Annotated in this window: 210 protein-coding genes, 1 tRNA gene, 4 pseudogenes and 2 riboswitches (2 of these 217 only partly in view); of the genes and pseudogenes, 184 read left to right on the top strand and 31 right to left on the bottom strand. The window is 41.9% G+C overall.

Translation table 11 applies throughout. From position 1 onward, the window contains the following. Both ACIRUQ_RS12100 and ACIRUQ_RS12095 read left to right on the top strand, forming a co-directional pair. Nucleotides 1-924, top strand: partial view of a hypothetical protein gene (locus tag ACIRUQ_RS12100; RefSeq protein ID WP_055289284.1) — the 3' portion only. It extends 117 nt beyond the left edge of the window; the window shows 924 of its 1041 coding nt (coding positions 118-1041); its start codon lies beyond the left edge, outside the window; the stop codon is at nucleotides 922-924. Between the two features lie 108 nt (nucleotides 925-1032). Beyond that, nucleotides 1033-1917 carry a CpaF family protein gene (locus tag ACIRUQ_RS12095; protein WP_055289282.1) on the top strand — a complete coding sequence of 295 codons (885 nt, stop codon included), beginning with the start codon at nucleotides 1033-1035 and terminating at the stop codon, nucleotides 1915-1917. Nucleotides 1918-2418: 501 nt separating this feature from the next. Here ACIRUQ_RS12095 and dprA read toward each other — a convergent pair. Both dprA and ACIRUQ_RS12085 read right to left on the bottom strand, forming a co-directional pair. Beyond that, nucleotides 2419-3570, bottom strand: coding sequence for a DNA-processing protein DprA (dprA, locus tag ACIRUQ_RS12090; protein WP_055289278.1), 1152 nt, complete (start codon nucleotides 3568-3570; stop codon nucleotides 2419-2421). An 18-nt stretch (nucleotides 3571-3588) separates the two neighbouring features. Next, entirely contained in the window at nucleotides 3589-4842 is a 1254-nt protein-coding gene (locus tag ACIRUQ_RS12085; protein WP_055289277.1) for a hypothetical protein, read from the bottom strand. A gap of 460 nt (nucleotides 4843-5302) precedes the next feature. Between ACIRUQ_RS12085 and ACIRUQ_RS12080 the strand changes: the two genes are divergently transcribed. The 9 genes from ACIRUQ_RS12080 to ACIRUQ_RS12040 all read left to right on the top strand — a co-directional run bounded on the left by ACIRUQ_RS12080 (nucleotide 5303) and on the right by ACIRUQ_RS12040 (nucleotide 12518). Beyond that, nucleotides 5303-5623, top strand: a complete 321-nt coding sequence (locus tag ACIRUQ_RS12080; protein ID WP_082432673.1) for a helix-turn-helix domain-containing protein — start codon at nucleotides 5303-5305, stop codon at nucleotides 5621-5623. A gap of 58 nt (nucleotides 5624-5681) precedes the next feature. After that, nucleotides 5682-6152 carry a hypothetical protein gene (locus ACIRUQ_RS12075; RefSeq protein ID WP_055289275.1) on the top strand — a complete coding sequence of 157 codons (471 nt, stop codon included), beginning with the start codon at nucleotides 5682-5684 and terminating at the stop codon, nucleotides 6150-6152. Between the two features lie 171 nt (nucleotides 6153-6323). Then, complete coding sequence (locus ACIRUQ_RS12070; protein ID WP_055289273.1) at nucleotides 6324-6512, top strand: DNA-binding protein; 189 nt, start codon at nucleotides 6324-6326, stop codon at nucleotides 6510-6512. Continuing rightward, on the top strand, nucleotides 6499-7551 hold the full coding sequence (locus ACIRUQ_RS12065; protein ID WP_055289271.1) for a DNA cytosine methyltransferase: 1053 nt from the start codon (nucleotides 6499-6501) through the stop codon (nucleotides 7549-7551). The genes ACIRUQ_RS12070 and ACIRUQ_RS12065 overlap by 14 nt, the downstream gene beginning before the upstream one ends. Continuing rightward, complete coding sequence (locus ACIRUQ_RS12060; protein ID WP_055289269.1) at nucleotides 7551-8972, top strand: protein NO VEIN domain-containing protein; 1422 nt, start codon at nucleotides 7551-7553, stop codon at nucleotides 8970-8972. Before ACIRUQ_RS12065 ends, ACIRUQ_RS12060 begins: the two co-directional genes overlap by 1 nt. Next, nucleotides 8963-9931, top strand: coding sequence for a DNA (cytosine-5-)-methyltransferase (gene dcm, locus ACIRUQ_RS12055; protein WP_082432672.1), 969 nt, complete (start codon nucleotides 8963-8965; stop codon nucleotides 9929-9931). Before ACIRUQ_RS12060 ends, dcm begins: the two co-directional genes overlap by 10 nt. A gap of 1316 nt (nucleotides 9932-11247) precedes the next feature. Then, a complete protein-coding gene (locus ACIRUQ_RS12050; protein ID WP_117526082.1) occupies nucleotides 11248-11406 on the top strand; it encodes a transposon-encoded TnpW family protein in 159 nt (52 codons plus the stop codon). A 74-nt stretch (nucleotides 11407-11480) separates the two neighbouring features. Then, complete coding sequence (gene lnu(C), locus ACIRUQ_RS12045) at nucleotides 11481-11975, top strand: lincosamide nucleotidyltransferase Lnu(C) (protein ID WP_016147248.1); 495 nt, start codon at nucleotides 11481-11483, stop codon at nucleotides 11973-11975. Between the two features lie 303 nt (nucleotides 11976-12278). Then, nucleotides 12279-12518, top strand: a complete 240-nt coding sequence (locus ACIRUQ_RS12040; RefSeq protein ID WP_006858432.1) for a DUF6061 family protein — start codon at nucleotides 12279-12281, stop codon at nucleotides 12516-12518. Nucleotides 12519-12594: 76 nt separating this feature from the next. On the opposite strand, the gene ACIRUQ_RS12035 is transcribed toward ACIRUQ_RS12040, so the two are convergent. The 9 genes from ACIRUQ_RS12035 to ACIRUQ_RS11995 all read right to left on the bottom strand — a co-directional run bounded on the left by ACIRUQ_RS12035 (nucleotide 12595) and on the right by ACIRUQ_RS11995 (nucleotide 20883). Continuing rightward, complete coding sequence (locus ACIRUQ_RS12035) at nucleotides 12595-14808, bottom strand: FtsX-like permease family protein (protein WP_006858431.1); 2214 nt, start codon at nucleotides 14806-14808, stop codon at nucleotides 12595-12597. Continuing rightward, nucleotides 14798-15565 carry an ABC transporter ATP-binding protein gene (locus ACIRUQ_RS12030; protein ID WP_006858430.1) on the bottom strand — a complete coding sequence of 256 codons (768 nt, stop codon included), beginning with the start codon at nucleotides 15563-15565 and terminating at the stop codon, nucleotides 14798-14800. The genes ACIRUQ_RS12035 and ACIRUQ_RS12030 overlap by 11 nt, the downstream gene beginning before the upstream one ends. Before the next feature lie 111 nt (nucleotides 15566-15676). Further along, nucleotides 15677-16690, bottom strand: coding sequence for a HAMP domain-containing sensor histidine kinase (locus ACIRUQ_RS12025; RefSeq protein WP_006858429.1), 1014 nt, complete (start codon nucleotides 16688-16690; stop codon nucleotides 15677-15679). Continuing rightward, a complete protein-coding gene (locus ACIRUQ_RS12020) occupies nucleotides 16687-17355 on the bottom strand; it encodes a response regulator transcription factor (protein ID WP_006858428.1) in 669 nt (222 codons plus the stop codon). The genes ACIRUQ_RS12025 and ACIRUQ_RS12020 overlap by 4 nt, the downstream gene beginning before the upstream one ends. 108 nt (nucleotides 17356-17463) lie before the next feature. Further along, nucleotides 17464-18210, bottom strand: coding sequence for a DUF6040 family protein (locus ACIRUQ_RS12015; RefSeq protein ID WP_006858470.1), 747 nt, complete (start codon nucleotides 18208-18210; stop codon nucleotides 17464-17466). Continuing rightward, nucleotides 18149-19870 carry a MobA/MobL family protein gene (locus ACIRUQ_RS12010; protein WP_055289267.1) on the bottom strand — a complete coding sequence of 574 codons (1722 nt, stop codon included), beginning with the start codon at nucleotides 19868-19870 and terminating at the stop codon, nucleotides 18149-18151. Before ACIRUQ_RS12010 ends, ACIRUQ_RS12015 begins: the two co-directional genes overlap by 62 nt. Beyond that, the gene (locus ACIRUQ_RS12005) at nucleotides 19827-20198 is read right to left on the bottom strand and encodes a hypothetical protein (protein WP_015529843.1); all 372 of its coding nucleotides are present in this window, start codon (nucleotides 20196-20198) and stop codon (nucleotides 19827-19829) included. The genes ACIRUQ_RS12010 and ACIRUQ_RS12005 overlap by 44 nt, the downstream gene beginning before the upstream one ends. Next, nucleotides 20198-20512 carry a hypothetical protein gene (locus tag ACIRUQ_RS12000; RefSeq protein WP_006859613.1) on the bottom strand — a complete coding sequence of 105 codons (315 nt, stop codon included), beginning with the start codon at nucleotides 20510-20512 and terminating at the stop codon, nucleotides 20198-20200. The genes ACIRUQ_RS12005 and ACIRUQ_RS12000 overlap by 1 nt, the downstream gene beginning before the upstream one ends. Before the next feature lie 140 nt (nucleotides 20513-20652). Further along, nucleotides 20653-20883 (bottom strand): helix-turn-helix domain-containing protein, encoded by a 231-nt coding sequence (locus tag ACIRUQ_RS11995; RefSeq protein ID WP_004843519.1) that lies wholly within the window; start codon nucleotides 20881-20883, stop codon nucleotides 20653-20655. 171 nt (nucleotides 20884-21054) lie between these two features. Between ACIRUQ_RS11995 and ACIRUQ_RS11990 the strand changes: the two genes are divergently transcribed. Together ACIRUQ_RS11990 and ACIRUQ_RS11985 are read left to right on the top strand one after the other, a co-directional pair. After that, complete coding sequence (locus tag ACIRUQ_RS11990; protein ID WP_015529844.1) at nucleotides 21055-21684, top strand: helix-turn-helix domain-containing protein; 630 nt, start codon at nucleotides 21055-21057, stop codon at nucleotides 21682-21684. A gap of 86 nt (nucleotides 21685-21770) precedes the next feature. Beyond that, complete coding sequence (locus ACIRUQ_RS11985) at nucleotides 21771-23066, top strand: tyrosine-type recombinase/integrase (RefSeq protein WP_006859611.1); 1296 nt, start codon at nucleotides 21771-21773, stop codon at nucleotides 23064-23066. Nucleotides 23067-23616: 550 nt separating this feature from the next. On the opposite strand, the gene ACIRUQ_RS11980 is transcribed toward ACIRUQ_RS11985, so the two are convergent. After that, nucleotides 23617-24414: a helix-turn-helix transcriptional regulator gene (locus ACIRUQ_RS11980; protein ID WP_055289265.1), complete on the bottom strand. Its 798-nt coding sequence runs from the start codon at nucleotides 24412-24414 to the stop codon at nucleotides 23617-23619. 240 nt (nucleotides 24415-24654) lie between these two features. Between ACIRUQ_RS11980 and ACIRUQ_RS11975 the strand changes: the two genes are divergently transcribed. The 21 genes from ACIRUQ_RS11975 to ACIRUQ_RS11875 all read left to right on the top strand — a co-directional run bounded on the left by ACIRUQ_RS11975 (nucleotide 24655) and on the right by ACIRUQ_RS11875 (nucleotide 44443). Beyond that, nucleotides 24655-25758 carry a tyrosine-type recombinase/integrase gene (locus ACIRUQ_RS11975; protein WP_055289263.1) on the top strand — a complete coding sequence of 368 codons (1104 nt, stop codon included), beginning with the start codon at nucleotides 24655-24657 and terminating at the stop codon, nucleotides 25756-25758. An 18-nt stretch (nucleotides 25759-25776) separates the two neighbouring features. Next, nucleotides 25777-27507 carry a site-specific integrase gene (locus tag ACIRUQ_RS11970; protein ID WP_055289261.1) on the top strand — a complete coding sequence of 577 codons (1731 nt, stop codon included), beginning with the start codon at nucleotides 25777-25779 and terminating at the stop codon, nucleotides 27505-27507. Next, the gene (locus ACIRUQ_RS11965) at nucleotides 27494-29002 is read left to right on the top strand and encodes a tyrosine-type recombinase/integrase (RefSeq protein WP_242853569.1); all 1509 of its coding nucleotides are present in this window, start codon (nucleotides 27494-27496) and stop codon (nucleotides 29000-29002) included. Before ACIRUQ_RS11970 ends, ACIRUQ_RS11965 begins: the two co-directional genes overlap by 14 nt. After that, on the top strand, nucleotides 28986-29393 hold the full coding sequence (locus ACIRUQ_RS11960) for a DUF6262 family protein (RefSeq protein WP_055289257.1): 408 nt from the start codon (nucleotides 28986-28988) through the stop codon (nucleotides 29391-29393). The genes ACIRUQ_RS11965 and ACIRUQ_RS11960 overlap by 17 nt, the downstream gene beginning before the upstream one ends. 20 nt (nucleotides 29394-29413) lie before the next feature. Further along, nucleotides 29414-29794: a TnpV protein gene (locus ACIRUQ_RS11955; RefSeq protein ID WP_055151993.1), complete on the top strand. Its 381-nt coding sequence runs from the start codon at nucleotides 29414-29416 to the stop codon at nucleotides 29792-29794. A 108-nt stretch (nucleotides 29795-29902) separates the two neighbouring features. Then, entirely contained in the window at nucleotides 29903-30199 is a 297-nt protein-coding gene (locus ACIRUQ_RS11950) for a hypothetical protein (RefSeq protein WP_055151996.1), read from the top strand. A gap of 139 nt (nucleotides 30200-30338) precedes the next feature. Then, nucleotides 30339-30779: an ATPase, T2SS/T4P/T4SS family gene (locus tag ACIRUQ_RS11945; RefSeq protein WP_082432671.1), complete on the top strand. Its 441-nt coding sequence runs from the start codon at nucleotides 30339-30341 to the stop codon at nucleotides 30777-30779. Then, nucleotides 30742-31500, top strand: coding sequence for a type II secretion system F family protein (locus ACIRUQ_RS11940; protein ID WP_070103936.1), 759 nt, complete (start codon nucleotides 30742-30744; stop codon nucleotides 31498-31500). The genes ACIRUQ_RS11945 and ACIRUQ_RS11940 overlap by 38 nt, the downstream gene beginning before the upstream one ends. Before the next feature lie 15 nt (nucleotides 31501-31515). Beyond that, on the top strand, nucleotides 31516-32733 hold the full coding sequence (locus tag ACIRUQ_RS11935; protein WP_021738604.1) for a type II secretion system F family protein: 1218 nt from the start codon (nucleotides 31516-31518) through the stop codon (nucleotides 32731-32733). Nucleotides 32734-32829: 96 nt separating this feature from the next. Continuing rightward, the gene (locus tag ACIRUQ_RS11930) at nucleotides 32830-33012 is read left to right on the top strand and encodes a Flp1 family type IVb pilin (protein WP_021738605.1); all 183 of its coding nucleotides are present in this window, start codon (nucleotides 32830-32832) and stop codon (nucleotides 33010-33012) included. Continuing rightward, complete coding sequence (locus ACIRUQ_RS11925; RefSeq protein ID WP_021738606.1) at nucleotides 33013-34488, top strand: DUF5702 domain-containing protein; 1476 nt, start codon at nucleotides 33013-33015, stop codon at nucleotides 34486-34488. Between the two features lie 28 nt (nucleotides 34489-34516). Next, nucleotides 34517-35434, top strand: a complete 918-nt coding sequence (locus tag ACIRUQ_RS11920; protein ID WP_044963002.1) for a TadE/TadG family type IV pilus assembly protein — start codon at nucleotides 34517-34519, stop codon at nucleotides 35432-35434. An 8-nt stretch (nucleotides 35435-35442) separates the two neighbouring features. Beyond that, entirely contained in the window at nucleotides 35443-35976 is a 534-nt protein-coding gene (locus ACIRUQ_RS11915) for an A24 family peptidase (RefSeq protein WP_021738608.1), read from the top strand. A gap of 89 nt (nucleotides 35977-36065) precedes the next feature. Then, nucleotides 36066-36350, top strand: coding sequence for a hypothetical protein (locus tag ACIRUQ_RS11910; RefSeq protein ID WP_147597869.1), 285 nt, complete (start codon nucleotides 36066-36068; stop codon nucleotides 36348-36350). After that, nucleotides 36340-37593, top strand: coding sequence for a DUF6382 domain-containing protein (locus ACIRUQ_RS11905; protein ID WP_021738610.1), 1254 nt, complete (start codon nucleotides 36340-36342; stop codon nucleotides 37591-37593). The genes ACIRUQ_RS11910 and ACIRUQ_RS11905 overlap by 11 nt, the downstream gene beginning before the upstream one ends. 139 nt (nucleotides 37594-37732) lie before the next feature. Next, nucleotides 37733-38176, top strand: coding sequence for an Rrf2 family transcriptional regulator (locus ACIRUQ_RS11900; protein ID WP_022035059.1), 444 nt, complete (start codon nucleotides 37733-37735; stop codon nucleotides 38174-38176). Nucleotides 38177-38189: 13 nt separating this feature from the next. Further along, a complete protein-coding gene (locus ACIRUQ_RS11895; protein WP_242853568.1) occupies nucleotides 38190-39269 on the top strand; it encodes an N-acetylmuramoyl-L-alanine amidase in 1080 nt (359 codons plus the stop codon). A gap of 114 nt (nucleotides 39270-39383) precedes the next feature. After that, nucleotides 39384-39457: transfer RNA gene (locus ACIRUQ_RS11890), tRNA-Pro, on the top strand. A 142-nt stretch (nucleotides 39458-39599) separates the two neighbouring features. Then, complete coding sequence (locus tag ACIRUQ_RS11885; RefSeq protein WP_242831188.1) at nucleotides 39600-41681, top strand: beta-galactosidase; 2082 nt, start codon at nucleotides 39600-39602, stop codon at nucleotides 41679-41681. Nucleotides 41682-42017: 336 nt separating this feature from the next. After that, nucleotides 42018-43055: a tRNA-dihydrouridine synthase gene (locus tag ACIRUQ_RS11880; RefSeq protein WP_055289251.1), complete on the top strand. Its 1038-nt coding sequence runs from the start codon at nucleotides 42018-42020 to the stop codon at nucleotides 43053-43055. A 230-nt stretch (nucleotides 43056-43285) separates the two neighbouring features. Beyond that, a complete protein-coding gene (locus ACIRUQ_RS11875; RefSeq protein WP_055289409.1) occupies nucleotides 43286-44443 on the top strand; it encodes an FprA family A-type flavoprotein in 1158 nt (385 codons plus the stop codon). A 240-nt stretch (nucleotides 44444-44683) separates the two neighbouring features. On the opposite strand, the gene ACIRUQ_RS11870 is transcribed toward ACIRUQ_RS11875, so the two are convergent. From ACIRUQ_RS11870 to ACIRUQ_RS11860, 3 genes are all read right to left on the bottom strand, one after another. Next, the gene (locus ACIRUQ_RS11870; RefSeq protein WP_370808086.1) at nucleotides 44684-45907 is read right to left on the bottom strand and encodes an IS256 family transposase; all 1224 of its coding nucleotides are present in this window, start codon (nucleotides 45905-45907) and stop codon (nucleotides 44684-44686) included. A gap of 724 nt (nucleotides 45908-46631) precedes the next feature. Continuing rightward, nucleotides 46632-46937, bottom strand: coding sequence for an AzlD domain-containing protein (locus ACIRUQ_RS11865; RefSeq protein ID WP_021738617.1), 306 nt, complete (start codon nucleotides 46935-46937; stop codon nucleotides 46632-46634). After that, nucleotides 46927-47652 (bottom strand): AzlC family ABC transporter permease, encoded by a 726-nt coding sequence (locus tag ACIRUQ_RS11860; protein ID WP_021738618.1) that lies wholly within the window; start codon nucleotides 47650-47652, stop codon nucleotides 46927-46929. The genes ACIRUQ_RS11865 and ACIRUQ_RS11860 overlap by 11 nt, the downstream gene beginning before the upstream one ends. Before the next feature lie 257 nt (nucleotides 47653-47909). Here ACIRUQ_RS11860 and ACIRUQ_RS11855 point away from each other — a divergent pair, with 257 nt between their 5' ends. The 8 genes from ACIRUQ_RS11855 (at nucleotide 47910) to ACIRUQ_RS11820 (ending at nucleotide 58810) form a co-directional block, all read left to right on the top strand. Then, nucleotides 47910-49241 carry an MATE family efflux transporter gene (locus tag ACIRUQ_RS11855; protein WP_156330991.1) on the top strand — a complete coding sequence of 444 codons (1332 nt, stop codon included), beginning with the start codon at nucleotides 47910-47912 and terminating at the stop codon, nucleotides 49239-49241. Nucleotides 49242-49447: 206 nt separating this feature from the next. Continuing rightward, on the top strand, nucleotides 49448-50362 hold the full coding sequence (gene metA, locus ACIRUQ_RS11850; RefSeq protein WP_021738621.1) for a homoserine O-succinyltransferase: 915 nt from the start codon (nucleotides 49448-49450) through the stop codon (nucleotides 50360-50362). Between the two features lie 204 nt (nucleotides 50363-50566). Then, nucleotides 50567-51508: an ROK family glucokinase gene (locus ACIRUQ_RS11845; protein WP_021738622.1), complete on the top strand. Its 942-nt coding sequence runs from the start codon at nucleotides 50567-50569 to the stop codon at nucleotides 51506-51508. 386 nt (nucleotides 51509-51894) lie between these two features. Further along, on the top strand, nucleotides 51895-52782 hold the full coding sequence (locus ACIRUQ_RS11840; protein ID WP_021738623.1) for a LysR family transcriptional regulator: 888 nt from the start codon (nucleotides 51895-51897) through the stop codon (nucleotides 52780-52782). 33 nt (nucleotides 52783-52815) lie between these two features. Further along, nucleotides 52816-53967 (top strand): DUF4317 domain-containing protein, encoded by a 1152-nt coding sequence (locus ACIRUQ_RS11835; RefSeq protein ID WP_022035308.1) that lies wholly within the window; start codon nucleotides 52816-52818, stop codon nucleotides 53965-53967. A 218-nt stretch (nucleotides 53968-54185) separates the two neighbouring features. Then, a complete protein-coding gene (locus tag ACIRUQ_RS11830; protein WP_055290583.1) occupies nucleotides 54186-56210 on the top strand; it encodes a beta-galactosidase in 2025 nt (674 codons plus the stop codon). Between the two features lie 35 nt (nucleotides 56211-56245). Next, nucleotides 56246-56740 (top strand): phosphatase PAP2 family protein, encoded by a 495-nt coding sequence (locus ACIRUQ_RS11825; RefSeq protein WP_055290582.1) that lies wholly within the window; start codon nucleotides 56246-56248, stop codon nucleotides 56738-56740. Between the two features lie 24 nt (nucleotides 56741-56764). Beyond that, nucleotides 56765-58810: an alpha-L-arabinofuranosidase C-terminal domain-containing protein gene (locus tag ACIRUQ_RS11820; RefSeq protein WP_055290581.1), complete on the top strand. Its 2046-nt coding sequence runs from the start codon at nucleotides 56765-56767 to the stop codon at nucleotides 58808-58810. A 313-nt stretch (nucleotides 58811-59123) separates the two neighbouring features. Here the strand turns inward: ACIRUQ_RS11820 and ACIRUQ_RS11815 are convergent, their stop codons facing one another. Then, nucleotides 59124-59294, bottom strand: a complete 171-nt coding sequence (locus tag ACIRUQ_RS11815) for a DUF362 domain-containing protein (protein ID WP_021738628.1) — start codon at nucleotides 59292-59294, stop codon at nucleotides 59124-59126. 563 nt (nucleotides 59295-59857) lie between these two features. Here ACIRUQ_RS11815 and leuA point away from each other — a divergent pair. From leuA to ACIRUQ_RS11785, 6 genes are all read left to right on the top strand, one after another. Continuing rightward, a complete protein-coding gene (gene leuA / locus ACIRUQ_RS11810) occupies nucleotides 59858-61519 on the top strand; it encodes a 2-isopropylmalate synthase (protein WP_021738631.1) in 1662 nt (553 codons plus the stop codon). Between the two features lie 33 nt (nucleotides 61520-61552). Then, nucleotides 61553-63022, top strand: coding sequence for a sugar transferase (locus ACIRUQ_RS11805; protein ID WP_055290579.1), 1470 nt, complete (start codon nucleotides 61553-61555; stop codon nucleotides 63020-63022). A gap of 179 nt (nucleotides 63023-63201) precedes the next feature. Further along, nucleotides 63202-64311 (top strand): UDP-galactopyranose mutase, encoded by a 1110-nt coding sequence (glf, locus tag ACIRUQ_RS11800; protein ID WP_022035312.1) that lies wholly within the window; start codon nucleotides 63202-63204, stop codon nucleotides 64309-64311. A 74-nt stretch (nucleotides 64312-64385) separates the two neighbouring features. Further along, complete coding sequence (locus ACIRUQ_RS11795; protein WP_055290578.1) at nucleotides 64386-65315, top strand: glycosyltransferase family 2 protein; 930 nt, start codon at nucleotides 64386-64388, stop codon at nucleotides 65313-65315. 4 nt (nucleotides 65316-65319) lie between these two features. Further along, nucleotides 65320-65790 carry a GtrA family protein gene (locus ACIRUQ_RS11790; RefSeq protein ID WP_055290577.1) on the top strand — a complete coding sequence of 157 codons (471 nt, stop codon included), beginning with the start codon at nucleotides 65320-65322 and terminating at the stop codon, nucleotides 65788-65790. Further along, a complete protein-coding gene (locus ACIRUQ_RS11785; RefSeq protein WP_055290576.1) occupies nucleotides 65787-66836 on the top strand; it encodes an FUSC family protein in 1050 nt (349 codons plus the stop codon). The genes ACIRUQ_RS11790 and ACIRUQ_RS11785 overlap by 4 nt, the downstream gene beginning before the upstream one ends. Before the next feature lie 395 nt (nucleotides 66837-67231). Here the strand turns inward: ACIRUQ_RS11785 and ACIRUQ_RS11780 are convergent, their stop codons facing one another. The 3 genes from ACIRUQ_RS11780 to ACIRUQ_RS11770 all read right to left on the bottom strand — a co-directional run bounded on the left by ACIRUQ_RS11780 (nucleotide 67232) and on the right by ACIRUQ_RS11770 (nucleotide 70124). Continuing rightward, nucleotides 67232-67903: a DUF6198 family protein gene (locus tag ACIRUQ_RS11780; RefSeq protein ID WP_055290575.1), complete on the bottom strand. Its 672-nt coding sequence runs from the start codon at nucleotides 67901-67903 to the stop codon at nucleotides 67232-67234. A gap of 165 nt (nucleotides 67904-68068) precedes the next feature. Then, entirely contained in the window at nucleotides 68069-69238 is a 1170-nt protein-coding gene (locus ACIRUQ_RS11775; protein WP_156330990.1) for a HAMP domain-containing sensor histidine kinase, read from the bottom strand. A 181-nt stretch (nucleotides 69239-69419) separates the two neighbouring features. Beyond that, nucleotides 69420-70124, bottom strand: a complete 705-nt coding sequence (locus tag ACIRUQ_RS11770) for a response regulator transcription factor (RefSeq protein ID WP_055290573.1) — start codon at nucleotides 70122-70124, stop codon at nucleotides 69420-69422. A 232-nt stretch (nucleotides 70125-70356) separates the two neighbouring features. Here ACIRUQ_RS11770 and ACIRUQ_RS11765 point away from each other — a divergent pair, with 232 nt between their 5' ends. Beyond that, nucleotides 70357-70689: a hypothetical protein gene (locus tag ACIRUQ_RS11765; RefSeq protein WP_022035318.1), complete on the top strand. Its 333-nt coding sequence runs from the start codon at nucleotides 70357-70359 to the stop codon at nucleotides 70687-70689. Between the two features lie 76 nt (nucleotides 70690-70765). Here the strand turns inward: ACIRUQ_RS11765 and ACIRUQ_RS11760 are convergent, their stop codons facing one another. Further along, nucleotides 70766-71575: a helix-turn-helix domain-containing protein gene (locus tag ACIRUQ_RS11760; protein WP_022035319.1), complete on the bottom strand. Its 810-nt coding sequence runs from the start codon at nucleotides 71573-71575 to the stop codon at nucleotides 70766-70768. A 266-nt stretch (nucleotides 71576-71841) separates the two neighbouring features. On the opposite strand from ACIRUQ_RS11760, the gene ACIRUQ_RS11755 reads away from it, so the two are divergent. The 3 genes from ACIRUQ_RS11755 to ACIRUQ_RS11745 all read left to right on the top strand — a co-directional run bounded on the left by ACIRUQ_RS11755 (nucleotide 71842) and on the right by ACIRUQ_RS11745 (nucleotide 77355). Continuing rightward, entirely contained in the window at nucleotides 71842-74886 is a 3045-nt protein-coding gene (locus ACIRUQ_RS11755) for a glycoside hydrolase family 2 TIM barrel-domain containing protein (protein ID WP_055290585.1), read from the top strand. Nucleotides 74887-75690: 804 nt separating this feature from the next. Beyond that, a complete protein-coding gene (locus ACIRUQ_RS11750; RefSeq protein ID WP_055290571.1) occupies nucleotides 75691-76536 on the top strand; it encodes a Cof-type HAD-IIB family hydrolase in 846 nt (281 codons plus the stop codon). Nucleotides 76537-76614: 78 nt separating this feature from the next. Next, complete coding sequence (locus ACIRUQ_RS11745) at nucleotides 76615-77355, top strand: sulfite exporter TauE/SafE family protein (RefSeq protein WP_021738643.1); 741 nt, start codon at nucleotides 76615-76617, stop codon at nucleotides 77353-77355. Between the two features lie 32 nt (nucleotides 77356-77387). Here the strand turns inward: ACIRUQ_RS11745 and ACIRUQ_RS11740 are convergent, their stop codons facing one another. After that, entirely contained in the window at nucleotides 77388-78404 is a 1017-nt protein-coding gene (locus tag ACIRUQ_RS11740; protein WP_055290570.1) for a CorA family divalent cation transporter, read from the bottom strand. A gap of 219 nt (nucleotides 78405-78623) precedes the next feature. Between ACIRUQ_RS11740 and minC the strand changes: the two genes are divergently transcribed. From minC to ACIRUQ_RS11700, 8 genes are all read left to right on the top strand, one after another. Beyond that, nucleotides 78624-79322, top strand: a complete 699-nt coding sequence (minC, locus tag ACIRUQ_RS11735) for a septum site-determining protein MinC (protein ID WP_021738646.1) — start codon at nucleotides 78624-78626, stop codon at nucleotides 79320-79322. Nucleotides 79323-79405: 83 nt separating this feature from the next. Continuing rightward, nucleotides 79406-80197 (top strand): septum site-determining protein MinD, encoded by a 792-nt coding sequence (gene minD / locus ACIRUQ_RS11730; protein ID WP_021738647.1) that lies wholly within the window; start codon nucleotides 79406-79408, stop codon nucleotides 80195-80197. A 14-nt stretch (nucleotides 80198-80211) separates the two neighbouring features. Then, entirely contained in the window at nucleotides 80212-80502 is a 291-nt protein-coding gene (gene minE, locus ACIRUQ_RS11725; RefSeq protein ID WP_021738648.1) for a cell division topological specificity factor MinE, read from the top strand. Between the two features lie 243 nt (nucleotides 80503-80745). After that, complete coding sequence (locus tag ACIRUQ_RS11720) at nucleotides 80746-81249, top strand: CarD family transcriptional regulator (RefSeq protein WP_022035325.1); 504 nt, start codon at nucleotides 80746-80748, stop codon at nucleotides 81247-81249. A 192-nt stretch (nucleotides 81250-81441) separates the two neighbouring features. Then, a complete protein-coding gene (locus ACIRUQ_RS11715; protein ID WP_022035326.1) occupies nucleotides 81442-82821 on the top strand; it encodes an MATE family efflux transporter in 1380 nt (459 codons plus the stop codon). Between the two features lie 90 nt (nucleotides 82822-82911). Next, entirely contained in the window at nucleotides 82912-85332 is a 2421-nt protein-coding gene (locus ACIRUQ_RS11710) for a transglycosylase domain-containing protein (RefSeq protein ID WP_055290569.1), read from the top strand. Nucleotides 85333-85346: 14 nt separating this feature from the next. After that, on the top strand, nucleotides 85347-86699 hold the full coding sequence (gene aroA, locus ACIRUQ_RS11705) for a 3-phosphoshikimate 1-carboxyvinyltransferase (protein WP_404856491.1): 1353 nt from the start codon (nucleotides 85347-85349) through the stop codon (nucleotides 86697-86699). Nucleotides 86700-86827: 128 nt separating this feature from the next. Next, a complete protein-coding gene (locus tag ACIRUQ_RS11700; RefSeq protein WP_055290568.1) occupies nucleotides 86828-87439 on the top strand; it encodes a DUF6465 family protein in 612 nt (203 codons plus the stop codon). Between the two features lie 418 nt (nucleotides 87440-87857). On the opposite strand, the gene ACIRUQ_RS11695 is transcribed toward ACIRUQ_RS11700, so the two are convergent. Genes ACIRUQ_RS11695 through ACIRUQ_RS11680 form a run of 4 tightly spaced genes read right to left on the bottom strand, consistent with a single transcriptional unit; the run spans nucleotide 87858 to nucleotide 94083 of the window. Further along, nucleotides 87858-88817 carry an acyl-CoA dehydratase activase gene (locus ACIRUQ_RS11695; RefSeq protein WP_055290567.1) on the bottom strand — a complete coding sequence of 320 codons (960 nt, stop codon included), beginning with the start codon at nucleotides 88815-88817 and terminating at the stop codon, nucleotides 87858-87860. Beyond that, the gene (locus ACIRUQ_RS11690; RefSeq protein ID WP_021738656.1) at nucleotides 88814-89962 is read right to left on the bottom strand and encodes a 2-hydroxyacyl-CoA dehydratase; all 1149 of its coding nucleotides are present in this window, start codon (nucleotides 89960-89962) and stop codon (nucleotides 88814-88816) included. Before ACIRUQ_RS11690 ends, ACIRUQ_RS11695 begins: the two co-directional genes overlap by 4 nt. Further along, nucleotides 89962-90879 (bottom strand): acyl-CoA dehydratase activase-related protein, encoded by a 918-nt coding sequence (locus ACIRUQ_RS11685; RefSeq protein ID WP_055290566.1) that lies wholly within the window; start codon nucleotides 90877-90879, stop codon nucleotides 89962-89964. The genes ACIRUQ_RS11690 and ACIRUQ_RS11685 overlap by 1 nt, the downstream gene beginning before the upstream one ends. A 3-nt stretch (nucleotides 90880-90882) precedes the next feature. Further along, entirely contained in the window at nucleotides 90883-94083 is a 3201-nt protein-coding gene (locus ACIRUQ_RS11680; protein WP_055290565.1) for a thioester reductase domain-containing protein, read from the bottom strand. Nucleotides 94084-94465: 382 nt separating this feature from the next. Between ACIRUQ_RS11680 and ACIRUQ_RS11675 the strand changes: the two genes are divergently transcribed. Next, nucleotides 94466-94888, top strand: coding sequence for an HIT family protein (locus tag ACIRUQ_RS11675; protein WP_021738660.1), 423 nt, complete (start codon nucleotides 94466-94468; stop codon nucleotides 94886-94888). A gap of 96 nt (nucleotides 94889-94984) precedes the next feature. On the opposite strand, the gene ACIRUQ_RS11670 is transcribed toward ACIRUQ_RS11675, so the two are convergent. Continuing rightward, on the bottom strand, nucleotides 94985-96052 hold the full coding sequence (locus tag ACIRUQ_RS11670; RefSeq protein WP_022035627.1) for an undecaprenyldiphospho-muramoylpentapeptide beta-N-acetylglucosaminyltransferase: 1068 nt from the start codon (nucleotides 96050-96052) through the stop codon (nucleotides 94985-94987). Between the two features lie 282 nt (nucleotides 96053-96334). Here ACIRUQ_RS11670 and ACIRUQ_RS11665 point away from each other — a divergent pair, with 282 nt between their 5' ends. The 39 genes and pseudogenes from ACIRUQ_RS11665 to ACIRUQ_RS11475 all read left to right on the top strand — a co-directional run bounded on the left by ACIRUQ_RS11665 (nucleotide 96335) and on the right by ACIRUQ_RS11475 (nucleotide 139250). Further along, on the top strand, nucleotides 96335-96679 hold the full coding sequence (locus ACIRUQ_RS11665; RefSeq protein WP_156330989.1) for a hypothetical protein: 345 nt from the start codon (nucleotides 96335-96337) through the stop codon (nucleotides 96677-96679). Nucleotides 96680-97049: 370 nt separating this feature from the next. Next, nucleotides 97050-98168: a cell wall hydrolase gene (locus ACIRUQ_RS11660; protein ID WP_055290562.1), complete on the top strand. Its 1119-nt coding sequence runs from the start codon at nucleotides 97050-97052 to the stop codon at nucleotides 98166-98168. Between the two features lie 182 nt (nucleotides 98169-98350). Next, nucleotides 98351-98800, top strand: coding sequence for an NfeD family protein (locus tag ACIRUQ_RS11655; RefSeq protein WP_022035624.1), 450 nt, complete (start codon nucleotides 98351-98353; stop codon nucleotides 98798-98800). A gap of 15 nt (nucleotides 98801-98815) precedes the next feature. Beyond that, nucleotides 98816-99742, top strand: coding sequence for an SPFH domain-containing protein (locus tag ACIRUQ_RS11650; protein WP_021738665.1), 927 nt, complete (start codon nucleotides 98816-98818; stop codon nucleotides 99740-99742). Between the two features lie 160 nt (nucleotides 99743-99902). Then, the gene (gene argF / locus ACIRUQ_RS11645) at nucleotides 99903-100901 is read left to right on the top strand and encodes an ornithine carbamoyltransferase (RefSeq protein ID WP_022035622.1); all 999 of its coding nucleotides are present in this window, start codon (nucleotides 99903-99905) and stop codon (nucleotides 100899-100901) included. Between the two features lie 96 nt (nucleotides 100902-100997). Next, nucleotides 100998-101975 (top strand): biotin--[acetyl-CoA-carboxylase] ligase, encoded by a 978-nt coding sequence (locus ACIRUQ_RS11640; RefSeq protein WP_055290561.1) that lies wholly within the window; start codon nucleotides 100998-101000, stop codon nucleotides 101973-101975. Nucleotides 101976-102000: 25 nt separating this feature from the next. After that, nucleotides 102001-102327 carry a DUF6145 family protein gene (locus ACIRUQ_RS11635; RefSeq protein WP_022035621.1) on the top strand — a complete coding sequence of 109 codons (327 nt, stop codon included), beginning with the start codon at nucleotides 102001-102003 and terminating at the stop codon, nucleotides 102325-102327. A 25-nt stretch (nucleotides 102328-102352) separates the two neighbouring features. Next, on the top strand, nucleotides 102353-103123 hold the full coding sequence (locus ACIRUQ_RS11630) for a type III pantothenate kinase (RefSeq protein ID WP_021738669.1): 771 nt from the start codon (nucleotides 102353-102355) through the stop codon (nucleotides 103121-103123). Nucleotides 103124-103228: 105 nt separating this feature from the next. After that, nucleotides 103229-104218: a tRNA dihydrouridine synthase DusB gene (dusB, locus tag ACIRUQ_RS11625; RefSeq protein ID WP_081695217.1), complete on the top strand. Its 990-nt coding sequence runs from the start codon at nucleotides 103229-103231 to the stop codon at nucleotides 104216-104218. Between the two features lie 155 nt (nucleotides 104219-104373). Then, nucleotides 104374-105072: a hypothetical protein gene (locus tag ACIRUQ_RS11620; RefSeq protein ID WP_044963025.1), complete on the top strand. Its 699-nt coding sequence runs from the start codon at nucleotides 104374-104376 to the stop codon at nucleotides 105070-105072. Between the two features lie 26 nt (nucleotides 105073-105098). Further along, nucleotides 105099-105578 carry a transcription elongation factor GreA gene (gene greA, locus ACIRUQ_RS11615; protein ID WP_021738672.1) on the top strand — a complete coding sequence of 160 codons (480 nt, stop codon included), beginning with the start codon at nucleotides 105099-105101 and terminating at the stop codon, nucleotides 105576-105578. Nucleotides 105579-105597: 19 nt separating this feature from the next. Next, entirely contained in the window at nucleotides 105598-107538 is a 1941-nt protein-coding gene (gene lysS / locus ACIRUQ_RS11610) for a lysine--tRNA ligase (protein WP_055290560.1), read from the top strand. Nucleotides 107539-107821: 283 nt separating this feature from the next. Further along, on the top strand, nucleotides 107822-108298 hold the full coding sequence (locus tag ACIRUQ_RS11605; RefSeq protein WP_035401488.1) for an MGMT family protein: 477 nt from the start codon (nucleotides 107822-107824) through the stop codon (nucleotides 108296-108298). 155 nt (nucleotides 108299-108453) lie between these two features. Beyond that, nucleotides 108454-109839: a zinc-ribbon domain-containing protein gene (locus ACIRUQ_RS11600; RefSeq protein WP_055290559.1), complete on the top strand. Its 1386-nt coding sequence runs from the start codon at nucleotides 108454-108456 to the stop codon at nucleotides 109837-109839. Next, the gene (locus tag ACIRUQ_RS11595) at nucleotides 109836-110015 is read left to right on the top strand and encodes a hypothetical protein (protein WP_035402001.1); all 180 of its coding nucleotides are present in this window, start codon (nucleotides 109836-109838) and stop codon (nucleotides 110013-110015) included. The genes ACIRUQ_RS11600 and ACIRUQ_RS11595 overlap by 4 nt, the downstream gene beginning before the upstream one ends. A 534-nt stretch (nucleotides 110016-110549) precedes the next feature. Continuing rightward, entirely contained in the window at nucleotides 110550-111374 is an 825-nt protein-coding gene (locus ACIRUQ_RS11590; protein WP_054754259.1) for a ParA family protein, read from the top strand. Beyond that, nucleotides 111331-112266, top strand: a complete 936-nt coding sequence (locus ACIRUQ_RS11585; protein ID WP_055290558.1) for a ParB/RepB/Spo0J family partition protein — start codon at nucleotides 111331-111333, stop codon at nucleotides 112264-112266. The genes ACIRUQ_RS11590 and ACIRUQ_RS11585 overlap by 44 nt, the downstream gene beginning before the upstream one ends. Nucleotides 112267-112551: 285 nt before the next feature. Then, a complete protein-coding gene (locus tag ACIRUQ_RS11580) occupies nucleotides 112552-116802 on the top strand; it encodes a SpaA isopeptide-forming pilin-related protein (RefSeq protein WP_055290557.1) in 4251 nt (1416 codons plus the stop codon). Between the two features lie 162 nt (nucleotides 116803-116964). Continuing rightward, the gene (locus tag ACIRUQ_RS11575; protein WP_055062735.1) at nucleotides 116965-117261 is read left to right on the top strand and encodes a hypothetical protein; all 297 of its coding nucleotides are present in this window, start codon (nucleotides 116965-116967) and stop codon (nucleotides 117259-117261) included. A 12-nt stretch (nucleotides 117262-117273) separates the two neighbouring features. Continuing rightward, nucleotides 117274-117534: a hypothetical protein gene (locus tag ACIRUQ_RS11570; protein ID WP_276872774.1), complete on the top strand. Its 261-nt coding sequence runs from the start codon at nucleotides 117274-117276 to the stop codon at nucleotides 117532-117534. Beyond that, on the top strand, nucleotides 117515-117814 hold the full coding sequence (locus ACIRUQ_RS11565) for a hypothetical protein (RefSeq protein ID WP_156331007.1): 300 nt from the start codon (nucleotides 117515-117517) through the stop codon (nucleotides 117812-117814). The genes ACIRUQ_RS11570 and ACIRUQ_RS11565 overlap by 20 nt, the downstream gene beginning before the upstream one ends. Nucleotides 117815-118613: 799 nt before the next feature. Then, entirely contained in the window at nucleotides 118614-119012 is a 399-nt protein-coding gene (locus ACIRUQ_RS11560) for a TnpV protein (RefSeq protein WP_306666099.1), read from the top strand. 1349 nt (nucleotides 119013-120361) lie between these two features. Next, nucleotides 120362-125149: pseudogene (locus ACIRUQ_RS11555) on the top strand (N-6 DNA methylase); the annotation flags it as partial. Between the two features lie 20 nt (nucleotides 125150-125169). Further along, the gene (locus ACIRUQ_RS11550) at nucleotides 125170-126132 is read left to right on the top strand and encodes a DUF3991 and toprim domain-containing protein (RefSeq protein WP_055291058.1); all 963 of its coding nucleotides are present in this window, start codon (nucleotides 125170-125172) and stop codon (nucleotides 126130-126132) included. Then, the gene (locus tag ACIRUQ_RS11545) at nucleotides 126129-126548 is read left to right on the top strand and encodes a DUF3846 domain-containing protein (protein ID WP_023920505.1); all 420 of its coding nucleotides are present in this window, start codon (nucleotides 126129-126131) and stop codon (nucleotides 126546-126548) included. Before ACIRUQ_RS11550 ends, ACIRUQ_RS11545 begins: the two co-directional genes overlap by 4 nt. 135 nt (nucleotides 126549-126683) lie before the next feature. Beyond that, nucleotides 126684-126842 (top strand): DUF3789 domain-containing protein, encoded by a 159-nt coding sequence (locus ACIRUQ_RS11540; protein ID WP_087203228.1) that lies wholly within the window; start codon nucleotides 126684-126686, stop codon nucleotides 126840-126842. Continuing rightward, nucleotides 126805-127146, top strand: a complete 342-nt coding sequence (locus tag ACIRUQ_RS11535) for a plasmid mobilization protein (protein WP_002594670.1) — start codon at nucleotides 126805-126807, stop codon at nucleotides 127144-127146. Before ACIRUQ_RS11540 ends, ACIRUQ_RS11535 begins: the two co-directional genes overlap by 38 nt. Further along, nucleotides 127137-128522 carry a relaxase/mobilization nuclease domain-containing protein gene (locus tag ACIRUQ_RS11530; RefSeq protein WP_055291060.1) on the top strand — a complete coding sequence of 462 codons (1386 nt, stop codon included), beginning with the start codon at nucleotides 127137-127139 and terminating at the stop codon, nucleotides 128520-128522. Before ACIRUQ_RS11535 ends, ACIRUQ_RS11530 begins: the two co-directional genes overlap by 10 nt. Then, a complete protein-coding gene (locus ACIRUQ_RS11525; RefSeq protein ID WP_055291062.1) occupies nucleotides 128506-129300 on the top strand; it encodes a PcfB family protein in 795 nt (264 codons plus the stop codon). The genes ACIRUQ_RS11530 and ACIRUQ_RS11525 overlap by 17 nt, the downstream gene beginning before the upstream one ends. 6 nt (nucleotides 129301-129306) lie before the next feature. Continuing rightward, complete coding sequence (locus tag ACIRUQ_RS11520; RefSeq protein WP_055291064.1) at nucleotides 129307-130191, top strand: hypothetical protein; 885 nt, start codon at nucleotides 129307-129309, stop codon at nucleotides 130189-130191. Nucleotides 130192-130203: 12 nt separating this feature from the next. After that, nucleotides 130204-130407 carry a hypothetical protein gene (locus ACIRUQ_RS11515; RefSeq protein WP_008789327.1) on the top strand — a complete coding sequence of 68 codons (204 nt, stop codon included), beginning with the start codon at nucleotides 130204-130206 and terminating at the stop codon, nucleotides 130405-130407. Next, nucleotides 130394-132202 (top strand): VirD4-like conjugal transfer protein, CD1115 family, encoded by a 1809-nt coding sequence (locus ACIRUQ_RS11510; RefSeq protein ID WP_055291066.1) that lies wholly within the window; start codon nucleotides 130394-130396, stop codon nucleotides 132200-132202. Before ACIRUQ_RS11515 ends, ACIRUQ_RS11510 begins: the two co-directional genes overlap by 14 nt. Before the next feature lie 19 nt (nucleotides 132203-132221). After that, entirely contained in the window at nucleotides 132222-132584 is a 363-nt protein-coding gene (locus ACIRUQ_RS11505) for a hypothetical protein (protein ID WP_015512775.1), read from the top strand. 73 nt (nucleotides 132585-132657) lie between these two features. Beyond that, nucleotides 132658-133494: a hypothetical protein gene (locus tag ACIRUQ_RS11500; RefSeq protein WP_002594677.1), complete on the top strand. Its 837-nt coding sequence runs from the start codon at nucleotides 132658-132660 to the stop codon at nucleotides 133492-133494. Nucleotides 133495-133629: 135 nt separating this feature from the next. Beyond that, entirely contained in the window at nucleotides 133630-133995 is a 366-nt protein-coding gene (locus ACIRUQ_RS11495; RefSeq protein ID WP_055291068.1) for a PrgI family protein, read from the top strand. Continuing rightward, the gene (locus tag ACIRUQ_RS11490) at nucleotides 133988-136318 is read left to right on the top strand and encodes a VirB4-like conjugal transfer ATPase, CD1110 family (protein ID WP_055062744.1); all 2331 of its coding nucleotides are present in this window, start codon (nucleotides 133988-133990) and stop codon (nucleotides 136316-136318) included. Before ACIRUQ_RS11495 ends, ACIRUQ_RS11490 begins: the two co-directional genes overlap by 8 nt. A gap of 13 nt (nucleotides 136319-136331) precedes the next feature. Further along, nucleotides 136332-136733 (top strand): DUF6075 family protein, encoded by a 402-nt coding sequence (locus ACIRUQ_RS11485; RefSeq protein WP_002594682.1) that lies wholly within the window; start codon nucleotides 136332-136334, stop codon nucleotides 136731-136733. A gap of 6 nt (nucleotides 136734-136739) precedes the next feature. Next, the gene (srtB, locus tag ACIRUQ_RS11480; RefSeq protein WP_055291071.1) at nucleotides 136740-137507 is read left to right on the top strand and encodes a class B sortase; all 768 of its coding nucleotides are present in this window, start codon (nucleotides 136740-136742) and stop codon (nucleotides 137505-137507) included. Nucleotides 137508-137546: 39 nt separating this feature from the next. Beyond that, the gene (locus ACIRUQ_RS11475; protein WP_055291073.1) at nucleotides 137547-139250 is read left to right on the top strand and encodes a lysozyme family protein; all 1704 of its coding nucleotides are present in this window, start codon (nucleotides 137547-137549) and stop codon (nucleotides 139248-139250) included. A 64-nt stretch (nucleotides 139251-139314) separates the two neighbouring features. On the opposite strand, the gene ACIRUQ_RS11470 is transcribed toward ACIRUQ_RS11475, so the two are convergent. Beyond that, nucleotides 139315-139767: a hypothetical protein gene (locus ACIRUQ_RS11470; RefSeq protein ID WP_055291075.1), complete on the bottom strand. Its 453-nt coding sequence runs from the start codon at nucleotides 139765-139767 to the stop codon at nucleotides 139315-139317. 225 nt (nucleotides 139768-139992) lie between these two features. On the opposite strand from ACIRUQ_RS11470, the gene ACIRUQ_RS11465 reads away from it, so the two are divergent. The 31 genes and pseudogenes from ACIRUQ_RS11465 to ACIRUQ_RS11315 all read left to right on the top strand — a co-directional run bounded on the left by ACIRUQ_RS11465 (nucleotide 139993) and on the right by ACIRUQ_RS11315 (nucleotide 165155). Then, complete coding sequence (locus ACIRUQ_RS11465; RefSeq protein WP_055291077.1) at nucleotides 139993-140328, top strand: helix-turn-helix domain-containing protein; 336 nt, start codon at nucleotides 139993-139995, stop codon at nucleotides 140326-140328. A gap of 155 nt (nucleotides 140329-140483) precedes the next feature. After that, nucleotides 140484-140699: a hypothetical protein gene (locus ACIRUQ_RS11460; protein ID WP_002594687.1), complete on the top strand. Its 216-nt coding sequence runs from the start codon at nucleotides 140484-140486 to the stop codon at nucleotides 140697-140699. A 186-nt stretch (nucleotides 140700-140885) separates the two neighbouring features. Continuing rightward, a complete protein-coding gene (locus ACIRUQ_RS11455) occupies nucleotides 140886-141095 on the top strand; it encodes a helix-turn-helix transcriptional regulator (protein WP_002587820.1) in 210 nt (69 codons plus the stop codon). Between the two features lie 91 nt (nucleotides 141096-141186). Beyond that, entirely contained in the window at nucleotides 141187-142122 is a 936-nt protein-coding gene (locus ACIRUQ_RS11450) for an Mrr restriction system protein (protein WP_055291079.1), read from the top strand. 53 nt (nucleotides 142123-142175) lie between these two features. Beyond that, complete coding sequence (locus ACIRUQ_RS11445) at nucleotides 142176-143702, top strand: DNA methylase (RefSeq protein ID WP_044681713.1); 1527 nt, start codon at nucleotides 142176-142178, stop codon at nucleotides 143700-143702. 26 nt (nucleotides 143703-143728) lie between these two features. After that, on the top strand, nucleotides 143729-144199 hold the full coding sequence (locus tag ACIRUQ_RS11440; protein WP_015530037.1) for a hypothetical protein: 471 nt from the start codon (nucleotides 143729-143731) through the stop codon (nucleotides 144197-144199). Nucleotides 144200-144268: 69 nt separating this feature from the next. Beyond that, entirely contained in the window at nucleotides 144269-144688 is a 420-nt protein-coding gene (locus ACIRUQ_RS11435; protein ID WP_055146909.1) for a nuclear transport factor 2 family protein, read from the top strand. A 47-nt stretch (nucleotides 144689-144735) separates the two neighbouring features. After that, complete coding sequence (locus ACIRUQ_RS11430) at nucleotides 144736-145164, top strand: hypothetical protein (protein ID WP_008118560.1); 429 nt, start codon at nucleotides 144736-144738, stop codon at nucleotides 145162-145164. Nucleotides 145165-145184: 20 nt separating this feature from the next. After that, nucleotides 145185-146186: a YafY family protein gene (locus ACIRUQ_RS11425; protein ID WP_055291081.1), complete on the top strand. Its 1002-nt coding sequence runs from the start codon at nucleotides 145185-145187 to the stop codon at nucleotides 146184-146186. Nucleotides 146187-146426: 240 nt separating this feature from the next. Beyond that, nucleotides 146427-147194 carry a zinc ribbon domain-containing protein gene (locus tag ACIRUQ_RS11420; RefSeq protein WP_055215141.1) on the top strand — a complete coding sequence of 256 codons (768 nt, stop codon included), beginning with the start codon at nucleotides 146427-146429 and terminating at the stop codon, nucleotides 147192-147194. Nucleotides 147195-147382: 188 nt separating this feature from the next. After that, a complete protein-coding gene (gene lexA, locus ACIRUQ_RS11415) occupies nucleotides 147383-147982 on the top strand; it encodes a transcriptional repressor LexA (protein WP_055291083.1) in 600 nt (199 codons plus the stop codon). Nucleotides 147983-148241: 259 nt separating this feature from the next. Beyond that, on the top strand, nucleotides 148242-148838 hold the full coding sequence (locus ACIRUQ_RS11410; RefSeq protein WP_242853634.1) for an ImmA/IrrE family metallo-endopeptidase: 597 nt from the start codon (nucleotides 148242-148244) through the stop codon (nucleotides 148836-148838). A gap of 556 nt (nucleotides 148839-149394) precedes the next feature. Next, nucleotides 149395-149982, top strand: a complete 588-nt coding sequence (locus ACIRUQ_RS11405; RefSeq protein ID WP_055291085.1) for a hypothetical protein — start codon at nucleotides 149395-149397, stop codon at nucleotides 149980-149982. 105 nt (nucleotides 149983-150087) lie between these two features. After that, nucleotides 150088-150654: a type II toxin-antitoxin system PemK/MazF family toxin gene (locus ACIRUQ_RS11400; protein WP_015530049.1), complete on the top strand. Its 567-nt coding sequence runs from the start codon at nucleotides 150088-150090 to the stop codon at nucleotides 150652-150654. Beyond that, on the top strand, nucleotides 150641-150847 hold the full coding sequence (locus ACIRUQ_RS11395; protein WP_002594704.1) for an excisionase: 207 nt from the start codon (nucleotides 150641-150643) through the stop codon (nucleotides 150845-150847). Before ACIRUQ_RS11400 ends, ACIRUQ_RS11395 begins: the two co-directional genes overlap by 14 nt. A gap of 99 nt (nucleotides 150848-150946) precedes the next feature. Beyond that, nucleotides 150947-151174, top strand: coding sequence for an excisionase (locus tag ACIRUQ_RS11390; protein ID WP_002594705.1), 228 nt, complete (start codon nucleotides 150947-150949; stop codon nucleotides 151172-151174). Further along, nucleotides 151140-151421, top strand: a complete 282-nt coding sequence (locus tag ACIRUQ_RS11385) for an excisionase (protein WP_023920548.1) — start codon at nucleotides 151140-151142, stop codon at nucleotides 151419-151421. Before ACIRUQ_RS11390 ends, ACIRUQ_RS11385 begins: the two co-directional genes overlap by 35 nt. Before the next feature lie 9 nt (nucleotides 151422-151430). After that, the gene (locus ACIRUQ_RS11380) at nucleotides 151431-152660 is read left to right on the top strand and encodes a tyrosine-type recombinase/integrase (protein WP_055291087.1); all 1230 of its coding nucleotides are present in this window, start codon (nucleotides 151431-151433) and stop codon (nucleotides 152658-152660) included. A gap of 592 nt (nucleotides 152661-153252) precedes the next feature. Then, nucleotides 153253-153480: a DUF6462 family protein gene (locus tag ACIRUQ_RS11375; protein WP_012739894.1), complete on the top strand. Its 228-nt coding sequence runs from the start codon at nucleotides 153253-153255 to the stop codon at nucleotides 153478-153480. A gap of 9 nt (nucleotides 153481-153489) precedes the next feature. After that, nucleotides 153490-153963 (top strand): DUF6462 family protein, encoded by a 474-nt coding sequence (locus ACIRUQ_RS11370; RefSeq protein WP_022377867.1) that lies wholly within the window; start codon nucleotides 153490-153492, stop codon nucleotides 153961-153963. Next, complete coding sequence (locus ACIRUQ_RS11365) at nucleotides 153956-154255, top strand: DUF6462 family protein (protein ID WP_022377866.1); 300 nt, start codon at nucleotides 153956-153958, stop codon at nucleotides 154253-154255. The genes ACIRUQ_RS11370 and ACIRUQ_RS11365 overlap by 8 nt, the downstream gene beginning before the upstream one ends. A 141-nt stretch (nucleotides 154256-154396) precedes the next feature. Next, complete coding sequence (locus tag ACIRUQ_RS11360; RefSeq protein WP_082432901.1) at nucleotides 154397-155920, top strand: collagen binding domain-containing protein; 1524 nt, start codon at nucleotides 154397-154399, stop codon at nucleotides 155918-155920. Continuing rightward, nucleotides 155895-156398: pseudogene (locus tag ACIRUQ_RS11355) on the top strand (type IV secretory system conjugative DNA transfer family protein); the annotation flags it as partial. The gene ACIRUQ_RS11360 and the pseudogene ACIRUQ_RS11355, both read left to right, overlap by 26 nt. 203 nt (nucleotides 156399-156601) lie before the next feature. Continuing rightward, nucleotides 156602-156898: a hypothetical protein gene (locus ACIRUQ_RS11350; protein WP_015512770.1), complete on the top strand. Its 297-nt coding sequence runs from the start codon at nucleotides 156602-156604 to the stop codon at nucleotides 156896-156898. Between the two features lie 12 nt (nucleotides 156899-156910). Continuing rightward, on the top strand, nucleotides 156911-157186 hold the full coding sequence (locus ACIRUQ_RS11345) for a hypothetical protein (RefSeq protein WP_002594666.1): 276 nt from the start codon (nucleotides 156911-156913) through the stop codon (nucleotides 157184-157186). A gap of 809 nt (nucleotides 157187-157995) precedes the next feature. Continuing rightward, nucleotides 157996-158394: a TnpV protein gene (locus tag ACIRUQ_RS11340; RefSeq protein ID WP_306773777.1), complete on the top strand. Its 399-nt coding sequence runs from the start codon at nucleotides 157996-157998 to the stop codon at nucleotides 158392-158394. Between the two features lie 1292 nt (nucleotides 158395-159686). Further along, a pseudogene (locus tag ACIRUQ_RS11335) lies at nucleotides 159687-161204 on the top strand (N-6 DNA methylase); the annotation flags it as partial. Further along, nucleotides 161205-161972 carry a sensor histidine kinase gene (locus ACIRUQ_RS11330; protein ID WP_404856554.1) on the top strand — a complete coding sequence of 256 codons (768 nt, stop codon included), beginning with the start codon at nucleotides 161205-161207 and terminating at the stop codon, nucleotides 161970-161972. 158 nt (nucleotides 161973-162130) lie between these two features. Beyond that, the gene (locus ACIRUQ_RS11325; RefSeq protein WP_055291203.1) at nucleotides 162131-162889 is read left to right on the top strand and encodes an ABC transporter ATP-binding protein; all 759 of its coding nucleotides are present in this window, start codon (nucleotides 162131-162133) and stop codon (nucleotides 162887-162889) included. Continuing rightward, entirely contained in the window at nucleotides 162876-164780 is a 1905-nt protein-coding gene (locus ACIRUQ_RS11320) for an FtsX-like permease family protein (RefSeq protein WP_055291201.1), read from the top strand. The genes ACIRUQ_RS11325 and ACIRUQ_RS11320 overlap by 14 nt, the downstream gene beginning before the upstream one ends. Nucleotides 164781-164795: 15 nt before the next feature. Next, a complete protein-coding gene (locus tag ACIRUQ_RS11315; protein WP_055291198.1) occupies nucleotides 164796-165155 on the top strand; it encodes a hypothetical protein in 360 nt (119 codons plus the stop codon). Nucleotides 165156-165250: 95 nt separating this feature from the next. On the opposite strand, the gene ACIRUQ_RS11310 is transcribed toward ACIRUQ_RS11315, so the two are convergent. Then, complete coding sequence (locus ACIRUQ_RS11310; protein ID WP_055291196.1) at nucleotides 165251-166576, bottom strand: MATE family efflux transporter; 1326 nt, start codon at nucleotides 166574-166576, stop codon at nucleotides 165251-165253. A 116-nt stretch (nucleotides 166577-166692) separates the two neighbouring features. Between ACIRUQ_RS11310 and ACIRUQ_RS11305 the strand changes: the two genes are divergently transcribed. From ACIRUQ_RS11305 to ACIRUQ_RS11120, 38 genes and pseudogenes are all read left to right on the top strand, one after another. Next, nucleotides 166693-167445, top strand: coding sequence for a MerR family transcriptional regulator (locus tag ACIRUQ_RS11305; RefSeq protein WP_055291194.1), 753 nt, complete (start codon nucleotides 166693-166695; stop codon nucleotides 167443-167445). Between the two features lie 735 nt (nucleotides 167446-168180). Continuing rightward, nucleotides 168181-168591, top strand: a complete 411-nt coding sequence (locus ACIRUQ_RS11300; RefSeq protein WP_055291192.1) for a single-stranded DNA-binding protein — start codon at nucleotides 168181-168183, stop codon at nucleotides 168589-168591. A 41-nt stretch (nucleotides 168592-168632) separates the two neighbouring features. After that, nucleotides 168633-168833 carry a helix-turn-helix transcriptional regulator gene (locus ACIRUQ_RS11295; protein ID WP_055291190.1) on the top strand — a complete coding sequence of 67 codons (201 nt, stop codon included), beginning with the start codon at nucleotides 168633-168635 and terminating at the stop codon, nucleotides 168831-168833. 339 nt (nucleotides 168834-169172) lie between these two features. Further along, nucleotides 169173-169538 carry a DUF3847 domain-containing protein gene (locus ACIRUQ_RS11290; protein ID WP_055291188.1) on the top strand — a complete coding sequence of 122 codons (366 nt, stop codon included), beginning with the start codon at nucleotides 169173-169175 and terminating at the stop codon, nucleotides 169536-169538. Further along, nucleotides 169538-171265: a MobQ family relaxase gene (gene mobQ / locus ACIRUQ_RS11285; RefSeq protein ID WP_055291186.1), complete on the top strand. Its 1728-nt coding sequence runs from the start codon at nucleotides 169538-169540 to the stop codon at nucleotides 171263-171265. Before ACIRUQ_RS11290 ends, mobQ begins: the two co-directional genes overlap by 1 nt. A 38-nt stretch (nucleotides 171266-171303) precedes the next feature. Beyond that, nucleotides 171304-173178, top strand: a complete 1875-nt coding sequence (locus ACIRUQ_RS11280; RefSeq protein WP_055291206.1) for an AAA family ATPase — start codon at nucleotides 171304-171306, stop codon at nucleotides 173176-173178. Nucleotides 173179-173371: 193 nt separating this feature from the next. Then, on the top strand, nucleotides 173372-173611 hold the full coding sequence (locus tag ACIRUQ_RS11275) for a hypothetical protein (protein WP_005609451.1): 240 nt from the start codon (nucleotides 173372-173374) through the stop codon (nucleotides 173609-173611). A gap of 30 nt (nucleotides 173612-173641) precedes the next feature. Beyond that, nucleotides 173642-173992, top strand: a complete 351-nt coding sequence (locus ACIRUQ_RS11270; RefSeq protein ID WP_242853638.1) for a hypothetical protein — start codon at nucleotides 173642-173644, stop codon at nucleotides 173990-173992. A gap of 92 nt (nucleotides 173993-174084) precedes the next feature. Further along, nucleotides 174085-174294 carry a DUF6462 family protein gene (locus ACIRUQ_RS11265; RefSeq protein ID WP_005609464.1) on the top strand — a complete coding sequence of 70 codons (210 nt, stop codon included), beginning with the start codon at nucleotides 174085-174087 and terminating at the stop codon, nucleotides 174292-174294. Nucleotides 174295-174387: 93 nt separating this feature from the next. Continuing rightward, nucleotides 174388-174558: a hypothetical protein gene (locus ACIRUQ_RS11260; protein ID WP_172679917.1), complete on the top strand. Its 171-nt coding sequence runs from the start codon at nucleotides 174388-174390 to the stop codon at nucleotides 174556-174558. 42 nt (nucleotides 174559-174600) lie between these two features. Continuing rightward, on the top strand, nucleotides 174601-175836 hold the full coding sequence (locus ACIRUQ_RS11255) for a tyrosine-type recombinase/integrase (protein WP_055291184.1): 1236 nt from the start codon (nucleotides 174601-174603) through the stop codon (nucleotides 175834-175836). Between the two features lie 179 nt (nucleotides 175837-176015). Beyond that, on the top strand, nucleotides 176016-176474 hold the full coding sequence (locus tag ACIRUQ_RS11250) for a hypothetical protein (RefSeq protein ID WP_046408724.1): 459 nt from the start codon (nucleotides 176016-176018) through the stop codon (nucleotides 176472-176474). A 292-nt stretch (nucleotides 176475-176766) separates the two neighbouring features. After that, entirely contained in the window at nucleotides 176767-177303 is a 537-nt protein-coding gene (locus ACIRUQ_RS11245) for a VanZ family protein (RefSeq protein WP_049946793.1), read from the top strand. 49 nt (nucleotides 177304-177352) lie between these two features. Continuing rightward, entirely contained in the window at nucleotides 177353-177781 is a 429-nt protein-coding gene (locus ACIRUQ_RS11240) for a hypothetical protein (RefSeq protein ID WP_055291182.1), read from the top strand. A gap of 123 nt (nucleotides 177782-177904) precedes the next feature. Continuing rightward, nucleotides 177905-178342 carry a radical SAM mobile pair system MarR family transcriptional regulator gene (locus ACIRUQ_RS11235; RefSeq protein WP_015567822.1) on the top strand — a complete coding sequence of 146 codons (438 nt, stop codon included), beginning with the start codon at nucleotides 177905-177907 and terminating at the stop codon, nucleotides 178340-178342. Then, the gene (locus ACIRUQ_RS11230; protein ID WP_021737746.1) at nucleotides 178339-179028 is read left to right on the top strand and encodes a radical SAM mobile pair protein A; all 690 of its coding nucleotides are present in this window, start codon (nucleotides 178339-178341) and stop codon (nucleotides 179026-179028) included. Before ACIRUQ_RS11235 ends, ACIRUQ_RS11230 begins: the two co-directional genes overlap by 4 nt. Continuing rightward, nucleotides 179016-179924 (top strand): radical SAM mobile pair protein B, encoded by a 909-nt coding sequence (locus ACIRUQ_RS11225; protein ID WP_021737747.1) that lies wholly within the window; start codon nucleotides 179016-179018, stop codon nucleotides 179922-179924. Before ACIRUQ_RS11230 ends, ACIRUQ_RS11225 begins: the two co-directional genes overlap by 13 nt. A gap of 187 nt (nucleotides 179925-180111) precedes the next feature. After that, on the top strand, nucleotides 180112-180429 hold the full coding sequence (locus tag ACIRUQ_RS11220) for a hypothetical protein (RefSeq protein ID WP_243144186.1): 318 nt from the start codon (nucleotides 180112-180114) through the stop codon (nucleotides 180427-180429). Nucleotides 180430-180507: 78 nt separating this feature from the next. Then, nucleotides 180508-181221 (top strand): lantibiotic protection ABC transporter ATP-binding protein, encoded by a 714-nt coding sequence (locus ACIRUQ_RS11215; protein WP_055291180.1) that lies wholly within the window; start codon nucleotides 180508-180510, stop codon nucleotides 181219-181221. Then, nucleotides 181214-181945, top strand: coding sequence for a lantibiotic immunity ABC transporter MutE/EpiE family permease subunit (locus ACIRUQ_RS11210; RefSeq protein WP_004853398.1), 732 nt, complete (start codon nucleotides 181214-181216; stop codon nucleotides 181943-181945). The genes ACIRUQ_RS11215 and ACIRUQ_RS11210 overlap by 8 nt, the downstream gene beginning before the upstream one ends. A 1-nt stretch (nucleotide 181946) precedes the next feature. Beyond that, on the top strand, nucleotides 181947-182687 hold the full coding sequence (locus ACIRUQ_RS11205) for a lantibiotic immunity ABC transporter MutG family permease subunit (protein ID WP_021737750.1): 741 nt from the start codon (nucleotides 181947-181949) through the stop codon (nucleotides 182685-182687). Nucleotides 182688-182701: 14 nt separating this feature from the next. Continuing rightward, on the top strand, nucleotides 182702-183364 hold the full coding sequence (locus ACIRUQ_RS11200; protein ID WP_005609473.1) for a response regulator transcription factor: 663 nt from the start codon (nucleotides 182702-182704) through the stop codon (nucleotides 183362-183364). After that, nucleotides 183352-184728, top strand: coding sequence for a sensor histidine kinase KdpD (locus ACIRUQ_RS11195; protein WP_055291177.1), 1377 nt, complete (start codon nucleotides 183352-183354; stop codon nucleotides 184726-184728). Before ACIRUQ_RS11200 ends, ACIRUQ_RS11195 begins: the two co-directional genes overlap by 13 nt. 181 nt (nucleotides 184729-184909) lie before the next feature. Next, nucleotides 184910-185626, top strand: a complete 717-nt coding sequence (locus tag ACIRUQ_RS11190) for an AAA family ATPase (protein ID WP_006856526.1) — start codon at nucleotides 184910-184912, stop codon at nucleotides 185624-185626. Between the two features lie 67 nt (nucleotides 185627-185693). Then, a complete protein-coding gene (locus ACIRUQ_RS11185; RefSeq protein ID WP_005334878.1) occupies nucleotides 185694-186185 on the top strand; it encodes a hypothetical protein in 492 nt (163 codons plus the stop codon). Nucleotides 186186-186238: 53 nt separating this feature from the next. Continuing rightward, nucleotides 186239-186463, top strand: a pseudogene (locus tag ACIRUQ_RS11180) (hypothetical protein); the annotation flags it as partial. Between the two features lie 26 nt (nucleotides 186464-186489). After that, nucleotides 186490-186723 carry a hypothetical protein gene (locus ACIRUQ_RS11175; RefSeq protein ID WP_055291175.1) on the top strand — a complete coding sequence of 78 codons (234 nt, stop codon included), beginning with the start codon at nucleotides 186490-186492 and terminating at the stop codon, nucleotides 186721-186723. Nucleotides 186724-186811: 88 nt separating this feature from the next. Continuing rightward, a riboswitch (cyclic di-GMP riboswitch) is annotated at nucleotides 186812-186887 on the top strand. A 59-nt stretch (nucleotides 186888-186946) separates the two neighbouring features. Beyond that, nucleotides 186947-187165 (top strand): hypothetical protein, encoded by a 219-nt coding sequence (locus ACIRUQ_RS11170; RefSeq protein ID WP_156331010.1) that lies wholly within the window; start codon nucleotides 186947-186949, stop codon nucleotides 187163-187165. Nucleotides 187166-187245: 80 nt separating this feature from the next. Next, nucleotides 187246-188178 carry a GGDEF domain-containing protein gene (locus tag ACIRUQ_RS11165; RefSeq protein ID WP_242853636.1) on the top strand — a complete coding sequence of 311 codons (933 nt, stop codon included), beginning with the start codon at nucleotides 187246-187248 and terminating at the stop codon, nucleotides 188176-188178. Between the two features lie 177 nt (nucleotides 188179-188355). After that, entirely contained in the window at nucleotides 188356-189441 is a 1086-nt protein-coding gene (locus ACIRUQ_RS11160; RefSeq protein WP_055290736.1) for a transposase, read from the top strand. Between the two features lie 559 nt (nucleotides 189442-190000). Beyond that, the gene (locus ACIRUQ_RS11155) at nucleotides 190001-192844 is read left to right on the top strand and encodes a response regulator (RefSeq protein WP_242853604.1); all 2844 of its coding nucleotides are present in this window, start codon (nucleotides 190001-190003) and stop codon (nucleotides 192842-192844) included. 28 nt (nucleotides 192845-192872) lie between these two features. Continuing rightward, nucleotides 192873-194795 (top strand): hybrid sensor histidine kinase/response regulator, encoded by a 1923-nt coding sequence (locus ACIRUQ_RS11150; protein ID WP_021740556.1) that lies wholly within the window; start codon nucleotides 192873-192875, stop codon nucleotides 194793-194795. Between the two features lie 174 nt (nucleotides 194796-194969). Further along, nucleotides 194970-195743 (top strand): DUF134 domain-containing protein, encoded by a 774-nt coding sequence (locus ACIRUQ_RS11145; protein WP_055290276.1) that lies wholly within the window; start codon nucleotides 194970-194972, stop codon nucleotides 195741-195743. Nucleotides 195744-195951: 208 nt separating this feature from the next. Beyond that, nucleotides 195952-196158: riboswitch (cobalamin riboswitch) on the top strand. Nucleotides 196159-196205: 47 nt separating this feature from the next. After that, nucleotides 196206-197432, top strand: coding sequence for a sirohydrochlorin cobaltochelatase (locus ACIRUQ_RS11140; protein ID WP_055290277.1), 1227 nt, complete (start codon nucleotides 196206-196208; stop codon nucleotides 197430-197432). A gap of 151 nt (nucleotides 197433-197583) precedes the next feature. Beyond that, a complete protein-coding gene (locus tag ACIRUQ_RS11135; protein ID WP_055290278.1) occupies nucleotides 197584-198153 on the top strand; it encodes a hypothetical protein in 570 nt (189 codons plus the stop codon). A gap of 16 nt (nucleotides 198154-198169) precedes the next feature. Beyond that, entirely contained in the window at nucleotides 198170-199696 is a 1527-nt protein-coding gene (locus ACIRUQ_RS11130; RefSeq protein ID WP_055290279.1) for an ABC transporter substrate-binding protein, read from the top strand. A 104-nt stretch (nucleotides 199697-199800) separates the two neighbouring features. Further along, nucleotides 199801-200805, top strand: a complete 1005-nt coding sequence (locus ACIRUQ_RS11125) for an iron ABC transporter permease (RefSeq protein WP_021740551.1) — start codon at nucleotides 199801-199803, stop codon at nucleotides 200803-200805. Then, nucleotides 200802-201905: an ABC transporter ATP-binding protein gene (locus tag ACIRUQ_RS11120; RefSeq protein ID WP_055290280.1), complete on the top strand. Its 1104-nt coding sequence runs from the start codon at nucleotides 200802-200804 to the stop codon at nucleotides 201903-201905. The genes ACIRUQ_RS11125 and ACIRUQ_RS11120 overlap by 4 nt, the downstream gene beginning before the upstream one ends. A gap of 359 nt (nucleotides 201906-202264) precedes the next feature. Here ACIRUQ_RS11120 and ACIRUQ_RS11115 read toward each other — a convergent pair whose 3' ends face one another. Continuing rightward, the gene (locus ACIRUQ_RS11115; RefSeq protein WP_055290281.1) at nucleotides 202265-203605 is read right to left on the bottom strand and encodes a uracil-xanthine permease family protein; all 1341 of its coding nucleotides are present in this window, start codon (nucleotides 203603-203605) and stop codon (nucleotides 202265-202267) included. 288 nt (nucleotides 203606-203893) lie between these two features. Between ACIRUQ_RS11115 and upp the strand changes: the two genes are divergently transcribed. Further along, a complete protein-coding gene (upp, locus tag ACIRUQ_RS11110) occupies nucleotides 203894-204523 on the top strand; it encodes a uracil phosphoribosyltransferase (RefSeq protein WP_055290323.1) in 630 nt (209 codons plus the stop codon). Nucleotides 204524-204662: 139 nt separating this feature from the next. Next, nucleotides 204663-207209, top strand: a complete 2547-nt coding sequence (locus ACIRUQ_RS11105; RefSeq protein WP_055290282.1) for a glycoside hydrolase family 3 C-terminal domain-containing protein — start codon at nucleotides 204663-204665, stop codon at nucleotides 207207-207209. Nucleotide 207210: 1 nt separating this feature from the next. On the opposite strand, the gene ACIRUQ_RS11100 is transcribed toward ACIRUQ_RS11105, so the two are convergent. Next, the gene (locus tag ACIRUQ_RS11100; protein WP_055290283.1) at nucleotides 207211-208164 is read right to left on the bottom strand and encodes a cation diffusion facilitator family transporter; all 954 of its coding nucleotides are present in this window, start codon (nucleotides 208162-208164) and stop codon (nucleotides 207211-207213) included. A 131-nt stretch (nucleotides 208165-208295) separates the two neighbouring features. Beyond that, the gene (cls, locus tag ACIRUQ_RS11095) at nucleotides 208296-209864 is read right to left on the bottom strand and encodes a cardiolipin synthase (RefSeq protein WP_021740545.1); all 1569 of its coding nucleotides are present in this window, start codon (nucleotides 209862-209864) and stop codon (nucleotides 208296-208298) included. 154 nt (nucleotides 209865-210018) lie between these two features. On the opposite strand from cls, the gene ACIRUQ_RS11090 reads away from it, so the two are divergent. The 13 genes from ACIRUQ_RS11090 to ACIRUQ_RS11030 form a co-directional block, all read left to right on the top strand. Further along, complete coding sequence (locus tag ACIRUQ_RS11090) at nucleotides 210019-210690, top strand: response regulator transcription factor (RefSeq protein WP_021740544.1); 672 nt, start codon at nucleotides 210019-210021, stop codon at nucleotides 210688-210690. Beyond that, on the top strand, nucleotides 210687-211748 hold the full coding sequence (locus ACIRUQ_RS11085; protein WP_055290284.1) for a HAMP domain-containing sensor histidine kinase: 1062 nt from the start codon (nucleotides 210687-210689) through the stop codon (nucleotides 211746-211748). The genes ACIRUQ_RS11090 and ACIRUQ_RS11085 overlap by 4 nt, the downstream gene beginning before the upstream one ends. 129 nt (nucleotides 211749-211877) lie before the next feature. Beyond that, entirely contained in the window at nucleotides 211878-214454 is a 2577-nt protein-coding gene (locus tag ACIRUQ_RS11080; RefSeq protein ID WP_055290285.1) for an aryl-sulfate sulfotransferase, read from the top strand. Between the two features lie 197 nt (nucleotides 214455-214651). Then, nucleotides 214652-215527, top strand: a complete 876-nt coding sequence (locus ACIRUQ_RS11075) for a LysR family transcriptional regulator (protein ID WP_055290286.1) — start codon at nucleotides 214652-214654, stop codon at nucleotides 215525-215527. 115 nt (nucleotides 215528-215642) lie between these two features. Continuing rightward, complete coding sequence (locus ACIRUQ_RS11070; RefSeq protein ID WP_055290287.1) at nucleotides 215643-216701, top strand: AraC family transcriptional regulator; 1059 nt, start codon at nucleotides 215643-215645, stop codon at nucleotides 216699-216701. Between the two features lie 82 nt (nucleotides 216702-216783). Continuing rightward, nucleotides 216784-220653, top strand: a complete 3870-nt coding sequence (locus ACIRUQ_RS11065; RefSeq protein ID WP_055290288.1) for an alpha/beta hydrolase-fold protein — start codon at nucleotides 216784-216786, stop codon at nucleotides 220651-220653. A 339-nt stretch (nucleotides 220654-220992) separates the two neighbouring features. Beyond that, nucleotides 220993-222585 carry an ATP-binding cassette domain-containing protein gene (locus tag ACIRUQ_RS11060; protein ID WP_055290289.1) on the top strand — a complete coding sequence of 531 codons (1593 nt, stop codon included), beginning with the start codon at nucleotides 220993-220995 and terminating at the stop codon, nucleotides 222583-222585. 293 nt (nucleotides 222586-222878) lie between these two features. After that, nucleotides 222879-223646 (top strand): ABC transporter ATP-binding protein, encoded by a 768-nt coding sequence (locus ACIRUQ_RS11055; protein WP_055290290.1) that lies wholly within the window; start codon nucleotides 222879-222881, stop codon nucleotides 223644-223646. Beyond that, on the top strand, nucleotides 223639-225651 hold the full coding sequence (locus ACIRUQ_RS11050; protein ID WP_055290291.1) for an ABC transporter permease: 2013 nt from the start codon (nucleotides 223639-223641) through the stop codon (nucleotides 225649-225651). The genes ACIRUQ_RS11055 and ACIRUQ_RS11050 overlap by 8 nt, the downstream gene beginning before the upstream one ends. Nucleotides 225652-225871: 220 nt before the next feature. After that, on the top strand, nucleotides 225872-227455 hold the full coding sequence (locus tag ACIRUQ_RS11045) for a glucose-6-phosphate isomerase (protein WP_341437875.1): 1584 nt from the start codon (nucleotides 225872-225874) through the stop codon (nucleotides 227453-227455). 197 nt (nucleotides 227456-227652) lie between these two features. Continuing rightward, the gene (locus ACIRUQ_RS11040; protein ID WP_055290293.1) at nucleotides 227653-228972 is read left to right on the top strand and encodes a Na+/H+ antiporter NhaC family protein; all 1320 of its coding nucleotides are present in this window, start codon (nucleotides 227653-227655) and stop codon (nucleotides 228970-228972) included. Continuing rightward, nucleotides 228969-229838 (top strand): radical SAM protein, encoded by an 870-nt coding sequence (locus ACIRUQ_RS11035; protein WP_055290294.1) that lies wholly within the window; start codon nucleotides 228969-228971, stop codon nucleotides 229836-229838. Before ACIRUQ_RS11040 ends, ACIRUQ_RS11035 begins: the two co-directional genes overlap by 4 nt. A gap of 144 nt (nucleotides 229839-229982) precedes the next feature. Continuing rightward, nucleotides 229983-230686, top strand: partial view of a hypothetical protein gene (locus ACIRUQ_RS11030; protein WP_055290295.1) — the beginning only. The gene runs 1195 nt beyond the window's last position; 704 of the gene's 1899 nt are visible here — the first part of the coding sequence; its start codon is at nucleotides 229983-229985; the stop codon falls past the right edge of the window.

The raw sequence follows: 230686 nt of genomic DNA, 5'->3' as shown, positions 1-230686 counted from the left end.
GAAATACCAGAGCAACCGGAAGTTTGGGAAATGAAAAAACAATCAGTGGGAGGGCCCATGGAGGGTAGTAAATGCTGGGATACGGGAATTGGTTCAGAGGCATTTATTACTTATCTGACAGAACAGCATCTGGTAAATCATACCTTGACGGTGACAGCACAGAAATGTACGGAGAAGGGTACGGAGAAGGCTGTTGTGTATCAATATCAGCCCAGGGACTGTCTGTATCGTGAGATTGTTTCAAAATGTCCGATGAATGTCGGAGGAAGACAAAAAGTGGAGCAGGAAGGCGGTAGACAGCGGTGGATGGTATTTACCGGAGAGGGGCAGAGTGGAGTACTTATGGCATTTTCGTTGTTTTACGCCTGGATGCTATCAGAGACAAAGAAAGTGTTGTATGTCAATTTTACAGAATGCAGTGAAATGACGGAATTGTTTGAACTGGTGGAACAGCCGGAAGATTTCAGTGACTTTCTGCTTGCTCTGCGCAGGCAGTCCGCAGCTTCCCTGGCATGCTATACCGGGCGGATCGATGAACTGGAATATCTGATTCCGGCAGATAATCCGCAGATTTTGAGAGAACTGACAGAAGCGGATATGAACCGCTTACTTGTAAGTATTGCACAGGCAGATCAGTATGAGTTGGTTGTGTTTACTCTGGGAACGCTGGTGTGTGGTTGTGAACAGATCTTTTTACAGGCAGAATCGAGGATTCATTTGTGCGGGATGCATCTGATGGAGCAGTGTGCAGGCCGGGAAAAGAAGCGGTTTGTCAGCAGATGCGCACCAGGCAGAGAAGATGTTATGAAGCGGATCGTTCTTCCTGAGATGAAGTGTGAACATACTGGGGTCACGTTGTTATATGAATGGCGTGAGACGGAACCTGGGCGGCTGGCAGCAGAACTTATTTCAGCCGGGGATTGAAGTAAAGGGAACATAAACATTCCCCTTACCCACCGCTTAGTGCTCTATACACTTGAAGCGAGGGAGTACATTGTCTGGGAGTGATATTACAGAAGAAAGGGGGAAATTATGCAGGAAAAGGAAGCAGTCTGGCAGGAGATTCGAAATCGGGTTTTTCAAAATATGGATCTGTCCGGAGAAATATCGGACAAAGAGCTGAAACGGATGATCGCGGAGGAAGTGCGGCAGTTTGGCAAAGTACACTTACTGTCCTTGCATGCGCGCGAAACTTGTGAAGAACAGATTTTCAATTCTTTTCGGAAGCTGGATATCTTACAGGAACTGCTGGATGATCCGGAGGTTACTGAGATTATGGTTAATGGTGCAGCACATATTTTTTATGAAAAACAAGGTGTGCTTTATCCATGGGAAAAAGGGCAGCTTTCGGAAGAACGGCTGCGGGATATGATACAGCAGATGGTGGGTGCTGCAGACCGCATTGTCAATGAGGCACAGCCAATTGTGGATACGAGACTTCCGGATGGCTCCCGTGTCAATATTGTTTTGCAACCGGTATCGTTGGATGGTTCCTGTATTTCAATCCGAAAATTTTGTGGAATACCAATGAATCTTGCGTATCTGGTGCAGTCAGAAGCTATATCAGAGGAAGCGGCGGAGCTGCTGAAACTGCTGGTAAAGGCGGGATACAATATTTTTATTTCAGGAGGGACAGGTTCCGGAAAGACGACATTTCTCAATGCACTTTCGGAATATATACCAGAGGGGGAGCGTGTCATTACCATAGAAGATTCTGCAGAACTTCAGTTGAACAATATAAAAAATCTGGTGCGGCTTGAGACGCGTCCGGCAAATGGACAGGGTGCACAGGAAATTAGTATCCGGGATCTGATCCGCACGGCTCTGCGTATGCGGCCGGACCGCATTATTGTGGGAGAAGTCCGCGGAGCAGAGGCACTGGATATGCTGCAGGCTATTATATGGACTATATTATAATTATATATATGACGTTTATAAAGATTAGAATGGATACTTAGGAGAGGAGAAGAAATACATCATGAACATTAAGTATAGATTATTGTGTAAGAGGTTAAGGCAAGAACGAAAGAGAGTAGGTGTCATTCAATACTATAATGTACTGTTCATAATGGAGTTAATGACAGATAAAGATATATGGTGTATGGAACAGTTAAGCAATGGAATAAAAAGGATGTATATGAAAGACATACATGAGTGGTGTAGATTGCATTCTATAGAATACCAAACGGTATTTGTTTATAGAAAGGAATACTCTTTAGTGGCAAATATATGGAATGCATATTCGTATCTTCGCTGGAGAGTGGAAAATGTTTGGGGGCAAAGATAAGTAAGAGGGAGCCCTGAAATAGGGCATCCTTCTTGTGTTCAGAAAATGCATGTGATAAATGATATATCAAGTTATTTTTTTGGAGGATTTCCCTTGAATATTACTTGAAAAATTAATCAGTTTTGCTACTACTAGTCATTGAATATTAAAGTTTTGTTGATGCTGGCGATATTATTTTCTACTAGGAGATTAAGTATCCTGTCTATGTCTAGCGAGTTGTCGTTTATCAGATGAACAAGAGTAGTGTATACATCCTGTGTAGCAGGGATACTAATATTCAGTGTTCTTAATGTGGATTCCAGAACAACAGGGTTATTTAAAATTGAAAGCACTGCATGTAAGTAATTAAGTTTAATCACTCTATTATTTAATCGTGGCTTTTTTATTTCTGAGCCAAGAGCAGAAAGAACACCAGCTATATCACGACCTTGTTGTATGACACAAGCAGTACCTTCATCTATTAATTTTTTTGTTCCTGTTTGAATTTCTTCTACGACCTCTCCGATTGCGGGACAGAAAATAGGCTTTTTTTGCCTTCTGGCATGTTCAACGTTATGCATGGTTCCACCTTTTTCGTCACATTCATAGATCACAATAACTTTTGATAAACCTACAATCAGGCGATTTCTATTTACAAATCTAAATTTATCAGGTTTAGTTCCTACGGCATATTCTGACATTAAAATACCACCAGTTTCCAGAATTCTTTCTGCCAGAGCTGTATTCTCTTTTGGATAAATTGTATCAAGTCCATGGGCTAAAACAGCAACAGTCTTACCATTAGCAGAAATACAAGCTTGATGTGATAATTTATCTACGCCACAAGCGAGACCTGAAATGATTGAGCAGTCTTCATGCACCCATTGAGGAACTAAATAGTTTACAGCATTATATGAAAGTCTTGTGGGTTTTCGAGTTCCAACACAAGCAATTGTTTTTAAAGATATATCAGAGAATTCAGCTCCTTTATAATATATGATAGCTGGAGGATTACTTATTAAAGCCAACTCTTTTGGATATGATGAAGCAGTGAAGTAAGTTGTTTTAATTCCAAGCTCTTTATTACGAGTAAGAATATAATCTGCCTTAGATAAAGCTAAATCAACTGCTGATGAATCTGAAAATATGTCATGGAGCGGCATCAAGTCCAGATTCTTTTCAAATATACTTTGATTTTTATTTTCAAACATATCCACGATATCATAAGAGTGTTCTCTTAAAAGCGATATTAAATTATTATTTTTAAGCCCAAGTTCGGATAAGGCAATAATATATCTTGTCACAAGTGATTCCTCTATTCATTATGAATTGAAAATATCATATAAATCAGATACTTCCTGTTTTGCATTATCATTTACTCTAAAATCAACTAAAGTAGAGCTTTCTGTTAGTTGGTAAGAGTAATCCTTTTTATATACAGAGCCGGTAATAGTATATTCTTTTTTTTGAAATGGTTTTTTGAATACGCCCATAGAAATAAAAATAATTTTGTTTGCTCCTAGAGATTCTAATAAACATCTGACGGAGTTAAAGGTATTTCCATGTGTCATATAGTCATCAAATATGCATACATTAAATCGGCCCTCGTCTCTTAATTTATCAATCTTTTTTTTGTAATCAGGATTAATACAAAGAGTAGCAAATTCGTCATTTCCACCTAACGATGCACGTTGTTGAGAAGTTCGATTGATGTGTGCCTGCTTTTTGGTGGTATGTCGAATTAACAAATTAGTCTCTCTCCTTGGCACTGTTGCAGCATAATTTTTAGGAAGACGTTTTCCTTTTAAACACCTGATTGAAGTCATAAAAGAATATAAATCTTCGTTAACTTCGCAATTAGAGGATGGAACCATACCGAATAATTCAATGTCATCAAATTCTGTGGAATTTGTCATGCCTGCTAAGAAGTGATATAAAAGAATTTTATAGTAATTTCTGCTTTTTCCTTCTTTCAGTAATTCTTGAAAATGCTGCATCATTTCTTTTTCTTCAGGTGTTTTAGCATAGTAACCATACCTTGCGTCCATAAGAGAATAGCAAGTTGTTTTATCATCTATAGTGAGTTTGGAGTACCATACATTTTGATTATTCAGCGTAAGAATAAATTTATATAATTGTTTTACAGTATCTACATGTACACCGTATTTTTGTGGTTTATCTTCTAGCGGTAACCAAGTCGGAACAATATAGAGTGAACGTGTATTAACTGCTAGTTGAAAATCCGTATTTTTTCCGCCAATAAATACAAAATAATTATTTCTATTTTTGTTTGACGATACAAAATCTTTTAAAGTACTTCTATCACGAAAGTGGAAATTACTATATCCATGTTCACGAAATGCTTTTTCATATTTAGTTAAAACATCAGTTTTTCTGCTGTAGAAGTAGATGGTATTATCTGTATTTTCTGAAAGCTGTTTGAACTTTTCCTTAAATTTGTCACGTTTTTTCCTCATGCGCTCAAGATTAAAATTGGATAAATCCAGTTCTTGATAATCTGTAGGATCAAGATTTGACTTCAATAAATCCAGATTACAAAAAATTAGTTTTTTCATTGGTTACCTCCTCTTATTTTTGGAAGATGAAAATACTATATGGTATAAAATATTTGGTTTGTTTTTATATCTTCTATATTATCAGTATCTAAAGAAAACTTCAATTGGATTATATGTATACGGTACTCATGGGTTACAGTATACATATATTTATTATCTTTTATTAGAGATATTCATTGGCTTGCCAGAGTATTGTAATCTAAGGAGTTTGATATTTAAATAAAATGATAAAGGGTTCGACAGTACTAGAACTATATGATAAAATTGAGAAGGTACAAAGAGAATATGAGCGCTTAGACAGTGGATTGACAGCAATGGAGTACAATATCATATAGTGCTATTTTTTTTGAACAAATACTTCTGTTTCCCTTAGTAAATACTTTCAAGATACATCTCTAATATTTTTGCCGATTTGTAGGTACAATTAAAGTAACTACTATCGGAAAAGAGGTGTATTTACTTGCGTACAGAGGATTATATTGCAGACAATATTGTAGCTTTGTGCAAAAAACGTGATATGAGTAAATATCGGTTGTCACAGCTGACAGGTATATCTCAATCTTCGATTGGAAAGATCATTGCTAAAGAAAGTCTACCAACAATGCCTACTGTGGAAAAAATATGTGATGCACTGGGAGTAACAATGGCTCAGTTTTTTGCAGGGATGGACGTTCCGGTAAATTTATCTGAGTCACAACAAGAGGTCTTAAAGATTTGGGATGGTCTTGATGAAAAAGAACAAGCGGTAGTAATGGCTATGCTCCGAGGACTTCAGAAATAAAGGAAACAGTTGTAACGAAAATGTTGACTGTTTCTTTTTTTATGGGTAGGTGGAGAATATGTTGATTGAAAAGAGATTTTTTGATAGTGCAAAAAGTGAAGATGAAGAAATAAAAAGAGAACTGGAAGCTGAAAAAGCAAAAATGACAGAAGAAGAAAAATTGGAAGAAAAAAAACAGCGTGAAGTAGAGGTGAAGGAAATCATTCGTAAAGCGGAAGAACAGATGAAGAAACATAAGAAGATTCCTGATTCTAAGAAAATTGTTGAGTTTACGTTTTTACAAAAGGCGGCATTGGAGATTGCAGAACATATGAGTATGAATATAAAAACTGAGCGCAAAGAGGATGATTTATGGGGGACTATTGAATTTGCCTTTGAAAATATGTGGTTTTTGGATACCACACCACCTGAATGGGTTGATACATGGAATACCCTATTGAAAGAAGCACATAGTGTATACATTGAAATAAAGAATAATATGATTGTGTATCAATATTCTTATGATTTATCCAAAGAAGTGATAATCTGAAAAAAATGATTTTATTTGCATATAGGTCAAAGAACGATTGAAAAGTTGCTGCTTTGAACATTTGCAGTAATCGTTTATTCGTCCCGTGGAATAAATGATTGCTTTTATTCGTCCCCTCGAATATAATATAACTAATGTCTATAAGCGGAAAACGAGGAAGGAGATAATTCGATGGAATATATGACAGCAAGTCAAGCAGCCAAAAAGTGGAATATATCACAAAGACGTGTTCAAATACTGTGCTCAGAAGATCGGATTCCTGGCGCATTCAAACTTGGAGAAAATTGGGCAATACCATCTGAAATGGAGAAGCCCGAAGATAAAAGAAAAAAGGCGGTTGATAAAAATGAATCAGTATAATGCCATAGACCTTTTCTGTGGAGCTGGTGGTCTTTCATATGGTTTTGAATGCGCTGGCTTTAATATATTGCTGGGAATTGATAATGACCAGAAGGCGCTTGAAGTATTTGAGAGAAACCATAAGGGTGCTAAAAGTATTTGCGGAGATATTACTCAAATAGATTACGAGCAGATAAAGGAAAAAATTGGTGATAAGAGAATTGACATTATTATTGGCGGTCCTCCTTGCCAAGGTATGTCGCTTTCTGGACCGAGAAAGTTTGATGATCCAAGAAACAAGTTGTATCTTTCGTATATTAGATTAGTTGATGAGATAAAACCACGAGCGTTTGTTATTGAAAATGTCCCAGGGCTTGTAAGTTTGTTCAATGGCCAAATAAAGGACAGTATTATCGAGAAATTTACTGCAATGGGTTATAAAGTAAAATATCAGATTCTTTGTGCGTCTGATTATGGTGTTCCTCAGAATAGAAAGAGAGTTGTTTTTGTTGGAACTCGAGAAGATGTAGAATTTGAGTATCCCGAAAAGATTTCAGAACAGGTAACTTGCAAAATGGCACTCTCTGACTTGCCACCTTTGGAGGATGAACTTGGTGAGGATATTTCTGATTACGCAACTGAGCCAACGAATTCCTATCAGAAACTGATGCGTGAAAGATCAAAAAAGGTACATAATCATGTTGCGGCGGCACATTCTGAAAAGGTAAAAAAGATTATTTCTCTTGTTCCTGATGGCTGCAATTATAAGAGCCTTCCTGAAGAGTATCGTGAATCTCGTAACTTTCATGTGGCATGGACGCGATTTGCTAGCAACAAACCGGCACCAACAATTGACACAGGACATAGACACCACTTCCATTATCAATATAATCGTGTGCCAACGGTACGTGAATGTGCAAGATTGCAGTCTTTTCCAGATGATTTCATTTTTTTAGGAAATAAGACGCAGCAATTCCGTCAGGTAGGTAATGCTGTACCGCCACTTATGGCCCAAGCAATTGCGAAGCAGGTAATGGCTATGTTGGAGGAGAAAAACTAATGAGCGTATATCAAATTCCTGAAGAATATTTCTTCAGAATACATCACTGTAGACCTCGTTTTAAGGGGAATGTTGAAAATGTATTGATTTATATAGCTACTGAGATCACAAGAATTGGTGATGCACCCAAGGATGAGTTTAACAATTCTTTGAACAATGCAATTAAGTGTTTTCCAGGAAATTCTACCCTTGCCTTAAAAACGGTTAATAACTGGAGAACAGAGATTTCATCTTTATTTGGATTATTTTACGAGGATGAAAATCACTATAATCATGCAATGCTAAGGGCAAAAGAATTAGCTGAGCATAATGACTTAGTTGAGTTTTTTAAGTTGTTCTTATATTACTTTCAGTATCCTGGTGCTCACATCAAATCTAGAGATGTTTTAGAGCAGATTGAAGCAGGCATTCATTTTAAACCCACTCAATATATACTGAAATTACTCAAGACTGCCGAGGAGAACACTGGAAAACGATGTGGAATCACGAAAGAGGAGGCTTGCTACTGTATCTTCAATGATCTCCGATGCACAAGAGATAATGAAGATGTTGTTATCACTTGGCAACGAATTCAAAGAAACCGAGATTTGGAAATAGAATATGTTGCGGATGGTGACGTTACGAGGTATGCCGGTGATATTTTGGACTATATGCAACATGCAAATTTATTAGTTTCCTATAATAACAAGGAATTCTTCATAAATCACAGCGAAAACGAAGCGATTCTAAAATATATCAATTCAACAGAATGGTTTTCTGAATATGATACTATGATTGCCAATAGGTCTGGCACGATTCAGGATGTAAATGATTGTCGATGCGATTGGTTTCGCTATGTAAATCGAGAAGCTGGGGAAACAGATTTTGCAACTGATATCACATCCTTCTTTGCTGTTGAATCTGAAATCCCGACAGAGCCGGAGTCGAAGATGCAGCTGTTCGCAGCATATATGGAGAAGTTGAAGAGTTTAGAATCTTTGAAAACAAAGGATATTGGAGATATTGGAGAAAGTTTGGTTCATGGGCATGAGTGTCAGCGCCTGAAAATTGGAGGACGAGAAGATCTTGTTCACTTGGTTGTTAAAATTCCTACTGAACTGGGTGTTGGGTATGACATTAGTTCAAGAGAACTTGATGACACAATACGAAATATTGAGGTTAAAACAACCATTAGTACAAAGCCAATCGTATTTAATAAAATTCATCTTACTCCGAACGAATGGCAGGCAGCCAAGAGTTATAAAGAAAGATACTTTGTATATCGCCTAATGGTCAGTAAGACAGAAATTAAGCTCTATATCCTTCAGAATCCTGTTGAACTGTTTAAACAAGACTTAATTGATATTACGCCACGAGAAGGAATGGAAATTACATTCAGAGAAGCTGCGGGGCATTACGAGGAGTTATTAGCATGGGTGTAAAATTAAAAGTGGCATCATTGTTTTGTGGATGCGGAGGCACTGATGTTGGAATGCAAGGAGATTTTGATTACCTTGGGAACCATTATGCTTCCAATGACATTGAAATTGTATATGCAAACGACTTTGAACAGACAGCGTGCAATATTTTTGAAGAGAATTTTGGGTTAAAGCCTGATAATCGAGATATTCGAACTGTAAAAACTGAGGAGCTCCCTGAATTTGATATTTTAACAGGAGGTTTTCCTTGTCAGTCTTTTTCGATTGTTGCACAGAACCCGAAACGATTAGGTATCAAAGATGAAAAAGGTATGCTTTTCTTTGAAATGTGTAGAATACTTAGAGAGCGTAAACCCAAATGCTTTATTGCAGAAAATGTAAAAGGGCTACTTACAGCTAATAAGAAAGAAGCATTTCCTTTAATTATTAAAGAGTTCGAGGAAAGCGGATATAATGTAACATATCATGTTTTGAAGGCTGTTGAGTATGGTGTTCCACAAAAAAGAGAACGTGTTATCATAGTTGGATTCAAAAAAGAATTGGGAATCAAATTTGATTTTCCCAATCCGGTCATAAAACGGGAAGAAGATTATGTGCCCCTTAAGGAAGTAATTGAAGCAAATGTTGATGAGAAGTACTTCTTTTCGCAAAGGGCTGTTGATGGAATGATGAGAAATAGGGCTACAATGAATAAGGGAAGAGCTCAGAACATCGAGGAACCTTGTAATACGGTTGGTGCACATTTGGCGAAAGTATCGCTTAATAGCACAGATCCAGTATTGATGGAAGGTGGGCGATATCGTCGCTTTACTCCAAGAGAAGTTGCAAGGATACAATCTTTTCCTGATACATTCAAGTTGATTGAAAGTGAAAGTGCTCAGTATAGAGCATTAGGAAATGCGATACCACCAGTAATGTTTTGGTATGTAATGAGAGCTGTAAAGTTAGCTCTTGAACAGTAGCTTAATGATTAGGCAAGGGTAATTTGGACATTTACTCCAAAGGACGATTTAGAATTATCTATGGAATGTAGTGATGGACAAAATTTGACAAAGTAAAATTTCCTTAGAAAATTGAAAGTGAAGGATGTCAACAATTAATCGTTGATGTCCTTTTCTTTATTTGGAGTATTGAAAAAATAAGAAAAATAATTTGAGCGCAATAATTAGTATGAGTAAAAAATGTAAAATTTGAATTATGAGGTATATACGATTTTTCCATTTTTTGTATTTTTTAATTTTGGGCAGGGAACCAAAATTGGCAATTTTGCGGAAGTGTATACACACTTCCTGTCCTTGCTATTTTTTAATCACATAGTGATTTCACAGGGATATAGGGCTGTTTAGCCTATTTTCTCTCCCTGTGTTGTGACCGAAGAAATTCGGGGAACTAAGTATATATTTATGCTGAATGTGAGGAACTGGGGAGCACAATCCTCAGCAAGATTTCAACATCCGGAAAATGCCATATTGCTAAAATAGCGATATGGTATTACCGGGGTGGATCTTGCTCTAATGTGTACAGTAACCTCGGCATAAATAGAAAGAATGGGTTTGGGGAATCCCCAGCAAGATAAAAACCTGATGAAAGAACATTTGTCGGAAAGACAATATTGTTAAACACAGGTGGATCTTGCTCTGGGGTAAGAAAGAAGTATCTTTATATTATCAAAATGATATTTGGAGTTTATGTTGTTGGAAAGTCGTAAGCAGGAAGATAACTTCAAGTTGTTGGTGCAAATATAATGAATAGAAGTGTCCAGTACATTTTTGGTGATGGGTATTTTGGTGGAATCCATTTTTATTTATTTTGAATAATAAAATTTTGAATCTGCAGCCGATTCTGCCTGCCGGACAATGTTTTTAGATATCTGTAAACGTCACGGACTGGAACTTGATGAAGAACCATCGTATGATGGAAGAAAGTATTTGGAAACACGATAGAAGCAAACGCTGTACTTATCGTCTTGTCTGGCAGGGAAGATTATTAGGCATTAACCAGAGAGATATCGGCAGAGAAAACAGAAGTGATAGACAATGATATTTGTTAGATATGCTTCTTGTCGTTGGCTGTATCATATTAAAACGCTTTTTACGTTAAAAAAGTGCTGTGATCACAAGGCTTTTTGCAAGCAAAAATGAAAAGGCTATATATAGGTAGCCTGTGAAACTGGAAGTGCCCATTTTGGGCCTGATTTAAAGAATAATGTTCTGACAGAGACCAATGGAATGACTCTCTGCTGGGGCTCCAAAAGAAAGGAAAAATGATTATGGAAAAAATGATGAATACAAAAACAGAGGGTAACACATTTACAAAGAAAATCGGGCAGACAGTCTATGTTGTCCGTTATCATTTCAATGAAAATGCAAAGGAAACAATGCAGGAGAAGATTAACCGGATGCTGGTTACAGAAGCAAGTCGACAGGCAGTATATTAAAATTAGGTGGATGTAATTGAAGAAAAAATATGATATCATGTGAGTAACAAATCGAAATTTGCGGAGATGATAAGATGGTCAATATAACAGATGTAAAACAGATTCTTCAATTTGCAATAGATGCGGAGATTAAAGTCTTTCTTGATGGCGGCTGGGGTGTAGATGCTCTTCTTGGATATCAGTCAAGAGCCCATAACGATATTGATATTTTTGTAGAAAAGAAAGATTATCAGAACTTTATAGAGATGATGAAAGCTAATGACTTTTATGAGATTAAGATGGAATATACAACATTGAACCATACTGTATGGGAAGATGCGAAAAACAGAATTGTTGATTTGCATTGTTTTGAATATACGGGCGAAGGTGAAATTCTTTATGAGGGGGATTGTTTTCCGATAGAAACTTTTTCGGGCAAAGGAAAAATTGAGGAGATAGAGGTTTCCTGTATTGAACCATATAGTCAAGTAATGTTCCATTTGGGATACGAATTTGATGAGAATGATGTGCATGATGTGAAGTTATTGTGTGAGACATTTCATATCGAAATTCCAAATGAGTATAGATAACTACAAATTCCAGTTGATATTTCACATATTTTAGGAAATTTAATAACTGTTATATTTGATTATCAAATTCTTCGCAAACCCTTGAAAATACTAAGTTTGTAGCAAGTGTACTTCCCCTTACTCTTTCCCTTGTGTTACATTCTCCCATTAGCTTTCATGAACCTTAATATGGGAAAAATTAAGGGAAAGAAAATTTCATAACACAGTATAACATATAACAATAACGACATGGTGAACTGATTGAAATGTTTTCGATATTTAACTCTATAACTGATTATCAAAAGAAAATGGAGATAAGATACGATGAGAACAATTTATGCAGAATACAACATAAATCACGATAGTATTGATGTTTACACAAGTGCTGGATATATGCTTCGCATTGACTGCTGGGAAGCTGAAAAAGATTTAAAAACCACATATGGATCAGAATGTGCACTTACTTCATTAGCTGTGGATGAGCCTTTGGAATATGCAAGATTATATCTTGAGGGCAATTTACAGATGTGGGTGGATGCAGAAGATTCATTAGAACTTTATTAAGTGAAAGAGGGATAGTGTTCATTAAGAGTGCTATCCCTCTTTAAAGAATGTGCGAAATGCAATAATTACATATTTTCTATGGATTAACAGAGCGCCTAAAAATAATCCATGTACTTATGAAGTAACAAATCAATAAAATTACCAAAATCCCCATTGTTGCCCCTATTTGTAACATCAATGTACTAAACCCAATATAGGCTGAAATTTCTGCTGATATGGTTTGGATAAAGTAAGCTATTACAACAGCAGCTACAATGATTGCTGTGATAATTGGAAGCCCAAACCAAACACTTAATTGTTGCAAGATAAGTTTTCCGATATGCTTTTCTTCCGCCCCCAATTTTCGGAGTACAGAGAAGCGATATTTATATTGTCCTGCGTCTAAGAGTTGTTGCAAAGAAAGTACGGTAAGACATATAACCATCAGTACGACAGCACCATAAATCATTGCAGTCTGTAAAATAAAGTTATTTGCTATGGAACTATTGATTTGCAGTGTGCTAAAACGCACGCCATAAATAGCCCCGGTTTCTGCCTGCTCGGGATATTTCTCTGTAAAAAGTTTTTCCAGTTTCCTTGCATTTTCATAGGAGATATTTTCCGTTGTTGTAATATATCGGTTTTTTATTACTGGCAACAGCTTTTCACAAATATTGTCTGGAAGTACATACAATACATTTGTATAGGAATTGTACGCTGTTTCTCCAATCGGATCCTCATAATAGGACTGCCCGGAAAGAGTCAATTCTCCTGCGTCTGTCATAATGCTGGTGTGTTCTTTCAAAAAGCTATCCCGTTCTTCCTCGGTGGCGATTGCTTTCCATTGTGTTGTAAATTCATCTTCCTCCAGAGAAATCTGTTCGTAACCCAGCATTTCCCGTATAGTGTTATAATCACTCAAAGAAATTGCTACAATCGGAAAATCATATTTCTGTCTGTTGTGAAAATCGTCTTTCTCTGGCAGATATAGATTGAACGTGCAATCATAAACTGTATCTATTTTGTGTTCTGTCAGAAACTCAGTAATGATTTCATAACTGTCTTGCGGCAGATTTTCTTCTTCATATACGTCATTATATCTTGAATATACCTGCACATCATACATAGAGCGCATATCCAAATAACCTGAAGCCCAGCCCGTCAAAATAGGGGCGGCAATAAACATGAAGATTGCAAGGACAAGGGTTATACAAATCAGCGTCATTGTTTTGCTGGTTGTATTTAGTTTTGATATAATTTGCCCGAAAAAGAACAGGTTTTCTCCCTTGTATCTATGTTCCGGCGATTTTACTTTCCATGCTACAATCAAGCTGCTGGCAAGATAAATCAATGCACAAATAAAGAAGAGCAAATCAATCAATACAAATACCAGATATTGATTCAGTATTCCACCATGTAAAGGCAAATAGTATTGATTGGTAAGAGCAGGTACGCTTGCTGCTAAAAAGGCGTGCAATACAGAACAAATAAGCAGCCCATCAATCAACTTTTGAAAAGCAATTTTTTTCTTTTTCAACATCCATAATGCCGCCCAGCCTAATGTAACAACAGGGAGCAAAATATTTCCCCAATACATGATTTTCACCGGGAAAACAAAGCGGGAGTCATAATAAAATCGGACATTTTGTATTCCTGAAAACAATTCCCATAAAGTAAACATTAAAAACAGAATTACTACGACAGGAATGAATCGGCTCTTTTTCAATTCTGGCTCATTTTCTTTCTCTGCGGAAAGCATATCAATAATTTTTGTTTTTTTGATTGTGCGTGTATTGAAAACTCCTACCACAAAAAAACTTACCACAAAAAATATCACTGTCAGCAAAACGGTGTCCGGGAACAATGTCCATGAGATTTCATAAGGCTCTCCATAAGCAGTAAGGAGCATTGCGGTAATGAATTGAGAGCAAAATACACCGCAAAAAATACCAATCAAAATGGAAAACATACCCATAATCAGTGTTTCTGCAAAGAAAATCCTGCCAATAGTTTTTTGTTCCATTCCCATAATGGACTGGACAGCAAACTCTTTTTGCTTCCGTCTTAGCATATAATGATTGACGAACCGTATCAAAAATAACAACAGCAATGTTATCATGCAGATTGCAATTTTCATTCCGTCACTTAACAGAGTAAAATCATACTCGCTGCCTATATCCGGGCTATAATAACTACTGGAAATAGACAAGAACGCATAAAACAAGGTAACACAGATTGTCATTGTGACAATGTAGACCAGATAGTCTTTTACAGACCGTTTTGCATTTCTGAAAACAAGTTTAGCATACATGGCTTTGTCCCCCTCCGATCATGGTAAGGACATTCAGAATTTTATCAAAAAAAGCACTTCTGCTGTCGTTGCCCTTGCGCAGTTCCATAAAGATTTCTCCGTCTTTCAAAAAAAGAATACGGTTGGCATAGCTGGCGGTAAAAGCGTCATGAGTTACCATAAGAATTGTCGCCCTAAGCTGTTCATTGATACTTTGAATGGTAGACAGCAACATTTGTGAGGAATGGCTGTCTAATGCCCCTGTCGGCTCATCTGCCAGTAAGAGCTTCGGGTTGTTGATAATTGCTCTTGCACAAGCACAACGCTGTTTTTGTCCGCCGGATACCTGATAAGGATATTTGTTTAGAATATCGCTGATATTCAGCTTTCCGGCTATATCCAAAATGCGGGATTCTACGCTCCCGGCAGGGACTTTGTTGATTGCTAATGCCAGTGCAATATTTTCTGAAATCGTCAATGTGTCCAGCAAATTGAAGTCTTGAAATATAAACCCTAAATTCTCCCTGCGAAAACGGGCAAGGGATTTTGGTTTGATTTCCGTTATATCTGTTCCATCTAAAAAAATATGCCCTGCACTTACGGTATCAATCGTAGAAATACAGTTGAGCAGCGTTGTCTTTCCAGAACCGGACGCACCCATAATTCCGAGAAATTCCCCAGCTTCCACAGAAAAGCTAATGTCTTTAATGGCTTTGGTAATATTCCCTTCATTGCCATAATATTTCTGGATATGTTCCAGTTTCAAAATCGTATTCATCTGATAAACCTCCTTAACTGTTCCATATCTTTATTGTAAATGGAGTATCTCATTTTTTGTATCAAGTTTTCTTACACAGTTCTTACAAAAATGTAAGAAGTGCAGAACCTGTCAGCCCTGCACTCCGATAATAAAATCATTCATTTGAAAGATAAGTGAAATCGTTGTTCCTCTGTTTTCGGAATAAGCAGTAAGCCCTATTCCCAGTTTATCACATAGACGCTTGCAAAGATATAAGCCAATTCCAGTAGAATTTTTCCCGGTTCGCCCATTCTGACCTGTAAATCCTTTTTCAAAAATACGGGGTAAATCACTTTTAGGAATACCTATCCCATTATCGCTGATAGATAGCACAATCTTGTCATTCGTTTTTGTTGCCCCAAAGTGCAAAATAGGCTGCTCTGCATGGTATTTGATTGCATTACCGATAATCTGATTTAAGATGAACCGCACCCATTTTTCATCGGTATAAACTTTTGTTTCTATATCGTCTATCTGAATTGACATATTGCTTTGACGCAAAAGATACTTATTATCTGCGATTGCACTATGCACAACATCGCATAAATTGACTTCACGGACAGAATAGTCTTTTTCAGCGTGTTCACTCCGGGCATAGTAAAGTGCCTGTTCTGTATATTGGTTGATATTCTCTAACTCTGCCAATACCTCTCTGGAAAAGGGAGAACGGTTATTCTCACACAGCAGCTTCATCGCTGTAATTGGTGTTTTTACTTCGTGTATCCATTGTTCAATGTATTCTTTATATTCCCTGCGTTCCCTCTGTACTTCGCCAATCCGTTCCAACATAGATTTTTCAGCCATTTTCATAATCTGGTAAAAAACCTGTTCATCAGCCCTTTCCGGCACTTGCATGATTTCCGGCAATAAATATCGTTCTTCTAATTGCTCCGTCATATTGAGCAATTTATTCAGATATTTTTTTCGTGAGAAATAAAATGCCAGCAAAGATAAAACAAGGACAATCGACCAGACTGCAAAAATAAACAGGACTGTTTGGATAGGATTATCGCTTGCAATCAGGAACAAAGCAAGGACAAGCATACCCAGCAGATTGATTAAAATAACGGGGAGTTGATTTTTCAAATATTGTTTTCCACTCATAATGTATATCCTTGCCTGTGTTTTGTTTTAATGAAATCTACAAGTCCGATTGCTGCCAGTTTGTCGCGAATACGGGTAATATTGACACTTAGGGCGTTATCATCAACATAAAGCTGATTGTCCCAAAGAAAATCCACAATATCATTTCTGGAACAGATTTTTCCGGAGTTCTTAAAAAGGTAGTAGAGGATTTTCAATTCATTCTTTGTCAATTCTGCTTTCTGTCCTTTGTACTCTATCATGCTACTCTCCAAATGCAGGGTAGCTTCTCTCCACATATAAATTTCTGTTTGAGGGGAACGGTAGGCTTTCTTTAACAATGCAGCAATTTTAGCAAGAAGAATAGCGGGATTATAAGGCTTTGTGATAAACGCATCTCCACCCAGCATAATGCTGTTCAGTTCGTCCATATCTGTATTGCTGCTTGTTACAAATACAATCGGAATATCTGAAAAGGTGCGAATCCCCGAGCATATTTCAAAACCGTTATTCCCCGGAAGTTTTATATCCAGAATAACCAGATGTGGCGCAGCTTCTTTTAACTGCTCTATTGTTTTGGAAAAATCCGTAACTGCAAATACTTCATATCCATTCCCAGACAAAAGAGTTTTAAGCTGTGTTTGTATCGTAAAATCATCTTCAATGATTAGTATTTTTTCCTTCATAGAGATACCTCCCTGACACTTTATTATACTGTATCAGAGAGGTTTTCTCAATCGTATTATTGAATGGGAATTTTAGAATGATTTTGTACATAGCTTTGTAAAAAATGCTTAATAGTTTCTTTTCTCAAGGTACGATTCTAAATAACACCTAAGTCCAACATATGCGCCCTGCAAAAGTACAAAAAGCAATAGAAGATTTACTGACAGTGCTTTTTTGATTGCTTCTCCAAAATAAATGATGACAGCAGCACTTGTCAGTATCATCAGTAGAGTAATGACATCCCAACACTTTTCCCTATATAATTCTATAACCTTTATTTCTATCAGTATCGCCAGTATCCCTGTTCCTGCCACACATATTCCTACAATCAATATTAGCAATATCCAATATACCATTCCGGCTATAAAAGGATTTGGAATTTTTGTGCTAATCTGTGCCACAGATTGCCCGACCTCAATCGTCCAACCGATAAAAGTTTGTATGAATGACGCTGCATCATGGAAGAATGATTTGCAATCGGAAAGGAGCACATCTGACTGTACTGCCTGAAAAAGAGTGGTTGTCAGCGAATACCATGCAAGAAGGAACAAGGTTGTTTGGAACATTACCGTTTTTGCTTTATATTGTCCTGCAAGTCGCTCTTTTTGTGTTTCGTATTTTGCTTTTGCATTCTGATAGTCTGTCCGGTCACAGGCTTCACATTTTTCATAGAGTACCGGCTTTTCTACCGGTATCTCTACGATTTTCTGATGTGTCCGGGCATAATCCCGTTGTTGTGTTAAGCATCGTATTTTATCTTGACATTCCCCTATCGTGACGTTTGCGCTTCGCAGCTTCTCTTTCTCGTTCCGCAATGCTCTGTCTGCTAGCTTCAAGTCGTTCTTTAATGCTTGAATATTCCCGGCTCTGTTCTCTTTGTTTAATTTCTCGTTCAAGGTCAGAGATTCGTTGAGCTGCGTCTTTAGTTCCACGATAAGCTGGTCTTTCTGTTCCAGTTCTTCTTGTATCTCCTCGGTCAAGAGGAGAAGTTCTTCCAACTGTTCGGCGTTCTTTGATTCTCTGGATTCGTTCATCTATATCACGTCCTTTCTCTATCTGCTGTTCCAGTTCAGCAATTCGGTGTTCTGTTTCAGTAATAAACTGTTTTCGCTGTTCAGTTTCTGTACCAATTTCTGCCATTGCTGATTTTCGTTTTCCAAAAGTTCTATCTTCGTTTTCTGTTCTTCCATCTTGGAAAGCAGTTCCTCGGTATTTGGCAAAATGTTGAGCAGCTCGGATAACTCGCTGTTTAATTTTTGCAATTTCTGATTCTGTTCCTGCATAAGAGAGAGTTGGGTGTCCCGGTTCTGCATTTCCAGAATCATTTCTGCCATTAAGGTCTGCTGTTCTTCGATTTGCCCAATCATGGATTCCATTAAGGGTATAATTTCCCGGCTTTCTTCTAATGTCATTTAATCGCTCCTTCCATAATGATAATGCACCCGATACTTTTCCAAAGGTGTCCAGTATCTTTTGCAATAACGTGTTTTGTTGTTTTATGATTTGATTTTCCGCTACTTTCCACGAACCTTTTATTTCCTGCCCGGCAAGAAACTTTTGTTCAATCTTTCTTGCGTCAGCGCCTTCATGGATGGTAGGAATCTGGAGTTTTCCCTGTTTTTCATAAGAACGGTGATCGACCTGATTATGCAAAGGAAGATGTTCATTACACACCTTTGCCCATTCACTCCGCCACAGTTCACAATTTTTTGGATTGTTCCATCCGGTAGCATCGGTCAGCACCCGTTTCCATTGCAGGCGGTTTCTTGCACCCATCTTCTGAATTCCGTTTTCGTCTAATACAGGGATACGGATTCCATGACGGTCAGGGTTTTTCTTATCCTGCCACCAGTTCGGATGGGATTCATCAATCACGATATTTCCGTTTTTATCTCTGAGAAAATCCCAATCCTTGACTTCTTTCTTTCCCCAAGAATGATCCGGGTTAAAAGGACGCATAGTCAGAAGCAGATGGACATGGGGGTTGCCATCCCCTTTATCGTGGATACTCCAATCAGCACACATTCCTCTATCTACAAAAGTTTTTTGAATATAGTCAGTTGTATATTGAATTTGTTCCTGTCTGTTCCATTCTTTGGGAAGGGCAAATTCAAATAACCTGCCAAGTTGGGCATCTGCATTTTTTTCAATCTTCAATACCTCATTCCATAACCTTTGTTTCTGAAATGTGATTTTAAATTTTTCTAAAGCAGCTTCTTTATCTTCTGATCTTTTGTATCGGACAGATTTTTGAAAGCGTTTTATATTTTCTTCTGGTACTATCTGCCATTCAGGAGGTGCGTTTTCACACATCATCAGCCGAGTGTAGACCACTTCTTTTTTAGAAGTGTAATAACTGATTCTCCCGGTTTCCTCGTTTTTCATCACATCCCCATTGAGATATGCGGAAGCGGAGATAACAGATTTCCCTTTACTTCGTCCGACTATTTTGACTGTGTAATGAAAAATCGCCATGTCTGGATTCCTCCTTTCTGCACATCCGGCATAGATTTCCGGCAACATTGCTTTCGGTTTTAGGAAAAGCAGCATTGCCGGAACGCCCTCTGCGTAAGAGTGCCCTGCGCATAGCAGCCTGCATGGAATGCGCCTCTCTGGCGAAGAGTGCCTCCTGCGGCATGAGCAGGTCTGGCTGAAAGCCCCGCCGACGGAACGAGCCCGGCAAGCGTGAACGCAGACCGGTTGCCACTTGTGGCAAACTTATTGGGACGACCTCTGGTTGTCCATAAGTGCGCCCTTCATGAAAAAGCAATGAAGGGAATGAAAAACTCATCCCCTCCGCCATTACACTTCCTCCATATCGGTATTGACTTCTTTCTGCATTGCCTTTGAGAAAAATTTCCCGTTGGCTTCCTGCCTTTTCAGAAAACCAATCAGCTTTGGGATGTCTTCTTCCTCAATAGGCGCACCGAGAACGGATTCCACCGCACCGCCAATCTGACAGAGCCTATGGGTTCGTTTTTTACTTTCTTCGGCTTTCTTTCGCTTCAGAAGTTCTTTCTTCTGTGCCGCATATCGTTTCGCCTTTTCAAGGCTTTCCTGCTCTTTCTTTTCCATTTCAAGCATTCGTGCTTCATAACTTTTTGTTGATTTTGCCATTCTTACATTCTCCTTTCCTTCACAAACATAAGTTCTTGGTTGCGTATCAGAAGAAGCACATGGTATAATCTTCTTGCGTGTAGGTATATCATGGCTTCGGTCTGATAGAACCTTTGGCGGTTTCTTGGGAAGCCGCCTTTTTAATTTGCCGCAGTTCTTGTTACGGCTTTTACATTTCCTCTATCCCTCAAATCACGACCTTCATTCGCTTCCATAAACATTTCCAGAATATCGGTTTTAATCAGGACTTTACGACCAACCTTTAATACCGGAAGTTTCTTCCATTCTACAAGCTGTCTTAAGGTGTTTCTGCCGATTCCCGTATAGTCGGCAGCTTCTTCGATGGATAATGCAATTTTTCTTTGCGTCATATAATCACCTCCTTATAAATTGCATTATGCAATTCCTGTGATGTAAGTATATCCTTTTCACATCTTTTTGTCAAGCGTTACGAAATGTCAAAAATAAATATTGCATTGCATATTGCAATTTCGGAAAAACAATGCTATAATTCATACATACCGAAAAAGGAGGCAGTCAGCATGAAAGATAAAGAATTACGCAAGCTGATAGGCAGCAGAATAAAACAGCGCCGTCTGGAATTGAATCTGACACAGCCTTATGTCGCAGAGAAGATGGGAGTTACCGCTTCTACAATCCTGCGTTATGAGAATGGTTCGATTGACAATACGAAAAAAATGGTGCTGGAAGGTCTTTCGGAAGCACTCCATGTATCTGTGGAATGGCTCAAAGGGGAAACAGATGAATATGAAACCGACATTACGGATAAGAGAGAATTACAGATTCGTGATGCGATGGGAGATATTCTGGAACAGTTACCGCTTGCCCTTACCAAAGAAGAAGATGCTTTTTCAAAAGATTTATTACTGCTGATGTTAAAACAATATGGTCTGTTTTTGGATTCCTTCCAGTTCGCCTGCAAAAACTTCAAGGGAAATGCTGGTCAGACGGATATTGCCAAAACAATAGGGTTTGAATCGAATGAGGAATATAATGAGATTATGTTCTTAAGGGAAATCACTCATACCATCAATGCTTTTAATGAGATGGCAGACATTGTAAGGCTCTATTCCAAGAAACCAAAAACAGCAGAACAAAGGCTTGCAAATCTTTTATCAGAAGTCTTATACGAAGATTCCGAATCGGTATAGTAAGACAACCGGAGTTATGATATACTTACACGCACGAAGCATTTCATCAGTTCCGATTGTCTAATATCGAAAGGAGACATACGATTATGGCAAAAGGATCTGTAAGAAAAAAAGGAAAGAAATGGTACTACCGCTTCTATGTAGAGGACGCAAGCGGCAATCTTGTTCAGAAAGAATGCGTTGGAACAGAAAGCAAAAGTGAAACTGAAAAACTGCTCCGTCAGGCAATGGATGATTATGAGAAAAAGAAATTTGTTGCCAAAGCGGATAATCTCACAGTCGGACAGCTTTTGGATGTGTGGGCAGAGGAGGAATTAAAAACAGGTACGCTCAGCAATGGTACGGTGGAGAATTACCTCGGAACAATCCGAAATATTAAGAAACACCCATTGGCAGAACGTAAACTGAAAAATGTAACCTCTGAACATTTGCAATCTTTCTTCGATTTGCTTTCCTTCGGGGGAGTTCATCCCGATGGAAAAGAGAGAAAGGGTTACAGCAAAGATTACATCCATTCTTTTTCCGCAGTCATGCAGCAATCATTCCGCTTTGCAGTATTTCCAAAGCAGTATATTACGTTCAATCCTATGCAGTATATTAAACTGCGGTATCAGACGGATGAAGTGGATTTGTTTTCTGATGAGGATATGGACGGAAATGTCCAACCAATTTCACGAGAAGATTATGAAAGACTGCTTGCTTATCTGCAAAAAAAGAACCCAGCCGCAATACTTCCAATCCAGATAGCCTATTATGCCGGGCTTCGTATTGGAGAAGCCTGTGGTTTGGCATGGCAGGACGTAAATCTGGAAGAACAATGCCTTACCATAAGACGCAGCATCCGATATGATGGCTCAAAGCGCAAATATATCATCGGACCAACCAAGCGGAAAAAAGTAAGGGTTGTTGATTTTGGAGATACACTGGTAGAGATTTTCCGTAATGCCCGGAAAGAGCAGTTAAAAAATCGAATGCAGTACGAAGAACTTTATCACACGAACTACTACAAAGAGGTCAAAGAGAAAAACAGAGTGTACTACGAATATTATTGCTTAGACAGAACGCAGGAAGTCCCGGCAGATTATAAAGAAATTTCTTTTGTCTGCTTAAGACCGGATGGTTGTCTGGAACTTCCGACTACTTTGGGGACGGTATGCAGAAAGGTGGCAAAAGCATTAGAGGGATTTGAAGGCTTTCATTTCCACCAGTTACGTCACACCTATACAAGCAACCTTTTAGCAAATGGAGCAGCCCCAAAAGATGTACAGGAATTGTTGGGACACTCAGATGTCAGTACCACAATGAACGTCTATGCTCACTCCACAAGAGATGCGAAACGAAAATCGGTTCGGCTTCTTGATAAAGTGGTAGGCAATGACTAAAAAATTTCCCTTATTTCCCTTGTGATTATCTCATAAGGGCAAAAATAAGGGAAACTACATATCATTTCACTAATGAACAGGCGGGAAAGCCTGTAAAATAGGGAAAGTTAGAGGAATAATTATATAAATTCCAGTTTGTAGAATTCAAAAATTTAATATGAAATGTGAGATAGAGCGTATGGAAATAATCTATACGTTCTATTTTTTTGCCTTTTTTGAAAAAGTGATTAAAAAACTATTGACATTTTGTTACTGGTAGAAGCAGATGGTTATAAAAAGCTTTTGGTAACTATGAGTGCAAAAACAGATAGCTGCGAAAATTTATTATGAGCTAATAGCAAAATTTGATATTTTGTGATATTGAGGGTATGGGGAATCGTAATCTCCATTAAGTACGTCAGAGAATCATAATCCAGAAATGGGATTTTGAGTTACTCTAGGAGATACTTGCTTTAGAAAATGATTAGCCATAATGAGTTGGGACGTGGGAGGAGGAAGTGTAAAAAAAGAGAGAGCCATAAGTAACTCTCTCTGTGATAAAATCAAAAAGTTATAGTATCAGTGGTTCGGTAAGATTACAAAAATCCTTAACAGGAATATTTTCTTTAAGTGGTAAAGCTGTCTCTAAAAAGGTTTCGTCTGCAAATCTTTCGAGTTCAGAATCAAAATGTATAATTGAAGCATTTGTATTTAATTGATATGGCGGAATTGTAACAAAATAATCATAATCTTCGTAAGAAGGAGTGGCGCAAGAAACTTTGATTTTTCCTCCTAATTTCAATTTTGCAAATTCTCCATAAATGGCAGTTAAGGCTTTTTTTCTTTCTTCATCAGAAGTAATTCTATCTACATATCTAATATACCAATAATCTATATTTCCCTCTTTTAATTCAATTAAATAATCGTATGATCTGGGTGTTCCGGATTTTATTGTCCATTCAACTTTATGCAGACTTGTCATCATGGAAAGTCCACGCATTAAGGTAGAAAAAAATTTTTCATGCACCTGAACAGTAGAGAGATCCAGAGAAAATCCATTGTCTGCAATTATCTTTTTCCGTTCCCGTATTTTCTTAGAAGAATATCCCGTTGCATCATATAATTCTTGGATAAGTTCTGGATCATCAATGGCTTTTGCAATTTTATCAATAGTGCTTTTATATGGTCTTCCAGATCGGGCACCGTTGAGCATTCGTGAAATGGTTGCATTATTTAAGCCTGTTTGTTCAGATAATTCTTTTTGTGTTTTTTTCTGTAAAATGATTTGAAGTATATTGATGAATCTTTCCTGATCGTAAACGCTGTCAGGATTTATTAGTGTGCCTGAATTTGATATAAATTCGTTCATTCAAATCTCCTCTTGACTTCTTTGACTTTGTATAAATTGACTTCTTGTATTTTATCTTATCAATTATATCCCTAAAAATCAATTTAAAACATAAAGAAATCAAAAAATGCTTTATTGATATTCCTTTAAAAGTCAAAGAAGTCAAAAACGTAATTGACATTTTGATATCTTTGCGTATAATGTAAATCAAGAAGTCAAAGAAGTCAAACAAATCGAAAAGAAAGGAAGGAGGGCTGTGGATTGAAATATAGGGTTGTTTCGGTTTTGAAAGATAATAGACCACGTTTTTTGATTATTTCTGATATTGAAGAAATTGAAATCCTTCCATCAAAGTATTTGAAGCATCTGGATCAGATTAATGCTTCTCCGAATACTGTAAAATCCGCAGCCTTCGCACTTTCATATTATTACAATTATCTGCAGGAGCAAACGATAGGATTGGATGAGATTACATTGCTATCCTATTCAGAGCAGAATAAACATTTTATTGATTTCTTGTATTGGGTTAAGAGTGGAAAGCATACTGAGCATAATACACAGACGAGCAATAAGACCTGCAATATGTATCTTGGTGCAGTCTTCAGATACTACCAGTTTTTGGCACTGGAAGATGTTTTGCCAATGCTTAAAGTCTTACGAGTAAAAAAAGTATCGTATTTTGACAGTATGGGAGTAAATCATCAAAATGCAGTGAATTCGTTTAAAGGTTTCTTCAAAGAAGAAGAACCTAATCTGGAAGAAATAACATCCGAAGAAATACAGGAGCTGATAAATGCCTGTTCGAATGATAGAGATCGATTGCTGATAGCAATGATGGCAGAAACCGGTCTTAGATTAGGGGAAATTCTGGGAATCCATTATACCGAAGATATTGATTTTGAAAGAAGAACGGTTCGGGTAAGGTATCGTGAATCCAATACCAACTTGGCAAGAGCAAAAAATGCAGAATATAGAATGGCTTTGTTAAGTAATACAACTTTTGAGTTCTTGGTTAAGTACATTTCTGATAACCGAAAAAGTCTGATGAACTCGGAGTATTTATTTACAAAATTGACTGGAAAAAACAAAGGAGAGCCATTAGATGCGGATTCTGTGTATAGCATGTTGAAAAGGCTATCCCAAAAAACGGATATCAATTCCCATCCGCATCAGCTCCGACACTATTTTGCGGAGGAAAGAAGAAAAGAAGGATGGGATTTGAATGACATTCGTTTTGCCCTGGGGCATAAGAAAGTTGAAACTACCATTAAATACTTGGGTGAAAATAATGAACGATTGATAGAAGCGACAGATCAATACTACTCAAATAATGAAGATTTATACCAAATTGCAGATTTTCTGTAAAAGGAAGGAGGGATTACCTTGGCAGTATTAAAAATTGTTCCGAAGTTATATCAGGAAAAAATATCCGAGAAATTAAAGGAAGAAATATCTTTAGTTACGAATGGAGAAGCAAAATACTATAACCGGTTATACAAATTTTTCCAGTATACAGATATACAGTGTACTGCAGATATTAACTATGAAACGAGAAAAATGTATATGGATTCTCTTGAAAAAGAGGATATTTCAGAAAAATATAAAGCGGAATTACTGAGCTTATTTGATCGTTTAAAAATAGAAAATATGCCGGATGTCTATTCACAAGGAAATCCCTTCTCTGTAGAACAGGAGTTTTTTAAGCAAGACAAATTGTTTTTGCTGTATGTCCCCAATAAGAAGAAAGCACAATCTTTTCGTCAGGTGGTCGATAAGAATGATTTGTTATGGGACTTAACGAGGATACATTCATCACAGTTGGTGCGACAGACAAAAATATTGCTGTGTGAAATTCTGAATATGGATAAGGTACAAAGACATCGAAGATATTTTTTAGAACCATTAAAAGCACTTATACGGTTTTGCGATAAGTACGGAATAGATGATATTGAAGAAATGGAACAGGCAGATGAAAACAGATTTTATCTGTATTTAAACAAAGAGTCGGAAATTATAAAAAAACAGGCTTCTAAGATTGTTGAGTTTGCGAGAAGAACGTTATTTCTAACAGATTCAGAGACAAATTGGCAAGCGTGTATCTGGTATATGGATAGGTTTCAGTTTGATAAATCGAGAATCAATGCCAGTTCACCTGTTAAAAGCCTTTCATTTATTAATATTTACGAAAAAGAAAATCGTTGGTATTTACAATTATACGCAAAATATTTGGTCGGGATATCGGATCTGTCTTTATCAAATATCCGAAATACAATAAGTTTTATTTCACAATTTTTAAAATATCTGGATGGACAGAGTAAGAAAGTAACTGAACTGGAGATGCAAGATATAGCGGATTATGTGTCTGTTTTGGATGAGTCCGATATTAAGTATTCCACTTTTAACCGATATATCACACATATGCATACATTTCTACAGTTTTTGAAAATGAAAAATATTGAAGTGTTGAAGTTTTATCCGGAACGATTTTTAAAAAAAGGTTTTTCGGAACACAATGAAAGAAGTGTTCCAGAAAAAACAATTGCTCATCTAATTAAGGAGCTGCCGGCATTCCCAGAGCATTTACAGTTGATGTATTTGATTTTGTTTTGCACAGGAATTAGGAAAAGCGAGGTTTGCACAATAAAATCGGGAGCCTTTTATTCACAAGGCAATGAGAATTGGATGCGCATATATCAAAGCAAAATGCGGAGAGAAAAAGTCATTCCTGTTCCCAGTTTATTGGTTGGACTGGTGAATGATTATGAAAAAAAGTACGGAATAAAAAATGGGGAGTATTTATTCAAAAATAAAAAGGGTGGTGCATTTAATGGACAGACATTTTCAAATCAGATGATTCGGGAGTGTAAGGTTCGTGGGATTGCCTGCGGAGATTATATCTTTAGAGCACACGATTACAGACATAACCTTGCAACTTCAATGTACGGAAATGGGGTTTCTATACAAGGGGTACGAGATTATCTAGGACATTCAAGTGAGAATATGACAAAACAGTACATTGATTTCATGCCGGAACGTATTGTATCGGCTGAAGATAAATATTTCTCTAAAAATCAGTCATTTAAATTGAAAGGAGCAGAAGATGATGAAAGGTAATATTAATTTGATTTCGTATGACTGTTATCAACAAGCTACAGAAAAACAGTTGGCAGGACTGAAATGGAAGGAAAACAGGGTGTACTACATATCAGAGATTCATAATGAAAAGATGCAGGATGAGATTTATGGGTATATCGATGATAGATGTAGACGTTTGTCATTATCAACAGTAGTAAATGATATTTACAGATTTGATCTGTTGAAAGAATTTCTGAATGAGAAGTGTACAAGTTGTAGCAGCATCACTGATAAAAAATGGGAAGAACTGGAGAGAAGTTATAAAGCATTTTTATATAAAAAAGGATTGGCGCTGTATGTTAGAAGAAATAGACCGGATAGGCGGAATGTTGAGCAACAAAGTAGCGCTCAGATTTCTTTTCTGAAAATGTATTATGAGTATGTTGTGAAGTGTAAAACAGCAGATATTCCAGAAAATGAAAAAGATGTATGGGATATGAGAAAGTTGGATATTGTGCCAAGGAGTAATCCGATTCGTGGAAGATATAGATTAGATTTTCGTGAGATCAGGCAGAAAGAATTTAAAGAGATAATAAAGAAAATATTGTATAGCCACTGCCAGACAAAAGCAATGGGTAGTATAAAAGGTGAATTGCGTGGATTCCGTCGGTTTGCTAGTTTCGTGTATGATCGATTCCCAGAAGTAAAGCACTTTACAGAAATTAGCAGGGATATGATAGAAGATTATCTGGTTTATATAAAAACGGATACCGGTCTTACATCAGTCAGTTACACGACAGAGCTGTCGGTTTTGGATAATCTGTTGGATGAAATAGGGCGTGAACTGGAAATAGGAAATATATGCAACCTTTTTCTGTCCAGTGATTGCAGAGCATATGACAACGCTTTACCAGAAGCGTATTCAGATGCAGAAATCAGAAGATTTAATTGTGCATTAACAAAATTAAAGCCCCAGTTAGGCAGATGTTTAATAATACATCAGATGCTCGGTACAAGAATAGAGGATACGTTGACTTTGCGAAGGGATTGCTTATCTGAGAAATCTGGACATTATTTTATAACTATTATCCAGCAGAAAACAAGGAAATACAAAAGACCAGTTAGCGATCAGCTGGCAGAATTGATTAGAAAAGCAATAGAAGTTTCAGAAAAGGAGCATCCAGATTCAGAATATATTTTTCTGCAAGATAATGGAAAATTGTATACAGATTCAATGCTGAAATATCATGTAAATATCATGATTTATGAAAATGATATCAGGGATGATAATGGAAATTATTTTGAGTTTCGTACACATCGTTTTAGACATACTTTTGGAGTAAAACTTACAGAAATGAAATTAGATGATGATAGCATTGCAAGGCTGTTGGGGCATAAGGATACACGAACCATACCACATTATCGGCGGTTAAGAAACGAAGCATTAGCGGAGGATACAAAGGCTGTACGAGATGAAATGAATGAATTATTAGCACAATACAGGAGGGAAAAGGAAAATGCAGAAACACGATAAAATGGTAGCACTGGCAAAAGAAAAAAGTGCGGAAATGACGGAAACAGCAATAACAGCTATTGAAACAATGTATAGAAAAAATAAAAAAATTTCAGTTGCTGAACTTACAAAACTAACAGGACTTTCTAGAGGTTTTTTCTATAATAATCCGAATGTGAAACAGGTCATGATGGAATTGAAGGAAAAACAACAGGGAATGATATTGCGAAATCCTAAAAGTGATGCTATTGCAAAAGCACAGGAAGCACGGATTAAGAGTTTAGAACAGAAATTATCCGATAGTGTTCCGAAAAACGAATATGAAAGTCTTCAGAAAAAATATGAAGAATTACAGGTGAAATATAGTCAAATAAAAAAGGGAACACTGTTGAAGATGTACGACCAATTATAGGAAGAAAAGGAGAATATTTTATGCAGAACGAAATTTATGATGAGAAAAATGGACTTACTTATATGTTATGTGGTGATTATTATTTGCCAGAATTGGCACTTACAGATATCGAACCAACTTATGGGAAATATGGGATGCTTCGTAAAAGCTATTTACAGGAACACAGAAAGGCAAAATATCAAATATTGTTGTTACAAGGAAAACTTGTCGAGCATTTGAATCAGATTGATGCAGAAGCAAGGGATAGAGAAGAACAATTAGTAAAACAGATGATGGAGAAAGAAGGAATTACAGAGGAATTAAAAAGGCAAGACAACATGGAATGGACAAGGAGGATGAATACCCTTTGTCATGATGCAGAAGAGATGATTTTGACTGAAATGATATACACGAAAGGATAATGAACTGTATTGGATAGCAAGAATTTTGCAGCCCGGATAGCAAAAAAGTGGAAGTCCGGATAGCAAGATTCTTGCTGTCCGGAAAGATAAAAAAGGGAGGGATTAAAAATGTTGGTTAAGTACATAATAAAAGTGTTTTTATATTTAATTCTTGCAGTAATGACATTGATTCACTGGTTATTAAAAATTCCGATGATATTGGGAAATATTTTGCTTTACTTTTTATCAATTATATTTATTCTGACAGGTGTTTTGAGTTATGGATTTGCATTGGAATCTGCAAGAGAATGTGGTCGAATGATAATAATTGGGATGGCATTTGGTGCAATACCAGATTTTGTCCCATTTTTGGGAAAAAGTTTAGAGACATTGGTTGCAAAACTGTTGAGTATGACAAATGAATGAGAAAGTCGATATGAAAGAGGGCTGTGAAAGGCGCTCTTTTCTTTTTGCAACTGTGGAATGGCAAGATAATAACGTTATATACAGTGTATATTAAGTAAAGCTATTGTATTTCTGCATGATGGGAACATAGGGAGTCCATATAAAGAGCCTGAATACCGGTCATGATGGAAGTCTGAGCACCGGTCATGCAAATAGCAGCAGGGACATGCTGCTGCGCCTGGAAACGATGGTGTTGATGGGAAGCATGCAGCTTCCGATAGCTGCTATCCGACGGCAGATTGCTTCTGCAATTGATATTCTGGTGCACCTTGGAAGGGTGCGGGATGGAACCAGGAAGGTGCTTGAGATCAGTGAAATTCTGGGAATGGATCAAGAGGAAATTGCGATGAAACCGTTGTTTGTGTTTTCGGAAACGGAAGGAAAAGGAGCGGATGTACATGGTATCTGGAAGAAAGAAGGCGACCTTCAGTTCCGGAAAAAACTGGAAGAAAAAGGACTTGTCAGTGAAAGTATTGAAACAAAAGACGGACAGGCGGTACAGGATGGAACAATGGAAACGGAGGACGAAAGAAAGAAGTAGGAGATATGTTTCTGAAGCATATGTGCAGACGCTGGCAGCAGCGGCTGGGATCAGCATGATCACGGCATTTCTTTTTTATCGTTCGGTATGGGGCATGTGCACATTTTTTGTTTTTGCACCATTGTGCCTGAAGTTTCGCCAAAAAAGGGAGGCTGCCAGAAGAGAAGTACAGATACAAAAGGAGTTTTTGACGGCAATGGAATCTGTTTCCGGTGCATTGATGGCCGGTTATTCTCTGGAATCTGCCTGGAAATATGCCCAGCAGGAAACGGAGCAGATGTATGGGATACAGGGTATTTTCAGCAGGGAATTACGACAGCTGAATCAGAAACTTTTCATGCATGAACCGATGGAACAGCTGTTATACGAATTGGCAGAGCGATGTGACAACGAAGAAATTTATCATTTTGCAGAAATTTTATTGTATGCAAAGCGAAGCGGAGGAAATATGACAGAAATTATTCACAGAACCGTGTGTCGCATGCAGGAGAAGCATGAGGTTTTGCGGGAAATTACAGCAAATGTGGCTGCAAAGCGTGCGGAACAGAAAATGATGATGCTCCTGTTACCGCTGATGCTGTGGTTCCTGACGGTGAGCTCGCCGGAATATACGGGTGCGTTGTATGGAAATCCGGCTGGGGTTCTGGTGATGAGCGGATGTCTGGCAGGATATCTGGGAGCTTTGTTTTGGGCAGAGAAGATTGTAGATATTCCAGTCTGAAGAAAAGGGGGCATTTTGGATCGGATATTAAAGGAGCATAGAAAAAGTATTTTGACGGCAGTTGTATTTGTACTGCTTGCTGTACTGATGTGGCTGCGACAGTCGGCAGACAGCCATACGGAAATTCTTACCCGGGAAAAACCTGGGGGAAGTGTCAGACAGGAACAGATTATCTGTCAGACCGGGGATGGTGTGACGCAGGAACTGGAATTGGAAATACATCCGCAGGAATATTCCGAACAGGAAACGGAGGAATATGTGAGACAGGCAGTATCACTCTGGGAACAGGAGTATTTGGGAGAGAATGATTCAGAGAAAGCGATATACGAAGCACTGAAACTACCGGATACAATGATGGATGGAATGGTAACGGTTTCTTATGAGAGCAGCGAGTATGATATTTTACATGAGGATGGAAGCGTTTCACTGGAATCGGTTCCGGATGAAGGGATTCTGGTGGAATTGCAGGCGACATTTACCTGCCAGAAGTATATACAGACAGAAATCCGCTCTCTGCAGGTGATTCTGCCGCCCAAAGGAAGCCGGGCATGGTTTCAGGTACAGGTTGCCCGGGCGATAGAAAAGGCCGAACAGAGCAGTCGGAAAGCGCCTGAGGTCCAGCTGCCGGAACAGATTGCGGGCAGTACGATTTCCTGGATGAAACCGAAGTCAAAGGAGTGGATGGCGGTGTTGTTGGTAGGAACATGCGTTGTCTTTGTATTGGAGTGGAGAAAGAAAGAGAGGAAGCGGCAGGCAGAAAAGCTGCGTCAGAGAAAGCTGCAAAGGGAATATCCTCAGCTGGTGGAACAGCTGGCTTTGCTGATTGGATCAGGAATGACAATCCGCCGGGCATGGGAACGTATTTTGTGGATGGAAGAGAGAATGCAGAAAGTACGTGGAAGTCAGACTCATTTGTTTCAGGCGGAGATGCAGATTACTTATCAGGAGATGCAGAAAGGGTGTGGTGAGAAAGAGGCATATGAGCGGTTTGGACAGCGGATCGGGATGACAGAATACCGCAGGCTTTCTTCTCTGCTGGCAAGAAATCTGGAAAAGGGAACAAGAAATCTGTGTGATCTGCTTTCGGCGGAATCACAGGAGGCCTGGGAAAACAGAAAATTTCAGGCAAAAAAACTGGGTGAAGAAGCAGGGATGAAGCTACTGTTTCCAATGTTGCTGCTTTTCGTACTGATTTTGATAATACTGCTGTATCCGGCAATAAATAAGTTCTGATGAACAGAAGAATGTTGATAACATTCTTAAACTGATATAAGACGGAAAGAAAATGGAAATGAAAGAAAGGGTTTATTATACGAGAGGAGATGCAAGATGAAAAAAGAATGGTTGCAGGAAATGAAACGATTTTGTGAAGAAGAATCCGGTGTTGGTGTAGTGGAAATCATCCTTGTGCTGGTCGTGATCGTGGGGCTTATCCTCATATTTAAGAAGCAGTTGACCAGTCTGGTTAATAAGGCATTCAGCAACATTAATGATAAAGCGGGAACGTTATAAATGAGGAAGAACGGAAGTGTTACCGTATTTTTTGTATTATTGCTGGTACTTCTTGCATCTGTGCTGTTTGCTTTTCTGGAAGCTGCGAGGGTAAGCTGTCTGAAAGCAGAGGCCCATTTGTGCACAGGTCAGGCTGCTGATGCGGTCAGGGCATCTTATCAGCCGGAATTATGGAAGGATTATCACTTGCTGTTCTGGCAGCAGAGCGGAACAGATGTGGATAGATTTGCAGATTTATATCAACTGCAAAAAGATATGGTTGAGAAAAATCAGGCGGTGAATGTATCGCATAATAATTTCTTCTTCCTTCCGGTGCATAGTCGCGCCATTACGGTAGAACAGTATCAGCTGGCTACGGATAGCGGTGGTCTGGCATTTCGAAATCAGGCGGCGGATTGGGTAAAAAAGACGATTGCCGGAGACAGTATAGATCTGATATGGAAGGTGGTTACAAATGCAGAAACAGAACAGTTGGAACAAAGCGGAATCAGGCAGGAACAGGAAGTGGAAGATGTCCTGGAACAATATGGCAGTAAATCGGAAGCCAGTGGAACTTTACCGGGAGAGCAGAATCCGCCGGAGGCAGAGCTTCCGTCCCAACCAGAGCTGTCGGGTTTACAGGAGGATCCACTGATCTGGATGAAAAAGGTACAAAAGAAAGGGATACTGGATCTTGTGATGGATGGAAATAAGATTTCTGAAAAAGAGACAGACTGGTCAGAGGCCGTGGACAGCAGGCAGCTGCAAAGTGGAAACTGGACAGAACAGGCATCTTCCGGTTCTGTGGAACGGATGTTATTTCATTTGTACTGTCAGGGACATTTTTTCAATGTGACACGAAATGGGAATGAGAAAAAACTGAATTATGAGATGGAATATCTGATCGGGGGAAAAACGTCGGATGTGGCGAATCTGAAAGTGGTGGTTCGGCGATTGCTTTTGATACGGGAAGGAATAAATCTGGCATATCTGGAAACAGATGTACAGAAAAGTCAGGAAGCATTGACACTGGCACTTGGGGTTACATCTGCAGTGGGAAATCCAGAACTGGCAGAACCGGTGAAACATGCCATTCTTGCGGCATGGGCATATGCAGAATCTGTCAGTGATGTGCGTATTTTGCTGGATGGGGGACATGTTTCCCTGATAAAGACAGAAGCGCAGTGGCGCACCAGCCTGGAGCATGTTGGTGATTGTCTGAATGCTTCTGCTGATGAAACTTCCAGAGAAGGGCTTGGATATGAAAGTTATCTGCAGATTCTGCTCTGGACGGTTTCAGAAGAAAAAATAACCATGCGGGCTATGAACCTGATTGAAAAAAATCTTGACGTCCGAATGGACAATATGGTGAGCCGGATGACCTGTTCTTATGAGTATGAGGCAGTACCTCTGTTTTGGAGTTTTGTACAGATCGGGAATGGAAGACTGACATCTTATTATTTCAGCAATCAGGCCCAGATCCTGTTTGGATTGTAAAAGTTGTATGGGAGGAGGGTATATTGCAGTGCTTTTGCCAAAAAAACAGAATAAAAAAAATTACAAATCTCTCTCTGGCATCTATCTAAAATCGCGGCATGAGTCTCCAGCAAATTCCAGCGATAAGTCTGAATCAGTAAACTGCGCAAAAGCATTGCAATATGCCCGTCTCCCGGGAAGTCTGACAGTGGAAGCAGCCTTTGTGGCTCCGTGGATTATTCTGGCAGCTATCGTATTATGCAGCTTATTTTCAGTACTCAGGGGAGAACTTTATATGTCAGCGGCGTTGCATAATGCTGCAAGAATCATGGCTGCAGAAGTAACTGAAATTGAGCATAAAGAAAACATATCAGATGATGTGCCGGCGGATACAAACATCGTTTCACATATACGCCTGCGTTATCTGGTGCAGAAAGAATTACGCGGAATGGGATGGAAAGAGGAAGAAAATTCCGGAATGATATCAGAAATATCTTTTCGGGACAGTAATTTCTCCGGAGACGAAATAATTGCATGTGTTTCTTATCAGATCTGTATGCCGGTTTCTTTTGGGCAATGGGGGCATCTGCCGGTGAAACACCAGGTGGTATGTAAAAAATGGACAGGGAGAAAAGAGCATGGCAGTGGAACAGGAGATAGTGAGTATGTCTTTGTTACACCATATGGAACCGCATATCATGTCAGTTTGAGCTGCCCTTATCTGGATCTGTCTGTCAAAAGTGTATCGGAGGCAGGGGTGAAATCATTGCGTAATAAAGACGGTGGTATTTACTATCCGTGCAGCTGTGTGAAACATAAAAACAGTAACGTTTATGTGACTGATTATGGGACATTTTATCATGAAAATCCGGGATGTTACAGGTTAAAGAGGAGTGTGTCAAAAATTTTCAGGTCAGAAACTGGTTCCCGTCATCCGTGCAATAAGTGTACAACTTATGCAAAATAATGATGTGAGTGTCAGAGAATAGAGAAGTAGAGCAGGCGTATGGTAGAAATCTGTTTGCCCAAAATGATGTGAACAGGAGTGTAAATCCCTGCGTAAAAAAGGAACATAAAATGACAAAATACGATGTGAGTGAAATTTTATGCCTGATATTTCTATATCTGTGCAGCCGGGAAGATTATAGATATAAGGCATTGACGGTACATAAAATAGGGATATTTGGGTGTGCAGGACTGGTCTATACGCTGGCAGCAGATACGATGTCTGTGCAGAGTATGATGGCAGGAGCAGGGTTGGGTGGCATGGTAATCTTAGTTTCCAGATGTAGTCCGGATTGGCTTGGGGAAGGAGACGGATGGATGTTTGTGGTGACAGGGCTGTTTTTGGGGGGCAGACAAAATCTGGCGATATTGTGCATTGCAATGTTTTTGAGTGGCATTTATTGCCTGCTCGGAGTATTGCTGAAAAAGTATCAGAAAACAGATCATGTTGCGCTGGCTCCTTTTGTGTTGGCAGCAGAAGTCGTGCTGTTGTACCTGAAATGAATGAAAAGGCGCAACAAGTATCACATGCATTCGACTGGAATAAATAGAAAGATATGAGACAACTGGGAATGAAAAAGGAAAGAAATAGAATGGAAAAAGCGCAAAGCCGGAAGCGTGAACCTTTTCGGATATATCGGGCTTCTATTACAGTAGAGGCGGCTCTTTTATATCCGATACTGATTTTTCTGCTGATGTTTTTGTTACAGAAGACGATTACGTATTATCAGCAGACAGATCAGGCAGCACAGGGAATCATATCTGTGGAAGAACCAGATACATCAAAGATGTTTTGGAAGATAGTTTTAGCACAACGGGTAACGGAAGAAATAAAAGAGAAAGCGGGATTGCAGGAGGATAATGTGTATGAAAACTGAGTATCTGCGGACAGCGAAAAACAGTTATATGATTGTAAAGGATGCAGATTTTGAATTTGAATCTTATGAATTGGAAATGGTATTGCAGAATGATCTGAAAAATCTGGTTCCCATGCAGGTACTTGTGGCAGATGGCAAAGTGGAATATTGGTTTGATGTGACTGGTATGAAAACATTGGAACAGGAACTTTCAGTAGCTGATGCGGATCGGGAAATGATAAAACTGTTACTGGAAAGTATCTGTAGTGTGAAGATGGAGTTGGAGGAATATCTGTTGGATGACAAGGATATTCCGTATACCATGGGAATGATTTTTCGCAACCGAACCGGAAATCGGATTCAGTTTTGTTATATCCCGGGATATCATTGCGGAGATTATCCGGGGATCCGCAAACTATTTGAAGAACTGATGCAGCGGTTGAATCATACAGATCAGGAAGCTGTGCGCATGACATATGGAATATATGAAATCTGTGCATTGGCTGAACCGGTTCTGGAAGATTATCTGGAAATTTTATATGGAAATGCCAATCAGACAGATGCAGTTTGTAATGCAAACTTAGATAAAAACGAGAGATTTATGATATCCGTGGATTCTCAGAATAATCAGAGAGAGAATCATCCAAATGCTTGGAAGAAGGGGGATATAAACTGGAACAGAGAGTATCTGACATCGGAACAGATTACTGATACAAAAAGAAAAGAGGCTGGAACAGATAAAAGGAAAGCAGAAAGTAAGGAAACAAAAGAGGGCAGGGAAAAACAGGAAACTGGGTGGCGTTCTTCTTTTTTACGAAGGGGAAAGAGAAAGAAACATACATTGGATATGGATTATTATGGTCCGGAAAAAGAAGAAGCAACAGCTGTGGTAGCAGAATCTATGCCGGATTTTAATGCCGGAGAAACTGTCTGCTTTTCAGAATCTTCTTTTCATAGCATCTGGGAATTGGTATACATGGGGGATGGGATAGAAAAGAATCTGGTATTAGATAGATTTCCATATATAATTGGAAAAAACAGCAGTCTGGTAGATGGAATTTTGCTTGCACAGACGGTAAGTCGCGTGCATGCACGAATTTTACAGGAAAATGATACACTTTTTCTGGAGGATCATAATTCTACAAATGGAACTTATCTGAATGGTCATCTGATTCCAATGAATACCCGGATGCCATTACAGGAAGGAGATCGCCTGATCTTTGCCACGGAGGAATTTGTGTTAAAAAGCAAAATGGTCAGGTAATGTTCTGAATATTTTCCGTCAATCCTGCCTTGCAACAAATGTGAAATTATATTAAAATACTATATTATATATAGGAATTGCGGAGAAACTTGCAAAAAGAGTTTTTCATAGTTCATAGATGTTACAAGGAGGGAATAATATGAAAGTATCAACAAAAGGAAGATACGCTTTACGTCTTATGGTTGACCTGGGTGTGAATGGTGGAGAAGATAAGTATATTTCGCTGAAGGATATCTCTGCAAGACAGAATATTTCTATTAAATATCTGGAACAGATTGTAACGCCGCTGCATCGTGCAGGACTGGTACGCAGTGTGCGTGGTGCGCAGGGGGGATATCGCCTCAGCAGAAAAGCAGATAAGTATACCGCAGGGGAAATCCTGCGTGCGATTGAGGGCAGTTTTGCTCCAATTGCCTGCCTGGAAACACCGGAAAATGAATGTGAACGATATCATGATTGTGCTACAGTAGGATTTTGGGAAGGAATGTACAAAGTGATTTCTGATTATGTAGACAGTGTATCGTTAAAACAGTTGATTGATGAACATATGTCAAGACAGTGTCCGGGATGTCAGGAAAAATAGGAGAAATGTTTGTATGGTGAGAAGGGTTATATTATTGGCATGTGCAGGCATTCTGGTATTTTCTATGTCGGCATGTGGAAAATCGCAGGAAGCAGCAAAACATCAGATAGAGGGGAGTCATGTTGTGTCAGCGGAAAGCAGTGTGTCTGCGCAGGAGCCGGAAGAATTATCAGAAGCGGAACCTGAATTGCCGCAGGATGACGAAGAAATAACAGGGGCAGTGGAACAGATACAGGATGGCACTGAGGAACCGCAACCAGAACAGAACGTTACGCAGCCAGAAGGTAATCAACAGTCGGAACAGTCACAGACTGTTGAACGTGGAACCGTAAATTATGCAGATCGTCAGGAAATATATCTGGATAGCAGCTGGCAATATGCAGATCATTCAGCAATCCATTCCGGATGTGCAGTAATGTATAAGGCATCCGAAAACCGCAATGGCATCGTGATTGGCGTAAATGCGGGGCATGGGACATCAGGGGGAAGCAGTGTAAAGACACTGTGCCATCCGGACGGTTCTGCAAAAACTACCGGAGGCAGCACAGCAGCAGGAGCCACGAAAGCGACTGCCGTTTCCGGAGGAATGACATTTGCGGATGGTGCATCCGAGAGTAGTGTGACGTTACGCATGGCACAGATTTTGAGAGACAAACTGCTGGCAGCAGGTTATGATGTACTAATGGTGCGTGATGGCTCAGATGTTCAGTTGGATAATGTGGCAAGAACAGTTATTTGTAATAATGTGGCAGATTGCCATATCTCATTACACTGGGATGGCGATGGTCTGAATTACGATAAAGGCAGCTTTTATATTTCAGTACCGGATGGTGTGAAAGGAATGGAACCAGTAGCGTTCCACTGGACACAGCATAATGCACTGGGGGCATCTCTGGTGGATGGTCTGCGTGCACAGGGCTGCAAGATTAATGGTGGTGGAAGCATGAGCATTGATCTGACACAGACTTCGTATAGTACGATACCATCCGTTGACATGGAACTTGGTAATGCATGTTCCAACCATAGTGATGAAACATTGAACATACAGGCAGAAGGTTTACTTCATGGAATCAATGCATACTATGGAAGATAAAATCGGTTGAAAACAGGAAAATAAAAAAAGTTGAAAAAAGGTGTTGACAAACAACACCTTTTCCTGTAATATATGTCAAGTAGCGCGGCGGTGCTACGAAAGAAAAATAAAAATCGATGCGTGGCTCAGTTTGGTAGAGCGCTGCGTTCGGGACGCAGAGGTCGCAGGTTCAAATCCTGTCGCATCGACTCTTGGCAGGGGCGCCGGAGCATTTGAAGAAATTCAGATGTTCCGGTTTTTTATTGTATTCTAAAAAATGAAATGCTATTATGATAATAACTGACCGTGATGGTTACAATAAGGTACAGGCGGGTACAGGAAACATTTGTAATGCATAAAAAAGGAGACGTTATTATTATGAGAGCGGAGCAGAATTTTAAATGGGAGAAACTTTCATTGGGTACTTGTTATTATCCGGAACACTGGGACAAAAGCCTCTGGAGGGATGATCTTCGCCGGATGAAAGAAAATGGCATTTTTACAGTTCGTATTGCGGAGTTTGCATGGAATAAGATTGAGCCGGCCGAAGGGGAATTTACGTACGAATTTTTTGATGAGTTTCTGGATGTGGCAGAAGAAGAACAGATGAAAGTCATCTTCGGTACGCCGACTGCGACACCACCGGTCTGGCTGACAGAGAAATATCCGGAAGTGCTGAATTGCCGCCTGGATGGTACACCATTTTATCATGGAATGCGTCGTCATTATAATTATAATTCTCCGATATATCAGGAACTGTCAGCAAGAATCGTAAAAAAAGTAGCAAAGCATTATGGAAAGCGTCCATGTATTGTGGGCTGGCAGATTGACAATGAGTTAAACTGTGAAGTGGATGAGTTCTATTCTGTGAGTGATACCCTTGCATTTCGCGAATTCCTGAAGAAAAAGTACAAAACGCTGGATGCGTTGAATGAGGCCTGGGGAACTATTGTATGGAACCAGACTTACACGAACTGGAAAGAAATTTATGTGCCACGGACAACGGTGCATGATTCCACAAATCCGCACCAGGTACTGGATTACTATCGTTTTATTTCCGATAGCACACTGCGTTTCTGCAAGATGCAGAGTGATATCATCCGCAAATATAAAAAGCCGGAGGATTTTATCACAACAAATGGTATTTTTGGCAATGTGGACAATCACAAGATGGAAGATGAGTGTCTGGATGTGCTGACATATGATTCCTATCCGAATTTTGCATACTGTCTGATCGAAGACCCGAAACATTCCGATGATCTCAATGATCGAAAATGGAGCAAAAATCTGACGGAAGTCCGTTCCATCTGCCCGCATTTTGGCATTATGGAGCAGCAGTCCGGCGCAAACGGATGGAATACACGGATGGAAGCACCGGCTCCAAAACCGGGACAGATGACATTGTGGACAATGCAGAGCATCGCACATGGTGCTGATTATGTCAGCTTTTTCCGTTGGCGTACCGCTACCGTGGGAACAGAAATTTACTGGCATGGCATTCTGGACTACGACAATCGTTATAACCGCAAGCTGGCAGAAGTAAACCGTATCTGGCATCGGGTAGAGGCCATTGAAAATGTAACCGGCGCAGAGTATAAGGCTGCGTTTGCACTGGTAAAAGATTATGATAATGTGTGGGACGCGCAGCTGGATGTATGGCATGAGCGCCTTATGAAAAAGAGCGAAAAAGAGATTTTTGTGGCAGCTCAACTCAGCCACACTCCGATGGATGTATTTTATTTAAAAGACAGTACGGAAGTGGAAGAACTGAAGAAATATCCGGTTCTGATCTATCCGCATCCACTGATCCTGACCAAGAAACGTGCGAAAGTGCTGAATGAGTATGTAAAGGCCGGTGGAAAACTCATCATCGGTGCCCGGACGGGACAGAAAGACAAACATGGTCACTGTGTTATGGAACCGATGCCGGGATTACTGACCAATGTCAGCCATACGGATGTAAAAGAATTTACATTTGTGGGACCGGCAGATGATCCGGTATCTATGGACTGGAATGGTAAAGAAATCGAGACCGGAATCTTTAATGATATTCTGGCCGCCGCCGGCGAGAATGTGGAAGTGCTTGCAAAATACACATCAAACTATTATGCTGGCCGTCCGGCACTGATCCGCACAAATACACACCAGGGATATACCCTGCATTTTGGCGGAACCTTTACCCGTCAGAACGTAACAGAATTTCTGACTTATACCGGTATCATTGATCCGTGGAAAGAATTGATCGAATTGCCGGCAGACTGTGAGATCGCTGTTCGTGAGAAAAATGATGCAAAATACATTTTTGTGCTGAATTACAGCAGTGAAAAACAGGATATTACATTGAAAACACGTATGATTGATTTATATACAACATCATACAGTGAAGGTATGATCACACTGGAACCGTATGAGACAAAAGTATATCAGATGTGAGATGATTCCCACCTCTGCAGGTGGTGAGCAACAAGATTATATCAGTGGCAGGATTCAACTCCCATCTGATATAGCCTCCGGCATTCTTGAAATGGAATATAGCATTCCGATCATAAGATATCGGGGTCAAAAGATGCCATACGAATTGTTCCGTACTTCGTACTCCCACAATTCTACCCAATATTCGCATATCGTGAAGCTGACGCTCCACTTTTATGCTCATATCGGGGCGGGGCATTAAGCCATAAAACCACTCCTGTGCAAGCACATCGTGGTTTCAGGCTTTTGCCCCTGGCATCATCATAAAAAATATGACAACAGAGGAAAAACGATAGCATGAATTTATATTTTGCACCGCTGGAGGGGATCGGCGGATATATTTACCGAAATGCACAGGCAGATTATTTTGAAAAAGCAGATAAATATTTTTCGCCGTTTCTGGCACCGAACCAGAACCGGAATATCAGTCCGAAGGAGTATAAGGACATTGCACCGGAACATAATGAAGGAATCTATCTGGTTCCACAGATTATGGCGAATAATGCAGAAGTGTTTCTGAAGGCAGTGCAGGAGCTGGAACAGCTCGGATATCAGGAAGTGAATCTGAATCTGGGCTGCCCGTCCCGGACGGTGGTGACAAAGTACCGGGGGGCAGGTTTTCTGGCAAAACCGGATGCCCTGGAACAGTTCCTGGAAGAAGTATATGGTAGGATCAATATTCGTCTTTCCCTGAAAACAAGGCTTGGGATGGAAGATGAGGATGAATTCGAACATCTGCTGGAGATATACAATAAGTTTCCGGTGACGGAGCTGATCATTCATCCAAGGGTACAGACAGATTATTATAAAAACAAACCGCGCATGGAATATTTTCTCAAGGCACTGGAAATATCTAAAAATCCGGTGGTTTACAACGGAGATATTTTTACCGAAGATTTGTACAAACAAAAGCTGGCACAGATTTTCACTACCACTGTCACTCATGCAGAAAATAGGACGGAAGCAGTTAAGACATCTTTTCCGGAAAGCAACCGGAATACTGTGCTGGAATCCGGTAAAGGAAAGCAGTTATCCGCAGTCATGCTTGGACGAGGTGTGTTGGCAAACCCGGCGCTGTTTGGTGAAATCCGGGGCACCCAGGCACTTACCAAAGAGCGTTTGTGGGAGTTTCATGAACGGTTGCTGGCAGACTATTCCCAGGAAATGTCCGGGGAACGAAATGTATTGTTTAAAATGAAAGAACTTTGGTTTTATTTGGCATGGTCCTTTGAAAATTCAGAGAAATATGAGAAAAAGATCCGGAAGGCGCAGCATCTGAGAGATTACCGTCTGGTGGTCAGACAACTCTTTACGGAACTAGAGTTGAACGCCTGAAGCAACGTATATCGTTTTGGCATAGAAAAATAGGAAGCGTGAATGGAACAAAAGAGGTTGCCATGAGTAGTATTTGTGGCTATAATGTGAGGAGCAACCCGTAGTAGTGAGAACTAATCATGTACACCAGATATGAGAGAAATCCTGTTTATATTATACAGGCGGTGAATAACAAACCTGAGATGAACGTGAGCGGTTCGAAAAGAACAAGATATATGGAGTGTATTACAATGAAAATTACAGAGGACATTATTTATGTAGGCGTAAATGATCATGACGTGGATCTGTTTGAGGGGCAGTATATTGTTCCGAATGGCATGGCATACAATTCTTATGTGATCCGTGATGAAAAAATCGCGGTTATGGATACCGTAGATGGCAGGTTTGCAGAAGAGTGGCTGGCGAATATCGAGAAAGCACTGGATGGTGTAACACCGGATTATCTGATTGTTCAGCATATGGAGCCGGACCATGCAGCAAATATTCAGGTGTTTGCAGAAAAATATCCAAGTGCCCAGATTGTTGGCAATGCAAAGACATTTACCATGATGAAAAACTTTTTCCATGGGTTAGAGCTGGATGGAAAAACCGTAGAGGTAAAAAATGGTGAGACATTAAATCTTGGAAAACATGAGCTGACTTTTGTATTTGCTCCAATGGTTCACTGGCCGGAAGTAATGGTAACATACGACAGTTCAGATAAAGTCCTGTTTTCCGCAGATGGATTTGGAAAATTTGGTGCATTGGATGTGGAAGAAGATTGGGATTGCGAAGCACGTCGTTATTATATCGGAATTGTTGGAAAATACGGTGCACAGGTACAGAATCTTCTGAAAGTAGCTGCAACACTGGATATTCAGATTATCTGCCCATTACATGGACCGGTTCTTACAGAGAATCTTGGACATTATATCGAGAAGTATAATATCTGGTCTTCTTATGGTGTGGAGTCTGAAGGTGTTATGATCGCATATGCATCTGTGTATGGCAATACAAAGAAAGCAGCAGAGCTTCTGGCTGAGAAATTGCAGGAAAAAGGCTGCCCGAAAGTAGTGGTATGTGATCTTGCCCGTGAGGATATGGCAGAGGCAGTAGAAGATGCATTCCGTTACGGAAAACTGGTTCTTGCAAGTGTAACTTATAATGCAGATGTATTCCCGTTCATGAAGATTTTTATCGAGCATCTGACCGAGCGTAATTATCAGAAACGTACGATTGGTCTCATCGAGAATGGTTCCTGGGCTCCGACAGCTGCCCGCGTAATGACCGGTATGTTCGAGAAGAGCAAAAACATTACATGGCTTGAGCATTCTGTGAAGATCATGTCTTCTCTCAGTGAAGAAAATGAGAAAGAACTTGATGCTATGGCAGAAGAACTCTGCAAATAAAATTCTTGTTTGCCTTGTTGTTGGCTGAAATTTAGGTAGTGTAAATTATTCTGTGTAAACCTCTCAGATTGATGATAAAATCATAGATTTATAGAATACAAAAATATAATGTAATGGGCTGAATGGCATACTTTGCTGTTCAGCCTGTTGTTTATTTAGTAGCATGGATTCTATTGCATGTCAAGGGCGCCCGAGAAAATCGGGCGTTTATTTACCCTTGATATGCGATTGAATCTGTGCTTAATCGATATCCTCTGGCTGGATCCGATCCCCAAAATAGATGCATAACTGATCCAGTGTCAGACCCCAGTCCCAAGCCTTTCCGGTCCATTTTTTTGTGGCATCCATCATTGCCAGATAGAGCATCTTGAAAAGTGCATCATCGGTCGGAAAAATAGTCTTGGATTTCGTAACCTTGCGTAGCTGGCGGTTAAAATTTTCGATGGAATTTGTAGTGTATATTAATTTACGTATCTCAGATGGATATTTAAAATATGTGGATAATTGTGTCCAGTTATTTCTCCAGGATCCAATGGAAGCAGGGTATTTTTTGCCCCATTTTTCTTCCAGATCTTCCAAGGCTGTGAGTGCAAGATCTTCTGTATCAGCTTTGTAAACCAGCTTTAAATCCGCCATAAATGGTTTTAAATCTTTGTAAGAGATAAATTTTGTAGAATAACGAATCTGATGCACAATACACCTTTGGATCTCCGCCTGTGGGAATACTGCATGGATCGCATCCCCGAATCCGGTCAATCCATCCACAGATACGATCATGATATCCTCTACACCTCGGTTTTTTATCTCGTTGAGGACGGACAACCAGTATTTTGCACTTTCATTTCCTCCTACCCACATGCCGAGGACCTCACGTTTTCCGTTCAGTTTAACACCTATAGCAACGTAAACTGCCTTTTTTACCGTTCGATTGTCCTCCCGAACATGGAAATGTACCGCATCCATAAAAACAATGGCATATTTTCTTTCCAGCGGCCGGTTTTGCCATTCTTTTGCGATAGGAAGGATTCGATCTGTCATATGTGATATCATTTCTGCGGATGCATCCACACCATAAACATCTTTGAGATGAGCGGAGATATCTCTTGTCGTCATTCCTTTTGCATACATAGAAAGTACCTGATCTTCAATGTTTGAGATATCTGTCTGATTCTTTTTCACAATCTGCGGTTCAAAATCTCCCTTTCGATCTCGTGGTATATCCAGATCAATCGTTCCCATTGAAGAGGTGACAGTTTTAGGACTATAACCATTACGGCTATCGTCTGTCTCTTTGTTCTTGTAGTCATACTTGGAATATCCAAGGTGATCATCCATTTCAGCTTCTAACATACCTTGCAGTGTTTCGCCTAACAGGTCTTTCAGCATGTCCTGGATATCCTGAGCATCCTTTGGTTGATAGTGTTCCAACAAGCTGTTGATGAACGCTTTGCGTTCTGGATCCATTTTTCTTCTTCGTGCCATAAAAAAATCCTCCTGAATTGATATTTATTTTAACATCAATCCAAGAGGGTATATAGCTCTTTTAGAGTTTACACAGAATTAATTACAGTCTCGAAATTTAATTTTTAATACGAAAACGAAGCATCCTGTCAGGACGCTAGACGCTCACTACCCTCGTTTCACGTCGTTTTCATCGCGCTCGTTCCCACGCCTGAAAAAGAGGTCGTTCCCACTCGCGCAAAAACTCGTGAAACTCGGTCGTTTGCTTAATCGCTTTCCCTGACAGGATGCTTCATTTTCTGTATTTACACAGTGAAATAATCAGCCATTCACACGACGCACTGCGTGCCACGCATGCATATAAGCTGAGAGCATAGTCTCTATTGTGTTGCATGCGCAGATTTACAATTAGGTATGTTATTCTTCACTCTATATAAATTTGCGCATGCGACATAACGAATATTATGTCATCAGCTTGTGGCATGCGTTGCATACGGTGCCGTCAAGTAAATGGAGCAAATCTGAAGCAGAAATCCGAGACAAGACGGTAGGTTGATTTTCGTTACCGCAGCGAGCATAGCCTGCCTCCGTGAGTGTGTCTGAGCACGCAGTCTTTGCGTGCGAGTTCGCGGGAGGAGGCAGAGATAAGCGGCGCAGCGGAGGTAGAAAATCATCCGTGTCTGTCTGGATTTCTGCTTCAGATTTGCCTTTTACACAGACAAACAATTTACATAAAAAGCTCCAGCACAAATACCACGACACAGGACAGCACCGCTACCTGGAAGAGGCTGCGTCCGAACCAGGCCAGTATGATACCGACCACCAGGGCAGCAAGTCCGGCCACGGGGCTGTTTGTTGCTTCCATGATAGCCGGAAATGTCATAACGGCCAGTGTGACGTAAGGCACATAGTACAGAAATGACCGGATGGTTTTATTTTTGATCTCTCTGCGGATCAGTGTCAGCGGAAGGACACGAATCAGGTAGGTCACGGCAAACATGACCAGAATGTAGATGTAGATATTATGCTGCATGTTCGGTTTCCTCCTTTACCGGGAACAGGATTGCTGCGATGCCTGCGATTGCCACCGTGAGAATAATGGTGCGGATACCGGAGGAAATGTCGGAAATCACCGGAAGCCGTGAGAAGATATAGCTGGAAACCATGGAGATAGTGACCAGTGCTGCAATTACCTTATTCTTGCGTGCAGGCGGAATGATGATGGCAAGGAACATGCCGTACAGTCCGACGCTCAATGCACTTACAATGTTGGCAGGCAGGATATTACCCATAATAACACCGAAAAATGTACCGAGACTCCAGCCCGGAATGGCAACCGTCATCATGCCATAATTGTAAAACGGATTTAGTTTTCCGGGTTCCGATACCGCGACACCGAAGATTTCATCGGTGACGTCAAAACCAACCAGCAGACGGTGCAGCAGACCGGTTTCGGAAGAAAACTTCTGACTCAGGGAGCATGACATCAGCAGATAACGTGCGTTTGCCACAAGCTCCATCAGGACCATTTCAAAATAAGTGCCGCCGGCTGCAATCACGGTAAAGCCCGCATACTGACCGGCGGAAGCGTTGCAGGCGAGACTGGTGAGCATGGCTTGCCAGGCCGTCATACCTGCATTTCGGGCAGTGATGCCCAGTGTAAAAGAAACCGCGAGATAGCCGAGACAGATCGGCATACCATTCTTGATTCCTTTCAGATAATAATATTTGTTTTTTTGTCTGTCCATTGTTGTATGTATCCCCTTGTAAATCGAATATACGATGCATCAGTTTCACCTGTTGTAGACTTTTGAGCAAAAGTGAGGCGCTGACGCTGTATATTAGTGTAACATTTCACTTGCATTTCGTCCAATAAATCTTTATACTTTCTAAGGTTGACGAGAAGAGGAATCGTTTTCCGGATACAGGGAAACACCGGTTTACGGTATGATCCGTGTATGTGGAAAACGGATTTGTCTGTATTTTTAAATGGGAGAAAGGGTAAATGATGAAAACAAAAACACTGACAGAGGGAACGCCCTGGAAACAGATCCTGCTGTTTTCTATTCCGATTTTCTGGGGAAATGTGTTTCAGCTGTTGTACAGCCTGGTAGATACAAAAATTGTAGGAAGTACGCTGGGAACGGAAGCATTGGCAGCAGTGGGTTCCGTGTCCACGTTACATACGTTGATGACCGGATTTCTGAACGGTCTGACACTTGGATTTTCACTGATCACAGCTATGTGTTTCGGGGCAAAAAACAGGAAGCGGCTGAAAAAAACTTTTGCAGCTGCGATTTCACTTGGTGTACTGACTACGTTGGCTTTGGTGCTGATGTTGATAATTTTCCTGCATCCGGTGCTGAATCTGCTGCATGTGCCGCAGGCGCAGTTTGAGATGGCATATGCCTATATCAGTGTGCTGATCGTAGGACTCTTTGCCACGCTGTTTTACAACCTGTGTGCCAATACACTGCGGGCTATCGGGGATGCACTGACACCGTTGATTTTTCTGATTGTAGCAACTGTGAGCAACATTGGGCTGGACTATTTGTTTATCCTTGGATTTCAGATGGGAGTGCAGGGAGCAGCCTATGCTACGGTGCTGGCACAGCTTTTGTCTGTGGTGCTGTGCCTGATTCGTATTTTTCGGAAATTCCCGATTCTGCATATACAGAAAGAGGATTTCCGATTTGACCGGGAGCTGATGGCAGAAATGTATAAAAGCGGACTGTCGATGGGCCTGATGTCCTGTCTGGTCGGCATTGGAACGATTTTGCTGCAGTCTGCCATTAATACTCTGGGAACAACAGTCATTGTGGCTCACACGGCAGCCCGAAAAGTATTTGAACTCGTGTCTCTGCCAAACAGTGTGCTTGGTTCTGCCATGGCGACCTATTGCGGACAGAATTATGGTGCAAGACGCTTTGACCGGATCCGGCAGGGAATCCGTGCATCTCTGATCATTGCGGCAGTCTGGGCAGTTGTAGTTTTCCTGATCTGTCACACGATAGAAGGAAAACTGATCCAGTTTGTTGCAAGTACTACCAATCCGGATGTAATTTACTGGGGAAGTACTTATTTAAAAGTGGATATGTCTTTCATCGTAATCTGTGGGGTGATCGTTATCTTGCGCAATTCCATGCAGGGTTTTGGAGACCGGGTCATTCCTGTGTTCTCCAGCTGTATCGAACTTGCGGGAAAAATCATGTTTGCCTTTGTGTTTGCACCGATGTTTGCATACTGGGGCATTATCTGGGCAGAGCCGATGGTATGGATCGCCATGGTGATCCCGTTAATCGTGAAAGTGGTCCATGTATTGAAAAAAGAAGCATAGTAAAGAGACTTCAGATGCTTTTTGAAAAAATATACCTGCTATGAAATAAAATAGTTGTTGATTTATATAGAAAGAACAGATAGAATAGAATCATCTGCGAAGACTGAAAGGACAGTCTTCATCATTCATAACTGTTATCCGGTGCATGGATTTTTCCTATATGTATCTGGCTGATCGTTGTGAAAAAATAAAAGGAGGAAAAGGATATGCCGATTAAAATACCAGATTCACTGCCAGCAACAGCAGTTCTTGAAAGCGAGAATATTTTTGTTATGACGGAGTATCGGGCAATGCATCAGGATATCCGTCCCCTGAACGTGCTGATTTTGAATCTGATGCCTACCAAGGTAATTACAGAAAATCAGCTGCTTCGGAAACTTTCAAACACACCGCTTCAGATTAAGGTGGAATTTTTACAGACTGCCAGCTATACCCCTCAGCATGTGGATACAGAGCATATGGAATCATTCTACACGACATTTGAACAGGTGAAGGACCGCTGGTTCGACGGACTGATCATTACAGGCGCACCGCTGGCTTTTGTACCGTATGAGGAAGTACATTACTGGAAAGAACTTTGCAAGATTATGGAATGGGCAAAGACGCATGTACACTCTACAATGCACATCTGCTGGGGAGCACTGGCTGGACTCTATTATCATTTCGGTATTCCGACTGTGGAATATCCGGAAAAACTTTCCGGTGTGTATTCCAATACCGTATTGAAGAAGAGTTCCCCGTTGTTCCGTGGATTTGACGATGTGTTCAATGCACCGCATTCACGTGAAGTTGGCATTCTCAAAGAGGATGTAGACAAAGTTCCGGAATTGGAGCTGATCGCAGACAGTGAAGCGGGCGGACCGACAATTTTGAAAACGACGGATTCCAAAAACTTTTTTGTACTTTGTCATCTGGAATATGATGCCAATACACTGGAACTGGAGTACAAACGTGATTTTGAAAAAGGTCTGAATCCACATATTCCGTATCATTATTATCCGGATGATGATCCGACGAAGGAACCGGTAGTTACCTGGCGTTCCGCAGGACAGCTGCTGTTTTCCAACTGGTTGAATTACTATGTATATCAGACCACACCGTATGATATCGGAAATAAATAAGTCATGAGCAAGTAGCGAAAGCGGATTGCGAATGTCCGCTTTACAAGTTCGGAAAAATACAAAAAAATCATTTCAAATATAGAAATCCGACATTGAGACAGCAGCCATAGATGTGCTATACTAAGGAAAATCATGAGCAAGTAGCGAAAGCGGATTGTGAATGTCCGCTTTACAAACAAAGAACATAGTAGAGAGGTATGGAAAATGAAGAAGTATGGATTTGGTGTTGACGTAGGTGGAACAACCTGTAAAATCGGATTTTTTGAGAACTCCGGCAATATGCTGGACAAATGGGAGATCAAAACTAATACAGAGAATCATGGTGCCTCCATTCTGGATGATATTGTGGCATCCTTAGAAAGCAAACTGGCAGATGCCGGTATCAGCAAAGACGAGGTAGAGGGTGTCGGAATCGGTGTTCCGGGTCCGGTTAAAAATGACAGCGTCGTATGTGAATGTGTCAATCTCGGATGGGGTACATTCGATGTGGCAGAGACACTTTCTGAGAAAATCGGTCTGCCGGTAAAAGTAGGAAATGATGCAAATGTAGCTGCCCTTGGTGAGATGTGGAAAGGCGGCGGCCAGGGATGTCAGAACGGTGTCATGGTCACACTGGGAACCGGTGTCGGCGGCGGAATTATTATTAACGGTTCTATCGTTGGCGGTGTACACGGTGCCGGTGGAGAGATCGGTCATATGAAAGTATCTGAGACAGAGACGGAGACCTGCGGATGTGGAAAACGCGGATGCCTGGAGCAGTATGCGTCAGCAACCGGTATTGTACGTCTGACAAAACAGCGCCTGGCAGCAGATGATGCCAAGACCAGCCTGCGAAGTCTTCCGGAAGTGACCGCAAAGGATGTTTTTGATGCGGCAAAAGCCGGAGATGCAGTAGCACAGGAACTGGTGGAAGAAGTAGGAAGAATTTTAGGCGGAGCGCTTGGTTCTATCGCTGTTGTAATAGATCCTGAGATGTTTGTTATCGGCGGTGGTGTGTCCAGAGCCGGACAGATCCTGCTGGATGCCGTGCAGAAATATTTTAAGGAGCGTGTATTCAAATCCTGCCAGGAGACAAAATTTGTACTTGCTTCTCTTGGAAATGATGCCGGAATGTATGGCTGTGCAAAAATGATTTTTAATGCGTAAAAGCTTGTTGGCTGTGTAAAGGGCAAATCTGAAGCAAAAATCCAGACAGACATGGATGATTTTGCTTTCAGATTTGCCTTTTTTACTTGATGGTATTGCGTGCCGCGCTATGAAAAAAATTAAATTCTAGCCAGGAATACCACAAATAAGACATCAAAAAAGCCTGTCCAATGGACAGGCTTTTCTGATTGTTTGTTGAGAGTTGTAAAAAAGTGATTTTGAAATTTCGTTCAATTTCTGATACTAGAATACTACATAGTTACCTATTTGTAAAATTGAAAAAAGTGATATGTGAAATCAAAAAAAGTGAACAATAAGAAACAATGATATTTACTTCCGGAAGATTTCCAGATACAATAATAAGGAAATAAACAGGTGGGGGAATTATGGAACTACGAAATGTAAAAACGTTTATCAAAATTGCAGAAATTGGGAATTTTTCTAAGGCTGCCACAGAGCTTGGCTATGCACAGTCTACGGTTACCATGCAGATTCAGACGCTGGAACGGGAACTTGGCGTGTCGCTGTTTGAACGAAATGGCAAGAGTGCGGTGCTTTCCGCCGCCGGTAAAGAGTTTCTGGATTATGCATACAACCTGCAGCGCTGTGAAGCCATGGCACTGGAGCATTTTGCGGAAGGGGCAGATCCCGGTGGAGAAGTAAGTGTAGGTATCATGGAAACGTTGTGTGCTTCTCGCTATGGAATTATTTTCCGGGAATTTAAGAAGCGGTATCCAAGGGCAAATATCAAAGTGGTTGTGGCAACGACACTGGAATGTATGGAGCTGCTTGGCAAAGGAAAACTGGATCTGATCCTGACTGTTGACAAGAAAATTAATCGTATCAACTGGGTGACGGCACATGAAGTGCCCACAGAAATCCGCTTTTTCTGTCCGGCGGATCACCCGTTTGCCGGAAAAAAGGACATTCCGCTGGATACGGTTCTGGCAGAAAATTTTATTATGATCGAAGAGGGCTGCAATTACCGTCAGGCATTTGAACAGTATGTGGTGGAGGAACGGGGACGCCGACCATCGATTACAGAGATTGGGTACACCCGGCTGATCATTGATGCCGTAATTGAAAATCTGGGAGTTTCCCTGTTGCCGAGATTCACGCTGGAGGAAGCATTGCGGGAGAAAAAGATTGCATTGTTTTCCGTCAAGGGATTTCGAAGTTCGATGCTGATGCAGGTCATTTACAGCAAAAATCGCTGGGTATCGCCGGCAATGAAAGCTTTTATCGAGATGACGAAAGAATTTATGCCGGAGTAATTCCTGAAAAAAGAGTAGAAAGAGAATGAGAATATGAATAAAAAAGAAGTAACAGAGATTAAAAAATTATTTACCAAGGAACGCTGCTGCTTAAATCGTCTCTGCGGCTGTTATGTGGACGCAGACAAAAATAAAGTCGTACAGTTTAAGGAGGCATTTCTCTCCCTTCCGGAAGAAGAAATTTACAAATATCTGGATATTTTCCGTAAAAGTCTGTCCGGAACCCTTGGAAAGAATCTGCTGAATATGGAGTTCCCGCTGGAACAGGAAATGGGGGATGGCACACAGAAAAGTCTGCTGGCGCTGCGGGACAGTGAATTGAAGGATGATGTCATGCTGGACGCTTTTTATGACCGCATGATTGAGACATACTATCATCCGGAAAACTATCTGATCCTGCTGGTGCACGGTTCCTATGATATTCCTATGAAAACTTCTGATGGCATGGAGATGGATGATGCATCGGATTACATATATAATTTTGTACTGTGCTGTCTGTGCCCGGTGACACTCTCTAAGGCAGGACTTTGTTACAATGCAGAGACAAACAGTATCGAGGACCGGATTCGTGACTGGATGGTGGATCTGCCGGAACAGGGATTTTTATTCCCGGCATTTCAGGACAGAAATACAGACATTCACCGTCTGCTTTATTATTCCAAAAACGCAAATGAACTCTGCCCGGATATCACGGAGCAGTTGTTAGGCTGCGTGCAGCCAATCCCGGCCGGACAGCAGAAAGAATCTTTCCAGGCAATCATTGAGGATACCCTGGGGGAAGAGTGCGTGTATGATGTGGTCCGCAACATTCATGAGAACCTGAATGAAATGATCGAAGAACAGAAGGAAAACGGCGAGCCGCTGGAACTTGATAAAATGCAGGTGCGCAAGCTGTTAGAGCGCAGCGGGGCACCGGAGGAGAATCTGGAACAGTTTGAAAAACAATACGATGAAGAAATCGGTGCACAGATGACGGTTATGGCAAACAACATCTCCGATACCAGAAAATTTGAGGTAAAAACACCGCAGATGACTGTCAAAGTCAGCCCGGAGCAGGCAGGACTGGTGGAAACACGCATGATTGACGGTGTACCATGTCTGGTCATTCCGTTGACGGATGAAGTGGAAGTAAACGGTATTCATGTACATCTGAGAGATGAAGAAGTGCTGAAAAATCTGGAGTAAAGAATATGGGGGAACGGTAAGGCGAAGCAGAAAAGAATCTGTCGAGAGACGAGTCTGAGAGGCATCGTTTTTTGCAGGGTTAATAGATGTCCATTTTAAGACAATAGCGTTCTTTTTTCACTGAACTATTTGTTGTAATATACAGATGATGGAAGGATTATGGTTTTGCAGTTTGACCATTTATCAACATAAAAAGACAATTATAGGAGGGCATTTACATGAACAAATTACTGTACGGGGTAGCATATTATTACGAGTATCTGCCATACGACCGTCTTGATGAGGACATTAAAATGATGAAAGCCGCAGGCATCAACGTGGTGCGTATCGCGGAATCAACCTGGAGCACTTACGAAAAACAGGAAGGTCAGTTTGATTTTTCTACCGTGACAAAAGTGCTGGATGCCATGGAAGAAGCCGGCATTGATGTCATCATCGGTACACCGACCTATGCGGTACCGTCCTGGCTGGTAAAAATGGATCCGACGGTTCTGGCTGTGACCCATCAGGGAGAAGGCGTATACGGAGCCCGTCAGATCATGGACATCACGAATCCGAACTATCTGAAATACGGAGAGCGTGTGATACGCAAGCTGCTGGAAGTATGCCGGGACCGCAAGTGCATCATTGGTTTCCAGCTGGATAATGAGACAAAATATTATGATACTGCAGGTCCGAACGTACAGGCAGCGTTTGTGGAATACCTGAAAGAAAAATTTAACGGAAGTACCGATGCCATGAACGCTGCATTTGGTCTGGATTACTGGAGCAACCGTGTGGATAACTGGGAAGATTTTCCGGATGTCCGGGGAACTATCAATGGAAGTCTCGGAGCTGAGTTTGATAAGTTCCGCCGTGGTCTGGTAACAGAATTTCTGACCTGGCAGTCAAATATTGTAAAAGAGTATGCCCGTCCGGATCAGTTTATCACCCACAATCTGGATTTTGAGTGGCGCGGATATTCCTATGGTGTACAGCCGGCCAATAATCATTTTGAAATTGCAAAAGAGGCGCTGACTGTGGCAGGATGCGACATTTACCATCCGACGCAGGACGAACTGACCGGTGCGGAAATCGCCTTTGGCGGTGATATGACCCGTTCCCTGAAACAGAATAATTATTTCGTTCTTGAGACAGAGGCACAGGGTTACCCATGTTGGACACCGTATCCGGGGCAGCTTCGGCAGCAGGCGTTCAGCCATGTGGCATCCGGTGCGGCTCTGGTAGAATACTGGCACTGGCATTCTATCCATAACTCTTTCGAGACATACTGGAGAGGTCTGCTCAGTCATGATTTCAAAGAAAATCATGTATATTGTGAGGCGAAAACGATCGGTCGGGATTTTGCGGCATTAAGTCCGGCACTCTGCAATCTGAAAAAAGAGAACAAAGTGGCGATGGTAGTCAGCAACGATGCACTGTCAGCCCTTGACTGGTTCCGCATTGATACTACAGCGGAAGGTCCGGGAAAGACTGGTTACAACGATGTGGTCCGCTGGATGTATGACGCCTTATACAAGATGAATGTGGAAGTGGACTTTATCGAGCCATCCTGCAAGGATATGGACCGGTATCAGATGGTCATTGTTCCGGCACTGTATGCAGCCTGCGAGGCAGATCTGCAGCGGATGAAACAGTATGTGGCAGATGGTGGTTACCTGATCACTACATTTAAAACGGCCTATACCGATGAAAATGTAAAAGTTTATCATGATGCGTTTCCGCATGTACTCAGCGAGTGCCTTGGCATTTCATACAGCAATTTCACATTCCCGAAAAATGTGAAACTGAGTGGCACTGCGGATGAGCAGGCAGAACTTTTCATGGAACTTGTGAAACCGGAAGGCGCCGACGTGCTGGTTTCCTATGACCATTATGCATGGAAGGATTATGCGGCAGTGACCAGAAATCATTACGGAAAAGGTATTGCGCAGTATCTTGGTTGCAAGACTTCTGAAAAATATCTGCAGAAACTGCTGGCAGATGCCATGAAAGAAGCAGGTATTGCGGATACAGTACAGAATACAGAGTTTCCGGTTATTGTGCGCCGCATGAAAGACGAAAACGGAAAAACGGTATGGTTTTACTTTAACTATTCCCATACACCGGCAGAGGCTGTTTATACCGGATCAGACGGAGTGTATCTGATGAAAGAGGATCAGACTTTTCCGGGAATCAATGTGGCAGCTGGTGAGAAACTTGCACTTGGCAGCTGGGATGTACAGATCATCCGTGAGAAATAAATGAATAATTTTTTGAAGAAATGAGGGAATGCAGGATGAAGCAGGAGTTTTATGACAGATTGGCAGCGCCATTCGAAACATCGGAGCGAAAGAAGAACTGTCTGCTGCGGGTAAACCATATTCTGACGGATGTGGTTTATCTCGTTTATCCTGCATTACTTTTTTATCTGATGGTTTACAGGGACAGCCGGTTCTGGCGGGTACTCCTGGTTCCGGCGGTGACCTTTGTGTTGGTGAGTCTGTTCCGCAGGAAGTTTAATGCACCACGGCCTTACGAAAAATGGCCGGTGAAGCCACTGATTCCGAAAGACACAAAAGGAAATTCGTTCCCGAGCAGACATGTGTTTTCCATCTATATCATTGCCATGGCAGCATGGTATGTGTGCCTTCCGCTTGGAGTAATTCTCTGTGTGGCTGGGGTGTTTCTGGCAGCGGCGAGAGTGATTGGCCGGGTACATTTTGTGAAAGATGTGGTGGCAGGAGCACTGATTGCAGTGGGATGTGGAATCCTGAGCTTTTGGGTGATATAAAAAGTGAGGAGAAGGTAAGGTATCATGAGGATTGGAAAAGAAAAAGGTGTTCCGATTTCACCGGAACTGATCGGGTTATTTTTTGAGGATATTAATTTTGCAGCAGACGGCGGTCTGTATGCAGAGATGATTGAAAACCGTTCCTTTGAGGCAAGGGAGGCCTATGGCAATCCGGGGAGGTTTTATGCGGTGGATGATCCGGGGTATGCCTGGAAGTCCGTACAGCAGTCCGGGGAAGAGGCTCCGTTTATGCAGTATGTGACAGGTACTCCGGTGTCAGAGGCGAATCCGCATTATCTGCGTTTTACTGCAAAAGCAGCAGGACAGGGTTTTGCAAACAAGGCATACGATGGGATCCGTCTGGAAAAAGATCATACCTATCGTGTGTCCTTTTATGCACGGTGTGTGGCGTATGAAGGCGATACTTTTCAGATAAAGGTCATAAAAGACGGACAGGTTTTTGCAGAGGCGGCAGTAAATGCGGTGAAGCCGGTACCTTATGTGCCGTTCTGTGATCTGAAAATCCCGATGGAGATTGGTTACGGTACGTTAAATCCGGAGATTCAGCACATTCGTGAGATGGATCAGAGCGGCAAGTGTCGTAGAAGTGAGTGGATAAAATATGAGGTGGTACTTACAGCGCAGGATGATGTCCGTGGGGCGCAGTTTGCAATTACGTTTGATGTGCCGGGTATCGTAGAGTTTGATCTGATCTCCATGATACCGGAAGATGCAGTGGCAGGGATTTTCCGGAAGGACCTGTTTGAGGCATTGAAGGCGATAAAACCGGGATTTGTGCGTTTTCCGGGCGGCTGTATCGTGGAGGGTATCAGCCTAGACAACCGTTATTACTGGAAAAATACCGTGGGTGATGTGAAAGATCGGCGCTATATCCCGAATCTTTGGGCATTTGACGATGACTGGAGCAAGAATGATCCAATGACAAAGCGGCCGGATGCACATTACGGTCAGTCCTTTGGACTTGGATTTTATGAATATTTTCTGCTGTGTGAACTGCTGGACGCAAAACCGCTTCCGGTGCTGAATATCGGTACGGCGTGTCAGTTCCGTTCCACGGAGATGGTAGATTCTGACAATCCCAAGTTTGAGGAATATGTACAGGATGCATTGGATCTCATTGAGTTTGCCAACGGACCGGTGGACAGTACATGGGGCGCATTGCGAGCCAGAATGGGACACCCGGAGTCTTTCCATATGGATTTTCTGTCTGTGGGAAATGAACAGTGGGAGACACAGTATCTGGATATGAAGCATCGCTATGAGCGGTTTGCGCAGGCAATTCATGCGAAATATCCGGAGATCCGGCTGCTTGGAACCGCAGGGCCTTTTATGGAATGCTCCATCACAGAGGATGCATGGAAGTTCTATCGGGAAAAGGCGAAAGAGAATCCGGACTTCAGCTATGCTGTGGATGAGCATTATTATGTCAGTCCACAGTGGTTATATGACCATGTGGCAATGTATGATGAGTATCCGCGGAATGTGGCAGTATTTGCCGGAGAGTACGCCGCACATACCGAAGACCGGGCAAACTCCATGGAGAGTGCGCTGGCGGAAGCAGCACTTCTGACCGGCATTGAGAAAAATGCGGATGTGGTGAAACTTGCTTCCTATGCACCGCTGTTTAACCGCATCGGACACAGTCAGTGGAAGCCGGATATGATCTGGTTCGATGACAGTGATGTGTATCTGACACCAAATTATTATGTGCAGAAATTGTTTGCAAATCACAGAGGTACCTACACTATTCCGTTGCAGAAACAGGATGTGAAATTGCGAAAGGAAGGCATCTATGTATCTGCCGCAGTGGATGCGCAGGGTGAGATCATTCTGAAACTAGTCAATACAAATCATCGGGAATATGCGCTGATGCTGGAGGATGCAGATGGCCTGGCGGTAAGGACAACGGGACAGATGTGGACGTTGCGGGGAACCGGGGAAATGCCGGAGGACAGACCGGAGGTGTCAGCGGTGACAGAGGAAACGGCGGAAATCGATGGATGTGTGTTCATACCGGCACAGAGTCTGGTTGTGATCCGCTATCAGTAATGATCACAGGATTAGATGATTGCGGTATGAAGTAAAAAATGTAATTTTGGAATAAAAAGATGTTGAGGTTAAAAGATGCCATACGAATTGTTCCGTACTTCGTACTCCCACAATTCTACCCAATATTCGCATATCGTGAAGCTGACGCTCCACTTTTATGCTCATATCGGGGCGGGTCATTAAGCCATAAAACCACTCCTGTGCAAGCACATCGTGATTTCAGGCTTTTGACCCTGGCATCATAAAAAAAGACTGCCGCGATGCGACAGTCTTTTTAATGTTCAATATAATATGTGCCAAAAAGACTTTATGATTAAGCCTCAGAGATAGCACCTGTAGGACATGTACCTGCACATGCGCCGCAATCGATGCAAGCATCAGCGTCGATCTGGTACTGAGCATCTCCTTCAGAAATAGCACCTACCGGACATCCGCCAGCACATGCACCACACATTACACAAGAATCGTTAATTACGTATGCCATAATTGTTTCCCTCCTTAAAAAATACTTGTTCGTCAAGCTTTCATAAGCTTTTCCACATAATAATATAAAAAATCAAAAATTGCAAGTGTTCAATGAGATAAAAAGATCAATAAGTACGCTTTTTTGCGATTGTATTGAAGTTAATACATCTTGACACTTGAGTTAGCGTATGCTATCGTAGATATTGAGTAAGTTTTCTTGTTTACAGAATATAGGACAACAGTAAAAATCCGCATATGCGGATTTTTTTGTTTGACAGGAAATTACGTTGAATTTCCTGCCAAACAAAAGCACTTCGTGCAAACGATGCGCACTCGCACACTTTCTTGTAGTCAAAACACGTTGTGTTGAGGTTTTATATGGAAAACTTTGGAAATCTTCATGAATTATTCAGAAAAACCATCTTGCAAGGTTAAGATAGATGATATAATATATATATTTAGCAAGGAAAATATGACAGGCATCTTGCGCTCTTTTTTGAGAGGAATCTGGAAAATTATGCGGAAAAGAGAAGAAAAAGAGAATGTAGTCTGCCAAGAGGTTATATCACGGGAGAGATACATATGTTAAATTACAAAAAATATAAAAGAGTTCCGGTATTGCATTACCCGGAGCGTGAATGGCCGGACAAAGAGATTGAGCATGCACCGATGTGGTGCAGCGTGGATCTGCGCGATGGCAATCAGGCACTGATCGATCCAATGAATGTAGAAGAGAAGATGGAGATGTTCCGGCTGCTTCTGAAACTGGGATTCAAGCAGATTGAGATCGGATTTCCGGCAGCATCCCAGATTGAGTACGATTTTCTGCGCAAGCTGGTAGCTGAAAACATGATTCCGGATGATGTACAGGTTCAGGTTCTGACCCAGTGCAGAGAGCATCTGATCGACCGTACCTTTGAGGCAATCCAGGGAATCAAAAATGTTATTGTACATATTTACAACTCCACATCTGTGCTTCAGCGTGACGTTGTATTCCATAAAGACAAAGAAGCCATCAAACAGATTGCTATTGAAGGCACCAGAATGGTAAAAGAGCGTGCAAAGAATTTTGACGGAAATATCCAGTTGGAGTATTCACCGGAGAGTTTTACCGGAACAGAGGTAGAGTTTGCACTGGATATTTGTACTGCCGTACAGGATATCTGGGAGCCGACACCGGAGAATAAGATTATCTTTAATCTTCCGGCAACCGTAGAGATGAACACTCCAAATGTTTACGCGGATCAGATTGAGTGGATGCATAAACATTTCAAAAACAGGGAATCTATTATTTTAAGTGTACATCCGCACAATGACCGGGGAACCGGCATTGCAGCCACCGAGCTGAGCCTTCTGGCAGGTGCTGACCGTGTGGAGGGTACATTATTCGGAAACGGAGAGCGTACCGGTAATATCGATATTTTAAATATTGCTTACAATATGTTCTCACAGGGTATTGATCCGGAATTAAATATTGAAAATATCAAAGAAATCATTGAAGTATATGAGAGATGCTGCAAGATGGATATCGACATGCGTCATCCATATGCCGGAAAGCTGGTATTTACTGCATTTTCCGGTTCTCATCAGGATGCGATCAACAAAGGTGTGCATGCACTGAATGAGCGCAATACCGGTATCTGGGAAGTACCGTATCTTCCGATCGATCCGGCAGACATCGGCAGAGAGTATGAGCCGGTGGTTCGTATCAACAGCCAGTCCGGAAAAGGTGGCGTAGCGTTTGTTATGGAATCCATGTATGGTTACAAGCTTCCGAAAGAGATGCACAAGGAGTTCGCTGATGTTATCCAGAAGATGTCTGAGGAGCAGGGCGGCGAGATCGAGCCGGAGCAGATTTTTGACGCATTCAAGCATGAGTATATTGCATTGGATGATCCGTTCGAGTTCAAGAAGATCCGTGTGGAAGATGTGAATGACAAAGACTGTGTGGCAGCTATTGATTTTGAATACAAGAAGAAACCGTACCATATTGAAGCAAGCGGAAACGGTCCTCTGGATGCAGTCAAGACAGCCATCAACAAAGAATTTGATCTGGATGTGTGCGTCCTGAACTATTCCGAGCATGCGTTGGGATCCGGATCCCATGCGAGAGCAGCGGCTTACATTGAGATGCGTGACAACCGCACCGGTAAGGAACTGTTTGGTGCAGGCGACAGTTCCAACATTACAAAAGCTACAATCCGTGCATTCTTCAGCGGATTGAACCGTTTAGCTAATAAGTAATCAGTTAATAAGAGCACAAAGACGAGGGATGCTATGAATCGAAAGAAAAAACTGGGATGGTGGAAACATATCGATTTTATGCTGATTGACCTGTTATGCATTCAGATCGCATATCTGGCAGCATATTTTTTCCGTCATCAGACAATGCGGATTTATCGCGAAACAAGCTTATATGCGCATGTAAATATTCTCCTGATCATTATTGACATCTGTTATGTGTTGCTGCGTGGAACATATAAGAATATTTTAAAGAGAAGTTTTGTGCGTGAGATAGAATCTGTACTGGTACACAACATCGTGATGTGGGGCGTTGTTATGGCTTATCTGTATGTCACGAAGCAGGCATTCTGGTTTTCCAGACAGGTATTTCTGACTTCCTTTGGTTTTACGGTCATCTTTATGCTGGTAGGACGTTTTCTGTGGAAAATGAATGTTCGCCGCATTATATGGAAAGGAAAGAATCAACCGAATTTTCTGGTTATCAGTACGAAAGAATATGCAGCCGAAATGGTGAAGCAGTTTTCCAGCCGTATGTACAACGGATTTAATCTGTCCGGTCTGGCCATTATGGATGAAAAGCTGGATGATACCGTTATTGAGCGGATTCCGGTAGTATGCAGTAAGGATAACCTGTTGGAATATGTACAGAAAAATGTCATCGATGAAGTCATGATCAAGATGCCTGAGAACAGGAAAGAAGTGGATGAACTTACCTGGACACTGCTGCAGATGGGCGTGGTTGTGCATATCGCACTGGACTACACCGATCATGCACTGCCGAACCGTGTGGTAGAACGGATCGGTGGGTATACCTGTATGACCACAAGTATCAATACAGCAAGCAGTATTCCGATGGGACTGAAGCGTCTGACGGATATCATGGCAGGTCTTGTGGGATGTGCCATTACCGGAGTTGCATTTATTTTTGTGGCACCGCTGATCTATAAAGCATCACCAGGACCGATTTTCTATTGCCAGGAGCGTGTCGGCAAGAATGGCCGCCGTTTCAAAATGTATAAATTCCGTTCCATGTATATGGATGCAGAGGAACGAAAAAAAGAACTGATGGCTCAGAACAAGATGCAGGGTAATATGTTTAAAATGGATAATGATCCGCGTATTATCGGCAGCGAAAAAGGACCGGGCAAGGGCATCGGAAATATTATCCGAAGTCTGAGTATCGATGAATTGCCGCAGTTTTACAATATTCTGCGCGGTGATATGAGTCTGGTGGGTACCCGTCCGCCGACTGTGGATGAGGTAGCAGCATATGATCTGCACCACAAAGTGCGCCTGAGTATGAAACCTGGTCTGACCGGTATGTGGCAGGTAAGCGGACGAAGCGAGATCACAGATTTCGAGGAAATTGTCCGTCTGGATGCATATTATATCGAAAACTGGAGTCTGAAACTGGATCTGAAGATTATTTTAAAAACATTTAAAGTTGTGTTTGCAAAAGAAGGAGCAGATTCAAGTCGAACGCACGTGAGACTTGGTGCGTGATTCTGGTCAGCGAAAGCTGACATATTCTTCTCAGAATCACTGCACATCCTCGCGGAGCGTTTATCTCAGTCGGAGATTGAACTCCCACTGAGAAAGATTTGTTATTACTCACCACTTACAGAAGTGGGAGTCTCAACTCAGACTGAGATAAAAAAGGAAAAAAGAAGGAGGAATATGTCATGAAGAAGTATGACTATCTGATCGTAGGAGCCGGACTGTTTGGTGCTGTATTTGCACACGAAGCAAAAGAAGCCGGAAAAACATGTCTGGTGATTGACAAAAGAAATCATATTGCAGGAAATATCTATACCGATAAGGTAAAAGATATCGATGTTCATCAGTATGGTGCGCATATTTTCCACACATCCAATGAGACCGTATGGAATTATGTAAATCGTTTTGCAAAATTTAATCGTTATACAAATTCACCGGTAGCGAACTACAAAGGTGAGATTTACAATATGCCGTTTAACATGAACACATTCAACAAACTCTGGGGTGTGGTAACTCCGCAGGAAGCACAGGCAAAGATTGAAGAGCAGAAAGCTGCTTATCATGTAGAGAATCCGCAGAACCTGGAAGAGCAGGCAATCAGCCTGATCGGACCGGACGTATATACAAAGCTGGTAAAAGGTTATACAGAGAAACAGTGGGGCAAACGTGCCACAGAGCTTCCATCCTTTATCATCAAACGTCTTCCGGTACGTTTTACTTATGACAACAACTACTTTAATGATGATTATCAGGGTATCCCGGTAGAAGGATATACTAAGATGATCGAGCGCATGCTGGACGGAGTGGAAGTAAAACTGGAAGAGGATTTCCTCAAAAACAGAGAAGCTTTCATGGAGCAGGCAGACAAGATCGTATACACAGGTATGATCGACGAGTATTATAATTACTGCTATGGTGAACTTGAGTACCGTTCCCTGAACTTCGAGACAGAGGTACTGGAGGGAGTAGAGAACTACCAGGGTAATGCGGTTGTAAACTACACAGAGTATGAAGTTCCGTATACCAGAATTATTGAGCACAAGCATTTTACTTATGGTACACAGCCGGATACCGTTATCACAAGAGAGTATCCGAAGACATGGAGCAAAGGGGACGAACCATATTATCCGATGAATGATGAGAAGAACCTGAATCTCTATGAGAAATACACGGAGTTGGCAGCAAAAGAAGGAAATGTAATTTTCGGCGGCCGTCTTGGTATGTATAAATACTACGATATGGATGATACCATTGAAGCTGCATTAAACTGTGCACATGCAGAGCTTAATGCTTAAGCAGAAACTGAGAAAGATGACAGCCTCCGGCAGATTTGCCGGAGGCGTTATTATTCAAGAGACAGGAGAGACACGTGACAGAATTATCATTGATCGTACCATGTTATAACGAAGCCCAGAACGTAGATGCCTTTTACGACAGATGCCTGCAGGTATTTGAGCCCGCAGAGTTTGAGGTGATTTTCGTAAACGATGGCAGCAAGGATGACACTTATAAAAAACTGCAGCACCTGCATGAAGAGTACAGCAACGTTCTTGTCGTAAACTTTTCCAGAAATTTTGGAAAAGAAGCCGCTATTTATGCAGGACTTCATTATGCAACCGGAACATATCTGTCCATCATTGATGCGGATCTGCAGCAGGATCCGGAGATTGTAAAGCATATGACAGAGATTCTGGAGAAAAAACCCGATGTGGATGTGGTAGCAGCTTATCAGAAACAGCGGCATGAAGGAAAATTTATGGCTTGGTGCAAAGATCATTTTTACCGATTTATCAACCGTCTCAGCGAAGTGGATCTGAGGGAAAATGCCAGTGACTTCCGCACCTTCCGCAGAAACGTGCAGGAAGCACTGCTGGATATGCCGGAATATTTCCGTTTTTCCAAAGGTTTATTTTCCTGGGTGGGATTTGAAACGGAATACATTCCGTATGTAGCAGCGGAACGCTTTGCGGGAACCACAAAATGGAGCTTTGCAAAACTGATCAAATATGCGATGGAAGGAGTCATTTCTTTTTCTACCATGCCATTGCAGCTGGCTACTTTCTGTGGAGCACTGGTATCTGTTTTTGCTATTGTATATGGCATCATTATTATCGCACACACCCTGCTTACCGGGATTGATGTGCCGGGCTATGCGACAACCATTGTTGTGGTGTTATTTCTTGGCGGTATACAGCTGCTGGTTATGGGGATTTTGGGAGAATATCTCGCCAAAACCTATATCCAGGGAAAGCATCGTCCGGTGTATGTCGTGAAAAAGGTGCTGAAGAAAAAGGAGTGATCTTGTGGAACAGAAGAAAGAAGATATATTTGACCGTATGATGCATCTGCATCTGTTTCGGATCTTTGAACCGTTCTATCAGAAAAATAAAGAAATGTTGCTGTATCTGTTGTTTGGCGGGTTAACCACCATTGTCAGTATCGGGTCTTATGCCTGGGTCAATGTTGGACTTGGTATTAATGAACTGATCGCCAACATTATTTCCTGGATTTTTGCAGTGACTTTCGCATATGTCACAAACAAAATCTGGGTATTCCAGTCAAAAATCACCGGATTTTTCGATGTCTGCCGGGAAATGACAAAATTTTACGGTGGTCGCCTGTTTACACTTGGTGTAGAAGAATTGCTTCTGTTTCTTTTTATTACCTTGCTTCATGGAAACAGTGTACTTGTAAAATTTGCAGCACAGATCGTGATTCTGGTGCTGAATTATATTATTAGTAAGATTTTTGTATTTCGGAGGAAAAAAGAATGACAGTATATCAGGAATTGCAGCTGAATCAGGCAGGTTCCAAAGCTCTGATCCGCAGCTGTACCAATCGAAAAGACAAGATGCGCCATACGGCGATTTATTTATTTAAAATATGCTTGACCATGGCATTTTGCATGGCAGTGGTTATTGGATTCAGTAAGATTTTTGGAAATGGCAACAGCATTGTGGGTGTTGTAGTTCTGCTGTGCGTGATGGCATTCCGGTTTGCGGATTTCGGAATCCGGACACCACATGCGATGGGAGCATTGACACTTATGTTTGCCATATTGACTTTTGGCCCGCGTCTGGCAAATGCAGGGGGGCTTGTACAGGAATTTCTTGTAAACACCGTATGTATCTTGATCCTTATGGTGCTGGGCTGCCACAATGTGGTGATGTTCAATCATTCCACACTGCTGCTTTGTTACCTTTTGCTTTATGGTTATGATGTAACCGGAGATCTGTATATACAGCGTCTGATCGCTATGGGAATCGGAGCAGCGGCAACACTGATCGTTTATTACCGAAATCACCGGAAAAAAGTGTATAAACGCAGCCTGGGGGATATTTTTAAGGAGTTTGATATCCATTCCCTGCGGACGAAATGGCAGATCACTATGGTATTCGGTGTCACAACAGCCATGTTGATTGCGGGTCTGCTGCATGTCCCGCGTCGGATGTGGATCGGTATCGCAGCTATGTCTATTCTGGTGCCGTTCCATGAGGACGCAAAGAAACGTGCAAAATCCAGAGTGCCGGGCAACATTGTAGGATGTTTTATATTTCTGGCATTGTATTATCTACTGCCGCCGTCTATTTACAACTATGTGGGGGTTATCGGTGGTATCGGAGTGGGGCTGTCAGCGACTTATGGCTGTCAGGCTGTGTTCAACACGTTCGGAGCATTGTCGATTGCGGTAGGAATCCTCGGACTTCCGGGGGCGGTATTCTTCCGGATCTTCAATAACTTTTTCGGGGCTGTTTATGGGGTTCTTTTTGAGCGTGGCTTCGGAAGAGTTTTGGATCGGGTGTCGTGTAATGGACAATAAAAAACATCCAAGACAGACACGGACAATTTTCTATCTTCGTTGCGCCGCTTATTTCCGCCTCCTCCCGCGAACTCGCACGCAGAAACTGCGTGCTCAGACACACTCACGGAGGCGGGCTATGCTCACTCCGATGACGAAAATTGACCTCCCGTCTTGTCTTTGGATGTTTTTTTATTGCCCCATTTACATGATGGCACCGGGGTGCCGCGCGTGCAATACAGCTATGAAACATTTTGTGCACGCGCAGATATAAATGAGAATTATTGCGCATACTTGCGGAACATTTAGCTCAGTCTGAAAGGCCGAGCTGAAATGAAGGTAGAGAACGTCGGGTGTTCTGACAAGATGCTTTGTTTTCGTATTAAGTATTAAATTTTCAACCAAACAAACAAGACTCACCTGGCCGTCCGGAAGGTCACGAAGCGGAAATGCTTATCCAGTTTTTCACCAATGAGACCGATGACTTTTCCCATGGTGAAAGCTGCCAGTACCGTTCCGATGCCAAGTCCTTTGATGCGTCCGATGCCGATACCTGTGATCAGTGCGGTGGTTGCCAGACAGATCACATCAAAGGATATTTTTACTTTTGAATATTTAAAGTTTTTGATGGCGGATAACTCTCTCGGAAAGAGATCTGTCGGAATGATTGGAAGTCCACAGCGGTTGGAGAGTGCAATTCCAAGGCAGAGCAGCAGGTAGCTGATACAAAAATAGATAATTCGCATTGGAATATTATACGGTAGAATGGAAATCCATCCTTTGTGTACATCCAGCATCATACTGAAGGCAAAACCAACTACAAAACTCAGCAGGTATTCTATCACAAAATGTTTTCGCAGGATCATCAGTGATGCGATCAGAATAGCCTGAAAGATATAGGTCCATGTGCCAAGAGAAAGAAAAGGAAATACTTCTGAAAATGCGTAAGGAACACTGGAAATAGCGGAAATTCCGGAACCGGAATAGAGCATTAGTACGACACCGAAGCTGTTCATTATAATAACAAGAAGCAGAGCCAGTTCCCCGCGAAAAATATGTTTTTGATCTGCGCAATCTATTTCATTCATAATATAGAAAAGTCCTCCTGTACAGTGAGAAAGAATGCCGAGGGCATTCCTGGATTTTAGTTCGTGTATAATACTAGCAAAATGTGAAGTGAAATTCAAGAAGGAGGTATCCGGACAACAGATATCTCCTTTTACGATGAAAATAAAATGGGACGGTGATGATTATTAGCAGGTTGATTCAGAGGGGAAACTGTCTTGGCAAATTGGAAAATATAACTGTATCTCATAGTAAGTTGAATCTGCGAACTGCTCCATTTTCCCATTCATTTTCTGCATCATTAATGCAATATTTTTAACTCCGATTCCAGTGCTGGGGGAATAGGGAGCGGCAGCAATTTTATTTCGGAATGAAATGATCAGGTAGTCGTCTGTCCGGTTGGTACTGAAAAAAATGGGTTCCTGTCTGTCTGCATATTTTTGAATATTAGAAAAAATATTATTGATAATGCGGTTCATATATTCCATGTGGATACGAACTTTGACTTCCTGTGAGAATAATTCTTCGGCGTATACTTCAAACCCTTCCTGTGATAAATACAGATACAGTTCAGAGAGATAGTCTCCCAGAGCGTACTTGGCAGATTCACATGGTTCCAGAAGAACTGGTTCCGCTGCAGAGGCAAGGAAATATTCAAATAGCTGGTCGGAGAGTGTGCGGATTTCCTGTGTTTTTATTAGGGCACGTTCGGCATATTTTAATTTATCCGTTTCTGAAGGTTGTCTTTTCAAAAGTTCCAGATCGGTCAGAAGGGTAGCCAGGGGAGTACGTAAATCGTGTGCCATTCCAAGCACCAGCCGTTGCTGTGCCTGTTTCATTTCCTGTTCATGCTGTTCTTTTTCCAGTAAGGAAACGCGCATGGATTCAATGCCGGAGGTAAGGTATGCAATCTCATCATTGCCGGTAATGGAAATCGGTGTATCTAGGCTTCCAGCTCCAATATCAGAAATTTTCTGATTTAGAATACGGATATCATTGATTTCTTTTTTAAAACCGGAGAAAAAGATCAGCATGGAAGTCAGTATGCCAATCAGTCCGGTGCTTAAAAAGAGAATTATATAATATTTTTGTTCAAAGCCCTCATAGATAAAGACATCAGCAGCACCATCAGAAAAATCGATCCGGTGTGCATTGCGTTTCGCAACATCCGGAAGAGATTGTATCTGAAATACTGTGCTGGATGAAAAGGACTTTGTGGAAAGATTGCGGAAGAGTGAGTTGTCATTTCGTTGAATGAACATATTGGAAAGGTTCTGCTGAGACATCCATTCTGACAGCTGATCTGTATCAGAAGCGGAAATGTTGTTCTCATTCACCCAGTTTTGCAACGTATACATGCGGTGAGTTTCTATGCGATATAAATAATCGGATGTTTCAAAGTAGGAATGCAGAATTTTGTCTCCAGACAGAAAAAGTACTGCGGAGATGAGGGTTCCAAAGAATAGGGCACCTGCAACTAATCCTGCTATTTTGTAATGATAAACGTGTTCACTTTTTTTGTTAAGTGTATGTCTCTGATTATCCAAAACGATATCCCTTTCCCCAGACGGTCTGTATCAGTGTTGGTTTTTGCGGATTTTTTTCTATCTTCAAACGTAATCTGCGGATATGTACCATAACAGTGTTGGCGCAGGATGTGAAAAAAGGTTCCTGCCAGATACTTTCATACAGATTTTGGATGGAAAAAATTTTGGTCGGATATTTTAAAAATAAATATAATAATTGAAATTCCGTGTCTGTTAGTTCTGTTAAAATGCCACGGACAGTGACCTGCGGAGGATTAACGGTCAGAATGATGTCATGACGTTGCAACTGTTCGCGGGTTTCGGTCGGTGTACTGTCTGGTTTCTGATAGTGGTAACATTCATTTCGCCGCAGAAGGGCACGTACCCGGGCAACGAGTTCTATATAGGAAAATGGTTTTGTTAGATAGTCGTCTCCACCGGCATAAAGCCCCTGTGCTTTGTTACTTTCGGATGATCTCGCTGTCAGAAACAGAATTGGTACATAGGAAAAACTGCGTATTTGCTGACAGGTTTCAATGCCGGAAATGCCAGGCATCATGATGTCCAGAATGACCAGAGATACAGATGGAAGAAGTTTGTCCAGAGCCTGTGTGCCATTTTGGGCCTCTGTTGTCTGAAAACCTTCGTTTTGTAAAATGCTGCAGATATTTTCTCTGAGATCTTTATCGTCTTCTACAATTAATATTGTCTGTCCCATTATATTACCCGCCTTTTGGTTTGTTCAAATTGAAATAATGTTGTCTGAGAATATGGTAACATAAATTCAGGTGCATATGTTCTGTTTTCGAGAAAAGTAAGAAAATGTAAGATTTATTAAGATGCACTGTAAGGAATTCATGTTATAGTAAAGTCAACAAGAGAAAGACTGGAGCAAGGTTACGACTGGATAGTGTCAAATGACTTATGAAAAACGGTGCGGAGGTGCAGAAATGGAATGGACATTTTCTGAAAAATTAAAACGAATCTGTAATGTATTGTCAGTAGCTTATATTGTTATCGGTTGTGCATTTTATTCCTGGGTAATGGATGTCAGGGATGCATATCCGGTACAGGGATATTTTGTGGATGGTGTGCTCAGTTCTATACCATATATCATTGCGGCAGTAGTGATTTTTATTTTTGTATTCAAGTATTGTGTGACAAATCCAAAAGTGTTTAAAGTATGTAACATTGCCAGTCTGTTTGCAGCTGCGTCCGGACACATCGCGCTGGTTGTCCAGTTTGTCTATTATCTGGATATTATAAAGACGTATCAAGGATAAAGAGGCGAGGGCAGTATCAGATGGGAGAGTGAATCCTGTCATTTATACAGGTGGGAGCTATCTTATGTCTGGCAGCTTAGTGCATCCTGCGAAATTCCAGAGGAGTCATCCCCGTTGCCTTTTTAAACATGGAAATAAAATGACTGGTGTCGGAAAAACCGGTCATGCGGGCGATGTCCTGTACTTTTAAGTAAGAATTTACCAGCAGGAGCTCTTTTGCCTTATTGATGCGATGCATGGTCAGATATTCATACACGGAGCAGGAAAAAAAACGTCGGAACAGCCGGGAAAGGTACTGAGGAGAGACGAATACTTTTTCACTCAGTGCCTGTGCTGTGAGATCTGAAGAAAAATTTGTTTCTATTTCCCGCACAACGGGAACGATATAACGTTGATAAAGAGGATCCTGCATGTGGGACGGACCGTTTACACAATCTGCAAAGTTTAGCAACAGACTGTAACAGCTGGTGGAGAGATAGCGGGTGTCCTGCTGGCCGTGGGCAGATATCATATCGACACAGGATGCAATCTGATCAGCGATCACTAGGCTCTGGCTGCTGTCGGTCCAGATGACAGAACGGTTCTGTAGCAGAGAAGGGATACTTGCTTCGAGTGTTCCTGTAAATGTGGCAAATAAGGTGAACCAGGTATCAGATTTCCTTTTATAGGAATGCGGGATGGATGGTGCTATGAGAAATCCCTCATTTTCCTGTAATTCATAGATTTTTCCCTGTATCTCAATCTCTCCGCATCCACTTTCTGTCTGCAGATAGTGATAGTGAGGATAGCCTTCCGGGCGGCATGTCGCTTCTTCTAACCAGTGGTTTCCGATTGAATCAAACATATAAGGTGCACTTACAGGTGTGCTTCTGAAGTAAATAGGCATATTCGGTACTCCTGAAAATCGTATGATGAACAGATAAGAAAAACTTCTTTATTTCTGTTGTAAGATGCATGTGATACAAGGTATGGCATATTCCTGTATGCATCTGGCAGTTCCTGTTTCGAAATGTTATATTTTTTAGCGTAACATATTATACACCTGTTGTACAAAATCTGCTATACTAAATATATCTGAAACAAAACTGAATGGATGCGAAGCAGTTCATTCAGGTAATGAATATGGATTATTTGAAAAAGGAGAAGGAACCTATGAAACAGTTTGATTATGCAATGGTAAAAGATCCGGAGTATTTCCGTGACGGTCGTCTGGATGCACATTCTGATCATGTGTATTATGCATCTGAGGAGGAAGCCGTTGACAGAGAGACGTCTTACCGCGAGTCTCTGAACGGACTCTGGAAATTCCAGTATGCGAGAAATTATGAGAGTGCGATCCCGGGATTTGAAGCAGAAGAGTACAATTGCAAAGACTGGGAAGATATTTATGTACCGGCACATATCCAGATGGAAGGCTATGAAGTACCACAGTACGCAAATGTGCAGTATCCGTGGGAAGGACATGAGGAAATCAATCCGGGTGAGATTCCGACACATTTTAATCCGACTGCAAGTTATGTAAAATATTTTACTGTTCCGGAGCAGATGCAGGGAAAACGTTTGTTTATTTCCTTCCAGGGTGCAGAGAGCGGACTGGCTCTGTGGCTGAATGGAAAGTTTGTTGGATACAGCGAAGACTCTTTTACACCATCTGAATTTGAACTGACAGAGTATGTAAAAGAGGGTGAAAACAAGCTGGCTGCACAGGTGTTCAAATGGACTGCCAGCAGCTGGTGTGAGGATCAGGATTTTTATCGTTTTTCCGGTATTTACAGAGATGTATACCTCTACACGGTTCCGGAAGTGCATGTAAACGATCTCCGGATCCGCGCAATTCCGGATGTGTCTTTGGCAAGTGCTGATTTTGAACTTACGACAAAGACATGGGGAAAGGGACAGTTAAAAATTGTTCTTTCCAAAGAGGGTAACGTTGTTCTGGAAGATGTGAAAGAAATTTCTGATGAAGATACATTTTCCTGGAAGATGGATGCACCGGTACTCTGGAGTGCAGAAGATCCGCAGTTGTATGATCTGGAACTGACCGTATCAGATGAAAACGGAAACGTGCAGGAGATCATTCCGCAGAAAGTCGGATTCCGTCGTTTTGAAATGAAAGACGGTATCATGACATTGAACGGAAAACGTATCGTATTTAAGGGTGTAAACCGTCATGAGTTCAGCTCCGTTACAGGAAGACATGTGTCAGAAGAGGAACTGCGTAAGGATCTGACCACCATGAAGTTAAATAATATCAATGCTATCCGTACCTGCCATTATCCGGATATGTCCAAAATTTATGAGCTGTGTGATGAATATGGTTTGTATATGATTGATGAGACCAATCTGGAGTCCCACGGTTCCTGGGATGTCGCTGAGATGACCAAAGACTTTACATATACTGTTCCGTATAACAAACCTGAGTGGCTGGGAATGATGCTGGATCGTGCAAATTCCATGTATCAGCGTGATAAAAATCATCCGGCTATCCTGATCTGGTCCTGCGGTAATGAGTCTTTCGGTGGAAAAGATATTTTTGAAATGTCGCAGTTATTCCGCAGCGAAGATCCGACCAGACTGGTTCACTATGAAGGTGTCTTCCATGATCGCAGCTATAATGACACCAGTGATATGGAAAGTCAGATGTATCCGTCTGTAGAAGCAATCAAGGAGTTCCTCGCAAAAGATAACAGCAAACCGTTCATCTGCTGTGAGTATACCCATGCGATGGGAAATTCCTGTGGTGCAATGCACAAATATACAGATCTGACGGATACAGAGCCGAAATATCAGGGTGGATTTATCTGGGATTATATTGATCAGTCCATTTATAAAAAAGACCGTTACGGAAAAGAGTTCCAGGCATACGGCGGAGATTTCGGTGAACGTCCGACAGATTATAATTTCAGTGGTAATGGTATTGCATATGGCGGAGACCGCGAGGCATCTCCTAAGATGCAGGAAGTGAAATTCAACTACCAGAATATCACAGCAAAAGTAAGTGAAGATAAAGTAACGGTGATCAATAAGAATCTGTTTGTAAATACAGATACCTTTGATGCAAAAGTGATTCTGGCAAAGGATGGAAAAGTTATCTGTACAAAACCACTGGCAACAGCAGTTGCACCGTTGAGTGAAGAGACCTATGAGCTTCCGATTGCGAAACAGGAGCGTCCGGGTGAGTATACCGTAACTGTATCTTTCCATTTAAAAGCTGATACAGTATGGGCGAAAGCAGGACATGAGGTAGCATTTGGTCAGTATGTATATCAGGTAGAAAAAGAGCCGGTTGTATGCACCGATGAGATTGAGATCATCCGCAGCACACACAATATCGGTATCCGTGGTGCACATTTTGAAGTGCTGTTCTCTGTATTAAATGGTGGTCTGGTATCGTATAAATATGCAGGTCGTGAGATGATCGAGTCCATTCCAAAGCCGAATTTCTGGCGTGCACCGATCGACAACGACTGCGGAAATCTGATGCAGATGCGTTATGCACAGTGGAAGATTGCAAGTATGTACCTGAATTTCAAAGATTATCGCGACGGTATTTATGTGGGAGGACATCAGCCGCAGCTTGAGGTGAAAGAGCATTCCGCAGTGGTATCTTATACTTATGTAATGCCGACTACACCGATGGCAGAGTGCCATATTTCCTATGAAGTATTTGGCGATGGACGTGTAAAAACAACGCTTACTTATGATCCGGTCAAAGAACTGGGGGATATGCCGGAATTTGGCGTGATGTTCAAATTTAATGCAGACTATGATCATGTGGAATGGTACGGACTGGGAGCAGCAGAGACTTACGCAGATCGTAAACATGGTGCAAAACTTGGCATCTACAAAAATATGGTAGCTGACAATATGGCGCATTACATGGTTCCGCAGGAATGTGGTGCAAAAGAAGAAGTACGTTGGGCAAAAGTGACAGACCGCAAAGGCCGTGGAATGTTATTCGAGATGGATCCTGAAAACGGACCGATGATGTTCTCCGCACTTCCGTATACACCGCATGAGATGGAAAATGCAATGCATCCGTATGAACTTCCGGAAGTTCATTACACCGTAGTACGCGCTGCAAAAGGTCAGATGGGAATCGGTGGTGATGACAGCTGGGGTTCCAGAACACATGAAGAATATTTGCTGAAAGCCGATGAGAAGATGACATTCAGCTTCGTATTCAAAGGATTATAAAAAATTTGTTTATCTGTGTAAAGGGCAAATCTGAAGCAGAAATCCAGACAGACACGGATGATTTTCTACCTCCGCTGCGCCGCTTATCTCCGCCTCCTCCCGCGAACTCGCACGCAGAAACAGCGTGCTCAGACACACTCACGGAGGCGGGCTATGCTCGCTACGGTGACGAAAATCAACCTACCGTCTTGTCTTGGATTTTGCTTTCAGATTTGCCCTATTTACTTGATGGCACCGCGTGCCACGCGCGCATATAATCTAACAATAATTCGACTTTTTGTTGCGCACGCAGTGTCGATGTATGAATAGCTAATATTTGAAAGAGTGAATAAATCAGTGCTACCGTTATTACCATAATATTTTTCAAAATTTTAGCTGTACTGGAAACACTGAATGTCGTATTTAGTACGATACTATTACGACAAGTTTTTTAGCGGCATCATTGACAATGTCGTAAACGTAAATGAAGAGAGCAGGCTATTTTTTTTCTGGCAGGCGATTATTAGCCGCCGGAACAAAATAGCCTGCTCTCTTTTTGTAAACATACCGTTTAGCCGCAAAAGAATGATAAAAACAGTGTTACAAATTTTTTGTGGTAGATAAATTGATGCTTGTAAATGACAGGATATTGACGTAGATTTTCCAAATGGGGTATACTGCTAGATATAGTTAATTTAGAATTGTGGGAATACGAAGATGATTATGATCAGATTTTGTGTTATGGGATTTCCTTTTATAAAAAACATTGTCTGATTCAAAAAAATAGAATGACTAACAGTAAGTAGAAAGAAGCAGGATAATACAATGAACTTAGCAGGAAAAAATATAAAATGCATTGCCTTTGACCTGGATCATACGGTGATCAATTCTGATGGAACCATGTCAGATGCCACACGGACAGTGATCGAGCAGGCTATTGCAGAAGGGATAGAAATTGTACCGGTGAGCGGTCGTGCGTTTGCGACATTTCCGGAAAGCATCGGTCAGATCAAGGGCATTTCATACGCGGTGACTTCCAATGGAGCTGCGATTTACAATAAGAAAACAGGAGAGCGGATTCACGGAGTTGCCATTGAATACGCAGATTTACATAGCATTTTGGATGCGTTTGCACATTATTTTCATAATGGACAGATTACATATGAAGCCTTTGTGGACGGTGTGGCTTATGGTGGCAGAGAGTATGTGGAACATCCGGAGGCTTTCGGTGTGCCGGAGCGGAATGTGGCATATGTGCAGTCCACACGAAAACCGGTGGATGACATCATTGCGTTTCTGTCAGAGCATGAAGAAGAACTGGACAGTCTGGATATTGTGGCTGCGGATACAGCGCTATATCGAAAAATTGAAGAACAGATTTCCCTCGTTACCAAATCGGTATACACGACATCGGCGGTATCCTATCGTCTGGAGATCTCACATAAAAATTCCGGAAAAGCAACTGGTCTAGCTTATGTGTTGAAGCTGCTTGACATTACGCCAGAGGAAACCGTTGCTTTTGGAGATGGGGACAATGATGCGGAGATGCTGGAGTTTGCAGGACTTGGTGTGGCTATGGAAAATGCCACAGAAAACTGTAAGGCGGCTGCGGATATCGTTTGTGATTGTTGCAAAAATGATGGAGTGGCGCGTGTCCTGTACGGCTTTTAGAACGTAAATGTAAGGTGTGAAACTTCTTGAAAAGCCATGTATGCTAAGTACATCGTGTAAATAAGGAGAAGAAATTTTATGATCTGGTTTATCATTGCAACACTGGTTGCATTTTTTATCAAGGGGTTATGCGGCTTTGCAAACACCTTGATTTTTAACGGGATTCTCAGCTACACGGCAAACAATATCAACATTTCACCGCTGGAAGTTGTGCTGGGATATCCAAGTAATATTATTTTAGTCTGGAAAGAGCGAAAATCTCTGAACTGGAAAATCTGGCTTCCACTGACTGCTTTGGTTGTGGCAGGTAGCATTCCGGGAATCTTTTTGCTGAAACATACGGATGCGGGGCTGTTGAAAGTAATTTTTGGCATTGCGGTCATTGTCATTGGCGTGGAAATGCTGTTTCGGGAAATGAAAAGTAACAGAGAAAGCAGCAACAGAAAGCCCGGTGGTTCTAAACTTGTGCTGGTATTGATCGGAATTATTTCCGGCCTGCTCTGCGGGCTGTATGGGGTAGGTGCACTGCTGGCAGCTTATGTGAGCAGAGTGGCAGAAAACAGTCATGAATTCAAGGCAAATATCTGTGTGGTATTTGTGGTGGAAAATACGATCCGCATTATTTTATATGTGGCGACTGGAATCCTGACACTTTCCGTGCTCAAGCAGGTCGTGATCCTGATTCCATTTATGCTGGCAGCAGTATTTCTTGGCATGAAGAGCAGTTCGGTTCTGAATGAAAAAATCATTAAGAAGATTGTGATCATTCTGTTGATTCTGTCTGGTATCGTGTTGATTATCAACAATATTCCAGGGTGAGTTTTCCGGTTAAGCGTATGTGAAAAGCGACGTTATATAATCTTACGTTTTTTCAAAATCCAGAACTCTATGGCAATCACGCAGAGACTGATGGCGATGATCAGCGGATAACCAAAACGGGCATCCAGCTCCGGCATGTGTGAAAAATTCATACCGTACCAGCCGGTGATGACGGTGAGCGGAAAGAAGACGGAAGTCAGAACCGTCATCAGCTGCATGGTTTTATTCTGCTTGTGGTCGGATTGCGCCTGTTCAAAATCCCGCAGGGTCTGGCAGTAATCGATGGACTGCTGTGCCACCTGCTGGAGACGGCAGGCCCGGTCACCGATGAGCTGAAGCAGCTGCAGCCGTTCCGGATCAAAATAGTTCCGGACGTTGCCCTGCAGCTGTCCGGCCATATCATCAATCTGTTCAAAATAATTGCGCAGTCGGGTCAGTTCCCGCTTATTTTTTAATAACCGGGGCATCAGGTCACGAATGTTGCCACGCATGGCATTTTCTTCCAACAAAAATAATTTGCGTTCATAGGATTCTAAAAGTTCCATATCATCCGTCAGAAATTCCGAAAAAAAACCGTATAAGAATAATTCCGGTGACATGTCCTGACTTTCATAACGATGGATCATTGTCTCAATGATGCGGTCAGGCACGGAATCCTCCGATACAAATACAATGCTGGATTCATTGATATAAAACGTAAAACAAAATGATGTTTCCAGCAGCCGTTTCCGGTCAGGGATACACAGACTTCCGGAGATATAGCGGGGATAGATCTCTGCCTTACAGCTTCGAATGATGGTATTTTCCAGACCGGCGTAGGGTGGAAAACGCAGAGAGACTTTTTGCTTCTCCCATTGTGCGGGAGATAAAGTCAGTACGTTTTCTATACAAATGGGATTATTTAAAGTCGAAACAGGAGAGGCTGGATTCGTCTGGCCGGAATTTGCCTGGTCAGAATCGTGTTGAACAGGATCCGTCTGAAACAAGTTTAAATCCGATTTGTAATCTGGTTTTGTTTTTTTCAGGCGAGCATGCAGTGTATAATACATAAAAACTCCTTGGGAATGGTTATGGCAGATTTTGTTATAGAACAGAAAATTTTTGTTTCCGGAATCAGGGAAACAGAAAGATCTGCTGTGGATAGAATATCCGGAAAATGCAGTTTTTATCAGTGGATTCTGACAAAAAGCATTGCATATTTATCCAGATTCGGTATAATTAAATAATGGTGTATCAAAAAGCCATTTCTATAAATTTGGAGGAAATACATGTCACAAGCAGTAGTCATAAAAAGTAACAAATATGGAATTAATCTGGTTCTGGACAAAACAATGCCTTTTCGGGAACTGCTGGTTGCCATAAAGGAGAAATTTCTGGAATCTGAGAAGTTTTTCAAAGATGCAAAAATGGCGATTTCTTTTGAAGGACGTGAGCTGACACAGGAGGAAGAGTACCAGATTATAGAGACTATTACAGAGAATACAAGTATATCGATCATCTGTATTGTGGATAATGATGAATCCCATGCGGATCTGGTAAAGCAGCAGATTGATGCTTATTATGATTCCGTGTCCGGCCGGGAAGGCGAGTTTTATCGCGGTACTCTGCGTTCCGGACAGGTGTTGGAGAGTGTATCCAGCGTCGTCATCGTCGGTGATGTCAATCCGGGAGCAAAAATTATCTCACAGGGCAATATCGTGGTGCTCGGAGCTTTGAAAGGTAATGCTTATGCAGGAGCAGCCGGCGACAGCAACTGTTTTATCGTGGCTCTTGAGATGGATCCGATCCAGATTCAGATTGGTGATATTTTGGCAAAGAGTCCGGATCACAAGAAGATGAAACCACGCAGACTGCGCCGAAAAGAGAAAACTCCGGTGACACCTGAAGCACAGATCGCAGTGGCAAAGGGCGGCAATATTTACATAGAGCCGGTCACACGTGGAAGTTTGAATGATTATACAAGATGAGAGATGATTCCTGCCAGCTGGCAAGGAGTCGTAAAAATGCGAAGCATTCTTGAACAAGTAAAAATGATGGAGGACTGGATGCAATGAGTGAAGTAATTGTTATTACATCAGGAAAAGGTGGAGTTGGTAAGACAACGACTACCGCAAACGTGGGTACAGGACTTGCCCAGCTGAACAAAAAAGTCGTACTGATCGATACGGATATCGGACTTCGTAACCTGGACGTGGTTATGGGACTGGAGAACCGTATCGTATACAATCTGGTAGATGTTGTGGAAGGAAACTGCAAGATCAAACAGGCACTGATCAAAGATAAAAAATATCCGGAATTATATTTGCTGCCGTCTGCACAGACAAGAGATAAGACATCTGTTTCTCCGGAGCAGATGAAGAAACTGACCGATGAACTCAGAGAAGAGTTTGATTATATCCTTCTGGATTGCCCGGCAGGTATTGAGCAGGGATTCAAAAATGCGATCGCAGGTGCTGACCGTGCCATCGTTGTTACCACACCGGAGGTATCTGCAATCCGCGATGCAGACCGTATCATCGGACTTCTGGAAGCAAATGAAGTAAAAAAGACAGAGCTGATCGTTAACCGTCTTCGCATGGATATGGTGAAACGCGGTGACATGATGTCCGTGGAAGATGTATGTGATATTCTTGCGATTCCACTGCTTGGTGCAGTTCCGGATGATGAGCATATCGTTATTGCAACAAACCAGGGTGAACCGTTGGTAGGAACAGATTGTCTGGCAGGACAGGCTTATTCCAATATCTGCAAACGAATCCTTGGTGAGACAGTAGAATTTTTGAATCTGGAAGAGAAGCAGACCGTATTTGATAAACTCAAAAATTTATTTAAGAAAAATTAGGGAGGGCTTTTACCATGGGATTTATGGATTTTTTCAAAAGAAAAAGTTCCGGGGATGTAGCGAAAGACCGCCTGAAATTATTACTTGTATCAGATCGGGCGAATTGTTCCCCGGATGTGATGGAACTGATCAAAAATGATATCATCAAAGTGATTTCCAAGTATATGGAGATTGATGCAGAAGGACTGGATATCCAGATTACCCAGACAGAATCTGATACAGGAAATGGAACCGTTCCGGCGTTGTATGCGAATATTCCGATTCGTGACATGCATCATACACCGAAGAAAGAGGAAGAAAAATAAGAGCAGGCTGAAGGTACAGAGCAAAATGGGGGCAGTCAGTCTGAAAAAAGTCATTTCCAGGGAGTGATTCCCGGAGATGGCTTTTTTTATAACTGTAAAAAATACACAAAAACAAATCGACGTATTTTTGCAAAAAGTCACAAAATTATTAAAAGAATACACAATTTACTGACTTTTTGTGGTGGGATGTGGTATACTTTATATAACGGTTATCAAATGAAGCAGAAGAAAGGAGCGTTGTGTATGTTTGAAAAAGGGGAATATGTCGTATATGGAAGCAAAGGTGTCTGCAGGATACAGGAGATTTCACATGTAGATATTCCCGGTGTCGATCAAAAGCGGCTGTATTATATCATGCATCCGGTGCAGAACAGCGGACAGACGTTGTATCTGCCCACGGACAGTACAAAGGCAGTGATTCGACGGGTAATGACAAAAGAAGAAGCCAACCGTCTGATTCACGACATTCCTTCCATTAAAAAGCTGGAAGTACCGAATGAAAAACAGCGGGAAGCAAGTTACAAGCAGGCATTGCAGGGATGCAGCGGACGGGACTGGATCAGCATTTTGAAGACATTGAACCAGAGAAAAGAAGAACGGCTGGCGGCAGGCAAGAAAATAACCGCACTGGATGAACGGTATCTGCGGGTGACAGAGCAGGAATTGTACGGAGAACTTTCTGTTGTGTTAGGAATCGAAAAAGAAAATATGCATGATTATATACAGGAGCAGATTGCAGCTTTATAGTGGTATGGATGATTCCGGTTCAAAAAGCAGAGTAATAGATAAAGGATCAGATAAAACCCAAAGAGAATGATAAGATAAAGTCAGAACAGGCTTTATCTTTTTTTTTGCAAAAAAAAGTGCTATACTGAGTTAGATAATGTCTTTTGATCAAGCAGGAGGCAGGGAAATATAGTTAAAAGGAGTACATTGTTAATGGAACAGAAAATAAAAGAGAGTTTTTTTACAAAAGATCCGACTTTTTACCGGACGCTGTTTCCACTTTTGATTACCGTTGCATTACAGAATATTGTGGCATACAGCGTGAATATGGCGGATAATATCATGCTCGGAAGTTATAGCCAGAATGCGTTATCAGGAGCGGCAACTGTAAATCAGATTTTTTTCATGGTTCAGCAGATCACTCTTGGAATCGGAGAGGGATTTGTTGTGCTGGGTGCCCAATACTGGGGACAGGGAAGGATGCAGCCGATCCGCAAGCTGACAGGTATCGCATTAAAGCTGGGTCTGATCTGTGGAATTATTACAATTCTGATCTGTACGTTTATTCCGCATCTGGTAATTTCTATTTTTACCAATGATCCGGAGATCATTGCGGAAGGCGTTGCTTATCTGGGAATCATCAAGTATACGTTCCTGTTGTTTATTATTACAAATGTGTTGATGGCAGCATTGCGCTGTGTGGAGACCGTAAAGATTTCTTTCTATATCTCCATCGTATCCCTGATCGTTAATGTGGGAATCAACTATGTGCTGATCTTCGGACGATTCGGTGCACCGGAGCTTGGTATCCGTGGTGCAGCGATCGGAACACTGGTAGCACGTATTGTAGAACTGGGAATTGTTGTTGTATACATGCTGAAAATCGATAAAAAGCTGAAGCTGTTCAGTGAGAATTTTATGAAATTTGACGCAGCTCTTCGGAAGGATTACGCCAAGGTAGAGATTCCGGTTATGCTTTCCCAGGTATTATGGGCGGTTTCCGTACCATTCCAGACAGCAATCCTGGGACACCTCTCTTCTGATGCCATTGCAGCAAACTCTGTGGCAACGACATTTTATCAGTATCTGAAAGTAATCGTGCTGGCGATGTCATCTTCCTCTGCGGTTATGATAGGAGCTTCCGTCGGACGTGGCGATATGAAACGGGTAAAATCCGATGCACGCACGCTGGTTGTTATCGATCTTCTTATCGGCGTGGCACTTGGCGTAGCACTGTTTGTCCTGCGAAAACCGTTACTGACGTTTTACAATCTGAATGATACGGCAATCGTGCTGGCAGATCAGCTTATTATTGTTATGAGTTTTATTATGGTAGGTATGTCTTATCAGATGCCGGTCAGCATGGGAATTATCCGGGGTGGCGGAGATGCCAAGTTTTCTATGGTCATGAATATGATCAGCACATGGGCCATCGTTATTCCGTTGTCTTTTATGAGTGCATTCTGGTGGCACTGGTCCGTTGTGGGCGTAGTCATTATGATCCAGTCCGATCAGGTATTCAAAGGACTGCCGACTTTTATCCGTTTCCGCAGCTATAAGTGGGTGAAAAAACTGACCCGTGAGGATGCGTAAGAAAACGGTGGAATATATTCACAATTAATTAAGAACTATTTGTTAATAGATATGGTACAATGAGTGCAAGTCCCCGAAAGGAGTTTATCTATGGCAACAAAAAAGAAAAAAGTGCGTTCACATGTCAAGCGTGTGAAATTACAACAGAAGAAAAATCCTGTTTCGCAGGAAAAATATGAAAAACGACTGAAAGTAGCGAGAAAAAAAGATTTTTTCCGCAGACTGCGCAATGTAATCCTGATACTAGCAATCGCTTTTTGTGCACTGTTTGCCGCAGGCAATCTGATGCTGAAGAAAGCGACCGGACAGACATTGATCGGTTGTATGCGGGAAGCAAAAGATCTGGTTGACAGCAGTACACCGGATACATTCCGGCTGGCACAGACATCCTACATATACAGTGATGACGGTACGCAGTTAGCAGCACTGGCAGAGTCAGAAGATGCCACTTATCTGGGCTATGAAGATATTCCGGCAGATGTTGTCAATGCGTTTGTGTCAGTGGAGGACCGCACATTCTGGAATAACAGTGGTGTGGATTACAAAGGAATCCTGCGTGTATGTGTCAATTACGTGAAAACAAAAGGACAGGTAGCAGAAGGGGCAAGTACCATTACCCAGCAGCTGGCGCGTGGAACCTTTCTGTCAAATGAAAAGACGCTGTCACGTAAGATTAAGGAGATTTTTATTGCACGACAGCTGACGAAGAAATATACGAAAGAGCAGATCATGGAGTTTTACTGTAACAGCTGCTGTTTCGCAAATGGTATTTATGGTGTGGAAGATGCATCCCAGAAGTATTTTGGCCGTTCAGTCAGTGATCTGTCACTCTCGGAAACTGCGTATATCTGTGCGATTCCAAACCGTCCGGAGTACTACAATCCGCTGAAAAACAGCGAAAACGCGATCTCACGCCGGAACAAAATCCTGCAGGATATGTACGAATGTGATTATATTACAAAGGATGCAGGTGATGCGGCACTGGCAGAGAACATTACAGTGGCAGAGGTTAGCGACGAAGAAGATACTTTTTACAATTATGAGGCGACCTATGCGATCAACTGTGCAATCCGTTATCTGATGAAACAGGATGGATTTGAGTTCAAGTCTCATTTTGAAGATGATGCCGATTATGATACTTATAATGCGTATTATGACGAGATGTACAAGCAGGCAAAGCACAAACTATACACCGGCGGATACAAAGTTACTACGACCATGAATCTGAAAGCACAGAAAAATCTGCAGAAAATTTTTGATAAAGAACTTGCTTTCAATACGAAGGTGGATGAAAGCACCGGAATTTATCAGTTCCAGGGTGCAATGACGGTTATCGACAACGAAACCGGTAAAGTCGTGGCAATGATCGGCGGACGTTCCCAGGATGAACTGCAGCAGACCTACTCTCTGAACCGTGGATTCCAGAGCTTTAAACAGCCGGGAAGTTCCATCAAACCACTGGTTATCTATACACCGGCACTGGAGGAGGGCTATGATGCCAATTCCACACTGACAGAGATTGACGTGAAAGCTGCAAAGAAGAGCACTTCCGAGAAAATCAGTAAGATGAGTGGAAAGAAAATGAGCCTCCGTTATGCGGTGGAAGACAGTAAGAATGGTTGTGCGTACTCTCTGTACAATATTATTACACCGAAAGTCGGACTTTCTTATATTGAAAATATGAATTTCTCAAAGATCGTGCAGCAGGATTACACGCTCAGTTCCGGTCTTGGTGGTCTGCATCATGGAACGAATACGGTGGAGATGGCAAATGCATATTCTACCCTGGAAAACCATGGTGAGTATCGGCAGGCAGACTGTATTTCCTCTATTCTGGATGCAAGCGGCAATGAGATCTATGAGGAACCGGAGAGTAAAATGGTATACACCCGTTCTGCATCGGATCAGATGACAGATATTCTGGAAGGCGTGTTAAATTCCAGTGCAGGTACGGCAAAAGGATTGAAGTGGAGCAGTGCATCTGATGTGGCTGCAGCTGCAAAAACAGGTACCACAAATGATAATAATGTGGCATGGTTCTGTGGATATACACCGTATTATACGATTTCTGTATGGGTTGGTTACGATTATCCGAAATCTGTAAAAGGTCTGTGGGGTAATACATATCCGGCTTATATCTGGAAGGAAGCAATGCTGTATATGATCGATGGAAAAGATGAGGCTGATTTTGATCTGGAAGGAAAGAAAGCAACCGGAAATAAAAATGTGATTTCCGATGAGGATGACAGCAGTGCACCGGAAGAAAGTACAGATACGTCTGTGACAAATCCGGATGATGCACAGAATACAACAGATACGAATCCGTCCGGCGGGGATCACAGTACGGATAGCAGTACAGATTCTACAATTGACGGAAATGTACCGCAGGGAACAGAGGATATTTCCGGTGGAACTATATCGAATTCCAATAAATCAGAGTCTGCCGGAGGAAGTTCTGAAAGCAGCAGCACAGGCGGAGAGAGTTCCGGTGAGTCCGATACAACACAATAGATATCAGATGTAAGATGACTTCCACCTCTGCAGGTGGTGAACAACAGGATTATATAGGGAAAAACAGCATGGATAGTTATGAGGTAAAAAAAGTAACGGTACCGGTAAACTGGGAGACGGACGTACCGGGTTCAAAGAGTATCACTAACCGGGCATTGCTTCTGGCGGCACTTTGCCGGGAGCAGGTGCGGCTGCAGGGCGTTCTGTTCAGTGATGATTCCAGACATTTTCTGAGTTCGCTTCAGTCTCTGGGCTATGAAGTACAGATTGATGAAGCAGCATGTGCCGTAGAGGTACATGGTCATGGTGGCAGTCTGCCGGTGACTTCCGGAGAAATCCATGTGGGAAGCGCCGGTACAGCGGCTCGTTTTCTGACAGCAATGCTGGGGGTGGCAGAGGGAACGTTTGTAATTCAGGCCTCTGAACAGATGAAGAAACGGCCGATGAAGCCATTGTTTGAAGCATTGCTTTCGTTGGGGGCTTCCGTGGAATGGCTGGGGGCTGCCTGGCATCTGCCGGTGCGTATCACCGGAGCCGGAGCACATATCAGAAATCTGTCAGGACAGGCTGTATTGAATCTGGATATCAACGAAAGTACCCAGTTTCTAAGCGCATTCTTACTGATTGCGCCGCTGTTTCCACACGGAATCAGAATTCATATTACCAGCGCGAAAACAGATGGATCCTATATCCGTATCACGCGCAGAATGATGGAAGAATTTGGCGTGGAAGCAGTGTTTGACGGCTGTGATTATATGGTGCAGGCTGCAGGTGGCTATCAGCGGTCCGGATACCAGATCGAACCGGATGTATCCGGGGCGTGTTATTTCTATGCGGCAGCGGCTATGACCGGCGGCAGCGCAAAAGTACATCATGTGCACTGGAGCAGTATGCAGGGTGATATGAAATTCCTGAAACTACTGGAACAGATGGGATGCACATTGACAGAAGAAGACGATGGTATCCGGCTGAATGGTCCATCAGATGGTTTAAAAGGTCTGAAAGTGGATATGAATGATTTTTCGGATCAGGCATTGACCCTGGCAGCTATCGCGCCATATGCTTCTTCGGATGTGACGATTACACATATTGGGCATATCCGCGGACAGGAATGCGATCGACTGCATGCTATCGTAATGAATTTGAAAAATGCAGGAATTACCTGTGAAGAAGGAGATGACTGGGTATGCATTCATCCCGGAAAACCACAGCCGTGCCAGATTGAGACCTTTGACGATCACCGGGTGGCTATGGCATTTACAGTTATGGGGCTGGGGTGTGATGGAATTGAAATTCTGAATCCCGGATGCTGTAAGAAAACATTTGAGAATTACTTTGTCGTGCTGGATAGCTTGTTAAAACATTGACAGAAATTGGGAATGGGTGTACAATTCAAAACGATACAGAAAGAAATAGTTCTTAAACCAAGTCTCATATGCGTTTCATCTGAACCGCGGTGGCGCATGGAAGAAAAACCAGAGGGGGAAAGTGAATTATGGCAAGAAAAAAGACATCCGGTGTACATACAGTAAAGACAACAAATACAGCAGCTCAGAAAATTGAGGCAGCAAAAGCTGTCGTAGAGAAAGCAGTAGAGAAAAAAGCTGCAGAAGTAAAAGAAGCAGTGAAAGAGACCGCAGAGAAAGTGGAAGAAGCTGCAAAAGAGACTGTAGAAAAAGCAACAGAGAAAGCTACTGAGACAGTTGCTGAAGTAAAAGAGACTGCAAAAGAAACAGCTGAGAAAGCAACAGAAGCAACAAAAGAAACTGCCGAGACAGCAAAGGCAACCGTAAAGAAGACTGCTGCAAAAGCAAAAACAGCTACTACCAGAAAAACCGCAGCAGCAAAGAAAACAGTAAAAGAGAAAGCGGATGCTGTAAAGACAGAGACAAAAAGAAAAGTAACAAGAAAACCGACCAAGAAAATTGTATTACAGTATCTTGGTAAGGAATTTGATGAGGCTGAATTAACAGAGCGTGCAATTGCACAGTTCAATTCCGTAGAGGGTGGTGTAGCAGTAAAGACGATCACTATGTACCTGAAACCGGAAGACGATGCAGCTTATTATGTCATCAACGATCAGTATACTGGCCGTGTAGACTTTTAAAGTCTTATATTATACTTAAAAAACAAGCTGGATCAAAACGCCAATGCAGGCACGAATGATTTTCTATCTGCGCTGCGCCTTGGAGTTTTGATTCCAGCTTGTTTTATCTCAGTCGAGAAGACTCCCACTTCTGCAAGTGGTGAGTAATAACAAGTCTTTCTCAGTGGGAGTACAATCTCCGACTGAGATAAACGCTCCGCGAGGATGTGCAGTGATTCTGAGAAGAATATGTCAGCTTACGCTGACCAGAATCACGCACCAAGTCTCACGTGCGTTCGACTTGAATTACACAGTGGCGATGTCGTGCCGCGCATGCATATAATATTGTATAAAAATAGATGTTATGTTGCATGCCGTAAATAAAAAATCAGAGAAAATTTTCTCTGATTTTTTCTTACATATTAAATTTTAAGCCATCCTACTCCTGACCTTGTTTGATCTCGCCACGTTCGCAGCGATTTCCCCAGGAATCAATGAGTTCCCCATCACGATAAACACAGATGACCTCACAGTGGTTCGGACAGTTCGGACAAACGACTTCGCGTGTCACGAATTCCATTTCTGCCACATCAAAGCTGAACGGTTTTTCAATTCCGCATCCCAGTGCAAGGATTGCTGCTCCGTAGCAGCCCATCAGATGTCCGTTATCATCTACGATAATTTCTTCTCCCAGAGAGTCTGCAAAGGCCTTTACTACGCCTTCATTTTTACTTACTCCACCTTGGAATACGATTGGAGCAAGTATTTTCTTACCTTTTCCAATATTATTTAAATAATTATTTGCTACGGCATTGCACAGACCGGCAATGATATCTTCTTTTTTGTGTCCCATCTGAATTTTGTGTACCAGATCAGACTCCGCAAATACCGTACAACGGGCAGCAATTGGTGTAGGATTTTTGCTGCTAAGTGCAATCTTACCGAATTCTTCTACTTCCACACCGAGGCGGCGAGCCTGGCTGGAGAGGAAAGAACCGGTTCCGGCTGCACAGAGGGTGTTCATGGCGTAGTCTACGGCAACACCGTTTTCCACACAGATGATTTTGGAATCCTGTCCACCGATTTCAAGGATAGTGCGGACATCCGGGTGCAGGGTGGTGGTTCCTACTGCATGTGCAGTGATCTCATTTTTTACAATGCTGGCGTTACACATGGCACCGACAAGTTTGCGGGCACTTCCGGTTGTTCCGGCAGCAACGACCTGATATTCATTCTGATCAATTTTTTCTCCCAGGGCAGCAATGACTTTTTTGGCAGCGCCCATCGGATTTCCCTCGGTCCAGAGATAGATTCCGGCGAGGATATTTTTTTCTTCATCGATAATGACACCTTTAGTGGAAATAGATCCGATGTCAATTCCTAAATATGCTTTTTTCAAGATTGTGTAACTTCCTTTCTCATGGCGATCATATCATAAAATGCTTCCAGTCGGGTTTCAATACCGGTATCACTGGTCTGCGTGTCATAGTTTAAGTACAGCACAGGGATTTTGTAATCGGAGCTGATGTTATGCAGTACGGGAACCGCATCCATCTCCGGTGTACATCCGAAGGATTTTACATGAACCAGTCCGTCAAATCCTTTTTTGGCATAATGCTCAGCCAGGGCGATGGTGGAAATACTGGAACTTCCCATGTCAAATTTTGTATATTTGCTGGAAAGTTTTTTCTGGATATTGACCCACAGGGAAGATGGAAATTTGTACAGGTCATAGGTGAGATAACCCTTCAGTTTTTTCAGTGTTCCCTTATCCGGGCAGAGCAGTACACTGTTGGAGAGGTTCATCCAGCGATGTACTTCTGCACCCATCTGTGCAAGTTTTTTTTCAATCTCATGATTGGAATAAGGATCCATAATAGTAAAATATTCGCCTACCACACCGACACGCAGTGGATGCGCGGGTTTGTTTTTGGGAATGGCATCAAAATCTGCGATGGCCTTTTTGTAAATACGGTTGACATCACTCAGTCCTTTTGCTTTGCGGAGCTGAGCCAGAAAACGGTTGTATACTTTATCGTAGGAACCTTTTTTAATTTCAAAGCCCATGTTTTGACGGTAGTTATCCTCAACTTTATCAATGACAGTGATCATTCTGGCGGTGGCAGGCAATGCTTTAGCCATTTGGAGCAGCGATGCGTTCGGGGCAAACTGTTTCATGCCTTTTAACATTCCGATGAGATTTTTGTAGCGGAATAGAGTGAGATTAAACATCTCAAAATCGTACCCCATATCTTTTAAAATCTGTTCATGGAGCTCACCATAATAACCCAGGCGGCAGGTACCGCCGGTCTGGATTAGGACGTTGGCACCCTGTTCCAGTGCTTCAATATAACAGCCCATCATACATTTGAATGGTGCACAGACAAAGTCCGGGCTGTATTTTGCACCGAGCTCAATGGTTCGTTTTGTCATGGCAGGTGGAGCAAGATATTCCAGATGCAGTCCGTTATTTACAAAATACTGGATCGGAATGTCATAGTTTCCAAGCTGTGGATAACAGAGTTTATATTTCTTTTCCGGCATTACAGGCGTGCCTCCTTTCGGAAACGGATAATATCAATAAAACTTTCCAGACGGGTTTCAATACCGGCGTTTCCGTCCTGGCTGTCCAGCAGCAGGTTCAGAATCGGTCGGTCTTTGATCCGGCGGATGATCATCTCGTTGATCATGGAGTCCGGACCGCATGGAAATGCAGTAAGCAGGATGATGCCGTCTACATCGTTGTGGTATTTTGCGATGGAGCCAAGCAGCTCACGGCTCATGATCCATGGTACGGATTTGCAGATATTCAGGGAATCTTCCTGTGCCTGCTTCAGATCCACTGCATCGGAGCAGATCGGAACTGCATCCAGCTGTTCAATCCCTTTCAGGATCGGTTTGCCGATGTATTCGTCATAGAGGTTGTAGCTGTGTCCGACAACGAGGATCTTGATGCGGTCATCGTGGAGCCTGGCTTCCTCCTCTGCAATGTGTGCTTTCTGTGCAGCCTGCCATGCCTGATAAGATTTCTGGTAGGCTTCTCTTGCTTTTGCTTCTGAGGCACCCAGGGAAACACCGAGCATGATGTAAGCCTGCTCCTCCGGACATTTCTGCTGAATGTCTACGTTGCAGGTGACAAAATCGATGTCATGATCCCGGAAGGTATTGACAGCCATGTCATAGAGTCCCTCGAAGCGGGAGCACATGACGCCGTCTTTTCCGTAATTTGCGATACGCGGAACAAAGACAGCATCACATTTTCCTTCCAATGCGGACACATGACCGAAAAATAATTTGCTGGAGAGACAGTTCTCATCAATGGCGTAGTGGCTGCCTGCATCCATAAGTGTTTTATTTGTATGTGGGCTGATGACAGTTTCGATACCAAGCTCCTGGAAAAATGTATTCCAGAGTACATGGTAACGATAGTAGAGCAGAGCCCGTGGTATTCCAATTTTCATATTTTATATCCATCCATTCTTTTTAAAATAATTCAGGTAAGCACCAAAAAGCTTTTCGTCCACAGGAGGACAGCTGATGCCAGACTGATTGAGCAGTACGTTTGCTTTCGTGCAGTCATAGATGGTATCTTTGCCGATAAAATGGCGCAGCACACCCGGATTGGCATCCGTGCCGCTCTCGAACAGGCATGCCAGCAGCGTCAGAGCATTTTCGGATGCGGTAGCCTGTTTTAGCTTGCTTTTCCATGCACCGAACGAAATGTAGCGCACCGGGTAGCCATGGGCACGGATATAGGAAACGGCCTTTTTCACTGGAACCGGTGCTGGATTTACCAGGTTGAATGACTGATCCATGGCTTCCGGTTTGCGGGAGATACAGCAGATGGCATCCGCTACAAAATCTACCGGTGTCATATGCATGCAGTAGCTTGTGCGTGGAATTGCCTGCATCTGGATGGTTCCTATGATCATACGGCTGACCATATCGTCCATTTCCCAGATACCGTTGGAAGCACCCGTGATATCGCCTGGACGGTAGATCACAGTGTGAAGACCACGTTTCTGCGCAATGCCGACCAGTTTCTCAGACACCCATTTTGTCTCGGAATAAGCAAGAGAAAACCCGCGTGCCGTGTTAAGCGGATCATTTTCGTAGACCCGTTTTCCTTTGTTGTTTGGTGTGTCGTAAACACTATATGAGGACACATAGTGATAGTATTTCGGTTGTCCGGCACAGGCAAGCCGCAGGGTTTCTACTGTACCGTGGACGTTGGTCTCTTTGAGAAACTCATACGGAAAGATGAAGTTTAAGAGGGCACCATTGTGATAGATGACCTGGATTGTTTGGGCAAGTTCCTGCCACTGTTCGTCCGAAAGTCCGAATTTCTCTGTGGAGAGATCACCGATCACCGGATGCAGAAAGCCGCGATATTCTTCTTTCCAGCATTCGTAGTGTTCCATATTTTTAATCAGTCGTTCCAGACCGGCTTCTTCAGAATCTGCACGTACCAGACAGTACAGATGCAATCCCTCCTTTGGATACTGGGTCAGGATCGCACGGATCAGCTGCGCACCCAGAAATCCGGTGGCACCGGTCAGCAGAATATTTCTGCAGTCCTGTGGAGCTGTTTCATAGGTTCCTGATGGGGAAATGGCCGGATCCAGGTGACATTCCTGTTCCAGATTGACAGCTTTTGAAGTGCCTTTTCCACCGGTCAGTACCCGACGGACGTAGTTGGCCACACCGGAAACAGAGGAATCCAACAGGACTTCCCGCAGATCCAGTTTGACATGGAACCGTTCTTCAATTTTGCTCACCAGTTCGAATCCCATCAGGGAATCTCCACCAAGCTCCAGGAAGGAATCCGTGAGATTATACTGTTCAATATTTAATACCTTTTCGAAAACAGATTTTACCTGAAGCAGGATTTCATCCGCCTTGTCGATGGATTTATCAATAATAGTTGTTTCAGCGCTTCCGGTGCGGTATGCATGGCTGCTGTGCAGCAACTGCAGTTTGCCCTGCTGATACAGATCCCGGGCTTTCAGCATCTGCAGCTTGCCATTATCTGTCCGCGGGATTGCACTTCTTGGCACAAATATAATATCGTAGAAAGAAAATCCAAAACGCTCGGAAACAGCAGCATTGATCTGTCCCACCCGTTTTTGGAAATCTTCTTCCGGTGTGGATTCTACTACAGCAATGACATGTTCCTTATCTCCGTCGTTTGTGGAGAAAAATCCGAAAGCGGTGGTGGCCAGAGCCGGAACTTTCTGTATGATCAATGCCTGCAGATCGCTTGGAAAGATATTGTGGCCGTTGATGATCAACATTTCCTTGATACGACCGGTGATGTAGAGATGACCTTCGTACAGAAATCCAAGATCACCGGTTTTATAAAAGTTGCGGTCATAGCCTTCCAGACGCACCCGGAAGTTAGCATTTTCTTTCAGGTTGCCCCAGTAGCCATTTGCAACGCTGTCGCCGGAGATAAAAATTTCTCCGATGTGCAGATCCGGATAAGGTTTCTTTGTCTTCGGATTGGCAATGACGAGGTTCAGGTCTTTGACCGGTGCACCGACACTGACAATCTCTTTGACCTGTTCTCCTTCTTTTTCTTCTGTCACCAGGACGGCACAGTTTTTCTGATAGGCTTCGTAATCAAGTTTCAGAGTGCGGTAGTCCTGGCTAGCAAAAGTCGCCAGACAGACATTTTCGGCAAGACCATAGCCAGGTGCCATAGCATTTGGCGAAAGCCGGAACATCCTGGAGAATTTCTCTACCGTTTTTGCACTGATAAATTCAGAGCCATTCATAAAATGTGTGACCTGGGTCAGTGGATATTTTGCCGCTTCTTCCGGCGTAAAAATACGGGTACATGCATCAAATGCAGAACCCGGACCGACGGTTAAGGTCAGATTGAAATCATGCAGCATTTTTATCCAGAGCTTTGGGTTCTCCAGAAACTGCATGGTGGACAAGAAGTATGCACAGGCATCTGTGGTGCAGATTGGCATACAGATGGTAACCACGAGTCCCAGGTTGTGGAAAAACGGAACCCAGGTACCTAAGGTACCATGATTGAAATCATAGCATGCCTGACATTGCTCCAAATTTTTCATCAGTGCTTTCCATGTGACACGGACACCTCTTGGTGCACTGGTGGAACCGGAGGTGTACTGCAGGTAAACCAGACGGTTTTCTGTGGCATCTACAATGACATCTTTCCGTTTGTAAGGTGTCAGACGGTCAGTATAGATGCGTTTCAGCCGGATGACACTGGTAAATGCCTCCCGGATCAATCGGCCGGTAAGGCTCACACCGGATTCCTGTTCCAGTGCATAATTGGAGATCAGTGCTTTCGGCTGGCAGGATTTTAATACGGAGATAAACCTTGCGATTTTACCTTCATCCAGAGGCGGCGGGATGACAGTGAACGTAACACCGGCCATCATACAGCCCAGAATCGCATAAGTTGTGCCGTAGTCTTGCATACTGAAGATGACTGCCCGGTCGCCGGGACGAAGTCCTTTTTTTCGGAGGGCATAGGCAATCTCCAGAGATTTATGATAGAGGGAGCGCATGGTGATATTCTGCATTTCCCATTTGCCGTTTTTGTATTCCAGAAAACGGTAGATGACACGTTCCGGAGACTTTTCGGCCCGAGCGGAAAGAATGTCAATGAGTGAGGTTATTTTTTTCATAATAGATTTTTTCTCCTCTGTTTTTTTCTGTTCTATCTATACAGAAACTTTTACTTATTCATAATAGTTCATTCCTATGTGGTTCGCAAGTTAAATAAGTATAAAATAATTCGTTTTTGGAATCTGTTTCAGTTTGCGGGAAAACAAAACATCAGATATTGCAGTACTGATGCTGATTTTCAGATATGAAAGCGGATTGCGAATGTCCGCTTTACTTTTCGGACAAAGTTTTTTATACTGAATTTAACCGAATAAGCTGCAAAGCAGCATTCGGTTATGAGCAAGTAGCGAAGCGGATTGCGAATATTCGCTTGAATAAGGTCAGACAGGCAGAAGAAAATAGCATCTGCGAAAAATCAATGCTGACACAGGAGGTATTGCGATGAAAGACGACAACTGTATTTTTTGTAAACTGGCAAACAAAGATATTCCGACAAATATCATCTATGAAGATGAAAAATTTACGGTGATCCTGGATGCAAGTCCGGCAACAAAGGGGCATGCACTGATTCTGCCGAAGAATCATGCAGCAAACATCTATGAACTTCCGGATGAAGATGCGGCAGATATTTTTGTCCTTGCGAAAAAGCTTGCTACAAAGATGACAGAGATCCTGCATTGCGATGGATTCAATATCGTGCAGAATAACGGTGAAGTGGCTGGTCAGACAGTATTCCATTTTCATATGCATCTGATCCCGCGTTATAAAAATGATGGAAATGAGGAAAAACTCTGTTGGAATCATGCGGATTTGTCTGCGGAAGAAATTGCGGAAATCTGTAAGACACTGGATATGAGAAACTAGTTTTTGATATTTTGATACCCTGATCAATATGATGTTAAATAAGAAGAAGGCGTGTCACTGCTACGGTGATGCGCCTTCTTCTTATTTATATACAGATCAGTGCTTTCTCAATTTTTCAATCAGATTGGTAATGGTAGTTACGGCATCCATCTGATCACTGCTTTCCATAGCATGAATGTAATCGGCACGTTTTGTCCAGACGGTCTGAATCGCTTCACTCAGTGTTTGGTCTGTCAGTTCTTCCTCCTCAATGACATAGCTGAAGCCCTGCTTTTGAAAGGAGTTTGCATTCAGAATCTGATCGCCCCGGCTCGCATTCCTGGACAGCGGAATCAGAATATTTGGTTTGTGCAGTGCCAGAAGCTCGCAGATGGAGTTTGCACCGGCACGTGATATTACCAGTTCGGATACAGCGAAGAAGTCTGCCAGTTCGGCATTTGCATATTCATACTGGACATAACCTTCTGTATTGTGCAGTGTCGGGTCCAGATTGCCCTTTCCGCACAGATGGATAACCTGATAGTTTTTCAGAATCTGCGGCAGCAGGCTGCGAACAGTATCGTTGATAATCTTGGAGCCGGAACTTCCGCCTACTACCAGGATTACCGGTTTCTCAGGTGTCAGACAGGTGTATGTATAGGCTCGCTTTTTATCACCATGCAGCAGTTCTGCGCGAATCGGGGAACCTGACAATACCGCTTTGCCTTCCGGAAGATGCGGGATCGTTTCCGGGAAGTTACAGCAGACTCTGCTGGCCGCCGGAATGGCAATACGGTTTGCCAGACCCGGTGTGATATCGGATTCGTGGATGATGGTAGGAATTTTAGCATGTTTGGCAGCGAGCACTACCGGAACACTGACAAAACCGCCTTTGGAAAAAACGATATCCGGTTTTAATTTGCGCATCAGGGCACATGCCTGAAAATATCCTTTCATTACTTTAAAGGGATCCGAAAAATTCTTTGGATCAAAATAGCGGCGTAATTTTCCGGAAGAAATACCATAATATGGAATATGCTGCTGTTCAATAAGCCCTTTTTCCATACCTTCATAAGAACCGATGTAGGAAATATCGTATCCGAGTTCTTTCAGTCGCGGCAACAGGGCGATGTTTGGAGTGACGTGTCCGGCTGTACCACCGCCGGTAAGAATGATTTTTTTCATATGATTATCCTCACTATCAATCAATTGTCATTTTATATCTTGTTGTTTTATGTCATACGATTCTTTAAGAATGCTTCTGATGCATGACGGCAAAATTTTCTTCTTAAATATACACCTATTGCCATATTGAGACAAGCGTTTCTTTTTCCTCCGTGAAAATATCAATTTAATAGGAAGAAAGTGGTCGAAACTTGCGGCGAAAACATGGGCGTACGGTCTTTTTTTATGTGTATGATTTTGTTACACTTGTTATGTATCAAAAAAAACAAATTGCCATAAAAAATGGCAGAAGGGAGGCACCGGATGGAGCAGATTCTGGATTTTGTGAGAGGAGTATACACACAGCATTTTTCTGAAATTTGCGTGATGATACTGGGATGTATCTTCGTACTTATGATCATGAATTTACTTGCAGTGAAACGCTGCCGCAGACAGGTGAAGGAGACAGCAAAACGAACAGAAGGAATGATGAAAATGTATTTTGAACAGAAGAAAAATATAGAACAGAATACCGGCGAGAAACGCAGGGAGCGGACAGGCAGTGGTGAGCAGAAACGGAGCAGAAAAGAGCCATCCAGAGAACAGGAGGAACTCTTCGGAAGTGTGATCCGGGAGATGTTTCCGTAACATCTTTTTTCTGAAAATGACTGGGAAAAAGCAGAATAAAAAACAAATGAAATGTAATGTAATAAAATATTAATAACAGATAAAAAGTCAATCCCAAAAAGTACACAAAAAATAGCTGATTTTTATATGAAAATAGCTGTTTTTACGTTAGAAATGGTGGAATAATCCACAAAAATAGGGAAAAAGGGTTGACATCCTGAAAAATGGTTGTTATAATGCCTGCAATGTTTATGTAACAATTCTGTAACAAAATTAAAAGAAATGAATAGAAATAAACAGAATCGTAATACTAAACAAAAAGGTAATTATAAATATCAATCAAAGCAGATTCTCGAACGCATTTGAGAGAGAATCTGGATCAGGAGGTCATATGAAATTTAGAAAGGTTATTGAAAGCGGAATCATTACAGCAGCGCTGGCAGTTTCATCCGTCACAACAGCCGTTTCTGCAAGTGCTGCTGAGGTGGATACAACAGGTGTAGTCGGAAGCGTATTAGACCGGGCAAGCCAGATCGCAAGCACTGGTATTCAATCTGTCCAGATTACACATCAGAATGCACAGGCGGCAGCTGCAGCAGCGGCCCAGGCAGCTGAATGGGCGAACAAGATGCTTGTTACAGTTGATGAAAACAGTTCTTTGAATATACGAAAAGAAGCATCTCAGGATGCAGAAGTAGTCGGAAAGTTCTATCATGGTTCCGGTGCGGAAGTACTGGAAGTCGGAGCTGAGTGGACAAAAGTAAAATCCGGTGATGTGGAAGGATATGTCAGCAATGCTTACTGCGTGTTTGGTGAAGAAGCACGGGTATATGCAGAGGCAAATTGTGAGACACAGGCAACAGCAAATGCGGATGGAATCCGCGTACGTGAATCATACAGCACAGATGCAAAGATTCTGGATGTGATCGATGCAGGCGAATCTCTGAAAGTAAACACAGATGCGGAGAGCGTAGACGGATGGGTGTCCGTAGAATGTAACGGCGTAACTGCTTATGTGGCAGCTGCTTATGTAAATCTTGATCTTGATATCGACGATGCAGTCAGCATGGAAGAAATCAGAGCGAGAGAAGCAGCGAAAGCACAGCAGGCTGCAGCAGCGCAGAGTGGAAATACAGATTCCACAGCAACCTCTTCCGCGGCAGTCAGTGCATCCGCAAGTGATACACAGCTTCTGGCAGCCATCATTGAGTGTGAGGCTGGCGGAGAGCCATATGCAGGTCAGCTGGCAGTCGGCGCGGTTGTAATGAACCGTGTGAAAAGTGGATCTTTTCCGAACAGTATTTCCGGTGTTATCTACCAGAGTGGACAGTTCACTCCGGCAAGAAGCGGAAAACTTGCACGGGTATTAAGTAATGGTAAGATTTCTTCCAGTTGTTATCAGGCAGCAGCAGAAGCACTTGCAGGTGCGGATAATACTGGCGGAGCAAAATATTTTCATGCCGGAACAAGCGGATCCGGACTTGTGATTGGAAGCCAGATTTTTTACTAAGTAGATAAGTAGATTGGATAGCGGGCAGCCTTATGGCTGTCCGTTTTTTTACTTTATCTAGGAAGGATTGTGGGAGTGCAAACGAGGCGCTCTCGTAACGAAGTGGAAATTTTCGGATTATTATTGTAAAACAAGATAAAATATAGTATATTGGTGAAAAGCGAGGAAAAGGAGGGATTGACATGTTTGATTTATCGCCATCTATGGTCTGGCTGATTCTTCTGGTCATTTTTATTTTGACTGAGATAGCGACCGTTGGGTTGTTGACGATATGGTTTGCCGGAGGTTCACTGGCGGCTTTCTTTGTCAGTCTCACACAGGCAGGCACTGGGATACAGATTGTTATATTTCTGATCGTATCATTCGTACTGGTGCTGCTGATTCGGCCATTAGCTCAGAAAAAATTCAATTCCGGTCATATCCGCACGAATGCCCAGACACTGATCGGTGAAGAAGCAGTGGTGCTTGAACCGATTAATAATCTTCGGTCGCAGGGACGCGTGATGATCCATGGACAGGAATGGGCTGCGCGAAGTGTGGATGAGAAGGAAACGTTCGAAAAGAATGCAGTTGTTCTGGTACAAAGCATCAGCGGGGTAAAGCTGATGGTGACACGTTCGGTCGGACAGTAAAAGGAGGGCAATACAATGATTGCAATTATTATTCTCGTAGTTATTATCATCTTGATCCTGGCTTCCTGTATCAAGATTGTTCCACAGGCAAATGCCTATGTAGTGGAGCGTCTGGGAGCATATCAGGGGACCTGGGAAGTTGGTATTCATTTTAAAATGCCGATCATTGACCGTGTGGCAAAAAGAGTCCTGTTAAAAGAACAGGTAGTTGACTTTGCCCCGCAGCCAGTGATTACAAAAGATAATGTTACCATGCGGATCGATACGGTTGTATTTTTCCAGATTACGGATCCGAAGCTGTTTTCCTATGGTGTGGAAAATCCAATCATGGCGATTGAAAATCTGACTGCAACTACACTGAGAAATATCATCGGTGATCTGGAACTGGATGAGACACTGACATCCAGAGAAACCATTAATACAAAAATGCGTGCATCCCTGGATATTGCAACAGATCCGTGGGGTATCAAGGTAAACCGTGTTGAACTGAAAAATATCATTCCACCGCAGGCAATTCAGGATGCAATGGAAAAACAGATGAAAGCGGAACGTGAGCGAAGAGAAGCAATTCTCCGTGCGGAAGGTGAGAAGAAATCCACAATTTTGGTTGCAGAAGGTAAGAAAGAATCTGCAATCCTGGATGCGGAAGCTGAGAAACAGGCAGCCATCCTTCGTGCAGAGGCAAAACGTGAAGCAACTGTCAAAGAAGCAGAAGGTCAGGCTGAAGCTATCCTGAAGATCCAGCAGGCGAATGCAGATGGTCTCCGTTTCCTGAAAGAAGCTTCTCCGGATGCGGCAGTGCTTCAGATTAAGAGTCTGGAAGCATTTGCAAAGGCTGCAGACGGCAAAGCTACAAAGATTATTATCCCATCAGAGATTCAGGGTATGGCAGGGCTTGCCAAATCTCTGGTAGAAGTAGCAGCAGATGTAAAAGAAAAGTAGAAATTCAGGTCAAAGTTGTTTGAACGCAGTCGCTTTGCGACCGGTTGTGATTAAGAGAAAAACATGGGCTGCCGGAAGAAGGCGGCCCAGTTTTGTCTTAAACGTATCTTCAAAATAAAAAAGACCGTTTATAAAAGAGAAAAACAGAGAGGTAAAAAAGATGAACTTAAAAGGAAGAAACTTTCTGAAACTGTTAGATTTTACACCGGAGGAGATCACATATCTGATCGATCTGTCCGCAGAACTCAAAGAAAAGAAGAAAAAAGGCATTCGTCATGATGTGCTGGCTGGCAAAAACATTGCACTGATCTTTGAAAAAACCAGCACACGTACCCGTTGCTCTTTTGAAGTAGCCGCCTTTGATCTTGGTATGCATGCCACATTTCTGGATCCGTCTGCATCCCAGATTGGAAAGAAAGAAAGTATCGCAGATACTGCCCGTGTACTTGGGCGTATGTATGACGGTATCGAGTACCGTGGATTTGAGCAGACAATCGTGGAAGACCTGGCAAAATATGCGGGAGTTCCGGTATGGAACGGTCTGACCAATGAGTTTCATCCGACACAGATGATCGCAGACATGCTGACCATTAAGGAGCATTTTGGTCATCTGAAAGGAATTAAACTTGCGTATATGGGAGATGCCCGTTATAATATGGGAAATTCTCTGATGGTTGTATGTGCAAAACTCGGTATGCATTTCACTGCATGTACAAACAAAAAATATTTTCCGAATGAGGAACTGGTAGCTCAGTGTCGTGCTATCGCAGAGAAAACCGGAGCAACCATTACACTGACTGAGGATGCCATGGAAGGAACCAAAGGTGCAGATGTCATCTACACAGATGTATGGGTATCCATGGGTGAACCGGATGATGTATGGGCAAGCCGTATTGCAGAGCTGACCCCATATCAGGTAAATACAAAATTAATGGAAAATGCCGGCCCGCAGGTGAAATTTATGCATTGTCTTCCGGCATTTCATGACTTACATACAAAGATTGGAAAAGAAATTCATGACAAGTTCGGTTTGGATGCCATGGAAGTAACAGACGAAGTATTTGAAAGCCCGCAGTCCATTGTATTTGATGAGGCTGAGAACCGTATGCATACCATCAAAGCAGTGATGTATGCAACACTTGGCGGCGACGAAAAATAGGACTGAAGACATACAGACGACTTAAGGTCTGCGTTCATGAGCAAGTAGCGAAAGCGGATTGCGAATGTCCGTTTTACATGGTTAGGTGGAAAAATTGTGAAAAAGAAAATTCTGGAACTTTTGCAGAACTGTCCGGATTTTATCTCCGGGCAGGAACTCAGTGAGCGATTTGGTGTATCCCGCACAGCAGTCTGGAAAGTAATCCGACAGCTTGAGGCAGAAGGATATGTGATACAGGCGGTGCGAAATAAAGGATACCGTCTGACGGCGCAGCCGGATCTGCTTACAGAGGAAACAATTCAAAATCAGATACATACGGAATGGGCGGGACAGCAGCTTGTCGTATTTTCCGAGACAGATTCAACCAACGATCAGGCAAAAAAGCTGGCTGAAGAAGGTGCCGGCCAGGGACTTCTGGTGGTCAGTGACTCTCAGACAGCAGGGAAAGGACGCCGTGGCCGCTCCTGGGAATCCAGAGTGGGCGAAGGAATTTTTATGACTTTGCTCCTGAAACCGGATATTGCACCAGGCAATGCGTCCATGTTGACGCTGGTTATGGCATTAGCGGTGCGAGCAGGGATCCGTCAGGTGACCGGTATTGATACACAGATCAAATGGCCGAACGATATTGTGTGTGACGGCAAAAAAGTGTGCGGTATTCTAACGGAAATGAGTGCGCAGATTGACTATATCAATTACATTGTCGTCGGTGTAGGCATTAATGTATCAAACGAAGTATTCCCAGAGGAGGTGGCATCGACGGCCACATCATTGTATTTACTTACCGGGGTGACATGCAGCAGAGCGAAACTGATCGCAGAGATCATGGCACAGTTTGAAATTTACTATGCACAATATCTGCAGACGCAGGATCTGTCCGGACTTATGAACGAATATAACAGTCATCTGGTAAACCGTGGCCGCAGTGTTCGGGTGCTTAATCCGAAAAGAGAATATACCGGAGTGGCACAGGGGATTAACCAGGCAGGTGAGTTGTTGGTACAGACGGAGGACGGGATTATGCATGTGTCGTCCGGAGAAGTGTCTGTGCGCGGCGTATATGGTTATGTATAACAATAGAAGGAGAATACCACTAAATATGAACCAGGAAGAAGTTGTGCTGTGTGGATCCAGTGCATATACAAAAAAATATTATCTGAATCCTGATTTTCAGAAAATACCACAGGGGATTCAGGATGAACTGAAACTGATGTGTGTACTGTACACGGAAGACGTAGGAGGTACACTGACACTGAAATTTGATGAGGACGGAGATTTGGTCTTTGAGACAGCGGCAGATGAAGGGGATCTGCTGTACGACGAGATTGGAAGTGTTCTGAAGATGAAACAGTTGCAGAACACAAAGCAGGAATTGTTAGAATCACTGGAAATGTATTATAAAGTAATGCATCAGCTGGATGCGTAAAAATGGGTAATTGGAGGACAGGCAGATGCTTTTGACTGTAGATATAGGAAACACGAATATTACACTGGGGGTATTTGAAGGGAAAAAACTTCATGTAACATTTCGGATGACGACGATTCAGACACGTACCTCAGACGAATATGGCATGGTGATGTGCGAACTGTTAGAGCACAATGATGTGAAAGTGGAAGAAATCACAGATGTTATTGTGGCTTCTGTAGTACCGAATGTCATGCATTCACTGACTAGCGCTATCATCAAATATTTTCATACAAAACCAATCATCATTGAGGCTGGTGTAAAGACAGGAATCCGTGTGGCTTCCAAAAATCCGCGCCAGGTAGGTGCAGACAGGATTGTGGATGCGGCAGCTGTGTATGAACTGTATGGTGGACCGGCTATCGTTATCGACTACGGAACCGCTACCACTTTTGATCTGGTGGATGCAGACGGTACCTTTACTGCTTGTGTGATTGCGCCGGGTATCCGTACTTCTGCCCAGGCGATGTGGAGTATGGCAGCCAAACTGCCGGAGTTTGAGATCAAGAAACCAAAGAGTATTCTGGCACAGGATACTATTGCATGTATGCAGGCAGGACTTGTATATGGACAGATTGGTCAGACAGAATATATTGTAAAACAGATGAAGAAAGAATTTGGAAAAGGAGATATCAAAGTCGTTGCAACCGGTGGACTTGGCCGTATTATCGAGAAAGATACGGATGCCATTGATATTTACGATCCAATGCTTACATTGCAGGGCATGCGCCTGATTTTTGAAAAACAGAAAAAGTAGGCGAGAGCAGATGGAAATGTACAGAAATCATGTTAATGAGGATGGAGTCCCCTCATTGTTTTCGTGCAGATTAAAATGCAAAATAAAAAACGGAAAGAGAACAGTATGAGTGAATTGAAAATAGGAAATGTAACTCTGGAAAATAATCTGATACTGGCACCCATGGCAGGCGTAACAGACCTGCCATTTCGTTTGTTATGCCGCAGGCAGGGTGCCGGCCTTTTATGTATGGAAATGGTCAGCGCAAAAGCGATTTATTATAAAAATAAAAATACAGAATTACTGATGGAAATTCATCCGGAGGAACATCCGGTATCTTTGCAGCTTTTTGGATCAGATCCGGATATTCTGGCTGCAATGGCGGCACAGATTGAGGAACGCCCTTTTGAAATTCTGGATTTTAATATGGGATGTCCGGTGCCGAAGGTAGTAAATAACCGGGAAGGCTCTGCATTGATGAAGGATCCGAAACTGGTGGAGGAGATTCTGACCAAACTTGTAAAAGCAGTGAAAAAACCGGTGACTGTCAAGATTCGAAAAGGGTTTGACGAGGAACATGTCAATGCAGTGGAAATTGCAAAGATTGCGGAAAGCTGTGGAGTGGCGGCTGTTGCTGTACATGGAAGAACGAGACAGCAGTATTATTCCGGAAAAGCAGACTGGGATATCATCCGGCAGGTGAAAGAGGCTGTGTCCATTCCAGTCATTGGAAATGGGGATATTCTCTGTGCACAGGATGTGATTCGGATGAAAGAGCAGACCGGGTGTGACGGCTTTATGATCGGGCGTGGAGCCCAGGGAAATCCATGGATTTTTCAACAGATTCTGCATCAGTTAGAAACAGGAGAAGAAATGCCGCGTCCGTCCAGACAGGAAGTGGCGGATATGATGCTTCTGCATGCACGGTTGCAGCTTCAGATCAAAGGAGACTATATTGGCATCCGGGAAATCCGTAAGCATGCAGCCTGGTATACGGCCGGATACAAAAATTCTTCCAAACTGCGGGGGAAAATCAATGAAGTAGAAAGCTATGCACAGCTGGAAGCATTGTTGGAACAGTGGCTGGCAGAGGAAAAACACATCTTTAGACAATGATATCATAAAATAGTAAAAAACAGATAGGAAGTGGCTATATAAAGAACATTCTGAACAGACTATGCGTCCGTTGTCACCGGTTGATCCACTGGCTGCAGCAGTTTATAGATAAATGGAATGCCGGCAGGAGAGCGAAAAAACCAAATGGTACCCTGATGGATGAAGTGGAGGATGTATCGGCCAATCCGTGGATTTATGCCACGAGAGAAGTGATTGAGCAGATTCTGCTGTACCGGGGGAGGATATCCGGTCATAGAGTTGATTGTGAAAGCGATATTTGCAAAAAGACAGGTGAAGAGATGTTGGAATCGAAAGCTGCAGAAAGACACGATTTGCTGGAAGCATATCGGGAGTTTCGACCGATGATTCTTGACACAGACTCTCCGGAGCAGGTGTTTGGTGAAGAAGATGATGTGGATCAGATTTTAGAACAGCTGTATCCTGGACTGAATTTTCTGGAAATCTGTACAGACCGTCCCCAATATTTTGCGGCATTTGCGGACAGGATGGAGCACGAATGCGGGCTGATCGTCCGTATATTGCCGCTGGCTGAGATGCATCAGAGTCGGGCGGGAATGGTTCTTGATTTGCAGCGGTATGGGGAATTGCATGTCCGAGAATTTCGCAGAGATGTGATTTACCTTCCTTTTTATAAGCGAAGATGGCGGGAATATCGGGAAGTAGAGTCTCAGGAAGCATGCGTTTGCAACAAGCGATGTGCACTTCGGCAAAAAAATAGTAGTTTGCCAGAAAATACAGGGGAGATCCCAAAGCGGAATCTTGACATAGAAGTTCCGATTGGTTATAATGTAGTGATTGTGAAAGTGGGTAAAACTCTTCAAAAATTCAGATAAATAAACGATCAGGAGGATCAGCAGAGATGGATAAGAAAAATCTTTTAACTTACCAGGGTTTACAGAAACTGGAGAGTGAGTTGCAGGACTTAAAGGTAGTAAAACGAAAAGAGATTGCACAGAAGATTAAAGAAGCCCGTGAGCAGGGTGACTTATCAGAGAATGCAGAGTACGATGCAGCAAAAGATGAGCAGCGTGATATCGAGGCTCGTATCGAGGAAATTGAGAAAATTTTGAGACATGCAGAAGTTGTTGTTGAGGAAGAAGTAGATCTGGACAAAATCAGTGTTGGCTGCCAGGTTCGTATCCTTGACTGTGAATTCGACGAAGAACTTGAGTATAAAATCGTTGGTTCCACAGAAGCAAACAGCTTAAAAGGAAAAATTTCCAATGAATCTCCGGTAGGAAAAGCATTACTGGGAGCAAAAGTTGGCGATATTGTAAATGTAGAGACACAGGCTGGTGTTTTACAGTACAAAGTACTGGAAATTCAGAGATCAAATTAATAGAAAAGGAGAACAGGAAATGGCTGAACAAAAGAATGCACAGAATGTAGACGTAAACCAGCTCTTAAAGGTTCGTCGCGAGAAACTGCAGGATCTTCAGGAACGTGGAAAAGATCCGTTTCAGATCACCAAATATGATATGACACATCACAGCATGGAAATCAAAGATAACTTTGATGAGCTGGAAGGAAAGACCGTAAGCATTGCGGGTCGTATGATGTTCAAACGTGTTATGGGAAAAGCTTCTTTCTGCAATATTCAGGATCTGCAGGGCAGCATTCAGTCCTATGTGGCACGTGACAATATCGGAGAAGAGTCCTACGCAGATTTCAAGAAATATGATGTAGGTGATATTCTCGGTATCAAAGGTGAAGTATTCAAGACAAAAACAGGTGAGATTTCTATTCATGCGACAGAAGTTACACTTCTTTCCAAGAGCCTTCAGGTTCTGCCGGAGAAATTCCATGGTCTGACTGACACAGATACCCGTTATCGTCAGAGATATGTAGACCTGATCATGAATCCGGAAGTAAAAGATACATTCATCAAACGTTCCAAAGTTATCAGCAGTATCCGTCGTTTTCTGGACGCACAGGGATTCATGGAAGTTGAGACACCGATGCTGGTATCTAATGCAGGCGGTGCGGCAGCAAGACCATTTGAGACACATTTCAATGCATTAAATGAAGACCTGAAACTCCGTATCTCTTTGGAACTCTATCTGAAACGTCTGATCGTAGGTGGTATGGAACGTGTATACGAGATCGGCCGTGTATTCCGTAACGAGGGTCTTGATACCCGTCACAACCCGGAATTCACTCTGATGGAGTTATACCAGGCATACACAGATTATCATGGCATGATGGATCTGACAGAGAATCTGTATCGTCATGTAGCTAAGGAAGTAACAGGATCTGAGGTGATCACATACGGTGAGCATACCATGGATCTGTCCAAACCGTTTGCCCGTATCACTATGATCGATGCTGTAAAACAGTACGCAAACGTAGATTTCAATGAAATTCACTCTACTGAAGAAGCAAAGAAAGTTGCAGACGAGCATCATATTGAATACGAAGAGCGTCATCAGAAAGGTGATATCTTAAATCTCTTCTTTGAAGAATATGTAGAGGAGCATTTGATTCAGCCGACTTTTATTATGGATCATCCGGTAGAGATTTCACCGCTGACAAAGAAAAAACCAGAAGATCCGGATTATGTAGAGCGTTTTGAGTTCTTCATGAACGGATGGGAGATGGCAAATGCGTACTCTGAGTTGAATGATCCGATTGACCAGAGAGAACGTTTCGAAGCACAGGAAAAAGCATTCGAAGCCGGCGATGATGAGGCGAACCATACAGACGAAGACTTCCTGAATGCATTGAGCATCGGTATGCCGCCAACAGGTGGTATCGGTTACGGAATTGACCGTATGGTAATGATGATGACAAACAGTCCGGCTATTCGTGACGTACTGCTTTTCCCGACAATGAAGTCCTTAGATGGTGTAAATAAGAAAAATGATGTAAATAATACAGCTTCTGAAGCACCTGAAAAAAATGTAAAAACTGAGTCTGAAAAGATTGATTTTTCTAAGGTAAAGGTAGAGCCTTTATTTGAGGAATTTGTTGATTTTGATACATTCAGTAAGTCAGATTTCCGTGCAGTAAAGGTTAAAGAGTGTGTTGCAGTACCGAAGTCAAAGAAACTGTTACAGTTTACTCTTGATGACGGAACAGGCACAGACAGAACCATTTTAAGCGGTATTCACGCTTATTATGAGCCTGAAGAACTGGTTGGAAAGACGCTTATCGCTATCACAAATCTTCCACCGAGAGCTATGATGGGCATTGACTCTTGCGGTATGCTCCTCAGTGCTATCCACGAAGAAGAAGGCGAAGAAAAGCTCCATCTTCTGATGGTTGATGACCATATTCCAGCAGGTGCAAAGCTCTATTAAGATGATGTAAAGATGTACCGTTTTACCGAATAGACGGGACGTACTTCATTTGATAAAAAACTAAAAAAACAGCGATTTACATCAAACTTACATCAATTGATGCAGAAATCGGTGCAAGCAAGAAAAAATCGCATAATTAGTGCAATGAGTGGGCAATTCCAATTGGAGTTGCCCATTTTTAAAACAAACAGAAATACAAATCGGAATTTTTGAGAGAAATTTAAAAACCGTCTCATTGCATGAGTATATTTATTGAGATATGATTGGCTTGGAGGTGATACTTATGGCAAATGAAGATAAAAAAGATTTTAATGCTATGCTTATGGATAGCAAGGATATGCCTAAAGTTCAAATAATAACAGATGAAAAGAGCATTGAAAAATATGGTGGAGATAAAATGTACTTTGCCCCACCTATTGACTATGACAAAGTAATGCGACTTGTGCCTTGTGGTAAATTGCTTACTGTAGGTACAATAAGAGATTACTTTGCTAAACAAAGCGGTGCTGATTTTACAGAGCCAATCACAGCTGGAATTTTTGTTTCAATAGTTGCATGGGCGAGTTATCAGCGTGCAGAAGATAAAACACCTTATTGGAGAACATTAAAAGCAAATGGGGAATTAAATGCAAAGTATCCTGGAGGAGTTGAGGCACAAAAGGAGATGCTTGAGAAGGAGGGACATACTGTAATACAAAAAGGTAGAACCAATATTAAGTATTATGTTAAGGACTACGAAAAAGCATTATTTACATTGTAATAGATAATGTGAAACTTTCAGTTTGCCAACTTGCCCTTTGAGAGAGGAGAAATCCCTTTCTCAAAGGGCTTTTTCTATTTATACGGATATTCGCAAACTACAAGATAAAGCCAAAACTTCATATACTCTAAGCACAAGGAGGTTGAGGTTTGGCTATGAATAACAGTTTAGCAGAAGTACACCCGGAGCTTGTTTCGGAGTGGTCGGAAAAGAATTTAACGCTTACGCCTGATGACATTACTTTCGGTTCAAATAAAAAAGTATGGTGGAGAGGTGCTTGCGGTCATGAATGGCAGGCAAGCGTTAAGGCTCGTTCTAATGGAGAGAAATGTCCGATATGTTCCGGTGCGAGAGTGATTGCAGGTATTAACGATTTGGCGACATTAGAGCCACTATTGGTAAAGCAGTGGTCGAAAAAGAATAAGATAAAACCGATAGAGGTTTCTATTGGTTCTCATAAGAAAGTGATATGGAGATGTAAAAAAGGTCACGAGTGGGAAGCTGCCGTTAAGAGCAGGACAATAAATAAAACAGGTTGTCCGTACTGCTCTCATAATAAAGTGTTGGCAGGATTTAATGACCTTGCAACACTTCTGCCGGATATAGCTGCCGAGTGGTCGGATAGAAATTATCCGTTACTTCCAACTCAGGTTACGGTCTTTGCCAATCGTAAGGCTTGGTGGAAGTGTAAGGATTGCGGCAGAGAGTGGAACACCCTTATTTCTACTCGTTCCGGTGGGAGCAAATGCCCGTATTGCAGTGGGTACATATTCCTGAAAGGGTTTAATGATTTGCAGACAACACACCCTGAAATTGCTTCGGAGTGGTCGGAGAAGAACTTGACATTGCAACCTGATGAAGTAAATGCAAAATCGAGGAAAAATGTCTGGTGGAAATGCAGAAAATGCGGTAACGAGTGGAAATCAGTTATCAATGCCCGTGTGAAAGGTACGGTATGCCCCGTTTGTGCGGAGAGAGAAGTCCTTGCCGGATATAATGATTTGGCGACAACAGACAGTCAGCTTCTTAGCGAATGGGATTATGAACAGAATAAACTGAAACCTACAGAGGTATCACGAACTTCGGCAAAGAGAGCGTGGTGGAAATGCAGGCACGGTCATTCGTGGAGTATGAAGATAAATGAAAGAACGATATTGAATAAAGGCTGCCGAATTTGTGAGCAGGAGTATTTGTCATTGTTTCCTGCTTTGGCTGTCAGCTATTATTCTAATAAGAAAGGCTTGAAAGCAGAACTTGGTTCTGACCGATTGCTTGGAGTTCCGCTTGAAACATACATAGCTTCAGAGAAGTTGGCTATTGAGTCAGAAAGTGCTGACGAGAATATAGAAATAATGAAAGCATATATGTGCAAGCAAAGAGGAATAAGGCTGATTAAGTTGCCGATGAAAGGCACAGAACTGGATTATGCCAATAATTTAAAGAAAGCTTTTCAGAACGTACATATATTTATTTCTTCTGATACCGAGGAAGATGTGGAGATAATCAAAAATACATTTGAAAGATGGAGGGACAGCCAATGAGAGAGAAAACCTATCATCTATACTTAAATGAAGAAGAACGAAGCCGAGTGATACAATTGCTCATTGAATTGAAGAACAATTTAGCAGCTCAGGGACGATACACCGACGCAGTAGATGATGTTCTATGTAAAGTGCTTGAAGCAAAGAAAAAGAAATTGAAAATTGAATACATTTAGAACGTGATTTGCCGTCTGTTTCCTAACCGGAGCAGGCGGCTTTTTTATTTCAAAAATTTTTTTGAAGAATTTTTTGGAAAAGAGGAGATTTTGGGTGTGCATTTCATACCCCTTTGTCCAAATGAGTGAAGGGGTTCATTCCGGATAGCAAAAACGGAAGCCTTTTCGCTTGAAAATTGAATAAGTCATTCACTAAGACTTTATTTCTGATGATAGCCACTTTAGCAGGTACGCCGTGATTTCTGTATTTCAGAATAGCGAGAACTCCGGCTATGAGTATCAGGTTGCCCCTGATATGGCGATGACAGTCAGAATGATAATGATACTTCTCTACGGAGCTGGCGGAGTACCCGGCAGAGGTTAGAACCCTATGATACAGATAAGCAGTCTGTTCCTTAGTGATTTCCCATAAGCATTTTGCTTGGCAAGGGGTGTTGAGAACAAATATTGCTATGACCGATTAGGAAATGAGTCGGTCAGGTACATAGCCATAATGCGGTGGCTATGAATTTTCAGAAAGGAGGGCAAAAAGAAGTGTCAAACTGTAAAACGATTTCCGTATGTAACCAGAAAGGCGGAGTCGGAAAGACCACCACAACCGTTAATCTCGGAGTCGGGCTTGCAATGCAGGGCAAGAAAGTATTGCTCATAGACGCAGACCCGCAGGGAGATTTAACGACTTGTCTTGGTTGGCAGGATACAGACGGTTTGGGTATCACGCTTGCAACGAAACTCACAGATGTAATCAATGAAACGATGACAGACCCTATGGTTGGTATCCTGCACCACGAAGAAGGTGTTGACCTTGTTCCGGCAAACCTTGAGCTTTCAGCAATGGAATTTAACCTTGTGAACGCAATGAGCAGAGAAACTACACTCAAGAATTATCTGAGTCAAGTGAAGAACAGATATGATTATGTAATTATAGACTGTATGCCTTCACTTGGTATGGTTACTCTCAATGCTTTATCGGCGGCAGACAGTGTTATTATTCCGGTTCAGGCTCAGTATTTGCCTGCAAAGGGTATGACACAGCTTGTGCAGACCATTTCAAAAGTAAAGAAGTATATCAATCCGGATATTAAGATAGACGGTATGCTTCTTACTTTGGTGGATAGCCGAACAAACCTTGCAAAGAGTACGGTGGAAGCACTCAGGGCGAATTTCGGTAATCAGATAAGAATGTATCGAACACAAATCCCGATTGCCGTAAAAGCCGCTGAAACTTCTTCCAAAGGCAAGAGTATTTATGCTTATGAGCCAAACAGCACAGTGTCTAAGGCATACGCTGAATTTACAAAGGAGGTGTTAGCCGATGGCAGGAAGAAAGAGCGACTTCACTCTCACGAAGCTCGATGATTTATTTACCACGCAGGCACAGAGAGATGAAGAACAGCTTTCAAAAATCCGAGATATTCCATTGGAGCTAATTGATGATTTCCCCGACCACCCGTTTAAGGTCAGGGACGATGAAGATATGATGCAGCTTGTGGAGAGTGTCAAGGAAAGAGGAGTGATTACTCCGGCAACGGTAAGGCAGAAAGAGGACGGCAGATACGAACTTGTTTCAGGACACAGACGAAAGCGAGCTTGTGAACTGGCAGGATTTGAAACACTGAGAAGTGAGATTGTAGACCTGAACAGAGATGAAGCGACCATTTTAATGGTTGAAAGTAATTTCCAGAGGTCAGAGATATTGCCGAGTGAAAAAGCCTTTGCCTATAAAATGCGTTTGGAAGCAATGAAAAGACAAGCAGGCAGACCTACAAAAAATAATTTAGTCCCAGTGGGACAAAATTATTCAAGGGAAGAACTTGCTGCACAAAGTGGAGAAAGTCAAACACAAATACAGCGTTATATTCGTCTGACAAACCTTGTTCCTGAACTGCTTGAATTTGTTGACGAGGGGCGTATTAAAATGCGTCCTGCCGTGGAACTTTCTTATCTTGATGAAGATTGCCAGCGTGATGTGGTTGACGAAATCGACCTAAATGACGCAACCCCGTCACACGACCAGACAATCCGTATGCGAAAGTTATTCAACGAGGGCAACCTTACAACCGAAGCAATCCACGCTGTTATGTCTGAGGAAAAGCCGAACCAAAAGGAAAAAATCGTGTTGAGGGGCGACAGAGTAAGACAGCTTATCCCGAAAAACATTCCCGTCAGTCAGACGGAGGATTTTGTCTGCAAAGCATTGGAGCATTACAACAAGTTTTTGCGTAATCGTGCAGAACGTGACAGCAGATAGCCTGAGTTACAGTTCCCCTTTCTCACACTCTAACCCCTTAGTTATACTTCTACCTACCGAAAATGATATATATTATCTCACTTGAATATAACTATCTCAAAGTATATGTCTATCTCTAAGGGGCAATCGCACAGTATGAACGGACTGGAGGTGTATGGTAAAATGAAAAATTAACGAAAAATCCGCATTTGTTTTTCGGCAGGTAAATCTTGTCGTAAAAGAAAATCCACAAAGGCACATCGTAGAGATACGGTGTGTTTTTCAATTTTTACAGGAGGAAACGCAATGATAAAGTCAAAATTCAAAAGAGTCACGTCGCTTTTCTTGGCGACCCTTATGTGTGTGACCACTTTTGCAGGCATTGGCTCGACAACAGCATATGCTGCTTCGGGAGAAAAAGCCGATGTTTATATGGTCGATTTCCCTCGTGATGGCGATGCTAATTACGATGGGGTATGGGGACACAGCAATTTGACCTTGAAAAATGGTTGGCATACCGGACGTTCCAATTTTACCAATCTTAAGGCTATTGGCTCATACTCAGGCAATGTTGCTTATTGTATTGAGCCGGGAATTTCGCTCAAGGTCGGTCAGACAATGAATAAGTATGACGAAAATTATTTTAATAACCTTGCAGCCAATGGGGTTATTTCCGGAGATGAAATCCGTCTTTTTGTTGGTCGTATTTTACAGTATGGCTACCGTGGGACAATCTCGACATCTTGGAGGTCACAGAATGAAGCGGCAGCAAACAGCATTGCACAGGCTTATGCCACACAGCTTCTTATCTGGGAAACTGTTATCGGAGAGCGTGATGCGAACTTCAATCATGTAGCAGCCAGTGGTTGCAGCAATGTGAAAGATGTCATCAATGCAAAGCATCCGCTTCGCAATAAGATTTTCAGTTATTACAACAGTATGGTGCAGAGTGTACAGAACCATGCGACCATACCGAGCTTTTGTAATAAATCATCCGGTTCGGCAAAGACAATAGAACTTGAGTGGAACGGAAGTAAGTACACAACTACTCTGACAGACTCCAATAATGTGCTGTCCAAATATAATTTCAAGGCAAGTATCAGTGGAGTGAGCTTTTCAGTGAATGGTAACAAATTTACTGTTTCTATGGATACTGCACCGAGTAAGGAATTTACCATTACCGCAACGAAGAAAAATGCAGTCCGCAGAGGTGTGGTTGTATGGTCAGAGGGCAAACACGGTCAGAACTCCAGTGTGCAGGATGTTGTCAGCTATGCTCAGGAAGTAAGCGACAGTATCAACGGTTATGTGAAGATGAAAGTCAGCTATGGTTCTTGTCAGATTGTAAAGACCAGTGAGGACGGCAAGGCTGACGGTATCAACTTCACGATTACCGGAAACGGTATCAATCAGACAGTTACAACAGCTAATGGCGGTAAGTTCCAGATTGATAACCTTATGCCGGGTATCTATACTGTAACCGAGCAGGCATACGATAAGTACGAGCCGCAGGAAACACATAGAGTTACTGTTGTAGCAGGACAGATTGCAAAGGTCACTTTCAATAACAAATTGAAGCGTGGCGACCTTCAGGTAGTGAAGTCCTCAGAAGATAACCTTGTTGAAGGTGTGAAGTTCCATCTTTACGGTACTTCTCTTTCCGATGATGCTGTTGACCAGTATGCAGTTACAGACAAAAACGGTGTGGCAACTTTCAAAGATGTGCTTATCAGTGGTTCTGAACCATATACCCTTGAAGAAGTAGACACGGCTATCCGTTATGTCGTGCCGAAAAATCAGACTGCACCAGTGAAGTGGAAAGAAGTAACCACAAGAAACTTCAATAACATTTTAAAGAAATTTACTGTAACAGTAACAAAGAGCGACGCTGAAAAAGGCGAAGCACAGGGCAATGCCAAACTTTCGGGAGCAGTTTACGGTATCTATAAGGGCGAAACGCTTGTAGATAAGTATGTTACTGATGAAAACGGTCAGTTCACTACTAAAGAATATGTTTGTGATACCGACTGGACAATCCGAGAAATTACACCGTCAGAGGGATATTTGCTTGATAAGACTATCCATGAAGTAGGTGCAGACCCGAAACTTTATGAGGTGGAACACAACCTTACTTCCAATGATGTAACCGAGCAGGTAATCAAAGGTAATGTGGCTATCATTAAACACACTGACGATGGAGAAACAAAGATTGAAACACCTGAAAAGGGTGCTTCCTTTGAGATTTATCTGAAATCTGCCGGAAGCTATGACGCAGCCAATAAAGACGAGAGAGATACTATCGTTTGCGATGAAAATGGCTTCGGTCAGACAAAAGATATGCCGTATGGTATTTATACTGTACACCAGACTTCTGGTTGGGAAGGCAGAGAGATGATGGATGATTTTGATGTGTTCATTTCACAGAACGCACAGACTTATCGTTATCTCATCAATAACCGTAACTTCGAGAGCTTTGTCAATGTAGTTAAGGTGGACGCAGAAAGCGGAAAGAGTATTCCGTATGCAGGAGCAGGATTTAAGATTTACGACCCGCAGGGTAATCAGGTCAAAATGACCTTTACTTATCCGACACCGACCACGATTGATGTGTTCTATACCGATGCAAATGGTTCTCTTGTCACACCTGAGAAACTGGATTACGGCAAGGGGTATTCTATCGTAGAGGTACAAGCTCCATACGGATATGTACTTGATGATACTCCGGTATATTTTGATATTACCGAAGAAAATTCCACAGAGGAAGGCGGCGTAACTGTTGTGAAAGTCAATAAGCCGAATATGGCACAGAAAGGTACTATCACGGTTGAAAAGACCGGAGAAGTATTTAGTGGTGTCAATGTAAGTGGTTCTGAGGACAGTGATGTTATTTATCAGCCTGCTTATGAAGTGGCAGGACTTGAGGGTGCAGTTTATGAAGTCCGTGCTGCGGAAGATATTAGCACACCGGACGGTACACTCCGCTATTCAAAGGGCGAAGTGGTAGATACTATCACAACAAGCTCCGATGGATTTGTTAAGAGCAAAGAACTTTATCTCGGAAAATACGAGGTCAAGGAAATTACCGCACCTGATGGAATGGTAGTGAGTGGCGAAACACATACGGTTGAGCTTACTTATGCAGGTCAGAATATCTCTGTTATCGAAACTTCCACATCATTCTATAACGAAAGACAGAAAGTTCAGGTAAGCCTTGCAAAAGCCATTGAAAAGGATAAGACATTTGGTATTGGCGACAACGGAGAAATCAAAAACATCAGCTTTGGTCTTTATGCCGCAGAAGATATTGTATCTGCAAGCGGTACCGTTATTCCGGCTGATGGACTGATTGAGATTGTCAGCGTAAATGAAAATGGAACTGCTGTTATGAAGTCAGACCTTCCGTTTGGCAAATACTATGTCAAAGAGATTGCAACCGATGAGCATTATATTCTCTCTGATACGAAGTATCCGGTTGTATTTGAATACGCAGGTCAGGATACCGCAACGGTTGAAATCAAAGTGAATGACGGAAAAGAAATCAAGAATGAACTTATCTATGGTTCTGTATCAGGTAAGAAGATTGACGAGAATGGAGAAGCACTTGAGGGTGCTGTTATCGGTATCTTCAAAGCCGAAGAAACAGAATTTACAAAAGATACTGCACTTATGACGACTACCTCTGCAAAAGACGGTAGTTTTTCTTTTGCAAAAGTTCCTTATGGCAAATGGATTGTAAGAGAAATCGAGCAGCCAAAGGGATTTGTTCTTGATGAAAAAGCGTATGAGGTCAATATCAGCAAAGCCGAGCAGGTAGTTGAAATTGAGATTGTCAATGAGTATGTTCACGGCAATATCAGACTCACGAAGATGGACGCTGAATATCCAGATAACAAACTTACGGGTGCAACCTTTGAGGTATATAAGGACACCAATGAGAACGGAAAGATTGATGATGGCGATGAACTTATCGGAAATCTTGAAGAAACCGAAACCGGAATTTATGAGATGAAAGAGCTGCTTTACGGAAAATATATTGTCCGTGAAACAAAAGCACCAGAGGGCTTCCTGCTTGATAAGGGAGAATACTCTGTTTTCATTGAGAAAGACGAAACAACTTATTCCGTTGAGAATAAGGCTGGTGTTGGATTTATCAATGAAGCTATGCGTGGAACACTGAAAATCGTCAAGACATCTTCAGATGGTAAGGTTAAAGGTTTTGCGTTCAGAGTAACCGGAGCAAACGGTTATGATATGACATTTGAAACAGATAAGAACGGCGAAATTGTGATTGAGGGACTTCGTATTGGCGAATATACCGTATCCGAAGTGGCAAACAATGTCTCTGCCGCATATATCACACCTGCCGACCAGAATGTTACTATCAAACTTGATGAAACAGCCGTTGTAAAAATGCACAATGAGTTGAGGGATACTCCGAAAACAGGAGATGATACCAATATGAAACTTTGGTATGTCCTTGCCGGACTTTCTGCTGTCGGTATCGCTGTAACTTCTGTTGTTGCACACAAAAAGAAGAAAAAGGAGGGTAACGAGTAATGGAAGCAAAGACAATTATCGCTATCGCATTAGTCGCCGTTATTGTCGGCGGCTTTATCTTTCTTCAGGTTAAAAACCGTAAGAAGTAAGTAATAAGCGAACATTAACCAGTCGGGGCAGAGCGTAAAAAAACTCTGTCCCTTTAATTTTTGGAGGAACATTATGAAACAACAGAAAACGGTGGAGAGCCGAGTGCTTGAAATCTTAAAGGAATGCCCGATGTCGAGGTATGATGATATGCTTCTCATTCTGCATTATTACAATCGGTACGGATATATACCTGCCGGAAATCTTCCGCTTGAGGATATTGTATTTAATTACCGAGCATACGGACTTCCTTGTTTTGAAACCATACGCAGGGCAAGGCAGAGAGTACAGTCCCTTTTTCCTGAGTATTCACGTAATCCGCAGAAAGAAGAACAGAGCGGCAGTATTTCTATTGTAATCAACATTAGCTAAGGAGGTATTTTCGTGAAAGACAAAGCAACTTTTCAGAATAAGGTCAAGGTGCTGAATAAACTCTTTGACTCCGGTTGTGATACGGAGAAAAAGTTGCAGCAGCTTGATATGGAAGCAATCCTGAAAATCCCGAATATCACGATTCCTGATATGGGTGTGATTATGGAGCTTCAGAAGAATACAAAGTCCGGTAAACTCTTTTCGTATTTGGGCGGCGGTTCTGATGAAGCAACAAAAATGAGAGGTAAGGGAAATGAAGCAACAGGAGAATAGAGCAGAGCCGCAGGAAAAGCAAATTCGATTTATAGACAGTCATTACAATTTGAAATTCTATATTCCCGATGGAGGGAAAATCAGGATTACTTTTCGTGATGGACACACAGCAGACAGAGTGTGCAAGTATATTGATGACTACCATTTGTATGTCGGAAATTGCTGCTATCATATATGCGAGCTTGCTGAAAAAATGGAGCTTAGTGGAAGTAAAGTTGAACCTGTCAATCAATCCGAACCGTCAAAAAACAAGACCAGAAACAGAGAAAAACAGCGATAAGGAGGTGCAAGAGTAATGGCACGAAAATATGACCTTATTTCTGAGCTTTACAACCGCACCTGCAAAACGGTTGTGTCAAATCCTCAGAACTGGCAGGCATTCTTGGCTTCGGCTTGCCGAAATTATAAGTTACGTTATGACGAACAGCTACTTGTATATGCACAGCGACCTGATGCAACAGCGGTTCTTGAGATAGAGCAGTGGAACAAAATTTTTGGCAGATGGGTCAACCGAGGTGCAAGAGGTATTGCTGTTTTTGCTGATGAAAACCGTTCACGGCAAAGACTGACACATTACTTTGATATTTCAGATACTCACGAAAGCAGATATTCAAGAACAGTCCCGATTTGGGATATGCGTCAGGAATACGAAGCTGATGTGATTGAAACATTGGAAAGCACTTTCGGAGAGATTGAGAATAAGAGCAGTCTTGCCGAAGCAATTATGGGAGCAGCAAGAAATGCGGCAGAGGATAATATCCCTGATTATCTGCAAGACCTTTACTATGCAACCGAGGGCAGTTCCTTTGAGGAAGTGGAAGAGGATATTGTGGCTTTCATTTATAAAAATGTCGTGACAAACAGTGTGGCATATATGATGATGTCAAGGCTCGGCGTTGATACGGACGGTTATTTTGAACTTGATGATTTCAGAGATGTTACCAACTTCAATACGCAGGAAACACTCAATGCACTTGGATTTGCTACCAGTGATATTGCAGAAATGGGATTGACGGAAATATCTAAAACAATTACTGCACTCAACCGTCAAAATCGCATAATTGTCGGTCAGGACAGGAATGAATACAATAAGGTTGAAAATAACGACGAAAGGAGTTTGGACAATGAACGAACTGACCTACACGATGGTGGGCGATTACAGCCTTCCGAACCTGAAACTTCCACAGCAGCCGGAAGTGACGTTGGGCAGATACGCTCAGATGAGGAGAGAGTTTCTGAAGGAACATCACAGAGTCCTTTACTACAATCTCCTGACGAGGGGCGAACTGACACAGCACTTGGCGGAAGTGGAACAGAGAGCCAGCAAGATGGAGGAAACAATTCTGAGCCAGATGGCACAGAAAGAGGGAGTGACCGAACAGATGAAAGCGGAGGATATGATGAAATGGGTTCGTCTGATGAACTCCCTTCGCAATTCGGCACAGGAAATCGTGAAAGCGGAAGTGATATTCGCTTAGAGTATTACGACAGAACGCACGAGGATAAAAGCCTTCCGTTCTTTGGACGTGATGAAGTAATCAATGAAATTCTCAGAACGACACCACATTTGTCAGCAAGTCTGGAAGAAATCAAAGATTATTATGAACGTAATCCTGATAACAAAGACCGCACAGAGTATATAAAGAGTATTTTCAATAATGATTATACTGAGCTTACTTTAGAGGACGGCAGGACAGTAGGGTACAAGACCTTTGAAAACGTCCTGCATTTGTGGGAGGGCAAATACGACAGCAGAACCGCACAGAGCTTTTATGATTGGGCTGTTATTGCCCGACACTTTGAAGCTATGCGATTACTGGGAGAATTAAGTGACAGCATAAAACCATTACCGTCAATGGACGGTCAGATGACATTCATATTAGACGGTCGGGCAGAGGAAAAGAAAACCTCTGCCTTTACTTTTTCTCAGGAGATTATCGACGCTATTCTTGCGAATGGAAGCGGATTTTCTGAGGGAAAAATGCGTATTTATGAGCAGTTTGAAAAAAGTCTTTCTGCAAAAGAAAATGCCGACTTCTTGAAAAATGAATACGGTTGGGGCGGTTCTTATCCCGTCATAATCGGAGCAGGCATTGATGAGAGCCACGATGGAAAAGGTATTACGATTACGAAAGGTATCGGTAAAGAGAAGCCACATATCACGCTTTCGTGGTCGCAGGTGGAGAAGCGAATCGGGGAACTTATCCGAATGGACAGATACTTAAATCCAAAGGAAAAAGAACACTATCCTCAGTGGCTCGAAAGCCAAGAGGAACGCAGAGCCAAAATCGAGGAAATGAAAAGAAATCGTGAGATACTCTCTAATGCACCACCGGAGCAGGAGGTCGAACCAACCGAAAAAGAACCTGAAGAAGCAGAACAGCCGCAAGATGTGCAGTATGAATATCATCTTGGCGATAAGGTGTATATCGGTGCTTCTGAGTATGAAATCTTATCTGTTGATGATGAGAGAGTAATGCTCTATGACTATGATATGCCACTGTTCAATAAGGAATTTTCACGCACAGAGTTTGACAGAAAAGTGCGAGAGAATCCGATAAATGAGCATTTGATTGTAAAAGAAGAACCTGCCGAAGAAAGAAATGAAGCGGAAGAAGTTCAGACCAATATGGGCAGTATGCCGATAGAGGATTATCGAGAGATAGTAGCTTCGCAGTCAGGTTTTGACAGCTATGATGAAATGTATAAGCAGGGGTATCGCATAGGAAACGGTTACGATAAAGAGCCTGAGCCGGTAGTTCCCGCTTGGGAGCAGAAGAAAAAGGTCAAGGGCTTTGACCTGCACCCTGATGTGCCTATGGCAGACCGTCATACCTTTAATCTCAGAGAAAATGAGGTTGAAACGGTAGGTAAAAAGGAACGCTTCCGCAGAAATATTATGGCGATACAGCTTCTTAAAAAGTGTCAGGAAGAAAACAGATTTGCCACTCCTGAAGAACAGATTATCTTATCAAAGTATGTCGGTTGGGGTGGACTTTCAGAAGTCTTTGATGAAAATAATTCAGCGTGGGCAACTGAATATCTGGAACTTTCTTCGGTATTAACATCGGAGGAATATGCTTCGGCAAGAGAAAGCACGTTGACTGCGTTCTACACGCCGCCCGAAGTTATCACAGCCATTTATAAGGCAATGGAGCAGATGGGCTTTAAGGAAGGCAACTTGTTAGAGCCGTCCTGCGGTATCGGTAATTTCATCGGTATGCTGCCGGACGCAATGCAGGACAGTAAGATTTACGGTGTGGAACTTGATACGATTTCCGCAGGGATTGCACAACAGCTTTACCAGAAAACAACCATTGCGGCACAAGGATTTGAAGAAACCAATCTGCCGGACAGCTTTTTTGATGGAGTGGTTGGCAATGTGCCTTTTGGAGATTTTAAGGTATCGGATAAAAGGTACGACAAGCATAAGTTTCTGATACACGATTACTTTTTTGCCAAGTCCCTTGATAAGTTAAGACCCGGCGGTGTGATGGCTCTTGTAACGAGCAAAGGCACAATGGATAAGGAAACTTTAGCAGTACGAAAGTATATTGCACAGAGAGCAGAGCTTCTTGGAGCAATTCGATTGCCGAATAATACCTTTAAGGGTAATGCAGGAACGGAAGTCGTTTCGGATATTCTTATCCTGCAAAAGCGTGACAGACTGATAGATATTGAGCCGGATTGGGTTCATCTTGATACCGATGAGAACGGAATTAAGATGAACTCTTATTTTGTGCAGCACCCCGAAATGATACTCGGAGAAATGAAAATGGTATCGGGGCGTTTCGGTATGGAAGCAACTTGTGTGCCGTATGAAAATGCAGACCTTGCAGCACAGCTTGATGAAGCAGTAGCAAACATTCACGGAGAAATCACGGAATATGAAACTGAGGAAGAACTGGAGGAGGAAGATAATTCTATTCCGGCAGACCCGACAGTGAGAAACTTTTCCTATACGGTGGTAGACGATAAAATCTACTATCGTGAAAATTCCCGTATGACTCCGGTGGAAGTGTCGGCAACCGCAGAGAACCGAATTAAGGGTATGATTGCTATTAGAAATTCCGTCAGAACGCTGATTGAATTGCAGACAGAAGATTACCCTGACAGCGAAATCAAAGCGGAGCAGGAGCGATTAAACAGACTTTATGATACCTTTTCAGGTAAGTACGGACTCATTAACAGCCGTGCAAATACTTCTGCTTTCTCGCAGGACAGTTCATTCTCTTTGCTTTCCGCATTGGAGATAATCGGAGAGGACGGAGAACTGGAGCGTAAGGCTGATATGTTTTCTAAGAGGACAATTAAGCCGCATACTCCGGTTACTTCTGTTGATACGGCAAGCGAAGCGTTGGCGGTATCTCTTGGAGAAAAAGCCACGATTGATATGGACTATATGATGGGGCTTTCCGGTAAATCGGAGAATGAAATCTTTGAGGACTTAAAGGGTGTTATCTTCCTAAACCCGCTTTATGAGTATGGAAATTCTTACGAACCGAAGTATCTGATGGCTGATGAATACCTTTCGGGTAATGTCAGGGAAAAGCTGAGGATTGCAAAGAACTCGGCAGAACTCTATCCGGAAGATTATAAGGTCAATGTAGAAGCACTTCAAAAGGTGCAGCCGAAAGACCTGACTGCAAGTGAAATTTCCGTGCGACTTGGTGCAACTTGGCTGCCACCGGACGATGTGCAGGAGTTTATCTTTCATTTGCTTGAAACACCACGTTATGCACAGTGGAATATCAAAGTTCACTTCTCTCCATTTACGAGTGAGTGGAATATTGAGGGAAAATCCTATGACAAAGGAAATGTAAGGGCATATAACACTTACGGAACTTCCCGCATCAATGCCTATAAGATTATTGAGGAAACGCTGAATTTAAAAGATGTGCGTATCTTTGATTATATCGAAGATGATGAGGGAAAGAAAAAGGCTGTCCTAAATAAAAAGGAAACAGCGATTGCTCAGTCGAAGCAGGAAATGATTAAGCAGGAATTTCAGGACTGGATATGGTCTGACCCTGAACGAAGGGAAAGGCTTTGCAAATCTTACAATGAGAAATTCAATAGCGTCAGACCTCGTGAGTATGATGGAAGTCATATCATCTTCAATGGTATGAATCCTGAAATTGAACTCAGGGAACATCAGAAAAATGCGGTTGCTCATATCCTTTACGGAGGAAATACACTTCTTGCACACGCAGTCGGAGCAGGAAAAACTTTTGAAATGGTAGCGGCAGCACAGGAGTCGAAAAGGCTTGGGCTTTGTAACAAGTCACTGTTTGTTGTACCAAATCACTTGACCGAACAATGGGCGGCTGAGTATTTGCAGCTCTATCCGGCGGCGAATATCCTTGTCGCAACAAAGAAAGATTTTGAAACCAAGAACCGTAAAAAGTTCTGCGGCAGGATTGCAACTGGAGATTATGACGCAGTTATCATCGGACATTCACAGTTTGAAAAAATCCCGATGTCCATTGAAAGACAGAGGGCAATCTTAGAACAGCAGCTTGAGGAGATAACCGGAGGAATTGCGGAACTCAAGCGAAACCGAGGGGAAAACTTCTCCATAAAGCAGCTTGAAAAGTCAAAGAAATCTATCAGGCAGAAACTTGATAAACTCAATGACCAGACGAAAAAAGATGATGTTGTAACCTTTGAGGAACTTGGTGTAGACAGACTTTTTGTTGATGAAAGCCATTATTACAAGAACCTTTATCTTTATACAAAAATGCGTAATGTGGGCGGTATCGCACAGACGGAAGCACAGAAATCTTCCGACCTCTTTATGAAGTGTCGTTACCTTGACGAGATTACCGGAGGACGAGGAACCGTATTTGCAACGGGTACACCTATCTCAAACAGTATGGTGGAACTCTATACGATACAGCGATATTTGCAGTACAACACGCTTGTGAAAAATGGGTTGCAGCACTTTGATGCCTGGGCTTCCACTTTCGGAGAAACCATTACGGCAGTGGAACTTACACCGGAAGGAACAGGATACAGAGCAAAGACAAGGTTCGCAAAATTCTATAACTTGCCTGAACTAATGGCGATGTTCAAGGAGATAGCGGACATTAAGACAGCGGATATGTTGAACCTGCCAGTACCGGAAGCAAAGTACCATAACATTGCAGTAAAGCCGTCAGAAATGCAGAAAGAAATGGTTGCTTCCCTTGCAGAGAGAGCTGAGCAGGTGCGTGGCGGCGGTGTGGATTCAAGTGTAGATAATATGCTGAAAATCACGAATGATGGAAGAAAACTGGCTCTTGACCAGCGTATGCTAAACGATATGCTGCCTGATTTTGAGGGCAGTAAAATCAATGCCTGCGTTGATAACATCTATCGAATATGGGAAGAAAATGCCGACAAGAAATCGGCACAGCTTGTGTTTTGTGACCTTTCCACGCCGAAGAATGACGGCACATTTTCCGTCTATAACGACATTAGGAAAAAGCTGATTGAGAGAGGTATTCCTGAAAGTGAAGTAAAATTTATACACGAAGCCGACACGGATATGAAGAAAAAGGAACTGTTCCAAAAGACACGCAAGGGAGAAGTCAGGGTGCTTCTTGGCTCTACTCAGAAGATGGGAGCAGGAACGAATGTGCAGGATAAACTTATCGCACTTCACGATGTGGATTGTCCGTGGCGACCTTCAGATTTGGAGCAGCGTTCCGGTAGAATTGTCCGTCAAGGCAATGAAAATCCGCAGGTTGATATTTACCGTTATGTAACAGAGCAGACCTTTGATGCATACCTCTATCAGCTTGTGGAAGGTAAGCAGAAGTTCGCAAGTCAGATTATGACGAGCAAATCTCCGGTTAGGTCGGCAGAGGATATTGATGAAACCGCACTGTCCTATGCAGAGATAAAAATGCTTGCAACAGGTAATCCATATATCAAAGAAAAGATGGACTTAGACATTCAAGTACAGAAGCTAAAGATGTTAAAATCCAATTTCTTATCGGAGAAATACGGACTGGAGGATAAGGTCATCAAATTCTACCCACAACAGATTACTTACTTGAAATCCCGTGTAGAGGGACTTACCAAAGATGTTGAAACAGCAAAATTACACCCGAAACCGATAGACGAGCAGCCGCTTGGAATGATGGTATCGGGTGTTTCTTATTCCGAAAAAGCCGAAGCAGGTCAGGCAATCATCAATGCCTGCAAGTCAATGAACAGTCCCGATGCGATACCACTTGGCGAGTACCGTGGCTTTCAAATGGAACTGTATTTTGATACGGTGCAGCGTAATTATGTTGTGAAATTAAAAGGCGAAACAAGCAGAGATGTACCGCTTGGCGATGATGCTCACGGTAATATCGTGAGAATAGATAACGGCATAGAACGCTTTGAGGAAGCACTTGCTGATACGAAAAACAGCCTTGAAAATACGGAGAAGCAGTTTGAAACAGCGAAGCAGGAAATCGAAAAGCCGTTTGCAAAGGAGGAAGAATTGAGGGCAAAAACTGCCAGACTTGATGAGCTGAATATCCTGCTCAATATGGATAAAAAGGAAAATGAGATTGTCGGCGGAGAGCCTGATGAGGGCGAAGCAGTCGGCGGCAGAAAGGAGAAATCGTATGAGAGATAAACAGAAAGGCGGTGGTCGATATGCCTTTTATCGCACCTGAGTTAATCATTCAGGCGAAACAGATGGACTTATTAACCTACCTGAAAAATTATGAACCGTATGAGCTGGTTAAGTTTTCAGGTAACACCTATTGCACCAGAACCCACGACAGTTTGAAGATTTCAAACGGGAAATGGATATGGTGGTCGAGAGGTATCGGTGGCAGGAGTGCTTTGGATTATCTGATTAAGGTCAAAGGTTACAGCTTCCTTGAAGCGGTGGAAACCATTATCGGACACACAGCGATTCAGGTTCCGGTCTATGAAAAGCCACAGCCAAAAGAGGAAAATAAACCGCTTCTTCTCCCTGAAAAATGTGCTTCCAACATAGTGATTACAGAGTATCTTTTCGGGAGAGGAATAGATTTTGAAATCATCAATTACTGTATCTCTAATGACCTTATCTTTGAGAGCCTGCCGTATCACAATGTTGTGTTTGTAGGCTATGACGAGAAGAAAGAACCAAAATATGCAGCCTACCGTTCCACGAATAAGCGTAGGATTATGGGCGATTGCAGTGGCAGTAAAAAAGATTATTCTTTTCGGCTTGGTAAGGAAAACTTGGAGGAAGTACACCTCTTTGAGTGTGCCATTGATTTGTTATCCTATGCCACGCTTGCGAAGCTGAACGGGCAGGATTGGAAAGAAATGAGCTTTGTTTCGCTGTCCGGGGTGTATTCTCCGGCAAAGAAAATTGAGGACAGTAAAGTGCCGATTGCACTGGAAAAGTATCTTGGCAGCAACCCATCTGTCAGGAAAATCCGTATCCATTTTGACAATGATATAGCGGGCAGAAAGGCAGCACAGACCTTAAAAACCATTCTGCCGGATAAGTATGAAATCGTTGATGAACCACCAAAAGCAGGTAAGGACTTCAACGATTTTCTTTGTATGCGGATGGGAATTTACAATAAAAAAACACACGAAAGGAATGAAGAACGATGAATGATACAAAGATTAAAGTTCTCTTGGTAGAACCGGAAAAGTACCCGAAGGAAATTGTAATCGACGACAGTCTGGAAGCAATGCAGGAGGTTGTCGGCGGGGATATTGAGGAATATATGCCCTTTGATGATGACGTTGCAATCATCTGTAATGAGGAAGGAAAGATGAGAGGACTTCCGCTTAATCGTGCTGTTTATGTGCAGGACAACGATAAGAAAGAGATGGTTGATATTATCTGCGGCAAGTTCTTTATCTGTTATGCACCGCCTGAGAGTGAGAGCTTTCAGAGCTTGCCGGACGATATGATGAAGAAGTATAAGGAACAGTTCAAGTATCCTGAACGCTTTTCTAAGGAAGTGGGCGGCAATATCGTGGCTGAACCTTTTAAGCCGAAATCAAAGGATTATGAGAGATAGTAGCCTGAGAACGGGGCAACCCAGAGGAGATGTTTAATCTTAGCGAGCAGACCATTTGGATAAACACAGTTTCCCAAACGGTAAAAGGCTCGTTAGGGGTTGCCCCTAATATCCCGTGAGAAAGGAGAATTTGATTTGAGAGAGTTATTACTTATCGCCGCCGGAACACTGCTCGGCAGTTGTCTTGGCGTTACGATGATGTGCTTATTCCAGATTAACAAAGATTGCAGAGTAAAGAGAAAGGAAGATACCGATTATGAGAAAGAGAAACATTCAGAAGATTGTACGCTTTAACCGCAAGGAAGCACAGGATTTGGCAGCTAAGGCAAAGAAGGCTTGTCTTTCCGAAGCAGGGCTTATCCGTTTGCTTATCAGAGGTTACGAACCGAAAGAGAAACCCGATGACCGTTTCTATGATGTGATGAGGGAACTTTCCTCTATCGGTAATAACATCAATCAGCTTGCTGCCAAAGCAAATACGCTTGGTTTCATTGACGCACCTATGCTGAAGAATGAAGCTGCGAAGTGGAATAAGTTCCAGTCAGAGATTGAGAGAACATATCTTCGTCCGAATCAGAGCGAAATGAAATGGCAGTAACAAAGTTGTGGTCGGTAACAGAAAGGCTCGGTCAGGTCATTGACTATGCGACCAATCCGGAAAAGACTTCTGTAAATATCAAAAGGGAGTTTTCGCCGGAACAGTATCAGGCGCTTGCAGATGTTATTGCTTATGCAAAGGATGAAGAAAAAACAGAGCGAGAATTTTATGTTGAGGGTATCAACTGTAATGTGGCGATTGCCCGTGACCAATTCATAACGGTTAAGGAGCAGTACCAAAAGACAGACGGTATCCAAGCCTATCACGGATATTTGAGTTTCAAGGAAACAGATATATCTCCTGAGATGGCACAGAAAATCGGAATGGAATTTGCAAATGAAGTGTGGGGTAAAAGATTTCAGGTCGTTGTGACAACCCACCTGAACACAAAGCACCTGCATTGCCATTTTGTCATCAACTCTATTTCTTTTGTCGATGGCAAACATTTGTGGGGAGAGGAAAAAGCGTGGTTCAAATTCCGAAAAGTTGCAGACAGGATTTGTGAGAAGTACGGACTTTACTATGACCCGAATCCGAACCGCAGTAAGCAGTCGGAGTATCTGACGATGAAAGAAAAGGCAGGTATGCCGACACGCTACTCGGTTGCAAAGGAAGCCATTGATTATGCTATCGACCACAGCAAGACCCTGAAAGAATTTCAGTTTGCTCTCAAGGAAATGGGATATGCCTATAATCTAAGTCCAAGCCGAAAATACTGGACGGTCATTCCAAAGGGATACGATAAGCCGATACGACTGAAAAATCTCGGAGCAGATTATACCAATGACCGGATTGTAGAGCGTATCAAAGAAAATCGTGACAGATGGGCAGAGATTGAGCCGTTCCAGAGGGCGATTTATAAACCAAGACAGTACCGTATGCAGACCAGAGGGCAGAAGCTGAAAAAGAAAGGCGGACTTTATGGGCTGTATCTGTATTACTGTTACAGACTCGGTTATCTGCCCAAGTATAAGAAACAGAATAACGCAAGGCTTCATTATCTTTTGAAAGATGATTTGATGAAGCTCGATAAGATTACTGATGAAGTAAGGCTGCTCGGACGAGAAAATATTTCCACGGACGAACAGCTTTTTTCATATAAGACTTCCTTAGAGGAGCAGATGAAAAATCTGATTGCCGGAAGAACACATCTCCGAAAAAAGATAAGAACAAATATTGATGATGGTCAGCTTCAGGCGGCAAAAGATGAAATCGCTTCTATCAATGGAGAATTGAAAAAACTCCGACGGGAAGTAAAACTCTGCGAGGATATTGCAGAGAGGTCAAAGGTTATGGAAGAAAACCTTGAGCATATCGAAACAGAGGAACAAAAACAGCAGAGAAAGGAGAAATCACGCTATGAACAACGGTGGTGACGCAGCAGAGCAGGTCGTTAGGCTTTCGCTTGAAGGATTTGAAGTTGCTGCAAGATTAAGCGGTTCGGCGGCGAAGAATATCGCATTGCTTTTGGTATCGGTTCTGAAGCAGGAACAAAAGACGAAGGGCAAAGCAAGGCTTACCAATATGATTAAGTCAGGCAAGGAGCTGAAAGTCTTTTCCATTCCGCAAAAGGATTTGAAGAAGTTTACCGAACAGGCAAAACGCTATGGCGTTCTTTATTGTGTCCTCAGAGATAAGAACACAAAGGGAGAGAACGCTCCGGTAGATATTATTGCAAGAGCAGAGGACGCTTCTAAAATTCAGCGTATCGTTGAAAGATTTGAACTTGGCAAGGTGGATAAGGCTTCGATTGTCAGTGAAGCAGAGAAGGCTATCGCAGACCGTGAAGCGGTTGAGAAAGAAAAGCCGACCAAATCCAAGAGTGAAATCATTATGGAAGAAGCAGTCAGAAATCCAATGCAGAAAGAGGAGCGAGCAAACGCAAACCCCTCAGTCGCCAAAACAGACAAAAGCCCTCTGTCAAGGCAAAACTCAGAGCCGGTAGAAACGCAATCTGATAAGGGTGTTGCAAAGCCAGTGGAAAAGCCATCGGTCAAAGAGAAACTTGACCGTTACAAGGCACAGGCAAAACAGCAAAAAGAAGCAGAGCGTAAAGAGCCGGAGGTTAAGAAAGACGGCAAGAAGCCGCAGCAGAAAAACGGTCAGACGGTACACCGTCAGCCGAAGAAGAACCCCAAAACAAAAGAGAGGTAATTCACTATGACAAATGATTTCAAACCCGCAAAGGCTGGCGGTAATCAGCCAAGATTATCCAAAGAGGAGTATGCAGAAAAGAAGCGAGCAGAAAAAGAAAAAGTCTATCAGATGATTGATGATGCTGCCCGTGAGATTGTGAGTGACCCTGAGAAGTTCAAGAACTTTCTTGATACGCAGAGTCGAATGGACAGATATTCCGCAGCAAATGCTCTCCTTATTTACAGTCAGTATCCGCAGGCGACACAGCTTAAAGATTTTGATGATTGGGGTAAGGACAATGTGAAGATTACCAAAGGGGCAAAGAGTATTTCTATCCTTGAACCAGTGGAATACACAAGAGCAGATGGTTCTCCGGGTATTTCCTACAATGTCAAAAAGGTATTTGATGTTACGCAGACAAATGGAAGAAAAGCTCCGGCAGTATCAGCAAACCGTGACCCGAAAGCACTTATCACGACAATGCTTGATGTATCTCCGGTGGAGGTTGCGGCAACCGATGAACTTCCGTATCCGAATATGGCAGCTTTCTATAATAATGAAAAGCAGACCTTGTATGTGAAGCGTAATGTGGGCGACAGCGTAGCAGTTGCTCAGTGTGTCGCTCAGGAACTCGGACACGCACAGCTTTCCATCAACAGCGAAAGTTACAGCCGCAGGGATATGGGCTTTCAGGCAGTGTGTATCGGATATATGATTTGCAAGAAGTATGGCGTAGATACACAGAATTTTGCAATTAACCGTATTCCGGAGGGACTGGCTTCCAAAGAGCCGAAAGAAATCCGTGCGGAGCTTTCCAAGACACGAAATGCAATGGCAGAAATTCACAGTCATATCTCTGATGAAATGTTCCGCAAAAAGCAGGTGCGTTCAAAGGACTATGAGAGATAACGGAGGGCAGATATGGAAAAAGAAAAACTCTACCACATTGCTTTGGACGATTATGAACACGGTGTTGTCATTCGCTCCTTAAACGATGAGAAAACAAAGTTGATGGAGGAAGGCAAGTCCGCAGACGCAGTAGACGACCTGCTTGTAAAAGTCGGAAATGCCCCATTGAAAAAGTTCAAAGTGATTGAAAGGAAACGCTCAGATGAAGCGAGATAATGACAGGCAGACTGCCATTATTTTATCCATTGTCGGTATCGTTCCGGTTATATGGCTGTCACTTCTGATTGCACCTTCCATAAGCGGAGGACTGCCGGAAATAGCAGCCAATCTTGCGACACTTTTTGATAATCCATTTTCCATAAAATTATGTGGGGACAGCCTGAAAACTGTCCTCATTTTGCTTTTGTGCTATGGAATGGGTATCGGGATTTATTTCTCAACAAGAAAGAATTACCGCAGACGAGAAGAACACGGTTCTGCCAAATGGGGCAATGTCAGAGCCATTGATAAAAAATACCGACAAAAGCCACTATCAGAAAATAAGCTGATGACTCAGAATGTGTGCATTGGACTTAATGCTAAGAAGCACAGACGAAATCTGAATACGCTTGTGTGCGGTGGCTCCGGTGCAGGTAAGACGAGGTTTTATGCAAAGCCTAATATTATGAATGCTGCAAGAAACAGCTATGTGATATTAGACCCGAAAGGGGAAATCCTGCGAGATACGGGACATCTTCTTGAGAAGAAAGGTTACGAAGTGCGTGTGCTTGATTTGATTTCAATGGAGAAAAGCCATTGTTACAATCCGTTTGTTTATTTGCAGAATGACAATGATGTGCAGAAGCTCGTAACCAATCTTTTTAAGAGTACCACTCCGAAAGGTTCACAGAGCAATGACCCATTTTGGGATACGGCAGCGTCAATGCTTCTGCTTGCACTTGTATTTTATCTGCATTATGAAGCACCGCCGGAAGAACAGAATTTTGCGATGGTAATGGAAATGCTCAGAGCCGGGGCGATTGAGGACGAGGACGACCCAAGTCCTTCTCCGCTTGATAATCTGTTTTCGGATTTGATGATAGATAATCCTGACCACATTGCTTTGAAGTATTATCACTCTTATCATTCCGGTTCTTCCAAAACATTAAAATCTATACAGATAACCCTTGCAGCAAGGCTTGAAAAGTTTAACTTGGAAAGTCTTGCTGCTCTTACTTCTGCCGATGAACTGGATTTGCAGTCACTCGGAGAGAAAAAGGTGGCACTGTTTGCACTGATACCGGATAACGACTCTAGTTTCAACTTCTTGGTATCCATTCTTTACACACAGCTTTTTCAGCAGTTGTTTTATGCAGCCGACCATATCCACGGCGGTTGTCTGCCGATGCCTGTTCATTTTATGATGGACGAATTTGCCAATGTTTCACTGCCGGACGACTTCGACAAAATACTGTCGGTTATGCGTTCCCGTGGGGTATCTGTAAGCATCATCTTACAGAACTTGGCACAGCTTAAAGCCTTGTTTGAAAAACAGTGGGAGAGCATTGTGGGTAACTGCGATGAATTTCTTTACCTTGGTGGAAATGAGCAGTCAACCCATAAATATGTGTCGGAGCTGTTGGGCAAGGAAACCATTGATACCAACACGTTCGGAAAGAGTACCGGAAGAAGCGGTAATTATTCCACCAACTATCAGATTAGCGGCAGAGAGTTACTTACCCCTGATGAGGTGCGTATGCTCGATAATCAGTACGCTATTTTGTTTATCCGTGGGGAAAGACCCATTATGGATTTCAAATATGACATTATGAAACACCCGAATGTGGCACTTACCACAGACGGAAAGGCGAGTCCTTATAAGCATGGAGAAGTCACAAAAGATATTGCTTCGATTGCCATTTGGGACATTGACCCTGCAACACTTCCTGAAAAGGAAATGGAAGAAACGAACTGGGAACTTCTTTCCGAGGAGGAGATGGAAGCTCTGTTCATAAACAATCAAACAAATTAAATTTTGGAGGTATTCAACTATGACTATTTTTAAGAAAAAAGCAACTGACATTCAGGAAACAAAGAAACTGCCTATGACCGGAAAGGTTAAGAAAGGCTTCCGTGCTTACTGCACAATGGTCATTGTCGGTGCGTTGGCACTTGGAATGACAACGACTGCATTTGCAGCGAATGACCCGCTTACCGTAGTCAATAATCTGTCCGATTTTATCTTCGGACTTATCCGTGCCATCGGTATGATTTTGCTTGGCTTTGGTATCGTGCAGGTCGGTCTTTCACTCAAATCTCACGACCCTTCTCAGAGAGCCAATGGCTTCCTGACTCTTGCGGGTGGTGTCATTATCACTTTTGCGAAAGAAATCCTTACTCTTATCACAGGCTAAGATAAGAGTTACACAGTTATCGAGGGGTGTGCCAAGTTAAGGTACACCCCTTAATTGTAAGGAGGTGCTTTGAATGAGTGATAACTGGGTAGTTCAAAATCTTGAAAATGCCCTTGAAACTTGGAATGAGAAACTGTCAGAAATATGGACGCTCATCACAACTACACCGCAGAACTTTAAGGGCGGGAATATCTGGAAGGTTATCGTTGACATCAACGGTGCGGTTCAGGCTATCGGGCTTGCCTTGCTTGTATTGTTTTTCGTGATAGGTATGGTAAAGACCTGCGGAAGTTTTACAGATGTGAAGAAACCGGAACACGCTCTGAAACTCTTTGTTCGTTTTGCACTGGCGAAAGGTGTTATCACATACGGAATGGAGCTTATGCTTGCATTATTTAATATCGTGCAAGGTACGATTTCAACCATTATGAATGCTGCCGGATTTGGAACTCCGGAACAGACGACTTTGCCCGCAGAGATGGTAACGACCATAGAGGATTGCGGATTTTTTGAGAGTATCCCTTTGTGGGCGGTAACGCTTATTGGAGGATTATTTATCACGGTGCTGTCGTTTATTCTGATAATGACAGTGTATGGACGATTTTTCAAGTTGTATATGTACACAGCACTTGCACCGATACCGCTTTCCACATTTGCAGGAGAACCGACACAGAATGTCGGCAAGAGTTTTATCAAGAGCTATTGTGCAGTTCTGCTTGAAGGGGCAGTCATTGTACTTGCTTGTATTATTTTCTCCGTATTTGCTTCATCGCCGCCAGTAGTGAATCCTGACGCAGCAGCAGTTACGCAAGTGTGGGCATATATTGGGGAATTGGTATTTAATATGCTTGTTCTTGTCGGTGCAGTGAAAATGTCTGACCGTATTATCCGAGAGATGATGGGACTTTAAGGAGAGATTTTGAGATGAACCAAAGAGATTGTAAGAAATGTGTTTACTATGGCGGTAAACGAAAAGGCAAAGTCTTTTGCCTGAATGGTAAATGCGTGAGGGGGAAAGACCGAAACCGCAGGAAAGGAAACAGATATGGAAGTAAAAATTAACCGAGAAATCAGAAATTATACAGAGTCAATGTTTTTTGGACTGTCGCTCAGACAGTTCATTTTTTCTGTTCTCGCTTGTGGCGTTGCGGTAGGACTGCATTTCTTGCTCAGACCGTATGTTGGCACGGAAACCGTATCGTGGGTGTGCATTTTGGGTGCTGCCCCGTTTGCGGCACTTGGCTTTGTGAAGTACAACGGTATGACCGCAGAAAAAGCAATCTATGCGTGGATAAAATCGGAGTTTTTGATGCCGAAGAAGCTGGTGTTTCACTCCACCAATGTGTATTACGAACTGATGAAGCCAAGCATTGAACAGAAACAGAAGGAGGTATTGAAGTCAAATGATTAAGACTCTTACGAACCTGTTTAAGCAGGATAAAGAAAAATTTGTTGTACCGAAAGGGGTGCAGGACGTGATTCCCGTAGCAGCTATCTTTGATGATGGCATTTTCAAAGTGGGAAAGGATAAATATTCAAAGACCTACCGCTTTACGGACATTAACTATGCGGTGGCAAGCCGTGAGGATAAGGAAGCGATGTTCCTTGAATATTCCGAACTTCTGAACTCTCTTGACAGTGGTGCAACGACAAAAATCACAATCAATAACCGTCGGCTCAACAGACTGGATTTTGAACAGACAATCCTTATTCCGACAACCGGAGATAATCTGGACGAGTATCGAGAGGAATATAACAAAATGCTTCTTGATAAGGCAACGGGTGCAAACTCCATTGTTCAGGATAAGTATATTACCATTTCCATCAATAAAAAGAGTGTAGAGGACGCAAGAACTTATTTTGCCCGTGTCGGTGCAGATTTGATTGCTCACTTCGGCAGACTTGGAAGTAAGTGCGTGGAACTGGAAACAGACGAGAGACTTCGTATTTTCCACGACTTTTATCGTGTGGGAGAGGAAAGCTCTTTCCACTTTGATATTAAGGAAACAAGAAAAAAGGGACACGATTTTAAGGATTATATCTGCCCTGACACAATGGAATTTGAAAAGGACTATTTCAAGATGGGAAACCGTTATGGAAGAGTTCTTTTTTTGCGTGAGTATGCGTCCTATATCAAAGACAGTATGGTAGCGGAACTTACGGATATGAACAGAAATCTGATGATGTCCATTGATATTGTTCCCGTTCCGACTGATGAAGCAGTAAAGGAAGCAGAGAACCGTCTGCTTGGCGTAGAAACCAATATTACGAACTGGCAGCGTAGACAGAATGCAAATAATAACTTCTCTGCAACTGTTCCGTATGATATGGAGCAGCAGAAGAAAGAAATGAAAGAGTTCCTCGATGACCTTACAACCCGTGACCAGAGAATGATGTTCGCCGTTATCACGATGGTTATTACAGCAGACAGTAAGGAACAGCTTGAGAATGATACGGAAGCATTGCTTACCACAGCAAGAAAACATCTTTGCCAGTTTGCAACACTGAGATTTCAGCAGGTAGATGGACTCAACACGGTAATGCCGTTTGGAACAAGAAAGATTGACGCTTTCAGAACACTTACCACAGAGAGTCTTTCGGTATTTATCCCATTCAGGGTGCAGGATATTTTTCACGAAAACGGTATCTATTACGGTCAGAATGTTATCAGCAAAAATATGATTATCGCAGACCGTAAGCAGCTTTTGAATGGTAACTCCTTTATTCTCGGTGTATCCGGTGGTGGTAAGTCGTTTGCAGCAAAGGGAGAAATCATCAATCAGGTTCTTTCTTCAGACGCAGATATTATTATCATCGACCCTGAGCGAGAGTATTCACAGCTTGTCAATGCGATGGGCGGAGAGGTAATCAATATTTCTGCTACTTCCGACAATCACATCAATGCAATGGATATGAATAAGGATTACGGCGACGGTGCAAACCCTGTCATTCTGAAATCCGAGTTCATTATGTCCCTTTGTGAACAGCTTATCGGCGGAACAAATCTCGGAGCAAAGCAGAAGTCTATCATTGACCGTTGCACGGCAAGTGTGTACCGCAGTTATCAGCAGAATGACTATCAGGGACATATACCGACCTTGCAGGATTTCAGGGCAGAACTTTTGCAGCAGGACGAACCGGAAGCAAAGGAACTGGCACTTGCTATTGAGCTTTTTACGCATGGTTCTCTGAACACTTTTGCAAAGCAGACGAATGTGGATACCAATAACCGCCTTATCTGCTATGACATTCTTGACTTGGGTAAACAGCTTATGCCGATTGGTATGCTTGTTGTCCTTGACTCTATTCTGAACCGTATCACACAGAACCGTGCAAAGGGTAAGAACACCTTTATCTTCATTGATGAAATTTATCTTCTGTTCCAGCACGAATACTCTGCAAACTTCCTCTTTACCTTGTGGAAGCGTGTGAGAAAATACGGTGCATACGCAAGTGGAATAACCCAGAACGTCGATGACCTTTTGCAGAGCCACACAGCAAGAACAATGCTTGCAAACTCAGAGTTCATTATTATGCTGAATCAGGCTTCCACAGACAGGCTTGAGCTTGCAAAACTTCTGAATATTTCCGACCTCCAGATGTCCTATATCACGAACGTGGAAGCAGGACACGGACTTATCAAGGTGGGAAGCTCGCTTGTACCGTTTGCAAACAAATTCCCTAAGAACACGAAACTTTATAAACTGATGACAACCAAACCAGGCGAAGCATAAGGAGGGATTTACAATGTCTAAGATTCAATTTCGCAATGCTGCACACAGAGATTTTGTATTGGAAAATCTGGATAAGTGCAAAGTCAACGACTGCTATCACAGAGCATTTTTCTATGTGATGGGTATTTCAGAAGAAACAAGAATGAACATCGGAAAGATGTTTGATTTTAAGAGGGATTGCATCATACCGGAAGGTATGCACGGCGGTTGGCAGACAAGTGGCACAGTCAAGGTCTGCCACCTTGCCTTTAATCTCTGGAATGGATTTACGGAAGAAGGCAGGGAAAATCTCTATACACCGGAGGAACTGTTCTGTTGCGGATATGCTCCGTATTTTATGGAGGGTATCAAGTTGAGGTATCCGGAGTATTGCAGAGATTTGACTCCACCTAAGAGAAATGATATGGAAAGGTAAGAGAAAATGAGCAGAAAAATCTATATTATTATTGCGATGGTGTTTACGGTAGTGTTGTCTGTAAGCACCTTCTTTATTATCCGTAATCACATTGACTCTGCCAAGCAGAATGAAGTCTATGATAACCTTGCGGAGATTGTGGAGGACGAGCCGCCAAAGGAAAATGAGGGCGTGACGTTTTCGGAAGATAAGGACTATCTTGCGGAATATCTTGAACTCTATCGGCAGAATGAGGATATGGTGGGTTGGATAAAGGTTGAGGATACCAATATCAACTATCCGGTCGTGCAGTCTGTAAATGAGCCGAACTTCTACCTGAAGCACAAGTTTGATAAGACCTATTCCGCTTATGGCTGTCCATATGTGCAGGAAAATTGTGATGTGCAGAAACCTTCAGACAACATCATTATATACGGACACCATATGAATGACGGCTCGATGTTTACGGGACTGATGAAGTACAGAAACAAGAGCTTTTGGGAAGGTCATAAGACGATTACCTTTGATACACTGACGGATAGACACCAGTATGAAGTGATTGCAGTCTTTAAGACAGTCGTTTATACAGACAGCTCCGATAGCTTTAAGTATTATGAGTTTACGGACGCAGAAAATGCGGCAGAGTTTGATGCGTATGTTGCTAAGTGCAAGGAACTTTCTTTGTATGATACCGGAGTATCGGCAGAATATGGCGACAAGCTGATTTCTCTTTCTACTTGTGAATATTCAAGAAACAATGGCAGGCTTGTTGTTGTCGCTAAGAGAGTGGATTAAACCCCACTCTCTATTATTTTTCGAGAAAGGAGGAAACCGATGGCTGATATAAAAACAAGAGATACAAGCAAAGGTACAATCAAGACCATAAATAAGGCAGCAGTTGCCACGGAGCGAATGAAGAAAGCCTATGTGATGACGAAAGATAAGGCAGAACATTCCACCAATGCTTCGGAAAATTCCGCAGAGGAATATGCTTCCGATAAAATCGAAGCGGCAACGGATAGGGCTGTTCACGAAACTGCATACCGTGCGGATAAAGTCGGCAGATGGGGTGTGCGTGAAACAAGGCAGAATTATCAGAAAGCCAAAACGGGAATTGAGAATTTCAAGACCAAGCGTGCAGAGAAACAGCTTCAGAAACAATCGGTCAATCCTGTCGGAAAACAGAGCATCCGAACTCTGGAGCGTACGGAGAAAACAATTAAACAGTCTGCAAGGTCGGCAGGAAATACGACAGTCAAGACCGTATCGAAAGGTGCAACCAATACTGTTCAAAGGTCGGTCAAGACCGCAGAACAAACGGCAAAGACTTCTATTAAGACCACCAAAGAAGCTGCCATTTTAGCACAGAAAACAGCAAAAACAACAGCCAAAGCAACACAGAAAGCGGCTCAGACGGCAAAGAAAGCGGCGAAAGCCACAGCAGATACCGTTAAAGCCACAGCGAAAGCTACTGTTGCGACAGTCAAAGCGATTATTGCAGGGACAAAAGCACTTGTAGCAGCAATCGCCGCAGGCGGTTGGATAGCGGTTCTGATTATTATGATTGTCGTGCTGTTTGGTGCTGCCGTAGCAATGTTTGGAGGAGGAAGTGACAGTAATTCCTATACTCCGGTAAGTGCAGAGGTAGAAGCCTATGAACCCATCATACAGAAGTATGCCAAAGAGTACGGCATTCCTGAGTATGTGGAACTTATCAAGGCGGTTATGATGCAGGAAAGCGGTGGCAGAGGACTTGACCCTATGCAGGCAGCAGAGGGAAGTTTCAATACAAGGTATCCGCACGAACCTAATGGAATTAAAGACCCTGAATATTCTATCCAGTGTGGAGTTCAGGAATTGAAAGCGGCTCTTACTTCGGCAGAAGTGGAAAGTCCGATAGATATGGAGCATATCAAACTTGCCTTGCAAGGCTACAACTTCGGTAATGGGTATATTTCTTGGGCAAAAACAAAGTATGGCGGTTATTCTTATGCCAATGCAGTGGAGTTTTCCACTCAGCAGGCACAAAGGCTCGGTTGGGACAGTTATGGAGATACCCAATATCCGGCTCACGTTCTGAGATACTATCCGTATGGGCGAGCCTTTACTGCCGGAGGTAATCAGGCGATTGTTGAGGTTGCCTTGACACAGCTAGGCAATCAGGGCGGACAACCTTACTGGAGCTGGTACGGCTTTAATAGTCGAGTGGAATGGTGTGCCTGCTTCGTATCTTGGTGTGCTGACCAATGCGGGTATATTGAAAGCGGACTTGTTCCGAAATTTGCAGGTTGCGTGGATGGTGCAAACTGGTTTAAGTCAAATGGAAAATGGCAAGACCGCACTTATGAACCAAAGGTAGGAGATATTATCTTCTTTGATTGGGAAGGCGACGGTACAACAGACCACGTTGGTATCGTAGAGAAGTGTGAGAATGGCACAGTTTATACCGTAGAGGGCAACTCAGGCGACGCCTGCAAGCAAAGACAGTACGCAGTCGGAAGCAGCAATATCTATGGATACGGTATTCCGGCATATTAAAAATTCCAGACGGTGTCTGGAAAATTGAAAAGATGGCTGCTCAGTTGAGTAGCCATCGGGTACATTATGAGAAATCAGTTGTTTCTCTGTTATTCAGGAAAATATGGTGTGTGTGATAAGTGAAGCTGAAAAGCATATCGGCATTTTCTTTACTGCCGTCTAAAAAGGAAATATCATCGGCAAGGATAAAAAGAATTGCTAACAGCTTCTTGATATATCCAGTGTAGCAGGCATAATCTACATAGATGTTGGCGATATATCCCTCGGCAAATTCTATCAGGTCAGCGTCAATTTCAAAGCTATTGGATAGTTCGTAAACGATTTTGATAAATTTATCCTTGTCAGCAATTCGCTCTTTACTTGGAACACTTCTGCGGTTCTTCTGTATAAATTTTAAAAAATCATCAGCTTCCGTAAAGTCGGGAGTGACTGAGCTGTCAGTTCCCAAATCTGTTTTGTAATCCTCAAATTTCTCTTTTTCAAACCGATTACTGAATATTATCTTTTGTTCGTCCATTCCTTTTACCCCTAAGTTTATTCTATGGAGATTGTTTAACTTGGCTCTTGGGTTGTGATTTGTCTTTCGCCATTAACAATCGTGAATTACTACTTTTATAGTATAACATAAAAATAGTTGGAAATCATCACTAATAGTTGGTTTGGCTTCCTTTGGGTGCGTGTGATTTGAAATCGACTTAACCTATACTATTAGTTATGGAAACACACTAAGGGAGGTGATGTGATGAAGCTCGATACAATCGGCAAGAATATAAGAAAGTTCCGACTTGCGAGGAAATTACGCCAAGAAGATTTGGCTGAGAGAACAGATTTGACAACAAATTATATTGGTATGGTTGAGCGTGGAGAGAAAATTCCGTCACTCGAAACTTTCATAAAGATAGTAAATGCTTTAGGTGTATCATCGGATATGGTTCTTACAGATGTTCTGGAAACGGGATATACAGTCAAGAACTCAATGCTGAATGAGAAGCTTGAAAAACTTGTTCCTGAAGATAGAAACAGAATTTATGAAGTCATAGATACACTTGTGAAGCAGTCAAAGCAAATACTTCCATAAAACACAGAAGTTCGTCCTAATCGACGAGCTTTCTTTTTTTCAGTATAAAAAATTTCAGCTATCGACAAATTTTTCGGGACTTCGACAGAGCAAATATGCTATAACAACAACTGTCAGTGATAGACACATACTAATAGACATAGGAGGAAGTAGAAGTGAACGACATTTTCAGACAAATAGCAAAAGAAAATGGAACAACCGAAAAAGCAGTAAAAGAGGAAATGCAGTTTGCCATTCGGGAAGCAATGAAAAGTGCTGAACCGGAAGCAATAGCTTTTTGGAAAGCAGTTGCACCGGACGGAAAAGAGCCGCCGATAGAAAAGGTCATAGCAATGATTGCATTGAATGTTAATAATAGAATGTACAATTGAGGTGCTTCGGCATCTCTTTTTTAGTATTCTTTAAAAGAGTCGTATTAGGTGTTTGTAAAAAGTGACACCTTAGTGTCTGAAAGGTTACATTTCTGCCTGAAATCTTGAAATGCCTGAAAATTTAATATATAATGTTAAATGACTAACTGTAACGAAGAAGAATTATAAGATGAAGAGGTGTTACTGATGAAGATATGCTATAACAAACTTCAAAAACTTATGATTGACAATCAAATGAAAAGACAGGATTTAATGCGTGCAGCCGAAATTACATCATACGCTGCAACGAAGATAAATAAGAATGAGCCAGTATCTCTTGAAGTACTGATGAGGATATGTCAGGTGTTTCATTGTGACATCGGAGATATATGCGAAGTTATTTTAGACGAAGATTAAAACACGGAGGTAATTATAGATGGCAACCATTGATGATGTTTACAAGGAAGTTCTTGAGCAGGCAGAGAATTTCAAGAAGTATGCACAGTAAATGAGAGGTGTAAATGTAAATATGTTTTATGACGATTTAAATACAGAAGAACAAGTATCATACCTTATTAAACCAATCCTTCAAGTCCTTCAGGAAGCAGGTGGACAGTTAGAGCGTTCTGAAATTAGAGACAGAATTAGTGAGTTGGATGAGCATATTGCTGAATTTGAACAGAAACTATATACATCTAATAAAACAGGAAATCAGTACAAAAAATTTGATTTTAAGTTTAATTTTGCTATTAAAGAGCTTAGTTATGTCGGACTCATATCTTATGTGAAATTCAATCCAAAGATTACACTTACTCAAGATGGAGCAAATGTAGATTTAACAGATTTTGATGTTAAGACAGAAGTAAGGGATAAGGCTCGAAGCTATTGGGAGGAACATTCGACTAGGAACAAATCGAAAAACAAGCCAGTAGAAACACTGGAGGTTGAAGACGAGGAGAATGAATCCACAGATGACGAATTGTTAGATGATTTCAAGGTAAAACTTCAGAGTGCAATCGCTAATATGTCTCCAGCAAAGTTTGAACAATTTTCACGAGCACTTCTTACAAAGATGGGAGTGGAGTTTACCAACAAAGGGGTTCAGGTGTCAAATGATGGTGGTATAGATGGCTATGGATATCACGTAGATGCCGATGATTTTAGAACAACCAGAGTGGTTATTCAGTGTAAAAGATTTAATTCAAATCCAGTGAGTGAGCCGGATATCAATCAATTTCTTGGGGCGATGAACAAATATCAAGCCGATTATGGAGTATTTATTACTAATAGCCGATTTACCAATAAGGCAAGAGAGGCTGCGAGAGAAGGTACGCCGATAACATTGATTGACGGAAATGATTTAATCAGACTGGTTATTAAATATGAATTGTATATAACACCAGTCACAACATATGTATTGGATGGTTTTTATACCGAAGATTGACACTAACGATAGCATAATTTACTCGAAGGAATTTTAGAAGGGAGCATAGAATGATGGCAAAGCAAAAGACCTATATCGCAATTGACCTCAAATCATTCTATGCTTCTGTGGAGTGTAAAGAGCGAAATCGTGACCCTTTGACAACAAATCTTGTGGTTGCAGATAAAAGCAGGACAGAGAAAACCATCTGCCTTGCGGTATCTCCGTCATTAAAAAGTTATGGGATACCCGGCAGACCACGCTTGTTTGAAGTCGTGCAAAAGGTAAAAGAAGCTAATAACAACCGAAGATGGAAAGCACCAAATCGTACATTTACTGGTTCATCTGATGACAGTACAGAATTAAATGCGAATCCAGCATTGGAGATTGATTATATCGTTGCACCACCTCGTATGGCATACTATCTGGAGTATAGCACTAAGATTTACAGTGTTTACTTGAAATACATTGCTCCGGAAGATATATTCCCTTACTCGATTGATGAAGTATTCATAGATGCAACAAATTATCTGAACACCTATCAGATGACTGCAAGGGAACTTGCCATGACGATGATACAGGATGTTTTGAAAACAACAGGAATCACAGCAACAGCCGGAATCGGCACGAATATGTACTTGTGTAAAATTGCGATGGATATCGTGGCAAAGCATATTGAGCCGGACAAGGACGGTGTGCGAATAGCTGAATTGGATGAAATGTCATATCGCCGGAAATTGTGGAGTCATCGCCCGATAACCGATTTCTGGAGAGTCGGAAATGGTTATGCGAAGAAGTTAGAGGAACACGGACTTTATACAATGGGCGATATTGCAAGATGTTCTATCGGAAAGCCGAATGAACTGTATAACGAGGAATTGCTGTACAAGCTGTTCGGTATCAATGCGGAATTGCTAATTGACCATGCTTGGGGATATGAACCTTGTACGATGGAGCAGGTCAAAGCCTATAAGCCGGAAACCAATAGTGTATGTTCAGGACAGGTACTTCACTGCCCGTATGATTACGAAAAGGCAAAGTTGATTGTAAAAGAAATGACCGACCAAATGGTGCTTGATTTGGTGGATAAAGGACTTGTAACTGACCAGCTTGTGTTGACAATCGGCTATGATATTGAGAATTTAAGTAATCCGAACCTAAAATATCAATACAAAGGCGAGGTTACGATTGACCGATATGGACGCAAAGTTCCAAAGCACGCACACGGAACAGCGAATCTTGAGAAAAAGACTTCCTCTACTCGATTGATTACCAACGCCGTGATGGACTTGTATGACAGGATAGTTGACGAGCATTTGCTTGTACGCAGAATAACAATCACAGCGAATAAACTTGTTGATGAAAAATCCGTCAAGCAGGAAGATGAATACCAGCAACTCGACCTCTTTACCGATTACGAAGCACAGAGGAAGAAGCAGGCGGAGGAAGAAGAAAAATTAGAACGGGAAAGGCGTATGCAAGAAGCAATGCTGAGTATCAAAAAGAAGTTTGGCAAGAATGCTGTGTTGAAGGGAATGAACCTTGAAGAAGGTGCAACCGCCAAAGACCGAAACGAGCAAATCGGCGGTCATAAGGCTTAAACAAACTGGAATTTGAGGAATAAAATATGGGCATATTAGAAATAGTTTTTAATTCAAGAAAATTTGATTTGAATGATGATGTTCTGATGGGATTTGATAATTACTTTGATAAAAAAAGTAAGGATTATAATAGTTTTTGTTTAGACGAAGAAGATATTAATCCTTTACAAAACTTTGTAGCACAGATTAAGTCTGCTGACTCAGATAGTGTAATTTATGTATCTACTTATGGCTATGAAATCACAAATAGTAAAGGAGAAAAATCAACATACGCCGATGCTCTTTGGATTGACACAGTTTTACCTATTTCCCAAATAGAGAGATATATTGAAAAAAGTGGTGTTGCTGAACCAAGTAATATTTCTTTTGTTGGAGATAGTGATGAATGTGGAAACTATAAAGTATGGATTATAGCTCAGGAAGAGAATAATCCTCATATTATAGAGTTGACTGACCGCAAGAAGATAGACCATATGATAATATTATATTGGGATTGATAAGTTATAAAATTCCCATTTATTGGGAAGTCGCTGAGAACGAAAAATCGCAAGTTATGGAGGTACTTTATGAACGAGAGAGAAAAAATTATCCGATTATGGTTTAATATGTGGATTAAGAAAGCAGATTTAGGAATTGACAATATTTTTACAGATGATGTTGTATATACTGAGAGTTGGAGTCCTAAATATGAAAACCGCAAAACGGTAAAGCACTGGTTTGACGAATGGAATACACGCGGAAGTGTTCTTGTCTGGGAGATTAAGCAATTTTTTCATCAAGGCAATCAAACAATCGTGGAGTGGTATTTTAAAAGCAAAATGAATAATGGAAATGTTGAAGAATTTGACGGAATATCTTTAATTGTATGGACACAGGATAACAAAATAAAATCATTAAAAGAGTTTGGTTGCAATCTTCATAATTACAATCCATATCGAGATAGTGATATTCCCGTATTTCGAGAAGAAAAAGCAAATTGGTTTTGAGAGGACTATAAATTCAAGTTTGTCGAGCAAAGGAGGTGCTGTAACAGATGGATGAACATTCCTATGACGATATAATCAATCTGCCGAATCCGACATCGAAGAACCATCCTCGTATGTCACTTCACGACAGAGCAGCACAGTTTGCACCTTTTGCGGCACTTACAGGACACGATGCAGCCATTAAAGAGACTGCAAGGCTAACAGATGAACGGTTAGAGTTAAGCGATGAAGTCATTATGAAATTAAATGACCAATTAAATATGATTAGAGATAATATCGGCACAGAACAGGAAATATCAATAACTTATTTCGTGCCTGATGATAAAAAATCCGGAGGAGCATATCTCACGCATTCCGGCATAGTGAAAAAGATTGATGAATTTGAACGCAAACTGATTATGCAGGATGAAACAGTAATTCCGACTGAACAAATCAGCGTGATACAGGGAGAAATGTTCAAAGGACTATATGAGTAATAGCTTGGAAAGGGCAAACAATGGAAACAAAGCCAAGAATTTTATATTTACAAAAGATTTTACTGGAAAGAACTGATGAAGAAAATCCTCTTTCCACAACACAGTTAATCAATATATTGAATGATGAATACGGGATATCTGCACATAGAACGACGGTTACAAAGGATATTGCAGCACTTCAGGAGTTTGGAATGGATATTGTTACTATCCATTCTACTCAGAGCAAATACTTTGTAGCCAGTCGTAAGTTTGAATTGCCGGAACTGAAGTTGCTGATAGATGCAGTAGAGTCATCGAAGTTCATTACAAAGAAGAAAAGCGAAACTCTGATTGAGAAGATACATACGATGACCAGTCCGGGGCAGGTGGCAAAGCTGAAGCGTAATAACTATGTGGTCAATCGCATTAAGCCGGATAATGAGCAGATATATTACATTATTGACGCTATAAACGACGCCATCAATACAGGCAAGCAGATTTCTTTTCAGTATTATGATTATACTGGATTAAAGAAAAAGGTTCTGAAGAACAAGGGCGAAGTGTATAAGCTCAGTCCGTATAAACTTCTCTGGTGTGGGGACTATTATTATGTTCTCGGATATTCTGAGAAGAAAAGTAAGGTTATCAATTTCAGAGTAGACCGTATTGCTTCAAAACCTGAGATATTGGATAAGGACATTATTCCTATGCCTGATGATTTTGATATTGAAAATTACACAAAGGAAGTTTTCTTTATGTTCTCAGGCGAGAAAGTTCTTGTGGATTTACGGTGTGATAACAGTCTGATGAAAACAATGGTTGACCGTTTCGGAGAAGATGTGACAACCCTTGCGTATGATATGACGTCTTTCAGGGTACAGACCGAAGTATCAGCCAGCCCTACCTTTTTCGGTTGGGTGTTTGGCTTTAATGGAAAAGTACAGATACTTGCACCGGAAAGTGTGAAAGAACAGTACAAACAGATGATTGCACAAGCCGATGAGGGTATGCAGGAAAAAGGAAACAAAGAACAGGAAATGTAACACTCCAAAGCATACGATGTCAAGAAACGGCAGAATCTTCCCACAAAGCTCGAAGTATGAATATGCTTAGGGCGTGGAGTTTGAAGTTTATCCGTTTGTGAATACAACCGCCCCAAACTATCATTGTGAAATTTGGTTAGCCGTGAACGAAAAAGGCGAGTAATAAGGACAGCAACTGCGAGTTGCTTGTTTGAGATAATGCGTGAGACTATAATAAAGGTGTAAGGGAGGTACTGCATAATGGATACAAAACAGGTCATACTTGAACTTCGTACTCAAAAGGGAATGTCGCAGGATGAGCTTGCAGAAAAAGTTTTTGTAAGTCGTCAGGCAGTTTCACGTTGGGAAAACGGAGAAACAGTTCCGAATACGGAAACATTGAAATTGCTGTCAAAAGTATTCGATGTTTCCATAAATACACTTTTAGGCTCACCGAGAAAGCTTATTTGTCAATGCTGCGGAATGCCGCTTGAAGATGATGATATTATCGGACACAATCACGATGGTTCTTTCAATGAGGACTATTGTAAGTGGTGTTATGCCGACGGAACATATACTTACAATGATATGGATGATTTGATTGAAGTTTGTGTTAAGAATATGGTAAGCGAGAATTTCACGGAGGAACAAGCCCGTTCTTATATGAAAGAGCTGCTTCCTACTTTGGATTACTGGAAGAAATATGATGAGCTTAGTGATAACGGTCAGTTTGAAGAATTCAAGAAAAAGTTAATCAATGAAATTAACGAATTGAATGTTGACGGAATGCCAAAGGTGGAAAAACTGAATGCCCTTGTGGGAAAGTATGTGAATCTTGAGTACCGGCTTCCGAATGGGCAAGCGGCTAAGTTTTTGAATGAGGCAAAGACATATCTGGGCAATCAGCTTGAATGTGAATACGGCGGCGATAGATGTTTCGGCGTTGTTGCAGATATGGATTTTATTCTTATTTGCACTTATGAAGAAGACGGTAAGAATCCGGAACTTGTATTGTATAAGAAAAGATGAGAATAGAGAAAAATAGTAAGCCATTGGAGTTAATGATTTCAGTGCAAGCAAAGAAATTTTGAGGTGTTAGCAAATTGCGACACCTCTTTTCTTTTGCGAAAAACCTACTTGAAAAATTTTTCGTAGCAGGTATAATAAAACTATCGAAAGCAGATTGCTTCCGATAGAAAAGAAAGCGAGGTGCAGGTATGAGAAGCAAGAGTCCTGAACTTATGAGTGAGATAAAAAAGTATATCGAGGATTATTACCTGCAAAACAGACAATCCCCATCGACTACAAAGATTGCGGAAGCTGTTGGCATTGCCAGAGGTACAGCATATAAATACTTGGTAGAGATGGCTGAGAAGAATATGATTGAATATGACGGGCAGGAGATTCGTACCAATGTGACCCGTAAGTACAGTGGCGAACAGACACAGACGCCGATTGTAGGTTCAATTCCTTGTGGCAGTCCTCAGTATGAGGAAGAAAATATTGAAGAATATGTATCACTTCCTACTGCTATTTTCGGCAAAGGAGATTTCTTTATATTAAGAGCAAGCGGTCAGTCTATGGTTGAAGCAGGGATTGATGACGGCGACCTTGTGGTTGTCAAAAAGCAGGTAGAAGCCAAAGAGGGCGATATAGTAGTTGCCCTTGTGGATAATCAGAATACATTGAAACGCTACTTCCGAGATGATGAGAATAAGAAAATCATTCTCCACCCGGAAAATAAGAAGATGAAAGACATCATTGTAGATGAGTGCTGTATTCAGGGTGTGGCTTGTCACATCATCAAAGAACTATAGCAGAGGACAGACGAATGAGAACACTTGAAGGAATTCGCTATCTAATCAATTTGGATAGTGCGGAAATACAACAGAACTTTGCCGGAGGAGTTGCACCGCCGGACAAGGTGGAGTCGGAGGTGGACACAACTTGAGTATTTATATGTCAAGAGCCGAGTTGGAAGAAATCAGCGAAGGCTTGATAACAGCGTATGCTAATAAGTTTAGCAATCGAGTGATTCAATCCATCGACATAGAACATTTCATTACAGAATTTCTTATGTTACGAATTGAATACGCTTCTTTCGCAGAAGATGATGCAGGCAGGATTGGTTTTCTGGCAGATGGAGCAACACCACTGCTGATACATCAGGACGGAAAAATTATTCCCTTTGTTTTCCCGAAAGATACCATCGTACTTGATAAATTTCTTCTTGCTGAAAAGGAGCAGGGACGTCGCAGATTTACAATGGCACACGAAGCGTCACATCATATCTTGAGTAAGATGTATGCAATGCCGAGTGAAGGACGCTTTCATGCAGAGTATGACAGTGAGCGTAGTTATTCCAAAGAGGAACTGGCTCAGATGTTTGCGTCTGTTGAGTGGCAGGCAGATACAATGGGAGCTTCGCTTCTTATGCCGAGAAGAATTATTGAAAATGCCTTGGCGAAATATAATCAGTCAAATCCGATAAGAGTTTATGGCGATAATACCATTACTTCAAAGGATAAAGCAGTTATCCGCAGAATGGCAGCTTATATCGGAGTATCTTATACAGCCTTGGTTATCAGATTGAGAGATATGGGGCTATTTGAGTATCACAATATCCTTGAGTACATTTCCAATGAGTTAAATCTGGGAGGTGTTTCACAATGAGGTTACAGACTCAGGTAGCACCTGAAATACAAAAGAGATTGCTTCTGTCAAGAGTAGAAGCAGAAAGTCTGAAAGAGCGTGATATTCTCTGCCCGACTTGTGGGTTCAGGATACAAAGAGTTTTTTCAGACGCAACCGGACATTTGAGTGTGAAGTGTCAGAAATGCAAGAATGTCCATATCTTAAATCTCGCTTACTTCCGCAGAATCCGTAGGAACGGATATGGCAGGAATTGCAGGCGATGAAGATTACAAGTAAATATCGAAACGATTTCTAATCGAGTAAGCGGAGATAAGCAATTTATTTGCTAAACTACCAAGCACCGTACGAAGCCGGATAAGTGAAGAATAGAAGTATTCTTTGCTGTCCAGATTCGACGGTGCTTTTTTTGTTGCTGTTTTATTCGATTATGCTTCGTGCAGTATTAGGTCTTTTCCCTTACTTGGGAAAGGACTTTTATGTTTTATAACGTATGGCAGTGCCAGATAGCTGAGTACCCGTAATCTCCGAATTTTGAAACTTATCAATTTTTCAAAATTCAAAGGAGATTACGGAAATGAAAAACAAACTTACATTAACAGAACAAGAAGAATTATTTGTAAAGGATTGTAAACTGATAAATCTTAAATACGAATATAACGGTTATACCGGAGCTGAAAGATGGGCGATTATTACGGAATTATCGGTAAAAGAGCTTTGGGAGAAGTATCCCCTTGTTATAGAAAGATATTCTCCGTTTGTTCATCTTTCCATTGCACAGGGAGAGGTAATTGACGATGCAAACCGAAATGAGGACAAGTATGCAAAGAGAAGCAGTCGCACACTTGACTGCTATGGATATGACGATGAAATGTCCTCACAGTTCCATAAAGAACTTGCCATTATGTTTGACGACCCGTTTGAAAGAGCAGAGGAAGAAAGGCTTGAACTGGAAAGAGAAGAATTGCGTCAGTGTGAAATCAGGAAAGCAAGGATAGCACTTTCAATGTTGCAGCCACTTCAAAGGGAACGCCTTATGAAGAATGTGTGCTGCGGTCTGAGTTCCAGAGCGATTGCAAAGCAGGAGGGCGTATATTACAGCTCCGTAGATAAGTCTATTGCAGCGGCGAAGAAAAACTTTATCAAATTTTATGAAAATCTCTGATTTTGGGTGTGCATTTCAGCACCCTTTGTCCAAATGAGTGAAGGGGTTATTTCATTCCGGATACGAATGACACTTTAAAAATTAGATTCTTGTGAGGTTATGCATATGAAAGAAAAAATGATTTGTCGTGGGGATTTATTCTACTATGACTTTGGAGATAACAGTGGTTCAGTACAAAGCGGAGAGCGTCCGGTGCTTGTCGTTCAGGCAGACGATTATAACCAGAATGCTCCAACGATTATTGTTGCAGCGGTTACAAGTGTAATCAAGAAAAGATATTTGCCATCACACATTATTCTTGGCGAGGAGTTTGGACTGAAGAAACCGTCAATGGTTCTTCTGGAGCAGATACGGACAGTCAATAGAGAGGATTTGCGTGAATACATAGGTACGGTAGATGACGATAAACTTTTTAGGCAGATAAACGCAACTTTGAAAAAGACTTTTGGACTTTGGGTTTACAAGCCGGAGGGGAAAGAAAATATTCGTTGTCTATGCCCGAAGTGCCTGAATGATTACATCCACAATCCGGACTATATTGTAAGGCGACTTGACCCATTTGCAAAGCGAAAAGACAGATGTGATAAGTGTGATGGGGATGGTTGGGATTATGTTGTTACCGACAGATATTCATCCAAGAAAGAAAAGAGGGGGAGCAATGACAGAAAATAAAATCATTATTCCTATCTGGAAGAAGTCCAATCTTACAGTAGAAGAAGCCGCAGCTTATTGTGGTATTGGCTCAAGAAAATTAAGAGAAATGTCCGACTCGGAGTTTTGCCCTTTTGTTCTTTGGAATGGAAGTAAGCGACTGATTAAAAGAAGAAAACTGGACGAATATCTTGATAATGCGTATTCGATATAGCTGATTTGTAAAGTGTGCGATGGGTCGGTTCGCATAATAGGCTCATCGCTCATTTTAAATTATCATAAGGGCAGAAAAAAACAAGGAGGTGCTTCCGTAATGGCAGATACAGAAAAGATTATCCGAAAAAAATATGATGTGCCGATATGGCATAAGTCTAATTTGACGATTGATGAAGCAGTTGAATATTCTGGCATAGGTAGAGAAAGACTGAGAAAACTAACAAGCCAAGAAGAATGCCCATTTGTTCTTCATATAGGAAATCGTCGAATGATTAAGAGGAGGATTTTTGATGAATACATTGAAAAACTTACTTTCCTTGAATGATGATGAACGCTTACTTGCCGAAGTAAGAACATATCAGGAAAAACTCATAAGCAATGCTGAAGAACCGATATGGGAAAGAAAGTGGCTGACAATCGAAGAAGCCGCAGCATATTCCGGTATAGGAAGAACGAAGTTGCGTGAGTTGTCTAATCAAGCAGGTTGTCCCTTTGCAATATGGATAGGCAATAAAATCCATATTGTGAGGGAACGACTGGACAAATATATAGATAAGCAGTTTAGAATTTAGGAGGACACAATGGCGACAAAAAGAAAAGATAAATCAAGGGTTGTTCTGAAAACCGGAGAGGTTCAGAGAAAAGACGGTACTTATCAATTTAGCTGGCAGGACAGCCAGATGAAAAGAAGATTTGTTTACGCAAGAACTTTAGATGACCTGAGAGAAAAAGAAAAGCGTATTCAGAAAGATAAATGTGATGGTATTAAGACCGAAGCACGATACACAACCATTGATGAATTATTTGACCTTTGGGCAAATATGAAAAGAGGGCTGAAGAATAATACCTTTGAAAATTACAAATATATGTACAATACCTTTGTGCGACCAGTGATTGGAAGTAAAAGAATATCAACGCTGAAGAAATCAGATATTAAGAAATACTACAATTATCTTGTTGATGAAAGAAATTTGAAGCCTTCAACGATTGATAATATACATACGGTTCTTCATCAGGTTTTACAGATTGCTGTCGATGATGACTTCATCAGAAATAACCCGTCAGATAATGTGTTGAGAGAATTGAAAAAAGCACATTGTTTTCAGTCGGAAAAGCGTAGAGCGTTGACGAAACCGGAGCAGGAGCTATTTCTGAATTTCCTGAAAACCCACCCTGTATATGAACACTGGTATCCAGTCTTTGCAGTAATGATAGGAACTGGACTTCGTGTGGGAGAAGTGACCGGATTGAGATGGTGTGATATTGATATGGAAAGTGGAATGATTGATGTTAATCATACTCTTGTATATTATGACCATAGGACTAAGGGAAGTAAAAGCGGCTGTTATTTCAATGTAAATACAACGAAGACTCCGGCGAGTATGAGGCAGGTTCCAATGCTTGGTTTTGTGAGAGAAGCATTTGAACAGGAGAAACAGAAGCAGGAAGATTTAGGACTTCATTGCGAGGTCACGATTGACGGATATACAGATTTTATTTTCATCAATCGTTTTGGTCAGGCACAGCACCAAGCCACACTCAACAAAGCAATCCGAAGAATTATCCGTGATTGCAATGATGAGCAGTTTTTGCACAGTGATGAACCTGATGTGTTACTTCCTCATTTTAGCTGTCACTCGCTTAGACATACATTTACAACAAGAATGTGTGAAGCTGGAGTAAATATAAAGGTTATTCAAGACGCACTTGGACATTCAGACATTTCAACCACACTGAACATCTATGCTGATGTTACAAAGGAAATGAAAGCGGCAGAGTTCAAAGGATTGGATAGCTACTTCATAGTATAATATTGGACTTCACATACGGAGAGAGAACATACAGAGTGTTGTGTGTTCTTTTTTCTTGTTCTGAAGCAGGAAAAGATAAGGCTGCGTTACTTTGATGTGGATTGACATTGTAAATAAGAGAAGTTATAATTTCTTGTATATGACTATGCTCTTGCATATACTACTATCGCCCTACATCATTTACATCATATTTTACATCATTTGCCCGCAAAGTGACTCAAAGTAGAGCAAAAATATGAAGTATGGGGGATAATTGGAATATGGAGAATTTAATAGTATTAACACCAGCTTGGTCGAGTATGAAAGAACCACAAAAAAGCTCCCGACAATGAAGTCTATTGATAAGTAGGAATGCAGGAAAATCAAGGGTTTCAGAGCTTGGATGTACTAAAATATATAGTTGGTCAAGGGGTTTTGACCAAGATTTGACCAATTTTTGGCATAGTCAAAAAAAGATTAGTACAGGTTAGTACAGATTGCTTAGTCTGAAAAATTAAAGATTGTATTACTTAGAGGACATTTTCTAAAGAAATTTAGAAGATGTCCTCTTTTTGCGTTATAGGAACAATTGAAATACCGAAAGGAGAATAGCATGGAACACACAAAGACATATCAGGAATTTAAGAAGAATGGTAATACAAAGTTTGTAAGATATAGCGAAGGAGCAGAAATGTATCATATGAGCGTATCAAAGTTTATGCAAATGGCTAAGGATGCCAAAGCAATCTATAAGTTAGGACAGTTAGTACTTGTGAATTTAAAAATATTTGATGAGTACATTGAGACATTCCATATAGTTGATGATGAATTTTATAAGTAGGTGAAAAGGATGGTAACACAATTACAGCCGGATGTTAGGGCTTATCTTCATGGTGGGGAGGTAATAAAAAGATACATAAGGGTCGAAGAGGTGGCTCATGAATATGGATTTAGTGTTGAGGAAACTGAATATATAGCTAAGGCTGCAAGTTCTTTATACAAGCTTACCCGTATTCATTTGGTAAAAAAGGAAAGGTTTGATGAGTTTATGAAACACATATATAAAGTGCCGGGAACAAATAAGCAGATAATCAAAAAGTTTGCGAGAATTGGAGAAGCTTCAATTATATACAGTATAGGAAGGCATAGGTTTATCGAGTTGGCTAGAGCAGCAGGTGCTACATATAAAATAAATGAGGGGACAGGAGGGACTGTACTAGTTAATTTGGAAATATTTGATAATTACATGGAGCAATTCAGACAACCTGTAAGACCTTTGAAAGAGCCGTTATACGGACAGGAAGAAGGTGAATTGAATGAGTAACTCATATAAGTTTTATTCAGATACAAAAGACATTATGAAAAAATATGTAAATGCTACTGAGGGAGCCATTATTTATGGCATAAGTAAATCAAGGATTATGGTTTTGGCTTCAGAAGCAGGGGCAGTATATAAGGTTGGAAATTCAGCATTGATTAATACAGATATTTTTGAAATGTATTTGGAGAAATTTAAGGAACCAACAAGACCATTGCCCAAACATATTTGGAATAAATTGTCAAGCGAAGATAAAAAAGACCACAATAGTACCTGTTTTGACAAAAAAGACCCGTGATTGTCACTTTCGGCATTATAGAAACTAATGTAATATATGGACATTCCAAGAAAAACTTGGGATGAACAATTAAATAATCAGTTACAGATTTGCAAAGTAGTTTGCACTGCAGAGTATCTGTAGGTAGTAAATTTACGGGGCATGTACCTGGAAGATGAGGTGCTTAGTTCATGGAATGGAAGCAATTTCACTTATGAGAAAAAGAAGCTTTCCGGAGCAGCATTCAAGGTAACTGCTGGAGCAGATATCTACAAGGCAGATGGTACTAAGGTTTACAATGCTGGCGATGTAGTGGCAGAAAGCCTTACAACAGGAACTGACGGACAGGTGGTATTATCTGACCTTCATCTTGGAACTTATGTGGTAACTGAGATTAAGAGCATTGACGGGTATACAATCAATACCACACCTCAGACAGTAGCAGTTGAGTATAAGGACCAGACTGTGACAGTACAGTATGAATCAACTACGATTGAGAATACAAGACAGAAAGCGGATGTATCTGTCGTAAAGAAGGACTCTGACACAGAGAACCCTCTTGATGGCGGCAAGTACACACTTTATGCCGGAAATGACATCAAAAACTATGCCGGACAGGTTATTGTGACAAAGGGTACAGCTCTTGAGACAGTAACTACAGGTGAGGACGGAAAGGCAAGCTACAGCGTGGATCTGCCAATCTCTAACGGATATTATGTCTCAGAGACACAGGCACCATATGCGTATATCAGAAACAGTAAAGATGTTTACAGCTTCAATTTCAATGTATTACCTGAAACACAGGCAAAGGCATCATTCAGTCACACATTTGTAAATGACAGAACCACAGCAAAGATTCATATCTACAAGGTAGACAAGGAATCAGGCAAGGCAGCAGCCCAGGGAGATGCAAGCCTTGAAGGTGCAGTTTATGGTCTTTATGCGAGAAACGATATCGTGCATCCGGACGGAGCAACAGGAGTTGTATTCAAAACAGGAGATCTTGTAGCAACACTTACAACAGATAAGAATGGCGAGGCAGAGGTCAATAACCTTTACCTTGGAAACTATTATGTGAAAGAAATCACTCCATCAGAGGGGTATCTTTTAGACGAAGAGGAGCACGATGTAGTTTGCGACTATGAGGGAGACCTTGTAGCAGAGGTATCAAGAAGCACAACCTCAGCAGAGCAGGTCATCAAGCAGCCATTCCAGCTTATCAAGGTATCTGACAATGGCGATGATACTGAAGCAGGCTTATTGGCAGGTGCAGAGTTCACAGCTTATTTGAAATCATCTTTACCTGTAAAGGCAGATGGAAGTTATGACTTTGACAAGGCAACTCCGGTAGTAATCGGGGAAAACGGAGCAACAACAATCACATCCGATGACAAGGGACATGCAGTTTCTATTGCAATTCCTTATGGAACTTATGTGGTAGTAGAGTCAAAGACTCCGCATAACATGAAGACAATCAAGCCATTTGAGGTAAAAATCAGCGAGAACCATCCTGACAAGCCTCAGACATGGAGAGTATTCCTTGACAGGGAGTTTACTGCAAAGCTTCGTGTAATCAAGAAGGATTCCGATACAAAGCAGACAGTACTTGTACCAAATGCAGAGTTTAAGATCTTCAATATTGATAAGAACGAATATGTGAAGCAGTACACAACTTGCATTTCTTGAGAATAAGCAGGTTTTACGATTACTCTCAAAAGATAAGCTTAATCTGTCCGATATCGGTATTGGAGTAAATGGGGATGGTGAGACAAAGACAGCACTGTTTTGTGTAATCCCGGATAGTGATAAATCCTATAACTTTATTATCGGTATGTTATATACGCAGATATTTCAGGAATTGTACTATCAGGCGGACTTTAACTGCGGAGGAAGGCTGCCAATCCATGTGACATTTATGTTAGACGAATTTGCGAATGTCGCATTGCCCGATGACTTCTGTTCGTTGTTATCGACAATGCGAAGCCGTGAGATTTCAAGTATCATCATCATTCAGAACTTTGCACAGCTAAAAGCACTTTTCAAAGATACCTGGGAGACAATCCCTGGCAACTGTGATACCTTTATCTACCTTGGTGGTAACGAGCAGAGTACGCACAAGTATGTCCTTGCCGGACTTTCTGCTGTCGGTATCGCTGTAACTTCTGTTGTTGCACACAAAAAGAAGAAAAAGGAGAGTAACGAGTAATGGAAGCAAAGACAATTATCGCTATCGCATTAGTCGCCGTTATTGTCGGCGGCTTTATCTTTCTTCAGGTTAAAAACCGCAAGAAGTAAGTAACAAGCGAACATTAACCAGTCGGGGCAGAGCGTAAAAACTCTGTCCCTTTAATTTTTTGGAGGAACATTATGAAACAACAGAAAACGGTGGAGAGCCGAGTGCTTGAAATCTTAAAGGAATGCCCGATGTCGAGGTATGATGATATGCTTCTCATTCTGCATTATTACAACCAATACGGATATATACCTGCCGGAAATCTTCCGCTTGAGGATATTGTATTTAATTACCGAGCATACGGACTTCCTTGTTTTGAAACCATACGCAGGGCAAGGCAGAGAGTACAGTCCCTTTTTCCTGAGTATTCACGTAATCCGCAGAAAGAAGAACAGAGCGGCAGTATTTCTATTGTAATCAACATTAGCTAAGGAGGTATTTTCGTGAAAGACAAAGCAACTTTTCAGAATAAGGTCAAGGTGCTGAATAAACTCTTTGACTCCGGTTGTGATACGGAGAAAAAGTTGCAGCAGCTTGATATGGAAGCAATCCTGAAAATCCCGAATATCACGATTCCTGATATGGGTGTGATTATGGAGCTTCAGAAGAATACAAAGTCCGGTAAACTCTTTTCGTATTTGGGCGGAGGTTCTGATGAAGCAGTAAAAAATAAAGGTAACAATGAGAAGAAAGAGCCTGCTATGCAGGAGCAGAGATAAGAAACGATAAGGAGGTGCAAGGGTAATGGCACGAAAATATGACCTTATTTCTGAGCTTTACAACCGCACCTGCAAAACGGTTGTATCAAATCCTCAGAACTGGCAGGCATTCTTGGCTTCGGCTTGCCGAAATTATAAGTTACGCTATGACGAACAGCTTCTTGTATATGCACAGCTACCTGACGCAACAGCAGTTCTTGAGATAGAACAGTGGAATAGAATTTTCGGCAGATGGGTCAACCGAGGTGCAAGAGGTATTGCTGTTTTTGCTGATGAAAACCGTACAAGGCAAAGACTGACACATTACTTTGATATTTCAGATACCCACGAAAGCAGATATTCAAGAACAGTTCCGATTTGGGATATGCGTCAGGAATACGAAGCAGATGTGATTGAAACATTGGAAAGCACTTTCGGAGAGATTGAGAATAAGAGCAGTCTTGCCGAAGCGATTATGGGAGCAGCAAGAAATGCGGCAGAGGATAATATCCCTGATTATCTGCAAGACCTTTACTATGCAACCGAAGGCAGTTTCCTTGAGGAAGTGGACAATGATATTGTGGCTTCCATTTATAAAAATGTTGTAGCAAACAGTGTGGCATATATGATGATGTCAAGGCTTGGTGTTGATACAGACGGTTACTTTGAACTTGATGATTTCAGAGATGTTACCAACTTCAATACGCAGGAAACACTCAATGCACTTGGCTTTGCTACCAGTGATATTGCAGAAATGGGATTGACGGAAGTATCTAAAACAATTACCGCACTTAACCGTCAAAATCGCATAATTGTCGGTCAGGACAGAAATGAATACAATAAGGTTGAAAATAACGACGAAAGGAGTTTGGACAATGAACGAACTGACCTACACAATGGTGGGCGATTACAGCCTTCCGAACCTGAAACTTCCACAGCAGCCGGAAGTGACTTTGGGCAGATACGCTCAGATGAGGAGAAAGTTTCTGAAGGAACATCACAGAGTCCTTTACTACAATCTCCTGACGAGGGGCGAACTGACACAGCACTTGGCGGAAGTGGAACAGAGAGCCAGCAAGATGGAAGAAACAATCCTGAGCCAGATGGCACAGAAAGAGGGAGTGACCGAACAGATGAAAGCAGAGGATATGATGAAATGGGTTCGTCTGATGAACGCTCTTCGCAGCTCGGCACAGGAAATCGTGAAAGCGGAAGTGATATTCGTTTAGAGTATTACGATAGAACTCACGAGGACAAAAGCCTTCCGTTCTTTGGGCGTGATGAGGTAATCAATGAAATTCTCAGAACAACACCGCATTTGTCGGCAAGTCTGGAAGAAATCAAAGATTATTATGAACGCAATCTTGATAACAAAGACCGCACAGAGTATATAAAGAGCATTTTCAATAATGATTATACAGAGCTTACCCTAGAGGACGGCAGGACAGTAGGATATAAGACCTTTGAAAATGTTCTGCATTTGTGGGAGGGCAAATATGACAGCAGAACCGCACAGAGCTTTTATGATTGGGCTGTTATTGCCCGACACTTTGAAGCTATGCGATTACTGGGAGAATTAAGCGACAGCATAAAACCATTACCGTCGATGGACGGTCAGATGACATTCATATTAGACGGTCAGGCAGAGGAAAAGAAACCCTCTGCCTTTACTTTTTCTCAGGAGATTATCGACGCTGTTCTTACGAATGGAAGCGGATTTTCTGAGGGTAAAATGCGTATCTATGAACAGTTTGAAAAAAGCCTTTCTGCAAAAGAGAATGCAGACTTTTTGAAAAATGAGTACGGTTGGGGAGGCTCTTATCCCGTCATAATCGGAGCGGGAATTGATGAGAGCCACGACGGAAAAGGTATTACGATTACGAAAGGTATCGGTAAAGAAAATCCACATATTACACTTTCGTGGTCGCAGGTGGAGAAGCGTATCGGGGAACTTATCCGAATGGACAGATACTTAAATCCAAAGGAAAAAGAACACTATCCTCGATGGCTTGAAAGCCAAGAGGAACGCAGAACCAAAATTGCGGAAACGAAAAGAAATCGTGAGATACTCTCTAATGCACCGCCGGAACAAGAGGTTGAACCAACCGAAAAAGAACCTGAAGAAGCAGAACAGCCGCAAGATGTGCAGTATGAATATCATCTTGGCGATAAGGTGTATATCGGTGCTTCTGAGTATGAAATCTTATCTGTTGATGATGAGAGAGTAATGCTCTATGACTATGATATGCCACTGTTCAATAAGGAATTTTCACGCACAGAGTTTGACAGAAAAGTGCGAGAGAACCCGATGAATGAGCATTTGATTGTGAAGGAAGAACCTGCTGAAGAAAGAAATGAAGCGGAAGAAGTTCAGACCAATATGGGCAGTATGCCGATTGAGGATTATCGAGAGATAGTAGCTTCACAGTCAGGCTTTGACAGCTATGATGAGATGCATCGTCAGGGGTATCGCATAGGAAACGGTTATGATAAAGAGCCTGAGCCGGTAGTTCCGGCTTGGGAGCAAAAGAAAAAGGTCAAAGGCTTTGACCTGCACCCTGATGTGCCTATGGCAGACCGTCATACCTTTAATCTCAGAGAAAATGAGGTTGAAACGGTAGGTAAAAAGGAACGCTTCCGCAGAAATATTATGGCGATACAGCTTCTCAAAAAATGTCAGGAAGAAAACAGATTTGCCACGCCTGAAGAACAGATTGTTTTATCAAAGTATGTCGGTTGGGGTGGACTTTCAGAAGCCTTTGATGAAAATAATTCAGCGTGGGCAACTGAATATCTGGAACTTTCTTCGGTATTAACACCAGAGGAATACGCTTCGGCAAGAGAAAGCACATTGACTGCGTTCTACACGCCGCCCGAAGTTATCACAGCCATTTATAAGGCAATGGAGCAAATGGGCTTTAAGGAGGGCAATTTGTTAGAGCCGTCCTGCGGTATTGGTAATTTCATCGGTATGCTGCCTGACTCAATGCAGGATAGTAAGATTTACGGTGTGGAACTTGATACGATTTCCGCAGGCATTGCACAGCAGCTTTACCAGAAAACAACCATTGCGGCACAGGGATTTGAAGAAACCAATTTACCGGACAGCTTCTTTGATGGCGTTGTCGGAAATGTGCCTTTTGGAGATTTTAAGGTATCGGATAAAAGGTATGACAAGCATAAGTTCCTGATACACGATTACTTTTTTGCAAAGTCCCTCGATAAGTTAAGACCCGGCGGTGTGATGGCTTTTGTAACGAGCAAAGGCACAATGGACAAGGAAACTTTAGCAGTACGAAAGTATATTGCACAGAGAGCAGAGCTTCTTGGAGCAATCCGATTGCCGAATAATACCTTTAAGGGTAATGCAGGAACGGAAGTCGTTTCGGATATTCTTATCCTGCAAAAGCGTGACAGACTGATAGATATTGAGCCGGATTGGGTTCATCTTGATACCGATGAGAACGGAATTAAGATGAACTCTTATTTTGTGCAGCACCCCGAAATGATACTTGGAGAAATGAAAATGGTATCGGGGCGTTTCGGTATGGAAGCAACTTGTGTGCCGTATGAAAATGCAGACCTTGCAGCACAGCTTGATGAAGCAGTAGCAAACATTCACGGAGAAATCACGGAATATGAAGCCGAGGAAGAACTGGAGGAGGAAGATAATTCTATTCCGGCAGACCCGGCAGTGAGAAACTTTTCATATACGGTGGTAGACGATAAAATCTATTATCGTGAAAATTCCCGTATGACTCCGGTGGAAGTGTCGGCAACCGCAGAGAACCGAATTAAGGGTATGATTGCTATTAGAAATTCCGTCAGAACGCTGATTGAATTGCAGACAGAAGATTACCCTGACAGCGAAATCAAAGCGGAGCAGGAGCGATTAAACAGACTTTATGATACCTTTTCAGGTAAGTACGGACTCATTAACAGCCGTGCAAATACCTCTGCTTTTTCGCAGGACAGTTCATTCTCTTTGCTTTCCGCATTGGAGATAATCGGAGAGGACGGAGAACTGGAACGTAAGGCTATGGAAGATTTCCTGATCAGAGAACCGAAAGGACGTGAGGAACAGCATTATCGGGAGTTGGTTGAGCAGCAGCACCGCATATATCTAAGTCGTATAACTCGTCTGGAGGAGCAGCAAAAGCAGAGCAAGGTCATGATCTATCGGTGGGTGCATCAGCTTAAAACACCTCTGTCTGTAATCCGTCTGATCTCAGAAAACAAAAAAGGTGATTCTGATTTTTCTAAAATAGCACATTCAGCATCGCAGATACAATATGACCTGGATCAGGTTTTAAATATGTATAAACTGGATGAAATAAAAAATGATTTTCATTCGGAAAAGGTCAATCTGAATAGTGTCTGCAAAGACTGCATCAATGAGCTGAAAAGCTCGTTCATCACAAAGGGCATTTTTCCAAAGCTTGCAGTGATGGAGGAGCTTGTGGTTTATAGCGATACCAAATGGCTGCGGTTTGTCTTGTACCAGCTTTTGACGAATGCACTCAAGTATAGCAATGAAGGTGGAAAAATCGTCATTTGTGCTGAGAATAGGGGAGATTCCGCTGTCTTGCATATTCAGGATGAAGGCTGTGGGATAGATCCCCGTGATATCAGACGGATTTATGATTTGTTCTTCACCGGTCAGAATGGGAGACAGCGCGGAGAATCCAGTGGATTGGGTTTGTATATGGTAAAGCAGATTTTAGATTATCTGGGACACACCATTGAAGTGCAGTCAGAATTAGGAAAAGGAAGTACGTTTACAATCTATTTTAGCAACCACAAATAAGATCAATCATAAATTGTTTCAACATTTCGAGAAAGATTACAAAATTGTCATGTTCTGTAATCTTTCTCGATTTTTATTTATGATAAAGTCTGCTATATTGAGTACAGAACAAGAAAGACTAATGAGTTATTTCTTCAAGTAATAACGGAGGTTTAAAAATGTCTATATTAACAACAAAACATCTTGGAAAAATATATGAGGGAAAGGTTCCATATACGGCTTTGAGTGATATTAATTTTAGTATTGAAAAAGGTGAGTTTGTGGCAATCATGGGACCGTCAGGAAGTGGTAAGAGTACCCTCTTGAATGTAGTTTCAACGATTGATCATCCTACCAGCGGTAATGTAAGCATTGATGGACAAGATCCTCATAAAATGAATGATGATGAACTGGCACATTTCAGACGTAGTACGCTTGGTTTTGTATTCCAGGATTTTAATCTGATTCATACACTGACAGTTGGGGAGAATATCATGTTACCATTGACATTGGAGGGGATTCCTGTTCCTGAAATCAAAAAACGCACGGAGGAAGTTGCTAAGATGCTGGGAATACAGCAGCTTCTTTCGAAACGGACCTTTGAAATATCCGGAGGTCAGGCACAGCGAACCGCTGTTGCCCGTGCAGTTGTAACCAATCCATCACTGCTGTTAGCTGATGAACCAACCGGAAATCTGGATTCTAAGGCAACAAAGGATGTTATGGAACTTTTCCAAATGCTGAATGAAACACAAAATGCCACCATCCTGATGGTAACCCACGATTCTTTTGTGGCAAGCTATTGTAAGCGAGTGCTGATCATCAAGGACGGACAGCTGTATCAGGAGATTGTCTCTGGTGGAAATCGAAGAGCTTTTCAGCAGGAAATTGCTGACGCCATGAGCCTTTTGGGAGGTGAGCCACGTGACATTATTTGATTTTGCCCGTAAAAATATCAGTCGTGACAGAAGAAATTATATATTTTACTTTGTAAATTGCGTATTTTCTGTATTTGTTTTCTTCCTGTTTACGGTTTTATCTTTCCATCCTGCTATGAGCATCGTAGATAAACAAAGTACAATGGGATTGATTCTTATAGCAGGAGAAATTCTGTCAATTGGATTTACTATTTGTTTTATTTCTTATTCTGTAGCATGCTTTTTGAAAAGCAGAAGCAAACAATTTGGTTTGATCACGATTTTGGGAGCATCTAAAAAGCAGTTGAATAAGCTTATATTTTTGGAAAATATGGTTGTTGGATTTGTATCCATCATAACAGGTATCATTCTGGGACTGGTGTTTTCGAAATTCTTTCTCGACATTGCCAATAAGGTCATCGGTGTAACTGATTTTACGTTTTATTTTCCGATACAGGCAATTGTTGTAACCATGATCGCATTGGGGCTTGTATTTCTATCTATTGCTTTTTTTACACCGAAGCTGATCCGCAAAAAAGAAGTCGTGCGGCTGTTAAAAACAGAGGTGACCGGTGAAGCGCCTCAGAAGTTATTGCCCTTCCTTATTATCTTTTTCATCTTAGTGGTCTTGTTGACAAGTGTTTTTGCAGGCAAAACACAGATGGCGAAAGACATACAGGAAAGCTTTATTACATCTTTTGCCATGCTTTTTACGGTTGTTCTCGGGACATATCTGCTGTTTGCATATGGAATGCGCATAGTCCTTGCTCTTACTAAAGGCAGTCACGCAAAAGGGCGTCTGCTCTACAGCAGTGACAAGAAAGCGAAAATGCGGGCAAATACACAGGCAATGACAATTTCAGCCGTGTTGTATGCTATTTCATTTTTTGCCATCATTATTTTGTTTTCCATGTCAACAAGCGTGAAAGAGGAAACGGAAAAGATCATGCCATATGCCATGAGTTACAATGCATGGACAGAAAATGCGGATGTTTCCGGCGATCTGGCTGTGATTGAAAAGGAACTGCAAAACCTGCCAGGATATCAGGAGGCAGCCTTTGATCTGTGGTACAGCGAATCGGAGGAGTCTCGTAAAGCAATCATTTCTGCCAGTGAATATAATAAAATGATGGAGTTTCTGGACAGAGAACCGGTGGCAGTTTCAAAAGACGGAGTTTTTCTCGTTACAGGAAATGCAGGAGAAACAATAACAACAGTTCCATCTGCAATGCAGACATTTTTTGAAGAAAATGGTCTGACATTATCCGTAGAGGGAAATACGGATTCCATCATCACTTTGTCTGGTTTTACCAGCAGTATTTGTGTTTTAAATGATGCTGTTTTTGAAGCATTGCAGCCGCAGATGAAAAATATAACTATCACGGCATTTCTCTATGATAATTGGGAAACGAACAGCGATAGTCCGGAAACAATAAAAAATAAGCTGAACTCTACGATTGAGTCCAGAGATGCTAATGTAATCGATGCATACAGTTATTATCACTCTACGCAGCTGCAGAACAACCTGACCTTATACATTGGAAGTATGCTGTGCTTTACATTCATTCTTGCTGTTGCAAGTTTTATCTATTCCAGACTCTATTCGGAGCTGGAAGCAGAGTGTAAGAAGTATAGAGGAATTGTAAAAATCGGTCTGTCAAAAAAAGAATTATCTGCAGCACTTAGTAAAGTGACTTCTCTGATCTTGTGGATACCATTTCTTGTCGCAGTAGCATATCTGTGGATTGGAATTGCAATCAGTGAGCAATATGTAATCGTTTCTAATGTGCCTGTCGCTTTCAGATGTACCATTGTGTTGTTTGCAGTGCAGACCGTAGTTTATTTTATTATTAATGTTTCCTACAAAAAGGCAGTTTTCCGTAAAGTATATCAGAGTAATGAAAGGATTTAAAAGATGAAGAGGATTTTGAGTATACTGATTTCCACAGTACTGGTGATCGGGACGTTTTCAGGATGTGGAACAAAGGATAGTGCGTATTCTAAAGAAGAAAAACAGATTATTAAAGAGGCAAATCAGATGATTTCTAACGAGTATGCGGTTGACATTGATGAGGACGATTTTTCTTATAGTGTTGGAAAACAAATCAGTGAAAAGGAGTTTGTACCGCTGGATTCCGAACAGAAGCAGGAAGCAGCATATGAAAATATTGTAAGTGTTACAGCATTGAAAACCAGTTCGCCTGAAAAAGGTGAGGTGTATGAATATACAGTGACCTTCAATTCCCAGACAAAAGAAGTATTGAATATTTCTGCGAGTATCGGATAAATCAGATAGCCACTTGATTTGCGATGAAATCAGGTGGCTATCCATTTGCTTTCAGAGTGAATAATATTGAACGATTATGGAACAACCTTTCCTTTTTATGGTTGAATCGGTCGCAGAAACCATACAGAAACGAGTAAGGTCAGAGCTTCTGCTACAGGAACGGCGAGCCATACTCCTGCAAGACCAAATATACGAGGAAGCACAGCCAGAAATAAAAGCAATAATGCAAATGAACGTAAAAATGTGATCAGACCGGAGAAATATCCCTTCCCATATGCCATCATCCGAACAGCAGCGTAAATGTTGATTCCTGAAAACAGAAAACCAAGTCCATAAATCCTCATTCCGGATACAGCAAGGGAAAATACGGGACTGGATTTATCTGTAAAACAGGACACACCTGCTGGAGCGAGAAAGTAGGTAAGTGCATAAATGATGATCGGAGCTGCTATAAAAAAGCGATGAGCATACCCCTCTAATTTTCGGCAGATACTGATTTTTCGATCTCCATATGCATAACTTAGTACAGGTGCCATGCCCATAGAAAAACCAAAGTAGACTCCGATAAATAAAAATTGCAGATACATGATAATGGAAACCGCTGCAACACCATCTTCACCGGCAAAGGAGAGTGCAGTGCGGTTAAATACGATGGTTGTAATTGCTATGGCAAGCTGATCGACAAATTCAGATGCGCCATTTATCATACAGTGTATTGCTTCGTGTAGGGATAAATTACGCAGAGTAAAGGAAAGATATTTATGTTTACGGATAAAGTAATAAATTCCCATCGTAAATGATAATACCAGTCCAAGAATCGTCGCCAGTGCCGCACCATAGATTCCCATGTGCATACGTCCGACCAGAACATAGTCCAGAATGATATTCAAAATACCACCGGATAAAGCTGTCAGAAAACTGTATGTGGGAGCACCGTCCACACGGATAAAATATGTAAACAGTTCTTTTCCGATTACAACAGGAGCAGCAAGAAGCCACCAACGTGCGTATGTTATACAGCCTGCTATCGTTATGTCAGTCGCACCGAGCAGGGACAGGATTGCAGACAGGTTTGCAAGAACCAGCAGGGAAATAAGGCACCCAAGCAGGATGGCTGCAACCGTACTGACAGAAAAGGAACGGTCTGCTTCTGCTTTTCTGTTACCACCAATGTGCAAAGCTGCAACGGCACTGCCTCCGGTTGCAAATACAAGTGCGATTCCGGTTAATACGTTCACAATAGGGTAAATGATGTTAATAGAAGCTAAAGCATCGGTACCAACATATGCAGACACAAAGATCCCGTCAATAATGGTATAAACTGTGTTAAAGAGTGAAGTCAGATATGTCGGAATAATAAATTTCAATAGTTTTCCGAAGCGTACCTCTTTTTCCGAAGTAAAAATTAAAGTGTTTTCCATGATAGTTTCCCTCCTGATCATAGGATAAACCTTCAAGTAGATTGAAGGTCAATAGAAAAAATGCTATAGTAGGGAAATAACAGTAAGTATGTTTTGAAAACAGGAAGGGAATATTTATGGACAGAAAATTTCAAATCGGTGAAATAGCCAGATTTTTTGATATATCGGCATCTACTCTTAGATATTGGGAGGACAAAGGCGTTTTACATCCCGGAAAAAAATCCGAAAACCAATATCGGGAATACACGATTGAAGATTTAATGACAATTTCCGATGTGATTTTTTATAAAAATCTTGGATTACAGTTGAAGGAAATCTGTGGTATGGAAGCTTCTACACCGAAACAGCATCAAGAATTGTTTGCCGAAAAAATAGTAGAACTAAAACGACAGCAGGAGATGCTTACAAGACGTATGAAGAAGCTGCGCTATCATATGCAGGCAGTGGAAATGCTGGAAATGCTGAAAGCACAGCCGTATCAGGAAACAGATATTGATACAGACTGTGTTGTTTCCTTTGACTTGATTGAAAGAGATAAGCTATGCCGGTATATTGAAAATCCTTATCTATATACAAGGGTGCAGGATTCACAATCCCTGCCACAGGAACAACGGGGGATTACAGTCTCTGCTGACATGAGTTCATCCTTTCCGGAATCCAGTATTCTTTGGCAAAAACAATCTGCCAGATATATAACTTTTTTGATGAAAGAAGAAGTGACAACCGGTTTTCCTAACGATCTGCCCGAACACTTGGTATACATTCAGGAAACGTACCGTACCGGTGCAATCATCAGCCGCTTTCTTCTCTGTGCACAAGAAAACGGAAAGACATATGATTTTTATAAGACGTTTGTGGAAATTCAATAAGTTGTTTTGTTACTATTATTCGCTTGACCTGTAATGAAAGAATAATCATTTTACAAGCACTGACTATCAGAATGGTCAGTGCTTCTTTTTTTGCTTTTTTCAAAATCATCTGACTTTATACATTCTGCCACATGTGATTAGTGGAAAAATGATTTTTCAAGAAAATCTATGACCTCACGTTCTCTGGAAACATGCAACTGGCGAAGAAGTATTTCATTTATGTACAAAAAACTTGCAAAAAGGGGTTGGTAAATACCATTTCCAACGCTTTATAGGTAGAGGAATAATTATTTTTCAAAATTTCCCAAAATCATGTCCGATTTTGTCGCTCCCAATACAGAGTATATGAAGGGACTAACGAAAGTAAAAGAAAAAATGATAAAAATGTAAAAAAATATCACGAATCTTTTGCATCTTGCAAAGTCATTTGACTTTAGTAATTAGAGGACGTTTTGGAATGTTCCTTTGTTGAACCTTGACAATTGATAAGTGCACCCTGAAAGCCTACCAGGAGTTCTGCCATGACCTTTCTTTTTCTGAAAGCAAGCGGAATCATAATGACACTCCCGATGATGGGCGGTTGATCAAAGCCTTATGATCAGTGACCTGTGTATGCAGGCAGAGGCAGTCTGAGACGGCTGCAGGTGACAGGGAAACGCACAATAGACCGCTGATGCAACAAGTAACTAATAACAATGATTAAAGGGTATCATGCCCGGAAAGGACGTAAAAACTATGAATAGAGTGATTTTAATGGGAAGACTGACAAAGAATCCGGAGATCAAATATGCCGGAAAAGATAATGATATGGCAGTAGCCAGATATACACTGGCAGTGAACAGAAAATATAAACGTGATGGTGAACAGGAAGCGGATTTTATTTCGTGTGTAACATTTGGTAAGAGTGCAGAGTTTGCACAGAAATATCTTCACAAGGGAATGCGGATTGTGATCGGTGGTCGCATCAGCACTGGCAGTTATAAGGATAAGGATGGAAAGACGATTTATACCACAGATGTGATTGTGGAAGAACATGAATTTGCCCAGAACAAGGACAGCGGTGCTGGAGCAGATTCATCAGAAACTCCGAAAACAGATAAAGACGGATTTATGGAAGCGAAGGATGGAGAAATTCCGTTTGACTAATAAAAGCAGAAATCTGCCTAATAAAAATGTGGAGGTTATTTATGAGTGTAAGTTATAACAGATTGTGGAAACAGCTCATTGATAAAAATATGAAACGGATAGAAATGCAACACCTCACCGGGATTAGTGCAAATATCCTTGCCCGGATGGGAAAAAATCAATATGTATCAATGGAAACAGTCGAGAAAATTTGTAAGAAAATGAATTGTACTATTGACGAGATGATGGAATTTACAGATTAAAGGTAGCAAGCCGGATACGGCATGATTCTCTTAGCAAAGCTAAGAGCGCACTTCTATACAGGCAATTACATCTGCCTGTATCGTGCGACCTGCGGTGCTGTTCCCGATTTTGAAGAATTTCAATCCGGGAATATAGCGAAATCATAGATTTCGGACAAGGGGATAATTTCCCCTTGCGGCACAAGGCCTATCTTGTTGTAGCAATTAAAGATTTTTAAGATTACAGAGGTCAGTATGTCCTTATTGTGGAACGACGACCTCAGTTTTTTATATTCAGGAATCGGCATTTGTGAAAAGACCGGTTCTTTTTATTTACAGAAAGAGTAGGAGGTTGAAAACTTGAGCAGAGCGAAAAATCCAAAATATGAATCCATGTCACTGGAAGAACTGAAAGCCAACATGGAAAAAAGTAAAAAGGAACTGGAACATGCGATTCACAATAAAAATATTCTGGAGCAGAGAAAGAAGTTGGTGGAACGAAAGGAACGTTCCCACAGATTGATTGTTAAAGGTGCAGAGTTTGAGAAAGCATTTCCATTATCCAGAGATTTGGAACAGGAAGATGTTCAGGATGTTATGGATCAGTTGCAGAACAGCAGTTGCAACAAGAGTATCGTGCGGCAGGTTCACATAGCAGCCTTACACAAAGAGCAACAGCAGATTGCAGAAGCAGTTGAAAAAGCAGAAAGAGGAGATGGCAGCTAATGGCACTGTATTATTTTTCGGTAAAGCAGGTTTCCAGAGGAAAAGGTCAGACGGTAGTTAATTCCGCAGCTTATATTTCTGGGCAGAGGCTTTATAACGATTATTATGGACAGACGCATGACTATACTAAAAAGTCAGGAGTGGTTTTCACAGAAATCCTGACTCCGGAATATGTGCCGGAACGTTTGTCTGACCGGGAAACGCTCTGGAATGAAGTAGAGCAGATAGAGAAAAGTAAACGGGCACAGTTAGCTTATTCTTTTGATATTGCTTTACAAAATGAACTGACATTGGATGAAAATATAGAATTGGCGAGAGAGTTTTGCAGGGAACAGTTCGTAGCACGTGGTATGATTATAGATCTGGCGGTTCATGAGGGAAAATCAAAGAACGAAGATGAACCAGACAATCCACATTTTCATGTACTTGTTCCAATCCGTCCTTTTACAGAAGATGGAAGATGGGGCAACAAGCAGAAGCGGAAATATGTTTTGGATGAAGACGGAAATCGGATTAAAGATGCCAGAGGAAAGGATATATTCAATGCTGTTTCCACTACCGGATGGAATGATCCGGAGCTTTTAAAGGAATGGAGAAGAGCGTGGACAGAGAAGGTGAACGAAAAATTCCGGGAATGTCACATGGCAGCAAGAATTGATCATCGCTCTTACAAAGAGCAGGGAATTGATCTGATTCCGACGATTCATGAAGGGTATGAAGTGCGAGCAATGGAGAAAAAGGGAATTAAAACAGTGATTGGGGAATTGAACCGAGCTATCCGGCAGTTCAACCAGATGTTTATTTCGCTGAAAGAATCCATTCAGTGGATGAAGACAGCGCATGAGGAAATGAAAGCCGAACTGGATCGCAGGCAGAATCCGACACTTCTGGAAAGCTTGCAAGATTATTATGATAAGAAAACGCAGAGCAGACTACCGCTCCCAAATTTCTATGCGGAGATGAAACGGAGAGGGAAGAATCTCTCCAACTTACAGGAGTTTGCAAAATCTATCAATTATCTCCAGACCCATAAGATAGAAACAATGGAGGATCTGCTGGGAAGGATTGATGAACTGAATGGTGTTGTATCAGTCAGTAAAAAAGAGATTTCCGAAAAGCGAGAACAGTTAAAGAAACTGGAAAATCTACAAAAGATGGCAGAAGTAATAAAGACAAATCAGCCATTGATAGACGAGTACAACCATTTCTTTTTCTCGAAAAAACGGGAGAAATACTATCAGCAGCACAAGAAAGAAATCAATTATTATCGCAAATGTGAACGGGAGCTGAAACAGCATCTGGATAAAAATGGAAAGGTGCCAACTGCCAGATGGAAACGAGAGAAAGAAGAACTCCGATCTGTGATCGAAGAGCTGAAAGCAGATAATCAGCCTTATCAGGATGAACTTGCATTTGTAAAAAAGGTACAGAGTTGTGCAGACATTGCTAGACGTGACCGGGAAATGGCAGAAGCAGATACTTCCGGGCGTTCAGAAGAAAAAAGCGAGAAGCAGACAAAGTTCCCAGCATTTCACGCAGCTCAGACGGAAGATATTTTTGAAGAAAGCGGTAAAGCAGAGCAACAGCCGGTGAATCAGCAAGAGAAGAAGCCAGAAAAGAAGACTTCTCTCCTGAGAAAATTGGATGAGAAGAAGAAAGAATGTGCAGAGCGTGATGCAAAACAACAGACAGTGAGGAAAAAACGGAACTATGATATGAGTTTATAGAAGTCTGTCAGCAGGACAGACAGGAAAGGATGATGAAAATGCAGTATACAGAAGAACAGATTGCAAGAGCAAACCAGACCAATCTTGTGTCTTTTCTGAACGCACAAGGGGAACAGTTGATGAAAAGTGGCAGAGAATACCGTTGGAAAAAGCATGACAGTGTAACGATATCCGGAAACCGATGGTATCGGCATAGTCAGAGTAAGGGCGGTTATCCGGTAGACTTTGTGATGGAATTTTATTATGCAACATTTCCGGAAGCAGTGAAAATTCTGATTGGGGAAGAAGGCGAAGGCAGGCAGAAGTCCTGCCCCGCCCCGTCTAAAGACTTCCGATTACCGGAGAAAAATGAGGATAATGAAAAAATCATGAAGTATCTGACAGAAAAAAGAGAGATTGAGAAAACACTGGTGGAAGATTGGATTGACAGAGGTGATATTTATGAAGAAAAGGAGCATCATAATGTTATATTTGTCGGCAGAGATGCAGATGGTATTCCGAGATATGCACATTGCCGTGGAACCGGTGAAATGAAATATCGTGGAGATGTAGCCGGTTCTGATAAAGCTTTTGGATTTTGCCACAGAGGAACGGATAATCAGTTATTTGTGTTTGAAGCAGCCATTGACCTGCTTTCTTTTATCCAGTTATTTCCAAAAGACTGGAAGAAACGCAGTTACCTGAGTCTGGGTGGCGTCTCCAGTGTGGCACTGATGACTTTTCTTTCTGAACGCCCTCAGATTACTTCTATTTTCCTGTGCCTGGATAATGACCAGGCAGGGAATGAGGCTTGTGAGAAACTGGCAGGAGAAATCTCAGAAGGATACAGTGTAATTCGTCTGAAACCATCACGAAAAGACTGGAACGAAATTCTCTGTGATAAAAACGCTGACAGAAAGAAAGCAATTGCAGAAACAATCACAATCAAAGTACCAGAAACAGAAGAGCTGGTGCCGATGTTGTGTTATGAAGACATTGAACAGACCAGTGTGGAATGGCTGTGGTTTCCTTATATTCCATTTGGAAAACTGACAATCATTCAAGGAAATCCGGGAGAAGGAAAAACTTATTTTGCTATGATGCTGACAGCAGCCTGTACCAACAGAAAATTGTTTCCGAATATGGAAGATATTGAACCGTTCAATGTAATTTATCAGACAGCAGAGGACGGTATGGGTGACACTATCAAGCCAAGACTGATAGAAGCAGGTGCAGATCTAAGCAGGATTATGGTAATTGATGATACGGAAGAAGCATTAACCCTATCTGATGATCGAATTGAAAAGGCAGTCAGACAGAATCATGTGAGGCTTGTAATCATTGATCCAGTACAGGCATTTATTGGAGCAGATGTGGATATGAACCGGGCAAATGAAGTACGTCCGGTGTTCCGAAAACTGGGAATGATTGCCGAGAAGACTGGATGTGCCATTGTGCTGATCGGACATCTGAATAAATCTTCCGGGACGCAGAGCACGTATCGGGGACTTGGCTCTATTGATATTATGGCAGCAGTGCGAAGTTTAATTTTCATCGGGAAGGTAAGAAAAGATCCAACCACGAGGGTATTGATTCATGAAAAAAGTTCTCTTGTACCACCAGGGGAAACAATGGCGTTTAAACTGGGAGACGAAGAAGGCTTTCGATGGGTAGGAGCCTATGAGATTTCCACAGATGAATTGTTAGATGGAAAAGAAGGAAAAGCAACAGAAACAAAGCTGGAGCGAGGGGCAAAGCTGATCAGGGAACTGCTTGCTGATAAAAAAGAAATTTCAATCAGAGAATTAGACGAAAAGGCAAAGGAGCAGGGAATATCCGGGCGAACAATGCGTGATGTGAGAAGTCGGATGAAGAATGAGCTGGAATATCGGGTAAATGAAAAACAGGAAAATAGTATTCGATTAAAAGAATGATGGTGGCAGAATTATTGGAGTAAGTACCGATTTTTATAGATACCTTATCTGCCGCCTGCCGTCTGCCGGGGAATGAATATTCTAAAGTGTACAGGAATAAATAAAATTGGATTGACAGAAAATATAGAAAAGCGTATTATAATAACAAGAGGTGGGAATTCCCACACAAATGCTTGCGTAGGAGGTGTTGATAATGGAAGCAATGAAAGATTATGTTGCCCATCTGGACAATAAAAAAAGGATTACCCTCAGAGGAGCTGCTTATCAGTATTATAATGTAAAAGAATACGGAAATGGCTGCATTATTCTGGAACCTCGGGAACTGGCAGTGCCAGAGAGCATTTCAGCCAGAACTCTGGCAGATATGGATCGTGCAGTAAGTAACTTTAAAAGAGGCGATGTTTCCCCGGCTATTGACCTGTCAGATTTTTAAAAGGAACAAAGAATGAACTTTAATATACGAATGGGAATTCCTGAAATGCAGGAACTTTGGTTAGATCTGCAGGAGAAATATCGTTCCGGTAATATAAAAAAGAAGGAAGAACAGTTGTATAAAAAATGGGGAAAGGCTTTAAAGCTGTTGTCGGCTGATCCAGGTTATCCGAGTCTTCAAACCCATGAAATAGAACCATTATCCAGACGTTACGGAATGAAAGTGTGGCAATCTTATCTGGAAAATAAAACTAGTGGTGCAATGAGAATGTATTGGGTTTACGGTCCGGATCAGAAGGATATTACGATTATTGGATTGGAGCCACATCCGGAAGATAAGAAAAATGGCGCATACGATCGAATTTCACTGTCGGATTTGTAAAATATAATTGAATATGGAACAAAAACACGAGCAGTTAGTCTATGAAAAATAGGTTAGCTGCTTTTTTCATGCAAAAAAAGGAGGTGCCGTGTATGGGATATGCACGTAAAGATGTAGAGAAAACAAAGAAAATAGCAAAGAAATTCGTCCGTTATCAGGAAGGGGCAGAGCTTTACAGCATTGGGCTGACGAAATTCCAGGAGCTGGCGAAAGAAGCCAAAGCAGTGTATAAGATTGACAAGGTTGCTCTTGTAAACTGTGAGATTTTTGAAAAATATCTGGAGACATTTCGGATTGCGTAGGGAACAGAAAAAAATCATGGAAGGACGAAAAATAGGGATTGACTTCTTGTCATACGAAAATTATAATGTGGATGTGGAGGAATAAGAACAGATATGGCGAAAATAGGAAGACCAAAGTCGGAAAATGTAAAAAAGAAAGTATTGAGTATCCGGGTGGAAGATTCTATGTATAAGTGTATCTGTGATTATGCCAGGAAACACAAAATGACTGTGACAGAAGTTGTCCTGCAGGGACTGGAAAGAATTTTGAACAGACCTGAATAACATGAAGTCCTTCCTTTATTTGTATTTGAAGGAGGATTTTATATGGCACAGACAAGAAAAGATCTGCGAGGCAGAGTCTTGCGGAAAGGTGAATCACAGAGACGTTCCGATGAGAGGTATGTATATACTTATACAGATCCCCTTGGAAGACGTAAGTATGTTTATGCACAAGACCTTGTAACGCTTCGGGAAAAAGAAGCACAGCTTATGAAAGATCAGATGGACGGTCTGGATATTTATGTTGCCGGAAAGGCTACAGTAAATTTTGTATTTGACCGCTACATGAGTCTCAAAAACAATCTGAAACCAACGACCAGGAGTAATTATCTTTATATGTATGACCGATTTATCCGGGACACATTTGGAAAGCGGAATATAGCAGAGATTAAGTATTCTGATGTGGTGCAGTTCTATAATCATTTGACCAAGAAGCAGGAACTGAAGATTAACACATTGGAAACCATTCATACGTTATTGCATCCAACTTTTCAACTGGCTGTAAGGGATGACATTATCAGAAAAAATCCTACGGATGGAGTCATGGCAGAATTAAAGAAAAATTTGGGTATGAAAACCGGTGTGAGACATGCACTGACAATTCCACAGCAGAGAGCATTTATGGAATATATTGCTACGCATCCGATTTATTTTCACTGGTGGCCGATTTTTACGATTTTTCTTGGAACCGGGTGCCGGATTGGAGAAGTTTTAGGGCTTCGATGGGAAGACATTGATTACGAGAAGCGGATTATCAGCATCAATCATAATCTGACGTATTATCCGGTAGGAGAAGACCGGGCATCGGAAAATCACATTTCGACGCCGAAAACAGAAGCCGGAATGCGTACGATTCCCATGTTGGATACAGTGAAAGATGCTTTTGAAATGATCTGGGAAGAGCAGAAAGAAAATGGCTGGACAGATGCAGAGATTGACGGAATGACAGGCTTTGTTTTCTGTAACCGTTATGGAAATATAATGAATGCCCAGTCAGTCAATCGGGCAATCAAGAGAATCTCATCTGCTTATAATGCAACAGAAGAAATAGAGGCAAAAAAAGAGCATCGGGAGCCGGTGCTGTTGCCGGATTTTTCAGCGCACAGCTTGAGACACACATTTTGCACAAGGCTTTGTGAAAGAGAAACCAACCTGAAAATAATCCAGTCGATCATGGGGCATAAGGATATTCAGACCACTATGGATATCTATGCAGAAGCGACAGAGGAGAAAAAACAGGAAACATTTGAACATTTGGCTGCAACAATGGATGTATTTTAAGAAGGGCTTATGAACCCTTTCATCTGACAACAGAAAGAACCAAATGACATCAAATTGACAACAGATATGATTTGACAATGATTCATCATGAATGGTGATGAAGAGAAGACAATTTAATAGAAATAGCACAGCGAAGCATCACGAAGGGTAATGAAGAAAAATCAAAAAAATTCCCGACAATGAAGACCCTGAATGATGTAAATAAGAAAAATGATGTAAAATCTAAGGCTACTGAAGAAGTGAAAGCAGAGCCTGAAAAGATTGATTTTTCTAAGGTAAAGATTGAGCCTTTGTTTGAGGAAATGGTAGACTTTGATACATTCAGCAAGTCAGATTTCCGTGCAGTAAAGGTTAAAGAGTGTGTTGCAGTACCGAAGTCAAAGAAACTGTTACAGTTCACTCTTGATGACGGAACAGGCACAGACAGAACCATTTTAAGCGGTATTCACGCTTATTACGAGCCGGAAGAACTGGTTGGAAAGACTCTTATCGCTATCACAAATCTTCCACCGAGAGCTATGATGGGCATTGACTCTTGCGGTATGCTCCTCAGTGCTATTCACGAAGAAGAAGGCGAAGAAAAGCTTCATCTTCTGATGGTTGATGACCACATTCCGGCAGGTGCAAAGCTCTATTAAGATGATGTAAAGATGTACCGTTTTACCAAATAAACGGAACGTACTTCATTTGATAAAAAACTGAAAAAACAGCGATTTACATCAAACTTACATCATTTGATGCAGAAATCGGTGCAAGCAAGAAAAAATCGCATAATAAGCAGAATGAATGGGCAGTCCTTAATGGGATTGCCCATTTTTAGAAGAGAGAGAAATGTAAATCACCGATTAGGTTTTCATTGCAGTGGTTATGGAGAACAGTTATAATGGGGATAAAAGAAAACGACAAATTTGAAGTTATGGAGGAATGATAGTGAGTTATATTACAATGGAAATATGGACTGGAATATGGATATTAGTGAGATTATTTCCAATGGCACTTATTATTTTTGCAGGTGTTATGATTATCGAAGTGGGTATTGAATTTATCCAGAAGAAGAAAATTGAAGTTAAGATTTTAAATTGGTTATGTCAATTCTTATGGATTCTAATAGTTGTATCAATATTAAAAATTACAGGAATTATTGGTGGTAGTTTTGGAATATCCTCACCACTTGATAGTTATATTAGTTTTAAATTATTTGAGGATGGATTTAATGCGGCAACTATTTTGAATATATGTCTATTCATTCCATATGGATTTTTGCCAGTATTTATTTTTAAGAATATCCACAAGCATTGGTGGAATGGCGTTATACTTGGAGCAGTATTTTCGATTGGTATAGAATTTTTGCAAACATTTATTGGAAGGTTTGCACAGTTAGATGATGTGATTATGAATACTTGTGGGACTCTCGTTGGATTTTTGATAGGATGCTTGTTACTTCGTATAACCACAAGGAAAAAATAAATTTCAGTCTGTAGGGATGAAAATTTGAATTCGTAGGAGGTATCGAAAAATGAATAGGAAAACTTTATTCTGTTTTCTGACAGCTTTGATAATGATTTTTGTTCTTGCCGGCTGTAGTGGAAAGAATAGTGGTGGGAATATTGACAATGTTCAAATTCCTGATTGGAAACCATCGGAAATATATTCAGACAGTGATATTGAGGCGGCTTTCCAAACAGTAAAAGACTATTTCGGCAACGAATTTGACGGCTGCACACTGACAAAACTGTCCTATCCCGGAGATACATACGCCGATGAATTTGATGAATGGGCTGAACAATATGACGCGGATGAAGCAATCGTAATATTATCATCTTTCGATGTAGACTCATCAGGCGGGGATGGTTCGCTTAATCCGGATTCAACATATGATGATTGGAAATGGATTCTAATTAGGAATGACAGTGGGAATTGGGAACATGTTGACCACGGGTATTAAAGCGACAAATTTCAGTTTGGAGAATTGAAAAAAACGGAATTTACCTATTAAGACATATAAACTCTTGACAATAAAGCTCCTATATAGTATGTTTTTGATAAACTACTATATAGGAGCTTTTGTATGGAAATGAATGGAGGATTTCTTGTCACCAAAATAAAACAGCTTGGAGACCGGATTTTCGAGAAGATTCTCAGTGAAAAGAATATTGATGCGTTTAATGGAGCCCAGGGACGTATTCTTTATGTGCTGTGGCAGGAGGATGGTATCTCAATCAGGTCACTCTCGACTAAATGCGGATTAGCGATAACATCTCTTACTACGATGCTGGAAAGAATGGAAAATCAAGGGCTGATAAGCCGTGTTCAGTCTAAAACGGACAAAAGGAAAACACTCCTGTTTCTGACTGAGAAAGCACATGCCTTAAAGGGCGAGTACGATTCTGTATCTGATGAGATGGGCAGTATTTACTACAAAGGTTTTTCAGAGGAAGAAATTACCCGGTTTGAGGAATGCCTCGACCGCATCAGAAAGAATCTTGAGGAGTGGCAGAAGTCATGAGTATTTGTATCAAAGATCAGATTCAGAACATGAATATCGTCATTGGCTGCACAGTGGGGTGTGCATATTGCTATGCCCACAACAACGTGAAACGCTGGCATATGATTGATGACTTCGCTGACCCTGAATTCTTTCCGGGTAAGCTCAAGATGATGGAAAAGAAACGTCCGCAGAACTTTCTTCTTACTGGGATGAGCGATCTCTCCGGATGGAAGCCGGAATGGAGAGATGAGGTATTTGCAAAGATCCGTGAAAATCCACAGCATCAGTTCCTGTTCCTTACCAAGCGACCTGATTTGCTGGATTTTGATACCGATCTGGAAAACGCATGGTTTGGCATTACGGTGACGAGGAAAGCAGAACTGTGGCGTATCGACGCCCTTCGGAAAAACGTTAGAGCAAAACATTACCATGTTACCTTTGAGCCGTTATTCGACGATCCCGGCACAGTTGACCTTTCCGGAATCAATTGGATCGTTGTGGGCACCATGACCGGAGCTCAGAGCAGGAAGATTCATACGGAGCCGGAATGGGCATGGTCTCTGACGAACCAGGCACATAAGCTCGGCATTCCGGTGTTTATGAAGGAAGACCTTGTCCCTATCATAGGGGATGAAAATATGATTCAGGAAATGCCGGAAGAATTTAATAAAGTGTTAGAGGTACAGAAATCATGGAAGAAGTAATAAATGGAATCCTCATTCGTGAGGTGGAAACAAAGAACATCATGACTAAGTCTAGTCTGCCGGTAGGCGGTTACTCGGTCAATCCCTATGTGGGCTGTACACATGCCTGCAAGTATTGCTATGCTTCTTTTATGAAGCGCTTTACCGGGCACAAGGAGGAATGGGGCACTTTCCTTGATGTGAAGCATTGGCCGGAAATTAAAAATCCGAAGAAATATGCCGGACAGCGGGTGGTCATCGGTTCTGTGACAGATGGCTACAATCCACAGGAGAAGCAATTCGGGAATACCAGAAAACTTCTGGAGCAGCTGATCGGCAGTGACGCAGATATTCTGATCTGCACAAAGTCAGATCTTGTGGTACGGGATATTGATCTGCTGAAGAAGCTTGGACGTGTAACCGTTTCATGGTCGATCAACACACTAGATGAAAATTTCAAGAACGATATGGACTCTGCTTCGAGCATTGAGCGCCGTATCTCTGCTATGAAGCTGGTATATGAAGCAGGTATCCGTACAGTCTGTTTCGTATCCCCGGTATTCCCCGGTATCACGGATTTTGAAGCAATCTTTGAGCGGGTAAAGGATCAGTGCGATCTGTTCTGGCTCGAAAATCTCAATCTTCGAGGCGGTTTCAAAAAGACAATTATGGATTATATCGCCGGAAAATATCCTGATCTTGTACCACTTTACGACGAGATCTATAACAAGCATAACCGCAGCTACTTTGAAGCACTTGAAGTAAAAGCTGAGAAAATGGCTAAGAAGTATGATTGTGCCTTTGTGGATAATGAAATGCCTTATGGCAGAGTCCCGCAGGGACATCCGGTGATCGTAGATTATTTCTATCATGAGGAAATCCGTGGGACAGAGAATACCGGAAAAAGAAATCGCTAACTTCAAGTTTGTCAACTTGCCCTTTGAGAGAGGAGAAATCCTTTTCTCAAAGGGTTTTTTCTATTTATACGGATATTCGCAAACTACAAGATAAAGCCAAAACTTCATATACTCTAAGCACAAGGAGGTTGAGGTTTGGCTATGAACAACAGTTTAGCAGAAGTACACAAAGCACTTTATGGATATCATGAATGGAAGCTATGCCCAAACACATTTCCCTTGCAAGTTATGGGATGCAGGAGAAAAGGGACTTACATTATCTGCTTTTGAATGGGAGAAGGATAGAAAAACGCTGATATATGGGCAGGTAGACTATATGTATGGAGAAGCACTTTATAAGCCTGAAATGAAAGAAGGAAATCCTATAAGGTTATATAGTTTGGATGAAATCACGGAGATATTCTGTAAATTAGGACTTCGTATTTGTAACAGCTTTGCTGATTTCAGTGGAAAGCCGAGTTCTGATAATGATATTCAATTGATGGTTTATTCCATACGGGAATAAATCTTCATCAAATCTTTATTTTTTTCTGTTAGGTTATATTTCAGTAAGAAATGAAATATAGAAGGAAGGATAGTAAAGATGGAAATAATGTTACAGACACAAAATCTATGTAAATATTTTAGAAAACAGAAAGCGGTAAATAATGTTTCACTTAATATCGAAAAGGGACAGATTTATGGACTGCTTGGACCGAATGGCGCTGGTAAATCTACCACATTGAAAATGCTGACCGGTATGATGAAACCAACTGCAGGAAAGATTTACTTTGATGGAAAACTTTTGGATAGGAAAGATTTATCAAAAATAGGAGCGTTAATTGAAAATCCGCCTATTTATGAAAATCTTTCCGCCAGAGAGAATTTGAAGGTAAGACAATTATTGCTTGGTACAGATGAAAACAGAATTGATGAGGTCTTGCAGATTGTATCACTTACAAACACCGGAAAGAAGAAAGCAGGACAGTTTTCTTTGGGGATGAAGCAAAGACTAGGCATTGCAATGGCATTGCTTGGAGAACCGGAACTTTTGATATTGGATGAACCTACGAATGGATTAGATCCAATAGGCATCGAGGAATTACGAGAGCTGATCCGGTCTTTTCCGGAACAGGGAATCACTGTAATTCTCTCCAGTCATATTCTCTCAGAGGTACAGTTACTTGCAGATAAAGTCGGGATTATTTCAGGTGGAATCTTAGGATACGAAGGAGCATTAAAGCAGGGAGATAATCTTGAAGATTTGTTTATGAATGTGGTAAGAAAAAACCAGAAAGCAGGTGAAATCCATGGTTAATATTATAAAAGCAGAACATCAAAAAGCCAAAAGAACCATGCGAAAAAAGTTTATCTGGGGATTTCCTCTTCTTACATTTGTCATGGCATTTATATTTACTCTTGGGATGACAAATGCTTATGCAGAAAGTGTTTGGAACTGGTGGTATACACTTTTGCTGCCGGGGATGATTGCGCTATTTTGTTATCTTTCTGTGGCGCAGGAGAAAAAGATAAAATACTATCATTTAATGACTATTCCCACAGACAGAAGAAAATTGTTGCTGGGGAAAATTATTTATATTGGGTACATGATTTTGTTTTCTAATGTGATTGTGTTTGCAGGAGCAACGCTTGGAGGCTTTCTTCTAACGACACATGTTCCAGTTGGAGGAGCGTTGATTGCAGTATTGTTTCTGACGGTTTCTGAGTTATGGGAGATTCCGGTAGCTTTATTTTTAAGTGAACGATTTGGAATGATTGTAAACCTGTTCGTCTGCCTATTTATTACCGTCAGCGGTGTGGTAATATCACAAACCAGAATCTGGTATGTACTTGTTTCTGCAATCCCTATGCGAATGATGTGCCCGTTGCTTCATGTTTTACCAAATGGACTTGCCGCAGAAGCAGGGAATCCTCTTTTGGATACGGGAGTCATTGTTCCGGGAATGTGTCTCTCAATCATCTGGTTTGTTTTTGTAACGGTTCTGTTTTTGAAATGGTTTGAGAGAAGAGAGGTGAAATAAGATGATTGGAAGATCTCTTAATGCAGACTTGCGAAAGATGAAAGGAACATCTGTGATTCTGGCACACTTACTGATTCCGATTATAACCAGCGTTATATTTTTAATATATTACTTTTTTTCACCATGGAATGAAAATATGAAAGTGATTGCATTTTATCAGGCAATAGGAGCAGGACTTCCGGTACTTATTGGAATTTTTACAGCAAGTGTGATGGAACAAGAACAAAATGCAGGTAATTTTCAAAACCTGTTGTCTTTACCAGATAAACTTACAGCATTTTTATCGAAACTGTTGATGCTACTGGTTTTGTGTCTGTGCTCTATCCTATTGACAGCAATCATATTCGGAATTGGATTTGGAAGAATCGCATCAAGCGATATCGAAATCATGAAAGGATGTATATTTGCAGCATTGCTGCTGTGGGGAAGCAGTGTTCCACTTTATCTGTGGCAGCTGATTCTGGCTTTTCAGTTTGGAAAAGGGGTATCCATTGGAGCAGGGATTATATCAGGACTAATTAGTGCATTGATGCTTACCGGACTTGGAGATTATGTGTGGAAATATGTATTTGTCTGCTGGACGGGTAGAGTACCATATACTTATCTGCAATCTGTATTGGGAGAAACTAGTGTAGGTGAATGGTTGTCATTCATACCAGGTTGCTTAATATTTACAGGGATTAGTATGGTATACTATTTTTGGTGGGTAAACCACTGGGAAGGAAACAGAATATCGGAATAGAATCGAGGGAAACTATGGCAAAAATACTGGCAGTTGATGATGAACCGGCAATTTTGGAAATGATAGAAAGCATTTTGAATAAGGATGGACATCTGGTTACCAAAGTAAGTAATCCACTAAAAATTAATATGGAAGAATTACATCGTTATGACCTGATTTTACTGGACATTATGATGCCTGGAATGGACGGCTTTGAATTATGCAAAAGAATCAGGGCACTTGTGGATTGTCCGATTTTGTTTCTTACGGCAAAAACGGAGGAAAACAGTCTGGTAAACGGACTTTCTTTAGGAGCAGATGATTATATTTCAAAGCCATTTGGAGTGATGGAACTTCGGGCAAGGATCAATGCACATCTTAGAAGAGAGCACAGGGAACATTCTGTCCGGATGGTTTTGGGAAGGGTCTGTATTCAAATATCTCAAAAGAAACTATTGGTTGATGATAAGGAACTTCCTCTTACGAAAGCGGAGTACGAAATCTGTGAATTTTTGGCTAAAAACAGAGGACAGGTTTTCTCGAAGGAACAGATATTGGAAGCGGTCTTTGGCTTTGACAATGAGAGTAATGACAGTACTATAATCACGCATATCAAAAATATAAGAGCAAAATTTGCGGATTATGATTATACACCGATAAAAACAGTCTGGGGGATTGGATATAAATGGGAAGAGTAAAGAGAAGCAATGCACTCAGCTGGATTTTTATGAGATATGTACTGGTCATGCTTGGATCATTAGTAGGTTTGGTGATTGTTGCTTGGCTGCTGCTGTCCCTTTTGATTAGTGTGGGCTGTATCTATCCGGCGAATTATGCAGAGCAAAAGATTAATGAAGCATATGATACGATTTTACGTGCGGATAAAGTAACTGCTGAGATGATTCCTGCACTTTGTGATTATATAATCTTTTCAGAGAATGGAGAGAAAATAGGTGGAGATCTGTCAGAACAATACGAACAGATAGCATGGAATGTTGCAAAGTACGGAAACGCATCCGGGAAATATTTTTATAAAGTAATTGTAAGGGAAAATGAATATGCTGTATTGCAATATCGCCTGACACCTCAATATCATTCAGCTTTTTTGAGGGAGCATTTTATAGAACCACAGAATGTGATGAGTATTATGTCAGTGATTGGAGCGGTAGCGATTATCATCATTCCGTCCATACGTTTTGGAAAAAGAATCAAAAAGCAGATGCAGCCTGTATTAGATGCAATCGGACAAATAAAGGATCAAAATCTGGAATATGAGACATCCTGTTCCGGTATCAAAGAGTTTGATGATTGTTTATCGGCAATCGATGATATGCGAGATGCATTGCGAGAATCTTTAGAAAAGCAGTGGAAAACAGAGCAGGAAAAGAAACAACAGATGTCTGCTTTGGCGCATGATATTAAAACACCTCTTACGATTGTACGGGGAAATGCAGAACTACTTTCAGAGACTGAACTGACCACAGAACAGAAGAATAATATCACTTATGTTTTGAACGGCACAACACAGATACAAAGTTATGTAAAACAGTTGATAGATGTCACAAAATCATGGAATTGCAGTGATGTTACCTATACAACGGTGAGGTTAGAAGATTTTTTCGCAGATATAAAGGAACAGGCACTCGGACTGGTAGAAATCTATCACCAGAAAATAGATTGGAAGGCGGGACAAAGTGATAAAAAGGTAACGATTGCTTATGATCCAATGTTCCGGGCCGTAATGAATGTGATTCAGAATGCAGTGGAGCATACAAAAGAAAATGGAATCATTTATATTGACGCAAAGGAGCAGGATGGCCGGCTGACATTCATTGTGGAGGATAGCGGATCAGGATTTACAAAAGAAGCATTATTGCATGGCACAGAGCAGTTTTTTATGGATGACACAAGTAGAAATGGCGAAGCCCATTATGGGATGGGACTATTTTTTGCAAAAACTGTGGCTGAAAAATATGGTGGAGGTATTAAACTTTCAAATTCTGAAAATACAGGTGGGGCGAGGGTAGAAATATTTTTCCTGAGTAGTCAAGAAACAAGCTAAATAGACCGCAATTAAGCTATGTAAAAGAAATTTTGCCCATTTTTAAAACAAACAGAAATACAAATTCAAGTTTGCAGAATTGAGAAAATAGGGATTGACCGAACTGAAGGTGAAGAATGCTTCTTGTCTAAAGGGCAAGAAGATGGGGATTAGAAAGTGTTTTTTACAAGGAGGTGATTAGGTGAATGATCAATTCATACAAGGAGTAATATTTGATTGGGATAAAATTGATAAGGATAGTTATCTGAAGGGAATCAGGGCTTTTAAGGGAGTTGAAAAACTTGATTTTAACAAACCAATTACTTTTTTTGTAGGGGAAAATGGCAGCGGTAAATCAACTTTATTGGAAGCACTTGCCGTAGCACATGGTTTTAATCCTGAGGGTGGAACGAAGAATTATGTTTTTTCTACCCATGATACACATTCAGAGTTGTGTGATGCGATAAGAATTGCCAAAGGCTATCGGAAGGAAAAGTGGGGATATTTTCTTAGGGCAGAAAGCTTTTATAATGTTGCAACGCAGGAAGAAGAATATGCAGATATTACACATCCTTCCGCTAAATATCATGAAAAATCACATGGAGAGAGTTTTCTCGCATTAGCACAGAATAATATGAATCCAAATGGCTTGTATCTTTTTGACGAGCCGGAAGCTGCATTATCGCCGCAGAGACAGCTTACATTGTTGATGCAAATATACAGATGTGCAAAAGAGGGAGCACAGTTTATTATAGTTACGCATTCGCCAATTTTGTTAGGAATACCAGATGCAGATATCTATTGTTTTGATAATGGACGCATACATCTGTGCGAATATGAGGATACAGAGAGTTACCAGGTAACAGAAATGTTTATAAATAATAGGCAGATGCTGTTGGATAGATTACTAACAGATTAGATAATAAAGAAATCGATTAATTCAAATTTGGAGAATTGAGAAAATCGGGATTTGAGGAGAACAATGAATGGCAACATGGAGTGGTATAAGGAAAAAGTTGGAAACGGAATATCTGGCTCAAAGTCTGCAAGGTCATATTCAGTATTATGCAACATCATATAGCAGGAGTCACGACCATGAGGGACGGGCGGCGATAAGATATGATGGAAAAGAAATCATCAAGGGATGCTATTGGAACAATTGGGCGAAAGCAGACATGTTTCCTCAAGACGAAAAATACGAGAAACGCATGAAAGTAGAAAATGCGTATATGGACGATACAGCTATAAAATTGGGTATTTTTGACCAACGTTGTTTTTATAATGCGTTTGCAGAGTTTGATAATCAAGATATTGAAGCGAGTCTTAAAAGTGAAAATTTAATCGTAAAAATATTTGCTGTATTGGATAGACGAGTTGGTAAACGGAGATTAAGAATTATGAAAGAAACTATAATGGAAGAACCAGATACATTCCAAGAGTTTTATGCGATTCGGGCAAAAGCAGAAGGACTGTTATAAAGTTTATCGGGGGCAAATAGAACAAAAACCGAAAATTAAGGAGGGCAAGGTAAATGGAGCGAATCATCAATTATAGAGATATACCTACAGATAAAAAAACTGATATTTTAAACGCTCTTGAGAAAATAGGTTTTTTTCCCGCATACGGCGGGGTGAAAATAATGCAACGGGTTATGGAAAAATCGGTTCCGGGTTCAGGTCCGCAATTCTATTTTGTTTTTCGCGAAGATAAGTTGCTAGGGTACAATTTTCTCATTGGTGACACTAAAAGATATAAAACGGTGGTATCATCAGTCAGTTAAAGATGCAGAATGAAATGAAGCTGACGGATGAAAGCTGGATCAGCTATCAGCAAGGAAAAGGCAATGAAGAATATCAGAAGTATATGGAAGATCTGACGGATATGCAGAATCATGTACTGCCGTATTTGCAGAGTTTTTGCAGTCTGGAAGGAAACAGTGATGTCAATGCTGCGTGGACTTCAGAAGTAGAAGAACAGTTCGAGTATATGTATCGGCTGTTCTTTTTTTATTTTTGAACTTTAAAACGGTAATGCTTTTCTTGTGTACAGTAGAGTGCTATAATATAATAAAACCAGTTTTTTTGCATAAGTATTAAAGGTATAATATGGAAATTGGCAAACCAGATGAAAGTCTGGGTCGCAAAGCTACAGGGCCTGTAAAATGGCAGCCAGTTGCATGAAATGAGGTGCACTGTCTGTCTGACAGTGCTTTTTTTGAGGAATGATTTATCAACAGAAGATGAAAGGAAAACGTGTGGCGCTTTTGAACAGAAACACCCGGAATGAAGAGTTTGCGGATTTTGCAGACAACAAAGGATTTACATATGTTCCATCTTATTTTGATAATGCATTCCAGGAAGATGCTGAAAAGTGTATTGCCGTGGGTATGAACACTCATTTGGCAAAACCTCTGGATATTGAAAAGATGAAAAATACTATTAAAGATATTTGTCCCTAATATAGGGAGAAAATAAATGAATAGCATAGTTATTGAAATGAATGTTATTTGAGATTCGGGATAAATGGTGAAATGGTGAAATGCAGACAAGCAAGAAAAATAAAAATATAATAGGTATTATACAGAGTTTCCTTATATTGATATTAGTGGTTCTTATTATTTGTATGATGATTCAGATTAGCAGGCTGCAGGGGACAGCACGCGTAATAAATTATGCAGGTCTGGTACGTGGAGCTACACAGCGCGAAGTAAAATTAGAAATTACAGGAAACCAAAATGATGAATTAATTAAATATTTGGATGACATTCTTCTTGGATTGAGATATCAGGATGGACATTATAATCTGGTAAAACTCAGTGACGAAGAATATCAGGAGAAATTGAAAATCCAGAGTGATTACTGGGATAAATTGAAAACAGAAATTGAAGCAGTAAGAAACAAGGGATACGAAAATACAGACATTGTTAATATGAGTGAAATATATTTTGCGATGGCAGATGAAACTGTCTCTGCCGCAGAAAGCTATTCAGAAAAGATCGCTACAAAGATTCGTACTATAGAGCTTTTGTCGGCACTTGATATGTTGATTCTGGTGATATTGGTTATTATGCAGACTCTAAAGGCAATGCAGATGGCAATGCAAAACAGATTGCTGGAACAGAAAGCATTCATAGATGCCCATACTGGGCTGCCAAATAAAAATGCCTGTAATGAGCTTCTTAATAAAAAAGATATAATTACAGGTTCTACAGCATGCATAATGTTTGATTTAAATAATCTAAAAACTGTAAATGATACAATGGGACATTCCGCAGGAGATCAGTTAATAATGAATTTCTCAAAGCTTTTGCGAAGTGTTATTCCAGAAAAGGATTTTGTTGGAAGATATGGCGGAGATGAGTTTATAGCAGTCATTTATCATACAAATGAGGCGGAAATTAAGGAAATATTAAAAGTTTTGTACAGAGAAAAAGATAGATCTATAAATGAGCAAGTTCGTGATTTTGCATAAAAGAAAGACACCTCGATTCCATGTGTTGTATAATGAAAGTGCCAAAACAAACATTTGCAACATTTACGAAAGAAGGTGTCTCTCGCAAATACTATACATCATTCCTCATTCATATACAACCAGTTTAAAAAATTAAACTTATGCAAATTTTATTCGAACCGAGTAATAAACCATCTTATGAGTATCCTAATCAGTATTTTCATTTCAGGATATCATGGAAAAACCACGGACTTTGCTAAAAACAGTTCCTGCCACAGAACTACGATTGCCCATTTCCTCAATTCCGGAAAATGGGATGATTCCTTACTTTCAGATACGTTAAAATGCTCTGTCATTGAGATTATTTATTCAGAAGCAGCACGCACCGGAAAACCTGTTCTCTGTATTGTGGACGATACGATTGCTTCAAAGACAAAGCCTTCGTCACAGGCTTTACATCCGATTGAAGATGCGTATTTTCACCAATCCCATTTAAAGGGAAAACCGGATTACGGGCATCAGGCAGTTGCTGTTATGCTTTCCTGCAATGGCATTGTTCTGAACTATGCTTTTGTAATGTACAATAAGTCAATTTCCAAGATTGACATTGTACAAAGCATTGCAAAGGAGCTGCCTGTTCCACCGGTAATGTCCTATTTTCTTTGCGACTGCTGGTATGTTTCTGAAAAGATAATCAATACCTTTGCACAGAGAGGGTTCCATACCATCGGTGCTTTGAAAACAAACCGTTTGCTGTATCCATCGGGAATGAAAAAGAAACTTCGTGAACTGGCCGCCGAATTGTCTGTTACACATCGTGAATTTGACCTTGTGACAGTCAAAAAACGAAACTATTATGTGTACCGGTACGAGGGAAACCTCAACGGCATAGAAAATGCGGTAGTTCTTTTGAGTTATCCGGAAAAAGCATTTGGTAATCCCAAAGCATTGCGTGCTTTCATCAGTACAAACGCAGCCCTGTCTACACAGGAGATTCTTTCCTGGTATGTGTGTCGATGGCCGATTGAAGTATTTTTCCGCCAGTGTAAGGATAAACTGGCACTGGACAGCTATCAGATACGCTCTGCACAGGGAATCAAAAGGTACTGGCTACTTATGTCACTGGCACATTTCATGTGTGCAGTGGGTACTGGTAGGTTCTGTTCGTTTGAAACTGGATATCACGAAATCTGTGATACCATTCAGCTGGAAAAGTATCGTTATCTTTTTCAATGCGCAAAGGAAAGCAATGATTTTGATTCATTTATGAAATTCGCAGTGTAGTTTTGTGCAATTTTTCAAATTTGCTCATTTATAGGATAGATTAAATAGTTATGAAAATCAAATACCAATCGACTATGCATGCGGATGGGCATTATCCTCCGATAATATGTCGTGTACAATGCAGATGTTATTGGATGATGCAGATGCTAATATGTATAAAAATAAACAGTTATGCAAAGAATATACTGGAAGAAGGATTAAGACAAATAGCATAAAAGGAATAAGAATATAGGACAGGGACTGTCCGAATTAACGCCTGTGGAGATAGTAGGTTACGAGGTCTGCGAAGCAGGAAGCCCATTGGCTTTAGACAATGGGTAGTTCACTTATATAATAAAGAGTAAAAGAATGTAATTACTCTGTTAGTAAATTGGCGCAAGTTGGCTGTAGAGTATAATTATAGTAAAAGTACAGCAGAAGCTGTCGCAAAGATATTTATAAAAATGTTGTGGAGGTATTGAACGTTAATGAATATAAAATTAAAATCTGGAAGCAAGCAAGCGACTGTAGCCTGGAGGGTGGGAGAAAGATGAAGAAGTGCAAATTAGTACAGAATATAATGAATTTCAAATTTTGTTACATTATATTTTGCACAATTATATGTTTTATTGTTTTATCCGTTCCTACATTTGCCAAAGAAAACTCTGACAATGTTATCCGGGTAGGATCTTTTGAAGAAACTTATAATACCGTCAATGAAAAGGGAGAAAGAAGCGGCTATGGTTATGAGTATCTTCAAGATATTGCAGGTTATGCAGGATGGACATATAAATACATAACAAGCGATTGGAAAAACTGCTTTACACAGTTGGAAAATGGAGAGATTGACATTCTTGGTGGTATTTCCTATACAGACGAACGTGCTGAAAAAATGCTTTTTTCCGATATGCCTATGGGGGAAGAGAAATATTACATCTATACGGATGCATCCAATATGGATCTTACAGCAGGAAATTTGGATTCTTTTGAGGGAAAAAATATTGGTGTGTTTAAAGATAATATAGTGGAGGATGTGCTTAATGAATGGGAATCAAAATATGGTCTGCATACGAAGCATATCAATGTTTCTACAAACACAGAAATTATGGACAAACTGTCGAACCATGAAATTGACTGCTTCGTTTCGCAAGAAGACCCCCGTTGGGAAGAATCGGATATTTCACCGCTTACAAGTATTGGAGAGACAGAAATCTATTTCGCTATAAATCCAGAACGTCCGGATATCAAAGAATCACTGGATAGTGCTATGCGCAGAATCAAGGATGACAATCCATTTTACACTGATGATCTCTACAGGCGTTATCTTTCTGCACAGAGCAGCTCGTTTCTTTCAAAAGAAGAAAGGGAGTGGATCGGGCAGCATGGAGCAATCAGGATAGGGTATCTGAATCAGGATGGAGGTATCAGTAGTGTAGATTCATCAACAGGTAAATTGACAGGTGTTATCACAGATTATGTGGATCTTGCAGAAAATTGTCTGCAAGGTCAGACTCTGGAATTTGAATTAAATGGATATGATACAAGAAGTGAACTGCTTCAGGCATTGCAGGATGGAAAAATAGACCTGATTTTTCACGCAAACCAGAATCCATACTTTGCGGAAACAAATGGATTTGATTTGTCGGATACGCTGTTGACTCTCAATATGGCAGCAATTACGGCAAAGGATTCTTTTGATGAGAATAAAGAGAATATAGTTGCTGTTGAAAAAGATAATTTTGTATTGAAAGCATATCTTTCATACAATTATCCACAATGGGAGGTTATGGAATATGAGACATCAGATGCAGCAGTAAAAGCAATGCAGAAAGGGGAGGCAGATTGTATTGTAAGCAATTCAGGTACTGTTTCAGACTATTTGAAAAATAATAAGCTTCATAGCGTTTTCCTGACAAAAGAAGATGATGTTTCATTTGCTGTTCAGCAGGGAGAACCGGTTCTTTTGTCCATTCTGAATAAAACACTGACATCTATGCCTACAACTCAATTTTCAGGTGCAGTAGTTTCGTATAATGCTTCCTCACGAAAAGTTACAGCGAAGGATTTTATTCAGGACAATTTACTGGCTGTCTCACTCATAGTTGGAATCTCTATTTTTGTTGTCCTGTGTATAATTCTTGATTCTTTGAAAAAATCAAAACGTGCGGAAGAAAAATCCAAGAAGTCTGCTGAGCAGGCATTGAAGCTGAATCAGGAGCTTGAAGAAAAACAGCAGGAATTACAAAATGCACTTGTAGAAGCACAGAGTGCCAATAAGGCTAAGACCTCCTTTTTAAATAATATGTCTCATGATATCAGAACACCGATCAATGGTATTATTGGCATGCTTACGATTCTTGAGAAAAGCGGAAATGATGCTGAGAGGGCAAAGGATTGCATGAATAAAATACATGAGTCATCGAAGCTGCTACTATCATTGATAAATGATGTTTTAGATATGGCAAAGTTAGAATCAGATACAGTGGTTTTTGGTGATGAATCCATCAATCTGGATCAGGTATGTCAGGAAATCACGGAGTCACTATCTTTTCAGGCAGAAGAAAAAGGACTTCATGTTATAGGAGAACATGATGATTACAGTGGTATATATGTTTGGAGCAATGCAGTTCATCTGAAAAAAATATTGATGAATCTGTTTACAAACAGTATGAAGTACAATAAGGTGAATGGTTTTATTTACATGAGTATGAGAACGATTGAAAGATCAGAAGATCACATAACATGTGAATTTAAAATAAAAGATAATGGAATTGGAATGTCAGAAGAATTTATAAAAAATGAATTGTTTACTCCATTTGTACAGGCAGATAATTCCCCACGTTCTGATTATAATGGGACAGGTCTGGGAATGCCTATTGTGAAACAACTTGTAGAAAAGATGGGCGGAACCATAACTGTTGAAAGCAAGCTTGGTGAAGGAAGCTGTTTTACTGTAATACTTCCATTTAAAATTGATACGAATGCACGGCCAGAAGAAAAAGAAGATTTTGATGCAGATATATCAGATATCCGGGTATTGCTGGTTGACGATAATGAGCTGAATGTGGAAATAGCAGAATTTATGCTGACGGAAAATGGAGCTAAAGTAGAAACAGTGAACAATGGGTTAGAAGCTGTTCGGCATTTTGAAGCTTCCGAACCGGGAACATACGATGTTATTTTAATGGATGTTATGATGCCGGTGATGGATGGTCTTACTGCTGCAAGAACAATAAGAGACCTGGAACGGAAAGATGCAAAAACAATCCCTATCATTGCTATGACTGCAAATGCATTCAGGGAAGATGCCGAAAGGTGTATGGAAGCAGGAATGAACGCACATCTTGCAAAGCCGTTGGATGATGAAAAAATTAAGCAGACCATAAGCGAAGAGTTGAGAAAGCAAAATGCCTGTCATGAATGATTATGAGGCAAAAGGCATGTGAAATACGATGATGAAAAATAACTATATAAAACAAAAAAGAAAAGATCAAAATCCGGTAAATCATTGGAAAATTTTTGAGGGACAGTTGGTATTCCTTCTAGCAATGGTGATTTTGTTTGTTGTTGCATATACTTTTATTTTACAACAAGCATATACCAAAACTGCTCTGAAAACAGAAATTGAACGAGATATTTCCAGTGCAGATGCGGTTCATAAGCTGGTAAATGACAGACTGGGACGAAAAGATTTTAATGAAATAAAAAGTAAAGCTGATGAGAATACAGAACTATTCAAGAATATGTCGACATATATGAATGAAATCAGAACACTGAATTCTACGAGATATATTTACACAGCAACCAGAAATGAAGACGGTAGATTGATTTACGTTGTAGACGGACTGGATCCATCGGCTGGTGACGTCAGACATCCAGGAGATCCGATTGAAAAGGAGATGGTTCCTTATATAGAAAAAGCACTTTCTGGAAAAACAGTATATTCTCAGGATATTGTTGATACAACATGGGGACCTATTTTTACAGCCTGTTATCCTGTGACAGCGGAAGATGAATCTAATGAAGTGATAGGTGCTTTCTGCATAGAAATGGATATGCAGAAAGCGTATGGAATGGTTGAGAAGACGAATAAGTTAAGTATTGTATTGGGATGCATTACAGCGTGTATTTTGTTAATATTATGTACCTGTGGATATTCTGTATATAAGAAGCAAAAAGAAAATGAGCAGAAACAGCAAAAACTGTTGCAGGAAGCTGTAAGACTGGCCGATTCAGCTAATAAAGCAAAATCAACATTTCTGTTTAATATGTCTCATGATATTCGTACCCCTATGAATGCAATCATTGGATATGCAGAATTGGGAGAGAAACATTTAAAGGAGCCAACTATATTAGAGGATTACTTTGAAAAAATATTATTGTGCGGAAAGAAAATGCTGCATTTGATTGATAACATTCTTGAATTAGCACGAATCGAAAACAACCAAGCAACGCTGGATGAAACAATAACAGATGTTTCTAAAAACTTTGATTTATGTATTGATATGTTTAGGAAACCGATAGAAGAAAAACATCAAACACTGAAAGTCAATAAGAACATTCGATATCCATACCTGTATATGGATGATGCAAGATTATCTGAAATTACGATTAACATTTTGAGTAATGCTGTGAAATACACGGGTGAAGGCGGTAACATAAGCTGTACATTGAACCAATATCCCGGCGAAAAAGAAGGTTGGAGTGTATTAGAGTTTATCATAGCAGACAACGGAATCGGAATGTCAGAAGAATTCCAAAAACATATTTTTGAATCATTTTCACAGGAACGATCTTCGTCAGACAGCGGAATAGAAGGTAGCGGACTTGGCATGGGAATCGTGAAGAAACTGGTGGATTTAATGAATGGCAAGATCACAGTTCAGAGCAAACCGGGAGCAGGTTCTACTTTTACAATCACGCTTCCATTAAAAATAGCAAATGCGGAAGAAAGGAATCCGAAACATGCAGACGGTCAGTTGAATATCAAAAAACTGGAAGGAAAAAGGGTTCTTCTGGTAGAAGATAATGACTTGAACGCAGAAATTGCAACGGAACTTTTGACGGAAGAGGGAATCATGATAGAAAGAGCGGAGAACGGCGTTGCATGTATTGATATGTTTAACAAAGCAAAGCAAAATTACTACAGTCTGATTCTGATGGATATTCAGATGCCGATTATGAACGGATATGAAGCATCCAGGAGAATTCGAGAACTGAAAGACGGTAACAAATCGCAGATTCCAATTGTTGCAATGACAGCAAATGCGTTTGAAGAAGATAAGAAGATGGCTTTGGCAAGTGGCATGAATGATCATGTTGCAAAACCAATAGATATGAATGTATTATTGCCGACTATTATGAAATATATGTAAAGGAAGAAAGAAGGACACTGATTTTGGAAAATGCGTGGTATTTCAGAAATGTACTTGTCAGTACAAACTATAATAAGCTAAAAAACTATAATTGAAATGGGTATATGTCAGATATGTTATTGACATATGCCCGTAATTGCACTATTATATAAGAAAAGCAAAAAGGAGCAGTTTATGCCAAGACCAGTAAAATGCAGAAAAGTCTGCCATTTCCCGAATGTTCTGGAATTTTTTCCGACAGGTGATTATGAGAAAAAAACTCCCATTGTTCTGACAGTCGATGAGTATGAGACAATCCGTCTTTTGGACAAGAAAGGTTATAGTCAGGAGCAGTGTGCTGAATCTATGCAGATTGCAAGAACAACGGTTCAGCGAATTTACGAGATTGCCAGAAAGAAAATAGCAGATGCACTTATTGACGGACATCCACTCAGAATTGAAGGCGGGGATTTCAGAATCTGCGATGGTCAGGGAAGTAACTGTAATCTTGGAGGATGTTACAAGCAGGAACTTTATCAAAAATATGCAGTGGAAAAAGGAGAGAGTATAATGAGAATAGCAGTAACATATGAAAACGGACAGATTTTTCAGCACTTTGGACACACAGAGGCGTTTAAGATTTACGATGTAGAGGAAGGAAAAGTAGTATATTCAGAAGTAGTAGATACGAATGGAAGCGGACATGGTGCATTGGCGGGAGTTCTTAATGCATTGAATGCAGATGTTCTGATTTGTGGCGGAATCGGAGGCGGTGCACAGATTGCGTTAGCGGCAGCAGGAATTAAGCTTTTCGGAGGAGTTTCCGGAGATGCGGATAAGGCAGTGGAAGCTTTTATTAATGAAACACTGGATTATAATCCAAATGTTAAGTGTTCTCACCACGAGCACAGCCACGGGGAAGGACATACATGTGGCGAGCATGGATGTGGAAGCCACAGCTGTCATTAAGAAAAATTCTTGTGGTCAGGATCGACAGCAGAGGTGTAAGTCCGAAGTGTACAAGTATGTAGTTTGATGGAGAAAGTGTGCGTTCAGATATTGAAATCTTTTATCGGATATGTTAAGATATTTTTAAGTTCATAGAAAGAGATAAAAGGTGCCGGAAGTCGGCAGTTTTGTAAGAAAAATAATCCAACGCTGTTAACTACGATTGGAGCAGCAGAGGGTTATTTTTGGTTACAGGAAAAACGACGGATGGTTAAAAGGGAAACAGGTGTAAATCCTGTACGAATCCATCACTGTGATAAAGGAGTACCGATTCGAATACTGGTCACTGATGCGGATTAACAGATCTGTGTTGGGAAGGCGGAAGCGGTGCAATGATCTTTCAGTCAGGAAACCTGCCGGTTGTCTGGTATCGGGAGAACCGTACCCTGTGAAGAATAATAGATACTCAAAGGAGAAGAAGAGATGAAAAAGAGAATGATTGCCTTAGTGGCAGTATTCGCTATGGCAGTTGGAATGCTTGGCGGATGTGGAAACAACAACAGTGCAGATGCAGGAAAAGACAATGCAGTCAGTGCAGCAGGTGAGACAAGTGCAGCAGAGGAAGATTCCGATCAGGCGAAAGCGGATGAAGTAGCTGCATTGATCGATGCGATCTATGTACAGGAAAGAACAGACAAGACAGATGAGCAGTGTGAGGCTGCAAAAGCTGCATGGGATAAACTGACAGATGCTCAGAAAGAATTAGTAGAAGGTGAAAATGCTGATCCGGATTATTTCGGAAGAGATACAGGTGATGCGTCCAAAGATGATCCGCTGAATCAGGATGAGATTGGAGAAAATGAGATTCTTGTTGTAAGTTTTGGTACATCTTTCAATGACAGCCGTGTAGCAGACATCGGTGGTGTCGAGAAAGCAATTCAGGCAGCAAATCCTGATTGGTCTGTAAGAAGAGCATTCACGGCACAGATCATCATTAACCATGTACAGGCAAGAGATGGTGAAAAAATCGATAATGTAGATCAGGCACTTCAGAGAGCTATTGATAATGGTGTAAAGAACCTGGTTGTTCAGCCAACTCACTTAATGCATGGTGCTGAGTATGATGAACTGGTAGAGGCACTTGATAATTATAAAGATAAATTTGAATCTGTAACAGTTGCTGAACCGTTACTTGGTGAGGTAGGAGCAGATGCAACAGTTGTAAATGAAGACAAAGCAAAAGTAGCTGAGGATATTACAGCAGAAGCAGTAAAAGATGCCGGATATGATTCTCTGGAAGCAGTAAAAGCTGACAGTACAGCATTCGTATTTATGGGACATGGAACATCTCATACAGCAAAAGTAAGCTACAGCCAGATGGCTTCCCAGATGGCAGCACTTGGATACGATAACGTATTTGTCGGAACTGTAGAGGGTGAGCCGGAAGAGACAGCTTGTGAAGCAGTTATTGAAGCAGTAAAAGCAGCTGGATATAAAAATGTTATTTTAAGACCATTAATGGTTGTTGCTGGCGATCATGCAAACAATGATATGGCAGGCGATGATGATGATTCTTGGAAGAGTATGTTTACAGCAAGCGGAAACTTCGATAAAGTTGATACACAGATTGCCGGTTTAGGTGAGATTGAGGCTGTTCAGCAGATTTATGTGGATCATACAAAAGCAGCTATTGATTCTTTAGGTAAATAAGAGATACATAGCGTAGTAAAAAGTAAAAAATGATATCCAATCTCACAGCAGGAATGATTTTTTCGTTCCTGCTGTGAGTTGCGTATGGAAAAAATACAGTTAAGTTTTTGATATGTGGATATAGAAAAGTTGTTCACAGGAGAAAGGAAATATGAAAAGAAGAATTGCAGTATTAGCAGCAGTATTTGCACTGGCAGTTGGCATGCTTGGTGGTTGTGGAAATAATGCACAGCCGGCAGCAGACAGTACAAAAGCGGAAGAAAACAGCATGGATACGAGCGCGCAGGATGAAATTGTGAAGGATACTGCTGATGAAGCACAACAGCCTTCGGATGACGTACAGATACCGGCATTGGAAGATGGTATATACGATGCTGAATTTAATACAGACAGCAGCATGTTTCATGTTAACGAGGCAAATGACGGACGTGGCACCTTAACGGTAGAAAATGGAAAGATGACGATTCATGTCAGTCTGACATCCAAGCACATTGTGAATCTGTTTGTGGGAACAGCAGAGGGTGCTCAGAAGGATGGAGCCGAGATTTTACAGCCTACTACAGATACTGTTACTTACAGTGACGGATCTACAGAGGAAGTGTATGGATTTGATGTCCCAGTAGAAGCACTGAATCAGGAGTTTGATCTGGCACTTCTTGGAACAAAGGGAACCTGGTATGATCATAAGGTCAGCGTATCAGATCCGCAGAAAGTAGAGTAGAGGGATTTCTCAACAAATGAAAAAGAAAAAAATAGCGGCAGTTATTTTAGCTGTCATGATAGGTATTACCGCATTTTCCGGATGCGGGACGAAGGAAAATAAATCACCGGCAGATACTTCCGGTACAGGATCCAGTGTGGAAGCGCAGGAGGATACCGGCAAGGAGGCGGGTGCCGATACAACGATGCTGGAAGATGGAATGTATTCTGTCAATGTGGAACTGCAGGGCGGCAGCGGCCGTGCTACGGTAGATTCCGTGGCAACTGTGACGGTGACGGATGGTCAGGCGATGGCCACGATTGTATGGAGCAGTACATATTATGATTATATGATTGTAGATGATGAAAAATATCTCAATGAAAATGAGGGCGGAAATTCAACGTTCACCTTCCCGATCACAGGAGTTCCATGTGAGATGGAGGTAATCGGGGATACCACTGCAATGAGCACACCGCATGAAATTGAATATACGCTTGTATTTTCTTTTCCGGAAACCACAAGCTTCAATGAGCTGAACTGTGAGGGACATATGAACCTGGCATATGCCGATCAGTTCAGCATAGAACAATATGGAGCATATAAACTGATAACGATCGTTGATAGCGGTCGTTATTTGCTTGTCCCGAAAGGCGTGTCCGTGCCGGCGGATGTGCCATCAGACATCGTGGTGCTACAGCAGCCGCTGACAGATGGATATCTCGTTTCCAGCGCAGTCATGGATCTCGTATGTAAGACAGGAGCACTTTCCTGTATTAAGTTTACCGGGTTAAAAGAAAAGGACTGGTATGTGCAGGAAGCAGCAGATGCCATGAAAGCAGGGGAACTGGTATATGCTGGAAAGTACAATGCACCGGACTATGAACTTCTGCTTGGGCAGGGGTGCAAATTTGCCATTGAAAACAGTATGATCCTGCATAATCCGGAAGTTAAGGAAAAATTGGAAGAACTTGGAATTCCGGTTCTGATCGAGCGTTCCAGTTATGAGAAGCATCCGCTGGGACGACTGGAGTGGATCCGGCTCTTTGGTGTGCTGTTTAATCAGGAGCAGAGTGGAACGGCATTTTTCCGGGAACAGGTAGAACGCGTACAGCCGATTCTGGAAAAAGAAAATACAGGAAAGACCGTGGCATTTTTTGCGGTATCATCAGATGGAACGATCACCGTCCGCAAACCGAATGATTATGTATCTTCCATGATCGATCTGGCAGGAGGTGTATATTCCCTGAACGGATATCTGGAAGAAGAGGATAATGCACTTTCCACATTGAAAATGCAGATGGAGGATTTTTATGTGGCAGAGAAAGATGCAGATATTTTGATTTATAATGGAACCATTGAGGGCGAACTGAATTCCGTGGATGAGCTGATCGCAAAAAACAGTCTGTTTGCTGATTTTAAAGCAGTTCAGTCCGGTGATGTCTATACCACGGGCGGCAATTTTTACCAGGAAACAAGTGCGACCTGTGATTTTATCGAAGATCTGAACAAGATTCTGACGGATAGTGGTGATACAGATTACCGGTTTATCCAGAAATTAAAATAATGACAAACAGCGATTTTTCAACCGGAAACGGCAGATTTTGTAAATTGCAAGCAGAAATATTGCCGGAAATACGCTGAAAAGAGAAGGTAAAGGAAGTTGAAAAAGTGAAAAAACGGTATACGATAGCATTTATAATATTTGTCTGTGCATTGTGTGCCCTCTTTCTGTGGAATGTAGGGGTAGGCAGTGTCAATATGTCTTTGGGAGATTTTTTTGCGATGTTTGGAAAAGGCGGCAGTGATTCCACGTTGTATCAGATTATCTGGAAAATCCGTCTGCCGCGTATTACAGCAGCAATCCTGTTAGGAGGCGCATTGTCTGTATCCGGTTTTCTGCTTCAGAGTTTTTTTCAGAATCCAATCGCAGGTCCGTATGTGCTGGGTATTTCTTCCGGTGCAAAACTGGTAGTTGCAATGACTATGATCATCTGCCTGCAGAGAGGAGTTGCATTGAATTCAGCCGGAATGGTAATTGCGGCATTTGCAGGCTCCCTGATTGCCATGGGTTTTGTACTGCTGATCTCCTTTCGAGTGTCGAAAATGTCATTGCTGGTGGTTTGCGGTATTATGATCGGTTATATTTGTTCCGCCATTACAGATTTCTGTGTAACCTTTGCAGATGATTCCAATATCGTCAATTTGCATAACTGGTCACTGGGAAGCTTTTCAGGAATGACTTGGGAAAATGTGCAGATGATAGTTGTGATAGTTGCGGTTGGTGTAGTCATTACCTTTTTGCTTGCGAAACCCATTGGGGCTTACCAGATGGGGGAAACGTATGCAAGAAATATGGGCGTGAACGTGAAGCTTCTGCGTATCGGGCTCATCCTGCTCTCCAGTATGCTTTCTGCCTGCGTCACTGCTTTTGCGGGACCGATCTCTTTTGTGGGTATCGCAGTGCCGCATCTGGTAAAACTGATGACCAAAACAGCAAAGCCGATTATTCTGATTCCGGGATGTTTTCTGTTTGGCGCTGTAATCACATTGTTTTGTGATGGAATTGCAAGAACACTATTTGCACCGACAGAAATCAGTATCAGCTCCGTGACGGCAGTATTTTTGGTACCGGTTGTTATTGCGGCAATGCTGAGAAAGCAGGGGAACAGATGATGGAACTGAGAACAGAAAATTTAGTAGTCGGATATGACAAACATCCGCTGATAAAAAATGTAAATCTGCGTGTGAAATCCGGAGAGGTTCTGACATTGATCGGACCAAATGGAGCCGGAAAATCTACAATATTAAAAACAATAACAAAACAGTTGAAAATATTGGGCGGTGCGGTGTATATCGGAGATACATCCATGAGCAATATGCGGGACAGTGAAATTGCCAGAACTCTTTCTATGGTTATGACGGAACGACTGCAGACAGAGCTGCTCAGCGGCAGGGATGTGGTGGCATCCGGACGTTATCCGTATACCGGAAAATTTGGTATTTTATCAGAGGATGACTGGGCGAAAGTCGATGAGGCCATTGCGTTAGTACATGCACAGGATGTGCAGGATCAGGATTTCCGAAAAATGAGTGACGGACAGCGGCAGCGTCTGATGTTGGCCAGAGCGATTTGTCAGGATACAGATATCTTGTTGCTGGATGAGCCAACATCTTATCTGGATATGGGATTTAAATTGGATATTCTGGCAAATATCCGCATGCTTGCCAGAGATCGGAATTTAGCAATTATTATGTCCTTACATGAACTGGATCTGGCACAGAAAGTGTCGGATACAATTGCCTGTGTAAAAGGAGATCACATCGACCGCATTGGTACACCGGAGGAAATATTTGCAGGTACGTATGTGCAGAAATTGTATGGCGTGTCTGATACCAGTTTTGACCCAGTTACCGGAGAAGTGTTTTTGAATCCTTCCAGGGGTACACCTGAAGTGTTTGTTATAGGCGGAGGCGGAAGCGGTATCGCCGTATATAATCGTCTGCAGCGGCAAAGTATCCCTTTTGTGGCAGGTATTTTGCAGGAAAATGATATGGAATATCAGACTGCCCGTGCACTGGCGACGGAAGTTATTTTTCAGAAGGCATTTTATCCGCTGGAAGAATCCCAGATCGCAGATGCAAAAAAATGGATCGATCAGTGTGAATCGTGTATTTGTACACTGGATCCGGAAAAATTTGGCCCACTGAATGAAGCCAACCGGCAGCTTATGGAATATGCGAAAGAGAAGCAAAAACTGGAAGTAAGAAAATAAATATTAGAATGTGTAAACAAGATTTTGGTGTTTTTCTGCCTGAATCCCAGTATAGTATGATAGAAAAAGTCGTTGACCGTTCAATAGATGAATGGTCAGCGACTTTTTTTATTTGATAGGAAATTACGTTGAATTTCCTATCAAATAAAAGCACTTCGTGCAAACAATGCACACTCGCACGAGAAGAAATGATTGCTTCGCAAGCGTGCTCGGCGCGGACAAGAAAGATGTGCTGTTGATGCTTTTGTCCGCGAGAGTGTGTGATAGCACACTTTCTTGCATTTGACAGGAAACTACATCGATTTTCCTATCAGATAAAAGTACTTCGTGTAGATATTATTCGTGTGCATTTTAATAGATTATCTTTTTTTGGAAGAACTTTCAAACTGATATTCATTTCCAGGAAGAATCGCATTCAACACGATACCAACAATAGCTGCCAGAGCAAGGCTGGTCAGTGTGATGGCTGTACTGCCGATATGGAAAGTCAGACCATTTGAAAAACCGAGACCGCAGACCAGGATACATGCTGCGATGACAAGATTACGGGATTTTGTCAGGTCTACTTTGTTCTCCACAACGTTTCGAATGCCGACAGCGGAGATCATTCCATAGAGAATAAAGCTGATTCCGCCAATGATGGCTGCCGGAAGAGAACTGATAATCTCTGCCATTTTTGGTATGAAGCTGAGGATAACCGCATAGAAGGCTGCCAGACGGATGACTCTCGGATCATATACGCGGCTCAGCGCCAGTACGCTGGTATTTTCTCCGTAAGTTGTATTTGCCGGTCCACCGATTAACGCAGAGAGGGCAGTTGCCAGACCATCTCCGAGCAGTGTGCGGTGAAGTCCCGGATCTTCGATAAAGTTTTCTCCTACCGTTGCGGAAATAGCAGAAATGTCTCCTACGTGTTCCATCATGGATGCAATAGCGATCGGTGCCATGGCAAGGATAGCTGTGATATTGAATTTACAGAGAAAAAACTGTGGTACACCAACGATAGCTGCATTAGCCACACCGCTGAAGTTTAAGATGGCGCTCCCATCTGCGCATGTCATACCGGCAGCGTTCATGATCAGTGCTGCCACATAGGATACGATGATTCCCATGAGGATCGGGATGATCTTGAACATACCTTTGCCCCAGATATTGAAAATAATAACAGTGGCAAGTGCGATCAGAGCCAATGGCCAGTTGGTGGATGCATTGGAGATCGCGGAAGGTGCAAGGCTCAGTCCGATACAGATGATGATCGGTCCGGTTACAACCGGCGGCAGGAAACGCATAACGCGTCGTACACCGATAACTTTGATGATCAGGGACAGAAGCAGGTAGAGCAGTCCGGCAATCAGTACACCGCCGCATGCGTAAGGAAGTTTTTCACCGTAGCTCATGTCTGCAAAGATGCCTGTGTCTAGATTTGCGACTGTCTGGAAACCACCCAGAAAGGCGAAAGAAGAACCGAGAAATGCCGGTACTTTGAATCTGGTCATCAGGTGGAAGAGCAGCGTTCCGATTCCGGCACAGAACAGTGTGACCTGAATGGATAAACCTTCGCCGTGGAAATACGTGTTTACCAGTACCGGAACGAGAATCGTTGCACCGAACATGGCAAACATATGCTGAAGACCAAGAATCAGCATTTTCGGAAGGCCAAGCGTTCTTGCATCATAGATGCCGTTTTCGTTTGTTTTCATAAATACATTCTCCTATTTTATGATGATTTGATAGTTATAAATCTGACATTCAAGAATGCCCTCGGCATTCTTGCTGCGAGATGTACGTCATGCAATGCATGATATATTCCCCTGTGCATCTCTGCAATCCTGCAAAGCAATTTTAATATCAGACTCTAACAAATCAGTATAACGGAAATTCTTAGAGAGAGCAAGGGAATTACAATGATTTCGGTTGACTTATAACTGTGAATCCGTTATTCTTGAAGAAATGAGAAGTGTTATTAGGAGGTTTTTTCAATGGAAAAAATGGAAAATGTATATGTAATGGATCATCCGCTGATTAAGCACAAAATTTCAATGATCCGGAACAAACATACAGGAACAAATGAGTTTCGTAAACTGATCGAGGAAATCGCAGTGCTGATGGGATATGAGGCACTTCGTGATCTGCCGACCGAGGATGTGGAGATTGAGACACCGATTGAGACATGCATGAGTCCGATGATCTCCGGCAAAAAGCTTGCCATCGTACCGGTACTTCGTGCAGGACTGGGTATGGTAAATGGTGTGACTACACTGGTTCCGTCTGCGAAGATCGGACACATCGGTCTGTACCGCGATCCGGAGACCCATGAACCGCATGAGTATTACTGCAAATTGCCGGATCCGATCGACCAGCGTCTTATCGTTGTCGTAGATCCGATGCTTGCAACCGGTGGATCCGCTGTTGCAGCAGTAGATTATATCAAAAAGCATGGCGGAAAAAATATCAAGTGTATGTTTGTCATCGCTGCACCGGAAGGTGTCAAGAGACTGCATGAGGCGCATCCGGATGTACAGATTTATATCGGACAGCTTGACCGTGAGTTAAACGATCATGCATACATTTGCCCGGGACTTGGTGATGCCGGAGACCGTATTTTCGGCACAAAATAAGAAAGGTGAAAAATCGAAAAATAGTGTGTGCATGGCATACAGTAGAGAGCGTAAGTATGCTTCGGCATAGTTGCGCTTTCTTTATAGATGAAAAAATTTAGAAATCGGAAAACAGAAATCGTATGAGGAGAGGGTTATCATGAAACTGCGAAAAAGAGGATATGTAGGAACCACATCCACAGTAATGTCACAGCGCGAAAAAGACAATGCTATTCTTGCGAGAGAAGCGGCGGCGGAAGGTTTTGTGTTATTAAAAAATGAAGCGCAGACATTGCCGTTGAAGCCGGGGACAAAGATTGGTCTGTATGGTGCGGGAGCGGTGCGTACCATCAAGGGTGGAACCGGATCCGGAGATGTGAACAACCGGTACAATGTCAATATTTATGATGGTCTGAAAAATGCCGGATATGAGATCACCAGTGTGGAATGGCTGGACGGATATGACAGTTGCTACATCCAGGCTCGGGAGAGCTGGAAGTCGGAAATTTTCCGAAAACTGACAGAGGAATGTAACGGAAACTTTTTTGAAGCATATTCCACGACTCCGTTTTCCATGCCGGCAGGAGCAGCAATAGATGAAGCAGCGGCAAAGGAAGATGGGGCGGAAATCGCTATGTATGTGCTCGCCCGGATCGCAGGAGAAAATGCAGACCGCCGGGATGAAGCAGGAGATTATTATATTACAGAGGAAGAACGGGCACAGATCGCGGCATTATGTGAAGCCTATGAAAAAGTCATTCTGGTGGTAAATACCGGTGGACTGATTGACCTTGCATTTACGGATGAATTTCCGAATATCACAGCGGTCCTGCAGTTTGTGCAGGCCGGACAGGAGGGCGGTAATGCACTGGCAGACGTAATCTCCGGAAAAGTGACTCCTTCCGGAAAGCTGGTGGATTCTTGGACTCTGGATTATATGGATTATCCGAATGCTGCATATTTTAGTCACAAGAGTGGAGATGTTTACCGGGAAGAATACCGGGAAGGCATCTATGTAGGCTACCGGTATTTTGATACGTTTGACGTTCCGGTGCGTTACAGTTTTGGATATGGTTTGTCTTATACAGAATTTGACCTAAAAGTAACCGGTATTTCCAAGCAGATATCCGCACAGGGAAAACCAACACTGTCAGTCTCTGTGGATGTGATAAATACTGGTGCAGCGTATTCCGGAAAAGAAGTGGTTCAGGTGTATGTATCCTGCCCACAGGGAAAACTGCCAAAAGAATTCCGTCGTCTGGCAGCTTTTGGAAAAACAAAACTTTTGGCACCGGGGGAGACGCAGTCACTTACACTGAGCATGGATCTGTACCAGCTGGCCTCCTATTCCGAGGAACAGGCGGCATGGCTGCTGGAGACAGGTACTTACGGTATCTGGGTGGGAAATGCGTTATCTACCGCGGCCCTTTGTGGCACCTTTGTGCTGGATGAGACGAAAGTACTCGTGCAGTGTGAACATATCTGTCCATTAAAAGAATCATTGGAAGAGCTTCAGCCGGATAAAGCAAAGCTGGAAGAAAAACAGACAGCATGGCTGCGGAAGGCAGAAGAACGGAAACTGCCGAAGGTACAGATTTCTGCGAAAGAGTTGCCGACAGAGACGGTAGTTTATGAGAAATTACAGGATCAGTATCTAGGCAGAGCAGGTGAAATCGTGGATCAGCTTTCCACAGAAGAATTGATTGCATTAGCAACCGGAGATCCGGCGAAAGATCAGGGAGCGAGTGCACTCGGCTCTGCGGGACAGACGGTTCCGGGGGCAGCGGCAGAGACAGTCACTGTGGCTGAAAAAGCTCCGTATTATGTGGCGAGCATCGTGCTGGCAGACGGCCCGGCGGGATTGCGTCTGCGTAGTGAGTATCAGGTCAGAGAAGACGGCAGTATCGATGGCGGAGATTTTCTGGATGGATTTGAAAACGGATATTTTGCGGAGCCGAAGGAATCGAAGGGAATCGTATATCATCAGTATTGCACTGCAATTCCGGTGGGAACACTGCTGGCGCAGAGCTGGAATCTGGAACTGATGCATACACTTGGCAGGATGATCGCCGGAGAAATGAATGAATTTGAAGTGACACTTTGGCTGGCACCAGGCATGAATATACACAGAAATCCACTGTGTGGCAGAAATTTTGAATATTATTCAGAAGACCCGCTGCTGGCAGGAAGTATGGCAGCAGCTATGACACAGGGCGTACAGTCAATACCTGGGTGTGGTACGACCATTAAGCATTTTGCATGCAATAATCAGGAAGATAACCGTATGGGTTCCGATTCGATCTTATCTGAACGGACATTGCGCGAAATCTATCTGAAAGGATTTGAAACAGCGATCCGCAGTGCCCAGCCGATGGCGATGATGACGTCCTATAATCTGATTAACGGTGTGCATGCGGCAAACAATTACGATATCTGTACGAAAGCGGCACGGGATGAATGGGGATTTGCAGGTGCGATCATGACAGACTGGACGACAACGACAGATTCCACCGCCGGTGAGTGTACGGCAGCAGGCTGTATGAAAGCCGGAAACGATATGGTAATGCCGGGAGATATGCGGGATCATGCGAGCATCCGTCAGGCATTGAAGGATGGAACGCTGGATATCCGGGAACTGAAACGCTGTGTATACCATACGATAAAAATCATTTTGCAGTCCAATCAGTATGAAGATGTAAAATCATAAATCAGGTATTTTCCTCAGTTTGCGCTTTGATTTTCTCTTCATCCATGCTGTCCAGCTGAATATCGGGAAGCAATTCAAAATAAAAGTCCTGATATTTTTCTGCCAGGGCAGCAATGCATTTTGTTTGCAGGATTTGGAATTTTGACAGTGAGATAATGTCTTTATCAAAGGTGATGTATACACTGATCCAGAGTCTTCGACCGGTACGGACAATGTCGTAATACAGGTTTTTATGCCCATAGCCGCCAATGATTGGTTCCACAGTGGCTTTGATATCATCAACGGTCTCTGCTTCCGGTGGCCACAGCATCAGATCACGGAGGCCGGTGATGACTGTTTTGATCGGTGTCGGCAGCATAAAGGCTGACAATATGATGGTGATGATCTGATCCAGGTACGGTGTCAGACGCTGAAACCATGCAAAGGGGACGATGATCGGGAGCAGAAATGCCACCGCCATTCCCAGGGATACCACGCAGTCAATTTTCCAGGTCTGCAATTCAATATTCACCAGTGGTGAACTCATATGTTTGTTTTTGAAATAAAGGCAGATAGCCACGGTCAGACTCAGGAGACAGGCAAAAAGCTCAAAGGCGGAAATCGTGTGAAAGGATACTTTATGTCCGCCGTGCAGTAATAGATGAATATTGTTAAAAATCAATCCAAAGGTAACCGCTGCCATAATAGCACCTTTCACTACTACAAACCCGGTCTCTATCTGGGTATATCCAAAGGGATGCTGTTCGCTGGAAGGACGGTAGAGCAGCGGAATCAGAAAAATGGATGGAAGCATCATAAAAAATTCGACGCTGTCGTAAACTGCATCCAGAAGAACTGCCTGAGAACCGGAAAAAACAGCCATCCCGATTTCTACGATGGCAAAGACCAGGCTGCCATACAGTGACAGGGTCATTGCAGATTTTTCTCTTTTCAGTGTTTTCTTTCCTACATGCATATTAAAACCTCTTTTATCCTATCTGTGTATTTTGTAAAATTGCTAAAATATAAATGGACTTCCGTATTATGTGCACATTCGTCAAGCGGATATCTGTAATCTACTTATGCGGTGTATTTTTTCTGATCGTGTCACAGCAGTTGTGCAAACAGCCGCAAGATTAACTGTCCAAGGCGCAGATGTGCACCGAGTCCGGTTTTGTATTTTTCTGTCACATCCCGACATTGTGAAAATGTATGTCTGAAATCATGCTTTATATCCATGACAGCCGGGCAATCCACCATAAAACAACCATTTTCAAAGTGATGATACAGACTGCGGTAATCCAGATTGATGGTACCGCAGGTAGCCATACGATCATCGGCAATGCTCATTTTTGCATGGCAGAATCCGGGAGTCCATTCAAAAATGTGCACACCGCTAGAAACCAGCTGATGATAAAAAGAGCGGGTAACACTGTATACCATTTTTTTGTCAGGAATTCCAGGTGTGATGATACGGACATCCACACCACGTTTGGCAGCCAGAGACAAAGCGTGTGACAGTTCATCTGTAATGATCAGATAGGGGGTAATAAACCAGCAGTAATGTTCTGCTTTATTTGCCATGCTGATATAGACTTCTTCCCCCACCTGTTCATCATCCAGCGGACTGTCAGCATAAGGCTGGACGTAACCGTGTTGTACTGCCTTATACGGTTCATCCGGCAGATACGGTTCAAAGGAACGGTCACTTGGCAGATTTTTTTTGATTGCATTCCACATTTCAAGAAATGTGATGGTGAGAGATCTGACCGCATCTCCTTCTAGGCGGATGCCGGTATCTTTCCATTCTCCATAGGGATGAGAAAAACCAAAGTATTCATTTGCCAGATTATAGCCGCCGGTAAATCCTATTTTTCCATCAATGACAGTAATCTTACGATGATCACGGTTGTTCAGAAATAAATTAACACCCGGAACAAAGGGATTAAATACCCGGCAGGCAATGCCAAGAGCTTCCAGTTGTTTTGCAAAATCATGATTGAGAAAACTGATGGAGCCCATGTCATCATAAAAAACGCGGACTTCGACACCTGCCTGTACACGTTCTGCCAGTACAGTCTGAATCTTCTGCCATGCGTCAGCATTTTCAATAGCATGATATTCCATAAAAATAAATTTTTCTGCTTTTGCCAGATCGGCAAGCTGTGCTTCCAGCCCCTGTACTGCTTCCGGATAATAAGTGACATCCGTATTCTGATAAACGGGGTAGGCTGCGTTGCGGTACAGATAATCGGAAATGCTTCCGGCAGGTGCACAGTGCTTTTTTAACTGCTGGGAAATCTCATGATTGGGCGGCAGGCATGGCAGCAAAATGGCATCTATTTCCTGATAACGCTTGCGCATATTGCGGGTTCCTTTGTTTGTCTGAAACATCAGATACAGACAAACACCGAGCACCGGCATGACAAGAATCAGTATGATCCAGGGCATTTTCAGGGATGATGTTTTATTTTTGCTGTAAATGTATAAAACAAGAATTAAAACAAGAATTTTGGTCAGTGCATTGATCCAGGGCATCTGTGTATTCAGATGATTCATAATAGAAAGAAAAAAAGCAATCTGAAGAAAAATTGCCAGCAGACAGAAGAAAAGTCGTTTGATACTGTTTTTTGTCTTACGGTTACCTTCTATTGTATGATGTTCTGTTTTTCTCATGTTGCACGCCTCCTGTCTGCATCCGGGTACAAAAATGTTCCTTTGTACCGTGTACGTCTGTACGAGCGGTATAGTATAGATTATGATACCATATTTTTTTTACACGGCAAGTAAAAATCTGCTACAATAGGAAAAAAAAGGAAAGGAAACAGTTATGTATCGGATTTTTTGTGTGGAAGATGATGAAACCATCGGAAAAATGATAAAGCGGCATCTGGAAAAATGGGAGTATGACGTGCATGTGGCAAAAAATCTCAGTCAGGTTATGACGGAGTTTGCTGCTTTTGACCCGCAGCTGGTGCTGATGGATATCCGGCTTCCTTTTTATAACGGATATTACTGGTGTACTGAGATACGCAAAGTGTCAAATGTGCCGGTGATTTTTCTGTCCTCAGTGGCAGACAATATGAATATCGTTATGGCAATGAACATGGGCGGAGATGATTTTATACCGAAGCCTTTTGATCTGGAAGTATTGACGGCGAAAATCCAGGCATTGCTGCGAAGAAGTTATGATTTTGCGGGAAACAGCAGTATTATGGAGCACAAAGGCGCAGTACTGAATCTCATGGATGCCACTTTGACCTGGGCGGGACAGCAGCTGGAATTGACCAAGAATGAATTGAAAATCCTGCATGCGTTGCTGGAACATAAGGAAAAAATTGTCAGCAGGGAGGAACTGATGGAGAAACTATGGGAGAGCGATGCCTATGTGGATGAGAATACGTTGTCCGTGAATGTGAACCGGCTGAGAAAAAAACTGTCAGCTGTCGGACTGGATGGATTTATTCTGACGAAGAAAGGAATCGGGTACCGGATCGGATGAAAACATGGAAAAGTTTTGTCAAACGAAATATAGAGTGGATGATTCTGTCAGCAGTGTTGTTTTTTCTGCATGTATTATATCTGTTCCTGATCGGCCGAACAGGGGATGATCTGATCTATGCGGGAATACTGGATCTGTGTATCATTGCGGCTGCCGTATGCATGGCATATATCCGCTATTACCGAAAAGTGCGGTATCTGAAAGGTATACTGCAACAGCCGTTTTCCGGGGAATTGAAGCTGCCGGAGACGGAGGATTTGACAGAGGAACTGCTAGGACAGCTTGCGGAAAATGCAAATATCGAGCGGCAGCTGGCGGTCAGTGCCGCGGCCAGACAGCAGTCGGAGATGAAAGATTATTATGCGAAGTGGGTGCATCAGATCAAGACACCGATTGCGGGACTGCAGCTTTTACTCCAGATGGAACGTGGCGAACAGGAGAACGCAGAGTCCGGTGAAAGGATGACAGAAGAATATCATATAAAGCAGCTTCAAAATCTGACAGATATGGAAGAGGAACTGTTTCGGATTGAAGAATACGTGGGAATGGCGTTACAGTATCAACGCCTTAACAGTAATTCAAATGATTACATTTTGAAACAGATATCGCTTGATACCGTGATTCGTGAAGTAATCCACAAATATGCCAGGATTATGATCCGCCGAAAAATACGGTTACATTATGAAAAAACGAATGTGAGCGTTATCTCCGATGAAAAGTGGCTTGCCTTTGTGCTGGAACAGTTACTTTCAAATGCGGTCAAATATACCCCGGGAGGTGAGCTTACGATTGAGGTGCAGGAAGAACCACAACAGATCTGGTTGAAAATCCGGGATACCGGCATTGGCATTCGCAGTGAAGATATCCCAAGGGTGTTTGAAAAAGGATACACCGGGTTTAACGGACATGAGGATAAACGTTCCACAGGAATTGGTCTGTATCTGTGCCGGGATGCATTACAGAAACTGGGGCATACGATTCGGATACAGTCGGAAATAGGGGAAGGAACGGTCGTAACGGTTGGATTTTACAAAGATACGATTGATGTTAGAGACTGAGAAAAGCTATCCATCCATAACTTGCGGTTATGGATGGATAGCTTTTATGTATTTGTGAAGAATTTGTGAACAACTTATAATAATAAGCAACGGACATAGGGTTCGAAGGAAAAAGGAGGAGAAGGTTTTATGAGAAGCAAAAAAGTACGTGCTGCAATGATCGCAGCAGCAGCTTGTCTCTCTTTTACAAGTGTAGTTGCACCATCCGCAACTGCTCTGGCAGCCGGTTATACCGGACTTGCGCAGGAGGCAAACGGAAACTGGTATTATTACAACAACGGACAGAAAGTGACAAGCGGTACAAATCTGGTACAGAATGAATATGGCTGGTGGTATGTGAAAAACGGTCAGATTGATTTTACTTATACCGGACTTGCCCAGAACGAGTATGGTTGGTGGTATGTGAGAAACGGAAAAATTGATTTTTCCTATACCGGACTTGCCCAGAATGAATACGGTTGGTGGAGAATCGTAAATGGTATGGTTGACTTCGGCTGCAACAGCGTAGAAAACAGCGAGTACGGCTGGTGGAAGATCGCAAACGGTAAAGTAGATTTCGATTATACAGGAATTGCTCAGAACCCGTATGGCTGGTGGAGAATCGTAAACGGTGCGGTAGACTTTGGCTGCAACAGCGTCGAGAGCAATGAGTATGGATGGTTCTACTTAAAAGACGGTAAAGTAGACTTCAGCTATAACGGTCTGGCAAGCAACCAGAACGGTGAGTGGATGATCGAGAACGGTGCCGTAACATTCAATTACACAGGCGCTTACATGGACGCAGAGGGCAAAGGCCATGTAGTGGAGAACAGCAAAGTGAATAACGGGCTGGTAGCAGATATTGATTACCTTAATGCAAAGCAGAACACGGCTCAGTATTTTGACTATTCTGAGAAAATTGCAGAGCAGATGAAAGCATATCCGGTAAATCCGGAAGCTGCAAAGATTGACATCGCAGCAGAAGATGCGAACGGTGCTTCCGGTGTTGTACTGACCGCATCCAGAAAATCTCAGGGTGATTACTGTCTGAATGCTCTGGTAGCAGGACACAAGATCAATCTGAATGCAACCGGTGACAACAAAGTTGCAACCGCAGTAAGTTCTAATGCAGACAGTGATATTAAAGTAACAGACGGAAATGTCTCATTCACACCGGCAGCCATCAATGCAGATGATCCAAGCGATGAAGTGATCACTGTTACTATGACAGACGGCACAGAGTACCGTGTACATACCGTCAATGAACTGCTTCCGGGCATGGATATCACAAATAATGGTGTAAAAGCATCTGACGCAGGTGTCTATACATTTGCACTGGATCATTTCTTCCTTCGTGTAAATACAGAGGGTGAGTTAGTATACTACCGTTACATTCCGCAGTATGAAGTAAAAGTAGATGACCGTGATGAACTTGGTGTAAAAGCAGAAAACATGGCAGAGAATTTTGCCGCTCAGGATGCCATTGACGGAAGTCGTTACTATACAGCATTCATTGAGCTTGAGCCGACATACAGAAACGCTATGGGCGGATTTTCCAGCGGATATTATCTTGTAATGGATGAAAACTATACAGATATCGATGAAGCTACTTTAGCAGCAAATGATGATGAGAAACATTACCATGGCCAGGGTTATCTGGATCAGCATGAGTTTGTTGTACTTGGCAAAAATCATTACATCAACCTCAGCTACACACCGGTACTGGCAGACAACCTTCCGGAGACAGTAAAAGGTCTGGACGGTGGAAACACTGCGTATGTATGGGTAGGCATCATCCAGGAAGTAAAAGATGGAAAAGTCATCAAAGAGATCAACACAGGTGATTATCCATTATTATATGATTCCGCAGTAGAGTCTATCAATTACAGCGAAAGTACACTGGACGGCGCTCCAACTTCCATCGGACAGCAGACAGTTCAGAAGAACTTTGCAGCTGGTGTAAAGGATTACGTTCATGTAAACAGTGTGGATTATACATTAGATGCAAACGGAAACACAGATAAGATTCTTGTTTCCATGCGTGATCAGAGTGCAGTTTACCAGTTTGATTTTAACACAGGAGCGATCGACTGGATTCTTGGCGGTAAAGCATCCACTCTGAAAGGTTATGAGGGATATACTTCTACACGTACCGATGACAATGGTGTAGCATTCCAGGCATTGACGTTCGGACAGCATTTTGCACGCTATACAAATAAAGATGAGAATGGCATGATCACAGGCAATACACAGATCAGCGTTTTCGATAACCATACAGGTATCGGACCGTTCCTGACATCTCCGACTTATCCGGGAGCACCTGCTACACTGACACGTACTTTACAGGTAAGCATCAATGAGAAAAAAGGAACTGCAAAAGTATACAATGCGATCAAAGGTACTGACCTGACAGACAAAAATGGAAAATACCATATCGCAAGTCATTGCGGAAGTGTACAGTATGACAGTGATACATCCGTAACCATCGGATGGGGACTTCACGGTGTTATCGATAATATCCCGGCATTTGTTCCGGATCAGGCAAGAAAAAATCTGGATGCAAACTATCCGGATATTGCACTGAAACAGGGATGCCGCCCGGTATTTACTGACTATAACATGGCAGCAGGAACCATTTCCTTCGAGCTGACACCGGTCAGAAACCAGATGAACTTAGACAGTCCGGATGCACTGTTCTCTTACAGAACTTACAAAAACGCATACTAAAACAGAAGCATAAATACGTTGCTTTTCAGATGAAAAGATACAATCCCGGGGAAATATCCCCGGGATTTATTGCGTCTGAGGGGAAAAAAGTGTAAACTGATTTTATCTCAGTCGAGAATATGCCCACTTTTATTAAGTAGGAGTGCAAGCACTGCCTGAGAGAATGATGGAGTTTTGCATATTGGGAGGAAGGATATATGAGGCTGGAACAGATATCGTATTTTCTGAGTGTGGCAGAGCACGGCAATATCACGGCGGCTGCAAGATCACTCTACATTTCTCAGCCTGCACTGAGCAAACAGATCACGTTGTTGGAACAGGAGATCGGTCTGCCGCTGTTTGAACGCCAGGCCAGAGGGGTCACCCTGACCAGAGCTGGCATGCAGTTTCAGAAGGATCTGAAAAATATATTAAAAGAATTGGAAAATGCCAAGAAGAATGCGGTCCTTGCAGGGCGGGCACAGAAACCATTGCTGAATATCGGCTGCTTTGACGGTGTTTATTCGGATGATTTTCTTCCAGCCCTGTACGAATATCTGAGAGAGGCAGCACCGGAGCAGAAACTGGTGCTGCACAAATGTAATTTTGTAGAAGGAAATGAATACCTCCGAAAAGGAAAAATTGACCTGTGGCTGACTTTGGGGTCTTCCTGGGAAGAGACGGACGGATTTTTAAAGAAAGAGCTGCTTTATCGGAAAGGTGCCTTGATCTATTCTGCCAAATCTCTGCCGGGAAAGAAAGAACAGCCCGTCTGGGAAGATTTCCGGGATGAGCCTTGTATTCTGATCAAAAAGAGCCAGAGTCCGACGATGTTTCAGCATTCGCTGGATACGCTGGAGATGCTGGGATTGGATACCGGAACCATTGAAGTCGTGGAGAATATCGGAACAGAACTCAGTTATGTGAAACTGGGACGGGGCTACTGTTTGTTGTCGGAAGAGGCGATTCAGGGAAGCGGGGAACTGCGAAGCATACCGCTGCCCGAGGGACGCGGCGTTGATGTGGTGGCAGTCTGGCCGGAGGAGAATGAGGCATTGACGACATTGCTGGAAGCATATCCTAATCAGATATAGCGGAGATACCGATGAAGCATAGCGGAATAGAAGATGCAGGTGTATTTGACCGGATGGATGTGCGTTATTGTGGAAATAAAAATCGGAGAAGATTTGGAAAGTGTTTGGGAAAACGATGATAGAAGGATTTGATGAGATCGTACTGGCGTGGGAAAAACACGAACTTTTTTATAAGGAGCTATATGAGAAAAAGAAGGGGAATCCGGCAGAATACCGCAGATTTCTGTCACAGCTGAATGTGGAGGATCTGCGGGAGGAAGGACTTGTGGTTCCGGATCTGTATGACACTTTTGAGATTTACGGGGAAACGACACCGATCTTTGATCTGAATACGGACATTGCGGTGTGGAAGCATTCCCGTTATACACCGGCTTATCTGCATGCGCACCGGTATTTTGAGATTGTATGTGTGGTGAGCGGACATGCACGACACCGCGTCAGCGGCGAAACTGTCATGGAGTTGCAGCCCGGTGATATCTGTATCCTGCCGGATGGAGTCTGCCATTCACTGGAAGTCATAAATGATGATGGCATCGTGATCAATGTCATGCTCAAGAAAAGTACCTTTCAGTATACTTTTTTTGATATTTTATCTTCGGACAATCTGCTGTCCCGTTTTTTTCAGGATGCACTGCTGGAGCACAAGGAGAACAATTATTTGTTCTTCCGTACCGGAAATGAGGAAGACGATACGATTGAGTGCTGTATCAAGGCAATGTTCCTGAATTATTATAAACATCGCAAATATTATGACAAAATGATAAAACATCTGGTGTCATGTCTGTTTATTCTTTTACTCAGAAACTACAATAAGTATTATATTCCGGACAAAAATAGTCAAAAAGAACTGAAGATTATGCGGTATCTGCAGGAGCATTATGCGGATGCCACGCTGGAACATGCGGCGGCATACTTCAATTACAGTACATCGTATTTCAGCAGAATGGTAAAGCACAATACCGGGTGTAACTTTACGGAACTTCTGGTGAAATACCGCCTGGAGCTTGCCTGCCGCCTGCTGCGGGAAAGCAGACTGAAAGTCGGGGAGATCTGCGAGATCATCGGTTACCACAACCTGGAACACTTCAACCGGCAGTTTCGGAAGGAATTTGACCGGACGCCGACCCAGTATCGCAGGGAACATCGGGATAATGTCAAAAAAGATCAAATTTAAGGGTGAAAATCCGGGTATTAAAAATGTACCTGTATTTGTACAATAAAACTATCAACCGCTTTGGGGAAAAAGGAGGAGTTTTATGAAAGCGAAACAGGTATTAGGGTGTCTGTTGTCAGCAGCAATGGTCACATCCTGTCTGCCGGGAACTGTATTTGCAGCAGGAGCAGCGAACGAACCGACGGACGGCGGCAAAGAAGTCGTAAAAGCAGATGATACAGCGGGAAAAATTGTATCAGAGACAACCGGAACGAAGGAGAACGGCATTGCGACTTGCGGCGCAGTGAAGGACGATGGTATCGTGACCTACAAAGTCTATCTGCCGGATGGATACAGTGAGGATATGAGTTATCCGACCGTTTATCTGATGCCGTATGATGGTTACAGTGCTGACATTTATATCAACGATGGAATTGCAGAGACACTGGACAGCATTATGAACGGCGAAGATGCCATTCCGATGGTTGTAGTTATGCCGGAATTTACCGAGACACAGGATTATGACACACTGCTTGGAGAAGTAGTTGCGGATGTGGAAGCAAAATATTCCGTAATCCCGGACAAACAGTACCGTGCGATCCTCGGTGTGAACGTAGGCGGTTACATGGCATATGAGAATGCACTGGTGGCAAAATCAGATCTGTTCTATGGTGTGGGTTCCCATATGGGTGATTTTATCAGTGAGGCAAATCCATATCTGGAAAAAGGTGCCATTACAGACAATCTGCCGGACAGTTCTGTGATCCGAAGCGGTGACTACTATTATTACATTGACGCTCCGAATGGCGATGCAGCTACGACAGTGGCCGGAGGAACAAAAGACATCGGTTACAAACTGGAAGTAAATTCCGGTGCATACGGCGCACTTGCAGAGCGTTACAGAAACTATGGTGGAGCCACATCCGATCTTCAATATGTGGAATATGCGGTACTGGCAGGAAATGCGGATGCAGATTATTATCTCGCTGCACTGGGACGTTCCATGAACCGTTTCAGCACCAGATTTACTGAAAATATATATGACGCATCACTCAGCTGTACACCGCAGGCGGTTACCTCTGATGTAAAATCCGCAAAAGCAGAAGTGACACTGACCATGAAAGAAGATATTGCAAAATTTGCAAAAGAAATGCCGGAAGTGGAAGTAACTGTTCAGATGTCTGATCCGGACAGCGGAGAGATCTTAGATACTCAGACAAAAAATGTCAAAGAACTTGCGGCAGGTGAGAGTACAAACATCGGCTTTGATCTGGATACCGCAAAAATGGCAGACGGAATCAACACCACACTGACCGCAGAGGTATCCTTTATGGGAATGTCTCATCAGGCAGGCAACTTGTCCATGGTGGCAGTACAGGATACCGGTACAGCAGATGATGAGCAGCAGGTTGACCTGATGGGCGACTGGTATTTTAAAGCTTACAAACCATACTCACGCAATGATGCTAGTACCGTAGAACTGGATAAAGTAGCAAACCTCACAGAGCAGGAGTATACAAGCTGGGGAGTTGTTCAGCCGTGCCTGGGCTGGTGGACCGCAGACTTTGATGAGTCTCTGGGCGGAAATGCCAACTATTCCGGATATGCATGGTATGTAAGAACTTTTGACCTGCCGGAAGAAAAAGATTTCAAGACAGAGGGACTGGTTGTGGCAGTCGGCTGTTTTGATGAGTCAAATGAAGTATATATCAATGGAAAACTCATCGGTTCCAACGGTATTAACTTTAACGATGAGGGTGTCGGCTTCTATGACGGATCCAATCCGTGGGATGTAAATAATGTATATGCACTGGATTCCAGCGTCCTGAATTACGGTGGAAAGAATACCATTGCAATCCGTACCTGCAACAGCAGCGGTGGCGGCGGTTGGTATCAGGGACCGGTAGGAATCTATACCGTAGCAGCTTACAATAAAGCAGCAGGCAAACCATCCGTATACGCTTCTGATGATATCGCCGGTGCGGTAAAAGAGGCGGCAGCTGCACAGCAGAATGCTCTGGAAACAGAGAATATCGAGGCTTACCAGAATACACTCAGTGTAGAGTATTACGAGTCCGGATATGACAGAGCAAGACGTGTGGCACAGGCATCTGACTGGATGAATATATACGACAATATCAAAGTTACCGATACCGGTGTGGGCGTATTTGTGGATGGAGATTTGTATAATTATCAGGCAGCCCGCGTGATCACAGGCGAAAAAGACGGTGAGACCGTTGAAATCCTGAACGATCCGGAAGTATCCGAATATTACAAAGTAGAAGATGGACAGACAATCATGTACGGAAGCCATTCCAGATTTTTCCAGGATGATTATGTATCCGAGGCACTGGACGGAACAACACAGACATTCCGTGTATATCTGCCGGAAGGATATTATGAGGAAGGAAATGCACAGCGTTATCCGACCTTATATCTGCTCCATGGAATCAACAGCCAGAGTACGACATATGCCATTGACAAAATTGACCAGGTGCTGGATGAAGCGATTGCAGCCGGAGAGATCGAGCCGATGATTGTAGTCATCCCGGATGATCCGACGAAATCAAGCTTCTGGGGCGGAAAATATGCGGATATGGTTACCGATGATCTGCTTCCGACCGTTGATAAACGGTATCGCACCATTGATGATGAGAGATATCGCATGACATCCGGCTGCTCCATGGGCGGTGGCGGATCCGTAAATATCGGGATGTTCAATTCTGATCTGTTCTCCGGTGTCATCAGTTTCTATGGTGCGATCCGTATGGTAGAAAATGGATACACGGCAGCAGCACAGACTCCGGACGGATATCTGAATCAGTTCTCCGTATTCCTTGCATGCGGAAATCAGGATATGTATGCATTTTATGATGATCAGGAACTGTTAAGCCGCGTGCTGACAGAAAAAGGAGTGGAGCATTTCCATCTGATCGACGTGGGCGCACATGATAATATTTTCTATCTGCCGCAGTTTGTACCATCTCTTGCATATGTAACAGGTCATATGTATCATACAGAAGATTCTGCAGAAATCCTGAGCGGAACTGCAGACGTAAATGTAACAGACAAACTGGAAGTAACATACAATGTTGCAGTAGGAGATAAGGTTTCTGATTACCTCAATCAGGTAATGGCTCTGGATGGCACAGTTTCCACACCGGATCTGAGCATCCCGGTAGAAGTCGTAGTTACTCAGAATGGCGTAAAAGTAGCTGATGTAACAGATTATCAGACCGCAGGAGCAGCAACAACACTGACCAATACTATCTCCATTCCGACAGATGATCTTGATCTGAATGCAGATTATACCGTTGATGTATATGCAACTGTACTGGAAAATACAGCATGCATCGCAAGCACAACCGTAAGTTCTTACCAGACCGGTATCTACAATGTGGATGGTGAGGATGTATATTATGTAGACGGACAGCGTCAGTACATCACAGGCGTGGTTCAGGTAGGTAATGCATGGTACAACCTGGTAAACGGCGTAGTTCAGAAACAGGTAACCGTAGCAGGTAATGCATACGGCTGGTGGTACATTAACGAAGATGGTATCGTAGACTTCAATTATACCGGACTTGCACCGAACACCTATGGTTGGTGGTACGTGGAAAACGGAGCAGTAAGCTTTGCAGCAAATGGTCTTGTATACGACAGCAAATACGGCTGGTGGTATGTAGAAAGAAGTGCTATCAACTTCGGTTACACCGGACTGGTACAGAACGCATACGGCTGGTGGTACGTGGAAGGTGGAGCCATCAATTTCCAGGCAACCGGACTGGTGCAGAATGCATATGGCTGGTGGTATGTGGAAAACGGAGCCATCAACTTCAACTACAACAGTCTTGCACCAAACGCATACGGCTGGTGGAAGATCACCGGAGGTCAGGTAGACTTTGGATTTACCGGTTATGTAAATTACGGTGGAGTAAACTACCGCGTGGTAAATGGACAGGTTCAATTTTAATCTGATTAAGGGAAATCGCCATTGATAGGTCTTATTGTTCACTGCTTATTGAGGCGGGAATCATCTTACATTTGATATAAGGCAATATAGAACAGGAAAACGGGAAGTCTCCGGCAGAAATGCCGGGGGCTTTTCTGTTGCATTTTGTAAAAATTAAAAAAAAATTTGAAATTATGTTTGTTTGAAATTCTAGTTGTTTCGAAAAAGATTTGCTGATAAAATAAACGAAATAATGAGTAACAGTGCTTTTTGAGTGGGATATGGTTTCTGCTTGAAAGACAGGAATGTGAAACAGAAAAATCAGAAGAACTTGAAGAAAAATAAGAGGGATAGAACAGAATGATTAAATTTACAGATGTTTCCTTTGGATTTCCACAGAAGGATTTATATAATGAGATTTGTTTTGAAATCGTGGAGGGCGATCACGCAGCACTCATTGGCAGCAACGGCACCGGCAAGAGTACACTGATCGACATGATCATCCACACGGATGACTATTTATACGACGGAAAAATTGAGAAGGATGAAGCCGCACGGATCGGTTATATTCCGCAGTTTGTAAAGCATGAAGCAGAAGAAATTTCCGCTTTTGATTTTCTGGCAAAACCATTTGTGGAACTGCAGAAAAAATCAGAGGCAATCTGTGCGGAGATGGAGACTTCAGAAGATATGGACGAAGTTTATGGCCGTTATCAGAAAGTATTGGATGAGATGGATGCCATTGACGCATACAATTATGATTCCAATATCCGAAAAGAACTTGCAATTGCAGGGATGACAGCACTGGAAGACACTTCTGTCACAAAAATTTCCGGTGGAGAGTTCAAGCTTTTATCTATCATCCGGAGTATGCTTTTGAAACCGCAGCTTCTGATCATGGATGAGCCGGATGTATTTCTTGATTTTGAGAATATCATCGGTCTTTCCAAACTGATCAACAATTATGAGGGAACCATCATTGCGATTTCACATAACCGACTGCTGTTAAGCCAGTGCTTTGATAAGATCCTGCATCTGGAAAACAAGGAACTGCAGGAGTTCCCGGGCACTTTTACAGAATATAATCAGGCGATGCTTGAGACAAAAGTGCAGATGGCAGAGCAGGCTACAAAAGATGCTGAGTGGATCGCCGTGCAGGAGAAGCTGATCGAGAAGATCCGTTCAGAAGCAACTTATATTGATAATCCGGCAAAAGGAAGACAGCTCAAAGCCCGAGTATCTTATCTGGAGCGGCTTCAGGCAAGACAGTGTAAGAATCCGTTTATTGAAAATCATGGTTATGACTTTACCTTCCCTAAGGTGGAACTGCCGGAGGATTTTGAGCCGGATCATGCACCGGTTGTGATCTCCGTGAAAGATTATGCACTTTCCTTTGACCGGGACTTACTGAAAAATGTTTCCTTTGATATTAAGGCTGGTGAGAAAGTGGCCATCGTTGGTGCAAACGGAACCGGAAAATCCAGTATGCTGAAGGATATTTATGAGAGCATGAAGTCAGATGCTGACCGTATCGGTTATTACACTCAGATTTTTGACGACGATTCGGAGCAGCTTTCCGGTGGCGAGCGGAATATCAAACAGCTCAGAGCATTGTGCGAGTCAGATGCGGAAATACTGTTCCTGGATGAACCGTCCAGCCATTTGGATACCTATGCGCAGATTGCCCTTGAAAAAGCGATCAAAGAGTATCAGGGAACGGTACTTATGGTAACACATGATTTCTATACCGTTGCAAACTGTGCAGACCGCATTTTATTACTTGAGAATGGCACGGTCCGTGAACAGAGTGGCAGAGCATATCGCAAGAGTATTTATAAAAAATATTTTGAGAGCGATATTTTTGAGGCAGAGCGCATCCGTGTGGAAAAGGAAGTGCGGATCCATGCACTGCTCAGAGATGGTAAGTGGAAAGAAGCGAAGAACGTATTGTAGGGCATCTGACAAAAACTTTGAAGAAACGTATAAATTCAGAATAAATAATGTTGAAGAAATGCATACTCTGTGATATTTTTTCCTATCTTATCGATTCACATCCGCATCTTACAAAAATGTAAGATTAGAGGCAGAAATGTAAGCCAAATCAATGGATTGCATTTCTGCCTTTTGTTATGATAGTCTCAACAAAGAAACAAGCATGCTGAAATAACAAAGAAAAACATTCTGCAAAACATGAAATTATGAAAATTATGAAATGTCGGACAGAACACAGCAAAGGAGTGACTATCATGGCAATTTTGGAAGTAAATAATGTGAAAAAAATATATACGACACGATTTGGCGGCAATCAGGTGCAGGCGTTGAGTAACATCAACTTTTCCGTAGAAAAAGGCGAGTATGTGGCGATCATGGGGGAATCCGGTTCCGGAAAAACAACCTTGCTGAACATTCTGGCAGCGCTGGATAAACCAACCTCAGGAGAGGTTTTGCTGAACGGGAAAAATCTGGTATCTGTAAAGGAAAAAGAGATTTCTGCGTTCCGCCGGGATCATCTGGGATTTGTATTTCAGGATTTTAATCTTTTGGATAATTTTTCCCTAAAGGATAATATCTTTCTCCCACTGGTACTTTCTGGTGTGGATTACAAGGAGATGGAAAAACGCATCCGTCCGATTGCGCAGAAGCTTGAAATTACCGAACTTCTGGAAAAATATCCATATGAAGTGTCCGGCGGGCAGAAACAGCGTGCAGCAGTAGCCCGTGCACTGATCACCAACCCGGAACTGGTTCTTGCGGATGAACCGACGGGCGCGCTGGATTCCAGGGCAACGGACGGACTGTTGAAGCTTTTTTCACAGATCAATGCAGAAGGACAGACCGTTGTAATGGTAACGCACAGTACAAAGGCGGCAAGCCACGCAAACCGCATTCTATTTATAAAAGACGGTGAAGTGTTCCATCAGATTTATCGGGGAAACGCGACAAATGAGCAGTTATATGTGAAGATTTCCGATGCGTTGACCGTATTGACGACAGGTGGTGAAGAGCATGAATAATATTTATGTACGTCTGGCAAAGACAAATATTCAGAATAACCGGCAGCTGTATCTGCCATACATTATTTCAGGCATCGTTACGGTGATGATGTTTTACCTGATGATGTTTATCAACAATAATCCGGGACTGAAAAGTATTCCGGGATCCGTAAACCTGAAAACAATTATGGCGCTTGGTGTCGGTATTATTACTATTTTTGCTTATATTTTCATTTTTTATACCAATAGTTTTATTATCAAACGCCGGAAAAAAGAGATTGGTGTGTACAATATCCTGGGTATGGAAAAACGACACATTGCGAGAGTTCTTGGGTTGGAAACTGTTTTTGTGGCAATGCTTGCCATCGCAGGTGGTATTTTATCAGGTATTATATTTTCCAAACTGATCCTGATGCTGCTTTACCGTATGCTGGGATTTCAGGAGAGTGTATCATTTTATATTGCCAAAGCAGGAATTGCGTGGGCGGTCATTGTTTTTGGTGTATTATATATGCTTACGTTGCTCTACAATCTGCTGCAGATCCGTCTGGCAAATCCGATCGAATTACTGCACGGAGGAAATGTGGGAGAAAAAGAACCAAAGACCAAAGGTGTGATGGCAGTTGCAGGAGCCGCATGTCTGGCTGTGGCTTACTATATTGCAATTACCACAGAAAATCCAATGGAAGTGCTGATGAAATTTTTCCTTGCAGTTGTTCTAGTAATTGTTGGAACTTATTTTCTGTTTACCGCAGGAAGTATTGCTATTTTGAAAATGCTGCGTAAAAACAAAAAGTTTTACTATAATAAAAAGCATTTTACGGCGGTATCCGGTATGTTATATCGTATGAAACAGAATGCGGCCGGATTGGCAAGCATCTGTGTGTTGTCTACCATGGTGCTGGTGATGATCTCCATGACGGTCAGTATGTTTGCCGGTGTGGATGATGAGCTGAAAGAGCGGTATCCGTATGAGTTATCCTATAGCGTAGATGCAGATAAAATAGAGGAATATCCAGACTGTCAGGAGATTTATCAGACGATTGCAGATACAATCGCAAAGCAGGGCAGGGAAATGACGGATTCTTCGATGTTCAGTTACTTTCAGTTATTTATGAAGAGAGAGGGTTCCATGTTTGAGTTCATTGATCATGATACGGACTTTGCGGATTTGTCGGAAATCACTTTTCTGACGAGAGAAAATCTGCTTGCCTATGACAGTTCCCTGAAACCAGCAGATGTTCCGGAACCGGAAGCTGGCAAAATCGACATTTATAGTAAAAACGGGTACGATGAAAGTGTATTTTGCTATCTCGGACAGGATTTTGCAGTAGATCACAGTTTCAGGTATGAATTAGAAGCGGATACTCATCTTTCGGTGAAGGATAGTCTTTATGTGGTTGCGGATGAAGCTACCTTGAGCCGGATGTATGAATTGCAAATAGCGGCAGGAGCAAATGCAGATGGTTCCGGTATGTATTCGCTTTATCGGACAGAAATGAATTTTGAATATGATGGAACAAAAGAAGAAAAACTGGCGTGTGAAGATGCCGTCAGTAAGGCGATTTCCGCTCATGGTCTGGATGATTCCGGTTATCTGTGCAGCAGAACCGAAAATGAAAAAAGTTTTTATGTTTTATATGGAGGACTGTTTTTCTTAGGGCTGTTCCTTGGCATTATGTTTCTGATGGTTACGGTTATGATCATTTTTTACAAACAGATTTCCGAAGGGTATGATGACAGAGAGCGTTATATTATTATGGAAAAGGTAGGTATGAGCAATGCAGAAGTAAAGGCATCGATCCAGTCACAGATCCGAATCGTATTTTTCCTGCCGCTGGTGATGGCAGCTGTGCATGTGGCAGCAGCGTTTCCGATGATCCGACGGCTGCTGGCAATGCTGAACCTGACGAATGTGCCATTGTTTGTGACCTGTCTGCTTGTTACAATTCTGGTGTTTACCGCGATTTACTATCTGGTTTTCCGGATTACATCCAGAGCATATTATAAGATTGTATCCAGATAAAAATAGAAAATTTATCGCCTGAAGTTTTGGTGTTACTGTATGTCAGCATGATCGATATATGGAGAAATATGCTGAGTGAATTGTAATGATAAAATTTCAGGCGATTTTGCGTAAAAAAATACCTTTGCTTAGTTGAATTTCAGCGAATTTAATAGTATAATTTCTGTAGATTGTTAGAATTATAACAAAGAAACTGGAAAACAGATATGAGGAGGAATCTATGATGCTTAACTGGAAAAATTTAGATACCCTTGCTTCCTACGAGGAGCTGAAAAAAGTAGAGCCTGTCAATGTGGCAGAGGCAATGTCCGGAGAAAACGGCGCAGAACGTGTAAAAAATTACAGCATTCCGATGATGGATGGTCTTACTTATAATTATGCTGCAAAAGCAGTTGATGATAAAGTGCTTGCAGCGCTGGCAAAACTTGCCGGGGAAGCACAGTTGATTGAAAAATATGAGTCTCTGTACAACGGAGCAGTGATCAATACAGGAGAGAACCGTCTGGTACTTCACCAGCTTACCCGTGGCCAGTTAGGCGATGACGTAGTGGCTGAAGGCGTAAATAAACGTGAGTTTTATGTAGCACAGCAGCAGAAGATCGCTGATTTTGCAAACAAAGTACATGCAGGCGAGATCACAAATGCAGTGGGCGAGAAATTTACAACCGTTGTTCAGATCGGTATCGGCGGAAGTGATTTAGGTCCGCGTGCCATGTATCTTGCATTAGAGAACTGGGCAAAAGTAAATAACAAATTCAAAATGGAAGCAAAATTCATCAGCAATGTGGATCCGGATGATGCAGCAGCCGTATTAAATTCCATTGATGTGGCACACTCCATCTTCATTCTGGTTTCCAAATCAGGTACAACCTTAGAGACACTTACAAACGAATCCTTTGTAAAAGATGCTCTTGCAAAAGCAGGTCTGGATGCTTCCAAGCATATGATCGCTGTAACAAGTGAGACATCTCCGCTGGCTAAGAGCGATGATTATCTGGCAGCATTCTTTATGGATGATTACATCGGCGGTCGTTATTCTTCTACATCCGCAGTTGGCGGTGCTGTATTATCTCTGGCGTTCGGACCGGATGTATTCGCAGAGTTTCTGGCTGGTGCAGCAGAAGTAGATAAAGCAGCTACAAACAAAGATTTGTTAAAGAACCCGGAAATGCTGGATGCACTGATCGGTGTATACGAGCGTAACGTACTTGGTTATCCGTCCACAGCAGTTCTTCCATATTCTCAGGCACTGAGCCGTTTCCCGGCACATTTACAGCAGCTTGATATGGAGTCCAACGGAAAATCTGTCAACCGTTTCGGAGAGCCGGTTGATTATGTAACCGGACCGGTGATCTTTGGTGAGCCTGGTACAAACGGACAGCATTCCTTCTATCAGTTACTGCATCAGGGAACAGACATCGTACCGCTTCAGTTTATCGGATTCAAAAACAACCAGATCGGTACAGATGTCGTAATTCAGGACAGCACAAGCCAGCAGAAACTGTGTGCAAATGTGGCTGCTCAGATCGTTGCATTTGCCTGCGGTAAAGAAGATGAAAATCGCAATAAAAACTTCGAGGGCGGACGTCCTTCCAGCATCATCATCGGTGAGCAGCTGACACCGAAGACATTGGGTGCATTACTGGCGCACTTCGAGAACAAAGTAATGTTCCAGGGATTTGTATGGAATGTAAACAGTTTTGATCAGGAAGGTGTACAGCTTGGTAAAGTGCTGGCAAAACGTGTACTTGCACATGAGACTGACGGAGCACTGAAAGTGTACAGTGATCTGTTGAATATTTAAAAAAATTCATTTTTGTAAAAGATGAGAAGAATGCTATCGCATGAAATTTATGCGGTAGCATTCTATTTGTAAAGCCGAAGGATATCGAAATCGCATCTGAGATTCCGTTCCCGGCACGTATTGCGTTCTGTCGTGGACCGGTTGGCGAAGAAATTGAGCTTTTCCATGAAAAATAAAGAGAGGAAGGGAATATATAAGTGAAAAAAGGGAGAGCAATTGCGTTATTGCCAATTGCGGTGTTTTTAGTTCTGTATTTGGGACTGGGTATTTTATTTGAATATATTATGAAGATTCCAATGGGATTTTACAATGTACCGATTGTGTTTGCTTTTTTAGTGGCAATTCTGGTGGCATGTCTGCAAAATCAAAAGGTCAGTTTTGAAGAAAAGCTTGGCATTATGGCGCAGGGACTGGCAGATAAAAATATTATTACAATGCTGCTGATCTTTCTGACTGCAGGCGTGTTTGTCGGTGTGGTTGGTCGCAGTAGTGCGGAAAGTGTCGCATATTTTATGTTGTCGATCATTCCGACGAGGTTTTCTGTGGCCGTTTTATTTGGTGTGGCATGTTTTGTTTCACTTGCCATGGGAACATCAGTAGGAACGATCACCTTGCTGACACCAATTGCGGTAGCGGTATCAGCTGCTTCCGGCTTTGGTCTTCCGCTTTGTGTGGCGTCGGTCATTGGCGGATCCATGTTTGGTGATAATCTGTCTTTTATTTCGGATACGACGATTGCAGCCTGTAACGGGCAGGGATGTGCGATGAAGGACAAGTTCCGGGAAAATTTCTGGATTGCACTTCCGGCAGCGGTTGCGACATTACTTCTGATTTTAATTCTGTCTTTCCGGACGGACATTTCCGGATCCGTGACAGAGAGTTATCATCTGCTTCAGATCGTGCCGTATATTCTGGTACTGGTGGGTGGCATCATCGGTGTCAATGTGTTTGTCGTGTTACTGATCGGAATTGTGTCCGGTGCGATCATTATGCTGGCGGCGGGCCATATCAGTCCGGCAGATCTGTTGGCAAATGTCGGAAACGGTGCTTCCGGGATGTTCGAGACCAGTATGGTGGCGATCCTTGTGGCAGCACTTTGTGCATTGATCCGGGAATATGGCGGATTTGATGCATTACTGGCGGGCATCCATAAAGTGTTTAAGGGAAAAAAAGGCGGTCAGCTTGGAATGGGACTGCTGGTTGGAGCCATGGATGTGGCGACCGCAAATAATACCGTGGCCATCGTTATGGCAAATCCGATTGCAAAAGAGATGGCGGAAGAGTATGGGATTACACCGCGAAAGACAGCGTCGATCCTGGATACATTTTCTGCTGTTTCCCAGGGGATTATTCCGTATGGTGCACAGATGTTGGTGGCGATTTCAGCGGCGCATGAACTGGGATACGATCTGTCGGCATTTCAGATCATGCCGAAGCTGTTTTATCCGATTCTGCTGCTGTTTAGTTCACTGATATTTATCTTCCTGGTGCCGCAGAAGGAAAGAAGAGACATATGAATTACGATGGAATGATTTACCGTCCGCCAAGTGAGGCGTACAGCCTGATCTTGCAGGTGACTGTGGGATGTGCACATAATCACTGCACATTTTGTACAATGTACAAAGAAAAAAGCTTTCATGTAAAGCCTTTGCGTGAAGTGGAAGAGGATTTAAAAGAAGCACGAAGCTATTACGGAAACCGCAGTCTGCGGATCTTTTTGGCAGACGGTGATGCACTTGTGCTGTCACAGGAAAAACTGTGTACGATCTTACGTCTGTGCAGACAGTATTTTCCGAAGACAGAGCGCATTACTTCTTATGGAACCGCACAGGATATTTTGCAAAAATCAAAAGAGGAACTTCAGGAGTTACATGAACTTGGTCTGGATATGATCTATCTGGGGGCAGAATCCGGAAGCCCGGAGATTCTGAAACATATCCACAAAGGTGTGACGGTGGAGGAATATGTGCGGGCAGCGGAGCGTCTGCGCGGAACCGGGATCCGCCTCAGTGTGACACTGATCTCCGGTCTTGGTGGGCAGAAAATGTTGGAAGAACATGCGGTTGCCTCGGCAAAATTAATTACAGCCATGAAACCGGACTATCTGGGATTTCTGACCTTGCTTCTGGAGCCGGGAGCACCGATGCTACAGGAAGTAAAAGCAGGAACGATGCAGCTTCTGACACCGGCACAGGTGCTGGAAGAGATGGAGCTGTTTTTAACACATGTGGATTCGGAAGGAACCGTATTTCGTTCCAATCACGCTTCCAATTATATTTCCCTGGCAGGAAATCTGAACCGGGACATTCCGGCGATGTTGGAAAAAATTCAGAAAAGCAGGGAGCGGGATGCATTTAAAAACGAGTCTATGCGTAGATTATAAATGAATAAAATATTGTATGGCAGGAAAATTTTTCAAATTTCCTGTCATATTTTTTTGCCTTTCTGCATATAAATTACCTAGAAATAAAAGTGGAACTTTGGGTTACAGGGAATCCGGCTTTATTTCGGGAATGGAGATGGTGAAATGCGGAAAAAATGCAAAAGACCTCTCACATTTTTACTGGCGTTGCTGCTTTTTTTTTCACTGACCGGGGCATCTGTGCAGGCAGAAGAATCTACGAAAGCAGGTAGTTCTGATAAGGCACAGACGGTTGTGATACAGGAGGAGAGTACGCAGAAAGAAGATGATGTGGGAGCGGCTGCATCCACGGAAGAAAATGTGCAACAGGAGATACCAGAGATAAGTTCGGAGGTACTGCAACAGGAGATACCAGAGATAAGTTCGGAGGTACTGCAACAGGAGATACCAGAGATAAGTTCGAATGAGCTGCAACAGGAAGAATCTCGGAAAGGAGAGAGTGATAAGACAGAGGGAAACGATGCTTTGCAGGAAAAAATATCTTCCGAGAATCAAACAGGTGAAACTGTGAATGATTCAGATGAAGAAAAAGATGCACAGAATGCTGCAGGCAGCATCACAGTCGCCATTCAGGATGACATCGAGAATACCGGCACATTGACAGCACAGCTGTCCGGTAATGTATCGAATGGTATCACACTGGAATGGTACAAACATGCGGAAGGGAGCAATACCTGGACAAGGGTGGAGCGCCATAAAGTAACCGGAAATTCCTATAATATATCGGAAGATGGAACCGCACTGAATGTGGCGTTGGATAAAGGTGCCCGCTGTTACTATAAGGTTCAGGGAAAGGATGCTTCCGGTCA

This window comes from Eubacterium ramulus (assembly GCF_045002895.1).
In the GTDB taxonomy this organism is placed as follows: Bacteria; Bacillota; Clostridia; order Lachnospirales; family Lachnospiraceae; genus Eubacterium_I; species Eubacterium_I ramulus.
This window is presented reverse-complemented; position numbering and strand designations above follow the sequence as displayed.

Bases quoted from the DNA above. Each gene is read 5' to 3' on its own strand.
- ACIRUQ_RS11870 (WP_370808086.1), bottom strand. From the start codon at position 45,907: ATGGATCCAGAACGCAAAGCGTTCATCAACAGCTTGTTGGAACACTAT.
- ACIRUQ_RS11505 (WP_015512775.1), top strand. From the start codon at position 132,222: ATGACTATTTTTAAGAAAAAAGCAACTGACATTCAGGAAACAAAGAAA.
- ACIRUQ_RS11165 (WP_242853636.1), top strand. From the start codon at position 187,246: ATGCAGACAAGCAAGAAAAATAAAAATATAATAGGTATTATACAGAGT.
- ACIRUQ_RS12030 (WP_006858430.1), bottom strand. From the start codon at position 15,565: ATGAATACGATTTTGAAACTGGAACATATCCAGAAATATTATGGCAAT.
- ACIRUQ_RS11365 (WP_022377866.1), top strand. From the start codon at position 153,956: ATGAGTAACTCATATAAGTTTTATTCAGATACAAAAGACATTATGAAA.
- ACIRUQ_RS11985 (WP_006859611.1), top strand. From the start codon at position 21,771: ATGGCAAAAGGATCTGTAAGAAAAAAAGGAAAGAAATGGTACTACCGC.
- ACIRUQ_RS11370 (WP_022377867.1), top strand. From the start codon at position 153,490: ATGGTAACACAATTACAGCCGGATGTTAGGGCTTATCTTCATGGTGGG.
- minE (WP_021738648.1), top strand. From the start codon at position 80,212: ATGGGATTTATGGATTTTTTCAAAAGAAAAAGTTCCGGGGATGTAGCG.
- ACIRUQ_RS11995 (WP_004843519.1), bottom strand. From the start codon at position 20,883: ATGACGCAAAGAAAAATTGCATTATCCATCGAAGAAGCTGCCGACTAT.
- ACIRUQ_RS11235 (WP_015567822.1), top strand. From the start codon at position 177,905: ATGGAAATGAATGGAGGATTTCTTGTCACCAAAATAAAACAGCTTGGA.
- ACIRUQ_RS11075 (WP_055290286.1), top strand. From the start codon at position 214,652: ATGAGGCTGGAACAGATATCGTATTTTCTGAGTGTGGCAGAGCACGGC.
- lysS (WP_055290560.1), top strand. From the start codon at position 105,598: ATGGCTGAACAAAAGAATGCACAGAATGTAGACGTAAACCAGCTCTTA.
- srtB (WP_055291071.1), top strand. From the start codon at position 136,740: ATGAGCAGAAAAATCTATATTATTATTGCGATGGTGTTTACGGTAGTG.
- ACIRUQ_RS11855 (WP_156330991.1), top strand. From the start codon at position 47,910: ATGATGAAAACAAAAACACTGACAGAGGGAACGCCCTGGAAACAGATC.
- ACIRUQ_RS11910 (WP_147597869.1), top strand. From the start codon at position 36,066: ATGGAAAAAGCGCAAAGCCGGAAGCGTGAACCTTTTCGGATATATCGG.
- glf (WP_022035312.1), top strand. From the start codon at position 63,202: ATGAAGAAGTATGACTATCTGATCGTAGGAGCCGGACTGTTTGGTGCT.
- ACIRUQ_RS11105 (WP_055290282.1), top strand. From the start codon at position 204,663: ATGAAACTGCGAAAAAGAGGATATGTAGGAACCACATCCACAGTAATG.
- ACIRUQ_RS11465 (WP_055291077.1), top strand. From the start codon at position 139,993: ATGAAGCTCGATACAATCGGCAAGAATATAAGAAAGTTCCGACTTGCG.
- ACIRUQ_RS11060 (WP_055290289.1), top strand. From the start codon at position 220,993: ATGATTAAATTTACAGATGTTTCCTTTGGATTTCCACAGAAGGATTTA.
- ACIRUQ_RS11380 (WP_055291087.1), top strand. From the start codon at position 151,431: ATGGCGACAAAAAGAAAAGATAAATCAAGGGTTGTTCTGAAAACCGGA.
- ACIRUQ_RS11545 (WP_023920505.1), top strand. From the start codon at position 126,129: ATGAATGATACAAAGATTAAAGTTCTCTTGGTAGAACCGGAAAAGTAC.
- ACIRUQ_RS11300 (WP_055291192.1), top strand. From the start codon at position 168,181: ATGAATAGAGTGATTTTAATGGGAAGACTGACAAAGAATCCGGAGATC.
- ACIRUQ_RS12050 (WP_117526082.1), top strand. From the start codon at position 11,248: ATGATGAATACAAAAACAGAGGGTAACACATTTACAAAGAAAATCGGG.
- ACIRUQ_RS12060 (WP_055289269.1), top strand. From the start codon at position 7,551: ATGAGCGTATATCAAATTCCTGAAGAATATTTCTTCAGAATACATCAC.
- ACIRUQ_RS11655 (WP_022035624.1), top strand. From the start codon at position 98,351: ATGTTTGATTTATCGCCATCTATGGTCTGGCTGATTCTTCTGGTCATT.
- ACIRUQ_RS11250 (WP_046408724.1), top strand. From the start codon at position 176,016: ATGAAGACCCTGAATGATGTAAATAAGAAAAATGATGTAAAATCTAAG.
- ACIRUQ_RS11765 (WP_022035318.1), top strand. From the start codon at position 70,357: ATGGAATGGACATTTTCTGAAAAATTAAAACGAATCTGTAATGTATTG.
- ACIRUQ_RS11950 (WP_055151996.1), top strand. From the start codon at position 29,903: ATGTTGGTTAAGTACATAATAAAAGTGTTTTTATATTTAATTCTTGCA.
- ACIRUQ_RS11170 (WP_156331010.1), top strand. From the start codon at position 186,947: ATGAAAGGAAAACGTGTGGCGCTTTTGAACAGAAACACCCGGAATGAA.
- ACIRUQ_RS11045 (WP_341437875.1), top strand. From the start codon at position 225,872: ATGATGCTTAACTGGAAAAATTTAGATACCCTTGCTTCCTACGAGGAG.
- ACIRUQ_RS12025 (WP_006858429.1), bottom strand. From the start codon at position 16,690: ATGAGTGGAAAACAATATTTGAAAAATCAACTCCCCGTTATTTTAATC.
- aroA (WP_404856491.1), top strand. From the start codon at position 85,347: ATGACTTCCACCTCTGCAGGTGGTGAACAACAGGATTATATAGGGAAA.
- ACIRUQ_RS11690 (WP_021738656.1), bottom strand. From the start codon at position 89,962: ATGCCGGAAAAGAAATATAAACTCTGTTATCCACAGCTTGGAAACTAT.
- ACIRUQ_RS11715 (WP_022035326.1), top strand. From the start codon at position 81,442: ATGGAACAGAAAATAAAAGAGAGTTTTTTTACAAAAGATCCGACTTTT.
- ACIRUQ_RS11770 (WP_055290573.1), bottom strand. From the start codon at position 70,124: ATGGGACAGACAATATTAATTGTAGAAGACGATAAAGATCTCAGAGAA.
- ACIRUQ_RS11350 (WP_015512770.1), top strand. From the start codon at position 156,602: ATGAAACAACAGAAAACGGTGGAGAGCCGAGTGCTTGAAATCTTAAAG.
- ACIRUQ_RS11220 (WP_243144186.1), top strand. From the start codon at position 180,112: ATGAATGGAAGCTATGCCCAAACACATTTCCCTTGCAAGTTATGGGAT.
- ACIRUQ_RS11055 (WP_055290290.1), top strand. From the start codon at position 222,879: ATGGCAATTTTGGAAGTAAATAATGTGAAAAAAATATATACGACACGA.
- ACIRUQ_RS11210 (WP_004853398.1), top strand. From the start codon at position 181,214: ATGGTTAATATTATAAAAGCAGAACATCAAAAAGCCAAAAGAACCATG.
- ACIRUQ_RS11215 (WP_055291180.1), top strand. From the start codon at position 180,508: ATGGAAATAATGTTACAGACACAAAATCTATGTAAATATTTTAGAAAA.
- ACIRUQ_RS11255 (WP_055291184.1), top strand. From the start codon at position 174,601: ATGGCACAGACAAGAAAAGATCTGCGAGGCAGAGTCTTGCGGAAAGGT.
- ACIRUQ_RS11620 (WP_044963025.1), top strand. From the start codon at position 104,374: ATGGATGAAGTGGAGGATGTATCGGCCAATCCGTGGATTTATGCCACG.
- ACIRUQ_RS11905 (WP_021738610.1), top strand. From the start codon at position 36,340: ATGAAAACTGAGTATCTGCGGACAGCGAAAAACAGTTATATGATTGTA.
- ACIRUQ_RS12020 (WP_006858428.1), bottom strand. From the start codon at position 17,355: ATGAAGGAAAAAATACTAATCATTGAAGATGATTTTACGATACAAACA.
- ACIRUQ_RS11785 (WP_055290576.1), top strand. From the start codon at position 65,787: ATGACAGTATATCAGGAATTGCAGCTGAATCAGGCAGGTTCCAAAGCT.
- ACIRUQ_RS11605 (WP_035401488.1), top strand. From the start codon at position 107,822: ATGGCAAATGAAGATAAAAAAGATTTTAATGCTATGCTTATGGATAGC.
- ACIRUQ_RS11340 (WP_306773777.1), top strand. From the start codon at position 157,996: ATGAATACAATAAGGTTGAAAATAACGACGAAAGGAGTTTGGACAATG.
- ACIRUQ_RS11140 (WP_055290277.1), top strand. From the start codon at position 196,206: ATGAAAAAGAGAATGATTGCCTTAGTGGCAGTATTCGCTATGGCAGTT.
- ACIRUQ_RS11595 (WP_035402001.1), top strand. From the start codon at position 109,836: ATGAGAGAGAAAACCTATCATCTATACTTAAATGAAGAAGAACGAAGC.
- ACIRUQ_RS11080 (WP_055290285.1), top strand. From the start codon at position 211,878: ATGAGAAGCAAAAAAGTACGTGCTGCAATGATCGCAGCAGCAGCTTGT.
- ACIRUQ_RS11230 (WP_021737746.1), top strand. From the start codon at position 178,339: ATGAGTATTTGTATCAAAGATCAGATTCAGAACATGAATATCGTCATT.
- ACIRUQ_RS11665 (WP_156330989.1), top strand. From the start codon at position 96,335: ATGGCAGAAGGGAGGCACCGGATGGAGCAGATTCTGGATTTTGTGAGA.
- minD (WP_021738647.1), top strand. From the start codon at position 79,406: ATGAGTGAAGTAATTGTTATTACATCAGGAAAAGGTGGAGTTGGTAAG.
- ACIRUQ_RS11660 (WP_055290562.1), top strand. From the start codon at position 97,050: ATGAAATTTAGAAAGGTTATTGAAAGCGGAATCATTACAGCAGCGCTG.
- ACIRUQ_RS11685 (WP_055290566.1), bottom strand. From the start codon at position 90,879: ATGAAAATTGGAATACCACGGGCTCTGCTCTACTATCGTTACCATGTA.
- ACIRUQ_RS11430 (WP_008118560.1), top strand. From the start codon at position 144,736: ATGGATGAACATTCCTATGACGATATAATCAATCTGCCGAATCCGACA.
- metA (WP_021738621.1), top strand. From the start codon at position 49,448: ATGCCGATTAAAATACCAGATTCACTGCCAGCAACAGCAGTTCTTGAA.
- ACIRUQ_RS11670 (WP_022035627.1), bottom strand. From the start codon at position 96,052: ATGAAAAAAATCATTCTTACCGGCGGTGGTACAGCCGGACACGTCACT.
- ACIRUQ_RS11260 (WP_172679917.1), top strand. From the start codon at position 174,388: ATGGCGAAAATAGGAAGACCAAAGTCGGAAAATGTAAAAAAGAAAGTA.
- ACIRUQ_RS11885 (WP_242831188.1), top strand. From the start codon at position 39,600: ATGCATAAAAAAGGAGACGTTATTATTATGAGAGCGGAGCAGAATTTT.
- ACIRUQ_RS11565 (WP_156331007.1), top strand. From the start codon at position 117,515: ATGAAGCAACAGGAGAATAGAGCAGAGCCGCAGGAAAAGCAAATTCGA.
- ACIRUQ_RS11295 (WP_055291190.1), top strand. From the start codon at position 168,633: ATGAGTGTAAGTTATAACAGATTGTGGAAACAGCTCATTGATAAAAAT.
- ACIRUQ_RS11450 (WP_055291079.1), top strand. From the start codon at position 141,187: ATGAGAGGTGTAAATGTAAATATGTTTTATGACGATTTAAATACAGAA.
- ACIRUQ_RS11035 (WP_055290294.1), top strand. From the start codon at position 228,969: ATGAATTACGATGGAATGATTTACCGTCCGCCAAGTGAGGCGTACAGC.
- ACIRUQ_RS11560 (WP_306666099.1), top strand. From the start codon at position 118,614: ATGAATACAATAAGGTTGAAAATAACGACGAAAGGAGTTTGGACAATG.
- ACIRUQ_RS11775 (WP_156330990.1), bottom strand. From the start codon at position 69,238: ATGTATACGTTGCAAAACTGGGTGAATGAGAACAACATTTCCGCTTCT.
- ACIRUQ_RS11195 (WP_055291177.1), top strand. From the start codon at position 183,352: ATGGGAAGAGTAAAGAGAAGCAATGCACTCAGCTGGATTTTTATGAGA.
- ACIRUQ_RS11530 (WP_055291060.1), top strand. From the start codon at position 127,137: ATGGCAGTAACAAAGTTGTGGTCGGTAACAGAAAGGCTCGGTCAGGTC.
- ACIRUQ_RS11155 (WP_242853604.1), top strand. From the start codon at position 190,001: ATGAATTTCAAATTTTGTTACATTATATTTTGCACAATTATATGTTTT.
- ACIRUQ_RS11485 (WP_002594682.1), top strand. From the start codon at position 136,332: ATGTCTAAGATTCAATTTCGCAATGCTGCACACAGAGATTTTGTATTG.
- ACIRUQ_RS11375 (WP_012739894.1), top strand. From the start codon at position 153,253: ATGGAACACACAAAGACATATCAGGAATTTAAGAAGAATGGTAATACA.
- ACIRUQ_RS11755 (WP_055290585.1), top strand. From the start codon at position 71,842: ATGAAACAGTTTGATTATGCAATGGTAAAAGATCCGGAGTATTTCCGT.
- ACIRUQ_RS12070 (WP_055289273.1), top strand. From the start codon at position 6,324: ATGGAATATATGACAGCAAGTCAAGCAGCCAAAAAGTGGAATATATCA.
- ACIRUQ_RS11840 (WP_021738623.1), top strand. From the start codon at position 51,895: ATGGAACTACGAAATGTAAAAACGTTTATCAAAATTGCAGAAATTGGG.
- ACIRUQ_RS11575 (WP_055062735.1), top strand. From the start codon at position 116,965: ATGAAACAACAGAAAACGGTGGAGAGCCGAGTGCTTGAAATCTTAAAG.
- ACIRUQ_RS11115 (WP_055290281.1), bottom strand. From the start codon at position 203,605: ATGAAAACAAACGAAAACGGCATCTATGATGCAAGAACGCTTGGCCTT.
- ACIRUQ_RS11070 (WP_055290287.1), top strand. From the start codon at position 215,643: ATGATAGAAGGATTTGATGAGATCGTACTGGCGTGGGAAAAACACGAA.
- ACIRUQ_RS11675 (WP_021738660.1), top strand. From the start codon at position 94,466: ATGAAAGACGACAACTGTATTTTTTGTAAACTGGCAAACAAAGATATT.
- ACIRUQ_RS11815 (WP_021738628.1), bottom strand. From the start codon at position 59,294: ATGGCATACGTAATTAACGATTCTTGTGTAATGTGTGGTGCATGTGCT.
- ACIRUQ_RS11265 (WP_005609464.1), top strand. From the start codon at position 174,085: ATGGGATATGCACGTAAAGATGTAGAGAAAACAAAGAAAATAGCAAAG.
- ACIRUQ_RS11240 (WP_055291182.1), top strand. From the start codon at position 177,353: ATGAATAGGAAAACTTTATTCTGTTTTCTGACAGCTTTGATAATGATT.
- lexA (WP_055291083.1), top strand. From the start codon at position 147,383: ATGAGAAGCAAGAGTCCTGAACTTATGAGTGAGATAAAAAAGTATATC.
- ACIRUQ_RS11130 (WP_055290279.1), top strand. From the start codon at position 198,170: ATGAAAAAGAAAAAAATAGCGGCAGTTATTTTAGCTGTCATGATAGGT.
- ACIRUQ_RS12040 (WP_006858432.1), top strand. From the start codon at position 12,279: ATGAGAACAATTTATGCAGAATACAACATAAATCACGATAGTATTGAT.
- ACIRUQ_RS11820 (WP_055290581.1), top strand. From the start codon at position 56,765: ATGAGGATTGGAAAAGAAAAAGGTGTTCCGATTTCACCGGAACTGATC.
- ACIRUQ_RS11900 (WP_022035059.1), top strand. From the start codon at position 37,733: ATGAAAGTATCAACAAAAGGAAGATACGCTTTACGTCTTATGGTTGAC.
- ACIRUQ_RS11135 (WP_055290278.1), top strand. From the start codon at position 197,584: ATGAAAAGAAGAATTGCAGTATTAGCAGCAGTATTTGCACTGGCAGTT.
- ACIRUQ_RS11090 (WP_021740544.1), top strand. From the start codon at position 210,019: ATGTATCGGATTTTTTGTGTGGAAGATGATGAAACCATCGGAAAAATG.
- cls (WP_021740545.1), bottom strand. From the start codon at position 209,864: ATGAGAAAAACAGAACATCATACAATAGAAGGTAACCGTAAGACAAAA.
- ACIRUQ_RS12000 (WP_006859613.1), bottom strand. From the start codon at position 20,512: ATGGCAAAATCAACAAAAAGTTATGAAGCACGAATGCTTGAAATGGAA.
- ACIRUQ_RS11395 (WP_002594704.1), top strand. From the start codon at position 150,641: ATGACAGAAAATAAAATCATTATTCCTATCTGGAAGAAGTCCAATCTT.
- ACIRUQ_RS11175 (WP_055291175.1), top strand. From the start codon at position 186,490: ATGCAGAATGAAATGAAGCTGACGGATGAAAGCTGGATCAGCTATCAG.
- ACIRUQ_RS11750 (WP_055290571.1), top strand. From the start codon at position 75,691: ATGAACTTAGCAGGAAAAAATATAAAATGCATTGCCTTTGACCTGGAT.
- ACIRUQ_RS11280 (WP_055291206.1), top strand. From the start codon at position 171,304: ATGCAGTATACAGAAGAACAGATTGCAAGAGCAAACCAGACCAATCTT.
- ACIRUQ_RS11475 (WP_055291073.1), top strand. From the start codon at position 137,547: ATGGCTGATATAAAAACAAGAGATACAAGCAAAGGTACAATCAAGACC.
- minC (WP_021738646.1), top strand. From the start codon at position 78,624: ATGTCACAAGCAGTAGTCATAAAAAGTAACAAATATGGAATTAATCTG.
- ACIRUQ_RS11310 (WP_055291196.1), bottom strand. From the start codon at position 166,576: ATGGAAAACACTTTAATTTTTACTTCGGAAAAAGAGGTACGCTTCGGA.
- ACIRUQ_RS11145 (WP_055290276.1), top strand. From the start codon at position 194,970: ATGCCAAGACCAGTAAAATGCAGAAAAGTCTGCCATTTCCCGAATGTT.
- ACIRUQ_RS11400 (WP_015530049.1), top strand. From the start codon at position 150,088: ATGAAAGAAAAAATGATTTGTCGTGGGGATTTATTCTACTATGACTTT.
- ACIRUQ_RS11580 (WP_055290557.1), top strand. From the start codon at position 112,552: ATGATAAAGTCAAAATTCAAAAGAGTCACGTCGCTTTTCTTGGCGACC.
- ACIRUQ_RS11940 (WP_070103936.1), top strand. From the start codon at position 30,742: ATGGAACAATGGAAACGGAGGACGAAAGAAAGAAGTAGGAGATATGTT.
- ACIRUQ_RS11630 (WP_021738669.1), top strand. From the start codon at position 102,353: ATGCTTTTGACTGTAGATATAGGAAACACGAATATTACACTGGGGGTA.
- ACIRUQ_RS11360 (WP_082432901.1), top strand. From the start codon at position 154,397: ATGTACCTGGAAGATGAGGTGCTTAGTTCATGGAATGGAAGCAATTTC.
- ACIRUQ_RS11435 (WP_055146909.1), top strand. From the start codon at position 144,269: ATGAACGAGAGAGAAAAAATTATCCGATTATGGTTTAATATGTGGATT.
- ACIRUQ_RS11805 (WP_055290579.1), top strand. From the start codon at position 61,553: ATGAATCGAAAGAAAAAACTGGGATGGTGGAAACATATCGATTTTATG.
- ACIRUQ_RS11585 (WP_055290558.1), top strand. From the start codon at position 111,331: ATGGCAGGAAGAAAGAGCGACTTCACTCTCACGAAGCTCGATGATTTA.
- ACIRUQ_RS11185 (WP_005334878.1), top strand. From the start codon at position 185,694: ATGGCAACATGGAGTGGTATAAGGAAAAAGTTGGAAACGGAATATCTG.
- ACIRUQ_RS12095 (WP_055289282.1), top strand. From the start codon at position 1,033: ATGCAGGAAAAGGAAGCAGTCTGGCAGGAGATTCGAAATCGGGTTTTT.
- ACIRUQ_RS11500 (WP_002594677.1), top strand. From the start codon at position 132,658: ATGAGTGATAACTGGGTAGTTCAAAATCTTGAAAATGCCCTTGAAACT.
- ACIRUQ_RS11535 (WP_002594670.1), top strand. From the start codon at position 126,805: ATGAGAAAGAGAAACATTCAGAAGATTGTACGCTTTAACCGCAAGGAA.
- ACIRUQ_RS11325 (WP_055291203.1), top strand. From the start codon at position 162,131: ATGTCTATATTAACAACAAAACATCTTGGAAAAATATATGAGGGAAAG.
- dusB (WP_081695217.1), top strand. From the start codon at position 103,229: ATGAGTGAATTGAAAATAGGAAATGTAACTCTGGAAAATAATCTGATA.
- ACIRUQ_RS11925 (WP_021738606.1), top strand. From the start codon at position 33,013: ATGAGGAAGAACGGAAGTGTTACCGTATTTTTTGTATTATTGCTGGTA.
- dcm (WP_082432672.1), top strand. From the start codon at position 8,963: ATGGGTGTAAAATTAAAAGTGGCATCATTGTTTTGTGGATGCGGAGGC.
- ACIRUQ_RS11990 (WP_015529844.1), top strand. From the start codon at position 21,055: ATGAAAGATAAAGAATTACGCAAGCTGATAGGCAGCAGAATAAAACAG.
- leuA (WP_021738631.1), top strand. From the start codon at position 59,858: ATGTTAAATTACAAAAAATATAAAAGAGTTCCGGTATTGCATTACCCG.
- ACIRUQ_RS11875 (WP_055289409.1), top strand. From the start codon at position 43,286: ATGAAAATTACAGAGGACATTATTTATGTAGGCGTAAATGATCATGAC.
- ACIRUQ_RS11330 (WP_404856554.1), top strand. From the start codon at position 161,205: ATGGAAGATTTCCTGATCAGAGAACCGAAAGGACGTGAGGAACAGCAT.
- ACIRUQ_RS11405 (WP_055291085.1), top strand. From the start codon at position 149,395: ATGAAAAACAAACTTACATTAACAGAACAAGAAGAATTATTTGTAAAG.
- ACIRUQ_RS11955 (WP_055151993.1), top strand. From the start codon at position 29,414: ATGCAGAACGAAATTTATGATGAGAAAAATGGACTTACTTATATGTTA.
- ACIRUQ_RS11065 (WP_055290288.1), top strand. From the start codon at position 216,784: ATGAAAGCGAAACAGGTATTAGGGTGTCTGTTGTCAGCAGCAATGGTC.
- ACIRUQ_RS11930 (WP_021738605.1), top strand. From the start codon at position 32,830: ATGAAAAAAGAATGGTTGCAGGAAATGAAACGATTTTGTGAAGAAGAA.
- ACIRUQ_RS11490 (WP_055062744.1), top strand. From the start codon at position 133,988: ATGATTAAGACTCTTACGAACCTGTTTAAGCAGGATAAAGAAAAATTT.
- ACIRUQ_RS11100 (WP_055290283.1), bottom strand. From the start codon at position 208,164: ATGCATGTAGGAAAGAAAACACTGAAAAGAGAAAAATCTGCAATGACC.
- ACIRUQ_RS11425 (WP_055291081.1), top strand. From the start codon at position 145,185: ATGGAAACAAAGCCAAGAATTTTATATTTACAAAAGATTTTACTGGAA.
- ACIRUQ_RS11050 (WP_055290291.1), top strand. From the start codon at position 223,639: ATGAATAATATTTATGTACGTCTGGCAAAGACAAATATTCAGAATAAC.
- ACIRUQ_RS11720 (WP_022035325.1), top strand. From the start codon at position 80,746: ATGTTTGAAAAAGGGGAATATGTCGTATATGGAAGCAAAGGTGTCTGC.
- ACIRUQ_RS11965 (WP_242853569.1), top strand. From the start codon at position 27,494: ATGATGAAAGGTAATATTAATTTGATTTCGTATGACTGTTATCAACAA.
- ACIRUQ_RS11835 (WP_022035308.1), top strand. From the start codon at position 52,816: ATGAATAAAAAAGAAGTAACAGAGATTAAAAAATTATTTACCAAGGAA.
- ACIRUQ_RS11455 (WP_002587820.1), top strand. From the start codon at position 140,886: ATGAAGATATGCTATAACAAACTTCAAAAACTTATGATTGACAATCAA.
- ACIRUQ_RS11895 (WP_242853568.1), top strand. From the start codon at position 38,190: ATGGTGAGAAGGGTTATATTATTGGCATGTGCAGGCATTCTGGTATTT.
- ACIRUQ_RS12075 (WP_055289275.1), top strand. From the start codon at position 5,682: ATGTTGATTGAAAAGAGATTTTTTGATAGTGCAAAAAGTGAAGATGAA.
- ACIRUQ_RS11710 (WP_055290569.1), top strand. From the start codon at position 82,912: ATGGCAACAAAAAAGAAAAAAGTGCGTTCACATGTCAAGCGTGTGAAA.
- ACIRUQ_RS11760 (WP_022035319.1), bottom strand. From the start codon at position 71,575: ATGCCTATTTACTTCAGAAGCACACCTGTAAGTGCACCTTATATGTTT.
- ACIRUQ_RS12035 (WP_006858431.1), bottom strand. From the start codon at position 14,808: ATGTATGCTAAACTTGTTTTCAGAAATGCAAAACGGTCTGTAAAAGAC.
- ACIRUQ_RS12065 (WP_055289271.1), top strand. From the start codon at position 6,499: ATGAATCAGTATAATGCCATAGACCTTTTCTGTGGAGCTGGTGGTCTT.
- ACIRUQ_RS11600 (WP_055290559.1), top strand. From the start codon at position 108,454: ATGAATAACAGTTTAGCAGAAGTACACCCGGAGCTTGTTTCGGAGTGG.
- ACIRUQ_RS11275 (WP_005609451.1), top strand. From the start codon at position 173,372: ATGGAAGCAATGAAAGATTATGTTGCCCATCTGGACAATAAAAAAAGG.
- greA (WP_021738672.1), top strand. From the start codon at position 105,099: ATGGATAAGAAAAATCTTTTAACTTACCAGGGTTTACAGAAACTGGAG.
- ACIRUQ_RS11825 (WP_055290582.1), top strand. From the start codon at position 56,246: ATGAAGCAGGAGTTTTATGACAGATTGGCAGCGCCATTCGAAACATCG.
- ACIRUQ_RS11520 (WP_055291064.1), top strand. From the start codon at position 129,307: ATGACAAATGATTTCAAACCCGCAAAGGCTGGCGGTAATCAGCCAAGA.
- ACIRUQ_RS11525 (WP_055291062.1), top strand. From the start codon at position 128,506: ATGAACAACGGTGGTGACGCAGCAGAGCAGGTCGTTAGGCTTTCGCTT.
- ACIRUQ_RS11700 (WP_055290568.1), top strand. From the start codon at position 86,828: ATGGCAAGAAAAAAGACATCCGGTGTACATACAGTAAAGACAACAAAT.
- mobQ (WP_055291186.1), top strand. From the start codon at position 169,538: ATGGCACTGTATTATTTTTCGGTAAAGCAGGTTTCCAGAGGAAAAGGT.
- ACIRUQ_RS11495 (WP_055291068.1), top strand. From the start codon at position 133,630: ATGGAAGTAAAAATTAACCGAGAAATCAGAAATTATACAGAGTCAATG.
- ACIRUQ_RS11745 (WP_021738643.1), top strand. From the start codon at position 76,615: ATGATCTGGTTTATCATTGCAACACTGGTTGCATTTTTTATCAAGGGG.
- ACIRUQ_RS11390 (WP_002594705.1), top strand. From the start codon at position 150,947: ATGGCAGATACAGAAAAGATTATCCGAAAAAAATATGATGTGCCGATA.
- ACIRUQ_RS11200 (WP_005609473.1), top strand. From the start codon at position 182,702: ATGGCAAAAATACTGGCAGTTGATGATGAACCGGCAATTTTGGAAATG.
- ACIRUQ_RS11440 (WP_015530037.1), top strand. From the start codon at position 143,729: ATGGGCATATTAGAAATAGTTTTTAATTCAAGAAAATTTGATTTGAAT.
- ACIRUQ_RS12010 (WP_055289267.1), bottom strand. From the start codon at position 19,870: ATGGCGATTTTTCATTACACAGTCAAAATAGTCGGACGAAGTAAAGGG.
- ACIRUQ_RS11780 (WP_055290575.1), bottom strand. From the start codon at position 67,903: ATGAATGAAATAGATTGCGCAGATCAAAAACATATTTTTCGCGGGGAA.
- ACIRUQ_RS11120 (WP_055290280.1), top strand. From the start codon at position 200,802: ATGATGGAACTGAGAACAGAAAATTTAGTAGTCGGATATGACAAACAT.
- ACIRUQ_RS11470 (WP_055291075.1), bottom strand. From the start codon at position 139,767: ATGGACGAACAAAAGATAATATTCAGTAATCGGTTTGAAAAAGAGAAA.
- ACIRUQ_RS11160 (WP_055290736.1), top strand. From the start codon at position 188,356: ATGAGTATCCTAATCAGTATTTTCATTTCAGGATATCATGGAAAAACC.
- ACIRUQ_RS12005 (WP_015529843.1), bottom strand. From the start codon at position 20,198: ATGGCGGAGGGGATGAGTTTTTCATTCCCTTCATTGCTTTTTCATGAA.
- ACIRUQ_RS11680 (WP_055290565.1), bottom strand. From the start codon at position 94,083: ATGAAAAAAATAACCTCACTCATTGACATTCTTTCCGCTCGGGCCGAA.
- ACIRUQ_RS11270 (WP_242853638.1), top strand. From the start codon at position 173,642: ATGGGAATTCCTGAAATGCAGGAACTTTGGTTAGATCTGCAGGAGAAA.
- ACIRUQ_RS11740 (WP_055290570.1), bottom strand. From the start codon at position 78,404: ATGTATTATACACTGCATGCTCGCCTGAAAAAAACAAAACCAGATTAC.
- ACIRUQ_RS11860 (WP_021738618.1), bottom strand. From the start codon at position 47,652: ATGGACAGACAAAAAAACAAATATTATTATCTGAAAGGAATCAAGAAT.
- ACIRUQ_RS11385 (WP_023920548.1), top strand. From the start codon at position 151,140: ATGAATACATTGAAAAACTTACTTTCCTTGAATGATGATGAACGCTTA.
- ACIRUQ_RS11880 (WP_055289251.1), top strand. From the start codon at position 42,018: ATGAATTTATATTTTGCACCGCTGGAGGGGATCGGCGGATATATTTAC.
- ACIRUQ_RS11830 (WP_055290583.1), top strand. From the start codon at position 54,186: ATGAACAAATTACTGTACGGGGTAGCATATTATTACGAGTATCTGCCA.
- ACIRUQ_RS11410 (WP_242853634.1), top strand. From the start codon at position 148,242: ATGTTACGAATTGAATACGCTTCTTTCGCAGAAGATGATGCAGGCAGG.
- ACIRUQ_RS11085 (WP_055290284.1), top strand. From the start codon at position 210,687: ATGAAAACATGGAAAAGTTTTGTCAAACGAAATATAGAGTGGATGATT.
- ACIRUQ_RS11445 (WP_044681713.1), top strand. From the start codon at position 142,176: ATGGCAAAGCAAAAGACCTATATCGCAATTGACCTCAAATCATTCTAT.
- ACIRUQ_RS11305 (WP_055291194.1), top strand. From the start codon at position 166,693: ATGGACAGAAAATTTCAAATCGGTGAAATAGCCAGATTTTTTGATATA.
- ACIRUQ_RS11150 (WP_021740556.1), top strand. From the start codon at position 192,873: ATGATGAAAAATAACTATATAAAACAAAAAAGAAAAGATCAAAATCCG.
- ACIRUQ_RS11205 (WP_021737750.1), top strand. From the start codon at position 181,947: ATGATTGGAAGATCTCTTAATGCAGACTTGCGAAAGATGAAAGGAACA.
- ACIRUQ_RS11960 (WP_055289257.1), top strand. From the start codon at position 28,986: ATGCAGAAACACGATAAAATGGTAGCACTGGCAAAAGAAAAAAGTGCG.
- ACIRUQ_RS11635 (WP_022035621.1), top strand. From the start codon at position 102,001: ATGAACCAGGAAGAAGTTGTGCTGTGTGGATCCAGTGCATATACAAAA.
- ACIRUQ_RS11845 (WP_021738622.1), top strand. From the start codon at position 50,567: ATGAAGAAGTATGGATTTGGTGTTGACGTAGGTGGAACAACCTGTAAA.
- ACIRUQ_RS11865 (WP_021738617.1), bottom strand. From the start codon at position 46,937: ATGCAGCATAATATCTACATCTACATTCTGGTCATGTTTGCCGTGACC.
- ACIRUQ_RS11225 (WP_021737747.1), top strand. From the start codon at position 179,016: ATGGAAGAAGTAATAAATGGAATCCTCATTCGTGAGGTGGAAACAAAG.
- ACIRUQ_RS11550 (WP_055291058.1), top strand. From the start codon at position 125,170: ATGCCTTTTATCGCACCTGAGTTAATCATTCAGGCGAAACAGATGGAC.
- argF (WP_022035622.1), top strand. From the start codon at position 99,903: ATGAACTTAAAAGGAAGAAACTTTCTGAAACTGTTAGATTTTACACCG.
- ACIRUQ_RS11420 (WP_055215141.1), top strand. From the start codon at position 146,427: ATGGATACAAAACAGGTCATACTTGAACTTCGTACTCAAAAGGGAATG.
- upp (WP_055290323.1), top strand. From the start codon at position 203,894: ATGGAAAATGTATATGTAATGGATCATCCGCTGATTAAGCACAAAATT.
- ACIRUQ_RS11980 (WP_055289265.1), bottom strand. From the start codon at position 24,414: ATGAACGAATTTATATCAAATTCAGGCACACTAATAAATCCTGACAGC.
- ACIRUQ_RS11650 (WP_021738665.1), top strand. From the start codon at position 98,816: ATGATTGCAATTATTATTCTCGTAGTTATTATCATCTTGATCCTGGCT.
- ACIRUQ_RS11515 (WP_008789327.1), top strand. From the start codon at position 130,204: ATGGAAAAAGAAAAACTCTACCACATTGCTTTGGACGATTATGAACAC.
- ACIRUQ_RS11510 (WP_055291066.1), top strand. From the start codon at position 130,394: ATGAAGCGAGATAATGACAGGCAGACTGCCATTATTTTATCCATTGTC.
- ACIRUQ_RS12085 (WP_055289277.1), bottom strand. From the start codon at position 4,842: ATGAAAAAACTAATTTTTTGTAATCTGGATTTATTGAAGTCAAATCTT.